The sequence below is a fragment of the Methylobacterium sp. AC832 genome (genome assembly GCF_979256025.1).
In genome coordinates this window covers 702,522-931,285 of record NZ_CEEDMV010000001.1, presented here as the reverse complement: position 1 = coordinate 931,285, position 228,764 = coordinate 702,522, and the positions used below count along the sequence as shown (strand labels likewise).

The following is a 228,764-nucleotide window of genomic DNA, read 5'->3' as shown; positions in this document are numbered from 1 at the left end:
GATGCCGACGTTGTCCTGCTCGAGGTTGAGGGCCATGCCGCGCACGCCCGACTCGAACTCGACCATCTCACCGGCCTGGACGCTGTCGAGCCCGTAGGCGCGGGCGATACCGTCACCGACGGAGAGCACTTGGCCCACCTCGGTTACCTCGGCTTCCCGGCCGAAATTCTTGATCTGCTCTTTCAGGATCGCGGAGATCTCGGCAGCGCGGATGTCCATCGTCTGGCCTCTTTAAATCGAAACGAAGTTGCTGTGGAGAAACGGGAGCGGGCCTGCGCCGAAGCGCCGACCTCAGGCTTCCCGCATCGCGAGTCGAATACCGTTGAGCTTGGTACGCAGGGATGCATCCACCATCCGGCTGCCGATCTTGACGATGAGACCGCCGATCAGGGCCGGGTCGACGCGCAGATCGAGGTCGATCTCCGAGCGAGCCACATCGCGCAGGGACGCCTTGATCTCTTCGAGAACGGCGTCCGACGGGCGTTCGGCCACGGTCACCTCGGCACGTACGATCCCCTTCGATTCCGCCACCAAACGGCGGAAGGCGCGGATCATGTCGGGCAGCGCGAAAAGACGGCGGTTGGAGGCCGCGAGCCGGATGAAGTTCGCGCCGAGGCCGGTGAGACCGGCCTTGTCGAGGATGGCGCCGATGGCGGCTTCCTGCTGCTCACCGGTGAAAACCGGGCTGCGAACGAGGCGAGCCAGATCGGGGCTCTCCTTGAGAAGGGAATCAAAGCTCTGCAGGGTCGCCGCGACCGCATCGATCTGGCGCTCGTCGCGGGCCAGCTCGAACAGTGCGGAGGCATAGCGACCTGCTACGCCTGCAACCGGGGAACCCGCCTCGGAACTGGTCTGCGCCACGCGCCACTCTCTCTTTTAATCCGGCCCGAGGTTCCGGCCCGTGACACCGTTCTCGGCGTCGGCTCTGAAACCGTCAGGAATGGGAACCGCCTCGAAATACAGGTCTGAAACCCGTCCTCCCGGCGCGGCGAGGGCCTAGCATGCGTGTTGGGGAGGCGCAAGACGAAGACGGGCCTGCATAAGCTTGTGCGGCGCGCGGTCGTGCACTCATGTCCAATCCGCGAGAACGATGGCGAAGGTGAGGCGTCAGGCCGCCGGCGAAAGTTCAGGCCGTCAGCAGGCGATCTGATCGCAGCGACGCATGGCCCCGATCATCCGAGCGAGGGACTTCGCACCCGGATGTCCGAGAAGGCCGGTATTGCCGAGCACGTAGGAGGGAGTCGCCACGAGACCGAGATCGGCCGCCATGCGCATCTGCGCCTTCAACGCGAGACGCACCTCGTCGCTATCGGCGATCGTCTCGAGCTCCGAGGCGGGGACGCCCAAGGTGGCGGCGACCTGAAGCGCACCGGTGCCGTCGATCCGGCCGGGTCTGGCGAGCAGCTTCTGATAGAGCGTCCAGGCGGCGGCCGACCCCATCTTGCGCTGGATCGCCAATGCGACCTTCGCCGCCTGAGCCGATTGAGGCGAGAGAATCGGATTGTTGATAAGCCCGATTCGCAAAGCAGTATCGCTCGCGGCGAGAGACGTCATGTCGATCGCCGCCTTTCGGCAATACGGGCAATTGTAGTCGAAGAACTCGTAGAGCGTGATCTCCGCCTCGCGGGCCCCCACATAGGTCACGCCCTTCAGAGCAGGGATTTCCCCGACGATTTCACCCGGGAGCCGGGTGTTCGCGATTGGCCGGCCATCGTCGTTATCGACCTTGAAGGTCTGGCCGTAGCCCTGGGCATGGCCGCCGCGTAGTGACGCGACAAGGAAAGCCAGGCTCGCGGAACCGGCCAGGAACTTTCGACGGTCGATGGACATGCGAACGGGGCCTCGAAGGTGCGGGATCACCGATCATTCGGCGTCGCGTGTCGCGCCTCTTAATCCCGGTTCGAGATGGTATCCAGACCGTTGCTCCCCCGGGGGGAGTGCTCGCTCCGGAGGTCGCACGCATCCCGTCGATGAAATATTGTTCTAACTCCTCACAGAGAGTACCTCGACCGATTCCCCCTCCGATTCCAAGCAACATTCGTGTATTCTGAGGCAATGTGCATATCCGATAAACTTTCTGGCAGATTAAAATGAAATATACAGGGGATAGATTGAGCCGTACCGCAATAAACTAGGAGCATATTGGAGCTTTGTGCGCCAGTATTAAGCAACAATATTTATTCGCAACCTTTATAGCGCAGCCGTGACGGAAATTTTCTAGTTTTCATAATCCGTCGCAGGGATTGTTAACTCAATTGATAGGGAATCTCCTATATCGAATGACACAGGGCTGAGCGCGGCGGCCCGCCACAACCCTTACGCGTCAAATAGGGTGATGAACTTTTTTTCGAATACCGAATTCCGCTCACGGATCGCCGCATTGGATCGTTCGCAAGCGGTCATCGAGTTCGATACCGATGGCACCGTACTGACTGCAAACCGGAATTTTCTCGCCGCGATCGGCTACGAATTGTCCGAGATCCAGGGCAAGCATCACAGCCTTTTCGTCGAGCCGGCGTTCCGGGAGAGCCAGGATTACAAAGCCTTCTGGAGCGCGTTGGCCGCCGGCACCTTCCAGTCCGGCGAGTTCAAGCGCATCGGCAAGGGCGGGCGCGAGATCTGGTTGCAGGCCACCTACAATCCCATCCTCGGTCGCAATGGAAAGACCGAGAAGATCGTCAAGTTCTCATCCGACATCACCGAGCGCGTGATGCGCTCGATCAACCATGAGGGCCAGATCAAAGCCCTCGACCGCTCGCAGGCGGTCATCGAGTTCGCCCTCGACGGCACCATCCTCACGGCCAACCGGAACTTCCTCGACGTGATGGGCTACGACCTGTCCGAGATTCAGGGCCAGCCCCACAGCATGTTCGTCGGTCCCGATCTGCGGACAAGCGCGGCGTACAGGCGCTTCTGGGATGAACTCGGCCGAGGTGAGTATCAGGCCGACGAGTATCGGCGGATCGCAAAGGGTGGCCGCGAGGTCTTCATCCAGGGGACCTACAACCCGATCTTCGACCGGGACGGACGCCCGCTGAAGGTCGTCAAATTCTGCATCGACGTCACGCGGCAGGTGCTGGAGCGCCAGCGCCGCGCCGCTCTGCAGATCTCCATTGCCACCGACCTCAACGCCATCGCCGGTGCCGCTTCGGGCGCGTCGCTACAGGCCGGTCAAGCCGCTCAGGCCTCGACTCAGGTCTCTTCCGACATCCAGACCGTGGCGTCCGGCGCCGAAGAGCTCGCGGCCTCGGTGTCCGAGATCAGCATGCAGGTGACCCACGCCTCCGAGATCTCCAGTCAGGCGGTCAAGCAGGCCGAGAAAACCAGCACTATCATCGCCGGTCTCTCGGGCGCGGCGACCCGGATCGGCGAAGTCGTCGCCTTGATCCAGGGCATCGCCGCGCAAACCAATTTGCTCGCTCTCAATGCGACGATCGAGGCGGCACGGGCGGGAGAAGCGGGTCGGGGCTTCGCCGTGGTCGCGACCGAGGTGAAGGCTTTGGCCGCCCAGACTTCCAAGGCGACCGAGCAGATCAGCGCTCAGATCATGTCGACCCAGCAAGCGACTCAGGATGCGGTGGGTGCCATCACCTCGATCCAGGACACGATCATGACCCTGAACGAAGTCGCGAGCGCGATCTCGGCGGCGGTCGAAGAGCAGAGCGCGGTGACCCGCGAGATGTCGGCGAGCATGCAGACCGCCTCCAACGGCGTGGGCCAGATCACTAGCAGCCTCAGTGAGATTGCCCGCTCCACCGAAGAGGTCGATTCGGCCACTCAGAAGGTGAGGGTCGCCTCCCAGGAAGCCGCCTAGGGTCCCCTCTGCCGGTCCCTCGACGCTTCGCTCCAACGACGTCCGCGCCCTCCTTTGGCCGGGGGCGAAGCGCCTAACGCATCGCTCCCGGCCGGTCGCCTATCGCCCAGGCAAGCGCCTGTTCCAGCCGATCGTTACCCCAGAACAGCTCGCCATCGCCGGTCAGGAAGGTCGGGGCGCCGAAGATACCGCGCGAGCGTGCCTCTTCGCCGTTGACGCGCAGACGCCCCTTGTTGCCCTCTAGGGCCGCAGCCTTGAGGATCACGGTGCCATCGAGACCGAGCCCGTTGAGGACCCCCACGATGGCCGGCGGTTCGGCGATGGAGCGCCCCAGAGAGAACTGGGTCTCGTAGACGGCTTTCGAGAACGGAACGAGCCAGTCGTGATCCATGCCGTAGGTGGCTGCACGGGTCGCGCTCAAGCTGTTCTGCGGGAACGGGTCGGGCCGCTTCAACGGAGGCAGGCCTTGCCTCGCCGCCTCGCGCTCCACATCCCGCCACATATGCCGTCCCTTGGCCGGAAAGAGATTGAAGGGCGAGGAATTCCAGCCCTGGCTGGCGAAAATCGGGCCAAGGAGGAAGGGCCGCCAGCGCACTTCGACGCCGGCGGCTTCCGCCATCTCGTCGATCCGCATGGCCGCCAGGTAGGAATACGTGGAAGAGAACTCGTACCAGAATTCGAGGGTCGGCCGTCGCGGCATTCGTCGAATCTCCGGCGTGGGGTGACAAGCGGGGTTGAATTACGCAGTTTCGGCCGTCGGGGCCAGGGCAGCAACGGGCTCCGCTGACGCGGTGGTGGAAAGCGGGAGCGAACACCTCTGCAACGTCTCCTGCGGCATGCCGGTTGCACGACGCGGCTGTCGGCTGATAAGTCGCCCCGACTCCACGAGAACCGAAGCGAGCCCGATGTCAGACGTGAATCCGAAGCCCGTCAACAAGGTCGTGCTCGCCTATTCCGGTGGCCTCGACACCTCGATCATCCTGAAATGGCTGCAGACCACCTATGGCTGTGAGGTCATCACCTTCACGGCCGATCTGGGACAGGGCGAGGAGCTTGAGCCGGCGCGCAAGAAGGCTGAGCTGCTCGGCATCAAGCCGGAAAACATCTTCATTGAGGATCTGCGCGAGGAATTCGTGCGCGACTACGTCTTCCCGATGTTCCGCGCCAACGCGGTCTACGAGGGCGTCTATCTCCTCGGCACCTCCATCGCCCGCCCGCTCATCGCCAAGAAGCAGATCGAGATCGCCGAACGTCTCGGCGCCGATGCGGTCTGTCACGGCGCCACCGGCAAGGGCAACGATCAGGTCCGGTTCGAGCTCGGGTATTATGCCTTGAAGCCCGATGTGACCGTCATCGCCCCCTGGCGCGAATGGGATCTCAAGAGCCGCGAACAGCTGATCGCTTTCGCCGAGCAGCACCAGATTCCGATCTCCAAGGACAAGCGCGGCGAGAGCCCGTTCTCCGTGGACGCGAACCTTCTTCACGCCTCCTCCGAGGGTAAGGTTCTGGAGGACCCGGCCGATGAGGTGCCGGATTACGTCTATTCCCGTACGCTTTCGCCGGAAGAGGCCCCCGACACTCCGACCATCGTCACGATCGGCTTCGAGAAGGGCGACGCGGTCTCCATCGACGGCGAGCGCCTCACCCCTGCCACTCTCCTGGCCAAGCTCAATCAGCTCGGCCATGACAACGGCATCGGCCGCCTCGATCTCGTGGAGAACCGCTTCGTCGGCATGAAGAGCCGGGGCATGTACGAGACGCCGGGCGGCACGATCCTGCTGCCGGCCCACAGGGCCATCGAGTCGATCACGCTGGATCGCGGCGCGGCGCACCTCAAGGACCAGATCATGCCGCAATATTCGGAGCTGATCTATAATGGCTTCTGGTTCTCGCCGGAGCGCGAGATGCTCCAGGCCCTCATCGACAAGAGCCAGGAGATGGTCACCGGCGAGGTTCGGCTGAAGCTCTACAAGGGCGGCATCCACGTCATCGGCCGCACCAGCCCGAACTCGCTCTACGACCAGGACCTCGTCACCTTCGAGGAGGGCGCCGTGGCCTACGACCACCGCGACGCGGCGGGCTTCATCAAGCTCAACGCCCTGCGCCTGCGCACCTTGGCTCAGCGCAAGAAGAAGCTCGGGGCATAGGCCTTGGGATCCACCCCTCCCCCGTCGCGGGGAGGGGTTTACGCAGCGCTTAGACGGCGGACCAGCGGTTGCCCGCCTTACCGAAGGGGCCGGGGCCGAGATCGCCGTAGCGCAGGAAGATCTGCAGGGCCGGCTGCATCTCGTGATGCACCGCCGGTATTTCGGTCCCCGCTCCATAAGGCTCGGCCGTGTCGAAGGCAGGCACGTCGCGGCCGTCGTCCCAGACGATGTTCAGCTTCCTCACCAGCGCCAGATGCTCGTCCGTCACATCGAAGGTGACGTGCTCGGGCGTCTCTCCCGTCCCTTCGTCACGAAACACGTCGCCGACATCCTCCGACGAAAGCTTGGCCAGGGTGTTGTGATACGCGTAGCGGCCCGGCTTCAACACGGCATTGTGGATGAAGACCGCGAGCGCGTCGCCGAGCGCCCGGTGTTCCTCGTCCGCCCCATCATCGTCGCCGGTGACGTTGAAGATGTCGCCGTCACGGTCGGTGCTGCCATAGGGTGCGTCGGGATGCACGATGGGCGCGCCTTGCCCAGCCGGGTTCCAGGCCACCACCATCCGGCGGATCAGGGCGATCCGCTCGAGGGTGAGGTCGAAGGTTGTGCTGTCGGCCATGTCGCGTCCGCTATCGGTGTTGTGTGCGTCGTGTCTCGCATCCGCCCCATCACGGGCCGGCCCCGGCCGCCTGCCGGAGAATGGACGGCTCTATGACACGTGTTGCGGCAAGCCTCCACGTGTCTGGATTCAGCGAAGGCAGCCCATCAATCCACCGACCCCATTCATCCGCCCCTGGATGCGTGTGGCGACCGCACGCACGCCGCGAGACGGCAGGGCCGCATTGCGTTGGATCGGGTTCGGCAGAACGGCGGCGAGCAGGCTCGCCTCGCTGCGGTTGAGGTTCCGCGCGCTCTTTCCGAACCAGCGCTGCGCCGCCGCCTCGGCGCCGTACACACCGTCCCCCCATTCGGCGATATTCAGATAGATCTCCATCATGCGCCGCTTGCCCCATAGGGTATCGGCGATAACGGCTAGAGGAATCTCCATTCCTTTACGGATGACCGAACGCCCGGGCCAGAGGAACACGTTCTTCACCGTCTGCATGGAGATCGTCGAGGCGCCGCGGCTCGGCCCCTCGTCGTCATCCACCACGTCGCGCAGGGCGCCCCAATCGACGCCGTTATGCAGGCAGAAGCGCTGATCCTCCGAAGCGATGACGGCCTGGACCAGGAGCGGGGAGATCGCGTCCAGGGTGACCGCTTCGCGGCTGACGGGTTTGCCGGTCAACCATCGCGCCAGCATCAGGGTTGAGGGCGGCGTCAGCGCACTATAGACGAGCCCCAGAACAAGAATCAGGGCCAGCAACATGACGGGGAGCAGCATGAAGAGGCCGACCAGCCGCCTCACCCAATGCTTCCTTCGTCCTTGGCGGATGGAGCCGAGATCGCGCGCATGGCGTGATCGCGAATCGCTGTCATCTGCCGCACCGTCGCGCCGTTCCTGAATCCGTACCTCCCGCACAACGACGCGCCCATTCTTGACCAAGGCCCTTCTTACGATGACCTCACCAAAAGCATCCCACGCTTCGGTCAAGGCGGACGCATCTCAAGCGTTTTCCCACAAGCTTTCGAGCGTGGCCGACGCCGTCGAGGCGTTTCTGGCCGAACGCCTCGGTCCCGAGACGCAGACGGGCGAGATCACGCGTCCCACGCGGCTGATGGAGGCCATGCGCCATGCCGTGCTCGGCGGCGGCAAGCGTCTGCGCCCGTTCCTGGCGGTGGAGACGGCGCGGATGCTGGGCGGCTCCGAGGCCGGGGCGCTGGCCGCCGGTTCGGCCATTGAGCTCGTCCATTGCTACTCCCTCGTCCACGACGACATGCCGGCCATGGACGACGACGACATGCGCCGGGGCAAGCCTACGGTCCACAAGGCCTATGACGAGGCGACCGCCATCCTCGTCGGCGACGCGCTGCAGACGCTGGCCTTCGAGATTCTGGCAGATGCGACCTGGCAGCCGGATCCGTCGATCCGTGCCGACCTCGTTCTCGGCCTTGCAAAGGCGTCCGGCCTCGGCGGCATGGTCGGCGGCCAGATCCTCGATCTCGGGGCGGAAGGTCGCTTCGGCGCCGTATCCCTCGATGTCGAGGACACGCTGCAGCTTCAGGCGATGAAGACCGGCGCCATCCTGGCCTTCTCGGTGGATGCGGGTGCCCTTGTGGGCGGTGCGACGCCGGATCAGCGTGCCTCCCTATGGCGCTACGGCCTCGCCTTGGGCCAAGCTTTCCAGATCGCCGACGATATCCTCGACCGCGAAGCCTCTCCCGAAGCGATGGGCAAAGCCACCGGCAAGGATAAGGATGCCGGAAAAGCGACACTCGTCGATCGTCTCGGCATCGACGGCGCCCGGGCGGAATGCGACCGCCTCGTCGGCATGTGCGAAGAGGCCGTTTCTTCCTGGGGCGACAAAGCCCAGACACTGCGCGAAGCGGCACGCTTCACGGTCGCCCGCAAAGTGTGATGCGATCGCCCCACTGAACTCTGCCGCGATGTTGCATTGCGGCAGGTCCGTGATATCAGGCCTTCATGCATCTCAAGCGGTTCATCGATTTTCTCGGCCTGACGCCGCCGTAGGCTTAAGCCTACCGAATCGTGTTCCGTCCGTGACCGGAGAGCGCTTGAGCGCCCGGTCATCAAGATGCCTGTCCCTGCTGACGCTTCGCGCGCGGGGACGATGAAAGCCATTCCCCATGAACCGTCAGTCCTTCCGGAGCGAGTGGGCTCCCGACGTCACGCGTGAAATCCTGGCCGGCACGGTGGTCGCCCTGGCGCTGATCCCGGAGGCCATCGCCTTCTCGATCATCGCGGGCGTCGACCCGAAAGTCGGGCTCTACGCTTCGTTCTGTATCGCCGTCATTTCCGCTTTCGCCGGTGGCCGTCCTGCCATGATTTCGGCTGCCACCGGCGCCATGTCCCTCGTCATGGTCACGCTCGTGAAGGAGCATGGGCTCGGCTACCTGTTCGCGGCCACCATTCTCACCGGGTTGCTCCAGATCGTCGCCAGTGCCGTACGCCTCGGCAACCTCATGCGCTTCGTCTCGCGCTCGGTGGTCACAGGCTTCGTCAACGCCCTGGCGATCCTCATCTTCCTCGCGCAGATGCCGGAGTTGATCGGCCGCGGGCCGGTCGTCTACGCCATGACCGCCATCGGCCTCGCGATGATCTACGGCCTCCCCTACCTGACGAAGGCCGTCCCCTCACCGTTGATCACGATCCTCGTTCTCACCGGAATCTCGGTCTGGTTCGGGTTCGACATCAGGACCGTGGGGGACATGGGTGCCCTGCCGAGCGAATTACCGGTCTTCGCCCTCCCCCAGGTGCCGTTCACTCTGGAGACGCTGCAGATCATCCTGCCCTATGCCCTCACCCTGGCGATGGTCGGCCTGCTCGAGAGCATGATGACGGCGGCCATCCTCGATGAGATGACCGACACGACCTCCAACAAGAACCGCGAATGCGCCGGCCAGGGCCTCGCCAACGTCACCTCCGGCCTCTTCGGCGGCATGGCCGGCTGCGCCATGATCGGGCAATCGGTCATCAACGTCTCGTCCGGCGGGCGGGGCCGTCTCTCGACGCTGTGGGCGGGCGCGTTCCTGCTGTTCCTCATCGTGGTTCTCGGCCCCTCTGTGGCGCGAATCCCGATGGCGGCCCTCGTCGCGGTAATGATCATGGTCTCGATCAACACCTTCCAGTGGAACTCCGTGCGGACCCTGCTGACCCACCCGAAGAGTTCGAGCGCAGTGATGCTCGGAACGGTGGCCGTCGTCGTGACGACGCATGACCTCGCCAAGGGCGTGCTGTTCGGGGTCGTTCTCTCGGGGTTGTTCTTCGCCCACAAGGTGACGCGGTTCTTCGGTATGTCGTCGGTACGCGACGAGGCCAGCCGCATCCGCACCTACCGGGTGACGGGCCAGATCTTCTTCGCCACCGCGGAGGCGTTCCATTCCGCCTTCGATTTCCGCGAGGACGACCTGAACGGGGTCGTGATCGATCTCTCCGCCTCGCATTTCTGGGACATCACCAGCATCAGTGCTCTCGATAGGGTGGTGCTGAAATTCCGGAACCACGGCATACCTGTCGAGATCGTCGGAATGAACACGGCGACGACCACCCTCGTCGATCGGGTCGGCACCCATCAGAAGCCCGGTGCGGCCCTCGCGGGGCCGGGTCACTGATCGACGGGACGAGCGGGATCGAGCGGGAGACTTGCCAAGCGCCCGAGCCCGTCGCTACAGCCGCGCGACGCATCACCCCTTGCCCGCGAGTGCTCCCATGACCGCCTACAAGCTCCTCCTCCTCCCCGGTGACGGCATCGGCCCGGAGGTGATGGCCCAGGTGAAGACCGTGATCGGTGCACTCGCCGAGACCGGTCTCGCCACGTTCGAGACCGAGACCGACCTCGTCGGCGGCTCGTCCATCGACGCTCACGGCGTGCCCCTCACCAACGAGGCCCTCGCGCGGGCGGACGCGGCGGATGCGATCCTGCTCGGCGCGGTGGGCGGCCCAAAATGGTCCGGCGTCGCCTACGACATCCGCCCCGAGGCCGGGCTTCTGCGGCTCCGCAAGGATCTCGGCCTGTTCGCGAATCTGCGGCCGGCGATCTGCTACCCGGCGCTGGCGGATGCGTCCGCGCTGAAACGCGAGCTCGTCGAGGGTCTCGACATCATGATCGTGCGCGAACTCACCGGCGGCGTCTATTTCGGTGAGCCGAAGGAAATCACCACCCTCCCCGACGGCACCAAGCGCGCCGTGGATACCCAGGTCTACACCACGGGCGAGATCGAGCGGATCGCCCATGTGGCCTTCGATCTGGCGCGCAAGCGCTCGGGCCGCGTGGCCTCGGCCGAGAAGCACAACGTGATGAAATCCGGCGTCCTGTGGAAGGAGGTCGTCACCAAGGTCCATTCCGAGCATTACAGCGATGTCGAGCTCGAGCATGTGCTCGCCGACAATTGCGCCATGCAGCTGGTGCGCCGCCCGAAGCAGTTCGACGTCCTCGTGACCGACAACCTCTTCGGCGACGTGCTCTCGGATGTAGCGGCGATGCTCACCGGCTCCCTCGGCATGCTGCCCTCCGCTTCGCTCGGAGCAGTGGATTCGAAGGGAAGCCGCAAGGCACTGTACGAGCCGGTCCATGGCTCGGCGCCCGATATTGCGGGCCAGGATCTCGCCAACCCCATCGCCATGATCGGCTCGCTCGCCATGGCGTTGCGCTACTCGTTCGGCCTCGGCGAGGCGGCCGACCTACTCGACGGCGCGATCACCGATGCGCTCGCGGCGGGTGCCCGAACGAAGGATATCGCCGGAGAGGGCGTGACGCCGCTGGGGACCGCCGGGATGGGCGAGGCCGTCGTGGCGGCTCTCAAGTCGCGGGTGCGCTGAAGCGAGAACCGCGGTCTCGTCCGGACATGAAAAAGGGGCCGACCCAACCGGGTCGGCGCCTTTTTCGGTCCATCGTCCGAAGACTGCTCTTAGTAGGGGTTGCCGTTGCGAGAGACGTATGAGGTGGGGTCGATTGCATCGACACCGGAGAAGTCGATGTTGTGGATCGCGCTGGAACGGGCGCCCACGAACGGGCCGTTGGTGATCGGATCGGGCAAGATCGCGCCGCCGAAACGATCGTTGCGGCCGTAGGGCGGCGAATTCAGGTAGCTGGCCGTGATGAAGTGCGGGTTGGTCGCCGGGTTGCTGATCGAACCGTTATTCGCCTCGACGACATTGCCGGCATCGAGCCAGCTGCGCGGACGGATGCGGATCGGCAGCGGCTGGCTGACGCGGATACCGGGGGCGTAACGACCCTGCGCCTCGACAGCGGTGCTCGCGCCGACAGCGGTAAGGGTGAGTGCGCCCATCAGGGCAATCGTGGCAGTGCGCATGACGGACCTTCGTTGAACCTGTGTGAGATTAGGCCCGATTTCCTTAAGAAACTCGGCCATTCTTGGTGAGTAGACGTGCCAGCGGCGCTGTTGTTCCCGGCCTAAGGCCGCGCTTGGTCGCTTCGCCGCAGTTTCGCCTCATTATGTCGGATTCGGCGTTTCGAGATCGATCCGGTTTCTCCGGCGGCCTCTCGGTTGGGGACGGCCGCGACACGCGGCGCGCAGCCCTCTACCCGCCGTTCCTCGAACACGCGATACGCCGCTTCGAGGCCTGCGGAAGCTTGGCCATTCAGAACGAGCTTGTCCAGGGCGCAGACGATGGCCCGCGGCTCCGGCGGCTGGCTCAACGGAGCGCAGAGCCAGCCATCGATGCGCGGGGTCAGTGGAATCAGCCCGCTCTGCCCCGCATTGGAGAAACCGGTACAGATCCGCGTCACCGGACCGCTCAACGTGGCTTCCAAGGTCTCGAGCGGACCGAACTTGGTAGCGATCAACCCTCGTTCGCCGGATCGTACGACGGCGAGTCCCTGCCCGTCCGCGGCCCGTCGAGCGATGGTGACGAACAGGCTCACGGGAGGTGTGGAGCCCTCTGTGACGGTGAGGCTGAGATAGGGTGCATCCGCCGCGTCGAATTTACCCTGTGAGAGACGGTCCTCCCGCTGGCCCGTGGCCGGGTTGATCCGTGCTGGCTCGATCTTCGCCTGATCGAGGGCGTCAGGATCGTCGAGCCGATAACGCGGGGCCGTTTCGGCAATGGGCAGAGCCTGGCGAACATTCACGGCGGCGGTGGGGACGAACGGCTGGGCATTCGTGTCGGTCGAGACAATCGCCCCCGACTTCGTCTCATCGTGTTTCGGCTCACCACCGACGAACTGCCCGGCTGCGCCGACACAAGCGAGTGCCGCGACACAAGGCACGGCAAGCCGCAATGACGAGCGAGCCTTGCGCTTGGGGAGCCGATGGCTGGTTTCGTCCTGTACGGCGATGCGATGCATGAAACCCTGAAACCGGTGACTCTTCTGGAGGCTTTCGCCGCGTGCGAGCGACCATGCTCTCGAGGCTCCGTAGGCCGGGTTTCACACCGGGTGACCGGACGAGGGTTTTCGATTTTGCGGTGAATCAATCGTTGCCCGATACACCTTGCGTCTATCGGCAGGTCCTGTTTGTGCCGCGACGAAAGTCTCGCGTGCAGCGCAACTCTTGACAGTCGCGGAGACGAGGCGTCTTGCTCCGCCGCTTGAAGTCAAAGTGGTCCTATCGAAGGGTCGAACGGGACGGGGCGTGCCGGCAAGTCCGCGGGACGACGCGTTTTCGCAGCCGGCCGGTTAATCAGGTCGTGATCGGGAAACCCTGCGGATTCTCATGGGACCGGTACACGGAGACTTGCCAACGACCCTGCCAGCGGTGCCGAGGCGATGAGCCCGGCCCTGGCGGGGAACCAGGGCATCACGAAGCGGAGTTGGAGAGATGGGTTACAAGGTCGCCGTCGTCGGTGCCACGGGCAATGTTGGCCGTGAGATGCTCGACATCCTGTCGGAGCGGGCGTTCCCCGCCGATGAGGTCGTGGCTATCGCCTCGCGCCGCAGCGCCGGGCAGGAAGTCTCTTTCGGTGACAAGATCCTGAAGGTGAAGGCGCTCGACACCTACGATTTCTCCGACACCGATATTTGCCTGATGTCCGCTGGCGGCGAGACGTCGAAGGAATGGTCGCCGCGCATCGGCCAGACCGGCTGCGTCGTCATCGATAATTCGTCGGCCTTTCGCTACCATCCCGACGTGCCGCTGATCGTTCCGGAAGTGAATCCGGAAGCCATCACCGGCTTCTCGAAGATGAACATCATCGCCAACCCGAACTGCTCCACGGCGCAGCTCGTCGTCGCCTTGAAGCCCCTGCACGACGTGGCCAAGATCACCCGCGTGGTGGTGGCGACCTATCAGTCGGTCTCCGGCGCCGGCAAGGAAGCCATGGACGAGCTGTTCCAGCAGACCCGTTCGGTCTTCACCGCCGGTCAGATGACCATGGAGAAGTTCCCCAAGCGCATCGCCTTCAACGTCATCCCGCAGATCGACGTGTTCCTCGACGACGGCTCCACCAAGGAAGAGTGGAAGATGGTGGCCGAGACCAAGAAGATGCTCGATCCTAAGATCAAGCTGACGGCGACCTGCGTGCGCGTGCCGGTGTTCATCGGCCATGCCGAGGCGGTGAACGTCGAATTCGAGCACCCGATCTCTCCCGAAGAGGCCACCGCCCTCCTCCGTTCGGCACCAGGCATCCTGGTCGTCGATAAGCGTGAGCCCGGCGGCTACATGACCCCGCACGAGGCGGCCGGCGAGGACGCAACCTATGTCTCGCGCATCCGCGCGGATTCGACGGTCGATAACGGCCTCTCGTTCTGGTGCGTCGCCGATAACCTGCGCAAGGGCGCGGCCCTGAACACGGTGCAGATCGCCGAGATGCTGATCAACCGGAAGCTCCTGAAGGAGCGGGCAGCGGCCTGATCACTCCACTTCCAGTCCTCGGGCCGAAACCCATCGACCGGCCATTGTCATTGACGCCGTCCCGTTCACGGGGCGGCGTTTTTTTATGGCCAATCCCCCTAACGAAGCAGGAGGAAATGCATTTCAATTGAAAATGTTCCTATTTTAGGATAGCCAGGATTAGAACAAAACACGAACATTGGTGATCGCGATGTGGGGCACTTCCAAACGCGGGCATGAAGCCGAAACCCTCCGTCGCCAACTCGCCATACTGGCGACGGAGACAAAACTGATCCGACTCCAGCAGAGCCTGGACCGGAAGTACGATCCAGCCCAGCCCCGTGCGCCCGCCGGCCAAAGCGATGGTGGGCGGTGGGTCTCCGACGGAGGCGTCGGAGGCAGTCGCCTGACCGATCGTCCATCAACCGGTCAGACACTCCGATCCTCCATCGATAACGGAAGCACGTCAGGCAGGTCCACGCGAGAGGAAACCGTCACCAATAACGGGGCTCGGATTCTATCGCTGCGTATTCGCTCGGGACGCGGAGAGTGGGACGACCAGCACGCCGTCGTCACACCGGATGGCGAAAGCAGGATTTTCGAGAATTCGGGCGACGTTCAGACCATCCGCGACGGGGCATCGGGAGAGGTTCTCTCGCGTGGCGCGTTCGCGTTATCCGAATCGCAATCCCAGCCCACAATACAACAGGTCTTTCTGCCGGCTTTCGTCGTCGCTCCGGCCGTCAAGGTCACTCTTCAAGCGGCGGCGCTTCTCTTCACCTATCTGGAAGCTCGGAGGCCGGGATTCGGCAAGGCACCGGGCAGAACGGCACTGCGCTACGACTTCGACCCAGATCCGGACAAAAAACTTCCCCTCATTTGGGTTGGTCCGGTCGATCAGACGACACTCGACCAAGCTTGTCCACGCAACGCCGAAGTGCAAGCCGTAACGGACGAGGCGACGAAACGGCTGACAGCCTTGAATCCCCTTCTGACGAGACAGCAACTCGGCACCATGATCCATGTCGATATCGCACACACATTCATTGCCAGGGCTTATCCCGATGTGCGCGTCGAATTTTCGATAAGCAGTACCGGCGATGAAGCAGATTATGGAGAAAAGGGTTCAGCACGCCTCGATCTTTTCGAACTCTCACCAAATCAAACAGTCTGCGTCTATGATTATAAAACTGGATCGGCGGGGCTAAGCTCAAAAAGAGCGTTGTTTCTAGGCAGATCCGCCAAGAAATTTTGGCCGCAATCAAATGGTATAATTATCATTCAAGTGAGGCCGATAAAATGACGACCATTAAACAAATTAAAGGCCTTGCCAATAATTTGCTTGACAAAAATATTGATCTTGTCGCTGCTGGTAGAAACTCCTTCTGGCTTCTCCCCATCGAATCTATAGGACGATTGATCCACCTCGATCGGACGAGCAATCCGGCCTATTGCGTTGCAAGCTGGTACCTCGTCGAGTTCTTCATGCCCGGAGTTCGTTCATCGTCCTCACTCGGGCGATGCAGCGAAAGGATTGCCCGTTCTGAAGGCTTCGAGGGTGGCCAGGGCTGGTTCTGGTCCGACCCGACGATCTACGACGATTTCCTCACCCGCGTCGAAGCGGATGCCCTGGCGATCCTTCGCCCCCTGGACACGACGCGAAAGTGTCTCGACTTCGCCCGCACCCGTCCCGCCACGGTCGGACGTCTCGGTCTGGACTGGCATCTCGTCGCCTGCATTGCGCTCGGCGAACTCGATGAGGCTCGGACGATCTGGTCCAAGATAGGTAAGCATTACCGCAACGGGGCCGTGATGGAGGATGTGCACTGGCAGTTGATCAACGACCGGACCTGCCTCATCGGCGAGCCGCTCATGGCCGACGATCGGGACGCTCTCGCCACCTTGTTGCATCGCTGGGAAGCCGAGACCATCGTCGGAAGTCCCCTCGAACCATTTTGGAGACCGAGCCTGTTTCCCCTGGAGGAGGATGCATCGGCCGCCCCGTAAGTGGGCGAGAAGACTAGGGCGACAGGCAAGCCGGCATTAGACCGATGCCTCCAACGCCGCCACATCCCCACCACTGATCGCCGGCAGGCACCGGGTGATCCGCTCGGCATCCCAGTCCCACCACGCCACGGCCTGGAGCCGCGCGGCGATATCGGGCGGTACGCGCATCCGCACGAGCGTGGCCGGGTTGCCGGCGACGATGGCGTAGGGAGGTACGTCGCGGGTGACCACGGATTTGGCGGCGACCACGGCTCCGTCGCCGATGCGGATTCCCGGTAGGATCGTGCTGTCGTAACCGAGCCAGACATCGCTGCCGATCACCGTGTCGCCCCGGTTGGGAAAGGCCATCTCTTCGGGGAAGCGTCCGGCCCAGGCGCTGCCGAAGATAACGAACGGGTAGGTGGAGGGCGCGTCGAGGCGGTGGTTGCCCCCGTTCATGAGGAAGCGCGTGCCCGCCGCAAACGCGCAGAAGCGACCGATTCGCAAGCGGTCGCCCAGGAAGGCGAAGTGGTAAAGGATGTTGTCGAGGAAGGCCTCCGGGCCGGCAGGGTCGTCGTAATAGGTGTAGGCGCCGACCTCGACATTCGGCGGCAGTTCAAGATTGCGAATGAAGGTGATGCGGCTGTGTCCCGGGACGGGGTGGAGGCAGTCTGGATCGGGTCCGAATGACGAATCGGCAGTCATAGTCGGAGCTTCCTGAAAAGGGTTTGGGGAAGAAGCGGGATGGGCGCGCTCTACCGAGGAACGCCACGTGAAATAGCTTGAAACGAGGCGACGATCGGATTAGCTATAGAGCATCAGTTCTGGTTGCAGTCTTGAGGCTGCGGTTCGGGAGTGGGCCCCACCGGGTCCGCTCTTTTTTATTGCCGCAACGCCTCTCGCACCGGATCGCTTCACGCAAGGCCGGACATACAGCGCAGCATGGCGGACACTTCCGAAAAACGTCTGATCACTGAGACCGGCGTCGCCGCACGGGTCGTGCAGGTCATCGAGGCATCGATCGAGGGCCTCGGCTATCGCGTGGTCCGGGTGCGGGTGTCGAGCGCCAATGGCTGCACCGTGCAGATCATGGCCGAGCGGCCCGACGGCACCATGACGGTGGACGATTGCGAGACCGTGAGCCGGGCGATCTCTCCCCTCCTCGATCTCGATGACCCGGTGGGCAAGGCCTATTATCTGGAGATCTCCTCCCCCGGCATCGACCGGCCGCTGGTACGGGCCGTCGATTTCGAGCGTTGGGCCGGCTACGAAGCCAAGATCGAGCTGGCGATACCCCTCGACGGCCGGAAGCGGTTTCGCGGGATCATCCGAGCCCCCAACCCGGATGGCCTCACGGTGCCGATCGATCTGCCCGACGTGAAGGAGGGCCTGCCGAGCCGCATCGACCTTCCCCTCCGCGATCTCGGCGACGCCTACCTCGTCCTCACCGACGATCTCGTGCGTGAATCGCTCCGACGTGGCGGCGGGCCACCGCCGATGCTGGACGATGAGGACGAAGACGAGAGCGAGGAGGGTGACGAGGCTGAAGTCGCGCCTCCCGTCCCTCTCAAGAAAAAGGTCGAGCGGCCGCTGAAGCCCAAGGCGTCGGCCAAGCCCAAGCCGGAAAAGATCGAGACCGAGGCAAGTCGGGCCAACAAGGCCAAGCCAGTCCGCACCAAGGCGGTACGGGTCAAGGACGACGGCAAGCTTCATTAGAGCATTCGTTCGGAACTCCGGCGGGCGCCCAATGGTGCGCTGAGGGTTCCGAGAAGAACATACGACGAAAAGAAGGACGAAATCCGATGGCTGTCGTCAGCGCCAACAGACTCGAACTCCTGCAGATTGCCGAAGCGGTCGCCCGCGAGAAGGTGATCGACCGCTCCATCGTCATCGACGCCATGGAGGAGGCCATCGCCAAGGCCGCTCGCTCCCGTTACGGCGCGGAGACGGATGTCCATGCAGAGATCGACCCCAAGACCGGCGCGCTCCGCCTGTCCCGCCATCTCGTGGTGGTGGACGAGGTCGAGAACGACGCCCGCGAGGTCACACTGGATCAGGCTCGGCGCTACAATCCGGGCGCGCTCGTGGGGGACGTGATCTCCGACACGCTGCCGCCCTTCGATTTCGGCCGCGTCGCCGCTCAATCAGCCAAGCAGGTCATCGTTCAGAAGGTGCGTGACGCCGAGCGCGACCGTCAGTTCGACGAGTACAAGGACCGCATCGGCGAGATCGTCAACGGCCTGGTCAAGCGGGTCGAGTACGGCAACGTCATCGTCGATCTGGGACGCGGCGAGGGCATCGTGCGCCGTGACGAGATGATCCCGCGCGAGACCTTCCGCCCCGGCGACCGTATCCGCTCCTACCTGTTCGACGTGCGCCGCGAAGTGCGTGGACCGCAGATCTTTCTGTCGCGCTCCCACCCGCAATTCATGGCCAAGCTGTTCGGCCAGGAAGTGCCCGAAATCTATGACGGCATCGTCGAAGTGAAGGCGGTCGCCCGCGATCCGGGCTCGCGCGCCAAGATCGCCGTCATCTCGCGGGACGGCTCCATCGACCCCGTCGGTGCCTGTGTCGGCATGCGCGGCTCCCGCGTCCAGGCGGTTGTGGGCGAATTGCAGGGCGAGAAGGTCGACATCATCCCGTGGTCGGAAGACCAGGCGACCTTCATCGTCAATGCGCTCCAGCCCGCTGAAGTGGTCAAGGTGGTCCTCGACGAGGAGGCCGACCGCATCGAGGTGGTGGTGCCCGACGACCAGCTCTCGCTGGCGATCGGCCGTCGCGGCCAGAATGTGCGCCTCGCCTCACAGCTCACCGGGTGGGACATCGACATCCTCACCGAGGCCGAGGAATCCGAGCGGCGCCAGAAGGAATTCGCCGAGCGTACCGCGGTCTTCATGGCGGCCCTCGACGTCGACGAGACGGTAGGTCAGCTCCTCGCGGCGGAGGGTTTCCGGAACGTCGAGGAAATCGCCTATGTCGAGCCGGGCGAGCTCGCCAACATTCAGGGCCTCGACGAGGAAAGCGGCACGGAGATCCAGGCTCGCGCCCAGGATCACCTCGCCCGCGTCGAATCCGAATTCGATGCCAAGCGCCAGGAACTCGGCGTCGCTGACGACTTACGCGAGATCGATGGCGTGACCACGCCCATGCTCGTGGCCTTCGGCGAGAACGACGTGAAGTCGATAGAGGATCTCGCCGGCTGCGCCACGGATGACCTTGTCGGCTACACCGAAGGTCGCGGCCCCGAGGCCACCAAACATGCGGGCTATCTCGACGGGTTCGAAATCTCCCGTGCCGAGGCTGAGGCCATGATCATGGCGGCTCGCGTCAAGGCTGGTTGGATCGAAGCACCCGTTGAGGCTGACGAGGGCGAACAGACCGACGGGGAACCCGAGGCAGTCTGATCCCAGGCGACTTCACCGCCTTCTCCCTCAACGATCGTCGGAGACGAAATCGAGGGAGAAGGTGACGACAACGTCCAAGCGCAGAACGACCGGGTCAATGCTCGGGCCTCGAATCGCTACCCTGCCATAACGTGACTTGGCAGGTCCGGCACGGCCGAACAGCCCAAGACGTAGAAGGGTCCAACCGCCATATGACGGGCGAATACGCAGATGCAGCGCAAGATGCCGCTGAGCCGGAGCCGAGCACTTTGCTCGATTCCGGCTTCGGGCGCGGTCGGCGCAATGCAATGCGCACATGCCTTGTCACCCGAATGTCGCAGAATCTGGAAGGCATGATCCGCTTCGTTCTGTCTCCCGACGGGGAAGTGGTGACGGATCTGAAGGCGAAACTGCCAGGACGCGGCGCATGGCTCACTGCCAGTCGCGTCACGGTCGAGGCCGCGCTGAAGAAGCGGCTGTTCCAACGCGCCTTCAAGACCAAGGATGCGGCCGCACCGGCGGACCTCGGTGACAGGATCGCAGCGATCCTGCGGGAAGACCTGCGCCAATCCTTGTCGCTCGCCAACAAGGCAGGCTGCCTGGTCGCCGGTTTCGCCAAGGTCGAGTCCGCCATTGCGGACAAGGCAGGTGTCGCAGCAGTGATTCAAGCCTCCGACGGTAGCGCGGACGGTAGAAGGAAGATCGCCGCGGCATTGCACCGGAGGCATGGCGATGCCATATCCCGTGTCCCGGTCATCGATGATTTGTCCAATGCAGAATTGGACATGGCCTTGGGTCGGGATCATGTGATACATGCGGCGCTTGTCGCAGGAGTCGGGAGCACCGGCTGCCTTGCGCGTTGGCGTCGGCTACGCTCTTTCGAGGGCAGGCCTACGACAGCCGAGGAGGCCGGTTACGCCCGAGCAGGGCAAACCGCTTCGACTCTGCAGGACGACGACGAGACGGATTTACCCGGCGCACAGCAGTTTGCCGGTTCACGGGACGATGGAAACCCTCAGGGTTTGGACTGAATGAGCGATACGAATAATCCGGGCGACAAGACGCAGGCACGACCCCCCTCGAAGCCGCTGTCCTTGAAGCGCCCGATCGAGCAGGGAACGGTGCGTCAGAGCTTCTCCCATGGCCGCTCCAAGCAGGTCGTGGTCGAGACTGTGAAGCGCCGTGTCATCGGGGCGGCACCGGCCGCTCCTGTTCGCGAAACGCAACCGGTCGCTCCGGCGTCCCGTGTGGCGCCGCCCGCTCCCGCGGTCCCGCGTCCCGCCCAGCGGGCGGCGTCCGGCGTCGTGCTTCGGACATTGAGCGAGCAGGAGCGCGATGCACGCGCCGCTGCCCTCGCCGATGCCCAGCGACGTGAGCAGGAAGCCCGCCGCAAGGTCGAGGAAGAGGCTGCAGTGCAGCGTGCTCGCGAGGCTGAGGTAGCCCGCCAGCGCGAGGCCGAGGAGCGTCGCCGCCAGGAAGAGGAGCGTCAGCGCGCCGAGGAGCAGGCTCGCCTGCGTGCCGAGGAAGAGGCTGCTCGCGAGGCGGCTCGCGCTGCCGAAGCCGCAGCCAAGGAAGCCGCCGCGGCGGCTCCTGCCGCAGCTGCTCCGTCTGCGCCCGCACGGCCCGTTTCCAAGACCGTGCCGATGGCTCCTGTCTCGGCTCCGATCTCGCCGGCCCCGAAGCCCGCTCCGGCAGCACCCGCTCCCGCACCGCAGGCTGCGGCGCCCGCGCGTCCGGCAGCTCCCGCTGCCCGTCCCCCTCTGACGGCTCGCCCGACGCCTGCAGAGCCGCGCAAGACCATCACGGCCGACGTGCGCAAGCCGCGCGATTTGAACTTCATGGCCCGCCCGGCTCCCGCACCCGAGCCTGAGGCGGCTCCCACCGCTGCCACGGCCGCACGTCCGGCCGGTGCGACGCCTGCCGCCCGCGCGCCGGGTCGGCCTCAGGCTGCCGAGGAGGAGAGCGAGCAGAAGCGCGTCATCCGCCGCCCTGGCATGCCGCTTAAGATCATCACGCCGCCCAAGACACCCAAGCAGCCGGGCGGCGACCGTAATCGTGGGCGCCTGACCATCGCCACCGCCACGTCAGGCGAGGACGAGCGTACACGCTCCGTTGCTTCGTTCCGTCGCCGCCAGCAGCGCATGAGCGGCAACCGGCAGGTGGAGCAGAAAGAGAAGCTCTCCCGCGAGGTGACGATCCCCGAGACGATCACCATCCAGGAACTCGCCAACCGCATGTCGGAGCGGGCCGTGGACGTGATTCGCTTGCTCATGAAGCAGGGTGAGATCCACAAGATCACCGACGTGATCGATTCGGATTCTGCCCAGCTCATCGCCGAGGAACTCGGCCACACCGTACGCCGCGTCGCCGAGTCCGACGTCGAAGAGGGCTTGTTCAACGACGAGCCGGATCTCGAAGAGGATCTCGATCCGCGTCCGCCCGTCGTGACCATCATGGGCCATGTCGATCACGGCAAGACCTCGCTGCTCGACGCCATCCGCAAGACGGCCGTCGTCTCCGGCGAAGCCGGTGGCATCACGCAGCATATCGGTGCCTATCAGGTCGCATCGCCATCCGGTGACATGGTCACCTTCATCGACACCCCCGGCCACGCGGCGTTCACCTCCATGCGCGCCCGTGGCGCCAAGGTGACGGATATCGTCGTGCTCGTGGTGGCGGCCGATGACGGTGTCATGCCCCAGACGGTGGAGGCGATCAGCCACGCGAAGGCGGCCGGCGTGCCGCTCATCGTGGCGATCAACAAGATCGACAAGCCCGATGCGAACCCGCAGCGGGTGCGTACCGAGCTTCTGCAGCATGACATCCAGGTCGAGTCCATGGGCGGCGAGACCCTGGAATTCGAAGTCTCCGCCAAGACCGGCGACGGTCTGCCGGATCTCCTCGAAGGTCTGCAGCTGCAGGCCGAAATCTTGAACCTGCGTGCCAACGAGGCACGCGACGGCGAGGGTACGGTCATCGAGGCCAAGCTCGATCGCGGTCGCGGTCCCGTCGCCACGGTGCTCGTGCAGCGCGGCACCCTCTTCACCGGCGACATCGTCGTTGCTGGTGCCGAGTGGGGGCGTGTCCGCGCCCTCATCGACGACAAGGGCGAGAGCATCCCTTATGCCGGCCCGTCGGTGCCGGTGGAGGTACTCGGCTTCAACGGAACTCCGGATGCGGGCGACCGCGTGGCGGTGGTACCGAACGAAGCCCGTGCCCGCGAAGTCACCGAGTATCGCGCCCGTCAGAAGCGTGAGCGGATTGCTGCACGAACTGGCGGTGCGAACCGCTCGCTCGTGGACATGATGCGCGACCTGAAGGAAGGCCTCGGCCGCAAGGAACTGGCTCTCGTCATCAAGGGCGACGTGCAGGGTTCAGTGGAAGCCATCATCGGCGCGTTGGAGAAGCTCGGCAACGACGAGGTGTCAGCGCGCATTCTGCTCGCGGGCGTCGGCGGCATCACCGAGTCGGACGTGACCTTGGCGGAGGCTTCGAAGGCCGTCGTCATCGGCTTCAACGTGCGTGCCCATAAGGAAGCGCGCGAGTCAGCCGAGAACAAGGGCGTCGAGATCCGCTACTACAACATCATCTACGACCTCGTGGATGACATCAAAGCGACCCTCTCGGGCATGCTGCCGCCGACCTTGCGCGAAGAGCGCCTCGGTGAGGCGCAGATCCTGCAGATCTTCGACGTGTCGAAGGTCGGTAAGATTGCCGGTTGTCGCGTCACCGACGGTGTCGTGCAGCGTGGCGCCCATGTCCGCCTGATCCGCGACAGCGTCGTGATCCACGAGGGCAAGCTGTCTCAGCTGAAGCGCCTCAAGGACGACGCGAAGGAAGTCGGTTCAGGTTACGAGTGCGGTATGTCCTTCGAGAACTTCCAGGACATGCGTGCTGGTGACACGATCGAGTGCTACCGGGTCGAGGAGATCCGCCGCACGCTCTAAAAGCGACGCGGCTTGACGAACCCGGCGGCTGCAGCGCGCGCTGCAGCCGCCGTTTTGTTTTGCAGACGGCCGGTACGTCTGAGCGCCCCCGCAAAACGGGGCGCCCAGTCCAGGCGATCCCGGATCCGAGACCCAAGCGACAATGGCTCAGAAACCCAATCCTAGTGGTCCTTCGCAGCGCCAGCAGCGCGTGGCCGAACTTATCCGCCACGCCATCGCAGAAGTGCTTCAGCGCGGCGACATCCAGGATCCTGTCCTGGGCTCGCATGTCATCACCGTGCCGGAAGTGCGTATGTCGCCCGATCTCAAGATCGCCACGGCCTACATCATGCCGCTCGGCGGCCTCGACGAGAAACCGGTCATCGCGGCTCTTGAACGCAACAAGAAAGCACTGCGTCAGGAAGTTGCCCGCCGGGTGAATTTGAAATTTGCGCCCGATCTACGCTTCCTGCGAGACGAGACCTTCGACGAAGCGGATCGGATCGACGCCCTTCTCAGGTCCGAGAAGGTGCGGCGCGATCTCGAATCGCAGCCGCGCGATGCGGACGAGCCAGACGCAGGCGTGTAGGTTCGGCCATCTCGACGAGGTTCATTGGACCCGGAAAGCGGACGCCTCGCGTTACACCCCATCAAGAACTGACCCTGGCGTCGATAGGTATTACGGAGCTGCCAAAGCTGCCGCTTCCATCGCGCCGCCGACGAGGACATCATGATCAACGATCCAACGATCGAGAATCCCGACGTCGCCACTCCGTCGCCCCACCGTTCCGGCGAGGAAAGACCCTCACAGGGTCGCCGCCAGCAGCGCGGCCAAGCCTCCGACAGGCCCAAGCGTCGCGATGTGAACGGTTGGGTCATCCTGGACAAAGGCGTCGGAATGACCTCGACCCATGCGGTCGCAGTGGTGAAGCGTGCCTTCAATGCGAAGAAGGCGGGCCATGCCGGCACGCTCGATCCATTGGCCTCCGGCATCCTGCCTATCGCCCTCGGCGAGGCGACTAAGACCGTTCCCTTCGTCATGGATGGCCGCAAGGCCTACATCTTCACCGTGACCTGGGGCATCGAGACGGATACCGACGATGCGGAAGGCCGTCCGGTTGCGACGAGCGACACACGGCCTGACCGCGCGCTCGTAGAGGCCGCGCTGCCCGCCTTCGTCGGAGCCATCGAGCAGGTCCCACCGCGCTACTCGGCGATCAAGATCGCCGGTGAACGTGCCTACGATCTCGCGCGCGACGGCGAAGTGGTGGAGCTCGTGGCGCGTCCGGTCCAGATCGACCATCTCTCCGTGGTGGAACATACGCCCGATCGCACGGTCATCGCGGCAGAGTGCGGCAAGGGCACCTATGTGCGCGCCATCGCCCGCGATCTCGGCCGGGTGCTCGGCTGCTACGGGCATGTCTCCGCCTTGCGCCGCACGCGCGTCGGGCCCTTCGCGGAGGCTGAGTCCTGCCTCGTCGCCACCCTCGAAGAGGGTGGACCGGATGGAAACGCCGCACATCTCCGTCCGGTGGAGACTGCGCTTGATGCGGTCGTTTCGGTGGCCGTCTCACGGGACATGGCGTTACGGCTCATGCGGGGCCAACCCGTCCTGCTGCGGGGACAAGATGCCCCCACGGAAGGCAAGGCCTTTGCGACCTGCGGCGGCATCCTCGTGGCCGTAGGCGATGTCGAGCGCGGTGAACTCGTCCCGCACCGCGTTTTCCATCTTGGTGGTACCGCGCGTCAGTCGTGAAATAGGCAGAAGCACTGCTACTGATAGTAGCATCTTATCGAGTGCCGATTGTATCGACAGGCTCAAGTTCTTCGGTTTAACTTACGAGTTGTTTACGCTCACATCTTCTTATCTCCCGCCGACAGCCGTTGGCGGGAGAGATTTACTTTTCCATTAGAAAGTTCGTTCTACGCGTGGCTCTATGACGAGCCGAAGCGAACATTCTGCAACGATCCTGCTGACGCGCTTCCGCCGGGATACCGACGGTGCGATCGCCATTTTCTTCGGCCTGCTCGCTGTTCCCCTGCTGATGCTGTCGGGATTGGTGATCGATTACGGCGTGAATTCGATGGCCCAACAGGGTCTTCAGGATGCCGCCGATTCAACAGTTATCTCGCTGCTCAAGCTCCCAGTGGCCACGACAACTGCCGAGCTTCAGACCAGGGCCGAGAACCAGATCAGGGCTGCCGCGCCCAGGTTGGTGGACGCCGACACGAAGATCACTGTTGCACGGGTGGAGAATACGATCACCGTTTCGGTCATCGCCAAGAGCCCGACCAGCATGACCAGGATCGCGGGCTATAATTCCTTCCCTGTCTCAGTCACGGCAGCAGGTATACGCGGATCGGGCAATCTCGAGATCGCCCTCGTTCTCGACAATACCGGATCGATGAGCGGTTCGAAGATCACCAACTTGAAGGCAGCCGCTAACGACCTTGTCACGAGTCTGTTCAGAGAGGCCGATCCCGCTAAGCCCAACGCCCTGAAAATCGGAATCGTCCCGTTCTCGATGACCGTGAATGTCGGTCCATCGAATGCAACCCAGTCATGGCTCGATAAGGATGCGAAGGCCTCCTATCACTCGGATATCTTTGTCTCCTCGGCGAACCGCCTGACCCTTTTCCGCCAAATGGGGGTCGCTTGGGGCGGGTGCGTCGAGAGCAGGCCAGCGCCCTACGACGTTCAAGATACACCGCCGTCGATCGCCAATCCCAATACCCTGTTCGTGCCCTTCTTCGCACCCGACGAATCCGATAAGGACCGGAACGCCGTCAACGATTACATGAGCGACTACACCACGACATCGACAGTGGCCGACCATCGGACGCGGCAGGGCCAGATCACAAAATATTCCAGGAATCCCATCTTACAAAAGGGCCGGATCAGCGACACCGTCCCCTATCGCTACGGGCCTAATTCCGGATGCGAGCTCCAGCCCATCACGCGTCTCACCACGTCACAATCTACGCTTACCAACGCAATCAACGCGATGACCATCGTCGGCGATACGAACATCGCTATGGGTCTGGTCTGGGGATGGCATCTGCTGTCGCCGAACGGCCCCTTCGCGGAGGGTGTGCCGTATGACGAAAAGAACACTCGGAAGTTCGTGATCCTGATGACGGACGGACAGAACGCCTCCTCTGTCAGCTCGTCCGCGAATGCATCGATCTATTCTGGCCTCGGCTTCAGCTGGCAGAATCGTATGTGGACCAATGCCAACACGACCGCGACCCGGACGGCGGCCATGAATGCACGGCTCTCAACCCTTTGCACGAACATAAAGAATGCGGGCATCACCATCTTTACGGTCCGCGTCGAGGTCACTGAAGGGGCCAGCGACATCCTCCGCAACTGTGCGAGCGGCACCGACAAGTTCTACGATGTCCAGAATTCCGCGACGCTGACCGACGCCTTCAGGGCTATTGGGTCGCAGATGAGCGAGATGCGGATTTCGCGATGAGGATCCGCTGGCCGTCCCGCCTGCTTTCGCGCTCATTCCGTGATTTTCCAGGCAATCGTCGCGGCGTAACGGCGGTCGAGTTCGGGATCGTCGGTGTTCCGTTCTTCATGCTGCTCGGTGCGTTGATCGAAGGCGCCATGTTGATGGTCGCCCAGATCTCGTTCGACAACGCCCTCGATCGGGCGGCGCGGGCCGTCTTCACCGGCACGTTTCAGCAAGGATCCAACAGTAGTAGTCCAGCGATCCGGCTCATTCAGGAAATGTGTAGAGGTGCCACGCTGTTCGACTGCAGCACGGACAAGATCAAGATCGAGGTCACTGCTACGGAGAGCAGCAACACTCTCGTGACCTGCTCGCCCTACGATAATGTGAGCCAGTCGATAGCGACGGGCTTCGGAAAGAAGTTCGAGTGTCCCAACGGAGACGACATCGTGACGATCTGCGCGATCGCGGCGATACCTCGCTATTTTCCAACGTCGAAGCTGATGCTGCCGCCTCTCCCCAACAACGAGCAAATGATCCGTTCGATGGTGGTCTTTCGCGCGGAGCCATACGCGCAGGGAAAATGTCAGGCGAATTGATGCGGGCGATCATTCAGTGTCGACGGATGATCACCGACCAGTCGGGCGTTTCCGCCATGGAATTCGCCCTCATCGCCCCCGTGATGATTCTGCTTTTCATGGGTTCGATCGAGTTGCCGCGTGCTTACACGACAGGACAGCATGCCAATCGCGCCGCGCGTTCCATGGCGGATCTGATCTCCCGAACGACATTGACCACGACGGAGATAGAGGGCGTCTATAAACTTGGCCGCAACATCATGGCGCCCTACGACGCCAGCGGAGCAAAGATCGTCCTCACGGCGGCAGGCGTCTACCAGCAGAACGACGGATCCCTCATAGCCAAGGTCTGCTCGAGCACGGCGGTCAACGCCCCGAAATATGCAGCTTCCACGATCCTTGGTGCGCCACCCCCATCGGAAGCTATGAAGCGGGCTCGCTATGTCATCGCAAAGATGACGATCTCCTATAAGCCTGTCTTTCCTGTCTTTCCGGCGTTGACATCCTTCTCGTTCGAGAAAGAAGTGACTTGGCCAATTCGCGCCACCAACGGGAAGGAGATCATACTCCCCGGTGGCGTGCCCTGCCCCGCAACGTGACAGATCAATCGCAGTCCGTGGCGGCTGCGACGGCTTGCTGTCTCCGAGACGATCAGGACGACGATCAGCGAGCCGGCAGCGCCGTCTCTATTACCCGAGCCCAGAGCGAGGCGCCGTACGGAATGGCGGCATCATTGAAATCATAATGCGGATGGTGGAGGCCTGCGCTGTCACCATTGCCCATGAAGATATAGGCGCCGGGCCGGTGAGCCAGCATGTAGGAGAAATCCTCCGCCGCCATCATCGGCGCGACATCACGCTCCACTCGTTCCTCGCCTACGATGCCCGCCGCCACGTCGGCGATGAAATCCGCTTCGGCCGGGTGGTTCTCGGTCACCGGATATCCGCCGCTGTAATCGACGCGGGCGGTGGCACCGTAGGCGGCGGCGGTGTTCGTCACGATGGCGCCGATGCGCTCCTGCATGGTGGCGCGCACCGTCTTCGAAAGCGCGCGCATGGTGCCCCGCATGGTCACCTGCTGGGGCAGTACGTTGAACGCATCGCCAGCTTCGAGGGCACAGACCGACACCACGCCACTTTCCAGCGGGTTGATGCTACGCGCGACCACCGATTGCAGTGCGATCACGACATGGCTCGCCACGAGAACGCTGTCGATGGCGAGATGCGGTTGCGCGGCATGGCCGCCGCGCCCTTCGATCGTGATGGTGAAGCGGTCGGTGGACGCCATGATCGGGCCGGGACGGATCGCGAAACGCCCGAGTTCCAGGCCCGGAATATTATGCAGGCCATAGACGGTCTCGACGCCGAAACGCTCCATCATTCCGTCTCGGACCATAGCTTCGCCGCCGCCGCCGCCCTCTTCCGCGGGCTGGAAGATCATCACTGCGGTCCCGTCGAAATCACGGGTCTCGGCGAGGTACTTGGCGGCGCCGAGAAGCATCGCGGTATGGCCATCGTGGCCACAGGCATGCATACGCCCCGGCGCGGTGGAACGATAGGTCAGATCCCGCACCTCCTGGATCGGCAGCGCGTCCATGTCCGCGCGCAGGCCGATGGCGCGGTTCGAACCGTGCGACCGGCCCCGGATGAGGCCGACGACCCCGGTGCGGCCGATGCCGGTGGCAATCTCGTCGCAGCCGAAATCCCGCAGCTTGTCGGCGACGAAGCCGGCAGTGCGATGGACGTCGTATTGCAGCTCCGGATGGGCGTGGAGGTCGTGCCGCCATGCGGTGATCTCATCCGCCAGAGCTGCGATCCGGTCGACGATGGGCATGGTGTCACGTCTCTTCGCGCGTCTTGGCTCGTCTCGGGCAGAGCCTCCCGACCATAGCGCATCCCAGCAAAGGCGAGGCCATTTAGATCGATTTAAAAGGCTACGGCCGACGGATCATGTGCAGAACGTGGCGCCAGGGGCTAGCGGGAGAGCGGCTTCGTCCGGCGAGGGCGTCGTGACTGTTGCGAATGCTCTGCGGCGAGGTCATCGAGAATGGGGCAATCCGGCCGGGAATCACCGCTGCAATGATCCGCAAGCGACGTCAGGGTGCGAGCCATCGCCTCCAACTCGCCGATGCGGCGACGCAGATCCGTCAGATGCTGCACGGCCAGGGCCTTCACCTGGGCGCTGGCACGTCCGCGATCCTGCCAAAGGGCGAGGAGGCCGGCGATATCCTCAACGGAAAAGCCGAGATCACGGGATCGGCGCACAAAGCGCAAGGTGTGCAAGTCGTTCTCGGCATAGAGCCGGTAACCGGAGGCCGTCCTGTCTGCCGGTGGCAGGAGGCCGGTCTCCTCATAATACCGGATCATCTTGGCCGAGACGCCCGTGGCCTTCGCCGCCTCGCCGATGGTGACGGAACCGCTCATCCCCGATCTCCGGCATGCCGGAGGCGAAGGGCGTTGGCGAGGACGAATACGCTCGACAGTGCCATGGCGCCCGCGGCCAGAACCGGCGACAGCAGGGGTCCGCCGAAAACGTAAAGCAGGCCCGCCGCAACCGGGATCAGGGCCACATTGTAGGCGAAAGCCCAGAACAGGTTCTGCGCGAGGTTGCGCATCACTGCACGCGAGAGCGCAATGGCGGAGACGATGCCGGATAGAGCACCCGCCATCAGCACCACGTCGGCGCTCTCCACGGCAATGTCGGTACCGGTCCCGATGGCAATGCCGATCTCGGCTTCGGCGAGGGCTGGCGCATCGTTGATACCATCCCCCACGAAAGCCACAGGTCCGAACCGGGCCCGCAAGGCTTGCACGGCCTCGACCTTACCGCCGGGGAGCACTTCGGCGGCGACCTCGGTGATCCCAAGCCTTGCCGCGACGCCGCTGGCAGCTCCCCGCGCATCACCCGTCACCATGGCGACGACCAGACCTTGTGCCTTGAGCGCCGAGACGGCCTCGGCTGCACCTGCCTTGATAGGGTCGGATACGGCGACGAGGGCGGCGATCCGTCCCTCGACAGCGACGTAGAGGGGGCTTTTCCCCGTACCCTCCAGCCGGGATGCAGCTTCCGCCAGATCGGCCACGGAGATGCCCAGCTTGTCCATATGGCGTCGCGCACCGACGATGACTTTCCGCCCGTCGACGCTCCCCTCGACACCGTGGCCGGGTAAAGCCTCGAATCGATCTGGGGGAATAAGAGTCAGGCCCCGCTTCAGAGCCGCATCGACGATGCTGCGCGCGACCGGATGCTCCGAGCGGGATTCGACGGATGCTACAAGTCCCAGCACTATATCCGCCTCGAAGCCCGGAGCCACCACGAAGTCGGTGAGTGCGGGCTTACCCTCGGTGAGCGTCCCGGTCTTGTCGAAGGCGACGACCTTGGCGTCGCGGAGAGCCTGCAAGGCGGCACCGTTGCGGAACAGCACGCCCAGTTCTGCCGCACGCCCCGTGCCGACCATGATCGAGGTCGGCGTCGCCAACCCCATGGCGCAGGGGCAGGCAATGATCAGAACGGCGATGGCGTTCACGAGGGCGAAGCCGAGGGCGGGGCTCGGTCCGAATGCCAGCCACGCCAGGAACGTCACCAACGCAGCGCCGAGAACCGCCGGGGCGAACCAACCCGTCACCCGGTCGACGAGCGCCTGGATCGGAAGCTTGCTGCCCTGCGCCGCCTGGACCATCGCCACGATCTGCGCCAGCACGGTCCGCGCGCCGATCGTATCGACGCGCAGATCGAGGCTGCCATTGGTGTTCAGCGTACCGCCAACCATGCGGCCACCCTCGCCCTTCGCCACGGGCACCGGCTCGCCGGTGATCATGCTCTCATCGACGAAGCTCCTACCCGCTACAACGACTCCATCGGCAGCCACACGTTCCCCCGGGCGGACTCGAACGATATCCCCGAGCCGCAAGTCAGCCAGGGGAATCTCGTCCTCACGACCGTCCCGCACGATTCGGGCCGTGGAAGGCGCCAGGGCGACCAGGCGTGCGATCGCCGCCCCCGTGCGCCCCTTTGCGCGGGCCTCAAGGACGCGGCCGAGGAGAATCAGGGTGACGATGAGAACGGAGGCCTCGAAGTACAGATGCGCCGTTCCCGGCGGCAGAATCTGGGGAGCGAGGACCGAAACCAGGGAGTAGACATAGGCCGCTCCCGACCCGAGAGCGACGAGGGCGTTCATATCGGGATGGCCGTTCAATAGAGCGGGAATCCCTCGACGGAAAAAGCGCCGCCCCGGCCACGCCAGGACGAGCGTCGCCAGAACGGCCTGCACCATTCCGGCTGCATCTCCGAAATGGGCATGGATCGCGTCGCCGAAGCCAGGGAGCAGATGTCCTCCCATGTCGAGGATGACGATGGGCGCCGACAGCATGGCTGAGAGGATGAGATCCCGCCGAAGGCCGGTGGTCTCGCGCTCATGCCGGTTCGCCTGCGCATCCCCTCCCCCGTTCTCGACGCCCGACGCGTCGTAACCGGCAGCGTTAACCGCTTCGACGAGATCCGCGATCGTAACGACGCCGTCAGCATGGCGCACAGTCGCCCGCCCGGTGGCGAGGTTCACGTTGGCCATCGTCACACCGGCGACGGCGTGAAGCGCGCGCTCCACGCGACCGACGCATGAGGCGCAGGACAAGCCACGGACAGACAACTCCGTCACCGCCTCCGGCACCTCGTAACCGGCCTTTCCGATGGCAGCCACGGCATGGGCAGGGTCGCCGTGGAGGATGAGGCTGGCCCGTCCGGTGGTGAGATTGACAGAGACGTCCGATACGCCGGGAAGTGCGGCGAGCACCCGCTCGACGCGGCCGACGCAGGACGCGCAGCTCATGCCGGTAACGGGAAGAGTGAGACGACGTCCCATGCCGGGACGCTGCTTCGGGGGAGCGATCACGTTATCCATGCACGACTATGTGGGGCTTCCCATCGTGGGAAGGTCAAGGCTGCGACGCATGGCTCATCACGTCGCGTGTGCATGGCGTCCGGGGCGTTTCCTTGTCATAGGGAGGCGATGATACAGCCTCTCGACACCTGCATGCGAACCCTGAGCGCGCTGATCACCTCCGACATCCCGGCGGGTGAGGCAGAGGCGAATGCCTGTATCGAGACCTATCTCGCGACGTTTCCCGGCCCGGCGAAGCAGGTGGCCGCTCTCAGCATGCTCGACCGTGCCGTCGACCAGCGCTTGAGCCCCTCCCCTTTCCTGCCTGTGCTGAAGGCCATCATCGAGGCGCAATATAGGCGCCTCGGCACCAGCCGGAACTGACCGACCCGGATCATCCGGTCGTCGACGCTCCTCCGGTCGATGGCTGTTCCGGGAGCAGGGCACGGACGGTCGTGCCCCGGTCGAGTTCGCTCTCGATGACGAGCCTGCCGCTGTGGCGATTGACGATATGCTTGACGATGGCGAGGCCGAGGCCCGTCCCGCCCTTCTGGCGGCTCGATGCGACATCGACCCGGTAGAACCGTTCGGTCAGGCGGGGAATATGCTCGGGCGCGATGCCGGGTCCGTCGTCTTTCACGCTCAGTGCGATCAGTGGTTTTCCGAATGCCGAGCGCAAGGTCCGTTCGAGGCCGACCACCACGTTGCCGCCGCCGTACTTGACCGCATTCTCTACAAGATTCTCGACCACGCGAGTGAGTTCGTCGCGTTCTCCTAGAACCGGATAGGCAGCGTCCGGTGCGTCGAGGATGATGGTCACGCCGCGCTCGCGCGCCAGCGGCCCCTGCATATCCACCATCTGCCGCGCGATCTGACCGAGATCGACGATCTGTGTCGGCGGAACGTGCTCGCGCAGCTCGATACGAGAGAGCGAAAGCAGGTCATCGACGAGGCGCGCCATGCGCTGTGCCTGGGTCTTCATGATGCCCAGGAATTTCTCCCTTGCGGGTGCATCGCCTTTAGCCGGCCCCTGCAGGGTCTCGATGAAACCCAGAAGTGAGGCGAGCGGCGTGCGAAGCTCGTGGCTGGCATTGGCGACGAAATCGACCCGCATCGCCTCGAGGCGACGCGCCGCTGTGAGATCGCGAAGGAACAGGACCACGTTGGGCTGTCCGCCCCCCGGCCCGTCCGGCATGGGCAGCGCGCCGATCTGAACCTCGAAGGCCCGTTCCGTCGGCACACGCGTCGTGTAGAGCGTCTTCAGCGGGGCGCCCGTGCGGAGCACCTCTTCGATCCCGTCCAGTACGTCTGGGGCTCTCAAGGCAAAGGAAAGCGGGTGCTTGACCTTCAATGCCGGCAGAAGCGTACGTGCAGCCGGATTGACTTCGATAACCACGCTACGCCGATCCACGAGGATCACCGGATCGGGGATGTTCGCCAGCAGGGCTTCGGCGATGGAATGCCGCTGGCGAGCGGTTCTCTCCGGGAGAGCGACTGTTCGGGGCCGGCTCAGACTGCCGGCAAGGCCACCGGCGGCGATGGCAGCCGCCCCAAAGGCGATGGTAATGACATCGAGATCACCTTTGAGGGACGTGGCCGAGGTCGTGATCGCGACGGCGATCCCTGCGCCGATCCAGGCCGATCTTCGCGCGCCCCGGGCCATCGCTTAGCGTTCCAGGATTGGAGACATTGCTCAGGACTCGTCGGACGCTGAAGGAGACGATTCGCGCATACGCCGGACGATCTCGTAGAATCCGAGCATCGCCAGGGCGACGACGAAGGGAACGAGGTAGTAGCAAACCCGGAACAGCAGCAGCGAGCCGAGGACCTGATCCCGTGGCAGGCTCGACAGGGCGAGGAGGATCGTGGCCTCGAACACGCCGAGCCCGCCCGGCGCGTTCGAGGCGATACCGAGCATGGCCGCTAGCACGTAGACGCCGACGAAAGTCGTGAAACCGATGGTCGAACCCGCCGGAAGCAGGACGTAGAGCGTGGCCGCTGCCGCGCAGACATCGCCGATGCCCACCACCATCTGGCTCATGGACACCGTCGCGCCGGGAAGCTCCAGGGACCAGCCTTTCACCCTCACGTGGCGGCGCTTGAGCGAGACCCAGCCGAGATAGCCGAACACCATGAGCAGGGCCGCGAAGCCAACGCCCTGGTTGAGGCGTATGCTGGTAAAGGTCAGCGCCGCTAATTGCCCGGCCTCGGCGACGAGACTGAGCCCAAGGACGACGCCCATGCCAAGCCAGAACGTAAAGCCGGCGATAACGGTGAGCGCTGCGATCTTCGACGCACTCAACCCCTTCTTCGAGTAGATCCAATAGCGGATCGTCCCCGCTGTCAGGAGGGGGAACCCCAGGGTGAAGCTCACGGCGTAGCTGGTAAACGAGGCGAGCGCGGTCGTCCTGTAGGGGACTTTGATCTTGAGTTGGCGGAGTGCGAGAGCGTCGTAGCAGGTGAGGAAGAGATAGCTCACCCCGACGAACAGGAAGGCCAGGCCGAGCTGTTCCCCGGTCGCCGCCGTCAAAGCCGCGTGCAATTCGGCCCAGGTGACCTGCTGAGAGAGCTTCCACAGCACGCCGAGCGACACGGCGAAGATGACGATGCTGGCAGCGGTGCCCAGCCAGGCGTATCGGTTCTTGTAGGAGCGCTTGGGCACGGGCGGCGCGCAATCTTCGGCCTCGGACGTCGCCAAGGCGCTGGCCGCCTCGGATTCGGCGCGCCGCTGATGCTCTCCCGCAAAATTCATGTCGTCGGCGTCCGCCTCCGCCGGCCTTCCCGACCAACCTCGACGGCGGCGTGGAACGGGACCGAGCTTTTGCCGGACCGCGGCCCGTGACCCGGCATTTAGGGTCTTTGTGTCCGGAAGGCCAGTCATCTGCCCTCTTGAGTTGGTGACGAAGAGATCCCCCGCAGGATCGCAGCTGCCTCGCTAAGCCCGAGAGCGACCCGTTGGGCGACCTCTGGCGACGTGCAGACGTAGGTTGGGCTCGGATGCGGGACGGCGATGAGCGGTATTACCGGCCGCAGGCGCCGGAGCGTTTCACGCGACAGACCAGCGACACGGCCGGCGAGGACAACGACCTCGAGCGCCGGAAGCAACTCGATGAGGGGAGCGAGATAGGTGGTGGCCGTCGCAATCTCGGCTTTCCGCGGAGCACGGTTGACGGCTCCCGGCGCGTGGATGACCCAGGGTACTGCGTTCCAGATGAGGCTCTCGCGCCGAGCGATGCCAGCCTCCGCCATGAAGCGGAACAGGTTGGCAGCGGTCCCGGTGGGGTTGTCACGGGAGACGAAGCCGGTACGGCCGATGCCGGGGCCCGGTGTTTCGAGGAGAAGGAGGAGCCGTGCTTCCGTACCGCCATCGAGCGGATCGGGATCCGGCACCTCCGCCGATCGTTCGATGGCGATCGACCGCGCCAGGCGTCGCAGGGGGATGAAGCGATCAGCCTCCAGCAGTGAGCGGCGGATAGCGAGCTGCTCCGGATCGGCCAAGCTCCTGGGCCGGGTCGGTTCAGGAAACGGTAGCATGATCCTCGAACAACACGGCGGCTTGCAAGGGGAGCACGCCCGCGAGTCGGAACCGCTCTGACCGTGCCTCATCTGCGAGCCGACGCAGCAGACCCTCGACGCCGCCGAACTGGTATCCGAGTTGGGTGGCGTAGGCAGCGCAGGCGAGCGCCTTCTTCTCTTCCGCGCTCGCACAATAGTGAACCGCGTGCTCGGGCAATTTGGCGAAGCGGGACCCAAACGGCTCCTGCGGCTGCGTATGACGCACCGTGTAGGGGAAATCCCGCCACCACAGGATGGGCGCATCCCCCGCCACGTGACCAATGGCCCGGACTAGCTGGACGTGATCGACATGGCCGCCCACGGATTGAGGGGCGAATATGAGATCGGGCGACACGTCTTTGATAAGGGCGGAGACCGCATCGGCGAGCGCACCGACGATGTCATCGTCATCCCTTGGAGCGGCAAAAAGGTCGGCGGGCGCGCCGTAACCGCGATGGGGGGCCTCGTGGAACGGGACATGCAAAGGAGGAGCGATGCCGAGCGCCTCTGCTGCTCGTCGATCCTCGACCCGCCGAAGCGACATGTAGTCGACCTCCGGACCTAGACCCTTGTCGGTCTGGCAAGCGAGCGCGAAGCCTTTGGGATCGGGGACGGAGGCCGTGAAGATCGTCGCCATCACGATCGTCCAGCCAGCATCTGCCAGCGTTGCCAGAGTGCCGCCACAGGAGAAGGCGGCGTCATCGAGATGAGGCGAGAGTGCGAGGGCGACGGGCATGGTCAGAGCAGATGCGGTTCTGCGCGGAAGCGGCAGTTCGGATCGTGCGGCAGAACCTCATCGAACGTCGTATGCGGCCGCTGTCCAACTACCTCGGCATAGATGTCCATGATCTGGCGACCGACGGCGGTCCAGGAATAGACGCGGCGGCATTCATCGAGCCCGTCCGCTGCAAGCCGCTGGCGCAAGTTCTTGTCCTCGATGACGCGCTGAAGCGCATCCGCCAGGGAAGCCACGTCGCCGGGCTGTACCAAGAGGCCGTTTTCGCCGTCGCGCAGGCAGTCGGACACGCCCACCGCATGGGTGGAAACCACGGCGAGCCCCGCCGCCATGGCCTCGAGGATCGTGTTGGAGAAACCCTCCGCATAGGTCGGCGAGACGAAAACATCCGCCTGGCGGTAGAGGTCGGGTACCGTGTCGTAATCGGCGTAGCCGGTGAAGCGGATCTCGGCCTCGGAAAAGTTCAATTCAGCGGCGCGTGCCTTCGAGGAATCCACGTCCGGCCCGATTCCGGAGATCGTCGTCTCGAACGGGACCCCGCGCGCGCGCAACAGACCCAGGGCGTCGATGAAGTCGAGCACGCCTTTCCGGCGATCGACGCGACCATGATAGAACAGTCGCACCGGCCCCGCATGCCCGGGGACACCGGGCGTGAAGCGCGCTGTGTCCACGGCGCCCGGCACGATGGTGAAGCGGTCCGGGTCGGAACCCAGCCGGTCGCAGACCTCCTCGACGAAGGAGCGGCCACCGATGAGGAGGGCGTTGGCATGGGCCAGCACTTCGCACATGGCGATGCGATGGGTCTCGCAACAGGAGCCGACCCAGTGGCCATCGCCCCCCTGGATCGAGACGACGTTGGGAATTCCGATCCGCTTCGACGCGAGTAGCGTCGCCCAGCCGGTCGGGTAGCCGTATTGCGCGTGAAGCACATCGAACGGGCGTTCGCGATGCTCTTTCACGATGGTCTCGACCATCGTGTCGATGTCGCGCTCGAAATCGCCGTTCGTCTGCTCGCCCACCTGTTCGAGGCCGATGACGCGTACGCCCGGCACGGATGGCGGTGGCCCACCGCCATAGACGCGAGTGCCGAACGCGTCGCCCCGGTACTGGCTGACCATCGTCACGTCATGGCCGGCGGCCACGAGTTCGCGCAGAAGGTTCTGCGCGTAGACGCTCATGCCTGAGATCGCCGGAAAATAACGGCGGCTGACGAAGCAGATCCTCAAGCGCTTACCTCGGCTTTGTGGTTGCGGCAGGTCCGCAGGTAATCGAGCGATATCGGCACCATCACATCGGCGCGGTGGCTCTCGCGGGAGAGTTCGACGCAGACGAGGCGCTGGAAGCCGATGCCGTCGAGGGCGTCGAGGACGCTCGGGACGTCCATGTCGCCTTCGCCGAAGGGCAGATGGATATGCTCGCCGCGCGCCATGTCCTCGATGGCGACGGTACCGATGCGGTCGGCGAATTCCGCAACGGCCAGAGCCGGGTCGCGCTCGCCCGTGACGAGGCAATGGCCGGTATCGAGAGCAAGCCTGAGGCCTTCGATGTTCAGGTCGGCAAAGTCGTCGAGGGTCTCGATCAGCATGCCCGGCTCGGGCTCCAGGCAGGCGACGATACCCTGCTCCGCAGCATAGGTGACGATCTCGGCGATGCCCTCGCCGAGCCAGAGCCGGGCCTCATCACGATCGATGCCGGGTTTGGGCACGCCGGCCCAGAACGAAACCGCTTCGGAATGCAGGATGACGGCGATGTCCACCGCGCGCTTCAGGAAACCGATGCGCCTCGCGCGTCCGGAAGCGTCGCCGCTTACCAAGGTCGGCTCGTGCTTGGCCTTGGGGTCGAGGAGGAAGCGGGCACCCGTCTCGATGACGCTCCCGAGGCCGAGCCTTTGTAGGCGGCTCGACAGGCGCTGGGCCTCTTGGATCCAATTCTCCGAGAACGGATCGAGATGATGGATGTCGAGGGTGAGCGCCACGCCCTGATAGCCGGCATCGGCGATGAGATCGATGGCGTCGTCCAGGCGATGGTTGGCCGTACCGTTGGTGTTGTAGGCGAAGCGCAGACTCATGCGGCGCGTCCCTGCTGCTCGAGACGGAACGGCGCGTGGTGCGATTCCGGCTCGCGATAGAGCGGGTAATGACGCCCGACGATTTCGTCTGCCAACGCGACGTCGAAGAGCGGCTGGCCGCCGAGACGCTCAATCGCTTCGGGCGTAAGCCGCACGGGCAGCCTCGTTTCGCTGGGCTCGCCGAATGAAATCAGCGGGTGATCCCGCTCGATGAGCTTGGCGGTGTTGCGCTCGCCGATGCGGTGATAGCTCATCGTCTCGACCTCCAGCCCCGGCACGATCGCCTTGACCACGCCGACGCCACCACCCGGCGGCGAGCAATCGACATAGAGAACGTCGAAACCCGACGCTTCGAGACGTTCGCGGGCGATGCGGCCGCGAGCATGGCCATCCCGTGCCGGGGCGGTCGGCAGATCGGTGAAGGCCTTCGTGCTTCGCTCGGAATAAACACTGTCCTTCAGGACGTCGCGCAGGCCCTCAGGCGGCAGGACGATCCATTCCAGCATTGCCCTCAGGGCACGGCTCTCTTCCAGATCGAGGCTCGGCAGTGCCTTCTGGATGAAAGCCTGGACGTAGCCCGGCGGCGTCACCCGCTCAGCGAAGCTCAGGGGACCATGCCCGAAGGCCTTACGAACGCGGGCCGCCTGGAATTCAAGGAGTGCCTTGCGGAGGGCCCGCTCGCGGTCCGGGTCGCAGGCTTCGCCACAGGCGGAGAGGGCGACGGGGACCGGCGCGTCGGCGGGATTCCTGTCGTAGCCGACGACATAGATGTTCGTGAGACCGAACTGGTCGGTGGCGAATTTCGGCAGCGCGCGGATACCGAGATCGTCGAGACGGTCGAGCATCGCCCTGTTCTCGGGACCGATCCCGTCGAGATCGAGCATGACGCCCTGGTCGAGGGCGCGGAACAGCAGCCCGTTGCCGTCACGCTGAAGCAGTTCGAGCAGGCCGTGGCCCAGGGCGAAATCGACGTCCGGCCCGGCGCCGAGGCCGTTCGTGATCAGGTTGGTGAAAGGCTTGTAGCCTTCCGACAGCTCGAAATAATCGGTGGCCGCGATGTCGAGGGGCATCAGCACGGTTTCGCCGGTGCGCGGCCGGACGCTCGGCGTCCATTCCAGAACCGTGTCCCGGCCGACCGGGGAACCGGCGGGCAGGCACAGGGTGAGCGGGTCGGCCACCGCCGCGGCGCCGAAGACCTTGGCGAGGTCGTTGTAGGAGCCCCGTTCCTTCTTACGCGGCATCACCGCGAGCGACGGCATCAGATTCTCGGCGATCTCCGCGACCGCGCCGATGAGCGCCTCGTCATCGGTGGCGCCGTAGCCGATGCCGCTCGGCATGGCGCCGATAAAGAACGGATCGTCGAGGAACAATGAGACGAACCAGACCGGAATACCCGTCCGGTCGAGAGGGGCCAGAGGGAAGCCGACGATGCGCCCCTTCGGAAGAATATCGAGATAGGCACGCACCGGCTCGGGCAAAGACGCAGGCAGACCCTCGATGATGCGTGGCCCGCCGTAGGTGTAGGGACGGGGGGCCTTGATGCGCGGATCACGCGCCCTGGCGTCCTGGTCGTGTTCGCTCACGTCGATCGTCCCTCAGGTTCAGGTAATCCAACCGCCGACCTCACCCCGCAGTGCCCCAGCTAAGCTGCGATTTCGAAAGGGCTCCCAGGGCCGAGGGTGATCCTGGGAAAAGTCCTTCGAAGCAGCTTGGCAGCACCTTCAGGATGAGACCGCGTTAGGAAGAAGGGTTGCGTCCCGATCTAGTCCTCGTTGACCCGGGCACTCCGACAGCCGGCATAAGCCCGCGTCAGCAGCCGCATCGTGTGGAGGTCGCGCTCAGCGCTGTATGCGTCGCGCTCGGCGGGTCGGCGCAGGGCAGAGCCGAAGGCACGGACCTGTTCGAGAAAGGGCGAGGCCTCGGCATCGAAGGCGACCGGCTCGGTCTGCCCACTCGCACCATCGGTGATGAAAAGTGTGCCTCCGGCCACCTGTCCCATCGTATCGACGGCCGTGAGCGCGCCACCGGTGCCAATGACTTCGAGACGGCGACGCGGCAGGGCATCCGGGCAATTATAGGCGACGTGCAGGTTGGCGAGGATGCCGGAGCCGGTGCGGCCGATGAGGAGCGCGCCGTCGTCGACAGCGTAGTCCTGCGCCCTTGCCTGCGTCAGAGCGGCGATATCCTCGATCGACTCATCGAGTAGGAAATCGACGAGATCGATGCCGTGAGGAGCCAGATCCATGAGCGCGCCGCCGCCCGCTTTAAGCGGGTCGATACGCCAATTGTCCTGGCCGGCGAACGAGGTCCAAGCCCGATCGAGCCAGCAGGCATAGACGATGCGGATGGTGGTCACGGCGCCGATGCGCCCGTCGCGGATCGCGGTGCGCATGGCCCGGTGGGCCGGATGATGGCGCTGGTCGAAGGCCGTGCCGTAGAAGATGCCACCATTTCGCACAGCCGCGACCATGGCCTCGGCATCGGAGAGCGAGGCCGCCATCGGTTTCTCGCACAGCACGGCCTTGCCCGATGCCGCCAAGGCCTCGACCGCCTCACGGTGGAGGTGATTGGGGGTCGCCACATAGACGGCCTCGACCTCCGGCTCGGCCAGTAATCCGGCCAAATCAGGATGGGCACGCGCGCCTTCTCGCTCGGCAGCGGCGCACGAAGCCTCTCCGGGATCGGACACGGCCACGAGCCGATGACCCGCCGCGCGGATGCCCGGAGCCATGTAATCGCGTGCCACCCAGCCGTAGCCGACGATGCCCCATCCGATGGAATCACCCATCACCAGCGCTCCGGCAAGTCGACGAATTCGCGGCGGCGGACGCGATCCTCGTGCGGCGATTGCTCGCCCCCGACCCAGTCGAGGGTCTCCGGTCCTTCCGAGCGAAGTGGATAGGTGACCCTGGGGGCATATTCGGCCTCGTAGCGATCCGAGGGCCATGCGACCACGTAGCCGCCGGAAGGATCGGGCTCATAGAGGGGGTTCAACCGGAGCGACGTCCCTTCATGCGGCCATGTCAGTCCGTCGAGGATGGCGCGGGGTGCAGGCCGCATCCCTGCACCGGCGACCACCGAGAACGCTTCCACATGGCGAAGGTCGGACGGCCGCTGTGGCGAGGGCGCGCGCTTCTCCACGAGGGCACGGGTGAGTTCGTCGTCATCATAGACGAGGGCATCGGGAAACAGGTCCTCGATCTCCTCGGCCGAGACCGCGCGACCGGCCGAGAAGCCGGGCCGCTCGGCATTGTGAATGTGGCTGAGAACGAGCCAACCATCGTCGCCGGCGTTGTGGCGGAGGCATTCGAGAATGCCGGGCTTGTCATCGAGGAAGTAGAAAGCGTCGTTGCACACCACGAGATCTACGGGGGCGCCGGGGATCGGCCAGTGCGGTGACGCACCATCGAAACAGACGAGCTGCGCCCTCTCGCCGACGACCCAGTGCCGGGCGACCCAGAGCTTGGCGAAAACGACATCGGCCCCGGCTACCTTGACGCCGCGCATCTGCATCTCGCGGAGGTAATGGCCGATGCCGCAGGCAAATTCGAAGGCGCAGACGGGGTCGTTCCAATGCGCTTCGAGTAACGTCAAGCCAGCGAGGAAGGTCGGATCGGTCCAGCGATGCAGAAAATAGTCGCCGACTCTGCCCCAGCCGAGCAACCGCACTGCGTCCCGCAGGCTCGCCCTGTCACGATCTCGCACAAGAGCATGAAGATCGAGGGGATCTGCTGGCGGGCCGGTCCACCAATCGTCCTGATCGGCGAGCAGACCCTCCAGTGCCAGTTCGTGTTTATCCCGATCGAGCAGGTCCAGCGTCGCGCCCAGAAGCTCCAAGCGGCCAATTCGCAGATAGGGGATCCCGTCGATGACCGGCCAGCGCTCACCGGTGACGACGTCGCGGAGGGAATGCGGCGTATCGGCTTTGAGCGCGTTCCCCGTCTCCGGGGAAAGGAGTTCGAACGGGATCATCTGTGATGTCCCGTCATGCGGCGACGAACCATCACGGGATCCGCATGTCCCTGAGGACCCGGTCGTGGAAGCCCTTCACCGGACCGGCATGGACCAGTTCCATCTCCACCAGCACGGTGTCCATGGTCAGCGATGCGGCCCTAAGGTGCTGTGAAATCTGCAGAACCCGGTCGATGCAATCGGCGGCGTGAAAGGCCCTGCCCTCGGCTGTCGCATCGTCGGGCAGGATGGCACGCGCCCGCTCGATGGTCTCGCGCAAGGGGGCGTCCAACTCGTCGAGGGCCCATTGTGTGGTCCGCGCCATGATCGGAGCGAGGTGGTCGCCGAGCAGCATTTCGCCGGTGAAGCCGGCGTCGGGCATTGCCGCGTTGTGGAAGTGGTGGCTCATGGCCGCCAGGAAAACCAGCGTGGGATCAGCCCGGTAAAAGGGGCTGAGGACGACGCCGTAGACCGCAACCATCAGGCAATGTTCGGCATGGTTCTCGGGCGGCTCGAGCAGGATGCGAGGCTTGCCGGGACAGGTCACGCCGGCGCGCGGCTGGTGGCTCAGTGCCGCCACGAAGGCGGGCAAAGGACCGCCAGGCAACCCCTCGTTCGAGCGCAACGCGACGGCCATACGCCGCTTCAGTTCGGGGTCGACCGTTGCGGTGACGGCGTCGAGTCCGGACGTCAGAACGTCGCCGATTTCCGCCTCGGCCAGACCGGCGGAGGCGAGAAAAGCGGCATCGAGGTCGCAGAGGCGGGAGGCCGCGAGCGCCTTGGCGGTGATGTCGATGGCGACCGTCTCAGGATCGGCGCCGCCCGTCAGCGCCGACCACCCTTGGGCGAACAGCCGCTCGGCAATGGAGCCGATACGGCCGGCGGAATGCACGCGCTTGAGGTCGTTGAGTTCGACGAACACCTCGCGCAGCGCGAAGGGGGCGGCCATGCCGCCCCCCGTATCGGACGTGATCATTGCTGGCCGCCGAGCCACTCGAGCAGCATGTGCTGCTGCTTGCCGAAATCGTGCTCGGGTCCGTGGCCGTTGGCGACCATGGGCGCCTTGAAGAACGAGGAGAGTTGCTCCTGCGGGCCGCTCTCGCCGCGCTTCTTGGCGAGGTCGAGCACGCGAGCGATCTCGATCACCAGGGGGGCTGCCAGGATGGAATCCTTGCAGAGGAAGTTGACCTTGATCTGCATCCGCTGACCGAGGAAGCCGGTGACGTCGATATTGTCCCAGGCTTCCTTGTCGTCACCGCGCGGACGGTAATAGTGGATGTGGACCAGATGGTCCTCGACCGGATAGCCGAGGATCGAATCCAGCACCGTACCCTTGGTGTTGAGCTTCGACTGGAGCGAATCCTTGTCGTTCAGGGCGAGACCGTCGCGGTTGCCGAGGATGTTGGTGGAGAACCAACCATCCACGTGGAGGGCGCGAGCCTTGAGGGCCGGGGCCAGGACGGTCTTCATCATGGTCTGGCCGGTCTTGCCGTCCTTGCCCGCCAACGGCACGCCGTTCTCGCGGGCGAGTTCGAGCAGAGCCGGGATGTCGGCGGCCACGCTCGGGGTGAAGTTGGCATAGGGGACGCCGCTCTGGATCGCCGCATAGGCGTAGAGCATTGCCGGGCTGATCGCCTCGTCACTGGAATCGAGACCCTTCTCGAAAGCTTCGCGGGAGTTCAGGGCCGGCGCATCCAGGTTGGGCCAGCGTTCCGTGGAGGCGAGGTTGATCACGACGACTTCGTCGAGATTGCTCTCCAGCCGAAAACGACGAAGGTCGTTCGCGATGACGGAGACCGCCTCGCGGTGATCGGCGGCGACGATGCGGTTGGCACCCTCGATGTTCTTGCAGAACTTGGCGCTGCCGACAGCCGGCCAGGGCTTGATGCCCTTCAGCACCTGGGCACCGTTCTCGATATCCTGCTTGGTGAGCACACCGTGCCCGGTGGCGGCGGAGGCGAGATCGTCGTCGTTGAGATCCCAGCCGCCGAAGACGAGATCCTTGTAATCGGCCAATCCCGCGACCGAGAGACCCGCGAGGGGCAACCCGTCGAGGCGGTTCGATCCGGATTTGATCATCTCGATGCCGGCGATGGCGGTGGTGGCGACAGCGCCACCCATACCGACGAAGGCAACGCCGACGCGGCGACCGGTCTGCATGCTCATTGGAAAAAGGCTTCCTTCAATGGGTCCATCGGGGCGTGTCTCGTCGATATTTCGAGATCGCCCTCTGGGACCATCGTAACTGGGCTACGGAGCCTTCGTTCCAACCCCGGCCAGAATGCCTTTTTGACGCGGCCACGCTGAACCGCGCCCGAACGATTACTTAAAATATCGTTAAATCATAGCCTTAACCGTTCCTTAAGCGTGCCACGCTTGAATCACGGAGCTGTCCCATTGTGGTCACAGCTCCCAGCGAGATGTCCGCTCGCTGAACTGATCGAAGCCGCGTCCTAGAACGCCGCGGCACGAACAAGGAACAATGATGGGGCTTTTCCCGGAGCCGGCGCACCGCGCCGACGACGCGTGCCGTCTCGTGCCTAACGAGACCCTGGATCGTGACGAGACGGTGGCTTGGCTCAAGCCCGGCTCCCTTCACGGCAGGAAGAAGGCAAGCACCACCGTATCGGCCAAACTCACCGTCGCGAAGATCGCGATCGGCCTGCTGCTCGGCTCGGGACTGCCGCAGAGCGCACTGGCGCCGGCAGCGACCGCCCATGACCGCATCGACATCCGCGCCTACGTAGCCAACGATTTCGCGGCGGCCACGATCGACAAACCCACGGATTGGGATGGGGTTCCCCTCCTCGACCAGGAACCTGCGACGGCCAGCCTGATCGAGAACGACCTGGCCTCTCTTCCCCAGAGCCGCGAAAGCGACGGCCGGGACGTGCTTCGGTTCGGCGACATGAATGTGCCGCGCGACATCGTCGAGACGATCCTGAAAGCGTCGTCCGAGACCGGGGTCGATCCGGTCTACATGATGGCGCTGGCCGACAAGGAATCGAGCTTCTCGACCACCGTAAAGGCCTCGACCTCTTCGGCCGAGGGCCTGTTCCAGTTCCTCTCCGCCACCTGGCTCGAACTGGTGCGGACCTATGGCGCCCGCTACGGCTATGAGACCGAGGCCAACGCCATCACCGGCCGCGGCAGCGCGATCACGATTCAGGACGAAGCCACCCGCACCCGCGTGCTGCGCCTTCGGCAGGACCCCTATGTGGCGGCCCTGATGGCCGGCGAGCTGATCAAGCGCGACCGCGCCCGTATCGAGCAGCGCATCGGCCGCGAACTGAAGACCTCCGAACTCTATCTCGCCCATTTCCTCGGGACGTCGAGCGCCGGCAAGTTCCTGACGCTGAGCGACGACAACCCGGACCTCGTGGCCAAGCAGGCTTTCCGCGCCGCCGCCCGCGCCAACCGCAGCCTCTTCACCGCGAAGGCCGGCAAGCACCGCCGCAGCCTCACCGTCGCGGAAGTTCGCGAGCGCCTCGGCGACATGATCGACCGCCGGCTCGACCAGTATGAAGGCGTCACCGCCCTGGTCGGCACCCAGGACGCCACACCGGAGACGAACAGCGATCCGAGCCAGGCCTCGGCCCTCCTCGATGCGAGCCTGCGCGTTTCGGCCCCGACCGGGCGGATGCAGGTCACCGAGGCCTTGCCGAGAGAATAGAGCTTCGGCCGAGATTCGTCGCTCGGGCGGCACGGGACCAAAGGACGTGACGATGCTGCCTCCGGCATGGCGTCCAAGGTTCTTTCCGGTCTAGAACCGCCAAGCCAGCGCCGACGGTAAGCCGACGGGACCTGTGCTCTTGGATGACCACCGGCGGCCGATGACAGATCAAGAACCGGAACGGCCGAAGACCGGCGAAACGCCGGATGCCCGAACCGCCGCCCGCGAAGCCGGACAAGCGGCGCGCGTCCTGTTCAGGCATCTCGGCTTCCTTCTCGTAACGGCCTTACGCGGCCTCGCGCGGGGCTTGCTTTCAGCGCGGCGCACTGCGAGCCGAACGCTCGGCACCCTCAGCTCGAGGCTCACCGCACCCGCCGCCTCCGCGCGGACGAGCGGCGCGGGCGCTCTCCCTGCGGCAGGGATCGCACCGGCGGCGCACACGCCACAATCCGGCTGGCGCGGCCGTCTGCGGCAACGGCCCTACCTCGCCGCCGGCCTCGCGGCCCTCGCCCTTCCGCTGGTCTTCGTCGCTTGCCTCGTCCTCTACAGTTTCGCGACCCTGCCGCCGCTCGGTGGGGTAGTGCCGGAAGGCGGCCAGCGCGCCCTCACGGTGGAGGCGGATGACGGACGGGTCTTCGCGACGCGCGGCGCCTTTCAGGGCCAGAAGCTGACCGCGGCCGACATGCCGGCCCATCTCGCCCAGGCCGTGGTCGCCATCGAGGACCGGCGCTTCTACTCGCATTGGGGAGTCGATCCGCGCGGGCTGGTGCGGGCGCTCTGGCGCAACACCGTGAGCGGCGGGGTGCGCGAGGGCGCGTCCACCATCACGCAGCAATATGTCCGGCTCACCTCCCTCACCCAGGAGAAGACGCTGCGCCGGAAGATCCAGGAAGCGTTCCTGGCCCTGCGCGTCGAGAGCACGATGTCGAAGGAGGACATCCTCCTCGGCTATCTCAACACCGCCTATTTCGGGGCCGGCGCCTATGGAATCGACGCCGCGTCGCGGCGCTATTTCGGCAAGGGCGCGAAGGCGTTGACGCTTCCCGAGGCGGCGATGCTGGCGGGCCTCGTCCGCGCACCGTCGCAACTGGCGCCGACGCGCAATTTCGGCGGCGCCAAGGAGCGCGCCGACATCGTGCTGCAGACCATGGTCGAGACCGGCGCGATCACCGCCGCCGAGGCCGACAAGGCGCGTGCCGAGACGATCACCCTGCGCACCCCGCCCGAGACGCCGCCGGGCACCAACTACTTCCTCGACATGGTGTCGGCGGACGCCAAGCGTCTGTCGGACACGCCCGGCGACGTCACGCTGCGCACCACCCTGAACCTCGATCTGCAGAGCCTGGCGGAGGGCGTCGTCGCCCGCCGGCTCGATGCGGAAGGGGCGAAGAAGAAGGCGAGCCAGGGCGCCATGGTCGTCCTGAACAAGGAGGGCGCGATCCTCGCCATGGTCGGCGGGCGCGACTACGAGGACAGCCAGTTCAACCGGGCGATCCAGGCCAAGCGTCAGGCCGGCTCGCTGTTCAAGCTGTTCGTCTACCTCACCGCCTATGAGAAGGGCTTGTCGCCAGAGACGGTGCTGGTGGACCGGCCGATCCAGATCGGCGATTGGGAGCCGCAGAATGCGAGCGGCCGTTTCCGTGGGGCGGTCCCCCTCCGCACGGCCTTCGCGCAATCGATCAACACCATCGCCGCACAACTGGCCGACGAGATCGGCATGGCCTCGGTGATCGAGACCGCGCGCAAGCTCGGCGTTACCTCCGATCTTCCCAACGTCCCGAGCCTCGCCCTCGGCTCGGCCGAAGTCTCCCTGCTGGAGATGACACGGGCCTATGCCGGCGTGCTGGCGAGCGCCCAGCCCCTCGACACCTACGGCGTCCATGCCATTCGCGGCCCCGGTCCCGACCCGCTCTACCTGCGCCCCGATTCCAAACCGACGACGCCCCTACCGGGCGAGAGCCGCGCGATGATGCTGGATTCGCTCCAGGCGGTGGTGGATAGCGGAACCGGACGGGCCGCGCGGATCACCAACCTCGCGGTGGGCGGCAAGACCGGGACGACGCAGGATTACCGCGATGCCTGGTTCGTCGGGGTGACGCCGGACCTCGTCGTCGGCGTCTGGGTCGGCAACGACGACAACACCTCGATGAACAAGGTCGGCGGCGGCGACCTGCCGGCGGCGATCTTCAAGGATTTCACCCAGCGTGCCACCGTCCAGATGGCGTCGCGGCGCAAGCGCCCCTCCACCGCCCGCGCCGAGCCGGCCCCCGCCGCCAAGGAAACCACCGCCGCCGGAGCGTTGCGCGGCGTGCCGGAGGTGATCGATACCGGAACCCTGTCGTTCCGTGGCCGGACGGTGCGCCTCCTCGGCGTCGATGGCGAACGCGGTGCCCTGGCACGCCAGCTCGCCCGCTATCTGCGCCGGCGCGAAGTCGTCTGCGAGCCGGCGGCCAACGGCGCGGTCGACGAGGCGCAGCCTGCGGGCCTGCGCTGCCAGATCGACGGCGACGACCTCGCATCGTTGATCCTCACGGCCGGCGGCGCGCGCGCCTCGGAGGATGCCCCATCGGACCTTCTGGCCGCCGAAGAGCAGGCTCGCTCCGAGCGCGCCGGCCTGTGGCGGCGCGAGCGCTGATACCTACGATCCGCCGACTTTTCCCGTCTGGGACCGGTCAGCGAAACGGCGGCTCGTCGAAGCTCCTCAGCTTGCGCGAATGCAGGCCGTTGCGGTCGGCACGGAGGATATCGAGGGCGGACAGGCCGATGAGCAGGTGCTCGGCCACTGCCCGCTCGTAGAAGGCGTTGGCCGCGCCCGGCAGCTTGATCTCGCCGTGGAGCGGCTTGTCGGACACACAGAGGAGCGTGCCGTAGGGAACCCGCAGGCGGTAGCCCTGCGCCGCGATGGTGCCGCTCTCCATATCGACGCCGATGGCGCGGGACAGGTTGATCCGCCGCCGCTCCTGGCTGAAGCGGAGCTCCCAGTTGCGGTCGTCGTAGGTCACCACCGTGCCCGTGCGCAGGCGCCGCTTCAGGTCGTCGCTGGTCTCGCCGGTGACGCTGGCGGCCGCGGCCTGGAGCGCGAGCTGGACTTCGGCCAGGGCCGGCACCGGCACGTCCGGCGGCACGAGCTCGTCGAGGATGCGGTCCCGGCGCAGGTAGCCATGGGCGAGGACGTAATCGCCGATGGTCTGCGACTGCCGCAACCCGCCGCAATGGCCCACCATGAGCCAGCAATGCGGACGCAGGACCGCCAGATGGTCGGTGATCGTCTTGGCGTTGGAGGGGCCGACGCCAATATTCACCAGCGTCGTGCCCTGCATCGACCCGTCGGGGCCGCGCGCCACGAGGTGGTAGGCCGGCATCTGGAACTTGTGCCAGGGCGAGGCGGCGATGAGGGCCGCCGGATCGATGCTCGCCGCCTCCGCCCGCGAGACGGTGATTCCGCCCGGCAGGATCATGCGCTCATAGCCATCCTTTCCGCTGGCGAGCTGCTCCAAACCGTGCCGGATGAAGCCGTCGACATAGCGATGGTAGTTCGTCAGCAGAATCCAGGGCTGGACGTCGCGCCAGTCGCAGCCGGTGTAATGGACGAGACGGCGCAGGGAATAATCGACCCGGATCGCGTCGAATAGCGCCAGGGGCTTCGGCTCCTCCGCCGGAGCGACCCAGAGGCCGTCCGCGATCTCGTCACCCACCACCGAGAGCAGCGGGACGGGGAAGTAGGTCGCCAGGTCGCGCGGGGTGATCCCGCTGCCCGAGAGGTTGGCGCCGGGCTCCAGCACATAGGGATAGGGAATTTCCTGGGCGCTCAGGCCGACTTCGAGGGTGGCACCGTAATCCCGCACCAGGGGCGTCAGCTGCTCCAGCAGATACGGCCGGAAATGCGCCGGCTGCGTCACCGTGGTGGCGTAGGTGCCGGGAGACTGGAACTTCGCCGTCGCGCGGGAAAAACGCGGGATCGGCCCGGACGGGTGATAGGTGATCCGTAGTTCGGGATAGCGGAACTGAAGCCGCTCGGCATGGTCCGGCGCGGCGCCCCCGTCGAGATAGCGGGTTAGGGCGGTCTGGAGCGACTGGATCGCACCCGCGTACAAGGCGGCGAGGCGATCGACGGCGGTCTCGGCATCGCCCACGGATTCCATCGGGCGCCATTCGCTGGTGGTCACGCTCTCTCCTCGAAAGGCTTCGGCCCGTAGGTGGTTGGGTAGATTGATTTGCCGACGGAAACCTATACCCCGCCGGCCGTGGATGGAACGATGCGGCCCGCATGGCGGCGCGTTGTCGACCGGCTTGCGCACGGGGGCGAGTTGTCCGACATGCTCGCTGCGAACGGCTCGCGCGGTCCCGCCGGGTAACGCCTCTCCAAAATTGATGCGCAAGATGAGCGACCCAATCGACCGGCGGCCCGGCGAAGAGACCGTCACGCTGCCCGCCTCCCACGATGCCGGGCTCTACTTCATCGGCCGTGTCCGGACCCCATGGGCGACCCGCGCCGAATGCCCGAAGAACGGGCTTCAGACCGACGCCATCTGCACCCTGGAGGTGGATGCCGCCTTCGCTCCCGGTTTGCAGAACGTGGAGGGGGCGAGCCACCTCATCGTGCTCTACTGGATGGACCGGGCGGCCCGGGACATCGTGCGCCAGATGCCGCGCCATGCGGAGGGCAGCCGGGGCACGTTCTCCCTGCGCTCGCCGGCGCGTCCCAACCTCATCGCGCTGTCTGTGGTGGAACTCCTCGGCATCGAGGGGACGACCCTGAGAGTCAGAGGGCTCGACTGCCTCGACGGCACGCCGCTCCTCGATATCAAGCCCTATTACGCCAGCACCGATTCGCGGCCGGAGGCGACCATCGACCGAGCCGGCACGGCAAAAATCGTGGACGGGTCGGGAGCGCCCCGGTGAGGGCTCTGCGCCTGGGCCTTGCCGGGTTGGCGATCCTCGGCGTCGGCTTCGCCATCGGATGGATCGAGAAGCCCCTGCGCCTGAACACCCGGCTCTACGCCACGGACCGGTTGCCTTCGATCCAGGCCCATCTCGACGATGCACCGGACGGCTACATCCTCCTCGCCGGCGATTCGCAGGCCGAGTTGCAGAACCCGGCGCAGCGGGTCTGCGGCGCGGAGATCGTCAATGCCGGTGTGAGCGGCGCCTCGGCCTCCGTCTATGCCGATCTCGTGGCCAACCTGTCCGTGAAGACCCGCCCCCGCGCGGTGGTGGCCTTCATCGGAACCAACGATCTTCTGCGGAAGAAGGAGCCGCTATCCGACAGAACGGCCCAGATCTTCGACGAATCTGTGGAACGGATCGTGAAACGGCTGCAGGCCGAAAGCGACCGCGTCGTGGTTGCCGCCATTCCGCCCATCTCGCGTTCGGTGGAGAAGCGACTCGAACCGGCGGCGGTAGCGGCCTATTCGGCCCGGATCAGGGTCCTGTGCGAACGCCTGTCCTGCGGTTATGCGGATCCTTTCGCGGAGCTCCGCGACGGCGATACCGGGTTCGCGCTGCCCGGCACCCTGCGTGACGATCTGCACATCGCGGATTACCGCCGCGTGATGCGGGCCCTGGAGCCCGCTCTCTGCGCGAAGAGGCCCTGATCAGGCCCCGGCGTGATGGGGCGCCGCCGGTGCCGTCGATGCACCGCCTTCCGGCCTGTCTCCCTTGGGTGCCTTGATGCGGTACCAGCCGACATAGAGGGCGGGTAGGAAGAACAGGGTCAGGAAGGTGGCGGCGATGATGCCGCCGATCATGGCGTAGGCCATCGGACCCCAGAACACTTCGCGGGCGATGGGGATGAGGGCGAGGCTCGCCGCCCCGGCCGTGAGCAGGATCGGCCGCATCCGGTGGCAGGTCGCCTCCACCACCGCATCCCACGGGGCGTAGCCCTCGCGGTCGTACTCGTCGATCTGCATCACCAGGATCACCGAGTTGCGGATGATGATGCCGATGAGGGCGAGCACGCCGAGGATGGCGACGAAGCCCAATGGCTTGCCGAAGGGCAGCAGGATCGCCACCACGCCGATCAGGCCGAGCGGCGCCACGCTCGCCACCAGGAACAGCTTCTGGAAGCTCTGAAGCTGGATCATCAGGAACATCGCCATGGCGAGCAGCATCACCGGCGCCACCGCCGCGATGGGTCCGCTGCCCTTGGCGCTCTCCTCCACCGCACCGCCGACCGCGAGGGTGTAGCCATCCGGCAGGGTCTTCTCGAAGGCCTTGATGGCCGGATCTAGGGCGTTGACGATGGTCGGGGCCTGGGTGTCGTTCACGATGGCCGCCCGGACCGTGATGGTGGGCAGGCGGTCGCGGCGCCAGACGATGGGCTGTTCGAGTTCGTAGCTCACCGTGGCGAAGGCGAGCAGCGGCACGACGCTGCCGTTCGATAGCGGCACCTGCAGGCTCTGGAGCGTCTCGACGGAGTTGCGCTCCACCGCCTGGGCGCGGCCGATGACGTCCACGAGGTAGATCGAATCGCGGACCTGAGTGATCGCGCGGCCGCCGACGATGCCGTTGAGCAGGCCGGCGATATCCTCCGAAGTGACCCCGAGCTGGCGCGCCTTGTCCTGAATGATCTCGACCTTGAGCACTTTGCCGGGCTCGTTCCAGTCGAGGTTGGGCAGGCCGACATTCGGGTTCGAGGCGACGATGTTGCTGAGCTGGAGCGCGAGGCCCCGCACCTTCTGCAGATCGGGTCCGCTCAGCCGGTACTGGATCGGGCGTCCCACCGGCGGGCCGAGATCGAGGGAGTGGACGAACACGTCGGTACCGACGAATTCCTTGGCCGCCAGCGCCTCGAATTTCTGGATCATCTTGTCCCGCGCCTCGAGCGACGAGGTCACCACGATGATCTGGCCGAAGAACGCGTTGCCGAGCTGCTGGTCGAGGGGAAGATAGAAGCGCACCGCGCCCTGCCCGACATAGGAGCTCCAGCGCAGGATGTCGGGATCGCCCTTCATCGTCGCCTCGAATCGGTCCATCTGGGCCTTGGTCTCGGTGATGCTGGCATTCTGCGGCAACGTCATGTCCACGAGGATCTCGGGACGGTCGGAGGCCGGGAAGAATTGCTGCTGCACGAACTGGATGCCGTAGAGCGACAGGCCGAGCAGGCCGACGCAGAAGGCCACGGTGATCCAGCGGAAGCGCATGGCCGGAAGCAGCATCGCCCGGAAGGTCCGGAGCAGGAAGCTCGGTTTGTCGTGATGCTTCTTGATGGTCTTCGGCAGCAGCTTCACGCCGATGAGCGGCGCGAACAGCACCGCCACGACCCAGGAAATCAGGAGCGAGGCCGCGATGACCACGAACAAGCTATAGGTGTACTCGCCCGCCGCCGAGCCGTTGAAGCCGATGGGCAGGAAGCCCGCCACCGTGACGAGGGTGCCGGTGAGCATCGGGAAGGCGGTGGAGGTGTAGGCGAAGGTCGCCGCCTTCTTCAGGGTATCGCCGACCTCGAGCCGCGCGACCATCATCTCAACCGTGATCATGGCGTCGTCGACGAGGAGGCCCAGCGAGATGATGAGGGCGCCGAGCGAAATGCGCTGAAGCGTGACGCCCATGACCTGCATCACCACGAAGACCACGGCGAGGACGAGGGGGATGGAGAACGAGACCACGAGCCCTGCGCGCCATCCGAGGCTGATGAAGCTGACGCCGAGGACGATGACGACGGCCTCGATCAGCGCCTTGGTGAAGCCGCCCACAGCCTCTTCGACGATCTTCGGCTGGTCGGAGACGAGGTGGATGCCGACGCCGTAAGGTAGCTCGCCTTCGAGCTTCTTCATCCGCGCCTTCAGGTCGTGGCCGAAGGTCAGCAGGTTGCCGGAGGGCTGCATGGCGATGGCGAGGCCGATCGCAGGCTGGCCGTTGAACCGGAACAAGGCAGTCGGCGGATCAGTGAAGCCGCGCGAGATCTCCGCCACGTCGGACAGGCGGAAGAACCGGTCGTTCACCCGCAGGTTGATGGTCTTGAGACTGTCCTCGGAGACGAACTGACCGCCGACGCGCACGGAGACGCGCTCGGGCCCGGCCTGGATCACGCCGGAGGGGGCAATGGCGTTCTGCGCCTGCAGCGTCGCGATGACGGCGGCCTGGTCGACGCCGAGGCCGGCGAGCTTACGGGTGGAGAAGTCGAGGTAGATCGCCTCGTCCTGCGCGCCGAGCAGCTGCATCTTGCCGGCATTGTTGACCTTCTTCAGGTCGGCGCGCACCCGCTCCACGTAGTCGCGAAGCTGGCGCATGGAGACGCCGTCGGCGGTGAACGCATAGACATTGCCGAAGACGTCGCCGAACTCGTCGTTGAAGAACGGCCCCTGAATCCCTTGCGGGAAGGTGCTGCCGATATCGCCGATGCGCTTGCGGACCTGGTAGAAAATGCCCGGAATGGTCTTGGGCGGCGTCGTCTCACGCAGCTGCACGAAGACCGTGGTCTGGCCCGGCGTGGTGTAGCTGCGGCTGAAATCGACGGCGTCGATCTGCTGCAATTCCTTCTCGATCCGTTCGGTGACCTGATCGAGCGTGTCGCTGATCGTGGCGCCGGGCCAGCGCGCCTGCACGATCATCGTTTTGATGGCGAAGGGCGGGTCTTCCTCGCGGCCGAGCTTCTCGTAGGCGAGGAAGCCCGCCAGCATCGAGATGAGCATCAGGAACCAGACGAAGGAGCGATGCTCGAGCGCCCATTCGGACAGGTTGAAGTTCTTCACGGGGCGGCTCTCGCGTGACGCTGGTCGGATCGGCGCGGCTATTGAGATGTGTCGGCGAGGCGGACGCGCTGGCCTTCACCGAGACTGCGGGCACCGGCGAGCACGACGCGCTCCCCCGGCTTCAGCCCCTCGGTGATGGAGACACGCTCGCCGTTCCTGTCCGCGACGGTGACGTCGCGGCGGGACACGGCATCCCCGGCCTCGTTGACGATCCAGACCGCGCTTCGCCCGTCGGCCTCGAAGACGGCGGTCGCCGGCAACTGGAAACGCGGCGCCATGTGGCGTGACAGTCCGACCGTGATGGTGGAGCCGAGGCGGAACGCGTCCGGTGGCTTGAGCAGGGTCATCCTGATGCGGCGGGTGCGGGTCTTCTGGTCGGCGAAGGGCGAGACCTCGCGGACTTTGCCCGTGGCCGTCACGTCGGGCGCGCTCTGGAGCGCCACGGTGAAGACCGCATCCTTCGGCATGGCTCCGACCAGATCCTCGGGGATGTCGACCACGGCCTCGCGTTCTTCGGGACGCGCCAGGGTCGCCACCGCCTGTCCCGCCGAAAGCACCTGTCCCACCTCCGCGCTACGGACGGTGACGACGCCGTCGAAATCCGCATGCAGCTCGGTATAGCCCATCTGGTCGCGGGCTTTCTGCAGGTTCGCCTGGGCCTGGGCGAGACGGGCCTGGGCCGTGTCCCGGCTCGCCACGGCGCTGTCGAGCCGGGCTTGGCTGACATTGCCGTTGGCGATCAACCGCCGCTGCCGCGCCTCGGTGGCGATGGCGTTCTCCGCCTGTGCCGTGGCATCGGCGAGTTCCGCCTCCGCCCGCGTCAGCGCGAAACGCATGACGACGGGATCGAGGGCGGCGATGCGCTGGCCCTTCTTCACCACATCCCCCACGGTCACGTCGCGGGCGATGACCCGGCCCGCGATCTGGAATCCGATCTCGGACTGGTAGCGGGGGGCCACGAAGCCCGCGAACGGCCCGAATACGATGGTGTCGATGGGCTTGGCCACGGTGTAGAGGACGGGCCGCACCGGAGGCGGGCCGGCATTTTCCTCCTCACCATGGCAGGCACCGAGAGTGGACACGACCGCTGCGATCAGCGTCAGGCGTAAGCCGGAATGGATCATCGGCCGATCTCCTCGGCAACGGACACGGTCTGGCCCGGGCGGAGGAATTGAATACCGGCGATGACCACCTCCTCGCCCGGCTCGACACCGCCGGACAGGGCGATGGTGTTGGGCGAGTAGCGGTCGATGGTCACGTTGCGCGGCGCGACCTTGCCGCTGGCCGGATCCCGGACCCACACGGCCGGTGCGTTCTCCCAGCGGTAGAGCGAGGACCAGGGCAGGACGATGGCCGTCTGCGGCCGGAACTTTCCGGTGCCGACGACGATGGCCCCGAGCGTCATGGCGGAAGGCGTGTCCTTCAGCCCGACCTTGACTCGCACGGTGCCGGAGGCGGCATCGACACTCGGGGAAATCTCCCGCACCGTGCCGACGGTCCGCACCTTCGGGTCCGCCTGGAGGGTGACGTCGATCTGCTTGCTCTCGGGCGGGGTCGCGAGAACCGCCTCGAACACGTTGAACACCGCGTCGCGCGGCCCGTCCTCCGCCATGGTGAGAACGGTCTGGCCCGCCTGGACCACTTGCCCCACCTCGAAGCTGCGGCTCAGGACGATGCCGTCCACGCCCGATTTCAGATCGGTGTAGGAGAACTGTTCCTGGGCCGTGCCCAGTGCCGCCTTGGCGGACTCGACCGAGGCCTGGGTCGTGCGGAGTTGCTGCTCGGCATCGTCATAGCTCGGCCGCGTGGTGTATCCGCTGGAGAGCAGCATCTCCTGGCGCTTGAAATTGACCTTTGCCTGGGTCAGCAGGGCCTCGGCGGAAGTCAGCGCGGCCTGCGCGTTGTTGAGGTTGGCGCGCTGCTCCTGCGGATCGAGCTTGGCCAGGACCTGATCGGCGGTGACGTGATCGCCGACCTCCACCAGTCGCGTGGCGATCTTGCCGTTGTTGCGGAACGCCACGTTGACCTGCGACTGGGCCTGGATGTCGCCCGTGAAGACGAGATCGGCCGAGATGGTGCTGCGCTCGGCCTTCGCCGTCCGGACGATGGCGAGGCTCTGCTTGGCCGCGCCGGCAGCGGAGACGTCCTCTGCCTCCTTGGCAGAAGCCGGAAGCGAGGCCGAGACCGCAAGGCCGAGGAGGGTGACCGCCCCCGCGCCACGGATTCGTCGAATGGACTTGGTCAGACCAGACACCACGACCCCATTCCGGATAAGCTCTATCGAACCGCTTCTCTATCGGGTATCTTACCGACCGTCCAGACGGTTTCTAAAAGGCAATGACATGGCAAAGCCGCGCACACGGCGCGAGGACCGGGCGAGCATCATCCTCGATGCGGCCGAGAGCCTGATCCGTCGTGCGGGTACGCGCACCTTGACGATCGACGCGGTCGCGGCGGAGGCGGGCTTGAGCAAGGGCGGGGTCCTCCACCATTTCTCCTCGAAGGAAGCGCTCATCACGGCCATGGCCGAGCGCAAGCTGAAGGAGGTCAAGGAGGGCATTGCCCGGCTCGAAGCGGAGCAGGTTCCGGGTCCCTCGGCCCTCCCCCTCGCGCTGATCGCCCATGCGAGGCAGGTCTACGCTGAGGAAGAGGGCTTCCCGCGGGCCTTCCTGCTGGCCTCCGCAGAGAATCCAGAGGCATTCGCCGGCTTCAACGCGTTCCTCCGCGAACGGCTCGCCGGCCTTGAGAAGATCGAGACCTGTCCGGGGATCGGCGCAGCTTTGGTGTTCTCGACACTGGGGTTGTTGATCACCCGGACGCTGGGCTTCCATTCCATGGAGGGCGCGCAGCTCGAACGGCTCTTCGACGGCCTCGAAAAGGTGGCGCGCTGCGTGACCGAGGGCGAGATCCCGCCGGATGCGTGCGGGACGCCCTGAGCGGCTTCACGCGAGGGCGGCCATGGCCTGGAACACGAGGGCGTGGCGGGCGGCCAAGGCGTCGATATCGGTGGCATAGCCGCCGCCGATCACCGCCACGAGGGGAATGCGACGTCTGCGCGCCTCTCCGATGACGTAGCGATCCCGTGCGGCGAGGCCCGCATCGGTGAGGGCCAATCGCCCGAGCCGGTCGTCCATGTGCGGATCGACCCCGGCATTGTAGAACACGATGTCCGGCGAGAGGCCGTCGAGCAGGCCCGGCAGATGCGCCGCCAGAACGGCCGCGTAGGCCGCGTCGTCGACGCCATCTACGAGGCCCAGATCGAGATCGCCGGGGATCTTGCGCGTCGGGTAGTTCTTTTCCGCATGGACCGAGAACGTGAACAGGTCCGGTGAGCCGGCGAGGCAATCCGCGGTGCCGTCGCCCTGATGCACGTCGCAATCGACCACCAGCGCCCGGCGGATCGCGCCCTCGTCCTGAAGCGCCAGGGCGGCGACGGCGACGTCGTTGAACACGCAGAAACCCGCGCCGGTCTCCCGCCGCGCATGGTGGCTTCCGCCGGCGGCGCTGCCTGCGAGGCCATGCTCCAGCGCGAGCCGCGCCGCCGCGAGGGTGCCGCCGGCCGAGGCACACGAGCGAGCCACGACGCTCTCATCCACCGGAAGGCCGATCTCGCGCTCGATCTCCCGCGAGACCGAACAGGACAGGACGGCATCGACGTAATCCGATCGATGCGCGCGCTTCAGCATGTCCGCGTCGGCCGGCTCCGGTCTGACGAAACCGGCGGGGGCGAGGCCGAGCGCCGCGAGCGTTTCGGCGAGACGGCCATATTTCCGCATCGGAAAGCGATGCCCGTCCGGCAGGACGGCCTGATAGGCAGGGTGGACGACGATGGGCGGGGTCATGCCGGATCGAACCGGCCGGGCCGAACGGCAGTTCCGCGAACGGCCACGGGTCTCGTCTCGCTCACGCCCTGGCCTTCCCTCTGAGGGGCGGCAGATCGGGGCCGCGCCGCTGTCATACGACTGAAATAGCCCGTCTGTTACGGCCTTGGGCAGGGGCTGGTTCCGTCAGGTGGCGGAGGCCCGGAGGGAGCGCGGCATGTTCGGCAGTATCGAGACCGGCGCGATCGTCGCGCTCTCGCTCTGTGCCGCACTGACCTCGGTCAATCTCCTCAGCATCGCCATCGCCACATGGCGCATCGGCCGGAATTGCGGGACCTCGAGCTTTCCCAGCGCCGCGCCCATTTCCCTCGTTCGCCCGGTCTGCGGCCTCGAAGCGTTCAGCGAGGAGATGCTCGAGCGCGGCTTCCATCTCGACCACCCGAATTACGAGCTGATCTTCTGCGTCGCCGATGGCCGTGATCCCATCGTGCCGCTGCTGCACCGCCTGATGGCGGCCCATCCCACGGTGCCGGCACGGCTCATCGTCGGCGACGAGCGGATCAGCGACAATCCCAAGCTCAACAATTGCGTGCGGGGCTGGGAGGCAGCCCGCCACGAATGGGTCGTGTTGGCCGATTCCAACGTCCTAATGCCGCCGGACTACCTGCAGCGGCTGCAGGCCTCGTGGCGACCCGATACGGGCCTCGTCTGCTCCACGCCCATCGGCGCACGGCCGCACGGTTTCTTCGCCGAACTGGAATGCGCCTTCCTCAATACGCTCCAGGCGCGCTGGCAATATACCGGAGAGAGCCTCGGCCTCGGCTTCGCGCAGGGCAAGAGCATGCTCTGGCACAAGCCGTTCCTCGACGGGCATGGCGGGATCCGGGCGCTCGCCGCCGAGATCGCCGAGGATGCCGCGGCGACGAAGCTCGTCCGCGCGGCCGGCAAGCGGGTCCACCTCGTGGCCTCGCCCTTCGACCAGCCCCTGGGCACCCGCGCGTTTCGCGAAGTCTGGTCGCGGCAGGTCCGCTGGGCGCGTCTGCGTCGGGTAACCTTCCCGCACTTCTTCGCGCCCGAGATCGGCTCCGGCACGATGCTGCCCTTCGCGGTCGCGGCCCTGTGCGTTCCCAGCGTTCCAGTTCTGACCGGCGTCATCGTCATGGCGATGCTCTGGTACGGGGCCGAATACGCGCTCGCGGCCCGCGCCGGGTGGCACCGCTCGCCCCGGCTCTTCCTCGCCTTCCTGCTTCGCGACGCCATCCTCCCCATCATGTGGGTGAGCGCCTGGATGCAGAGCGCCATCGTCTGGCGCGGCAACGCCATGGACATCCGCCCCAAGGAGACGCCGCGCCTGCGCACCCGCGCCACCGCGGCCTGACTGCCGATACGCCAAGCTACGAACCCGGCTTTAAGGCACAGACTTATTCGATACGGCCTCCGGGGTTTTGTCCCCTCACCGTCATTCCGGGTCTGCGGAGCGAAGCCCGGAATCCAGAGCCTCAACCTGTGCTCGACATGGCAGCCTCGGTGGTTCTGGATTCCGGGCTCGCCGTCGGCGACCCGGAATGACGGAGGTGTGCCGACGAATGTCACACCATCGCGCTTTCACCGGAGTTCTGAGCCCTGACCGGATACGGGCGTCGCACGCCCTCTTTCTCGTACGGCAAAACTCTTGCTTGGCCATTCCCCGACGGCAGCCTTCGCCGATGACGGGAACCCACCATGCAAAGCGAATCCACCGGCCTGCATAAGGGCCTGAACGCGTTCCATCTCTGGGGCATCGCCGTCGGCCTCGTGATCTCGGGCGAGTATTTCGGCTGGAGCTATGGCTGGGCCAGCGCCGGCACGCTCGGCTTCCTGGTGACGACGACCTTCATCGCCGCGATGTACGTCGCCTTCATCTTCAGCTTCACCGAACTCACCACGGCCATTCCGCAGGCCGGAGGCCCCTTCGCCTATAGCCGACGCGCCTTCGGCCCCATCGGGGGCTGCATCGCCGGCTATGCGACGTTGATCGAATTCGTCTTCGCGCCACCTGCCATTGCACTCGCCATCGGCGCCTATCTCAACATCCAGTTTCCGGGCCTCGACCCGAAACACGCGGCGCTCGCCGCCTACCTAATCTTCATGACCCTCAACATCGTCGGCGTTCAGATCGCCGCCACGTTCGAGCTGTTCGTGACCATCCTGGCGGTGGGTGAGTTGCTGGTGTTCATGGGCGTCGTCGCCCCCGCCTTCAGCTTCACCAATTTCGCCGCCCATGGCTGGGCCGGGGAATCCACATTCAGCCTCGCCGCGATCGGCGGCATGTTCGCGGCCATTCCCTTCGCCATCTGGTTCTTCCTCGCCATCGAGGGCGTCGCCATGGCGGCGGAAGAGGCCAAGGATCCCAAGCGCACGATCCCCATCGCCTACATCACCGGCGTACTGACGCTCACGGTCCTCGCCTTCGGCGTCATGATCTTCGCTGGCGGCTCGGGCGACTGGCGCACCCTGAGCAACCTCAACGACCCGCTGCCCCAGGCCATGAAGACGGTGGTGGGCGAGTCGAGCGGCTGGCTTCACATGCTGGTCTGGCTCGGCCTGTTCGGCCTCGTGGCGTCGTTCCACGGCATCATCATGGGCTATTCGCGCCAGATCTTCGCCCTCGGCCGCGCCGGCTACCTACCCGGTTTCCTCGCCAAGGTGCATCCCCGCTTCCAGACTCCTCACGTGGCGACGGTGGCCGGCGGCCTCGTCGGCATCGCCGCCATCTACAGCGACAACCTCATCGAGATCGCGGGCCAGTCCCTCACCGCGAGCATCGTCACCATGGCGGTGTTCGGCGCGCTGGTGATGTACGGCATGAGCATGGCGGCCCTGTTCAAGCTGCGCCGCAGCGAGCCCGACCTCGCACGTCCCTACCGGGCACCGTTCTTCCCCATCGCCCCCGCCTTCGCCCTGGCCATGGCCGGCATCTGCTTCATCGCTCTGGTCGTCTTCAATCCAGTGATCTTCGCGATCTTCCTGGCCGTGATGGTCGTGGCCGTTTCCGCCTCGCATTTCCTGGCAAAGCCGGTCGCAACCGTTCCCGCCCCGACGCTCGATCCGGCTATCTGAGGGGCTGGGGCTCGCATCACGCGCGGGGCTTGGCCATAAGGCAGCGATGAAAATTGGTATCATCGAGGCGGGCGCACCGCCCGCTCGCCTGGCCGAATCCTACCCGTCCTACGGCCGCATGGTGAAGAGGCTCCTCGGCGACCCCGCTGATGTCACGATCTTTCCGGTGGCGGAGGGACGGTTTCCCACCGCCCCCGAGGCGTTCGACGCGTTCGTGGTGACGGGATCGGCGGCGGGCGTCTATGACGACCTGCCGTGGATCGCGCCGCTGAAGAGCTTCCTGCGCGACGTCGACGGGCGCGCCAAGCTCGTCGGGCTCTGCTTCGGTCACCAGATCCTCGCGGCGGCGTTCGGCGGTACGGTGGAGAAATCGGCCAAGGGCTGGGGCATCGGCCTCCACACCTATGACCTGTTCGAACGCGCGGACTGGATGGACGACGCGCGCCGCGTCTCGGTGCCGGCGATCCATCAGGATCAGGTGATCGTCCCCCCTTCGGGCGCGCGCGTTCTCGGCGGCAACGTCTTCACGCCCTACGGCATCCTGTCCTACCCGCAACGTCGGGCGATCTCGTTCCAGGTCCATCCGGAATTCGAGGGCGAGTACGCCACGGCCCTCATTGCAGGACACCGACCCGCTGTGCCCCATGACGAGGCGTTCCAGGCAGCAGCCGTTGCGTCACTGCGCGGCGAGAGCGATGCTCCCCGCGTGGGCGACTGGATCCGCCGCTTCCTGCAATCGAGATAAGCACCGTCCGGGGCTGGCTCACGGGCCGCGTTGCCGGGACGATTGGTGCGGGCGGTCGGAATCGAACCGACACTCTGTCACCAGAACCGGATTTTGAGTCCGGCGCGTCTACCAGTTCCACCACGCCCGCAACATCCGCCTCATGGCACAGGATCGCGCCGACGGCCAGAGGGGTTTTGCAGCGAGACCGCGCCGCGGTGGTTCCCGCTCGCAAGTCCGGCCGGGTTGTGCTCAAAGGGCCTCGCGCCCTCCCCTATCGGATAGAAGCTCTTCATGATCCGCCGCCTTTACGAGTGGATACTCGCGCTCGCGGGCAAGCCATCGGCCCCCTACGCGCTCGGTGCGGTGGCGTTCTCGGAGAGTTCGTTCTTTCCGGTCCCACCCGACGTGATGCTGGTGCCGATGGCGGTGAGCCGGCCCGACAAGGTCTGGCTCTACGCGACGATCACCACCCTGGCCTCCGTGGCCGGCGGTCTGCTCGGCTACGCCATCGGCGCGCTGCTCTACGATTCCATCGGGGTCTGGCTGTTCTCGCTCTATGGGTTGAACGAGAAGGCGGCGAGCTTTCAGGCCTCCTACGCTCAGTACGGTCACTGGGTGATCCTGCTGAAGGGCCTGACACCGATCCCGTTCAAGCTGGTGACGATCACGTCGGGCTTCGCCCATTACGACCTGTTCTGGTTCGTCCTGCTCTCGCTCATCACACGAGGCGCGCGCTTCTTTCTCCTCGCTGGGCTTCTGAAGCGCTACGGCGTATCCATTCGCGCCGTCCTCGACCGGCATCTGAACGTCGTCGCGGCCATCACGGTGGCCGTCATCATCCTCGGCTTCGTCCTGTTCAAGGTGCTGCTGTGATCGATTACTCCACCCTTCTCCGTCTTCGCCGGGCCGCGCTGGCGGTCCTGATCGGGTCCGTCCTGGCGATTGCCGGCGCGTTCTATTTCCAGTGGGTTCTCGGCTACGTGCCGTGCAAGCTCTGCCTGACGGAGCGCCTGCCTTATTACGCGGCCATTCCGCTGGCCCTGCTGGCCCTGTTCACCCCGGAGCGCGTGACGCGGCTGATCCTCGGGATCGCCGCCCTCGGCCTGCTCTATGGTGCGGGCCTCAGCGTCTATCATGCCGGTGCCGAATGGGCGCTCTGGGCCGGGCCGTCCGATTGCGGCGGCGGCAGCGGTGCCAACCCCAGCGATGTCGGGGATTTTCTCGATACCCTGAAGGCAACGCGGGTCGCCGATTGCTCCACCGCCGCCTGGCGCTTCCTCGGCATCTCGCTGGCCGGCTGGAATGCGGCCATCGCCTTCATCCTGGCCTCCATCGCCGGAACGGCCGCCCTCAAACGCTGAACGGGCGGCGGCGAATCTTCAGTTGAGGTCGCCGGGCAAGGCGGGGAGCGGGGCCACGTCGATCCCCTCCTCCACGAGGGCACGGGCCTCGGAAGGGCTGGCGACGCCGTAGATCGGGCGGGACTCGGCCTCGCCGTAATGCATGCGCCGCGCCTCTTCGGGGAATTGCGGACCGACATTGTCGGCCGTCCGGATCACGTGCTCGCGCATGGCACGCATCAGGGCGCGCAACTGCCGCTCCGGCTCAGCCATCACCGGCACGTCCGCAGAAGGCACGGCAACGGGCGCGCTCGTAGCAGGTTCGGCAGTCGAGCGGCTCCGATCCGGCGCCAATGCGACGGTCTTCGCCAGCGCCGGCGCCATCATGGCCTTGGCGACCCGGGTCGAGCCGCAAGCGAGACATTCCACGAGACCGTCCGCCGCCTGTGCGTCGTAGGAATCGCTCGAGCGAAACCAGCCCTCGAAATCGTGTCCGTTCTCGCAGACGAGCGTGTAGCGGATCATGGGCGGGATTGGACCGGACGCATGGTCACCCAGCCCGCCCGACGCGCTCGACCGTGAAGGGGCGTGCGTGTTTGAGGGCGGGGATCCGCCCCCTCGCCTCGGTGACGCGGGCGAGGTCGATCTCGGCCAGGATCACGCCGGGCTCGGCACCGCCGGCATCCGCCAGCACCTTGCCCCAGGGATCGACGATGATCGAGTGGCCGTAGGTCTCGCGGCCGTCCTCGTGGCGACCGCCTTGAGCGGCCGAGATCATGAACGATCCGGTCTCGATGGCGCGGGCGCGGTGGAGGACATGCCAATGCGCCTCGCCCGTCTGCTTGGTGAAACAGGCCGGAGCGCTGAGAATCGTCGCCCCGGCTTCCGCCAGAGCCCGGTACAGGGCCGGGAAACGCAGGTCGTAGCAGATCGCGATCCCGAGGGGCGCCCAGGGCGTTTCGGCGACGACCGCGCAGGCACCGCCGGTATAGGTATTGGATTCGCGCCAGCGCTCGCCGTTGGGAAGGTCCACGTCATAGAGGTGGAGCTTGTCGTAGGAGGTGGTGATTGCCCCCTTTGAATCGATGAGGAAGGCGCGGTTCGCGATCTTGTCGCCGTTCCGCACGGCCAGCGAGCCGATATGGACGACGATGCCGCGCTCGCGGGCCACATCGCGCAGGGCGGCGAGGGTCACGTCCTCGTCCTGCTCGCGCACATTGGCGAACAGGCTGGCTTTATCCCGCTCCACCAGCGAGGTCATTTCCGGTGTCTGTACGTAGTCTGCCCCCTGGGACGCAGCCTCTCGCACCAGGGCGACGGCGGCATCCCGATTGGCAAGCGGATCGCGCCCGGACCGCATCTGGACGCAGGCCGCGACGAAGCGAGGCTCGGTCTTGTCCTGTTCCGTCGGCGAACCGTCGCTCATGATTGCGGCGCCTGGGTCGACAGAAGCGGATCGAGCTTGCCCGACCGGTCGAGGGCGTAGAGGTCGTCGCAACCACCCACATGCGTCTCGCCGATGAAGATCTGCGGCACGCTGGTTCGGCCGCCCGCACGCTGGGTCATGGCCGCACGGGAGCCGACAGTCTTCTCGACGTCGACCTCCGTGAAGGTCACGCCCTTCTCGCGCAGCAAGGTCTTGGCGGCGGTGCAGTAAGGGCACCAGGCTGTCGTGTAGATGGTCACCGGAGGCATGGTTTGCAGACGTCCCGCTTCGCTCCCCTGAGCATATAGGGGAATGGCGGACGTCTTCCTACCGCGAAGGCGTCATTGCGCCGACGCGCGAATCGGTTTCAGGCCGCCAGCAGCTTCTCGACCTCGTTGACGAGGTCACGCAGGTGGAAGGGCTTCGACAGCACCTTCGCGTCCTTCGGAGCCTTCGAATCCGGGTTCAGGGCAACCGCCGCGAAGCCCGTGATGAACATGACCTTGATGTCCGGATCGAGTTCGGTGGCGCGGCGCGCCAGCTCGATCCCGTCCATTTCCGGCATCACGATATCGGTCAGGAGCAGTTCGAAGGGCTCCTCGCGCAGACGATTATAGGCCGAGAGGCCGTTATCGAACGACAGCACGTCATAGCCGGCATTCTGCAACGCCTTGGCCAGGAACCGGCGCATGTCGTTGTCGTCTTCGGCCAGGAGGATCTTCATCGGTCGGTGTCCCGCACCCTTGAGTCGCTGTGTTCTTTCCATAAAGCGCAGACTTGGTAAACAAGGTGTTGAGATTGGCACCCGGACCGGGTGCAGGACGGCACACCGATCACTTCGCGACGGGGGGTGTCGCAGTGGACACGCACCGTCACACGCCGCAAAGTGCGGCCATGCGTTTCCCTTCCAGCACCTGGGCGCACACGCCGCGATGACCGAGCCTAGCCCTCGCTGGAATGCAGCGAATCCGGGAGATTTCGTACCGCCCTTCGCCATCGACGAGCCGGGCGAGCACACGCTTCCGTTCGTGTTCAACACGCCTCATTCCGGGGCGGTCTATCCGAAAGCCTTCCTCGCGGGCTCACGCCTCGACCCGTTGGCGCTCCGCCGCTCGGAAGACGCCTATGTCGACCGCCTGTTCGCGCCCGTGGTCGATCTCGGCGCGCCGCTCATGCGCGCGAACTTCCCACGGGCCTATCTCGACGTGAATCGCGAGCCCTACGAGCTCGACCCGCGCATGTTCGACGGCCGCCTTCCGCCCTTCGCCAACACGCGGTCCATGCGTGTCGCCGGCGGCCTCGGTACGGTGCCGAGGGTGGTGGCCGATGGTCAGGAGATCTACCGCACGCGGCTCCCCGTGGAGGAAGCGGTCGCGCGGATCGAGGAGCTCTACAAGCCGTATCACCGTACCCTGCGCGGCCTCATTCAGCGCACCGCACGTGCCTTCGGCCACGCCATCCTGATCGATTGCCATTCGATGCCGTCCTCGAGCCTCCCCCGCGACGAGGATGCGAAGGCCGATTTCGTGCTGGGCGACAGGTTCGGGACGAGCTGCACGCCGATCCTGATCGCGGCGTTCGAGCATCATCTGCGCGCGCGCGGTTTCCGCACCCTGCGCAACAAGCCCTATGCGGGCGGGTTCATCACCGAACATTACGGGGAGCCGAATATCGGCCGCCACGCGCTTCAGATCGAGATCAACCGCGGGCTCTACATGAACGAGAGCAACCTCGCGGTGACGCAGGGGTTCGCGGATCTGGTCTGGACGCTACGCGAGGTGGTGAAGGCGGTGGCCGAGGAAATGGACAGCCTGACACTCCGCAGGATTGCCGCCGAATAGACCGGATGGGTTCTGCCGCGCGTATCGCGCGAGCAGACGTCCCAAATCACAAACCGCCAAATCACAAACCGCCAAATCACAAACCGCCAAATCACAAACCGATTTCCCAAGAAAAAAGGCCGCTCCGAAGAGCGGCCCGAAGTCTAGGGAGGAAACGCCCAAGAAGGGCTACGGGACCGCGACGCCATCGCGATCTCGCAATGCACAAAGTACAGTGCGCCGCACAAAGCGCAAGAGTGTTTCGCCGTCGAAAGTCTGCACTCGGTGCATGCCATGCCCGCGTCGCACGCACCGTACGGCGCAGCTTGCAGGTCTTGGCTCGACAGTCTCGGTTTGCGCGTACTCCTCCCGAGCCTTCCCTCAATGTTCCTTGAGCAGCCGGGCGATCTCGGCCTTGAGCGGCTCGGCGAGTTCCTTGCGCTGCAGCGCGTAGGCGATGTTCGCCGTGAGGAAGCCGAGCTTGGAACCGGTATCGTAGGTCCGGCCTTCGTAATGCATGCCGAAGAAGGATTGCTTCTCGGCCAGCTTGATCATCGCGTCGGTCAGCTGGATCTCGCCGCCGGCACCCTTCTCGCCCTTCTCTAGGATCGAGAAGATCTCCGGCTGCAGGATGTAGCGCCCGGAGATGATGAAGTTCGATGGCGCGGTGCCCTGTTTGGGCTTCTCGACCATGCCGTTGATCTCGAAGGTCTGCCCATAGGTCTCACCGACGCCGACGATACCGTATTGATGCGTCTCCTCCGGCTTGACCTCCTCCACGGCGATGACGTTGCCGCCATGGCGCTCATAGGCGGAGAGCATCTGCTGCATGCAGCCCTTGCTTAGCATGTCGGGGAGCAGCACGGCGAAGGGCTCGTCGCCGACGATCTCGCGGGCACACCAGACCGCATGGCCGAGGCCGAGGGGAGCCTGCTGGCGGGTGAAGCTCGTTTGCCCGGCAGCCGGGAGATCCCGCTTCAACTCCTCGTAGATCGCCTCCTTGCCGCGCTCCTGCAGCATGCGGTCGAGTTCGAAGGCGATGTCGAAATGATCTTCGATCACGGCCTTGCCGCGGCCGGTGACGAAGATGAAATGCTTGATCCCGGCCTCGCGCGCCTCGTCCACCACATGCTGGACGACCGGCCGGTCGACCACGGTGAGCATTTCCTTCGGGACGGCCTTGGTGGCGGGCAGGAAGCGGGTACCCAACCCTGCGACAGGCAGGACGGCTTTACGAATCGGTTTCATCAAGCGGGACCCGGTCTCTTAAAATGCGGTGGGAACAACCCGGAGGCGGGGGACGATAGCACGTTGTCGTGATGGAGCGAGCAAGAACAAAACCATTTCCACGCCCGACTCAGCCTAAAGCGCCGCATGATCACACGGAGGGTTTGAGGTATATCTTCCGCGACGTGCGCGGGAATGGAAGTGGGGCCATGGCGATTCTGGTGACGGGCGGCGCGGGATATATCGGCAGCCACATGGTGCTGGCGTTGCTGGATGCCGGCCACAAGGACATCGTCGTCATCGATGATTTGTCCACCGGCTTCGACTGGGTGCTTCCCCCCGACGTGACGTTGGTGGTGGGCGACGTGGCCGATCAGGCCCTGGTGAAACGGGTCATCGCCGAACACGGAATCGATGTGCTGGCGCATTTCGCCGCCAAGATCGTGGTGCCGGATTCGGTGGCCGACCCTCTCGGCTACTATCTGGCCAACACGGTCAAGACCCGGGCGCTCATCGAGGCTGCGGTGCATGGCGGGGTGAAGCACGTCATCTTCTCCTCCACCGCCGCAATCTACGGCGAGCCCGAAATCGTCCCGGTGCCGGAGGACCTCGTGGCCGCGCCGATCAACCCCTACGGCCGCTCGAAACTCATGAGCGAGTGGATGATCGACGACGCAGCCAAGGCCCACGGCTTCAGCTACGTCATCCTGCGTTACTTCAATGTCGCGGGTGCCGATCCTCGCGGACGCAGCGGCCAATCTTCAAGCGAAGCCACCCATCTCATCAAAGTCGCCACTCAGGCGGCGCTGGGCCGGCGCAGTCATCTGAGCGTGTTCGGTACGGATTACCCCACCCGCGACGGCTCGTGCCTCCGCGATTACATCCAGGTTTCCGATCTCGCCGATGCCCATTGCGTCGCCATCGATCATCTACGTTCGGGTGGCGCGAGCAAAACGCTCAATTGCGGCTACGGGCGCGGTTACTCGGTCCTCGAGGTGATCGAGGTGGTCAAGCGCATTTCGGGCCGTGATTTCGAAGTGAGGCTGTCGCCGCGCAGGCCCGGCGACCCGGCGCAGATCGTGGCGAAGGCCGACCGGATCCGCGCTGAATTGGGCTGGCAGCCACGTTACGACGACCTCGACGGGATCGTGGCCCAGGCCCTCGCCTGGGAAGAGACCCTGGCCCGGCGCAACCGCCTATGAAGACAGCCCTCCGCGCCGCCATTGCCCTCTGCGCATTTCTTGCAGCGGAGGCCTGGGCAAAGGATTCCGCCCGGCAGACACCGCCTGCCAAACCGGAGGCGGCAGCAAACGCCTCGTTCCGCAGCTTCGTCGATGCTCTGCGGCCCGATGCCGAGGCGCGTGGGGTCAGTGCTGCGACCTTCGACGCGGCGTTTCGCGGCGTGTCTTCGCCCGATCCCGGCATCCTCGCCAAGACCACCGCTCAAGGGGAGTTCGGACGCCCCGTCTGGGACTATCTCGTCGGTGCGGTCTCGACCGGGCGGATCGCACGGGGCCGCTCACAAGCGGCCCGTCTGTCCACCACGCTGGCGGCGATCGAGGCCCGGACGGGCGTCCCGCGCTGGATCGTCCTCGCCTTCTGGGGGGTCGAGTCGGATTTCGGAGCGAGCGGCGGGACCGTCCCGACCATCCGCGCCCTGGCGACCCTGGCGCAGGCGCGCTTTCGCGGCACGCTGTTCCGGAACGAGCTCCTCGACGCATTAACGATTCTGCAGCGCGGCGACATCGCCCCCGAGGCGATGAAGGGATCCTGGGCCGGCGCCATGGGCCAGACCCAGTTCCTCCCATCGACCTTCCTGAAGCATGCGGTGGATTTCGACGGGGACGGTCACCGAGACATCTGGCGATCGGAGCCGGATGCCCTGGCCTCCATCGCCGGCTATCTCCAGTCTCTCGGCTGGAACCGCGACCTGTCCTGGGGCTATGCCGTGACGCTTCCAGGCGGATTCGACCTGACGACGTATCGGGCGGACCTGTCGGACTTCGCCAGACGGGGCGTCCGCAGGATCGATGGCGAGGCGCTGCCGGGATCGGGTGCGGCCAGCCTGTTCCTGCCCGGCGGCTCGGGCGGCCCGGTCTTCCTGATCACCGACAATTTCGAGGTGATCCGGAGCTACAACACCTCGGATTCCTATGCACTCGCCGTTGGCCATCTCGCCGACCGTCTTGCCGGCGGGCCGCCACTGGCGGCACCTTGGCCGACCGGCGTGCCACGCCTCGACAAAGCGGGCCTGCAGGCACTGCAGAAAGCCCTGGCCGCCCGAAACCTCTATGCCGGCGATGCGGATGGCCGCGCCGGACCGAAGCTGCGGGAGGCGGTCCGCCAATATCAGATCAAGGAAGGTCTGGTGGCCGACGGCTACGCCACGCCCAGCCTTCTGGAGCACGTTACGGCGCGCCCCTAAGGCTCCGCCTCGTGAGGCGGATTTAGACGCGGGGCCGATCGTCCGATAGGATGGCGCGGTCTCGTCCTTCGACGATCAGCAGGCAGGTCGCAGCGTGGCACCAAGGACAGTCAAGAACGTAGCGTACGGGGTGGCCGTTGCGGGGCAGGTGAGGGACGCTCTTCTCCGTGTTTGCCTCCTCACCTTGTTCGCGACGCCCCTGCTCTTCGCCTCTGGCCCGTTCGCCGCGGCGCAATGGGGCGATTCCTACGATACCCCTCGCGGCGATTCTTACTACGCGCCGCGCCGCCGGCCGCGCGAGGAGGGAGATTACGGTGGCCGCCAAGCCAACCGGCGCTACGCCCCTCCCCCGCAGGAGGCGCCGCGTCAGTTCTACTGGCCCTGGGAAGATCGTCCGCAGCAGGTACAACCGACCCCCGCGCCCGTGCCATCGGCCCGACCCACCCGGCCACGGCCACCGACGATCGGGGAGAGCCAGCGCTCCTATACGAGGCGGCCGCGTCCGGCCCCCGTGGTCGCCCAGCCGAAACCGGTCCAGCCGAAGGCGGAGCCGTCGATCCGCATCGCGGTCTTCGGCGATTCCCTGGCGAACTCTCTCGGCCGTGGCCTCGATGACGTGTTCGAGGACAATGCCGACGTGGCGATCCTCGACCGTTCGAAGGCCGATAGCGGTCTCGTCCGGAAAGACGTGGTCGACTGGCCTAAGGCGGCGGAGGATTTTCTGAAAACCAGCCCGAAAGTCGCCTACGCGGTCGTGATGCTCGGCGCCAACGACCGCCAGCCGATCAGGGAGGGGAACGAGACCGTGGAACCGGGAACGGAACGCTGGCGCGAGATCTACCGCGACCGCGTCGATGCCCTGGCCAAGGTCTTCGCCGCCCAAAAGATCCCCTTCATCTGGGTCGGCGCGCCGCCGATGCGCAGCGAGCCGCTGACGAAGGACATCGCCACCATCAACGACCTCATCCGCGACCGCGTGGCGAAGGCGGGCGGGACTTATGTCGACATCTGGCCGGGCTTCGTCGACGATCGCAATCGCTTCACCATGACGGGGCCCGACCTGGAGGGGCAGGAGGCCAAGCTGCGGACGTCGGACGGCGTGCATTTCACCAAGGCGGGCTCCCGCAAGGTCGCGCATTTCGCCGATGTCGAACTCAAGCGTCTCATGGGCACGAACCCCACGGAGGCGCCGACGGTGGCGCCCGTAGCGACGGTTCCGGGTCCCCTCCTGGATGGTGAGGCCCCGAAGCTTGATGACACCGCGGCGATCGATCGCCAGATCACCTCGATGCTGCCGAGCCTGCCGGAGCCCCCGGGCATCCCCGCCTTGCCGGTGAAACCGGCGGCTGGCCCGGTCATTCCCCTCGGCCGTGCAGAGGTGACGCCGGGCGGGACTCTAATGAGCGGGCGGCCGCGCGACGGCGACGCATCGGGGAACGTGGAGCGGGTGCTTCAGCGTGGCTCGGCGCCGATGCCACAGCCGGGCCGGGCCGACGATTTCAAATGGCCGCCGGGCTGATCCCGGCACGTCTGCGCCGGGTAGCGCGAAGAGATCCGGTGCCGGGGCTCGGCATGGAGCCGGCCCCGGACCTTGATTTCAGCGCGGCAGGACGCTCGATCCCATCAGGGCTTCGTCGATCGAGCGCGCCGCCTGGCGGCCTTCGCGGATTGCCCAGACCACGAGGGACTGCCCACGGCGCATGTCACCGGCGGCATAGATCTTCTCGTTGGACGTCCGGTAATCGAGTTCGTTGGCGGTGACGTTGCCGCGCTTGTCCATGACGACGCCGGATTCCTCGAGTAGGCCCTTGCGAACCGAACCGGCGAAACCGATGGCGAGGAACACCAGATCGGCCGGCAGGGTGAACTCACCGCCGGGGATGGGCTGGCGCTTCTCATCCACGCGGGTGCAGACCACGCCAGTGAGCTTGCCCTTCTTGTTGCCTTCCAGGCGCAGGGTGGCGGCCTGGAACTCGCGCTCGGCCCCTTCGGCTTGGCTCGACGAGGTCCGCATCTTGGTCGGCCAGTAGGGCCAGACCGAGAGCTTGTCCTCGCGCTCGGGCGGACGCGGCCGGATGTCGAGCTGCGTCACCGAGAGGGCGCCCTGGCGGAAGGAGGTGCCGACGCAATCCGACGCCGTATCGCCGCCACCGATCACGACGACGTTCTTGGCGGTGGCGAGGATCGGCAATTCGCCGTTGCCCGGCATCGGCTCGGCACCCACCCTGCGGTTCGACTGGACGAGGAACGGCATCGCGTAATGCACGCCGGCGAGTTCCTGGCCGGGGAGCTGCGGGTTGCGCGGATCTTCGGCGCCGCCGGCGAAGAGCACCGCGTCGAACTCGGCGGTGAGTTCGTCGAGCGGCTTCGTCACGCCGACATTGACGCCGTAATGGAAGGTCACGCCCTCCGCTTCCATCTGCTTCACGCGCCGGTCGATATGGCGCTTCTCCATCTTGAAGTCGGGGATGCCGTAGCGCAGCAGACCACCGGCCTTCGGCTCACGCTCGAAGACATGGACGTCGTGGCCGACGCGCGCGAGCTGCTGCGCTGCGGCCATGCCCGCCGGCCCCGAGCCGATGACGGCGACCTTCTTGCCGGTGCGGGACGCAGGAATTTCCGGCTTCACCCAACCGTTGTTCCAGGCGCGGTCGGCAATGGCCTGCTCGATCGTCTTGATCGCGACGGGCTGGTTCTCGAGGTTGAGGGTGCAGGCCTCCTCGCACGGCGCCGGACAGACGCGGCCGGTGAATTCGGGGAAATTGTTGGTCGAATGGAGGTTGCGCGCGGCCTCCTCCCAATCCGACTGGAAGACGAGCTCGTTCCAGTCCGGGATCTGGTTGTGCACGGGGCAGCCGGTCGGCCCATGGCAGAACGGGATTCCGCAATCCATGCAGCGCGCGGCCTGCTTCTTCAGGTCGTGCTCGTCGAGGGGCAGCGTGAACTCGCGGAAGTGCCGCACGCGGTCCGCTGCGAGCTGGTACTTCTGCTCCTGCCGGTCGAACTCGAGGAAACCCGTGATCTTGCCCATCGTGATCGTCTTTCGCGAGTCTGTCTGATCCGTCGAGCGGCGGTTGACCGGCCCGGTCCGCCTCAGCTCGTCATCCCTGTTGTGCCGCCCGGTGCCGCCGACTAACCCGTCTTCAGCCTGTGGTCGGCGCGCTCGAAAACATTCGTGCAACGGGTGAGCCACGCCCTTATCGACGGTCTCGCCGCGAGGTCGAATCCGCCCTCATCGGCCCATTGCGTATAGGCGAAGAGCGACACGTCCGCGACGCTGAGCTCTTCTCCAACCAGCCACTCGACACCGCCGAGATGGCGCTCCATCACGTCCAAAGCCGCTTCGCCGCGGGCCACACGGGCCGGATCGCGCGCCTCCTTCGGCTTGCCGAGGGAACGCATCTCGAACCGGCAGACCGCGATGGCGGGCTCGTGGCTGTACTGTTCCCAGAACAGCCACTCGTCCATTTTCGCCGCGAGGAACGCGTCACACGGGATCAACGTGCTCCCGCGGGAAAGATAGCGGATGATCGCGTTCGATTGGGCCAGACACCGGCCGTCCTCGAATTCGACCCCCGGCACCTGCCCCGCCGGAAAGCGGGACAGGTAGTCGGGTGTTCGGCTTTCGCCCTTCAGAATGTCGATCGGCACCCAGCGATAGGAAAGGTGGAGGTAATCGGCGACGATCTTGACCTTGAGACAATTGCCCGAGACGAGATCACCGTAGATCCGCATACCGGCCTCACTCAGCCGCAACCGGCATCCGCGCCATCTCCATTTCGCGCAGGGCGCGGCGGTATTCCACCGGCATCACCTTCACGAACTTGGTGCGGTAACCCGCCCAATCATCGAGGATCGCCTTGGCACGCGGGGACCCCGTGTACTTCAGGTGATTGGTGATGAGCTGGCTCAGCCGCTCCTCGTCGTGCCCGGACATGTCGGCCAGGATATCGACGCGGCCCTTAGTCTCGAGGTCGCCGTCCTGGTGGAAGCGACGCATGACGTCGTCCTCCTCCTCGATGGGCTCCAGATCGACCATCGAGAGATTGCAGCGCGCGGCGAAGGAGCCGTCCGCATCCAGCACGTAGGCGATGCCGCCCGACATGCCGGCCGCGAAGTTACGCCCGGTCTCGCCGATGGACACGACGACGCCGCCCGTCATGTACTCGCAGCCATGGTCGCCCATGCCTTCGACCACCGTGATGGCGCCGGAATTCCGCACGGCGAAGCGTTCGCCGGCCGAACCGCGAATGTAGCATTCGCCCGCGATGGCCCCGTACAGGACGGTGTTGCCGGCCATGATCGTCCGCCCGGCGGGTGACCGCAACGCGTCGCTCGGCCGGATGATCAGCTTACCACCCGAGAGCCCCTTGCCGATGTAATCGTTGGCATGACCCGTCAGAACCACGGTGATGCCGGCGGCGAGCCAAGCTCCGAAGCTCTGGCCGGCGGTGCCGGACAGGTTCACCGTGATGGTGTCGTCGGGCAATCCCTCATGGCCGTAGCGCTTGGCGACGACGCCCGAAAGCATCGCCCCAGCCGTGCGGTCCGAGTTCCGGATCACCTCGTTGAGCACCACCGGCTCGGCGGTCTCGATGGCCGCCTTGGCGCCCTCGATCAGGCGGCGGTCGAGCACCGTGTCGATCGGGTGCTTCTGCTTCTCCGTATGGCGGATCGCCACGTCGGGGCCGACATCGGGACGGTGGAAGAGCTTCGAGAAATCGAGGCCCCGCGCCTTCCAGTGGTTGATGACCTCCAGCGTGTCGAGGAAGTCGGCGCGACCGATGAGGTCTTCGAGCTTGGTGTAGCCCATCTCCGCCATCAGCTCGCGCAACTCCTCCGCCACGAAGAAGAAGTAGTTCACCACGTGCTCCGGCGTGCCCTTGAAGCGCTTGCGCAGGACGGGGTCCTGCGTCGCCACACCCACCGGACAGGTGTTCAGGTGGCACTTGCGCATCATGATGCAGCCGGCCGCGATGAGCGGCGCGGTGGAGAAGCCGAACTGGTCGGCGCCGAGCAGAGCCGCGACGAGCACGTCCCGGCCCGTGCGGATGCCGCCATCGGCCTGAAGCACGACACGACCGCGCAGATGGCTGAGCACCAGGGTCTGCTGGGTCTCGGCGAGACCCGTCTCCCATGGCCCGCCCGCGTGCTTGATGGAGGTCAGCGGCGCCGCGCCCGTGCCGCCGTCGAAGCCCGAGATGGTGATGTGGTCGGCGCGCGCCTTCGCGACGCCGGTGGCGACCGTGCCGACACCGACCTCGGAGACGAGCTTCACCGACACATCGGCGGCCGGATTGACGTTCTTCAGGTCGAAGATCAGCTGGGCGAGATCCTCGATCGAGTAGATGTCGTGATGCGGCGGCGGCGAGATCAGGCCGACGCCAGGAGTGGCGTAGCGGACCTTGGCGATCTTGGCGTCGACCTTGTGGCCGGGCAGTTGGCCGCCCTCACCGGGCTTGGCGCCCTGCGAGACCTTGATCTGCATCATGTCGGCATTGACGAGATATTCCGTCGTCACGCCGAAGCGACCGGATGCGACCTGCTTGATCGCCGAGCGACGCGAACGACCGTCGGCCATCGGCTTGAACCGCTCCACCTCCTCGCCGCCCTCACCGGAATTCGAACGGCCGCCGAACGAGTTCACCGCGATGGCGAGGGTCTCGTGGGCTTCCTTGGAGATGGAACCGTAGGACATCGCGCCCGTAGCGAAGCGCTTGACGATGTCCACGGCCGGCTCGACCTCGGAGATGTCGACGGGCGCCCGGCCGAGCTCGGCCGCCTGCTTGATGCGGAACAGGCCGCGGATGGTCTTGAGGTGGTTCTCCTGCTCGTTCACGAGCCGGGCATATTCACGGTAGCGCTCGGGCAGGCCGAGACGCACCGCATGCTGAAGGGTGGCCACCGAATCCGGCGTCCAGGTATGGCTCTCTCCGCGCAGGCGGTAGGCATATTCGCCGCCGACATCGAGGGCGTGACGGAACACCGGAGCGTCGCCGAACGCGTCGGCGTGACGACGGGCAGTCTCCTCGGCGACCTCGGCCATGCCGATGCCTTCGATCGTGGTCTTGGTGCCGAAGAAGTCACGGGCCACGAAGGACGAGTTCAGGCCGATCGCGTCGAAGATCTGCGCGCCGCAATAGGATTGATAGGTCGAGATGCCCATCTTGGACATGACCTTGAGCAGGCCCTTATCGATCGACTTGATGTAGCGATAGACGATCTCGTCGTCGGTGAGATCCGGCGGGAACTCGTCCTTCATCGCGATCACCGTCTCGAAGGCGAGATAGGGGTTGATCGCCTCGGCGCCGTAGCCCGCGAGACAGGCGAAGTGATGCACCTCGCGCGGCTCGCCGGACTCGACCACGAGACCGACGGAGGTCCGAAGTCCCTTGCGGATCAGGTAATTGTGCACCGCCGCCGTGGCCAGCAGAGCCGGGATCGCGATACGGTCCGGTCCGACGCCGCGGTCGGTCAGGATGATGATGTTGTAGCCGCCGCGCACCGCCGCCTCGGCCCGGTCGCACAGCCGGTCGACCGCGCCTTCCATGGCGACGGCGCCGGACTCGGCCGGGAAGGTCATGTCGAGGGTCTTGGTGTCGAAACGGTCCTCGAAATGGGAGATCGAGCGGATCTTCTCGAGGTCCCCGTTGGTCAGGATCGGCTGACGGACCTCGAGGCGCTTCTTGCGGGAAGCCCCCTCCATGTCGAGCAGGTTCGGGCGCGGCCCGATGAACGAGACGAGGCTCATCACGGCCTCCTCGCGGATCGGGTCGATCGCCGGATTGGTGACCTGCGCGAAGTTCTGCTTGAAATAGGTGTAGAGCGGCTTGGGCTTATCGGAGAGGGCCGAGAGCGGCGTGTCGGTTCCCATGGAGCCGACCGCCTCCTGGCCGGTGACGGCCATGGGGGCCATCAGCAGCTTGAGGTCTTCCTGGCTATAGCCGAACGCCTGTTGCCGATCGAGCAGCGACACGTCGGAGCGCGAGGCGCGCGGGATGACGGGCTTCAGGTCTTCCAACACGATCTGGGTGTTCTTCACCCATTGTGCGTAGGGATTGGCCGCGGCGAGCTCGCTCTTGATCTCCTCGTCGGAGATGATGCGACCCTTCTTCAGGTCGATGAGCAGCATGCGGCCCGGCTGCAGGCGCCAGGATTCGACGATGCTCTCGTCCGGGATCGGCAGAACGCCCATCTCGGAGGCCAACACGACGAGGCCGTCTTCCGTGACGATGTAGCGGGCGGGGCGCAGGCCGTTACGGTCGAGGGTCGCGCCGATCTGGCGGCCATCGGTGAAACAGACGGCGGCGGGGCCGTCCCACGGCTCCATCAGGGCGGCGTGATACTCGTAGAACGCCTTGCGCTCCTCGCTCATGAGCGGGTTGCCGGCCCAGGCCTCCGGGATCAGCATCATCATGGCATGGGCGAGCGAGTAGCCGCCCTGCACGAGGAATTCGAGGGCGTTGTCGAAACAGGCGGTGTCGGACTGGCCCTCGTAGGAGATCGGCCAGAGCTTCGAGATGTCGTTGCCGAACAGATCCGAATCGACGCTGGCCTGACGCGCCGCCATCCAGTTCACGTTGCCGCGCAGGGTGTTGATCTCGCCGTTATGGGCGACCATCCGGTAGGGGTGCGACAGCTGCCAAGTCGGGAAGGTGTTGGTGGCGAAACGCTGGTGCACGAGGGCGAGGCCCGAGACGTAGCGCTCGTCCTGCAGATCCTTGAAGTAATGGCCGAGCTGCGTGACCAGAACCATGCCCTTGTAGACGATGGTCCGAGTCGAGACGGAGACCGGGTAATAGGCCTTCACGCGCGGATCGTTGAGGCCGTAGACCTTGTTCGAGATGACCTTGCGCGCGATGAACAGACGGCGCTCGAAAGCGTCTTCGTCCGTGATCGCGGCCGGGCGGCCGATGAAGACCTGCTTGTGGTGCGGCTCCGTCTCCTTGACGCGCACGCCGAGGTCGCTCGCATCCACCGGCACGTCGCGCCAGCCGAGGAAGGGGAGCCCTTCGTCCTGGAGGGACTTCTCGACGATCTCCTCGACGATGCGGCGGCCTTCCTCGTCCTTCGGCATGAAGAACTGGCCGACACCGTAATGGCCAGGCTCGGGCAAAGCGATGCCGAGGCCCTCGCACTCTTCCTTCAGGAGGAAATGCGGGATGTGGGTGAGGATGCCGCAGCCGTCGCCCATCTTCGGATCGGCGCCGACGGCGCCGCGATGGTCGATATTCTCGAGGATGAGCAGGCCCTGAGCCACGATGGCATGGGTCCGCCGGTCATGCATGTCCGCGACGAAGCCGACACCGCAGGCATCGCCCTCACGGGCCGGATCGTAAAGACCCTGCTTATGCGGCAGGGCGGAATCGCGAACGACGAGCGGCGCGACGCCGTCCCGCGTGGCGGGGATCGGGTTCTGGACGATCCCGGCAACCTCAGATGCGGCCATGCTCATAACCCCTCAGCCTCATTCGTCCGTGCCCGCATGCGAGCATGTTTCATGCCCGAATGCCATCCGGCACTCAGGCCCCTACCTCGACGCGGTCGGATTCGTGCAGGATCTTCGGTAAGGAAGCGCCCGCACTCCGCGGGCTCAACGCCGGCTTGAGTTCAAGCCGTGCGGGCCCGGATCGCCGTAATGGCGACCGGCTTGGAATCTCGTTTTTTCGTGAGATTCGACACCCGCTCGAGACCTTCCGCGTTCCTCGACGGCAATTGTCCTCGGAGACGAATCGCCGCCGGAACACCCTGCCAAAAAATGGGACAGCCGTACTGTCCTAATTACGGAAGGTGACAGATTTTAAACGCTCCAGCAAGAGGCTCGCGCGCGTGTTGGACAGGTTTGATGTGCGCTGCGACCATGCATACGTTTTGAGGTCAACAACACGGGCCGATGCTGACAGCGGGATCGGTGACAGGGCCGGGAAACCGACGGATACCGATCGCCCGCGACTTGCCGCGCTTCACCCGCATTCCCGCCCCAATCGGGCGCTCTACAGGGCTCGCCAAGCACAAGCGGCATGCGGGGTGATGGACCGCACGGAGACCTCCATAGACCTGCGTCAACAGTAGGCTACGGAACGAACGACCAAGCAAGACGAGGCACCATGGAATCGAGCCGCAGGGCGCCTGTGCGCTCCCATAAGTTCAGCCGGTCTCAGATTGGCCTGACCATGCTGGCGGGGTTCATCACCCTGTCGGCCCTCGGGACTGTCACCGCTCAAGCGCAATACGGTTACGAGCCCGACCTTATCCTTCCCCCTCGCGCCGTCGTCTGGCGCCTGAACGACCGCGGCTTCACCGAGGTGACGCGGCCGCGATTCGACGGCCGTGCCTATATCGTCGAAGCGACGGGCCCCTATGGCGACAGGGTGCGGCTCTTCGTGGATGCACGGGACGGCGCGGTCCTTGACCGCCAGCGTCTCGGTGCACCGTTGCCGCCTGCACCGATTCCCGTCGCCCGTCCGGCGGCGCCCGGCTATGGCTGGACCGAGGCGGACGAGCAGCCCCGTCAACCGATGCGCGAGGCGGCAAGGCCTGTTCCCCCCGGCAGGATCCCGAACGGAGATGGTGTGAGCCGGCAGCCGCGTTTCGACGTGGCGGCGCGCCCAGACGCCCCTGCCCGCGCGGAACCCGCCGATCGCAACCCGTTGGGTCTCAACCCCGATGCCCGCACCGGCGACGCGAGACGCCCGGCAGAACCGGCGCCAGCCCGCAAAATCACCAGGTTGGCCCCGCCGGCGAAGCCGGCAGCGCCCCGGCTCGCTCCGGAAGCCCCCTCCCCGGCCGCGACGGACGCAACGTCCGATGCCCGGACCACCACGCCTCCGGTTGCCGCCATCGAGCAGCCGAAGGTCGAACCCTCGACACCCGCCGCGAATCAGCCCCGCCGAGACGCCGCGCAGGCTCCCTCGCCCAAGGCTCAGGCGTGGAGCGATCCGCCTGCGGACAGGAAAGCCGTTCGGGTCATCGGTGGCGCGACGGTCGTACCGGGATCGACCGACAAGGATCAGCAAGGCGACCGTCCGGCCGAGTAGCAGACGTCATCATCGCCTACCGAGACGAACAAAGGCGTCGAGCGACGAAGGCTCGGCGCCTTTTTCTTGAACACGCTCGCGGCCAATCAGCCAGCATCGCTCGCGCCGGCGCCCTGTAGATGGGGGTCGTTCGTGGCCGCCCGGACGGGGCTGTCGCTCTGACTCGGCGAAGTCGTGATCGCCTTCAACGCCAGCGGGTCGAGGTTGCTTCCCTCGGTCGGGCCATAGGCTTCGAGGGCACGGCGCATCTTCGGCGTCCAGAACGCCACGATGTGCTTGTGGATACCCGCCACGGCTTCGTCATCCGGATAGGATCTGAAGAAGCCGGCGATCTGGTTCGCCATGCGGACGAGCTTGTCGTTGGTGGTCAGGGCGCTCATGGGACTGGCTCTGTCGACGGGTGAAGGATCGGCCGCGCGCGACTTAGCGTTCGGCGGCAAGACGAAGACGTTCACGGCCGGAAAAGACCGTGAGGGTGTCCGACCGGGCGATGGCGCAGAGCGTGATGTCGTGCAGTCGCGCCCGGTCGATGGCGAGGGAGGTCGGGGCGGAGATCGCCACCAGAACGGCAGCGCCGAAGGTCGCAGTCTTCTCCACCATCTCGAACGAGCAGCGGCTGGTGATGACGACGAAGCCATCGTTGGGATCGGTCCCGGCCCGCATCAGCGCACCGATCAGCTTGTCGAGGCCGTTATGGCGCCCGACATCCTCGCGGACGGCGAGAAGATTGCCGTTCCGATCCGCCCAGGCCGCGGCATGGACGGCGCGGGTCGTGTGGTTGAGAACCTGCGCATCGCCCATTCCGAGCAGGGCGCGCTGGATCGATTCGATCCCGACTACCTGCATCGCGTGAGAACGCGCCTCCGCCTTCGGCAGGGCCGCGAGATCGTCGATGCCGCAGACGCCGCATCCGGTGCGACCGCTGATGGCGCGTTTCCGCGCAAGATGCTCGCGCAGCCGCCCCGGAGCGAGATCCACGACGAGGCGCAATCCCCCGTCTCCGTCCTCGACCCGAACCGACCTGATCTCGTCTGCGGACTCGACGATCCCCTCAGTGAGGCTGAACCCGTAGGCGAAATCCTCGAGGTCGGACGGGGTCGTCATCATGACCGCGTAGGGCACGCTGCCATAGACGAGGTTGACGGGCATCTCGACGGCGAGATCGCGATGCCCTTCGCGGGCCATGGGATCGTCGTAGGCCACGACCAGGGTCGGCACACGCCGGCTCGTCGGAGCCGGCGCGTCGATGTCGTTCAGATCGTTCCGTTCACTCGGCAGCATTCAATTGCGTCGCGATTCTCGTGAGCGAGAAGTCCTCCTCGAAGAACTTCGCCTGCCAATCCGACGGACGGTTCGTCCGCCGCACCTGTACCGCCGTCACCTTATACTCGGGGCAGTTGGTGGCCCAGTCCGAGTAGTCGGTGGTGATGACATTGGCACCGGTCTTGGCATGGTGGAACGTGGTGTAGACCACGCCCGGCTGCATTCGCTCGGAGACGATCGCCTTCAGGGCGATGTCGCCGGAGCGGCTCTCGAGAGCCACGAGATCGCCGTCGAGAATGCCGCGAACCTCGGCATCGAACGGGTGGATCTCCAGCACGTCCTCCTCGTGCCAGCGCGAGTTCTCCGTGCGGCGCGTCTGTGCGCCGACATTGTACTGCGACAGGATGCGGCCGGTGGTGAGGATGAGCGGGAAGCGCGGTCCGGTGCGCTCCTCGGTCGCCACGTACTCGGTGATCATGAACTTGCCGAGGCCGCGCACGAACCGGTCCACGTGCATCATCGGCGTACCGTTGGGAGCGGCGTCGTTGCACGGCCACTGGATCGAGCCGAGTTCGTCGATCTTGGCGAAGCTCACGCCCTTGAAGCTCGGGGTGAGCGAGGCGATCTCGTCCATGATCTCGCTCGGATGCGAGTAGTTCATCGGATAGCCGAGGGCGTTCGAGAGCAGCATCGTACCCTCCCAATCACCGACGCCCGAGAGCGGCGGCATCACCTTGCGGACGCGGGAGATGCGACGCTCGGCATTGGTGAAGGTACCGTCCTTCTCGAGGAACGACGCGCCCGGCAGGAAGACATGGGCGTATTTCGCCGTCTCGTTCAGGAAGATGTCCTGGACGACGATGCATTCCATCGCCATCAGGCCCGCGGTCACGTGGTGCGTGTCGGGGTCGGACTGGGCGATGTCCTCGCCCTGGATGTACATGCCCTTGAAGGCGCCATCGACGGCCTCGTCGAGCATGTTGGTGATGCGCAGGCCCGGATCCTTGTCGAGCTGGACGCCCCACAGCGATTCGAAGGTCTCGCGGGTGGCGTCGTCCGACACGTGGCGGTAACCCGGTAGCTCGTGCGGGAACGAGCCCATGTCGCACGAGCCCTGGACGTTGTTCTGTCCGCGCAGCGGGTTCACGCCGGCACCAAGCATGCCGATATTGCCGGTGGCCATGGCGATGTTGGCCATGCCCATGACCATGGTCGAGCCCTGGCTGTGCTCGGTGACGCCCAGACCGTAATAGATGCCCGCGGCCCCGCCGGTGGCGTAGAGGCGGGCGGCGCCCCGGATGTCCTCGGGGTTCACGCCGATCTTGTCGGCCTGAGCCTCGGGCGAATGACGCTCCTCGGCGATGAACCGGGCCCAGGATTCGAAATCGTTGAGGTCGCAGCGCTCGCGGACATAGGCCTCGTCGATCAGCCCTTCCGTGACGATGACATGCGCCATCGCGTTGATGAAGGCGACGTTGGAGCCGGGCTTCAGCGGCAGGTGGTAATCGGCCTCGATATGGGGCGACTTCACCAAGTCGATCTTGCGCGGATCGGCGACGATGAGCTTGGCCCCCTCACGCAGGCGCTTCTTCATCCGCGAGCCGAAGACCGGGTGACCGTCGGTCGGGTTCGCACCGATGACGAGGATCACGTCGGAATGCGCCACCGAGGCGAAATCCTGCGTGCCGGCAGAGGTGCCGAGCGTCGACATCAGGCCGTAGCCGGTGGGCGAATGGCAGACGCGGGCGCAGGTATCGACGTTGTTGTTGCCGAAGGCGGCACGCACGAGCTTCTGGACGAGGTAGGCTTCCTCGTTGGTGCAGCGCGACGAGGTGATGCCGCCCACGGAATCCTTGCCGTACTGAGCCTGGATCCGCTTGAACTCGGAAGCAGCGCGATCGATCGCGACCTCCCACGACACTTCCTGCCAGGGGTCCGTGATCTTGTCGCGGATCATCGGCTTGGTGATGCGGTCCTTGTGGGTGGCGTAGCCGTAGGCGAAGCGGCCCTTGACGCAGGAATGGCCGTCATTGGCCTTGCCGCCCTTGTAGGGGACCATGCGGACGATGCGGGTGCCCTGCATCTCGGCCTTGAACGAGCAGCCGACGCCGCAATAGGCGCAGGTGGTGATCTCGGAATGGTCCGGCTGGCCATGCTCGATGATCGACTTTTCCTGAAGCGTCGCCGTCGGGCAGGCCTGAACGCAGGCGCCGCAGGACACGCATTCGGAGTTGAAGAAATCGGTGGGGCCGGCAGCCACCCGGCTGTCGAAGCCACGGCCCGAAATCGTGAGCGCGAAGGTGCCCTGCGTCTCTTCGCAAGCGCGGACGCAGCGATTGCAGACGATGCATTTCGACGGATCGTAGGTGAAATACGGGTTGGAGGTATCCTTGGCCAGGTACTGGTCCGAAGACGGCTTGACGTGGTTGGCGCCGTCATAGCCGTAGCGCACGTCGCGCAGGCCGACCGCGCCTGCCATGTCCTGCAACTCGCAATCGCCGTTGGCGGCACAGGTCAGGCAGTCGAGGGGGTGATCGGAGATGTAGAGCTCCATCACGCCCTTGCGGAGCTTGGCGAGCTTGTCCGTCTGGGTCGAGACCACCATGCCGTTCTCGGCCGGGGTCGTGCAGGAGGCGGGCGTGCCGCGCCGCCCCTCGATCTCCACGAGACAGAGCCGGCAGGAGCCGAAGGCTTCCAGCGAATCGGTTGCGCAGAGCTTGGGGATCTGCGTGCCGGCATGCATCGCCGCCGCCATCACCGAGGTGCCGGAGGGAACAGTGACGCTCATGCCGTCGATGGTGAGGGTGACGGTCTGCTCGTTCACCCGGATCGGGGTGCCGTAATCGATCTCTTTGATGAGGGCCATGGGTCGCGCCTCCTTATTCAGCGGCCACGGACATCGGTCCGCGCTGCTGGAAATCCTCGGGGAAATGGGTGATCGCGCTCATGACGGGCATCGGTGTGAGGCCCCCCATGGCGCAGAGCGACCCGTCGGTCATGACGTCGCAAAGATCGGCCACGACGGCGAGATTCTCAGTGGGGCGGATGCCGGCGATGACCTTGTCCATCGTCTCGACGCCGCGCGTCGCGCCGATGCGGCAGGGGGTGCACTTGCCGCATGATTCCACCGCGCAGAACTCGAAAGCGAAGCGGGCCTGTTTGGCCATGTCGACGGTGTCGTCGAACACCACGATGCCGCCATGGCCGACGAGGCCCTTCTTGGCCGCCATCGCCTCGTAATCGAGCGGCGTGTCGAGGAGATGGTCGGGGAAGTAGGCCCCGAGCGGGCCGCCGACCTGCACGGCGCGGACAGGACGGCCGCTCTGCGTACCGCCGCCGAAATCCTCGATGATCTCGCGCAGGGTGATGCCGAACGCGAACTCGATCAGGCCGCCATGCTTGATGTTGCCGGCGAGCTGGATCGCCAGCGTGCCGAGCGAACGGCCCATGCCGTAATCGGCATATGCCTTGGCACCGTGCTCCAGGATGTAGGGCACGGCCGTGAAGGTCATCACGTTGTTGACGAGGGTCGGCTGGCCGAGGAAGCCCTTCAGTGCCGGGATCGGCGGCTTGGCGCGGACGATGCCGCGACGACCCTCCAGGCTCTCCAGCAGCGAGGTCTCCTCGCCGCAGATATAGGCGCCGGCGCCCAAGCGCACTTCGAGGTGGAAGGCCTTTCCCGAGCTCGCCACGTTGTCGCCGAGATAGCCGGCGGCCTTGGCATTGACGATCGCTTCCTTCAGCGTCGCGAAAGCCTGCGGATATTCGGAACGCAGATAGATGTAGCCGCGCGTGGCCCCCGTCGCGATGCCCGCGATGGTCATGCCCTCGATGAGGTTGAAGGGATCGCCCTCCATCATCATACGGTCTGCGAAGGTGCCCGAATCGCCCTCGTCCGCATTGCAGACGACGTATTTCTGCTCGGACTGGGCGAGCATCACCGTGTTCCACTTGATGCCGGCGGGGAAGCCGGCACCACCGCGTCCGCGCAGGCCGGAATCGCGCACCTGCGCCACGATACCGGCGGCATCGAGCTTCAGCGCGGCATCCAGGCCGTTATAGCCGCCATGCGCCCGGTAATCCTCCACCGAGACGGGATCGATCACGCCGCAGCGATGGAAGGTCAGGCGCTGCTGCCGGGCGAGATACGGCATCTCCTCGGGCTTGCCGAGGCGAAGGGCATGTTCGCCGCCATTCACCAGGCCGGCATCGAGAAGGCTGTCGACATCGCCGGGAGTGACGGGACCGTAGGCGATGCGGCCCTCCGGCGTCGCGACCTCGACCATGGGCTCCAGCCACAGCATCCCACGCGAGCCCGTGCGGACGATGGTGACGTCGAGACCGCGGCGCTCGGCGCCGGCGAAAATCGCGCGGGCGACACGGTTGGCGCCGAGACCGAGCGCGACGGCGTCGCGCGGGACATAGATGGTGATGCTCACGACTTCATCTCCGTGAGGGCCGATTCCAGGGAATCTGCGGTGAGGCGCGCCAGCGGCTCATCGTCGACCAGGGCGCCCGGGCCGTTGGCGCAAAGCCCGAGGCAGTAGACCGGCTCCACCGTGATCTGGCCGTCCGGCGTCGTGCCGTGCCAATCGATGCCAAGGCGGGCGAGGATATCCGCGTGAAGAGCGTCCGATCCCATGGCCTGGCAGGCCTCGGCGCGGCACAGCTTCACCTGATGCTTGCCCGAGGGCGCACGGCGGAAGTCGTGGTAGAACGTGATGCAGCCATGCACCTCGGCCCGCGACAGGTTCAGCGCGTCCGCGATGAGCGGAACGGCGCCCTCGTCGACGTAGCCAAAGGTTTCCTGCAAGGCGTGGAGGATGGGGAGCGTGGCGCCTTCGAGATGCGTGTGGTCGGCGATGATGCCGGCCGCACGCTGCGCGCTCCATGGCTCATGCTGCAGCATTGTTCCTACCCGGATGAACTTGTTGTCATTCCAAGGTGGTATATCTCCACCCATGAATCAATCGTCCGGTTCGGTCGTTCGACAATGCTTTTTTGTTATAATTCCATTGTGCGGCGCAAAAACTCAGAGTGACGAGATGTTTTCGGCGATCGTCGGTGCGATCGCCTGCCCCTCGACGATGAGTGCGGCACAGAGCGGTGTCATCGGATCGCGCTCCGGCACGACGAGCCCGATCATGTGGCTGACATCGGGTTCGACGATGGGCACGGAGCGCACCCGCTCACTGAGGCGGAAACTGTCGGCAAGAACGGCGGGCATCACGCTGGCCCATTTGGCCGTGCGGACATGGGTCAACAAGACGATCATCGAGTTCGACTGCAGCAACGGTTCCGCATTCCATCCGGCATTCTGGAGGTGCCGGTCAACGATGCGGCGGTTCTGCATATCCGGCGTCAGAAGACAGAGAGGAAGACGGCCGACCTCGTCCCAGGTCACTGAATCCCGCATTCCGTAGATGCCGTCCACCGCGGTGAGCAGGCGGTAGCGCTCGCGATAGAGCGGCACGGCAATGACTTTGCCGAGCGGCTCGTTCTCCAGATAGGTGATCCCGGCATCGATCTCGTGGTCGGCGATCAGCCGGCCGATCTCGCCGGAGGTGGTGGATTGCACCGAGAATCGCACGTCGGGATGGCGGGCGCGGAATGGGGTGGTCAACGAGGCGACGATCGGCGTGGCAGTGGGAATCGCGGCAAGGCGAAGAGTGCCCGACAATCCCCGTCGCAGGCTCGCGACTTCCTCCCGCATGGCGCGCGCATCACCGACGATCCGGCGTGCCCAGTCGAGAACACGCTCACCTTCCGGGGTGAAACCCTGGAATCGGGACCCGCGCTCCACCAGCAGGACGCCGAGCCGCTCTTCGAGCTGCTTCACTCCGGCCGAGAGCGTCTGCTGGGAAACGTTGCAGAATTGCGCGGCCCGGCCGAAATGCCGCTCGCGAGCCAGGGCAAGGAGGAATTCGAGGCGTTCGATCACCGCCACGACCTTATGGTGTTCATCCCCGAATTCGCTTCCCGGAATATGCGCCCGCATGTCTCCTGCGGAGCCGGTCACTCTCCATAGCGGGAACCGCGCTATACTGGCGAGGGATTCACGGTCGAAGACGGCGGCAATACAAATTTAAGTTTGCCGTCGAGCAAAATTGCTTTGATTCCCCCAGTCATTCGGGCTCCACGGGTGCTGCACTACGGGGAAAGGCACAACCATGCGACGCTGTTGCGGTTGCGCCATCGACCTCCATGTGGTCTGACACCCGCAATGGCGACCCGGATTTCACATCCGAGGTCCGCCTTTCCCGTTAAGCGAGGACTTGCGCGCGACGTCAAAAGTCGCAAGACGCTTCGGGACGACGTAGAACGATACCAAAGGGGAGCCACGAGAGGCACATGCGGACCACGCAGGCGCAACACCGGTCATCATGGGGACTTGCTGCGGGCGCTCTTGCTGCGCTCGGCACCACCCTCGTTTCTTCAGCTGCCCTGGCGGCCGGCATCGGCCAGCCCGAGCCGTGGCAGATGGACCGTCAGGTCGCCGTCACCGAGAACGCGCGGGACATCCACACGTTCGAGCAGGGGATGCATTGGCTCTCCTTCGGCATCTCGGCTTTCGTGCTGGGATTGATCGTCTACTGCATCTTCAAGTTCAACGCGAAGGCCAACCCGGTCCCCTCGAAGACCACGCACAACACCATGATCGAAGTGGCCTGGACGATCGTCCCGGTGCTGATCCTGGTGGCGGTCGCCATCCCCTCGTTCCGCCTGCTCCGCACCCAGCTCTCGGATCCGAAGGCCGACGTCATCGTCAAGGTGATCGGCCATGCCTGGTACTGGTCCTACGAGTACCCCGCGGTCGAGAATGGCGGCGGCTTCACCTTCGACGCCAATATCGACGAAGAGAAGCAGCCCAAGCTGCTCGGCACCGACAACGACATGGTCGTCCCGGTGAACAAGATCGTGAAGATCCAGGTGACCGCCGCCGACGTGCTGCATTCCTGGGCGATGCCGTCCTTCGGCTTCAAGATCGACGCGATCCCCGGCCGCCTGAACCAGTTCTGGTTCAAGGCCGAGCGCGAGGGCACCTATCACGGCCAGTGCTCAGAGCTCTGCGGCGCCCGCCATGCCTACATGCCCATCACGGTGCAGGTGGTGAGCGACGAAGCCTATGCGGCCTGGCTCGCAGAGGGGAAGACCAAGTTCGCCCGCCTCGACGACGGTTCGAAGTTCGCAGAAGCCAAGTAGCGGCTTTTTCCGGCGCCGCCCGACGGCTCCGGCTGGACCGGCCCTTGATCGGGCCGGTTCGTTCGCAAATCGAGAGATTTAGAGAAACCTGAACAGGGTCTGCATCGATGGCAACCGCCACAGCACAATCAGGGCATCACGACGCCCACGCCTCCCATACGCCGTCCTTCTTCGCCCGTTGGTTCCTGTCGACCAACCATAAGGACATCGGCACTCTCTACCTCCTGTTCGCGTTCTGCGCGGGCATCATCGGCGCGTTCCTCTCCTTCGGCATCCGCATGGAGATGGAAGAGCCCGGCCTGCAGTACTTCTCGAATCCCGGCACCTACAACGTGTTCGTGACCGGCCACGGTCTCATCATGGTCTTCTTCATGGTGATGCCGGCGCTGATCGGCGGCTTCGGCAACTGGTTCGTGCCCCTCATGATCGGCGCGCCGGACATGGCGTTCCCGCGCATGAACAACATCTCGTTCTGGCTCACCGTCTCCGGCTTCGCGAGCCTTCTCTGCTCGCTCTTCGTCGAAGGCGCGCCGGGAACGTCGGGCGCCGGCACCGGCTGGACCGTCTATCCGCCGCTCTCGACCTCGGGCCATCCCGGCCCCTCCGTCGATTTCGCGATCTTCGCCCTTCACCTTTCCGGTGCTGGCTCGATCCTCGGCGCCATCAACTTCATCACCACCATCCTGAACATGCGCGCGCCGGGCATGACCCTGCACAAGATGCCGCTGTTCGCCTGGGCTGAGCTCGTCACCGCGTTCCTGCTGCTCCTGTCGCTCCCGGTCCTCGCCGGCGCGATCACGATGCTGCTCACCGACCGCAACTTCGGCACGACCTTCTTCGATCCGGCCGGCGGTGGTGATCCGGTGCTCTACCAGCACCTGTTCTGGTTCTTCGGTCACCCCGAAGTGTACATCATGATCCTGCCGGCCTTCGGCATCGTCTCGCACATCATCTCGACCTTCTCGCGCAAGCCCGTCTTCGGCTACCTCGCCATGGCCTACGCCATGGTCGCCATCGGCGTCGTCGGCTTCGTCGTGTGGGCGCACCACATGTACACGGTCGGCCTGTCGCTCCAGACGCAATCCTACTTCGTCTTCGCCACCATGGTCATCGCGGTGCCCACCGGCGTGAAGATCTTCTCCTGGATCGCGACGATGTGGGGTGGCTCGATCCGCTTCACCGCCGCCATGCACTGGGCGGTCGGCTTCATCTTCCTGTTCACGGTCGGCGGCGTCACCGGCGTCGTGCTGGCGAACTCGGCGGTCGATAAGTACCTGCACGACACCTATTACGTCGTGGCGCACTTCCACTACGTCCTGTCGCTCGGCGCCGTGTTCATCATCTTCGCCGGTGTCTACTACTGGTTCCCGAAGATGACCGGCTACGTCATCCCGGAATGGGCCGGCAAGCTGCACTTCTGGCTCGCCTTCATCGGTGCGAACATCCTGTTCTTCCCGATGCACTTCCTGGGTCTGGCCGGCATGCCGCGTCGCTACGCCGATTACCCGGAGGCCTTCGCCGGCTGGCACAAGGTCTCGACCTGGGGCGGTCATATCTTCGCCCTCGGCATGGTGGTGTTCTTCATCGGCGTCGTTCTCGCCTTCCGCTCGAAGGTCCGCGCGGCAGACAATCCCTGGGGCGAAGGCGCCACCACCCTCGAGTGGACGCTCTCCTCCCCGCCGCCCTTCCACCAGTTCGAGACCCTCCCGACCATCGTCGACGAGCACGGTCACTAAGACGCGAACCGAAACGATACGGATTGCGAGGACCGCGCCAGCGGTCCTCGCTCTTTCCCGGATGCCTCTCCCAGCGAGGGGCGTCCCGCAAAGGGCGGCGCCTCAGACGGCGTGATCCGAACACCGGCCAGACCGACAACAGCATCAGGTACCCATGACGAGCCTGTCGAACAGCGTATCCGCTGCCGCCGAGCCGCAAGATTTCGCCCCCGCCCCGATGATGGTGGGCGGCGAGGTCTCGGACTTCTTCGCGCTCTTGAAGCCCCGCGTGATGGTGCTGGTGATCTTCACGGCGCTGGTCGGCATGGTGGTGTCCCATGTCCAGATCCAGCCGGTCGTCGGAGTGATCTCGCTCCTGATGATCGCGGTGGGCGCCGGTGCCTCCGGCTGTCTCAACATGTGGTGGGACGCCGATATCGACGCGGTGATGACCCGCACGGCGACGCGCCCGATCCCCGGCGGCCGTATCCAGCCCGGTGAAGCCCTGGCCTTCGGCCTCGTCCTGTCCGTGGGTTCGGTCCTGGTGCTCGGCCTCGCCTCGAATTGGCTGGCCGCCTCGCTGCTCGCTTTCACGATCGTGTTCTACGCGGTCGTCTACTCCATGTGGCTGAAGCGGGCGACGCCACAGAACATCGTCATCGGCGGCGCCGCCGGCGCCCTCCCCCCGATGATCGGCCAGGCTGCCGTATCGGGATCGGTGGGCATCGAATCGACGGTCCTGTTCCTCATCATCTTCATCTGGACGCCGCCGCATTTCTGGGCGCTCGCGCTCATCAAGGCCGGCGAATACGCCAAGGCCGGCATCCCGATGATGCCGAACGTCGCCGGGCCTCAATCCACTCGACGCCAGATCATCTATTACTCGATCCTGCTGTTCCCGGTGGGCCTCGCCCCGGTCTTCCTCGGCTTCGGCGGATGGCTCTACGGCGTCACCGCCTTCCTCGGCGGCCTCGGGATGCTGGCCTTCAGCGTCCACGTCTACCGCAACCGTGAGGGCGAGGCGGAACGCAAGGCCGCGCTCGGCATGTTCGGCTTCTCGATCCTCTATCTCTTCCTGCTGTTCTCGGCGGTCTTGGCCGAGCAGGGCCTGGGACTGTTCCGTGCGGTGCTCGCGTGACCTCGGTGCCGGGTAAATCCACTCCGCCGCGGCAGCTGACGCCCGAAGAGCGCCAGCGCCAGCGCAGGCGCTCCATCGCCATCGCCACGGTGCTGTTCGTCCTCGTGGCCATCTTCTACGCGTTGACCATCGCCAAGCTCGGACCGCAGATCCTCAATCGCCCGCTGTGACCGCATCGACCGGGTCGTTCAGCGAAGAAAGTCGGACGTCATCATGACCGACGTAAAAAGCCCGCGAAGCGGCAATCCGAACCGCAAGGCCTCGGTCACGGCCCTCGCCTGCGCGGGTCTGGCGGTGGGCATGATCGGCTTGGCCTTCGCCTCGGCGCCGCTCTACGACATGTTCTGCAAGGCCACTGGCTTTGACGGCACGCCTCGCGTCGGGCTCGCATCGACGCAGGTCGCCACGGATGACAGCATGGTCGTCCATCTCGACACAAACGTCGCGTCGACCTTGCCCTGGCGCTTCGTCGCCGAGACGCCGAAGATCGAAGTTCGCCTCGGCGAGACGAAGACCGTGTTCTTCCGGGTCAAGAATACGGGGACGACCCCCTCGACGGGGATCGCGACCTACAACGTCCAGCCGGGACTGATGGGGAGCTTCTTCGTGAAGATCCAATGCTTCTGCTTCAACGAGCAGACTCTTCAGCCCGGAGAGACGATGGATTTCCCGGTGGTGTTCTACATCGATCCGGCCGTGAGATCCGACTCGAACACGGCCCACCTGCAGGAGCTCACGCTCTCCTACACGTATTTCGCGTCGAAGAATGGCCAACCCTCGGCCGCGCTCGCGACGACGGACGGCAAGAATGCGAAAACCAATTTCTGAGGCCATCAAATATTTTGGCGGGACGCGTTTTCGACGCGCCAGATTTTTGAGGTCTCAAGCGTGACAACACTGCGCCGTCCCGATTAAGGGTTCCGGTGTAGCCGAACGTTCAGAAGGTCAGAGCCGTTCGCGGCATTGGGCCCGGGGTGAGGAGAAGAGTTAAGATGGCCGAGGCGCACGCCAAGAATCACGACTTCCATATCTTGAGCCCGAGCCCTTGGCCGCTGTTGGGTGCCTTCTCCGGCTTCCTCATGGCGTTCGGCGCCGTGTTCTGGATGAAGAGCCTTCAGATCGGCACGCTCAGCCCCGGCCCCTACATCTTCGGCGCCGGCACGATCGGCGTGCTCTATGTGATGTTCGCCTGGTGGCGTGACGTCGTCCACGAGGCGAATGCCGGCGACCACACCCGCGTCGTGCAGCTTCACCACCGCTACGGCATGATCATGTTCATCGCCTCCGAGGTGATGTTCTTCGCCGCCTGGTTCTGGGCCTATTTCGAGGCCGCCCTCTACACGGCCGACCCGATCCAGACCACGCGCCTGGACTTCACGGGCGGAACCTGGCCGCCGAAGGGTATCGAGGCGTTCGATCCCTGGCACCTGCCGCTGCTCAACACCCTGATCCTGCTGACCTCGGGCACCACCATCACCTGGGCTCACCACGCCCTGCTCAACAACGACCGCAAGGGTCTGAAATACGGCCTGTGGCTCACGATCATCCTCGGCGTGCTGTTCACGGCCTGCCAGGCTTACGAGTACAGCCACGCGCATTTCGGCTTCTCGGGCAGCATCTACTCCGCCACCTTCTTCATGGCGACGGGCTTCCACGGCGCGCACGTCATCATCGGGACGATCTTCCTCGCGATCTGCCTTTACCGGGTCTATCTCGGCCAATTCACGGTCCAGCAGCATCTCGGTTTCGAGTTCGCCGCTTGGTACTGGCACTTCGTCGATGTGGTCTGGCTGTTCCTGTTCGCCTCGATCTACGTCTGGGGCGCCGGCACGGCGGCTCACTGAGGCGTCGGCCCGATCAGGGCCGAACGGTACGGCGAAGCGACACAGGTATGAGAAACAGGGCGGCGCGAGCCGCCCTTTTTCGTGCGATGGATCGTTCGGTTTCCCATATGCGGCGGAGGACTGACATGTCCGTCGCCGAGGAGCATGCATCGTGAATCAGCAGCGGCCGCTACCGCCTCCCATCCCGACCGGATTGCGTTGCCGCTGCCCCCGCTGCGGCGAGGGTGCGATGTTCGACGGATTCCTGACCTTCAAACCGTCCTGCGAGGTCTGCGGTCTCGACTACTCGACCTTCAATGCCGGCGACGGGCCGGCCTTCTTCGTCATGTCCATCGTCGGCATCGTCGTCGTCGGGCTGGCGCTTTGGCTCGAAATCACCTTCGAACCGCCGATCTGGGTCCATGCCTCCGTGGCCATCACCCTCTCGGTCGGTCTCAGCCTGCTGCTGGTTCGACCGTTGAAGGGGATGCTGGCCGCCTTGCAGTTCGCCAATAAAGCCGAGGAGGGGCGCTTTCGCTGATGTCGACGGAAGTTCGTCCCGGTGCCCTGCGGTCGCTGCTCGCCCCGGGCATCGTCTCGCTGATCTGCCTCGCCATTCTGCTGAGCCTAGGTATCTGGCAGTTGCAGCGGAAGGGCGAGAAGGAAGCCCTGATCGGCCGCATCGTGGCCCGTTCGCGTGTCGAGCCTCCCGCGCCTCTCCCGGCGCGCGGGGATTGGGACGTGGCGCGGGACGAGTTCAAGCGCGTACGGGTGACAGGGACGCTGCTGAACGACCAGGAGACGTTGGTCCACGGTCTCGCGGCCGGTGCCGTACCAGGTAATGCCCTGCAGGGCTTCTACGTGCTGACGCCCCTGAAGCGGGATGACGATGGAAGTCTCGTCATCATCAACCGTGGCTTCGTCCCCACCGAATTGAAAAGCCCGTCGCGGCGCCCATCAGGGCAGATCGCCGGATCGACGACGATCACCGGTATGCTGCGCGGTCCGGAGACCCGCACCATGTTCGTGCCGCCGCCGGAGCCCGCCAAGGGCGAGTGGTTCCATCGCGACATCGACGGCATCGCTGCGGCTCGGGGGCTGACCGTGATGCCCTACCTCATCGAGGCGGATGCCACGCCCAATCCCGGCGGCTGGCCGAAGGGGGGGCAACTCCGGGTCGATCTTCCCAACAACCACATGCAATACGCCTTCACGTGGTTCGGCATCGCGGCCTGCCTCGTCGGCGTCTTCGGCGTCTTCGCCTGGAAACGTCTCTCCGACATGGGAGACGATACGGCAGCGAACCCGGCCCGCTAGCGCTGGCGCTTCGTCGCCGATGATCGCCGGCTCTTGTCGGCGGCAGGCGCCGCGCTATCCTGCACAGGGTCGCCCCGATTACGGAGTGTGATCCATGCGCGCTGTCTCCTCCCTGCTGATCGGTTTCCTGTCTCTGGCCGCGATCCATTCGGCCTCGCCGGCCCATGCCGCCGACGAAGCGGCGAAGCTGAAAGCTCGGGCGGCCGTGGAGCGGCAGATCGAAGCGTTCCGCAAAGACGACGCGGCGACGGCCTATGCCCAGGCCGCCCCGTCGATCCAAGGGGTGTTCACCTCGCCCGAGACATTCATCGAGATGGTGCGGAAGGGATACGCCGCCGTCTACCGCGCCCGCAGCTTCAGCATCGACCGTGTGGAAGAGAGCGGCGAGGATGGGATCGCCCTCGGCGTCAAGCTGCAGGACGAAAACGGTATCGACTGGATGGCGCTCTACAGTCTCGAGAAGCAGAGCGACGGCGATTGGCGGATCAGCGGATGCCGCCTCGTCAAGGCGCCGGGCAGCGCCGCGTAAGAGGATGAACCGGTCGACATACCTCGGCGCCGAACGAAGGCGTGGGTCGAGCGGTTTCTCGATGAGGTTCGGACGCGCCGATCGATCCCGTCCCTCGGCGTCTCCGTCGCGGGCCGGCAGACTCTCTTCGCGCAGGCGGCAATTTCCCGCTTTCGACAGACCGACCCACATCGTGTAGACCGGCGCCCTTCCCGGAGGCCCCTTTGCTACACGTTTCGACCCGCGGCGCCGCGGCGCCCCTCAGCTTTTCCGATGCTCTCCTCGCCGGTCTCGCCCGCGACGGCGGTTTGTACCTGCCCGAGAGCTGGCCGCAGATTTCCCGTGACGCGATCGCCGGACTGGCGGGACAGCGTTATGCCGATGCGGCCAAGCTCGTCCTGCGGCCGCTGATCGACGGTGAGATCGCGGATGCCGATCTCGACCGGATGATCGAGGAATCCTACGCCACGTTCCGCCACCCGGCGGTGTGCCCGCTGGTGCAGCTCGACGACAACCTGTTTCTGCTTGAGCTCTTCCACGGTCCGACGTTGGCGTTCAAGGACGTGGCGATGCAGCTTCTCGGCCGGTTGATGGACCATGTCCTGCGGTCCCGCGGCTCGCGCGCCACCATCGTCGGCGCCACCTCTGGCGATACCGGCAGCGCCGCCGTCGAGGCTTTCCGCGGGCTCGATCAGGTCGATATCTTCATCCTGTTTCCCTATGGCCGCGTCTCCGAGGTGCAGCGCCGCCAGATGACCTCGGTGGGGGCGGACAATGTCCACGCCATCGCCATCGACGGTAATTTCGACGATTGCCAGAACATCGTCAAAGCCCTGTTCCAGCACGCGGATTTCGCCGATGAGCTGCGGCTCTCCGGCGTCAACTCGATCAATTGGGCGCGAGTCGCCGCACAGGCGGTCTATTACTTCACCAGCGCCGTGGTCCTGGGCGCCCCGCACCGCCCCGTCTCCTTCGCGGTGCCGACGGGCAATTTCGGCGACATCCTCGCCGGATGGGTCGCCAAGCGCATGGGCCTGCCCATCGAACGCCTGATGATCGGCACCAACGCCAACGACATCCTGGCCCGCACCCTGGAACACGGTGCCTACGAGGTTCGCGGTGTTCAGCCGACCACCTCGCCCTCCATGGACATCCAGATCTCGTCGAATTTCGAGCGGCTTCTGTTCGAGGCCCTGGGCCGCGATGCGTCGAGCCTTTCACGGCTGATGGCGGGATTGAAGCAATCGGGCGGTTTCCATCTCGACGAGACGGTACTCAAAGCCGTCCGTGACGAGTTCGACGCGGCCTCGGTCCCCGAAGAGGCCGTGATCGCCGAGATCGCACGGGTGCACCGGGAGATCGGCATGGTCATCGACCCGCACACCGCCATCGGCGTTCATGCCGGCCGCCGCCTTCTCGAGAAGGATGCGAAGACGCCGGTCGTCGCCCTGGCCACCGCTCATCCGGCCAAGTTTCCGGATGCGGTCTCCCAGGCGACGAGCGGCCTTCGCCCCGTGCTGCCACCGCATCTCGCCGACCTGCTGGATCGGAAGGAGCGCTTCGACCGCGTCGCCAACGACCAGGCGGCGGTGGAAGCCTTCATCCGCGCACATTCACGCATCACGGCCGGGAACTGAGACAGCATGAACCAGCATTTCGCGACCCATGGCGCCTCTCCCGGCCTGAAAGTATCCCGCCTCTCCAACGGCATCACCGTCACCACGGAGACGATGCCGGGTGTCGCGACCGCGACACTGGGAGTCTGGGTGGGCGCCGGATCGCGCCACGAGCGGGCCGATGAGGGCGGCCTCAGCCATCTCATCGAGCATATGGCGTTCAAGGGAACCGAGACCCGCTCCGCCCGCCGGATCGCCGAGGACATCGAGAATGTCGGCGGCGACATCAATGCCGCCACCAGCGCTGAAGGAACCAGCTACACCGCGCGCGTGCTCGGCGAGGATGCCGGCGTCGCCCTCGACGTGATCGGCGACATCCTCACGCGATCGGTCTTCGACGCGGGCGAACTCGCCCGCGAGAAGGGGGTGATCCTCCAGGAATACGCCGCCATCGAGGATACGCCGGACGACGTGGTCTACGAGGCCTTCACCGCGGCGGCTTTCCCGGATCAGCCGATCGGCCGTCCGATCATCGGCACGCCGCAGACCATCGCGAGCTTCGACCGTGACGCCATCGAAGCCTATCTCGCCCGCGAATACACCCCGGACCGCATCGTCGTGGCCGCAGCGGGCGCCATCTCCCACGAGGCCATCGTCGAGGCGGCCGAGCACCATTTCGGCGGGATGCCGGCGACGGTCGCCCCGGAAATGGTCCCCGGCACCTATGTGGGTGGGGAGAAGCGGATCCAGAAAAAGCTGGAACAGGCCAATCTCGTGCTGGGGCTCCCCGGACTCTCCTTCCGCGACGAAGGCTATTACGCCCTTCACATGTTCGCGCAGGTGCTCGGCGGCGGTCTCACCTCGCGGCTGTGGCACGAGGTGCGCGAGACCCGCGGCCTCGCCTACGAGATCCAGGCGTTCCACTGGTCCTTCGTCGATTGCGGCCTGTTCGGCATTGGCGCCGGCACGTCCGGCTCGGATCTCGCCGAACTCGTCGACGTGACCCTGGCCGCCACGGCGAAGGCGGCGCGTGACGCGGATTCGGTCGAGGTCGCCCGCGCCAAGGCCCAGGTGAAGGTGGCTTTGCTGTCGGCCCTGGAGACCCCCGGCGGTCGGATCGAACGCAATGCCCGTCAGATGCTGGCCTGGGGCAGGGTGATCCCGCCGCCGGAGGTCATCGCCAAGATCGACGCCGTCACCGTGGACGATGTGAGAGCCGCGGGTTTGCGTCTGCTCTCGGGCGCTCCGACGCTGGCGGCGATCGGGCCGATCAAAAAGCTTCCGTCCCTGGAGAAGATGAGGGGCGTGCTTCAGGCAAGCTGAGCAGCGTTCCCGGTTCGACGCGGATGCGCCGGACCGGGAACAGAAAAACGGAAAGTTCCTGGTCGGAATGGGTCCTGCCCCGTCAATGCCGCCGCGCGCAGCATTTTGGCGGTGAAGCTCCACCATCGTGAAGCGTTACCGGCTTGTTTTGGCCGCAAAGGAGCGCGATCCCATCCTCCTCGGCGCTACGCCAAGAAGCAGTGGGTGCCGCAATGCGAGGCAGACCGCTCGCCTTGTCCGTGGACCCCCCCGCCGGTACGACTGGGCTACAAGCTGAGCCGTATTCCTCATCAGTGCCCGCCCGGCCGGAACACTCGCCCGTTGCGCAGATCCCTCTACGTCCTCAACGTTTTCGTCTCCCTGCTGATCGGCATCCTGGTAACGGGAGCGCCGGCTTCGGCCGTGGAAGCCGTGCGGGTGACCCTCGACGCTCCGGCCATCGACCTGACGCCGATGATCGAGCGCTACCGCTCCGATGGCGACCTGATCCAGATCTCCACCGCCCCCGGCAAGGACGGCATCGTCCGCCGCATCGTGGTGAAGGCTCGCGATAGCGGCGCACGACCGGACTGGATGGTGTTCGCGCTCACCAACGACACCGACGAGCAGATCGACCGGGTTCTCGTGGCCCCGCATTTCCGTCTCGTCGGGTCGGGGGTGATCTGGCCGGATCTGGGAGGCTCGCGCATCGCCGCGATCACGGCGAGCCAGGGCATCCGGCCCGAACGCGACGAGAACCCGGAAGCCGACCAGTTCGTCATCACCCTCGATCCCGGCGCGACCGTGACCTTCGTGGCCGAGCTGCATGGGCCGAACGTGCCGCAGGTCTATCTCTGGGACCAGGAAGCCTACCGCAAGAAGTCCACCGGCCTGACGCTCTACAAGGGCATCATCATCGGTATTGCCGGCCTTCTCGCCCTGTTCCTCACGATCATCTTCGTGGTGAAGGGTGCGATCATCTTTCCGGCAGCCGCGGCTCTGGCCTGGGCCGTTCTCGCCTATGCCTGTATCGACTTTGGCTTTCTGCAGCGGGTCTTTCCCGTCACCGAGGTGGCCGAGCGGGTCTATCGCGCATCCGCCGAGGCCGTGCTCGGCGCGACGCTCCTCGTTTTCCTGTTCGCCTATCTCAACCTCAGCCGCTGGCATGTACGCTACGGCCACGTGGCGTTCTTCTGGCTCGCCTTTCTCGCCGGCCTCGTCGGCCTTGCGGTCTTCGATCCGCCGGTAGCGGCCGGCGTTGCCCGCATCTCCATCGCCGCCGTCGCCGGCGTCGGCCTGCTGCTGATCGTCTATCTGGCCATTCATAACGGCTACGACCGCGCGATCCTTCTCGTACCGACCTGGTTCCTCCTCCTCGTCTGGGTCGTGGCTGCGGGCTTCGCCATCACCGGACAGATCGGCAGCGACCTCGTCCAGCCGGCCCTGATCGGCGGTCTCGTCCTGATCGTCATGCTCATCGGCTTCACGGTGATGCAGCACGCCTTTAGCGGGGGCGGGATGACCCATTCCCTGGTCTCCGACACGGAGCGCCGCGCTTTGGCGCTGACGGGCGCCGGCGATGTGGTGTTCGATTGGGATGTACCGGGTGACCGGGTCTTCGCCGGCCAGGAGATCGAGAGCCAGCTCGGCCTGAAGCGCGGCACCCTGGAAGGCCCGGCCTCGAACTGGCTCGGCCTCGTCCATCCCTTCGACGTCGACCGCTATTCGACGGCGCTGGACACGGTGATCGAAGAGCGGCGCGGCCGCATCGTTCACGATTTCCGCCTCCGCTCCACGGAAGGCCTCTATGTCTGGTACCGGCTGAAGGCCCGGCCGGTGATCGGGCCGGACGGCGAAGTCATCCGCATCGTCGGCACCATCTCGGACGTTACCGAAGTGAAGACGGCCGAGGAGCGCCTGCTCTACGACGCGATTCATGACAGCCTCACCGGCCTGCCCAACCGCGAATTGTTCAACGACCGCCTCGACGCCGCCCTCGCCTTCGCGAGTCAGGATGCGCGCCTGAAGCCGACGACGATCCTCCTCGACGTCGACCGGTTCAAGGCGATCAACGATGCCATCGGCCTCTCGGCCGGCGATTCGATCCTGCTCACCCTGTCGCGCCGTCTCGGCCGGCTGCTGCGCCCTCAGGATACCTTGGCCCGCATCGCCGGGGATGAATTCGGACTGATCCTGCTGTCGGAGCGGGAGCCCGACCGCATCATCGCCTTCACGGACATGATCCGCCGGGCGATCGCCACGCCCATCACCTATGCCGACCGCGAGATCTTCCTCACGGTCTCGGTGGGGATCGTCCTGCATGAGGTCGGCACCGCCCTCAAACGCGAAGACGTGTTCAAGAACGCCGAGATCGCCATGATCCAGGCCAAGCGCAACGGCGGCGACCGCACCGAAGTGTTCCGTGCCTCCATGCGCAACGAGCGCAGCGACCGGCTGATGCTCGAAGCCGACCTGCAGCGGGCGATCGAGCGCAACGAAATGAAGGTGCTGTTCCAGCCCGTCGTCCGCCTCGAGGACCGCACGGTGGCGGGTTTCGAGACGGTCCTGCGCTGGGATCACGCCAAGCTCGGCCGCATCCCCTCCTCTACCTTCATGCCGATCGCGGAGGAGAGCGGCTTCATCGTCACGCTGGGCATCTTCGCGTTGGAACGCACCGCCCTCGAACTCGCGGCATGGCAGCGATCGCTCGATGTCGATCCCCCGATCTTCGCCTGCGTGAACGTGTCCTCGCGGCAGATCCTCCGACACGACCTGCTTCATGACGTGAAGACGATCATGGCCCGGTCGGGCGTCCTTCCCGGTTCGCTCAAGCTCGAATTCGGCGAGGGTCTGGTGATGGAGAACCCGGAATATGCGGCCCAGATGCTGAGCCGCATCCACGAACTCGGCGCGGGCCTGTCGCTGGACGATTTCGGCACCGGTTACTCGGCCCTGTCCTATCTCCAGCGGTTCCCGTTCGACACGATCAAGATCGATCCGACATTCGTGCGCCAGATGGCGGGCGGGCAGTCGGTCATGCTGCGCTCCATCGTGAAGATGGCCCAGGAACTCGGCCTCGCCATCATCGCTGATGGGGCGGAGAACGAATCCGACGCGCAGACCCTGGCCGAGTTCGGTTGCGAATACGCCCAGGGGACGGCATTCGGCGATCCGATGTCGATGCTTCAGGCCCGCCAATTGGTCGGCGCGGCGCCGGAAGCGGCCTGATCGTCAAACCGTCACGGTTGAATTAAACGTCCCTTAACCATGATCGCGCATCGTCACGATCGAGATGGATCGAACGGCGCGGCATGACCTGCCGTTCGTCAGGAGGCGGGCGTGATGGCCGAAGCGGCATTGCGATTAGGCAACGAATTCGGTCACGGCGAGGATTTCGGCTCGGATATCGTCAGGCGTCTGATGGCCCGGCCGATCCGCACCGGCGCCACCCCGAAGCGCGCGGACGCCTCCCCGGTGGCTTTGCCGGCCGAGCCGGTAGTGGAGGCGGTCGAAGAGATCGCTCTCGACACCGATCTGGCGCGGCTGCGTTCAGAGATCCTGGTGATGAAGGCGGTGCTGCGGGCCGAGCGGGAAGAGAACGCCGGCATCCGCGCCAGCGTCGAACGCCTTGCCGGACCGGAGCCGCTGTCGCCGGAAGCCCGTGCCGTGCGCGACCGCTGGGCCGCCCTCGTGGACAAGCTTCTCGACGGACCTCGTTGAGGTTTCCGCCATCGGCCGGCGCACGTCACTCGACGCCGGCCTCCTTTCGACTTCTCTCATCCTCCGAGGCTCGACCATGAGCGCGCGCTGCTCGCTTGTCGTCAACGGCAAGGCCGTGCGGGTCTCGACCGGCGATACGCCGCTCGAAGCCGCCCTTGCCGACGGCGTCATCGCCCCCACGACCGGTCTGCACGGTTCCCATCTTCTCGGGCAGGGTTCCAACCCTTCGCCGCGCCGGGCGCAGGCCCGTCTGCACCGGGCCGAACCCGTCAAGCTCTCTTCACTCCGCCCCTCCAAGGCGGGCGAAAGCCTCGTCTTCGCCGAAGTGAAGCCGGCCGCGCAGGCGCGTCGGGTCGGTACGGTCACGCAGATCGCGCCGCTCGGCGCCCATGTGATCGAGGTCGTCGTCACGATCACGCGCCGACTCGATCTCGAGCCCGGTCACCAGGTGACCGCCACGTTCGAAGGGTTCGAACCGATCGACGTGAGCCCGACCCTGCGCCTCGACGGTACGACGGAGCTCAACGAGCTCGTCTTCCACCTCCGCCTCGGACATGCGTGCAACGCGATCACTCACGCCCTCGGCGAGGAGATCCTTCTCGGACATCCGGTCAAGATCAAGGGGCCGGTCGGACGCGGCTATTATCGCCCCGGCGGCGGCCGACTACTGCTGGTGGGCCGGGAGACGGGCTTCGCCCCGATCTGGTCGATCGCCCGGGCGGCGCGCTACATCGAGCCCAACCGCGAGATCGTGGTGGTGATCGGTGCCAGCGATCCCCTCGACCTGTACATGCGTCCGTCGCTCGATTGGCTCAAGGCCACGGGTGTGTCGCGGATCACCCTCGTCGCCGACAGGATGAGGCAGCGGCCTCCGGACGTGCGTCCCGGTCCCCTCACTGCGCATCTCAGTGGCCTGAAGACCACCGATGTCGTGCATGTGGCGGGGGATGCCTCCACCGTGGGCGCCGTCGAGGTTCTGGCGGCGGGTGCCGGCGCGCGGTGCTACCCGATCCTGATCCCGCCGGGTCTTTAGGCGCGGCGCCTCGTACTGAGCGACGCTGATCCTGGCCGATCGCGATCAGACCGTTCGGTGGATGAGCAGACAACCTTGAGCCCACTCGCCGCCGCCAGATATCAAGAATCGTCCTCGACGGCTTCCGCCGACCCGCGAAACCCGGTGGCCAGCACGTAGAGCTCGCTCGAATCGGCACGGCTCGCCGAAGGCTTCACGTGGCGCACCAGGGTGAAGTCGCGCTTCAGGTCGGCGAGCAGGGTACCCTCGGTTCCGCCCTGGAAGACCTTGGCGAGATAGGTGCCTCCGGGCGCCAGCACCTCGCGGGCGAATTCCGCGGCGGTCTCGGCCAGGCCGATGATGCGCAGATGGTCCGTCTGCTTGTGGCCGGTGGTGTTGGCCGCCATGTCGGACATGACGATATCGGCCTGACCGCCGAGGAGATCGATCAGCCTCTTCGGAGCGTCGGGATCGAGAAAGTCCAGGGTGATGAACTCGACGCCGACCATCGGCTCGATTTCGAGCAGATCGATGCCGACGATACGGCCGCTCGGCCCAACGATCTTGGCGGCGACCTGAGACCAGCCTCCGGGCGCCGCGCCCAGATCGATGATCTTCTGGTTCGGCTTCAGGATCTTGAAACGCTCGTCGATCTCGAGGAGCTTGAAGGCGGCGCGCGAGCGGTAGCCCTCGCGCTTGGCCCGCGCCACGTAGGGATCGTTGAGTTGCCGTTCGAGCCACCGCTTCTGAGACGCGGTGCGGCCGCGCCCCGTCTTCACCCGCTGCTTGAGATCGCCTCGCAACCCGCCGCCCGCGCCACGCCTGTCGGTCAACGGTAGCCTCCGCGGCGCCAGACGCCGTCTTCGCGCATCATGTTCATCAAGAGACCTTCGCGCAGCCCCCGGTCGGCGATGCGAAGCCGTTCGGAGGGGAATGCCCGGCGGATCGCTTCCAGAATGGCGCAACCCGCGAGGACGAGATCGGCGCGATCGCGGCCGATACAGGGATTGTCTGCCCGCTGGTCCAGGCGGGTGTCGAGCAAATCGTCGATGGCATCGCTCACGTCGCCATCGCTCATCCACAGCCCATCGACGCGGCGGCGCTCATAGCGCGCGAGACGCAGATGCATGGCGGCAAGGGTCGTCACCGTTCCCGAGGTGCCGAGAAGATGGAAATGCCGGGCATTCGCGGCGGGTGCGGCGCGGATGGCGAAGCGCGACAGCATGTCGGCTACCTCCTCCACCATGCCCTCGAACATCAGGCGTGTGACGTCGGCGGCACCGTGCCGCTCGGCCAGCGTCACGACGCCGACGGGAAGCGAATCCCAAGCACGGATCCGCAAGGTGGGGTCCGCCGACGGGTTCGTGGCCGCGCCATCGAGCCAGGCGATCTCCGTGGACCCGCCGCCGATATCGAAGATGACGACCGATTCGGAGTAAGGATCGGCCAGGGCGGCACAACCGGTCACCGCGAGATAGGCCTCGGTCTGCCGGTCGACGATCTCGAGGTCGAGGCCCACCTCGTCCCGTACGCGTGCCACGAAATCGGCCCCGTTCACGGCGAGCCGGCACGCCTCCGTGGCGATGATCTTGGCACGGGCGACGCCACGCGATTCCATCTTGGCGCGGCAGACCCGCAAAGCCTCCAGAGTTCGCTCCACGGCGGCATCGCTGAGACGATCGGACGTCCCGAGCCCCTCACCGAGGCGGACGATCCGGGAAAACGCATCGATCACGCGAAAGCCATGGGAGGCAGGCTCGGCGATCAGCAGGCGGCAATTGTTGGTCCCCAGGTCGAGGGCGGCATAGGTGTTACGCCGTCCGGGGCGAAATCCCGCCGCCGGTGAACGACCCGTATCCAGCATGGCGGGGGCGGCATTCGGTGAAGTCGTGCCGGCCATGGGGCGGGCCGGCGTCATGGCGGCACTCTCTTCCCTCATCGGCCTTGCCGGAATCCTCGATCGTGGCCCCACCGGATAGGCCGGCCATCATTCGATAGGAAGCCTACAGGCCTTGGGCGTCAGTGCAAAGCCTCGATCTATGATCGGCTTAGAGACCTTTGCCGGCAGCCGACATTCTGGGGACAGGCCTCAGGAGGCTCTTCACCTGGGAGAACGGTCTCGGCCGATTGATGACTTCGTCCAGACGCGACCACAAGGTCTTCGGTGAGAAAGGCTTGGCGATGATCTCGTTGACCCCGAGGGAGATGGCGCGGTCCACGACGTTGCGGCGGGGCTGAGCCAGCATCAGGATGATCGGCACGGTGGGCGACGGCGAGGTAGTGGGGGTGCGCGCGAGCCGGATGAACTCCTCGCCCGACAGAATCGCCAGATCCCAATCGATGATCGTAATGTCCGGCTTGCTCTCCGCCAACACGCCGAGCGCCTCCGCACCATCGGGGGCTTCGAGGACGCGTTTGATCCCCACGCGCATCAGCATGTCGCGAACGATTCGGCGGATATAGAGGCTCTCGTCGACGACGAGGGCCGAAAGATCCGGAAATGATGGGGTAGCGATCATCGGACAGGGGTTCCGGGCCACCTGTTTTCGCAGGTGCCTCGGCGCATCTTAACGGCCATCGATTTGCATTTTCCTAACGCGACCGAGAAAAATTCGAGACGCGAAGTCGTTCAGCCGCATGACATTTGGGGATTCTGTACGCACTGCCCTGCCGGCGCGCCGGGGCACCTCTCCCCGACTTGCTTGCGTAATCTGCCGCAGGAAATCAGAGGAACCTTACCGAGAGGGGCGACAAGCATCTTGCGATGAAGCCCAGATTCAGTCAGGACTATGGCGTTATTCTTGGTCACCGCTGCCGAGAGTGATGATAGTGTGGTGAAGCGCCCGTCTGGGACGGCGCGCACCCGGTATTCGATGACAGATGGTCGGCGGACGGTTTTTGCGAGCTTTCGATGGGACGTGGTCGTGATTTCAGGGGGCCGCAGAAGCGCGGCTTCGATGAGGGTGGTGCCGAGCCTCGCTGGCCGGATCAGGCACCCCCGAGCGGTGGCTTCGGCGGTGGGTACGGCGGTGGCGGCGGCGGTTTCGATCGCGGTCCGGCCCGTGCGGCAGCCGCTCCTTCTGGGCCGGAGCGCGACGCGACGGTCAAGTGGTTCAACAAGGAGAAGGGCTTCGGCTTCGTCGAACTGGCTGACGGTTCGGGCGATGCGTTCCTTCACATCCGCGCTGTCGAGGCCGCCGGCCATGCCGACCTCCTCCCCGGCACGCGCCTGACCGTCCACACCGCGCAGGGCCAGAAGGGTCCGCAGGTGACGGACGTGACCAGCGTCGACACGTCGACGGCCGAAGCTGAGCCCCCGCGTCGTGCGCCTGCACACCGCGCCGGTGGTTTCGGCGGCGGTGACCGCTTCAGCGGCGGTGGCGGCGGCTACGGCGGCGGCAACGATCGCTTCGGCGGCGGTGGCGGAGCCGGCGGCGGCGGTGGTCGTTTCGCCAGCGGACCCTCGGTCGAAATGAGCGGCACCGTGAAGTGGTACGATCCGGCCAAGGGCTTCGGCTTCGTCTCCGTGAATGACGGTGGCAAGGACGTGTTCGTGCACCGTTCGGCTCTGTCGCGCGCTGGGCTCGAGTCCCTCGCCGAAGGCCAGCAGGTCACCCTCAGCGTGATCGACGGTCAGAAGGGCCGCGAGGCCCAGAGCATCAACGCCGATTACTGATCGACGTCGATGCCTCTCGAGAAGGTCGCGTTCGCGGGGCCTTCGAGATCATCGAAGAGACATGACGGCGGCCTTCGGGTCGCCGTTTTTCGTCGTCAGCATCGTCGGAACGACCGGATGACAGGATCCGGCCCGTCGATCCGGTGAGACATTTCAGGTGCTGAGAGCAGCGATGCGTGCCGTCTTCTTGACGATGAGCTTGTGCCTGCAACTGGCTTTCAGCGGCTTGGCGAAGGCCGAGGATTTCACTGGCTTCTATGCCGGCGTGAATGCAGGCTACGCTTTCGGACGCGAACGAAACGCTACAAGCCCGGACCTGCCCTCGCTGTCATCGTCGCCCAAGGCGGACGAGAGGGCCCTACCGCCCAGCGCCGTCCAAGCCTCCGAGGCGATGAGAAGCGGGCGACCCAAAGCGGCTATGCCGACGACGATCCGCTGACGGGCGGGCGCGCCATCGACAACACGATCCTGGCTGCCTTGCGACTCGGTTCGTCATCGCCCGCCAGCCGCATCGCCCCGTCGATGCGCTGAAGCGACCGCACCTGCGCGTCACGAGCCTCGCCGCCCTTGAGAAGCGGGAGCATGGCCTCGCCCAAGCGGCCGGGGGTGCATTCGGCCTGGATGAATTCGGGCATGGCATTCTCACCGAGGATCAGATTCGGCAACACGATGGTCGGCACCTGGATGAGCCGCCGTGCCACCACCTCCTCCAGGCGCGAGACTTTATAGGCCACCACCATCGGCACGCCGGCGAGAGCGAGTTCGAGGGTGACCGTGCCCGAAGCCGCCAGAGCGGCACGAGATCGCCGGAAGGCTGCGTATTTCGCCGCCTCCCCGTGCACGATGGTCACCGGCCGCGACCAGGACAGGGCCAGGCGCTCGATCATCGCACGATGGCGCGTGACCGCCGGGAGCACGGCATCGATCGGCCCGTAGCGCTGGACGAGCAGATCCAGGGTGGCACCGAAGACCGGCATCAGCCGCTCGATTTCGGAGCGGCGCGAACCGGGCAGGATCACGAGAGCCGGGGGCGTCCCCTCCCGAGCCGCCGCCTCATCGGCTTTCGGGCGCAATTCGGCGAGTCGCTCGATGAGGGGATGCCCGACATAGGTGCAGTCCGGGCCGCCGAGCCTGCGATGCGCGTCCGGCTCGAAGGGCAGGAGCGCCAGGACGTGGTCGATGAAAGGCCGCATCTTCGCTGCGCGCCAGGGTCTCCACGCCCAGACGCTGGGAGAGACGTAATCGACGATGGGAAGGCTCGGCAGGCGCTTTCGCACCCGTGAGGCCACGGCGTGGGTGAAACCGGGACTGTCGATGATGACGAGAATGTCGGGACGCGATTCGACGATGTCGCGCACGGTCTGCCGAATGCGGCGCAGGAGGGTGCGCAGGCGCGCAGCCACGGGCAGGTAGCCCATTACCGCCACGTCATCGAGGGGAAACAGGGAGACGAAGCCCTGCGCCGCCATGGCCTCGCCACCGACCCCACCGAACGCCACAGGCCCATCGGAGAGGTCCGACAGCGCCCGCATCAGCTTGGCGCCGAGCTGATCGCCGGAATCCTCGCCGGCGACGAGCCAGATTCGTTTGGACGGCGTGGTCGTCATGCCGCGATTCATGCCTCGATCCGCAAACCGATGAGGAACAGGCCCGCGCGGTCGGCCTCGGCCACCGTGGCGTCCCTGTCGATGATGAGGGTGTAACCGGCCTGAATGGCGATGCCGGCACAACCCGCCGCGGCGGCGGCCTTGACCGTCCGCGGCCCGATGGCCGGCAGATCGACGCGCAGATCCTGGCCCGTCTTGGCGAGTTTGACCAGCACGGTGCCCGGCTGGGCTGAGCCCAATCCGAAGGGCTTGCGGCCGAGGGCACGCGCACGGGCGAGCATCCGGTCCGTTCCCTCGGGTCCCTCCACCGCGAGCGCCCGTTGCGCCGCCACGACGATGGCCTGGCCGACATCATGGGCGGCCAGCGCCGCGAGAATATTGCAGCCGGTCGCGATGGATGCCTGAGCCGCGAGGTCGGGAGCGAGCCGGCCGAGTTGCCCCTCCGGGCTCAGGAGGTCCGGCGCCACGTCATGGATGCCGACGACGCGGTGGCCGTTATCCTCGAGGAGGACGAGGGCGCCCCGTAGCAACCGATCGTCCCCTCCCCCCGAGATGGCTCTGAGCGCCTCGCGGTTCCGCAACGCTGCCGCGGCGTTGAGGATCGCCGCCGGATTGGGGCGTGAGACTCCGCCCACCGGTATGACGCAGGCCGGCCCCCAGGCCTCCAGGATGGCGAGCGCTCCGGCAATGTCGAGGAGATCGACCGTGGCGTCGGCTCGCGCGCGCATCGGACGTTCGGCAAAGCCGCGAATGGCCAGCACCCGAAACGAGCGCCCCGCCCTGTCGAGAGAGTCGGCGACCAGTTCGGGGAGCCGGCCGGCCCCCGCCACCAGAACCAGACGCTCTTCCAGATGCGGATCGAGGAGGGACACTGGCTGGAGAGAGGCGGTCAAGCCGAGCCCGAATTCTCACGCGGGGTGCAGATCGAGCGCTTACCGCCCTCACGGATGAAAGCGATGATCTCGGCCACCGCACGATGCGCTTCGAACTCCGCCGCCACGTCCTCGACGCGCTCCATCAAGGTGCCCTCCTGGGCGAAGAGCAGGCGATAGGCCCGGCGCAGGGCATGGATGTCTTCCCGCGCGAAACCACGGCGCTGCAGCCCGATGATGTTGAGGCCAGACAGATACGCGCGATTGCCGAGCGCCATGCCGTAGGGGATGCAATCGTTCTCCAATCCGGAGAGACCGCCGACGAAAGCATGGGCGCCGACCCGCGCGAACTGAATCACCGCGGCGCCGCCACCGAGGATCGCGTGGTCGCCGACAGTGCAATGGCCCGCGAGCATGACGTTATTGGAGAAGACGACGCCATCGCCCACACGGCAATCGTGGCCCACATGGGAATTGGCGAGGAAGGTACACTTGTCGCCCACGGTCGTCTCGAGCCCGCCTCCGGCGGTCCCGGGATTCATGGTGACGCCTTCACGGATCAGGCAATCGGCGCCGATGGTCAGCGTCGATACCTCGCCGCGAAACTTCAGATCCTGCGGCGGGTGTCCGATGGAGGCGAAGGGATAGAGCTTGGTGCGGGCACCGATGCCGGTTCGCCCGGCCACGACGACATGGCTGATGAGTTCGCAGCCTTCGCCCAGAACCACATCCGGTCCGACATGACAGAAGGGGCCGATGCGGACGCCTTCGCCGATCATGGCTCCATCCTCGACAACGGAACTCGGATGGATTTCAGCCACGTCGCTCACTCCGTCACCAGCATGGCACCGATCTCGGCTTCCGCCACGAGGGTGTCGCCCACGCGGGCCTCGCCCCGGAACCACCACATGGTCCGGCGCTGGTTCATCTTCGTCATATGATACCGCACCGTGTCACCCGGTACGACGGGCTTGCGGAACTTGCACTTGTCGATGGTCATGAAGAAGACCTGCTTGGCCCGCATGTCATCTGTCTTGATGTGCTGGCAGCAGATGGCGCCGGCGGTCTGGGCCATGCCCTCGATCAGCAGAACACCCGGAAAGACCGGCAGACCGGGAAAATGCCCGGTAAATTGCGGCTCGTTGAACGACACGTTCTTGATGCCGATGCAGGAACGGTCCCCGTCGATCTCGAAGATCCGGTCGATCATCAGGAACGGATAGCGATGGGGCAGAAGTTCCAGGATCTTCTGGATGTCGGCCGAGCCCAGATCTTTCGGCATGTCACTCATCGATCGAACAATCCCATGGCGCGCCGGCGCCCCTGACGCCTCGCCTCATCCCCTGAAAAATGGAATGTTGTCTTCGGCATAAACGCCACCCGATGCAAGTCTTGCGGTTGCGAAGTCTTGCGGAGGGATGACGTCGGCGATCCGAGACCGGTCGGCAATCCCATGCGACCGGTCTTGGATCTCTCTCAATCCTTCTGCGGCTCGCTCGTGTCGCGCCCGGACTTCTCCGCGAGCCGGGCCAGGGCCGTGAGCTCACGGAACCAAGTGCGCACGGGCTTTGCAGGCGTACCGCCCCAGCGGCTTCCGGGCGGGACGTCGCGATTGACGTTCGAGGAACCGGCTATCTGCGAGCCCATGCCGATCCGGAGGTGCCCGACCACGCCGACCTGACCGCCGAGGACCACGTAATCTTCCAGCGTGGTCGAGCCGGAAATGCCGACTCCGGAGACGATGACGCAGTGGCGACCGATGACCACGTTATGGGCGATCTGGACGAGGTTATCGATCTTGGTCCCCTCCCCGATCGTGGTGTCGCGGCCGGCACCGCGATCGATCGTGGTGTTGGCACCGATCTCGACATCGTCCTGCACGATGACACGGCCGGTCTGGGGAACCTTGAGGTGCCCGCCCGGCCCCATGGCGAAGCCGAACCCGTCCTGGCCAAGGCGCGCACCAGGATGGAGGATCACGCGGTTGCCGACCAGCGCATAGGCCAAGGTCGCCCCCGCACCGATGGAACAGTCGCGGCCGATGCGGACATTCGGACCGATGACGGCGTTCGGTCCGATGATCGTCCCTGAACCGATTTCGGCACCGGGACCGATCACGGCGCCAGGATCGACGATCACGCCGTCTTCGAGATGCGCCTTGGGATGGACATGGGCGCCCGGTGATACGCCCTCGGTGGCGAATTGCGAAAGCGGCCGCATGGTCTCCGGATGGAAGCGCGCCAACAGGCCTGCATAGACCCGGTAGGGATCGCGCGTGACGAGCGCCACCGTGGATGCGGGAACCTTGGCCGCGAAGCGCGGCGAGACGAGGCACGCCAGCGCCTTCGTCTGGGCCAGGACATCGCCGTAACGGGCATTGTCCATATAGGCGAGGTCGCTCGGGCCGGCAGTCTCGAGAGGAGACGCGCCGCTGACCATCAGCTGGGAATCCGCTCCCTCGGGGAGCGAAATGCCTGCAGCCCCGGCGATGTCACCGAGGCTGAGGGTCGTGCTGGATGCGAAGAAGATGGGATCAGACATGATGCGACAACGCACGGGCTTCGAGAATGAAGCCCGTGCGTCTTGGCTCAGAAGCGCGAACCGCCGGAGAAGCGGAAGGCCTGGAGCTGATCCTTGCCCACGCGGCCGAGGAAGCTGCCATCGGCGTTGTAGATCTTCTGGCCCTCGTCCTTGGTCAGGGCGTAAGCGTAATCGAAGCGGATCGGGCCGAGCGGCGAGTTCCACAGGATGGACGCACCGATCGAGGAGCGGATCGTCATCTTGTCGCGGACGTTCAGGCATTCCGGCTCGACGGTGATCGCTCCGGCACCCAGCGCCGTGTAGGCACAGGCCCCGCCGGGGGCGATGCCGTTGATGATCGCGTCGCCGTTCACGTTGAACTGCGTGCGGCTGTTGTAGCCGAACAGCGTACCGGCGTCGGCGAAGACGGCGCCCTTCAGACCGAGATCACGCGGAATACCGTAGATCGGGAACTGAACTTCGAGCGTACCGCCGAAGTAGGTCGTACCGCCGACAGCGTTCGAACGGGAGTCGGCGCTGCCGACGTCGCGCGGACCGATACCGTTGGGCGCAAAGCCGCGAACGAGCGACGGGCCGAGGAAGTACTGATCGGTGATGCGCAGCTTCTCGTCGGTGAGCGGCGAGATATGGCCGCCCTGGAAGCGGGCGAAGCCGACCACGTCCTCGTAGAATTCCTTGTAGTAGCGAACGTCGCCAGCCACGCGGAAGAACTTCGAGTCACCGCCGAGACCGGCGATTTCGGGTTTCAGCTCGGCATAGAGGCCGTTCCGCGGCTGGGCGAGGTTGTCCAGCGTCGAATAGGCAAGCGTCACACCGGCAAGCGAGGTGAGCGTGTTTCCAGTCGAACCCTTCAGAGCAATCGAGGCTTCGCCATTGAAGGCGCAGTTGTTCGGGTAGGAAGCCAGACCACCCGTGTTGAGGCCGGAGACGGGATCGATCGTGCCCGCCGGGTTCACCGTCGTGAAACCGGGGATCGGGTTCGAACAGTCGTTATACGGTCGCTTGGTGCTGTTCGGGATCGTCAACTCGGTGTTGTAGAGCGAGTAGCGCAGCGTGACGCCGAACTCTTCTGTGATCGGCAGGCCGACGCGGATCTGACCGCCGTAGACGGTGGTCTCGTAGCGCGAGTAGCGGGTCAGATCGCTGTACTTGTAGAAGGCGTCGAAGCCGGCGGCGAGACGGTAGCCGAGGAAGTATGGCTCGGTGAACGAGAAATCGACGCCGCGCGAGTACTGGCCGCCGGTGCCGGCGACACGGACGTACTGACCACGACCGAGGAAGTTCGACTCGGAGACCGAGACTTCGCCGATGATGCCGTCCTGGGTGGAGTAGCCGCCTGCCACCGAGAACGAACCCGTGGGCTGATCCTCGACATCGATGTTGATGATCACGCGGTCGGCGGAAGAGCCCGGCTCGTTGGAGAAGCGGACCTTCTTGAAGAAGCCGAGGCCATTGAGGCGACGCTCGGCACGATCGGTCAGGACGCGGTTATAGGCGTCGCCCTCGGTGATATCGAGCTCGCGGCGGATGACATAGTCGCGGGTACGGGTGTTGCCGCGGATGTTGATGCGCTCGACATAGACGCGCGGGCCGTCTTCGACGACGAAGCCGAGCGCCACGGTGTGGGTGGCGCGGTCGCGCTGACCGGTCGGGCGAACCTGAGCGAAGGGGAAGCCCTGACGGGCGACCTGATTGGTCACGCCGGAGAGGGTCTTCTCCACGTCCTCGGCATTGTAGACGTCGCCCACGGCGGCGCGGACCTCGCCGTCGAGGATCTGGGTGTCGACACCCGGCAGACGCGAATCGATGGCCACAGCGCCGACGGTGTATTGCTGACCCTCGTCCACCGTCACGGTGATGACCCAGCCGGCATCGCCTTCGCCTTCGACGTAGCGCGCATCGGCATTCACCACCCGGAAGTCGGCATAGCCGTTCTTCAGGTAGTAGCGGCGCACGAGGTCGAGATCGTTGGTGATCCGGTCGGGATCATAGACGTCGGACGTCTTGATGAACGAGAGGAAGTTCATCTCCGACGAGCTCATCAGCTCGCGCAGCTTGCTCTCGGAATAAGCGCTGTTCCCGACGAAGTTGATCGCCTTGATGCCGGTCTTGTCGCCTTCCTCGATCACGTAGATCAGGTCGATACGGCCATTCGGCAGATCGACGGTGCGGAAGCTGACCTTGGCGGTGCCACGGCCGGCGCGGCGGTAGATTTCGCGGATGCGCTGAAGATCGGCCTGGACGATGCCCTCGCTGAAACCGCCGCGGGCCTTCGCCTCGACCTCGGCTTCGAGCGTCCCCTTCTCGACCTTCTTGTTCCCCTCGAACACGACCCGGTTGATCAGGTTGTTCTCGCGAACCGTCACCACCGTCCCGGCGCCGCTGCGCGAGACCTTGACGTCGGAGAACATGCCGCTCGCCAGCAGGTTGCGGCGGGCCTCTTCGGGAGATCCGGAAGCCGTACCGGTCACGTAGGACCGGATCGTGTCGGCATCGACGCGCTTGTTACCCTGGACGACGATCTGCTGCGCCTGAGCCGTGCCGCCCAGAACCAGCCCTGCGGCCGCGGCAGCGACTAGGACGATGGTCCGTTCGGCCGACTTACGCCGGCGCTTCCCCGTCATCGACATCATGTAATCGCCCGTCTCTATTTATTAACAGTCCGGGTTTGCACCCGCAGACAGGCGGTCGTTATCCGACCGTCCCGTCACCTGGTCCCAAGCTCAGCTTCTACCGAGTTTCCCGAGCGAAGCAAACGCTCGGACCTGGGCTGTAGGGGGGATTTTGGGGAGACGTGGCCTTCCGGTCACTTAACGGTTCCCGTTCATCGCTCGATAAGGTGAATCAATCGTCAATTTGCAGCAAAAAGCCCGCTCCGGTGACCGGGCGGGCTTTTCGAATGTCGAGTGCAATCAATATGTTGTGGAGAAATCCACAACCTTGCGAGAGGCCTGCTCCGCGCCGCCGCCGAGACGGCGGCGTCCGGTCAGGAGCCCCGGCCGGACCAGGACGCACCGAGGTTCAGGATATCGTTCCAGGCGGCGAACAGCATGAGGAACAGGACCAGCGCCAGCCCGATCCGGAACCCGATCTCCTGGGTCTTCTCGCTCAGCGGGCGGCCGCGAACGGCCTCGAACGCGTAGAACAACAGGTGCCCGCCATCGAGGAGGGGAACCGGAAAAAGGTTAAGCAGGCCGATCGAGACGGAGAGAAGCGCCACGAGACCGATGAGCCCCCCGACGCCGCCGACCTTGGCGACCTCGCCCGAGACGCGCGCGATCCCGATCGGACCGGAGAGCTGATCGGCGGATTCCCGGCCCGTCACCAGCTTGCCGAGGTAGTTCATCGTGCGGTCGACGACGAAATAGGTCTCCGACACGCCGAGCCCGAGGGATTGGAACAGGCCGTAATGCCGAACCTGGGCATCGGCACCGTTCGGCCCCTTGATGCCGAGGCGGCCGAGGCGGTGCTTACCGAACGGGGTCCGCTCCTCCACCGCGTCGGGCACGGCGGTCAGGGTCTTGGTCTCGCCGCCGCGATCCACGGTGACGGCGAGGCTGGCGCCGGCGCTTCCGGAAACGGTGCGCTGCATGTCGAGAAAGTTGGTGACACTCGCCCCGTCGATGGATGTGACCACGTCGCCGGGCTGGAATCCGGCACGCTCCGCGGCGCTGCCCGGCATCACGCCATCGATGCGCGGCGGAAGCTCGTAGCGGCCGACGAAGTAGATCGCCCCGGCGAAAAGCGCGATGGCGAGGAGGAAGTTGGCGATGGGGCCGGCAGCCACGATCGCCGCCCGCTTACCCAGGCTCTGCGTGGGAAAGCTCGTCGCACGCTCCTGGGGCGTCATCCGCGCCAGGGCGGCGGGATCGGCCACGCTGGCGCCATTGGCGTCGCCATGGAACTTGACGTAGCCGCCGAGCGGGATCGCCGACACCTTCCAGCGTGTGCCGTGCCGATCGTTGAAGCCGAAGAGCTCGGGACCGAAGCCGATGGAGAAGGCGTGAACGCCGACGCCGCACCAGCGACCGACGAGGAAATGGCCCATCTCGTGGACGAAGACCACGATGCTGAGCACGATGACGAAGGGGATCACCGACCCGAAGAAGCCGGAGGCGGTTCCCCCCATCGAAGCTAGAAAGTCCATTCGTCGATCCTCAGGGCCTCGCGAGGGGCCAACACACGTCCATAGCAGATCGGATCGCGGACGAGCGAACGCAAACCGGGCGGGGCCGGTGAGATCGTCGCATGCGGCTCTCCCGTCCCCGCTTTCCTCGGTGGACGGTTAAGGGCCGGGCGATGACGACCGCATCAATGCCCGCCTCCCGCTGGCGCGGCGGCACGCGGCCGGCGGATCAACGGGGTCGCGCAGGCCATGGCGAGGAACAGGAAGGTCAGCACCAGGAAGACGTCAGTGAAGCCCATCACCAGCCCCTGCATCCGCACCGTGTTCATCATCGCCTTCAGGGCCATGGCGTTGCCGTCGAGGCCCAGCGCATCGAACTGGCGGCGTGTCATATCGAGCCGCTCCAGCACGGTGTTGTTCGTCCAGGTGAAGCGCTCGTGCAGCCGGGCGAGATGCAGGTCCCAGCGGTCGTTGAGGACGGTGTTGATGAGAGCGAGGCCGACCGCCCCGCCGAGGTTGCGGGTGAGGTTGTAGAGGCCGGACGCGTTCTTCATCCGCGCAGGCGGAAGCGTGCCGAGCGCGATGTTGTTGATCGGGATCATGCACAGCATCAGCGAGCAGCCGCGAAGGACCTGGGGCAACAGCAATTCCCAGAAATCCCAGTCCTTGGTCAGCCCGGTGACGATCCAGGTGCCGGCGGCGAAGCCGGTGAAGCCGATCCCCATCAGGATGCGCGGATCGACCTTGCCCGAGAACCGGCCGGCGATGGGCGCGGTGGCGAACATGCACAGACCGGAGACGAACATCGTCTCACCGATCTGCAAGGCGGAGTAGCCGCGCACGCGTCCGAGATAGACGGGGTAGAGATAGGTCAGGCCATAGAGCCCGATGCCGAGGACGAAGCTGAAGATGCAGCCCGCCGCGAAGTTGCGGTCGGAGAAGGCGCGCAGGTCCACGATGGGCTCGGCCGCCGTGAGCGCGCGCCAGAAGAAGGCGACACCGCCCACGACGCAGGTGATGGCGCAGGCGAAGACCGCCTCGTCCTGGAGCCAGTCATGATTCGGCCCCTCCTCCAGCACGTATTCGAGGCAGCCGAGGAAGGCGGCCATGAAGGCGAGACCGAACCAGTCGAAGCGCTTGAACAGGTCGAGGTTGGGCTCGTCGAAATCCACGAGCAGATAGGTCGAGACGGTGACGACGATGCCCGGCACCACGTTGATGAGAAACAGCCAGTGCCAGTCGAACGCATCCGTCAGGTAGCCGCCCACCGTCGGACCGATCGTAGGGGCGAGCGTCGCAACGAGACCGATCATCGGCGAGACGATGGGACGCTTGGAGGGCGGGAAGATCGTGAAGGCCGAGGCGAAGACGGTGGGGATCATGCCGCCGCCGATGAAGCCTTGCAGCGCGCGCCACAGGATCATTTCGTTGATCGAGGTGGAGGTCGCGCACATCAGGCTCATCAGGGTGAACCCACCCGCCGAGACCACGAACATCCAGCGGGTGGAGATCACCCGCGAGAGGAAGCCCGACAGGGGAATCGCGATGACCTCGGCGATGAGGTAGCTGGTCTGGACCCAGGGGATCTCGTCGCCCGAGGCCGAGAGCCCGGCCTGGATCTCGGCCAGCGACGCCGAGACGATCTGGATATCCAGGATGGCCATGAACATCCCGAACACCATGCAGACGAAGGCCACCATGCGGCGGCGATCGAGGGGCGGCTCGGCGGCGGGTGCGGGCGCGATGGTGGCGGTATCGGCCATGATCGACCCCTAATGCCGCCACGCCGTGCGGACGCGTTCGTCCTCGCCACGGGTATCGACGCGCACGGTGACGGAGAGGCCGGGACGCAGGAGCCCTTCCCGCGCCACGTCCGCCGGCACATGGATGCGCACCGGCAGGCGTTGCACGATCTTGGTGAAGTTGCCGGTGGCGTTGTCGGGCGGCAGCAGGCTGAAGACGGAACCCGAGGCCGGCGACAAAGATTCGACCTCGCCGACGATGTCACGGCCCGGATAGGCATCCACTGCGATGTGGACCTGCTGGCCGGCATGCATCCGCTCGACCTGCGTCTCCTTGAAGTTCGCATCGACCCGCACGCTCTCCAGGGGAACCAGGGCGGCGATGCGCGAGCCCGGCGCAACATAGGCGCCCGCCTCCACTGCCTTGTTGCCGACGACACCGTCGAAGGGCGCATGGATCACCGTGAAGGCGAGGTCGCGGTCGGCCCTGTCCTCGGCGGTCTTCAACTCAGCCGCGAGCCCTTCCGCCTCCCGGCCCTGAGCTCGCAGGACCTCGACATTGGCCTTCATCATGGCGAGGTTCGCCTCGGCTCCTTTCACCGTGGCCTCGGTGCGGTTGCGATCGGCCAGGGCCTGCTCGATCCGCGATTTGGCGACGAAATCGACCTTCTCCAGCTGCTGCTGCCGGGCATAATCGGCAGCGGCGCGGATGGAATCGGCCTTGGCCGCATCGATCTGCGCCGCGCTCTGGAGGAGCTGCGCCTGTGCGGCCTCCACCTGCCGGCCGATGCGGGCGATGGTAGCCTGCTGAGTCAGGAGCTTGTCATGCGCGGCTTGGGCGGCGAGGCGATAATCGCCGTCGTCGAGGCGGGCGATCACGTCGCCCTGCTTCACCGCCTGCCCGTTCATCACCGGCACGGCGGCGAGATAGCCGGGAACCTTAGCCGCCAGGATCGAGATGTCGGCCTGGACGTAGGCATCGTCGGTGGAGACGAAGAAGCGCCCGACCGTCCACCATTCGTAGCCCTTGTAGCCGCCGCCCGCGAGCGCGAGCGTGAGCACGGTCAGCATCATGGCCTTGCGGAGCAACCGCGGCTTCGGCGGCGTTGCCACCGTGGCGGCGACCGGCACCGGGGAATGCGCAACGACCGAAGTCGCCAGTGGCGCTGCGTCGTTCGGCAGGTCGCCGCTGCCAGAGGCGGCAGAATGACTGCCTTCGTCACGGAGAGACATGGTCTGATCCCGGGATCAACGAATTGACCGAACCGTTCGGTCATTCGGCATCAGGTTGACCGACGCCGCGAGTTCCCCTTAGGTATGATGACTGAACGGTTCGGTCAATTGGGGTGAGCGGTGAGTGCAGTCCAGGCAGAGCGCCCGACGGTCGAGAAGGCGAGCACCCGCTCCGCGCCGGAGACGGATAAACGTCGGCAGATCCTCGACGGCGCACGCTCGGTCTTCATGGCCTCTGGTTTCGACGGTGCCAGCATGGGCGAGATCGCGAAGGCGGCCGGCGTCTCGAAAGGCACGCTCTACGTCTATTTCGACAGCAAGGAGGCTCTGTTCGAGGCCCTGACGCTGGAGGAAAAGCGCTGCCTCGCCGAGGCTCTGTTCCAGTTCGATGCCGACGATCCGGATGTACGCGGCGCGCTCACCCGCCTGGGGCAGAGCTACCTCGTCCACATGATACGCCCGGACCACGTGGCGATCATCCGCATGGTGATCGGCGCGACAGAGAAGTTTCCACGCTTCGGCCAGGCCTTCTACGAAGCGGGACCGGCGCAGGGCGTCGCGAGGCTCACCGCCTATCTCGACCGTCATGTCGTGGCGGGCCGCCTGCGCCACGCCGATACGGAACTCGCGGCCAAGCACTTCCTGCATCTGTGCCAGGCGGGCTTGCTCACGCGCCTGCTCTTCGCCGCGGGCGGTCCGGTGACCGAAGCCGAAATCGGGACCCGCGTGACCGAAGCCATCCGTGTGTTCTTCGCGGCCTATGGACCCGAGGATTGACGACCCGCCGCATGACGAGAGGTCACGCTTGATTCAGGCGATCCGGGCAAGGTCGGCCCGCGACGCGACCGGAACGGCAGGTCACCCCTTATGCGAATCCTGGTTCTCGGAGGCTACGGCCTCATCGGCTCGGCCGTGGTCTCCCGCTGCCTCGCCGCCGGGCATGCGGTAACGGGTCTCGGGCGAGACGTCCGGGCGGCGCGCCTGCACCGTCCCGAAGCAGATTGGATCGAGCACGACATCGCCCGGCTCGTCGCGCCGGAGGATTGGAGCGACACGCTGCGGGGCATCGATGCCGTGGTGAATTGCGCGGGCGCCCTGCAGGACGGCCCGCGCGACGATGTCCGCGCTCTTCAGGCGACCGCCATGTGCGCCCTGTTTGCCCGTTGCCGTCAGCTGGGTATCGTGCGCGTCGTCCAGGTCTCGGCGGCGGGAGCCGCTCTGAACGCCGCCACCGAATTCATGCGCAGCAAGGCGGAAGCCGATTCGAGCCTGGCCTCCCTCGATCTCGATTGGGTGATCCTGAGACCGGGACTGGTCCTGTCGCCGATCTCGTACGGGGCGACCGGCCTCATCCGTGCGTTGGCATCGCTCCCGGTCGCCTTCACCGGTATGTCCGATCTGCAGCCGATCCAGACCGTCCATGTGGACGATGTGGCGGAGGCGGTCCTGCTCGCGGTCGAGGGCCGGATCGGTCCGCGCGCGAGCTACGACCTCGTCGAGGAGCGGGGCCACTCCCTCGCGGAGATCGTCGCGGCCTTTCGCGCCCGGCTTGGACGCCCCACCGCCGCATTCGCGCTGCCGATGCCCTCCCCGCTCCTTCGCCTCGGGTTCCGCATCGGGGACCTCGTCGGCCGTCTCGGCTGGCGGACGCCCATCCGCACCACGGCGTTGATCCAGATCGAGGCCGGCGTGAGCGGGGACCCGACCGTCTGGATGCAGGTCACCAAGGCTCCGCTTTCCTCGCTGTCGGACAGCCTTCGCCGGATGCCATTCGGGGTGCAGGAACGTTGGTTCAGCCGGCTCTGGCTGCTGAAGCCGGCCATCCTCGCCACGCTTTCGCTGTTCTGGCTGCTCTCAGGCCTGATTGCCCTGACGCATCTCGACGCCGCCATGGCGGCGATGACCGCCCACGGCATCGATGCGGCGACCGCGCGTGTCACGGTGCTCGCCGGAATCCTCGTCGACCTGGCGCTGGGGGGAGCGATCCTTGTCAGGCGCACCATGCCGCTCGCCGCCCTCGGCATGGTGGCGATGACTGGAGTCTACCTCTTCTTCGGCTCGGCCATCGCCGCCGGCCTCTGGCTCGATCCCCTGGGCGCCTATCTCAAGACCCTGCCGGGAGCGATGCTGGCCCTCGTGGCCTATGCGCTGGCCGACGAGCGCTGACCCCGATGGAGTACGTCGATCTCCTGCGCTGGCTGCACGTCATCGGCGCGACGATCCTGCTCGGCACCGGAACCGGCATCGCCTTCTTCATGACGATGGCGCACCGCACGGGGCGGCCCGACCTGATCGCCCATGTGGCGGGGACGGTGGTCGTCGCCGACCTGCTCTTCACGGCGACGGCGGCGTTCATCCAACCGGTGACGGGCTGGCTCCTGGCGCGCGCGGTGGGCTGGCCCCTCTCGGAGGGATGGATCGCCCTATCGCTGATTCTCTACGTCGTCATCGGCTTGTTCTGGCTGCCGGTCGTCAGGATCCAGATGACCCTGCGCGATCTCGCCGGGGCCGCGGCGGCATTTGGAATGCCCCTGCCGCCGCGCTATCACAGGCTGTACCGGATCTGGTTCGCCTGCGGTTTTCCCGCCTTCGCCGCCATGCTCGCCATCGTCTGGCTGATGACGGCGAAACCGCGATTCGCCCTGTTTTGAGCGGACCTCAGGCGGCCGATGGGAGCGCCTTGGCGCTCCAGGCGCGGACATGGGCGTCGATGGCCAGAGCCTCGTCCACGTCGGCCGGCGCGCTGCGATACTCGAGGGCGAAATGCTCGCAGGCCCGCTCCACCAGTTCGGCGATGCCGTAGAAGCCGATCTCGCCGCGGATGAAGGCGGCCACCGCGATCTCGTTGGCGGCGTTCATCACTGTCGGGGCGGCGCCGCCCTCCGCGAGCGCGGCGCGTGCGATGCGCAGGCAGGGGAAACGCGCCTCGTCCGCCGCCTCGAAGGTGAGGCTGCCGACGGCGGCGAGATCGAGGGAGCGTCCCCGCTCGATGGTCAGGCGGTCGCCGAGGCCGAGACAATGGGCGATGGGAACGCGCATGTCCGGCATGGCGAGGCCCGCCGTCACGGCGCCGTCGCGCCAGGTGATGAGGCCGTGCACGATCGATTGCGGATGCACGATCACGTCGAGGCGCTCGGCCTCGATCGCGAACAGGTGATGCGCCTCGATGAGTTCGAGGCCCTTGTTCATCAGCGAGGCCGAATCGATGTTGATCTTCATGCCCATCGACCAGGTCGGATGAGCCGCCGCCTCGGTGGGCGAAGCCGCGGCGATGCGTTCCTTCGTCCAAGTGCGGAACGGGCCGCCGGAAGCCGTGATGGTCATCTTGGTCACGTCCGAGACGCGACCGTTCCCGAGCGCCTGGGCCAGGGCATTGTGCTCGGAATCGACCGGCAGCAGCGTCGCCTTGAACCGCGCGGCATCGCGCATGAAGGCGTCGCCGGCGCAGACGAGGCTCTCCTTGTTGGCGAGGGCGACGGTACGTCCGAGGCGCAGGGCCGCATGGGTCGGGCGCAGGCCCGCCGCACCGCTCACCGCAGCCACGACGATGTCGGCATCACGAGCCACGGCTTCGAGGACGGCGCTGTCGCCTGCCCCGTTGGCGATGCCGGTGCCGGACAGCGCCTCGCGCAGGGCGGGTCCCTGGCTCTCGTCGGCGAGCGCGGCGAAATCCGCGCCGATCTCACGGGCGAGCTTTGCCAAAGCGGCGGCATCGCGGCCACCGACGAGGGCGCCGATCCGGAAGCGCTCGGGATGCTGCGCCAGCAGGTCGGTGGTGGAACGACCGATGGACCCGGTGGCGCCGAGGATGGTGACGGTATGGGTCAACGGATCGATTCCTTCAGACCACCGCCAAGCGGTGGGCAACGAGATAAAGGCCGGCGAGCACGGCCACGGCGAAGAAGCCGTCGAGCCGATCCATGACACCGCCATGGCCCGGGATCGAACGGCCCGAATCCTTCACGCCGTAATGCCGCTTGAGCCCCGATTCGGCGAGGTCGCCGGCCTGGCTCAGGATGGACGCGAGGGCGCTGGTAATGGCGACCGCGACGAGGGGTGCGTTCGCCAGACTGCTCCACCCCTGCGAGCGCGCGGCCATCACCAGCAGGGTGCCGGCGGCGATGCCCGCCGCGAGACCGCCGAGTGAGCCGGACCACGTCTTCTTGGGGCTCACCGACGGCATCAGCTTCGGCCCGCCGAAGGTCCGACCGGTGATGTAGGCGACGATGTCGGTGGACCAGACCACGGCGAACATCCAGGCCGGCCCGAAGATGCCGATGGCCGGGTCGTCACGCAAAGCCGGGGGAACCAGGGCCAGCACCGCGGCACTGAGGAAGCCGATCAAGACGCGGCCCCGTCCGCCCGAATCCCGGACGATCACGACGAGGGCAACGAGGGTCAGAACCGCGACCGCGAGCCAGACCAGTGCCGGAGCATCCAGGCGCAGGCAGAGGGCGAGGGCGAACAGCCCCAGGCCCGTAATCGCAACGGTAGGCCTGAGCGGCGCGATCCGGCTGATTGTGATCCATTCGCCCGCGAAGACGATACCGGCGATGAGCCAGATGGCGGCGAAGGCCCAGCCGCCGAGGAACAGCGTGGTCAGCACGATGGTCGCCAGTACGATGGCGGACGCCGTGCGAAGCTGGAATTCGCGGCCGCCGAGGGGGCCGCGCCTCGGCGCGGATGCCGCGTCGCCGGGCGAGGCCATCACCCGGCCTTGCCGCTGAGGCCACCGAAGCGGCGATCACGGCGATGATACTCATCGATGGCCGCATGGAAGCAGGCGTGATCGAAATCCGGCCAGAATTCCGGCACGATCACGTATTCGGCGTAGGCCGTCTGCCATGTGAGGAAGTTCGACAAACGCTGCTCGCCCGAGGTCCGGATGACGAGGTCGGGATCGGGGATGCCGGTGGTGTCGAGGGCTTGGGCGATGGCCTCGAGGCCGATCTCGGCCGGGCTCATCCGCCCGTCGGCCACTGCCTGGGCCAGGGTCCGGACCGCCCGCAGGATCTCCTGGCGCCCGCCGTAATTGAAGGCGATCACCAAGGTGAGGCCGGTATTGCCGCGGGTCCGCGACTCGGCCTCGTCGAGCAGCGCGGCGATATCGGTGCTCAGGCCCTCGCGGGCGCCGATGATCTTGACGCGCACGTTGTTGCCGTGGAGCTCGGCGAGGTCGCGGCGCACGAACAGCTTCAGCAGGCCCATGAGATCGGCGATTTCGGCCGGCGGCCGGCGCCAGTTCTCGGAGGAGAAGCTGTAGATCGTCAGATAGGAGACGCCGAGTTCGATCGCGGAGCGGACCGCGCGGCGCACCGCCTCGACGCCGCGGCGATGCCCCTCCACCCGCGGAAGACCACGGCGCGCAGCCCAGCGGCCGTTGCCATCCATGATGATGGCGACATGAGCGGGCGCCGCCGGACGGGTGACGGAAGACGGGCCTGACCCCGAAGTCTCGGTATCGCGCGAGGCGAGGCCGACCGCGACGCTGGCGGTGTCCCTATCCCCGGCCGCAGATACCTCGATCTGACGCGCGCCCTCTGAGCGACCCAACGCGCTTCTCCCCGTCCCTGATTCCGTCGATTCCATACCTGTCCACAACTTAGACCTGCATGATTTCCTTTTCCTTGGAGGCGAGAACGCCGTCGATGTCAGCGATGTGCTGGTCGGTCACCTTCTGCACTTCGGTGGCCTGACGCTTCTCGTCGTCCTCGCTGATGGCGCTTTCCTTCTCGAGCTTCTTGAGATGATCGAGCGCATCGCGGCGGACGTGGCGGACCGCGACGCGGGCCTCCTCGGTATATTTGTGAGCGACCTTGACCATTTCCTTGCGGCGCTGCTCGTTCATCTCCGGAACGCGCAGGCGGATGGTCTGACCCTCGGTCTGAGGGTTCAGGCCGAGATCGGATTCACGAATCGCCTTCTCCACGGCGGCGACCATGCTGCGGTCCCAGACCGAGATCGACAGAAGGCGCGGCTCGGGCACGCTCACCGTGGCGACCTGGGCCATCGGCATGGACGACCCATAGGCATCGACATTGATCGGGTCGAGAATGCTCGGGGTCGCGCGTCCGGTGCGCAGGGAACCGAGATCCTTCGACAGCGCGCTGACGGCGCCCTGCATCCGGCGCTTGATATCGTTCAGGTCGAACTCTGGGGTCGCCATACTGTGTGTCCCGACGAGAATGAGAGAAAAGGCCTTGGGCCGCCGGGGCCCGTGCGTGCGGCCTCAATGAACCAAAATCCGACAGGTCGCAAATGGCGTTCGCGCGCGCGGCGGATCAAATCGACCATGCGAGGCGGCTTCGCGATCTGCCTATCGCGCGACCGGCTTCCTCTCCGCTAGTCCCGGCGGGCCGGAGCGCTGGACGAAATGGTTTGCATCGAGCTCCGTGAACGCCTGGAGCAGCGCGATGATGGCTCCCGCCGACATCTCCGTAGGGTCGAACTTCGCAGTGGGACCGTATTGGAGATAGAGGGCGTTGAGGGCCTCCGAGCGGCCTGCATAACCGACCATCCATCCCCGCAACGCACGCTGCTGTAATGGAACGGCAGAGACGAGAACCATGCCGCTGTGACGGCTGTCCGCCGCCAGCGCCCAGAGCTGCTCCGAGATCGTCGACGTCTCGCCCTCCATGGCCTGGAGGAAGAAATCCTCGTTGAACACGAGGGCGCCCGTCATGCCCGACGCATGATCGTAGCGGTTGCAGGAGGCCAGGATGTCCCTGACCATGTCACGCATCGAACCACCCGTCAGCTTGACGAGATTCCGGCTGTAGAAAACGAACTGCGACAAGGGCATCGACTATGCTCGGCAGCCGCATCGGGCAGGCGGCAGGCGTTCCCTTTCACAGGAAGAGCGAAAATCCTCAAGAAACCCTGATGCCGAAATCGAGCGAGCAACTGGGGGGCCGCTGCGCATCAACTCGCAACGACGAACCCGATACTTGAGATACTATGTCGTCAGGGCACGACGTGCGTCGAAGGAGCGTTCCCCGTGAGGATCGCGGTGACCGAACTCGGGGCATGAACAGAGCCGACGACGATGGAGATGCGGCTCTCGCGGGCCAGCGCGAAGGCGGCGGTATCCATGATCTTGAGGTCGCGCGCGATGGCATCGTCATGGGTCAGGCGGTCGTAGCGCACCGCCGAGGGATCTTTCTTCGGATCGGCCGAATAGACGCCATCGACCTGGGTCGCCTTGAGCACGGCGCCGCAGCGCAGCTCGGCCGCGCGGAGAACGGCGGCGGTGTCGGTGGTGAAATACGGGTTGCCGGTGCCCCCGGCGAGGACGACCACCTGGCCCTTGTCGAGATGGTGCAGAGCCGGTTGGCGCGCATAGGTCTCGCAGATCGTCGGCATCGACACCGCGGACATCGTCCGGGCGGGCACGCCGGCGGCATTGAGGGCCGTCTCAAGGGCGAGGGAGTTCATCACCGTGGCGATCATGCCCAGCGAGTCGCCGGTGGCGCGATCGATCCACCCCGCCGACGAGATGCGCGCGCCCCGGATCATGTTACCGCCCCCGACCACGAGAGCGACCTGAAAGCCGGCCTCCAGGGTCTTGGCGATATCGTCCGCCAGGGCCGCCAGGAGCGGGGGATGCAGCCAGTACCCGTCCGGGGCGGCCAGGGCCTCGCCCGACAGCTTCACGAGGACGCGGCGAAACGGTTTGGTCTCCGGCATGGCGCCAGTCCCCTCAAGCACCGGCGCAAGGCCGAACGATTCAATCGGAAGCGCCCGCTGTCTATCGCAAGGCGGTCGCGAAGGTCGAGGGGCAGGACCGTCTTAGTATGTCATCTCGGGGATCGGTCGCCGGGCCTGTGGAGAGACGAGGCGGAATCGATGGTCGGAAAACGCGGAACGGGCGGCGGCATCGCTGCCACCGCCCGTTCCAGGAAACAGTTGTCGATCCAGAAGGATGGCGGCGTCAGCCGCGCGCGGCAGCCGCGACTTCGGTGGCGAAATCGGGAGCCTCTTCCTTCTCGATGCCCTCGCCGAGCGCGTAGCGCACGAAAGCGGTGAGCTTCACCGGCGCGCCGGCCTTACCCTCGGCTTCCTTCAGCACCTGCGTGATCGTCTTGGAGCCATCATGCACGAAGGGCTGCTCCAGGAGAGTGACCTCCTTGTAGTAGCTCTTCAGGCCGCTCTCGACGATCTTGGCGAGGACGTGGTCCGGCTTGCCGGCATTCTTCTCGCGCAGGATGTTGCTCTCGCGCTCGAGCACGGCCTGATCGACGCCAGCGGCATCCAGCGCCACCGGGTTCGTCGCGGCGACATGCATGGCGATCTGACGGCCGAGGGTGGAGAGAACCTCCACGTCGCCTTCGGATTCGAGCGCGACCAGCACGCCGATCTTGCCGAGGCCGTCGGCGACCTGAGCGTGGACGTAGGATGCGATCACGCCCTTGGTCACGTCGAGCTTGGCCACGCGGCGCAGGGTCATGTTCTCGCCGATCGTGGCGATGAGGCTGGAGAGCGACTCCTTGACCGTGGTCGAACCACCGGGGAAGTGAGCGGCCTCGAGGCCTTCGAGCGAACCATCGGTGTCGAGGGCGAGCTTGGCGGCTTCGCGGGCGAAGGCCTGGAAGCTGTCGTTACGCGCAACGAAGTCGGTCTCGGAATTCACTTCGACGATGGCGGCGTGATGGCCCGACGATTCGACGGCCACGAGGCCCTCGGCGGCGACGCGGCCGGCCTTCTTGGCGGCCTTGGCCAAGCCCTTCTTGCGCAGCCAGTCGACGGCGGCTTCGATGTCGCCATCCGTCTCGTTCAGCGCGCCCTTGCAGTCCATCATGCCCGCGCCGGTCTTTTCGCGGAGCTCTTTCACCAATGCGGCGGTGATGTTGGCCATGGCGAGTCCTCTCTTCGGGTCTGTCTCAAATGATAAAGGAGCCCGGCGCTAGGAGCGCCGGGCTTCGTGGATTGGTTCGACGTCATCGGCGGCATCCCGTCACCGGGATGCCTGGGCGATCAGGCGGCGGCAGCAGCCTCGGCGAAGCCACGGGCCTGGTCGACCCAGCCATCGCGGCTGATGCGGCCGTTGAGCTTCAGATCGGCATCGACCTTGGCGACCTCGGCATCGGTCATCGCTGCGATCTGCCAGTAATGGTAGACGCCGGCATCGTTGAGCTTCTGGACGATCTGCGGTCCGGCGCCATGGAGCTTGGACAGGTCGTCTGGAGCGCCGCGGGGAGCCGAGAGCAGTTCGAAATGCTCGGTGGATTCCACCAGAGCGGCCACGTCGGCCGGATCGAGAGCGCCGGACTCGACCGAGAGAGCAGCCTCTTCCTCGGGAAGCTCTTCGGCAGTCGGAGCCTCGGAGGCACCGAGGTCGATGCCGCTGGAGCCCTGGCCGCGGGAGATACCGTCGATGGCGGCGCGGGCGATGAGGTCGCAATAGAGCGAGATCGCGCGGCCGGCATCGTCGTTGGCGGGAACGACGTAAGTGATGCCGTCAGGGTTGCAGTTGGTGTCGACGATGGCCGCCACCGGGATCCCGAGGCGCTGGGCCTCCTTGATCGCGAGCTGCTCCTTGTTGGTGTCGATCACGAACAGCAGGTCGGGCACGCCGCCCATGTCCTTGATGCCGCCGAGAGCCTTCTCGAGCTTGTCCTTCTCACGGGACAGCATCAGGCGCTCTTTCTTGGTGAGGCCCTGGCCACCACCTTCGAGGGTCTCGTCGACCTTGCGCAGACGGGCGATCGAGCCCGAAATGGTCTTCCAGTTGGTCAGCATGCCGCCGAGCCAGCGGGAATTGACGTAGTACTGGGCCGAACGCTTGGCGGCTTCCGCGATCGTGTCGGCGGCCTGACGCTTGGTGCCGACGAACAGCACACGGCCGCCCTTGGCGACGGTGTCGCTCACGGCCTGCAGGGCCTGGTGGAGGGCCGGCACGGTCTGGGCGAGATCGATGATGTGGATGTTGTTGCGGGTACCGAAGATGTAGGTCTGCATCTTCGGGTTCCAGCGGTGGGACTGGTGTCCGAAATGGGCGCCCGCTTCGAGGAGCTGACGCATCGTGAAATCAACGGCCATGATCGTTTTCTCTTCCGGTTGATGCCGCCGCGGAGGAAGCGACCGACCCTCGAAAGGGACGATCACCGGAAACGCCTCATTCAGGCATGAGGCCGGCTCCGCGTGTGGAATGGGCGGGGCCTTAGCAGAGGATATCCGCCGAGGCAAGGCTATGCGAAGGACATCGCAGGTATCGAATCAGGCAGCCGGCGCCTCGCCGAACAAGGCCGCGACATCCGCCTCGCTGAGGATGCGGTACGCTCCGGCTTCCAGGTCGGCCGGCAGTGTCAAGCCGCCGATCCGGTCTCGATGCAGGGCGGTGACATGGTTGCCGAGCGCCGCGAACATGCGGCGGACCTGATGATAGCGGCCCTCGTGAAGGGTCACGACCACATGGGTCTCGTCCTCCACCTCCATCTCCACCGGCAGGAGGGGCTTGTCCTCTCCTTCGAGCAGCATCGATCCGCTTCCCAGCACCATGACCTCGTCGCCCTTGAGCGGACGGTCGAGGGCGACGCGGTAGTGCTTGGCGACCTTCGATTTCGGCGAGATCACCTTGTGCAGGAACGGCCCGTCATCGGTGAGCAACAGGAGACCCGAAGTCTCCTTGTCGAGGCGGCCGATGGTGGAGAGGGCCGGGTCACGCCGGCGCCAGCGCTCGGGAAGGAGCCCATAGACGAGGGGACCGGCCTCCTTGTGGGAGCAGGTCACGCCGAGCGGCTTGTTCATCATCAGGACGAGGCCCGGCGGCGGATCCAGGGGATCGCCATCCACGACCATGCGCTGTGACAGATCAGGCGTCGCGGTGATGCGCTGACTGGCATCGCGCAGCGGCGCACCGTCGAGCACGACGAGGCCGGCCTTGGCGAGAAGGCCGATCTCCCTGCGCGAGCCATATCCGAGATTCGCCAGCAGGCGATCGAGCCTGAGGCTCGGGCTCTTGCTCAACGACCGGTGCTCACTTCCAAGTTCCGTGGTTTCACTTGCGCGCTTCGTAGATCTTGTAGCCGCCGGCCGAGGCCTTGAGCGTGACGTTCCTGAAGGCGGCGTTCAGCGGCGCCTCGTAGGGCAGATGCGCGTTGGCGGTAAGCCAGAGCGTGCCGCCGGGCCTCAAGGTCTCGGCGGCGCGGCGGATGAAGACCTCGCCGAGGAAACGGTCCTCGATCCCGCCATCGTGGAAGGGAGGGTTCATGACGACGAAGTCTAGGCGCTCCAGCACCACGTCGGCCGAACGGATATCGGCCCAGCGGATATCCGCGCGCGGGTCACCGACATTGTGGCGGGCCATCTCCACGGCGCGCCGGTCGATGTCGATGAGGGTCAGCGCGGTCACGCCCTGGGAGGCCAGGACGGCGCGGGCAAGGACGCCGATCCCGCAGCCGAAATCCGCCCCCCGGCCCGAAAGCGACGGCAGGTTGGCCAGGAGCAAAGCGGTGCCCGGGTCGAGCCGGTCCCAGGAGAAGACGCCGGGCTGCGTGCACAGAGCGAGATTATCGATGTGGCGCGGCGCGCCTTCCTGGATCACCTCGTCGAGGTCGATGATCGCGGTGGGTCGGGCGACCTCGCAAATCCGATGATGCCGCTTGGCCGTCTCCGCCGGCTCACAGCCGAACTCCTTGAGCTCGCGGCCGAGACGGGCCCCACCCTTATCCTTCGGCGCAAGCGCGCGCAGGCGCCCACCCGGACGCAAGGCGCGCAAAGATAGGGACAAGGCATAGCGACGCTCGATCGTCCCCGCCGGGGCCAGCATGGTCACGCTCTCGAGGCTACCCTCGGCGATGTCCTCGAGGCGGACAGAACCGGGGATCAGCGGCGAGAGTTGGGCCGCCCCTGCGGACACGTCGGCCAATTCGGGAGGAGGAGACCCATAGACAGCATCCGGGACGGTGGGAGCAGGCATCATTCATGGATCCGGCGCGACAGCGCGCGCGCCTCGAGAGTTGGGCGTTAAGAGGAAGGATATTGGGCGCCACGACTCGGAATCGAGTCCGGCTTCGCGATTGGTAGCCGGCGATGGCCCCGAAGAAAAGGTTATCTTCGCCAGATCCAATAAATTTACAAAATCGAGCGAATCGGTTGGCAACACCGTGTCAAGTCATTGCCAAGCTCTTCTATGCACAAACATCCCAAACAGGCCTCGTTCTTTAACCTGCGTTTCAAAAACGGCGACGCTGTGCGGAACGTTACTGCAAGTTATGCGGCAATGCAGCACGAAACGGCTCTGGATACCTCGAACCGTATCGTGACGCACCAGCCCATCACCTATCCGCGCGGGAATTCGAGACCCATCTCCCGATAGCGTGCCGGATCATCGGCCCAGTTCTCGCGCACCTTCACATGCAGGAACAGGTGGACGGGTTGATCGGCCGCCTCGGCGATCTCGCGTCGGGCCGCCTGCCCGATCGCCTTGATGGTCTGGCCGCCCTTGCCGAGCACGATGGAGCGCTGGCTCTCGCGCTCCACGAAGATCGTCTGCTCGATCCGCACCGAACCATCGGTCTTCACCACCCATTGGTCGGTCTCGACGGTGGAGCGGTAGGGCAGCTCCTCGTGGAGCCGGTCATAGAGCTTCTCGCGCGTGATCTCGGCGGCGAGCATCCGGAGCGGAGCGTCCGACACCTGATCCTCTGGGTAGAGCCAGGGGCCGGGCTGCATCATCCCGGCCAGGGTCTTCCTCAGCGTATCGATGCCGTCGCCGTTGAGCGCGGAGATCATGAACGTATGCGCGAAGGCGATGCGCTCGTTGAGCGAGGCGGCCAGGGCCAGCAGCCGGTCGCGCGGGATCAGGTCGATCTTGTTGAGGATCAGGGCCTTGGGTTGGCGCACCTCGGGCAGACGGGCGAGGATCGCCTCGACCTCCTCGGTGACGCCCTTGCGGGCATCGACCAGCAGGCAGACCGCGTCGGCATCGGCGGCACCGCTCCAGGCGGAATGGACCATCGCCCGGTCGAGGCGGCGCTTGGGCGCGAAGATGCCGGGCGTGTCCACCAGGATGATCTGGGCACTGCCCTCCATGACGATGCCGCGCACGAGTGCCCGGGTCGTCTGGACCTTGCGCGAGACGATGGAGACCTTGGTGCCCACGAGGCTGTTGAGCAGGGTCGACTTGCCGGCATTGGGTACGCCGATCAGGGCGACGAAGCCCGCGCTCGAATCGGCCGGGATGACCGGCAGCGGCTTGATCTCGGGCATCGGGGCCTGCCGGGGCAGGTCGTCTTCGTCGTCGAAATCGTTGTGGTCGTCAGGCATCGGAGTCGCTTTCTTCACCGACGTCCGCCGACGTCTCCATTCCGTTCCGTGGGGTGACGCCGGCCTGAGGGCCCGTGCCGTGAACCTCGCGCTCGAGCACGAGGCGGGCGGCCTCCTGCTCGGCGAGGCGTTTCGAGGGGCCGGTGCCGTATCCGGGCTCGAGGCCCTCGACACGCGCGGCGATCCTGAAGACGGGGGCGTGGTCCGGGCCGGACCGCTCCACGACGTCGTAGACCGGGATCGGCAGGGCGCGCCCCATCGCCCATTCCTGCAAGGCAGATTTCGCGTCGCGTCCGCGCGGTGCCGCCGTGTCGGTGCCGGGCGCGAAAGCCGTGGCCACGATGGCCTTCGCCGTCTCGTATCCGGCGTCGAGGAAAACCGCGCCGAGGATCGATTCGCAGGCATCGGCCAGGATCGTCTGGTTGCGGCGGCCGCCGCTCTGGATCTCCCCCGGGCCGAGGGCGAGATGGGGCCCGACATCCCAGGCCGTGGCGACCGAGGCACAGGTCTCCCGGCGCACGAGCCCGGCGAGACGCCGCGACAGGTCGCCTTCATCGGCCTGCGGGAAGGCTTCGTAGAGGAGATCGGCGATGGCGAGGCCGAGCACCCGGTCTCCGAGAAATTCGAGGCGCTGGTAGCTTCCCACCCGTCCGCCACCGCCGGCCTTGCTGACATGGGTCAGGGCCAGCGACAGAAGGCTACGGTCGGCGAAGACGTGGCCGATCCGCTCTTCGAGCACGTTCAGGCCGGGCTTGGGTCGCGGTGCGCGACGCGCCCGGCTGGAAGGACGCGTCTCCTCACTCACGGTCGATCGTCCTAATGGATGCTGCTGAAGATGCGGCCCCACCGCACCTTCGCCGGCCATTGCCAAATCTGCCAGGCCGGGGTGCCCTCGTCGATGGAGAAGAAGATCATCTCGGCGCGGCCGACGAAATTCTCGAACGGGACGAAGCCGACATTGGCGAGGTCGCGCGAATCCGTGGAATTGTCGCGGTTGTCGCCCATCATGAAGTAACGGCCCGGCGGCACGAGATAGGGCTCGGTGTTGTCCCAGTAGCCGTTATCGCCCTCGCGCTCGATCACCTGATGCACCACGCCGTTCGGCAGGGTCTCGGTATATTGCTCGACCTTCGTTTCCTCGCCGTACGGACCGGTGGTCTCGTAGGGGGCGATGCGCTCACGCTTCACCGCCACATCGTTGATGTAGAGAATGCCGGCCTTCATCTGGATTTTATCGCCGGGCAGGCCGATGACGCGCTTGATGTAGTCGGTGGCATTGTCCTTCGGCAGTTTGAATACGGCGATGTCGCCGCGCTTGGGCTCGGCCGCCCAGATCCGGCCATCGGCCTTGAACGGCAGGTACTCGCTCAAGGGCAGCGAGTATTTGGAATATCCGTAGGAGTACTTGGACACGAACAGGTAGTCGCCCACGAGAAGCGTCGGAACCAGCGATCCCGAAGGAATGTTGAATGGCTGGAAGAGCAGCGTGCGCACAACGAGGGCGATCAGCAGCGCCTGGACGCCGACCTTGACCGTTTCCTTGATGCTCGCCCAGGCGCCCGTATCGGCCGCCCTCAGGTCTCGCTTCGTCTGGTGATCCACGCGCGCTCGTTCCATCTGTCTGCAATCTCCGGCTCGACGCGCGAACCCGATCGACTGTCGGTGATGACCGGCGGTCTAGACCATGCCGTCGGGAGCCGCAACGCGAGCAGTGGCCGGCTCAGCATCCGCCATCGGGGACGGCAGCGAGGAGGGCAAGGCCTCGATGATCACGAATGCTTGCGCCATGGGCGGATCGTCGGTGAGCGTCACGTGGATCTTGGCCGTGTGCCCGGCGGGAATCAGTGCCCTCAAACGCTCCGCAGCGCCCCCGGTGAGGCGCAGGGTCGGTGCCCCTCCCGGCAGGCTCACCACCTCCATGTCGCGCCAGAAAACACCGTGGCTCATGCCGGTGCCGAGCGCCTTGGCACAGGCCTCCTTGGCGGCGAAGCGCCTCGCATAGGACGGTGCGCGGGCGGCGCGACGGTCCGACTTGGCACGCTCGCCATCGGTATAGACCCGATGGGTGAAGCGCTCGCCGTAGCGCTCGAGGGACCGTTCGATCCGGCGGATGTCGCAGAGGTCCGAGCCGATGCCGACGATCATGCCGCGATCCCCGTCCGGGCCCGACCCATGGCGGCGCGCATGTCGCGGATCGCCTGACCCAGCCCGTGAAAGATCGCCTCGCCGATGAGCGAGTGGCCGATATTGAGCTCGGCGAGTTGCGGCAGGGCCGCCACCGGACCGACGCTGTCGAGAGCGAGACCATGACCCGCATGGACTTCGAGGCCGATTCCGGAGCCATAGGCGGCGGCCCGCGCGATGCGGGCAAGCTCATGCGCGACCCGTGCGCCGTCGCCCTCGGCGACCGCTTCGCAATAGCTTCCCGTATGAAGCTCGACCACCGGCGCCTCCAGGCGGAGCGCCGCGTCCATCACCGCCTCGTCGGGCTCGACGAACAGCGAAACGCGGATCCCGGCACTCGACAGGGCGGCGATCCGGGGCGCGAGATGGGCCGCCTGTCCGACGATGTCGAGGCCGCCCTCGGTGGTGCGCTCTTCGCGCTTCTCTGGAACGAGGCAGGAGGCGTGCGGCCGCAGGTGGGTGGCGATCCCCACCATCTCGTCGGTGGCCGCCATCTCGAAATTGAGCGGCACCGAGAGCCGCGCCATCAGCGCCTCGATATCGGCGTCGCGGATATGCCGGCGGTCCTCGCGCAGATGCGCGGTGATGCCGTCCGCCCCGGCTTCGACGGCCAGTAGGGCGGCAGCGACGGGATCGGGATGGATGCCGCCGCGAGCGTTACGCACGGTGGCGACGTGGTCGATGTTCACGCCGAGGCGAAGGGGAACAGGTGCTTTGGCGGACATCAGGTAACTCCGGACGGCAGGCGCTTCCCGCGACGAAGGACGACCGGCAGGCGATGCGCACGGCCGTTTCGTCCCTAGATAGGGGTCAGGCGGCATTTTCGGGATAGGCGGCGCAATGGGAATTCTCGACGGGCTCTTCGGCCATGGCAGCGACCTCTCCCCGCAGGAGGTGCACGAGGCGCTCGGCGGCGTTCTCACCCAGGGCGAGACGGTGCAGGTGGCGTTCCGGGTGATCCGCGACCTCATCGTCTTCACCGACCGGCGGCTGATCCTGGTGGACAAGCAGGGGATGACCGGGCGCAAAGTCAACTACATGACCGTGCCCTACCGGGCGATCACCTGTTTCTCGGTGGAAACGGCGGGCAGTTTCGACTTCGATTCGGAACTGGCGATCTGGGTCTCGGGACGGCCCGAGCCGATCCGGAAGACGCTCAAGCGCGGCGCCGACATCCTCGGCATCCAGCAGGCCATCGCCGCCTCCCTCAGGTGATTCCTCCCTCGGGTGACCTCTCCCTCAGGCGATTCTTCTCCGGAACCGGAAAACCCGTGTGGGTGTTTGCCCTTAGACGGCAAACAAAACCGCACAGAAGAAACCCCGGAGGAACCCATGAGAGCCCTGAAACCCGCACTCCTCGCACTTCTCCTGACCGCCGGATCCACCGGCATTGCCCTTGCCGACAAGCCCGGCGCGGACTGGATGCCGGCCGAGCAGGTCAAGCAGAAGCTGATGGCGGCCGGCTATACCGACATCACCGAGTTCGAGGCGGATGACGGCCATTGGGAGGGCGAGGGCATGAAGAACGGCGTGAAGATGGAATTCCACGCCGATCCGAAAACCGGCGCGATCATCTCCGAGAAGCCCGACAAATAGGTCTTACGACAGGTGAATAGGGACGGCGGCAGGATTGTCGCCGTCCTTGTCTCTGCTTAGGAGCGACCGACTGGCTCTGAGCGGATGGACAGCGCGTGATCGGCAATTTCGAGATCCTGGGCCGTCTCCTCCTCGCGGCGCTGCTCGGCAGCGCCGTGGGTTTCGAGCGTGAGCGCCACGTCTGGGCGGCGGGTATGCGGACGCATATGCTCGTCTGCGTCGGCTCCTGCCTGATCGTCATCGTCTCGGCCTTCGGCTTTTCCGACATCCTCGGCACCCCGAACGTCAACCTCGATCCCTCCCGCATGGCGGCGCAGGTCGTATCCGGCATCGGCTTCCTCGGCGCCGGCACGATCATGCTGCGCGGGGAGATGGTGAAGGGTCTCACCACGGCGGCCGGGCTCTGGGCCGTGGCCGCCATCGGCCTCGCTGCAGGAACCGGCCTCTATGTGGCGGCGACCGCTACGACCGTCATCGTGCTGCTGATCCTCGCTGGGATGAAGCCCCTGGAGAAGCGCTACCGCGAGCGGGCGCAGACGCGGACCCTCACCATCACGGCCAAGCGCGGGGTGATCACCATCGAGTCCCTGCGAACGATGTCCAGCCCCTTCGCCTCCCGCCTCGTACAATTCGTGGCGCAGCCGACGGAGGAGGACGGGATCGATACGATCGAGGTGTCCTACGTGCATATCCCGGATAAGAGCTTCGACGAGATCGTGACCGCGCTCCGGGCACGCGAGGGCGTGACGAGCGTCTCGTGAGACGTCAGTCCCGCGATTCGGGCAGGGCGAAGACCATGAGCTGGCCGCCCAGTGCGGTGTAGCGCGACAGGCCGGCATAGCCGCCCACTGCGCCGGCGCCGTCCGCCGGATCGGTGAGGCCGGCGGCGAGCCCGATACCGGCCCAGCCGCCGACGCCCGAGAGCACGGCGACGTATTGCCTGCCGCGATGGAGGTAGGTCGTCACGTTGCCGATGATGCCCGACGGCGTCTTGAACCGGTAGAGTTCGCGGCCCGTTCGCGCATCGACGGCCTTCAGGTATCCTTCCAGCGTTCCGTAGAACACCACGTCGCCGGCCGTGGCGAGGGCGCCTGACCAGACCGAGAACGGCTCGGTGTTCGACCAGACGATCTTTCCCCCGGTGCCGTCCCAGGCGATGAAACGCCCGGTCTCCGGGCCGCTCTCATGCGGCTGGAGAGTGACAGTGGCGCCGACATAGGGAATGCCGGGGGTGTAGCTCACCTGGAACGGCTCGTAGCTCATGCAGATGTGGTTTGTGGGCACGTAGAACAGGTGCGTGTCGGGCGAATAGGCGGCGGGCTGCTCGTTCTTGGCGCCGATGGCACCGGGGCAGATCCCCACGGTGGTCTCGTCCTCACCCTTGGCCTCCGGTGAGTAGCGCGGATCGACCAGGGGACGACCGTAGGTCTTGGAGCCCTTGTCCATGTCGACCTTGGAAGCCCAGTTCACCACCGGATCGAATTTTTCCGCCACCAGCAATTCGCCGGTGCTCCGATCCAACGTGTAGCCGAAGCCGTTACGATCGAAGTGGGTGAGGAGCGGACGTGTCCGACCGTCGATCTTCTGATCCGTGAGGATCATCTCGTTGATGCCGTCGTAATCCCACTCGTCGTGCGGGGTCATCTGGTAGACCCACTTGGCCGCACCCGTGTCGGGGTTACGCGCCCAGATGGTCATCGACCACTTGTTGTCGCCCGGACGCTGCTTGGGGTTCCAGGTCGAGGGGTTGCCCGAGCCGTAATACATCAGGTCGAGCTTGGGATCGTAGGAGAACCAGCCCCAGGTGCAGCCGCCGCCCGTCTTCCACTGATCGCCTTCCCAGGTCTTCAGCGAGGAATCCTTGCCGACCGGCTTGCCGAGAGACGTCGTCTTCTCCGGGTCCATGATCATGTCGGCATCGGGGCCCTGCGAGTAGCCGCGCCACACCTTCTTGCCCGACTTCGAGTCGTAGGCGGTGACGTGGCAGTTCACGCCGAACTCGCCGCCGGAAATGCCGACGATGATCTTGTCCTTGACCGGCAGAACCGTCGCGGTGTTGGTCTCACCCTTCTTGGGGTCGCCGTTGACGACGGACCAGTTCACCTTGCCGGACTTGGCGTCGAGCGAGACGACGGTGGTGTCGGCCTGGTGCAGGATGATCGCGCCGTCGGCATAGGCCAGGCCACGGTTGACCGTGTCACAGCACATCACCGGGATGACGCTCGGGTCCTGCTTGGGCTCGTACTTCCAGACGATCACGCCGTCCTTGTCGAGGTCGAGGGCGTAGACGATGTTCGGGAAGGGGGTGTGCACGTACATCATGTTGCCGATGACGAGCGGCGAGCCTTCGTGGCCGCGCAGGACACCGGTCGAGAACGTCCAGGCCACCTGCAGCTGCTTCACGTTGCTGGCATTGATCTGGTCGAGCTTCGAATAGCGCGTATTGGCGTAATCGACCGTCTGCAGCACGGGCTCGTCGGCGATGGCCGGGCCGGACGCAATGAGACAGAGCAGGAGGGCCGCGGCTCGTTTCATAGCTGACATCGGCGATCCTCGAAGATGGCATGCGCGTTCCGGCGGCTCCTCTATCACCGGATGCGGATCGATTCGCGGGCTTCCTTGCCGCTGGGATCGGGGCGATCCTGTGTACCGTCATCCTTGCCATCCCGCCCGAACTCGTCTATGCGCCGCAGCTCGCGTTCGCTCCGGCTGGGGGCTGAACGGACGGTGCCGGCTTGTCCGGCATGCGGAGTTCGCTCCATCGTCCCGTGTCTCCGCCTTCGATCAACCGCTCGGGCCTTCAAACGGCTCGAAGGGCTTGGCGCCGGGTGAAACGCGTTGAACCGGCCCGACGATCGACATCCGCACATCCGTGCCGTCGGGCCCCTTTTGCTATGAAGGGCCCGTTATGCCTCTCTACGAACACGTCTTCCTGGCGCGCCAGGACGTGACGGCCCAGCAGGTCGAGACCATGGTCGAGACCTACAAGGGCGTCATCGAAGCCAATGGCGGCAAGGTCGAGAAGATCGAGATGTGGGGCGTGAAGTCCCTCGCCTACCGCATCAAGAAGAACCGCAAGGCGCATTTCACGCTCCTCAACGTCGACGCCCCCCCGGCGGCTCTCGCCGAGATGGAGCGCCAGATGCAGATCTCCGAGGACGTCCTGCGCTTCATGACCGTCCGCGTCGAAGAGCTAGAGTCCGAGCCGTCGGCGATGATGCAGAAGCGTGACCGCGACGACCGCAAGGATCGTGAGCGCGGCCGTCGTCGTGACGACGAAGGCTTCGGTGGTGGTGGATTCGGTGGCGACCGGGATCGTGGCGACCGCGGTGATCGCGGCGACCGTCCCGAGCGCAGCTTCGGCGGGGAGAACTAAGCCATGGGTTTCGGTGCTGGACCTGGTGCGGCTCCTGCCGCTGGTGGTGGTGGTGGTGCGGGCGGCGGACGTCGTCCCTTCTTCCGTCGTCGCAAGACCTGCCCGTTCTCGGGCGCGAACGCTCCCAAGATCGACTACAAGGACGTCAAGCTCCTGTCGCGCTACGTCTCCGAGCGCGGCAAGATCGTGCCGTCGCGCATCACGGCGGTGTCGGCCAAGAAGCAGCGTGAACTCGCCCAGGCGATCAAGCGCGCCCGCTTCCTCGGCTTCCTCCCCTACGTGATCAAGTAAGACCATCGTCCTGGCTCGGTTCGATCCGGGCCAGGACGCCCGCCGCCCGCGCGGCGGCGCAGAATCTTCACTTCCGCTGCCACAAGTCGGCGGAAACATTCTTCGTATCGGCCGCATGCGCGCTGCCGGACGTCGTTGGGGCGAAATGAAACGCCTCTAACCCTGCCCTTTTCCGGGACAGCGGGACAGCGGGATCGATGACACAGTTTCTCGGTATCGGCATCGGCGCGGGCCTCGTCTCCGCACTCCTCTTCGGCGTCCTGCTGAAGGGCACTTTGCTGTCGATCGTTCTCTATCTGCTCGCCCCGCTCCCGATCCTGATCGTGGGCCTCGGCTGGAGCCACAAGGCAGCCCTCGTCGCTGCGATCACGGGCGCCATCGCACTCTCCTTCCTGCAGCCCTTCCTCGGCCTCGGCTTCCTCGCCTATCTGGCGCTGCCGGCCTGGTGGCTGGCCTATCTCGCCCTGCTCGGCCGCCCGAATGCCGACGGCACCATGGAATGGTACCCGACCGGGCGGCTTCTCGCCTGGACCGCCGGCACGGCCGGGCTCGCCTTCGTCGCCATCGCGGTCATCGCGTCGCCGAACTTCGAGACCTTCCAGACCCAGTTGCGCGGGATGACGCGCACGCTGGTGACGATGCAGGGCAAGACCAGTGCGACGCCCCCCGCCGCTGCACCTGCAGGAACCCCTTCGACGACGGGGAATCCCTCGGCCTCCGAGAGTCCCACGCCCACAGAGTCACCCGCGACCCAGGCGGAATCGGATACGAAGACGGCGCCCTCCGCCGAACCCGGTACCGAGCAGCAGAACGCTGTGGCAGATGCCCTGGCGACGATCGCCCCCGGACTGGCGACGCAGGGTCTTGCCGTGCTGCTCACCTTCTATCTCTGGGCCGCGGGCCGGATCGTGCGCATTTCCGGCCGCCTGCCTCGGCCCTGGCCCGACATCCCCTCAACCGCGATGCCGCGCTCCGTCCTCGGCATCCTGGGAGCGGCCTTCGTGCTGGCCCTGGTGCCCGGCTATCCAGGCGTCCTCGGCGTTTGCCTCATCGGTGCGCTGACCGCCGCCTTCGCCATGCAGGGCCTCGCCGCCTTCCACGACCGCAGCCGTGGCCGGCCCGGACGCATGGCCCTCCTGTTCGGGCTCTATCTGATCCTGTTCTTCACGCAGGGCGTCGCCCTTTTCGCCCTGACGCTGTTCGGCCTCGCCGACACCGCCTTCAACCGGCGCCGTCCCAAGGAGGACGCCGGACGAACCTGAGGCCCGTCTCCCGCGTCACGCGGCCGGATCTCTCTCGACACACCCAACCCCAGCAAGGACCAAGATCATGGAAGTCATCCTCCTCGAGCGCGTCGCCAAACTCGGCCAGATGGGCGAGACCGTGAACGTGAAGCCGGGCTACGCCCGCAACTTCCTTCTCGCCCGCGGCAAGGCCCTGCGCGCCACCGCCGGCAACAAGAAGCACTTCGAGACCCAGCGCGCGCAGCTCGAAGCCCGCAACCTGGAGCGCAAGACCGAGGCCCAGTCCGTCGCCGAGACCCTCGAGGGCAAGAGCTTCGTGCTGATCCGTCAGTCGGGCGAGACCGGCGTGCTCTACGGTTCGGTCTCCACCCGCGATCTCGCCGAAGTCGTCACCGCTGAGGGCTTCACCGTCGGCCGCGATCAGTTCGCCCTCAACCAGCCGATCAAGACGCTGGGCCTGCACAACGTGCCGGTGGTGCTGCACCCCGAGGTCGAGGTGACCGTCACCGTCAACGTCGCCCGTTCGCCGGAAGAGGCCGAGCGTCAGGCCCGCGGCGAATCGACCACCGAGCGTGAGGCGTTCAACCTCGACGACCTCGGCCTCGAAGTCGGCGCCGCTCTCGCCGAGGCCGGCGACGACCGCGAGTAAGCTGCATCCACGACCGGTGGAGAACGGGGATCGTCGCCCGAAGGGGTTGACTGGTTCCCGATTTGTTCCAGCATGGCGCCTGTCATCCCGAAAGGGGTGGCAGGCGTTTTTCGTGTCGCAATCCGGGCGCACTCCATCCCACCCGGCCACCTCATCCTGAGGTGCCGGAGCGCAGCGGAGGCCTCGAAGGAGGCCTCCAGTTCGCGCGGTGGGTTCTGGAGCCCTCCTTCGAGGCCCGCTGAAGCGGGCACCTCAGGATGAGGTGAGAGGGTGGCGCGAAAGGCGCGTCGCGCGAATCGGCTAAGGTTCGGCTAACCATGCCTGGGCCATGGTCGTGCGGTAGCGGAATGATGCGGCGACGGAATCGCCGCGCGGTGTCGAAGAAGTCGGAGCCTCGAGTCAGCCCATGGCCCTGCCCAACGCCCTGACGGCAAACCTACAGAGCGTCACGCAGGAGTTCCGCGTCGCGCCTCACAACATCGATGCGGAACAGGCGCTGCTCGGCGCCATTCTCGTCAACAACGACGCCTATTACCGGATCTCGGACTTCCTCCTGCCCGAGCATTTCATGGAGGATGTCCACCGCAAGATCTTCGAGGTCGCCGCCTCGCTGATCAAGGTCGGCAAGCTCGCGACCCCGATCACGCTCAAGACCTATCTCGGTGACGCCGATCTCGGCGGCCAGACGGTGATGCAGTATCTCGCCCGCCTCGCGGCCGAGGCGACCACCGTCATCAATGCGGGTGATTACGGCCGCACCATCTACGATCTCGCCATTCGCCGCCGGCTGATCACCATCGGCGAGGATCTGGTCAACGGTGCCTACGAAGCACCGGTGGAATCCTCGCCCCGCGACCAGATCGAGGGCACCGAGCGCCGGCTCTACGAGCTCGCCGAATCGGGCAAGTACGATGGCGGCTTCCAGAAATTCTCCGATGCGCTGACTGCCGCCGTGGACATGGCCGCCAAGGCCTACCAGCGCGACGGCAAGCTCTCGGGCATCGCTACCGGCCTGTCGGATCTCGACGCCAAGATGGGCGGTCTGCAATCCTCCGACTTGATCATCCTCGCCGGCCGTCCGGCCATGGGCAAGACTTCGCTGGTGACCAACATCGCCTTCAACGTCGCCAAGGCCTATCGGGGCGAGAAGCAGCCCGACGGGCGGATCGAGACCAAGAACGGCGGCATCGTCGGGTTCTTCTCCCTCGAAATGTCGGCCGAGCAGCTGGCCACCCGTATCATCGCCGAGCAATCCGGCGTGCCGTCCTACAAGATCCGCCGCGGCGACATCCGGCCGGAGGACTTCTACAAGATCACTGATGCCGCCCGGGACATGCAGACGATCCCGTTCTACATCGACCAAACCGGCGGCATCTCCATCGCGCAGCTCGCCGCCCGCGCCCGCCGCCTGAAGCGCCAGAAGGGTCTCGACCTTCTCATCATCGACTATCTGCAGCTGCTCTCCGGTTCGGGCAAGCGCAGCGACAACCGCGTGCAGGAGATGACCGAGATCACCACCGGCATGAAGGCGCTGGCCAAGGAACTCGCGGTGCCGATCATCGGCCTGTCGCAGCTGTCGCGTCAGGTGGAGAACCGCGACGACAAGCGCCCGCAGCTCTCCGACCTTCGCGAATCGGGCTCGATCGAGCAGGACGCCGACGTGGTGATGTTTGTGTTCCGCGAGGAATATTACGTCAACAACAAGAAGCCGCGCGAAGGCACCGAGGAATTCTTCGCCTGGGAGGCGGAGATGAACCGCGTCCACGGCAAGGCCGAAGTCATCCTCGGCAAGCAGCGCCACGGCCCCACCGGCACGGTGGAGCTGCAGTTCGACGCCAACATCACGCGCTTCTCGGATCTGGCCAGCGAAGACCGGATGCCGGAGCGCATGTAATCGGTTCCATACTGCCGAGTGAGGGTGACCCTCTTCCTTCTTGTGGGGAGGAGTTGGAGGCGGGGATCGGTCCCCTAGCCTCAGCCAATCGAGGGGCCCCCAATCACCCCCGCTCCTAACCTCTCGCCACAAGGCTGAGATGGACGCGGCCCGCTTGAAAGAGCGGATGTAAATCCTTTAGCGCCGCCCTGAGGAGCGAAGGGCGCTACAGAGACCGTCGACTCTATGGTCCAGCCTGCGAGAGACGGTAGACTCCGGTTCCTCACATGAGATTTGCAGGCAGCGGAGACTGCCCCATCACCGCGCTCGAACGAGATCCTGCAATGGCGATCGCTCATCCGGAGGCCGCCATCCACGGCGCCCGCCTCACCATCGACCTCGCGGCCATCGCCGAGAACTGGCGCCGGCTCGGCGCGCAGGCCCCGCATATCCCCTGCGCCGCCGTGGTGAAGGCCGACGCCTATGGCTGCGGCTTGGCCGTGGTCGCACCGGTCCTGTGGCAGGCCGGCTGCCGGACGTTCTTCGTCGCCCATGCGAGCGAGGCAGTCACCGCGCGGTCGCTCCTGCCGGAAGCGACGATCTATGTCCTCAACGGCTTGGCTCCTGGCAGCGGCCCCACCCTCGCCGCGCACGCCCTGCGCCCAGTCCTCGGATCGCGCGAGGAACTCGACGAATGGGCGGCTCTGGGGGCGGAGATGGGCCGGCCGCTCGCCGCGGCCCTTCACATCGATACGGGTATGAACCGCCTCGGCCTGACAGTCCCCGAAGCCCTGGCGCTCGCCGGAGACCCGATCATCCCAGCGGCGGGGATCGACCTGCTGATGAGCCATCTCGTCAGTGCCGAACGGCCGGACGAGGCGATCAACCGACGCCAATGCGAGGAGTTCGACACGGTACGCCGCGCCTTTCCGGGCATTCCGGGTTCGCTCGCCAATTCTTCCGGTTGCTATCTCGGCGCAGGCATCGCGAACGACATGCTCCGGCCGGGCTACGCCCTGTTCGGCGGCAACCCGATGCCGGGACGCCCGAACCCGATGCAGCCGGTCGTCCGCCTCGAAGCGCGGATCGCCCAGATCCGCGACGTGGAGACGGGGGACAGCGCCGGCTACAATTCCCGCTGGACCGCTCCCGGTCCGCGACGGCTCGCCACCCTCTCCATCGGCTATGCCGACGGGTATCCGCGCTCGGCGAGCGGTCGCGGCCATGCCCTCGTCGGCGGGGTGCCCTGCCCCATCGTCGGCCTGATCTCCATGGACCTCATCATCCTCGACGTCACCGATGCGCCTGAGGCCCGTCGCGGCGAACCGGCGGTTCTCATCGGTGATTCCCTCGATGTGGACAATGTAGGCCACGCCGCCGGCACCATCGGCTACGAAATCCTGACCGGCCTTGGTTCACGATATGTTCGTCGTTATGTAGAGTCTACCGACTGATCCGGCGATTCCAAATCCACCGCCTCATCCTGAGGTGCCGAAGCGAAGCGTAGGCCTCGAAGGAGAACTCCAGATGGCGCCGCCGGCCCTGGAGGTCTCCTTCGAGGCCCGCTGGCGCGGTCACCTCAGGATGAGGGCGCGGGTTGGATGGCCGCAGACTGTCGTCCGTGCTTCCTCAAAGGCGATCATGGCCAAGATCCACCAGACCTTCGTCTGCCAATCCTGCGGCGCCGTCTACAATCGCTGGCGCGGGCGCTGCGAAGCCTGCAACGGCTGGAACACGATCGTCGAGGAAACGGGCGCGAGCGGCCCGCAGGCCGGGCCGGTCAAGACGCGGCCGAGCCGGGCGCGGGGGCGGGTGTTTCCTCTGGAAGGGCTCACCGGCGAGGCCCGCGAGGCCCCGCGCATTCCCTCCGGCATCGGCGAGCTCGACCGGGTCACCGGCGGCGGCTTCGTGCGCGGCTCGGTGATCCTGCTCGGCGGCGATCCCGGCATCGGCAAGTCGACCCTGCTGATGCAGGCCACCGCCGCCATGGCGCGCACCGGCGAACGGGTCGTCTATATCTCCGGCGAGGAGGCGGTGGCGCAGGTGCGGCTACGGGCCGAGCGCCTCGGCCTGTCGAGCGCGTCGGTGGATCTCGCCGCCGAGACCAATGTCGAGGATATCGTCGAGACCCTGAGCCAGGGGCGCCCACCGGCACTCGCCATTATCGATTCGATCCAGACCATGTGGACGGAGACGGTGGAATCCGCCCCCGGCACGGTGACCCAGGTCCGATCCTCGGCCCAATCGCTGATCCGCTTCGCCAAGACCACCGGCACGGCGGTGATCCTCGTCGGCCACGTGACGAAGGACGGACAGATCGCCGGTCCCCGCGTGGTGGAGCACATGGTCGATGCCGTCGCCTCGTTCGAGGGCGACCAAGGCCATCACTTCCGCATCCTGCGGGCGGTGAAGAACCGCTTCGGCCCCACCGACGAAATCGGCGTGTTCGAGATGACCGATCGGGGCCTCGCGGAGGTGCCGAACCCCTCGGCGCTCTTCCTCGCGGGGCGCGACCATGCGGCACCGGGCACGGCGGTCTTCGCCGGCATGGAGGGCACGCGGCCCCTGCTGGTGGAGATCCAGGCCCTAGTAGCGCCCTCTTCCCTCGGCACGCCGCGCCGCGCCGTGGTGGGCTGGGATCCCAACCGCCTGTCCATGGTGCTCGCGGTGCTCGAGGCTCATGGCGGTATCCGGCTCGGCACCCACGACGTCTATCTCAATGTCGCAGGGGGCCTGCGGATCACGGAGCCGGCGGCCGACCTCGCAGTAGCAGCCGCCCTGGTCTCGTCGCTGTCGGGCGCGGCCCTGCCGGGCGAGACCGTCTATTTCGGCGAGATCGGTCTCTCCGGAGCGATCCGTCCGGTGGCGCAGGCACCATCGCGGTTGAAGGAAGCGTTGAAGCTCGGCTTCGCCAAGGCCGTCACGCCACAGGGGCGTAACGAGGTCGGCGACAATTCCCTACCCACGGAAGCCCTGCGCCACATTGCGGATCTCGTGGCCGGCATCGCCAGCGGCGCGCCCAAACGCGGCCGGCCCGAGCGTAACCCGGCGCGATACGAATACGAAGACGACGAGTGAGGCTGGCGAAGGGAGGGCGTAGCGGAGGGTGACGGCCGAGTTTCCGCACGATATACAGGCGCGGCGGCGAGGGGGAGCCGCACGAGCAGGCAATAGTCAGCCCCTCTGCCCCGTGCGACCATACCAATCAATGCCGTTTTCCGTTCTCGATCTGGCCGTTCTCGGCATCGTCGTCATCTCGGCCCTTCTGGCCGCCGTCCGCGGCGCGACGCGCGAGGTTCTCGCCATCGTCGCCTGGGTCGCCGCCGCCGCAGTGGCGTGGAAGCTCTATCCCCTGCTGCTGCCCACGGTGAGCCAGCACGTCTCCAACGCCACCGTGGCGCTGGTGGCCTCCATCGCCACCATCTTCCTCCTCACTCTCGTCATCGTGTCGATCATCACGGTGAAGGTCTCCGACATGATCCTCGATTCGCGCATCGGCGCGATCGACCGGTCCCTCGGTTTCGTCTTCGGCGCGGGGCGCGGATTCCTCATCTGCGTGATCGGCTGGGTGTTCCTGGCCTGGCTGGTCCAGGGCAAGATGCCCGATTGGGCGGCGCAGGCCCGCAGCCGCCCGATGCTCGAGAAATCGGGCGACGCCCTCGTGGCTCAGTTGCCGGAGAACCCGGAAGGGTTCCTGAAGCAGTTCAAGAAGTCCAAGGGCGACGGCACGGCGGACCCGGTCGAGCCGGCCGGTGAGGGCGACACGGCGCCCGCGCAACGCCGGACGGAGTCGCCCGCACGACGCTGACCTTCTCACGCAGCGCGTCTGATCTGCGTGGCAAGCCGCTTGGTTGCGGAACCAAGGCCGACTAAATGACGGCTTCTTGCAGGAAGCAGCCGTCGTCATAAAACGGTCGCAGGATGCAAGCCGGTCCGTGGACGGTGCCGAAACCGGCAGCGGCGGGCCACCTTAGGATCGCAGAACCAGATGTCAGCACGCAGCGCGAGCGCCCGCCATTCGGTCGACGTGGTGGATGGGCTGGACCGGGACGGGGACACGCTGCGCGAGGAGTGCGGCGTCTTCGGCATTTTCGGCCATCCGGACGCCTCCGCCATCGTGGCGCTCGGCCTCCACGCCCTCCAGCACCGGGGCCAGGAGGCGGCAGGCATCGTCTCCTTCGACGGGCACATCTTCCATTCCGAACGCCGGCCCGGCCTCGTCGGCGATTCGTTCTCCGACCGCTCCACCATCGAGCACCTCGAAGGCTCGGCCGCCATCGGCCACGTGCGCTACTCGACGACCGGAGGCACGATCCTCCGCAACGTCCAGCCGCTCTTCGCCGAACTCGCCAGCGGTGGCCTCGCGGTGGCCCATAACGGCAACCTCACCAATGCCCTTTCCATCCGCCGCGACCTCGTCCGCGACGGCGCCATCACGCAGTCGACCTCCGACACGGAAGTGATCCTGCACCTCGCCGCCCGCAGCCGCGCGCCCCTCATCGTCGAGCGCTTCACCGAGGCCCTGCGGCAGGTCCAGGGCGCCTACGCCATCGTCGCGCTCACCAACAAGAAGCTCATCGGCGCCCGCGACCCCCTCGGCATCCGCCCGCTGGTCATCGGCGAACTCGACGGACGCTACATCCTCGCCTCGGAAACCTGTGCGCTTGATATCATCGGCGCGAAGTTCATCCGCGACGTTGAGAACGGCGAGATCGTCGTCATCTCCGAGGAGGGCATCGAATCGATCCGGTTCGCGCCGGCGCAGCCCATGCGCCCCTGTATCTTCGAGTATATCTACTTCGCCCGGCCGGATTCCGTTGTGAACGGCAAGAGCGTCTATTCCGTCCGCAAGAATATCGGCCACGAACTGGCCCGCGAATCCGCCACCGCCGCCGATGTGGTGATCCCGGTGCCGGACTCCGGCGTGCCGGCAGCCCTCGGCTTCGCGCAGGAGACCGGCCTGCCCTTCGAGATGGGCATCATCCGCAACCATTATGTCGGGCGCACCTTCATCCAGCCGACCCAGTCGGTGCGTGAACTCGGCGTGCGGATGAAGCATTCGGCCAACCGCGCCGTGGTGGAAGGCAAGCGCATCGTCCTCGTGGACGACAGCCTCGTGCGCGGCACCACCTCGGTGAAGATCGTGCGGATGATGCGCGAGGCCGGTGCCAAGGAGGTGCATTTCCGCATTGCCTCGCCGCCGATTACCTATCCGGATTTCTACGGGATCGACACGCCCGAGCGCGAGAAGCTGCTCGCCGCCACCCACGACCTCGAAGGCATGCGCCGCTATATCGGCGCGGACTCCCTGGCCTTTCTGTCGATCGAGGGCCTGTACAAGGCTATGGGCGAGGAGAGCCGCAACGAATCCTGCCCGCAATATACCGACCATTGCTTCACGGGCGACTACCCGACCGGCCTGACCGACCTCGCCATTGCCGGGCCGAAGCGTCTCGCGATGCTCGCCGAAGCGGATTGATTCGACCGATGACGACGAAGCCCCTCGACGGCCGCATCGCCCTCGTCACCGGCTGCTCGCGCGGCATCGGCCGGGCGGCGGCCCTGGCCTTGGCCGAGGCCGGCGCGCACATCGTGGCCGTCGCCAGGACCCAAGGGGCGCTGGAAGAACTGGACGACGCGATCCGGCAGGCGGGATCGAGCGCGACGCTCGTGCCCCTCGACCTGACCGATTTCGACGCGATCGACCGGCTCGGCCTAAGCATCTACGAGCGCTGGCAGAAACTCGACGTGGTCGTGGGCAATGCCGGTATCCTCGGCAATCTGACGCCCCTCGGCCACGTGACGCCCAAGACCTGGACGCAGGTGATGGACATCAACGTCACCGCCAACTGGCGCTTGCTCCGCTCCGTCGACCCGCTGTTGCGGAGGTCGGATGCGGGCCGCGCCATCTTCGTCACCTCCGGCGCCGCGCAGAAATGCAAGGCCTATTGGGGGCCGTACTCGGTCTCGAAGGCCGCTCTCGACGCCCTCGTGCGCACCTATGCGGCGGAGACCGAGACCACGCCGATCAAGGCCATGCTGCTCAATCCCGGCCCCCTCCGCACCTCCATGCGCAAGGCGGCGATGCCGGGCGAGGACGAGACGACACTGAAGACTCCGGACGACCTCGCCCCTCATTTCGTGCGGCTCGCGAGCCCGGATTGGGATCAATCGGGCAAGATCTACGATTTCCCCAGCGACCGGGTGCTGACGCCGCAGATGGCGGCTTAGCTTTTCTGTCACCCATAACCTGCCCGCGACCTCATCCTGAGGTGCTGGAGCGAAGCGAAGGCCTCGAAGGAGGGCTCCAGGACTCGCAGTGCGGTCTGGAGCCCTCCTTCGAGGCCACTTCGCGGCACCTCAGGATGAGGTCGGTGGCGGGAGTGACCCGCCTTCATCGAGGTTTCCATCATGATCGACGTTCGCTGCATTTGCGCCATCGGCCTGCGCGGCCAGTTGGGCCTCAACGGGCACCTGCCCTGGGAGGGCAACACCGATCCGCTCTTCGTCGAGGACGTGACGCGCTTCTTCGCGCTGACCATGGGGCACGTGCTGATCGCCGGGCCGAAGACCGTGGCCTCCGTGCCGGACTTCGCCTTCAAGGACCGCACCATCGACGTCATCCGCAGCCACGAGGACCCGGAAGAGGTGCTCAAGCGCTATCCGGGCCGGCGCATCTTCGTCGGCGGCGGCATCACGGTCTGGAACGTTTACGCCAAGTACATCCAGAACTGGGACATCACCCGCCTGCCCTATGACGGCGAGGCCGACCGCTGGTTCGATCCGGCCTGGCTGGTGGGTGGCGCATTGCGAAGCTGAGGAGCAACGACCTTTCGCCCTACGAGTTGATGGAGGTCGCTCGCAGGATGATGGCATGACCGCGCATAGCTACCGTTTCGGCATCGAGGAGGAATACTTCCTGGCCGATGCCGAGACGCGAGGGACGCCGCGGCGGTCGGTGAAGCCGTTCCATACCGAAGCGAGCGAGCGCCTGCCCGAGATCGGGCGCGAGATGTTGCAGTGTCAGGTGGAGGTCTGCACCCCGCCCTCCACGGAGTTCGGCGAGGCAAGAGAGATCCTGGCCGGGCAGCGCGACGCCCTCGGCCGGCTGGCCAGAAAACACGAGCTTATGGTCTTCGCCGCCGGCACCCATCCGGTGGCGGATTGGGCGCGGCAATTGCCGACGAAGGGGGAGCGCTATCGCGGCATCCTCAAGGATGTGGGGCTCGCCGGCCGCCGCAGTCTGATCTGCGGGATGCATGTCCATGTGGAAGTGCCCGATCCCGCGGCCCGGATCGACCTGATGAACCGGCTTCTGCCGTTCCAGCCCCTGCTCTTCGCGCTCTCGGCCTCGTCCCCGTTCTGGCAGGGCAAGCCGACGGGGCTCACCGCCTACCGCCTGAGTGCCTTCGGCGAATTGCCCCGAACGGGGTTGCCACAGCTCTTCTCCGGTCCGGAGGCATATGAGCGCTATCTGCGGATCATGACCAAGGCCGGTTCGATCCAGGATGCCAGCTTCCTGTGGTGGTCGCTTCGTCCGTCGATCAAGTTTCCCACGCTGGAGCTTCGCGTGGCGGATTCCTGCACTCGGCTCGAGGATGCTCTCACGGTGGCGGCACTCTTTCGCTGCCTCGTGCGCTGCGTCGTGCGCCAGCCGGACCTCAACGCCGATCTCGACGGCGTCTCTCGCGCCCTGGCCGAGGAAAATCTCTGGCGCACCCAGCGCAGCGGCACCGAGGCCGAGATCATCGACGAAACCAGTGAGGATGCCCTCCCCTTCGCCGACGCCCTCGACAAGGTTCTGGCCCTCATCGATGCGGATGCCGATGCGCTCGGCTGCGGCGAGGAGGTCGAGCGCGCCCGCACCATCGTGGCGAAGGGCACCAGCGCCGACCGTCAGATCGCCGTGTTCGAAGCCGCGCGCGAGAAGGGCCGCACCAACCGCCAGGGACTGGACGACGTGGTGGATTGGCTGAGCGAAACGACCTGCGGGTCGTGAGGCTCAGCCCTTGTTGTCCTTGTCGAACGGGTTCTTCGAGGTGCGCAGAGACAGCCGGATCGGCACGCCGGGCAGGTCGAAGGCCTCGCGCAGGTTGTTGACGAGATAGCGCGTGTAGGATTTCGGCAGGCCGTCGAGCTGGTTGCCGAACAGGGCGAAGTGCGGCGGTCGGCTCTTCACTTGGGTGGCGTAGCGAATCTTGATGCGGCGGCCGGCCACCGCCGGCGGCGGGTTGCGCTGGGTCGCCGCGCTGAGCCAATCGTTGATCTTGGAGGTGGAGACGCGGCGGTTCCAGACCTCGAAGGTCTCGGTCACGGCCTTCATCAGCGCGTCGATGCCGTCACCGGCCAACCCCGACAACGGAACCACGGAGACACCGCGCACCTGCGGTAGCAGGCGGGTGCAATCCTCCCGTAGCTTCTTCAGCAGGCCGGGCTGGTCCGCCACGAGATCCCACTTGTTGAGGCCGATGACCACGGCCCTGCCCTCGCTCTCGATGAGATCAATGATGGTCAGGTCCTGCTTCTCGAACGGGATCGTGGCATCGAGGAGCACCACCACCACCTCGGCGAAGCGCACGGCGCGAAGGCCGTCCGACACGGCGAGCTTTTCGAGCTTGTCGTCGATGCGGGCCTTGCGGCGCATGCCGGCGGTGTCGTGGAGCTTGATGCGGCGCCCGCGCCATTCCCAGTCGAGGGAAATCGAATCCCGCGTGATGCCGGCCTCGGGGCCGACGAGCAGGCGCTCCTCGCCGAGCATCCGGTTGATGAGCGTGGACTTGCCGGCATTGGGGCGGCCGACGATGGCGACCTTCAGCGAGCGATTCGACGGGTCGTCGTCGTATCCCTCCTCCTCGTCGTCGAGCTTGGGCAGAGCCTCGGTAAGTGCGTCATGCAGCTCGCCGATACCCTCGCCATGTTCGGCCGAGAACGGGATTGGGTCGCCGAGGCCGAGCGAGAACGCCTCGTAAGCGCCGGACAGGCCGGTGCCGCCCTCGGCCTTGTTGGCGACGAGCACCACCGGGCAGCCGGCGCGGCGCACCAGTTCGGCGAAGGGCTGGTCGGCGGGGAGGATGCCGGCGCGGGCATCGATGACGAACAGCACGACGTCGGCTTCGAGGATCGCGGCTTCGGTCTGCGCGCGCATGCGGCCGAGCAACGAATCGGCATCGGCCTGTTCGAGCCCCGCCGTGTCGATGATGCGAAACACCAATCCGCCGAAGTTGACGTCGCCCTCGCGCCGGTCGCGGGTCACGCCGGGGCGATCGTCCACGAGGGCGAGCTTCTTGCCCACCAGACGGTTGAAGAGGGTCGACTTGCCGACATTCGGCCGTCCGACGATAGCGACGGTCGGCATGTCCATGGTGGTCTCGATTCAGTCGTCGTACGGAGAAAATTCGTCGTGCAGGCGTCGTGCCGAAATTCGGCTCAGCGCGTCACGGGCGGGGGTGCGGCCGGCTCGGAAGCGGGAGCCGCGGTCACCGTGACCGGACCGCCGGCCACGAGGGCAGCATAGACCTCGATACGCTGGCGCAGGTTCGCCGGCGTCTGCGGATCGGCGACGATCTGGTCGAACCAGCGCCCGGCGGCATCGTATTCGCCGCGCTTCAGCGCCACGAGTCCGAGCATTTCGCGAGCGGTGTGGCGGAACGCGCCGGTCGGGGCGGCGAGCCCCTGGAGACTGGCGAGCGCGGTATCGGGATTCTGCTGGTCGAGGCGGATCAGGGCGGCGCGCAGGCGAGCGAGGTCGCGCAGGCCATCGCTGAGCTGGGTGTCGGCGGCCAGCGCATCGTACTCGGTCGCGCCGGCGGCGGCGTCGCGCTTGGCGGTCTCGGTGGCGGAGCGAAACCGGGCCAGCATCCGGTAGCCGCCCGGTGCATCGGCTTCCAGCGCCTCGAAGGCCTTGTCGGCCTCCGTACCCTTGCCATTCTTGGCGAGACGATTGGCGGCCTCGAACTTCTCCGACGCCGCTTCCGCACGGACGCGCTGATCGTGCTGCCAGTAGCGATAACCGCCGACGCCGGCCACGACGAGAATCGCAACAGCGATGATCAGACCACTGTAGCGCTTCCAGATCCGGGCGACCTGATCACGGCGATAGTCTTCGTTGACCTCGCGGATGAACTCGTTGTTCTCGGCCATATCGTCTCACGCCGACCGCGATACGATCGACGGCCTTGAGGAAAATCCAAGCCCGGCGCGTAGCACAGCGCAGCCGGCTTGGCGACTGGATAGCTTGGAGAGCGGCGAGCTGTGAGTGCGGCCGGTCTCAGGCCTGCCCCGGCCAGGCCGCCACGCCGATGAGCAACGGGTGGAGATATTTGGCGAAGGCGAACCAGACGACGAAGCCGACAACGACTGCGATCGCATCGTTGCGCCAGCCGGCCGGGGCTGCGACGGCGCCATGCTGGGCGGCCACCGCGCCAGCCGACAGGGCGCGGCGCTTGGCGTTGATCCGGGCGATCACCGCCCAGGCGAGGAAGCTACCGAACAGCAGGATCGAGCCGAGGTCGCCATTGGCGAGGAGATGGGCCGTCGCCCAGATCTTCACCGCCAGCAGCATCGGGTGCTTGGCCCGCGCCCGGATGTGGCCGGGCAGGTAGGCGGAGGCCAGAGCGATGAAGGCGAGGAGCGTCAGCAGCAGCGCGAGATGGCGCGTCCAGACCGGCGGGTTCCAGACCTGGATGTAGCCATCCGCGCGGTATTGTCCGAAACCATAGGCGATGAGCACGATGCCGACGATCGACAGCACGGTATAGCCGAGCTTGAACCGGCTCTCGCCGACCTCGTCGATGACGCCCGCGCGCTTGGCCCTCAGCATGGAGAAGGCGTGCGTGCCGAGGAACAGCACGAGGCCGAGGATGAGGATGAGCATGAAGGGCCTTCGAATCGAGCCTGTGGATCGCGGGAGCCGCGCCAGGCCGGGTGAAGCAGACTGTAACGGTTCAAAACCCAAACCGGCGCGGATGTCCAGGCTCATCCGATGACGCGGCTTCTCGCGCTCCTCCTGCTCGTCCTGCTTCCTCAAGAGGTCGCGGCGCGGTCCGAACCGCCGCTTTCCGCCCTCACCCTGGTCGGAGCGCCGACGACGATATTCAAGGCCGGTCGCGATGCCTGCGACGGGGCGGACGTGCCGGACGCCTCCGCCCGAGCCTTCCGCGACTCAGCGGGCGGCGTCGCCCTGTTCGGCATGCATTACCGCAACAGGGCCCTGCGCGGACCGAGCCTCGACCAGTTGAAGCTCGACTGCGCCGTGGTGCTCGAATCCGGCGAGAAGGCCGATCCGGCGGCCTATGACGACCGCTCCTGGATCACGGCCACATGGACGGAGGACGGCAAGGCCGTCTCGGCCCTCCTCCACCACGAGTACCAAGCCAACGAGCACGAGGGCCGCTGCCGCTCGAAGGTCTATATCGAGTGCTGGTACAACACGATCGTCGCCGCCTCCTCCGGTGATGGCGGGCGCAGCTTCACCCGCGCCAGGCCCCCCATGGTGGTGGCGGGAGCGCCGTTCCGCCAGGAGGTCGGCCAGAGCCGGCAACGGGGCTTCTTCAATCCGTCGAACATCGTGGCGGACGGGCGCTGGCGCTACGTGCTGATCGCCACCACGGGCTGGTCTTCCGGCGGCAGCGAGCAATCCGCCGGGGCCTGCCTGTTCCGCACCGACACGCCCTCCGATCCGACGCGCTGGCGCGCCTGGACCGGGCTCGGCTTCACTGCCGCCTTCCCCGATCCCTACGCCAAGCCGACCCTGCTCACCGAACCATGCAAGCCGTTGGAGCCGTTCGGCCTGCCCGTGGGCGCGGTGGTGCGCCATCGCGGTACGGGGGCCTGGATCGCCGTCTTCATGGCCGCGGCCGGCGCCAAGGTTCCGCAATCCGGCTTCTACTGGACGACGTCACGCGACCTCCTTACCTGGGATCAGCCGCGCCTGCTCCTCGCTGGCTCCACGCTCTACGACGATCCCTGCACGGCCAAGGGCGACCTCATCGCTTATCCGTCGATTCTCGATCCACAGGCGACCGGCCGCAACTTCGACGATGTGGGCGACACCGCCCTGCTCACCTACGTGACGCTGCGCCGGGAGGGCTGCCAGGTGACCTCGGACCGGGACCTCGTCCGTAGACCATTGGCGCTCAAGGTCTGGCCGTAAGGCGGAAGCGGATCGTCATCACGGCCGGCCCGTATCCGGCATGGGGCGGACTTCGCCACCGAGATCGTGCCAGTGGAGAGGAACCTGCCGGCCCGGCGGCATCGCACGTCTCCGTGTCAGAACTTCACCAGTTCCACGCGCCGGTTCTTTGCCCTGCCCTCCTCGCTGCCATTGGAGGCGACCGGGCTGGCGGCCCCGAAGCCCTTGGCTCTCAGCCGATCCTTCGCAACGCCCGACGAGATGAGCCTGGCCATCACCGCCCTGGCGCGGCCATCGGAGAGCGACTGATTGTGCCCGGCGGACCCGGTCTCGTCGGTGTAGCCGTTGATCGCCAGCTTGAGACCGGGATTCGTCTTCAGCAGGCTCGTCACCGCTTCGATCTGAGCCGCGGAATCCGGCAGGATCGCGGTCTTGTCGGTGGCGAAGTTGACATGGATCACCGCCCGCCCGGTCTTGTCGATGTCCTGCTTCAGCTGCTCGGCGGGCAGCAGGGAGGCGGTCTGGGCGAACGGCTTCGTCTCGAGGATGGTCCAACTCGCGTTGTTGCTGCCGGGCACGAAATGTACCCAGATCTGCCGGTCCGGACGGCGGATCACCCATGTCTGCGTCCGTTCGGAGTAGACGTTACCGAGGCCTTCATACATGCCCATCTTGACCTCCTCCGGCAGGGTATCGGTCACTGAGGTGGGCATCTGGCTGTCGGTGAGCTTTCGTCCGCCCGCCTGGGTCAGCACGGCCTCGATGTTCTTCTTCAACTCATAGGACGAGTAGGTCTTACCGTCCTTGGCACCGATGAGGGACAGGAAAACCTTGCCGTCGACGTCGTGGAGCGCGGTGCCCGTCCAGAACGGAAAATGCCCGAATTCGCGGGACTCTGGCGGGTTCACCGGCTGGTAGCCCGCGGGCAGCGCGAAATAAGGAAAGCCGCCGAGGGGCACGGTCGAGACGGGAATGTCGTCGAGCGCCACGGCGCCCGGTATGGGCCCGCCCCCGGGAGACGATGGACCCGCGACCGGCTCGGCCCTGCTCTCGCTCGCGGCATAGGTGAACGCCAACAGAATCCAGACCAGCTTCAATGCTCTCATCATCCACTCCGGCATGATGACGGCGCCGACAGACCGGGCCATCTTAGACGGACTCACGGGAAAGCGGGCCTTCACGGGGCGGCAAGAGATGCCACCCCGGCGCACGGTGTCGAGTCGGACGGATGTCCGATGGACCCCGACCGCCCCCTCTGCCGACCGCGCAACCTTGCTGCCCTCGGCCGCACTGGCTATATTACTGGATACATCTGGAGCCGATCATGGGAAGTTCGCAGAATCGCGCAATCCGGAATTATCGCTCTCGCCTTGGCGAGCGTGGCCTCGCGCGTTTCGAAGTGCTCGGCCGAGATACCGATCGCGACCTCATCCGGTCGCTCGCCAGACGCCTGTCCGAAGACACGCCCGAAGCCTCGGAGCTTCGTGCGACCGTCAGCCAGTCGATCGCTGGCGCTCCGCCCAAACCGGGCGGCATCCTCGCTGCGTTGCGGCGTTCGCCGCTGGTGACTGCGGAACTCGATCTTTCCCGCCCCCGTGAAGAGGGACGCAAGGTCGACTTGTGACGCGCTATCTCTTGGACACCAACATCATCAGCAACGTCGTCAAGCCGCAGCCGTCGGACTCACTTCTGGCGTGGATGTCGACTCAGCGCGATGAGGACCTGTTCATTGCGTCATTGACCGTCGCTGAAATCCGCCGCGGGATTTTGGAGAAGCCACGGGGGGAAAAGCGCGAGGCGCTCGAGAGATGGTTCTCCGGACCGGAAGGACCCCAAGCGCTGTTTATGGGCCGTGTCCTCTCGTTCGACGACAGAGCAGGCCTGATCTGGGCACAGCTGATGGCGGCGGGGAAAACGGCCGGCAACCCGCGCAGCGGGCTCGACATGATCATCGCCGCAATCGCCGGTGCGAATGACTGCGTGGTCGTCACCGACAACGAAAAGGATTTCGCCGGAGTCGAAATCCTCAATCCTATGCGCGGATCGATCTGATGCAGCGCCGGGGTCCCGAACGGCTCGGAACGGCGAATTCTATCCCACTCTATCAGCGTGTCGTGGGGTGATTCGGCGCAACGTCAGCGACGCCCGAAATCACTCCCACTCGATCGTGCCGGGCGGCTTCGAGGTGATGTCGTAGGTCACCCGGTTGATGCCCTTGACCTCGTTGATGATGCGGGTGGCGACGCGGCCGAGGAAGGCCATGTCGAAGGGGTAGAAATCCGCCGTCATGCCGTCGACCGAGGTGACCGCGCGGAGCGCACAGACATGGTCGTAGGTGCGGCCGTCGCCCATCACGCCCACGGTCTTCACCGGCAGGATCACCGCGAAGGCCTGCCAGATCGTGTCGTAGAGGCCGGCCTTGCGGATCTCGTCGAGATAGATCGCATCGGCTTTCCGCAAAGCCTCCAGCTTCTCGGCCGTAATGGTGCCGGGGCAGCGGATGGCGAGGCCGGGGCCGGGGAAGGGATGGCGGCCGACGAAGGCCTCGGGCAGGCCGAGCTCCTTGCCGAGCACCCGGACCTCGTCCTTGAACAGTTCGCGCAGGGGCTCCACGAGTTGCATGTTCATGCGCTCGGGCAGGCCGCCGACATTGTGGTGGCTCTTGATCGTCACCGAGGGACCGCCGGTGAAGGACACGCTCTCGATCACGTCGGGGTAGAGCGTCCCCTGGGCGAGGAACGCCGCGCCGCCGATCTTCTTCGCCTCCTCGTCGAACACGTCGATGAACAGGCGGCCGATGGTCTTGCGCTTGATCTCCGGGTCGCTGACGCCTTCGAGCTCGCCGAGGAACAGCTCCTGCGCCTGAACATGGACCAGGGGGATGTTGTAATGGTCGCGGAACAGCCGCACGACCTCATCGGCCTCGCCCATGCGGAGCAGGCCGTGATCGACGAAGACGCAGGTGAGCTGGTCGCCGATCGCCTCGTGGATCAGCACCGCCGCCACTGAGGAATCGACGCCGCCCGACAGGCCGCAGATCACCCGCTCCTTGCCGACCTGCTCGCGGATCTTGGCGATGGCCTCCTCGCGGTAGGCGCCCATGGTCCAGTCACCGGTGCAGCCGGCGATGTCGCGCACGAAGTTGCGGATCAGCAGGGCGCCGTGCGGGGTATGGGCCACCTCCGGGTGGAACTGGACCGCGTAGTAGTTGCGCGACTCGTCGGCCACCGCCGCGAAGGGCGCGTTCTTCGACAGGGCGACGGTGGTGAAACCGTCGGGGAGCTTGGTCACCCGGTCGCCGTGGCTCATCCAGACCGGATAATGCTCGCCCACATGCCAGACGCCCTTGAACAGGGGACAGTCCGAAATGATCTCGATCTCGGCGCGGCCGAACTCGGCATGGTGCCCGCCCTCGACCTCGCCGCCGAGCTGGGCCGCCATGGTCTGCTGGCCGTAGCAAATGCCGAAGACCGGCACGCCCGAATCGAACACCACCTGGGGCGTGCGGGGCGAGGCCTCGGTCGTCACCGATTCGGGGCCGCCGGAGAGGATCACGCCCTTCGGCTTCGATTCGGCGAAGGCCTCAGCCGCCTTGGTGAAGGGGACGATCTCGCAATAGACACCCTCCTCACGCACGCGCCGTGCGATGAGCTGGGTCACCTGGCTGCCGAAATCGACGATGAGGATCTTGTCGTGGTCGGTATTCATGGATCGGAGTTAGACGAGGCCCCGCCATGGTGCAACGCGCAGCGTCCGCAGGGCACACGTCGCCCACATGCATCGGGCGTGGCCCTGCCTAGCGAAGGACGGAAGGCGGGATAATTAACAAAGGATTCACACAATCTGCGCGATTCATCCCGCCCTTCCAACAGACAGGAGCTTACGCAATGAGAGCAACCCTCTTCGGATTGGCAGCCATCACCCTCGCTGGCATCGGCTCGGCATCGGCTCTGCCGCTCGCCGGCATGACCCTTTCCGCCCCCGCCACCGCGATCGAGCAGGCGCGGGTCGTCTCGCGCACTGTCGTCAGGGGCCCCCGCTGCCGGACGGTCGTGACGAAGCGTCGGGGTCCGTATGGCCGGGTGACGATGGTGCGTACGCGCCGCTGCTTCTGAGCACCGACCTTCGCGCCATCGACTCGGTGGCGCGAAGGCGCCGCTGGAATGGCTCGCTCTCAGAGCCATTCCAGCGGCTTTCACGCCCGGAGGAAGCCACGATGGCGACGGTGTCGTCGGCCGCCCGGCAAGGAGGGCCGGCGGTCGAGGCGCATCAGCCGCGGCGTTCCAGAGTGGCGACGTAGAAGCCGTCCGTGCCCGTGAGGGCCGGGCTCATCTGCAGGCCGTGCTCGGTGAACCGCACCACCCCGGCGAGGCCCGGCCCATGGTCGGCGGCGACCTTCTCGGCCGGCAGGACCGTCAGCCCGCCATTGGCCCGTGCGAGGATACCGTCGATGGCGGCGTCGTTCTCCTCCCGCAGCAGGGAGCAGGTGATGTAGGTGATCCGCCCGCCCGGCCGCACCAGGCGCGACGCCCGGTCGAGCACCTCGGCTTGGTCCGTGACACGCGCACTGAGGGAGCCGGGGCGCAGCCGCCACTTGGCGTCGGGGTTGCGCCTCCATGTCCCCGAACCGGTGCAGGGCGCGTCGACCACCACCCGGTCCACGGTGCCGTCGAGGTCGCCGAGCACATCGGCCCGCGCGCGTCCGCCGCGCGGAGTGCGGATCTCGGCCTCGGCACCCGACCGGCGCAGCCGGTCATGGATCGGCGCGAGCCGGCGTGGGTCGTCGTCGGTGGCGATGAGCCGCCCGCCATTGCCCATCATCGCCGCGAGGGCGAGGGTCTTGCCGCCGCCGCCCGCGCAGAGATCGACCACGGTCTCGCCGGCGCGCGCGCCGGTCAGGGCGCCGGCGATCTGGGAGCCCTCGTCCTGGATCTCGTACCAGCCGTCGAGGAATTCCGGCTCCACATGCAGGGCGGGACCTCGACCATCCTCGCCGATGGGAATGCGCAGGCCATTCGGGGCATGCGGCGTCACCGCCGGCGTCAGATGCGCGAGCCCGGCCAGGGCCGTCTCGCGATCGCGCTTGAGGGTGTTGATCCGGATATCGAGGGGCGCGCGGCGGGCCAGCGCGCGCAGCTCATCGAGGAGGACATCGCCGAACAGGTGGCTGAGTGAAGGCAGGATCCAGTCCGGAACGTCTCCGGCCACATGGGCCGGAGCATCGGCGAGCGTGCCCTCGGCGATGGCGGTGCGTTCGACATCGGTCAGGGGATCGGGCGCGAAGCGCTCGCCGGAGAACAGCTCGCCGATGGTGGGCGCCGCGAGTCCGTGCTGCAGCCGCAGCATGCCGATGAGGATGGCGCGCGGGGCCTCGTCCCCCATGATCCAGGCGGATGAAGCCCGGCGGCGCAGGGCATCGTAGACGAGGCTCGCGATGGCCGCGCGGTCGCCGGAACCGGCGAAGCGATGGGCGAGGCCCCAATCCTTGAGGGCATCCGCGGCCGGACGGCGTCGCCCGGCAATGTCGGCGAGCACTTCTATGGCGGCGGAGAGACGGGCGGGAGGGGTCAGGACGAAATCCTCAAGGTTAGGGAAGGGTGACCGCGGTCGATCGTCGCCGCGATACGGTCACGCTTTGAGCCGGGGTTGGACACATTACAGCCAAGCTTCCGGCGAGATCAGCCCTCAGACAGGCAGGGTGGCGGATCTGTCTCGTGGCCTTGCTGCGCCAGAGCCCACTGCGTCAACGTACGGAGCTTCGCAATCGTCATGTCGCCCATCATTCCCCTGACCCTCGCGGGCATCGTCCTCACGAGCGTCGCCGCCTGCTCCACCGCCCCCGCCGTCGATCTGACGCCTCCGCCCCAGCGCCCCTACGATGCTAAAACTCAGCTGGAATACGGCAACCCGCCCCCGCCGCCGCCGGCCCCGCGCTACTGAGCGACCGACTTTCGGGGCCGCCGCTCAGGACGCCTCACGGGCGCGACGGTTCTCGTAGGCCTTGAGATGCGTGTAGACCCGGTCGAGCATCGGGTGCGCGCCCTCTCGCCCGCGGGAGATGAGATCGCCGATGATGTGATCGGCCTCGATCCGCGCCTGGTTTTCGATGTCACGCAGCATCGAGGCGGTGAAGGCCGACCCCTGCGCGGTCAGCGTCGCCTGCGTGTTCCGCATCACCTTGTCCCGTGGCGCATATCCGGCATCCTCGGCGATCCCACGGCATTCCTCCATCAGCGCCTCGATGAAGGCGAGACCGCCCGGCGCGGCGACGATGTCGCCGACCGTCGACCGCATCAGGCAGGTCGCCCCGGCGAGGGTCGCCAGGAACGTCCACTTCTCCCACATTTCGACAACCATCGCCTCGCTCAGACGGGCCTGGAACGCGACGCCCTGCATCAAGGCTTCGATCCGCTCCACCCGCTCGGAACGGCCGCCGGCCCGCTCGCCATAGGTGAGGCTATGGAGCGGGCTCATCATGCGGATCTCGCCATCCGCCGTCACCGTCGCCGCGATGGCGCAGGAGCCGCCGAGAACCCGCTCCGGCCCGAAAGCGGCGTCGAGGATGTCGAGATGGCGCAAGCCGTTGAGGACGGGCAGCACAAGCGTCGTGGGACCGACGGCCGGTGCCACGTCGGCGATGGCGGCGTCGAGGTCGTAGGCCTTGCAGCTGAGGAGGACGAGATCGAAGCCACCGCCCTTCCCCGCCGCGAGATCGGCGGCCGTGAGCGTCGCCGGTTCGGCGATGTGGACGTCGCCCACCGGGCTTTTCACTCGGAGCCCCGACGCGGCCAGAGCCTCGGCCCGGGCCGGCCGCACGAGGAAAGTGACGTCCTTGCCCGCCTCGACGAGACGCGCCCCGAAATATCCACCGGTGGCACCGGCGCCGACGACGAGCACGCGCATGGAACGATCCTCAACCTCGATAAGTCTCCCTCCTTACCGGACGAGGGTGGCGACTTTCCAGGCGTGAACGGAAATTCCGAACCTTAGACCCCGATCGGAGCGAGGAAGACGCGCACCGCGAAGACGATCCACATCACCAGAAGCACCAACGCCCCGAGCGTATAGGCCTGGAAACGGTAGGGGACGTGGTTCGAGGTGACGTAGACGCCCGCATGAATGACGCGGGACGCGACGAAGATCCAGGCCAGGACTACGAAGAGAAGATCGGCCTTCTTCGTGTAGAGGGCCAGCGGCACCAGGGCGAAGAACAGCACCGGCAGCTCGAACTGGTTCGAGAACGCATTGGCTGCCTGCTGCGCGCGGGGCGGCCAGTTGCGCTGCCCCATCGAGACCTCGCCGGCCTTCACCGAGCCGGCCCTGACCTCCGCCAGGCGCACGCGGCCGAGCCAAAACATAAGCACGAAGATCAGCAGAACCTGCGCGAAGACGGGGGCGAGGATGGCCTGGACGGTCATGATGAAGCCTGTTGGTCCGCATCACCGGCCGAGGCGGCAAGCGGACCGTCGCAGGGGAGGACGATGACGGGCGGTTCGAACGGATTGGACGATCGCTGGATGAGGCGCGTGACACTCGGCCATGCATCTGCCCCGATCAGCACGCCATCGAGGCCGAATGCCAGTCCGATCCGCGCCGCCACCGGCCAAAGCCGGGCGACGGGACGGATCGGGCTGCGTTTCGCGCTCAAGCGCGGCTGGGGTAGTTCGGGCTTTCGCGGGTGATCGTCACGTCGTGGACGTGGCTCTCGCGCAGGCCCGCATTGGTGATGCGGACGAACTGCGCCTTGTCCTGGAACTCCGGGATGGTCGGCGCGCCGACATAGCCCATGGCCGCACGCAGGCCACCGGCGAGCTGGTGCAGCACCGCCGCCACCGGTCCCTTGTAGGGCACCTGCCCTTCGATTCCCTCGGGGACGAGCTTGTGGGTGTCGCTGACCTCGGCCTGGAAGTAGCGGTCGGCCGAGCCGCGCGCCATGGCGCCCACCGAGCCCATGCCCCGGTAGCTCTTGTAGGAGCGGCCCTGGTGCAGGAACACCTCCCCCGGCGCCTCGTCGGTTCCGGCGAGCAGCGAGCCCAGCATCGCCACGGAAGCACCGGCCGCGATCGCCTTGGCGAGATCGCCCGAGAACTTGATGCCGCCATCGGCGATGACCGGCACATCGGCGCGGTCGGCCGCCTCAACCGCTTCCATCAGGGCGGTGAGCTGGGGCACGCCGACGCCGGCCACGATGCGGGTGGTGCAGATCGAACCCGGGCCGATACCGACCTTGATCGCATCCGCACCGGCATCGATGAGCGCCTGGGCGCCGTCGCGGGTGGCGACGTTGCCGGCCACGATCTGCACGGTGTTGGAGAGCTGCTTCACCCGGCGCACGGCGTCGAGCACCTTGATGGAGTGGCCGTGGGCGGTGTCGACCACGATCACGTCACAGCCGGCATCGATGAGACGCTCGGCCCGCTCGAAACCGTTATCGCCGGTGGTGGTGGCGGCGGCGACCCGGAGGCGGCCCTGCTCGTCCTTCACCGCGCCCGGATAGGCCACCTGCTTCTCGATGTCCTTCACCGTGATCAGGCCGATGCAGCGGTAATGGTCGTCGACCACGAGAAGCTTCTCGATGCGGAACTGGTGAAGCAGGCGCTTGGCCTCCTCCTGGTTCACGCCCTCGCGCACGGTGATGAGCCGGTCGCGGGTCATCAGCTCGGCGACGGTCTCGGAGGGGTTCGTCGCGAAGCGCACGTCGCGGTTGGTGAGGATGCCGACGAGCTTGCCGCGCGAGCCGTTGGGGCCGCGCTCCACCACCGGAATGCCGGAAATGCGGTTCTGCTTCATCAGCGAGAACGCGTCCGCCAGGGTCTCGTCGGGATGGATGGTGATCGGGTTGAGCACCATGCCCGATTCGTACTTCTTGACGAGGCGGACCTGCTCGGCCTGCTCGGCCGGCTCGAGATTGCGGTGGATCACGCCCATGCCGCCGTTCTGGGCCATGGCGATGGCCATGGGCGCCTCGGTGACGGTGTCCATGGCCGAGGCCAGGATCGGCATGTTGAGGTGGATCGAGCGGGTCAGCCGCGACGCGATGCTGACCTCGGTGGGCATCACCGAGGATGCGGCGGGGCGGAGAAGCACGTCGTCGAAGGTCAGGCCCTCGATGATGGAATCCGCGGTGATACGAGCCATGTGCCAACTCCCGAAACGGTGAGAGGCGCCGGACTGGAAACAGCTGTCGGCGCCGACTGCGTTGGCACGGCGCAGTATCATGGGGCCGGACCCTGCGCAAAGGCAGGATCGCGGCATCGCAATGGAAAACTCAGTTGATCGGGTCGCGGGGGCCCTTGTCGGTCCATTCCGGCGGCAGGCCGATATAGTCGCCGACCATACCGTCGATGCCGGGCGCGCGGCCGAACTGCTCGCAATCCGGATCGAGCGGAGCCTCGCCGAGGGTGGTGATGCGGATACGATTCCAGCTCGGGATAGACAGCGGCTCCTTGAACGGGTCGCGTCCGGTCACGAGGAGCGTGCCGAAATCCTGGCCGAATTCACCCGCCAGATCGTAGGCGTCCCCGGCCGCCGAGAAGCGGGCCTGATTGGTGAAGGCGTTGGCGCCACCACCCCAGATCATCGCCGCCCGCTGCTGATGATGGCTATCGAGGGCTTCGGCCTCGATGGTGATGCTGCCGAGGCCGATGGGAATACGCGGGATCGGCACGCGGCCGACAGCAGTGGCGAAGCCGACGCCGAGCTGGGACGCGACGGTGATTCCCGCCGAGGTGGCGATGGTCGCGCCGGCGGCCGGGACGTTGGTGAGTTCCACACGGGTGACGGCGGACCGGATCGTGAGGTCGGCCTTCTTGGTGGAGACCACGTCGTAGCGCAGCGACAACTCGTAGCAGAGCGCACGGTCGGCCGCGTTGGCGATCAGGCGGCGCTCGACGCTGTTGAGACCGGGCCCGGAGATCGATTCCGGAAATGCCGCCGGGATGATGCGGACCGTCCGCGTCGCCGCGAGGGTCGGCTGATCTGCATAGAGTTTCGCCCCGGTCGCCACTTCGGTGCTTCCATTGAGGCGGTCGTAGCGGGTGAGCGACCCGCTTTCATTGAGAATGACGGTGCCGCAACCGGCGACCATAAGCAGCAGGCCCAGAGCCCCACCGATGAGGGGCGAGCGTCGACAGGTTTCGAACCGCGAGGGCATTCAATATCTTTCGCGCAAAATGGCGGCGGTGGCTCGCTCGACCGACGTGATACGAGACAGCCGAATTGTTGCTGAGCTTAAGGCCGTATCGACGCCCCCGAAAGGCGGCCGTACCGGCCTGACGACTTGAAGCCCGCACCTGTGGCTCGTGGGTCACGGTCGTCCACCACGTGCGACACCGCACGCGTCATCCACAGAGACCATCATTTGTGTGCATGTTCGTTCGAGAGTCGAGTTGCGCGCCCCGTCGTCAGCGTGACGGAACCGGGCGGCTTTAGCCGCGCTACCTACGCGATCCCCATGCGCCCATCCCAAATCGTCCCCCTCGTCGTCGCAACGGCCCTGTTCATGGAGAACACCGATTCCACGGTGATCGCCACGGCCCTGCCGGCCATCGCCCGCAGCCTCGGCGAGGATCCGATCGCCCTGAAGCTCGCGCTCACGGCGTATCTCGTCAGCCTCGCGATCTTCATCCCAATCAGCGGCTGGATGGCCGACCGCTATGGCGCGCGCACGATCTTTCGCGCCGCCCTCGTGGTGTTCATGGCGGGGTCGCTGGCCTGCGCCGCGTCCGATTCGCTCGGCGCCTTCGTCGCCGCGCGCGCGTTCCAGGGCATTGGCGGGGCGATGATGGTGCCGGTCGGCCGTCTCGTCATCCTTCGGGCGGTGCCGAAGAGCGAACTCGTCAGCGCCCTCGCCTACCTGACGATCCCAGCCCTGATCGGCCCGATCATGGGGCCGCCTCTGGGTGGGCTGATCACCACCTATCTCGACTGGCGCTGGATCTTCTTAATCAACATCCCGATCGGCTTGGCCGGAATCGTCCTGTCCACGATCTATTTCGAGAACATCCGCGAGCCGTCCCGGCCACCCCTCGACGTCCTCGGCTTCCTGCTCTCGGGAGCCGGCCTCGCCACGCTGATGCTCGGCCTCGCCTCCCTCGGGCGCCATCTCCTGCCGGATTACGTGTCCTGGGGCTGCCTCGGCGGCGGCGCGATCCTGCTCGCGCTCTACCTCGCCCATTCCCGCCGGGTCGAGCATCCCGTGATCCGCCTCGATCTGCTGAGATACCCGACCTTCCGCGCGGCGGTGACCGGTGGCAGCCTGTTCCGCATCGGCACTGGGGCGATCCCGTTCCTGCTGCCGCTGATGCTGCAGATCGGCTTCGGCCTCGATCCGCTGCAATCGGGCCTTCTCACCTTCGCCGCGGCGGCCGGCGCGCTCCTCATTAAGATCATCGGGCCGCGCATCCTGCGCGCCTACGGCTTCCGCCGGGTGATGCTGTTCAACGCCGTCGTCGCCTCTTGCTTCCTCGCGGTGAACGGCCTGTTCACGGCGCAGACGCCGCATTGGCTCATCATCGGCATCCTGCTGGTCGGCGGCTGCGTCAGGTCGCTGCAATTCACCTGCGTCAACGCCATCGCGTATGCCGATCTCGACAAGCGGGAGATGAGTTCGGCGACGAGCCTGGCGAGCGTCGCGCAGCAATTGTCGCTCAGCCTCGGCGTCTCCATCGGCGCCCTGGCCCTGGAGACGGCCGCCGCGCAGCATGGCCGCACGGCCATCGAGGCTGGCGATTTCTGGCCCGCCTTCCTCACCGTCGCGCTGATCTCGTCCGCTTCCCTCTTCGCCTTCCTGCGGCTGAAGCCGGATGCGGGCGCGGAGGTGTCGGGTCAGCGCCTCGCGTCGAAGGGCGTTTAGGCCGCCGCGCGGCTCGACGGCCGGGCGGGGCTGCGCTTCGGCCCCTTCGCGGATTTCGCATTGGCGTTGGCGGATTGCGGCCGGGCAGGTGCGCGCACGGGCGCCTCGCGGCTGGATTGGCGCCAACCCTGCCAGCTCCAAGCCCCCGGACCGGTGAGGGCGTAGATGAGGAAGCCGCCGGCCAGGCCGAGATCGGCGAGGAACAGGGTGCGCTCGGTCAACGCCGCCGCGCCGGAATAGGCCCAGAACCCGTGCAGCAGCACCGCCATCGCGACGGCGAACCCCGCCAGGGCGAAACCGGTGATACGCGGCAGGACGCCGAGGATGAGCGCCAGCGGTCCGAAGACCTGGACCACCACGGCCGCCGTGGCGACGGCATTGGGAGACGGCATCCCGGCCCCGGCCAGCGCCAGCGCAAAGCCCGAGACGTTGAGCGCACGCGCGATGCCGGTGGGCAGCAGCGCCGCCGCCAGCAACAGGCGCGACGCAAGGAGGATTCCGTCCTGGCTCCGACCGAACACGCGCGAACTCCGTCCCTGACCCATCGAGATCGGGAGAATGCGTGAGACCGGCTGAAGACGGCGTTAAGGGGTGTCAACCGGGCTCATTCACCTGGGGAAACAGGCGAATCGGACATGGCTATGGAGAGAGGAACAAGATCGGCCCGTAATCCTGGGCGCCATGCAGGATGTGGACGATGTCGATCGTCGCGGCACCGACACGATAGAAGATGAGATAGTTTCCGTACGTCCGGACCCGGATGCCCCTGCGCTCGTATCGCCGCACAAGAGGGAAACCGAGAGGCGCATCGGCCAGACGTTCGCAACAGGCGATCAACGCCTGGACGAAAGCGGCGGCGCGAGCCGGATTGTCGTTGGAAATGTAATCGCCGATCCGTTCCAGATCCGCTTCGGCGGTTTCGGCGAAGACGACGATCTTGCCTCGGCGACGGTCGACCGGTTGCCGTACCGTGTCGCCAGACGCGCGGCGACTTCGCTTGCCGGGTTGAGCCGGCCTTCATCGGCATCGGCAAGTCCGCGCTCGATGGCAGCGTCGAGCGCCGCCAGTCGATTCTCCCGCTCCTCCAAGAGGCGCACGCCCTCGCGCAACACGTCGCTACGGGATTGGAAGCGCCCGTTCTCCACGAGTGTTGAAACGTAGCTCTCGATCCTGGGGCCGAGGTCGGCACTTGTCGGCATCGCCGCCGCTCCCTGTCTACCGGAGGTCATGGTCTAGGACCGGTCATCGCCCGATCATCGCTATCAGGTATCCCCTATGCGGCGAAGGACATCTCGCCGACGCGCCGCTCCCCCCGACGAAACCGGTTGAAGACGGCGTTAAAGCTTGGAGCCGGCGCTCACTCGCCCGGGGAGCGACGCTCCGCCTTCGCCAGCGAGCGCTCATGCAGCAGAACTGCGAGCCAGCCGACGCCGACGGCGAGTAACGGCGTGAAGACGAAGGCGATCGCGTAGGAGGTGCTCATTGATCGAGCCCTTTCAGGACACGGCGTGCAGCCAGATGTAGGCCTCCGGCGCCGAGAATCCAAACGAGGACGCCGCCGATCATCTCGAACGGCCCAGACAGGGCTCGAAAATTTCCTACATTGTACAGGAAGCCCGCGACCGGCGTGGCGATCCCGACCGTGAAGCACGCCGTCGAGGCCCGGTCCAACGCGTTGGCGAGCAGCTTCGTCTGCTCGATCATAGATGGCTTCATCGGATCGCCCGCTTTTCCATCAACGATAAGCGTGGCAGACTCGAAGTTTAACTTATGGTCGCCGTCGAACCGGTGCGTTCCTCACCCCGACACCCCACCCCGGAACAACCGCCCGCGCTCGGTCCAGGCGACGACGAGAAGCGCCGAGCCACCGAGTCCGGCATAGCCGATGCCGAGGGGAAGCACGGTGCCGTCGAAGGCCTGGCCGATGACGAAGCCGCAGAAAGCGCCGAGGATCGTCGTGTAGAAACCGAGGAAGGACGAGGCCGTCCCGGCGATCTCGCCGAGGGGCTGCAGGGCCAGCGCGTTGAAGTTCGGCATGGCGAAGCTGATCATGAACTGGTTGCAGGCGAGCACCGTCAGGAACAGCCACAAAGGCGGATGCCCGGCATAGGCGAGACCGATTGCGACCTGGGCCAGCGCCACCGCCACGAACAGGGTGAGCCCCACATGCGAGAGCGGTCGCATCCCGAGCCGTCGCACCAGGCGGGCATTGACCAGCGTCGCCGCCCCCATGGCCCCGGCCACGAGGGCGAAGGCGAGCGGGAACAGCGCGCCGAGCTGGTAGAGCCCGGTATCGAAGACCTGCTGGGCCGAGCCGACATAGCCCATGATACAGCCGGTCAGCAGCCCGAGGGCGGTGGCATAGCCGACCGCCACTCGGGTGCGGAAAGTCAGCGCGACCGCCTGACCGATGGAGCGCAGCGAGAGCGGACGCCGGTATTCCGGGTGCAGCGTCTCCGGCATGCGCCAGGAGAACCAGAGGGTGAGGATGCCGGCCAGGGCCAGCATGGACACGAAGACATAGTGCCAGGAGCCGAGCAGCAGCATCGCCCCGCCGATGGCGGGCGCGATCATCGGCACGATGAGGAACACCATCATGATCAGCGACATGACGCTGGCCATTTCGCGCCCCGAATAACGGTCGCGGACGATGGCGGTGGAGAGGACGCGCCCACCCGCCGCCCCGATCCCCTGGATGACGCGGGCGGCCAGCAGCCATTCGAAGGACGGCGCGACCATGGCGAGGCCCGTGCCCGCCCCGTAGACCGCCAGACTCCCGAGCAGCACCCGCCGGCGCCCCAGCGCGTCCGAGACCGGCCCGTAGACGATCTGGGCCACGCCGAACCCGATCATGTAGACATAGACGAGAAGCTGCAGCGCATTCGGATCGGCGACCGAGAACCGCGCCTGGATCGCCGGAAAGGCCGGCAGCAGGTTGTCGATGGAGATGGCGGTTACCGCCATCATCAGGGCGACGATGCCGACGAATTCGCCGAAGCCCGGACCGTTCCAGACCGGTCCGACGGGCGGGAGAGCCCGTGCCGATCCCGGCTGATCGCCCGGCGGAACCGGCCTCGAGGGTACAGTCACTCGTCTTGAGCCTCTTTGCGATCGCCGGCTCCCAGGCTGGCGATGTCATGGTGGAAAGTGCGCGGCCGGACCTTCGGTTGCGCGCCCGTTCGCTGGGATGCGCGTTCGAGACGAGGCTCCGTACCGGCGGCGACGATGGTCACCCGATCGCATCCCGGTTGCCCGGCATCGTCGCCCGCCATGCCGAGTGGCGTTACTGGCTGCCGCCCGCCACCTGACCGAGCTTGTCGATGTTCTGGGTGACGAGGGCGATGTTGCCGTCGGACGGCTTCTTCGGCTCACCGGCGGCGATCGCCTCGTTGATGTCCTTCAGCGCGGCGGCCTTGTCCTTCGGCTTCATCTTCTTGTCGGCCTCGACGGCGGTAAGCTGCTTCTTCAGCAGCGGCACGACGCCGACATAGGTCTTCGTCTCGGGGTCGATGCCTTCCAGCACCGCCTCGACGCTGTCGGCCGCGTCCTGCAGGTCGTCGACGCTGGCAAAGCCGTTCTTCTTCGCGATCGCCACGGCCTGGGCCTGAACTTTCGGATCAGGCTTGTCCGCGTTGCCGCCAGGGAGTTTCGCCAGTTCGGGCTGCGCGGCCACGAGGCCGTCGATCAGCGCCTGGGTCAGGGCGACCTCCTTCTGCTCCTCGGCCTCGGGGGCCGGAGCGGGAGCGGCGGGGGCTGGGGTGGCTTTGGCGGGTGCCGGCGCCTTCTGCGGCGCCTGGGCGAAGCTGACCTGCGAGACCAGGGCGGAGGTACCGAAGGCGAGGGACGCTGCCAGCAGGGCGCGAGTGGTGCGGCTCATGGATGTCTCTTCCTGTTGCGTGGTTGGGGAAGGGCCGTCATCGGCGGAGCGGGTCCGACCGTGACGGATGGCTTCGTCCGTCGGCACGAAGGCGGGCCATGTTGCCGAGCTTCGGGGCGAAACAGTGATCTCGGCGCCGAGGCCGATCACGGTTTCGCGGGAATGACGGCGATGTCGACCGGGGGGTGGCGCTCCCGCGCAACCACGCCACATTCCCGCGCAACCTTGGCAGGATTGCAGCCGACGGATCACCGCGCCCTATGCTCTCACGCTTTCTCGTCGGCGCTTGCGCCCTGTTGCTGCTGCTCGGCGCGGCGACCGCGCAGGAGCGTGCTCCCGGCGCGGCCATCGGCGGCGAAACGGAGGCGTTCTCACGCAAGGCCGCCGCTTTGATGGAATCCCATGCGGATGGCGGCGTCTTCTCGGGTGCCGTGATCGTGGCGCGGGACGGCATCCCTCTGTTCCGCCACGCCTACGGCATGGCCGACCGCGAATGGGCGATTCCCAACACGCCGGACACGGCGTTCCGCATCGGCTCCATCACGAAGCAGTTCACCGCGGCGGCGATCCTGAAACTCGCCGAGGCCGGTTCCCTCTCCCTCGACGATCCCGCCATCCGCTACCTGCCGGAACTGCCGCCGGCCTGGGCTGCGATGACGATCCGGATGCTGCTCAACCACAGTTCCGGCCTGCCCAACGTCACCGCCCTGCCGGGCTACGCGACGCAACTCGGGCGGATCGAGCGCTCGCCGATGGAGACCGTGGCCCTCCTCTACCGCGAGGACCTGCTGTTCCCGCCGGGGAGCGGCCACGAATACAGCAATACCGGCTACATCCTCCTCGCCGGCTTGATCGAGCGGATCACCGGCCAGAGTTTTGCGCGCTATCTCGACGACGCAATCCTGGCGCCGGCCGGATTGGCCTCGACCCGGGACGCCGATCCCGGCGCCATCCTCCCCCGGCGTGCCGCCGGCTACCGCCGCGTCTCGGGCGAATGGCGCCACGCCCTGCCGCTGGCCGCCAGCGCCCCGTCGGGTGCCGGCATGCTGGCCTCGACCCTCGACGACCTCGTCGCCTGGGACAGGGCGCTGTTCTCCGGCCCCATCCTGTCGGAGGCGTCGCGCCGGGCCATGGTGACGGATTACGGCCACGGCTACGGCCTCGGTTTGTATATCGGCACCGCCTACGGGCAGCGCCTGTGGTCGCATGGCGGGTTCATCAGCGGGTTCAGCGCGATCAAGGATTCCTATCCCGATCTCGGCCTCACCATCGTGGTGCTCGGCAATTCCGAGATCGTGCCGGCCCAGGCCCTCTCGCGACAACTCGCGGCCCTCTATCTGGGCGAGCCGGCGCGCACTGAGATCAACGTGAGCCAGACCGTTCTCGACCGCTATGTCGGCTTCTACCGGACCGGACCGCGCTCGGTCCTGGGCGTCACCCGCGACGGCGACCGTCTCACGGCACAGGCGGTCGGTCAGGGATCGGCCGAGTCCCGCATCACCCTCGTCGCCGAGAGCGACAGGGCCTTCGCGGCGGATAACGGCGCGATCCGCGTGGCTTTCGACATCGAACCTGACGGACGCGCCACGGGCGTGATGATCCACCGTGAGGGCACCGAACGGGCCGGTCCCAGGATCGATCGGGCCATCGCCCGGCGGATCACCGCACGCCGCTTCACCCGGCTGCCGTCGGGACGGTAAATGTCTTCCCTGACCCCAAACTCGGGTTGATACCGTCCGGTTTGTGGGGAGTTTCACGCCGGTTCCGACACCCTGACCGTCATTCCGGGTCGCCGAAGGCGAGCCCGGAATCCAGAACCGCTACGGATGCCAGCATCGTCGCTGGGTCGGTCGCACGATCGAGCCGTCCTCAAGACTCGTCGCGGATCTGGATCCCGGGCTCCGCTGCGCGGCCCCGGGATGACGGGACGTCCCGCTCATTGTCATGCCGACCCCTATCGACCCGAGGTCATGCCGACCCCTATCGACCCGAGTTCGAAGGTCTCCGCGCCTTCCCACGGCATCGCCAGACCGCCGCAGAGGGGCTAGACTGCTTCAGCGCGTAGCTCCCCGCCACAGAAGCGGGACCACGCGCCGACCCGTTCGATGCCGTCGCTCCGAGCCGGTTAGGCCAAAAGTCTATCTTGATTTGGCAATCCGCCCGGCTTCTGCTGGCGCACACAAGAACAACACGGAGGAAACGCACATGAACAAGCCCGAATTCCTGTCGTCAGGTACCAAGGCACCGTTCTCGGCCCGTTACGAGAACTTCATCGGAGGCCAGTGGGTCGCCCCCGTCGCCGGCCGGTATTTCGAGAACACCTCACCGGTCACCGGCCGCGTCATCTGCGAAGTCGCCCGTTCGGACGCGCAGGACGTGGAGAAGGCCCTCGATGCGGCCCATGCCGCCAAGGAGGCCTGGGGCCGCACCGCGCCGGGCGAGCGCGCCCTCATCCTCAACCGCATCGCCGACCGGATGGAGGAGAATCTCGACCTGATCGCCCTCGCCGAGACCTGGGACAACGGCAAGCCGATCCGCGAGACGACCAACGCCGACATCCCGCTGGCCATCGACCATTTCCGCTACTTCGCCGGCTGCGTCCGTGCCCAGGAAGGCTCGATCTCCGAGATCGACCACGACACCGTCGCTTACCATTTCCACGAGCCGCTCGGCGTCGTCGGCCAGATCATCCCGTGGAATTTCCCCATCCTGATGGCGGTGTGGAAGCTGGCGCCCGCGCTCGCCGCCGGCAATTGCGTGGTGCTCAAGCCCGCCGAGCAGACCCCGGCCTCGATCCTCGTGGTCGCCGAGCTCATCGCCGACCTGCTGCCGCCGGGCACCCTCAACATCGTCAACGGCTTCGGCCTGGAATGCGGCAAGCCGCTCGCCTCCTCGCCCCGCATCGCCAAGATCGCCTTCACCGGCGAGACGACGACGGGCCGCCTGATCATGCAATACGCCTCGCAGAACCTCATCCCGGTGACGCTGGAACTCGGCGGCAAGTCGCCGAACATCTTCTTCGCCGATGTGGCCAACGAGGATGACGACTTCTTCGACAAGGCCCTCGAAGGCTTCACCATGTTCGCCCTCAACCAGGGCGAGGTCTGCACCTGCCCAAGCCGCGCGCTGGTGCACGAATCGATCTACGACCGCTTCATGGAACGGGCGATCAAGCGCGTCGAGGCCATCGTCCAGGGCTCGCCCCTCGACCCGACCACGATGATCGGCGCCCAGGCTTCGGGCGAGCAGCTCGAGAAGATCCTGAGCTACATCGACATCGGCAAGCAGGAAGGCGCCAAGGTCCTCACCGGCGGCGAGCGCAACACCCTCGAAGGCGATCTGGCGGAAGGCTTCTACGTGAAGCCCACCGTGTTCCAGGGCCACAACAAGATGCGCATCTTCCAGGAGGAAATCTTCGGCCCCGTCCTCTCGGTGACGACCTTCAAGGACGATGCCGACGCGCTCTCCATCGCCAACGATACGCTCTACGGCCTCGGCGCCGGCGTCTGGACCCGCGACGGAACCCGCGCCTACCGCTTCGGCCGCGCCATCCAGGCCGGCCGCGTCTGGACCAATTGCTACCACGCCTATCCGGCCCATGCGGCCTTCGGCGGCTACAAGCAGTCCGGCATCGGCCGTGAGAACCACAAGATGATGCTCGACCATTACCAGCAGACCAAGAACATGCTGGTCAGCTACTCGGCCAAGAAGCTCGGCTTCTTCTAGGCCTCAGGGTACGAGACCACCTTGCCCCGGCCCGAAACGGCCGGGGCTTTTTCTTGGCCCCGACCTCTGCGTGGCCGCTATTCGCGCCAGCCGTAATCCCGCGCCTGCGTCGCAGCGCGGTGGAACACCAGCCGGCGGTCGTATTCCAGCGGGTCCTTCGGCTGGACCAGAGCGCCGGGCGGCACGTTGAGCCAGTCCACCAGCCGGGTCAGCATGAAGCGCAGGGCCGCGCCCCGGCACAGAATCGGCAGCGCCGCGACCTCGTCGTCCTGCAGACGACGCACGGATTGGTAGCCGGCGATCATCGCCTCGCCCTTCTCGGGGAAGAACGTGCCGTCCGCCTCGAAGCACCAGGCATTGAGGCAGATGGCGAGGTCGTAGGCGAAGGCGTCGGTACAGGCGAAATAGAAGTCGATCAGGCCCGACAGGTCGTCGCCGATGAAGAACACGTTGTCGGTGAAGAGGTCGGCATGGATCACGCCGGAGGGCAGGCCGCGCGGCCAGCCGACCTGGAGCACCGCGAGGTCGCCGCGCACGCGCTCCGTCAGCCCCTCGGAGACGGTGTCGGCGGCGGGGCCGGCAGCCTCGAACAGCGGCTGCCATGCCTCGACGGAGAGGTTGTTGGCGCGGGTCATGCCGAAATCGCTGCCGGCGCGATGCAGCCCCGCAAGGGCGACGCCCAGCGCCCGGCAATGGTCGGGGGTCGGCCGCTTGACCGATACGCCCTCCAGGAAGCTCACGATCACCGCCGGACGACCGCAGAGCGTGCCCAGCGCCACGCCGTCGCGCCGCGCGATCGGCTGCGGGCAGGCGAGGCCGCGCGCGGCGAGGTGCTGCATCAGGTTGAGGAAGAACGGCAGGTCGCCGGCATTCACCCTCTTCTCGTAGAGGGTGAGAATGTAGGAGCCGGCGGTGGTGTGCAGGAAAAAGTTGGTGTTCTCGACGCCCTCGGCGATGCCCTTGTAGGACAGGAGCGTGCCGATCTCGTATTCGGAGAGGAAGGCGGTCAGCGCCTCGTCGGAGACCTCGGTATAGACGGCCACGGGCTTCGCTGAGGTTCGAGGGCGGAAACGCGAAGGGGCGCCCGCAGGCGCCCCCGGATAGAGAGCCGATGCGGCCGTGTTACTCGGCGGCTTCGCTGCGCAATTCGCGCGGCAGCGGGAAGGACATGTCCTCCACCACCGTGGAAACCGTATCGACGGTGACGTCGTAGCGGGCGGCGAAGGCGTCGATAATCTCTTCCACCAGCACCTCGGGCGCCGAGGCGCCGGCGGTGAGGCCGAGCTTGCGGATGCCCTCGAAGGCCGGCCAGTCGATCTCCTCGGCGCGGAGCACGAGGCGGGTGATCGGGCAGCCGACGCGCTCGGCGACTTCGCGGAGACGCTGCGAGTTCGAGGAGTTCGAGGAGCCGACGACGATCACCGCATCCACCAGCGGAGCCACCTGCTTCACCGCTTCCTGGCGGTTGGTGGTGGCGTAGCAGATGTCGTCCTTGTGCGGCCCGGTAATGGTCGGGAACTTCTGCTTCAGGGCGGCGACGATGTGGCGGGTATCGTCCACCGACAGGGTCGTTTGCGTGACCCAGGCGAGGTTGTCGCGATTCTCCGGCTCCAGGGCGGCGATCTGCTCCAGATCCTCCACCAGGGTGATCGAGCCCTTGGGCAGCTGGCCCATGGTGCCGACGACTTCCGGATGGCCGGAATGGCCGACCAGCAGGACGTGGCGGCCGCGCTTGTGGTGGATCTCGGCCTCGCGGTGGACCTTGGTCACCAGCGGGCAAGTGGCGTCGATGGTGACGAGCCCGCGATTGTCGGCATTGGCCGGCACCGTCTTGGCGACGCCGTGGGCCGAGAAGATCACCGGGGCGTTGCCGTCCGGCACCTCGTCGAGCTCACGGACGAACACCGCGCCCTTCCGCTTCAGGCTCTCGACCACGTATTTGTTGTGGACGATCTCGTGACGCACATAGACCGGAGGTCCGTAGATCGCCAGCGCCCGCTCCACTACGTCGATGGCGCGAACCACGCCCGCGCAGAATCCCCGCGGTGCGCAGAGCAGGATCTCCAGGGGCGGCTTGGCCGAACCGTCGGGAAAGGTCTTCGAAAGAGGATCGCTCATGATAGCCGGGATGTGGCGAGGCGAGGCCGCCCCTGTCAACCTCCTATAGCGTAAAATGCGCGGCGGTGTCAGGGCGGAGGGGGCACACCCGGGCAGGATCGGATGCGCCCCTCCCTTGCGTCACTTACCTGCGCCCCAGCATCCGGTCGCTGATGATCCGCCGCTGGATCTCGCTGGTTCCCTCGAAGATCGTGGTGAGCCGCGCGTCGCGCCAGTAGCGTTCCACCCGGCGTTCGGTGGTGTAGCCGTTGCCGCCGTGGAGCTGCATCGCCTGGTTGGTGACGCGCACCGCCATCTCGGTGGCCAGCAGCTTCACCTTGGCGGATTCGCTCTCGGCCGCCTCGCCCTCGTCGAGAAGGTGGGCCACCTGTTGCCAGTAGGCGCGGGCCTGATCGACCTCCGCCGACATGTCGGCCAGCGCGAAGCGCAGGGCCTGGAACTCGCCGATCGGATGGCCGAACTGCTCGCGCTCCTGCAGGTAGAGCTGGCAATCCTCCACCGCCGCGCGGGCGACGCCGACGGCGCGGGCGGCGGTGTGGACGCGGGCGATGTTGAGGCCACGCTGCACCGAGGCGAAGCCGCCGGAATCCGCATCCGCGCCGCCATCGCCGTAGAGGCCGGTGAGGCGGTCACCCTCGGGCACGCGCACGCCGTCGAGTTCGAGCTCGAAGGTGAGGAAGCCGTGATAGCCGATCTTGTCGATGACATGGCCCGTCATGCCCTCGGGGAAGGTGCCGGGCTTCTTGACCACGAGGAACGGCTCCAGCCCGGCCGAGCGCGGCTCGCCCGGCTCCGGCTCGCGGGTGCGGGCCAGGACTTCGATGAAATCGGCTGCGAGCGCGAAACCGGCCCAGCGCTTGGTCCCGGTGAGCACCCAGTCGTCCCCGTCGCGCACCGCGCGGGTCTGGACGCCGGCGAGATCGGAACCGGCGGTGGGCTCGGACAGGGCGATGCCGCCGATCCACTCGCCGCGCGCTGACTTTCGCAGGAGCGCGCGGCGGCGCTCCTCGTCGAGGGTCTGGGTGCCGAGCCCCTGCCCCCGCGCCAGAATGCTGCCGACGGAGAGCCAGGCGCGGGCGAGCTCCTCCGAGACGAGGCAATATTCGAACACGCCAAGGCCGAGTCCGCCATGCTCGGCCGGAATGGTGATGCCGAACCAGCCCTTGGCCGCCATCCGGTCGATGAGCGAGCGCGGCATCTCGGCTTTCTGCCGGTCGAGTTCGTCGGCGAGCGGCAGCACCACGTCCCGGGCGAAGTCGCGCGCCTCCTGCTGAAGCCTGGCGCGCGCCTCCGTGCGCCAGGGGGAGAACAGCTCCGGCGGACGCGGCTGCTTCAGCTCCGACTTCGACATGGTTCCTCCCGAGATTTGTGTTGGGCGTCGCCCTTATCCAGCAAAGCTTCGCTTCGGCTCAGGGGTTCCACCTGGCGCGGCGCACCAGAAAGTCGTCAGGCCGCCGCCATGCTCTCTTCCAGCACGCGAAACAGGCGCGGATCGGCGCAATGGGCCACGTTGAAGCGAAGGAAGTCACGCCCGCTTGCGCCGATGCTGAAGGCCGCACCGGGGGCGAGGACCACGTCCCGCGCCAGGGCGTTGCGCGCGATATCGGCCGAATCGAGCCCGTCCGGCAGGCGCGCCCAGAGGAAGAGGCCACCCCGCGGCTCGGTCCAGAGGGTGAGGCCGCAGCGCTCCAGCCGCCGTGCGGTCTCGCCCATGGCGCGGGCGAGTTTTTCACGGATTTCCGCGAGGTGGCGGCGATAGGCCCCATCGGCGATGAGGCGATGCATCAGCGCCGCGGAGAGATGACCGTTGCCGAGGCTGAGGGCGAGCTTCAGGTCGATCAGCCCCTCCACCCAGTCGGGGCGCAGGGCGATGTAGCCGCAGCGGATCGAGGCCGAGAGGGTCTTCGAGAAGCTGCCCACCGCGATCACCCGGTCGAGCCCGTCGAACCCCGCCAGACGCGGGGCCGGGTCGGCTTCGAGATCTCCGAAGATGTCGTCCTCGACGATGAGCATGTCATGCGCCTCGGCGAGCTTGAGGACGCGGTGGGCCACGGCCGGGGCCAGGGTGGCGCCGGTGGGGTTATGGAGCGCGGAATTGGTCAGGTAGAACCGGGGCCGGTGCTCGACGATCAGCCGCTCGAGCTCGGCGACGTCCGGCCCGGCGGGGGTGAAGGGCACGCCCACGACCTTCGCGCGGTTCGCCCGCAGCAGCGCATGGTAGTTGAAGTAGCAGGGGTCATCGACCAGCACGGCGTCGCCCGGGTCGAGGAGGAACCGGCACAGCAGGTCCACGGCCTGGGTCGCCGAATCCGTCAGGACGATCTGGTCGGCCCCCGCCTCGATCCCCTTCTCGGAGAGACGCCGGGCGATCTGGCTCCGCAACGGCGGAAAGCCGAGGGGCTTGTCATAGCAGATCACGTTCGAATCGGCGTCGCGGGCGATGTGGCGCAGGGCGCGCCGGATCGCCTTCTCGGGCATCCATGACGAGGGCAGCCAGCCGGAACCGGGTTTCAGCAGGTCCGGCCCGGATTGCATCGATTGCCGGGTGATCCAGAGCGGATCCACGGCGCGGTCGAGCTGCGGCCCGATCTCCTTCAGGCAGAGAGGGCGGGTCTTGCCCGCCACATAGAAGCCCGAGCCCCGGCGCGCGACGATGGCGCCCTCCGCGCCGAGGCGCTCATAGGCCTCCACAACGGTGGATTTCGACACGCCCATGGATTCGGCGAAAGCCCGCACCGAGGGCAGCCGCGCGCCGGGCATGAGCTGGCGTCCGGCGATCCGCTCCATGATCGCGGACGACACCGTATCCACCAGGGTGACCGTGGTCCGCGCCGATCCCGCCATCTGTACTGATCCTTCGCCCGGACAATTCAGCCAAAGCGTACTGGACTGTCCCTGTCTCCGCCAGCGGGACGGGGCCATCCCTGCCCTCCGACGAAACGCCGTCAGGCCCGCGCGGCAGGCCGGCGAAGGAAAGGCCCATCGATGACGACGATCCTGCAGCAGCGGAACACCACGCGGACGGGCGACCTCGCTCGGCGCGTCTCGCTCGCCGCCGCCCGGCTGTTCGCCGGACTGGCCGCCGAGTTGTCGCGCCAAGCGATCAACCGGCGTGTCCTGCGCAAGCTCAGTGTCATGACCGATCGGGAATTGAAGGATATCGGCCTGATCCGGCAGGACGTGATGGATGCAGGCGCTGTTGAGGCCGACGCCTCCCAGTTCCTGCTGGTCCGCCAGGACGAGAGACGGGAAGCACGCCGCACCCGAGGCGTTAAGATCTGATCAAGATGGCGGAACGTGCATTATTGAGCATGACTTCGAATTCGGCATGCTGCCAAACTGGTCATTCGGTTGGTGATTGAGGTTTATCCGTGGTCCGGTTCTACCAGACCTGCAGGCACCGCAAGTCTATTTGGGCTAAGTGCTCGATCGCACGTCTTTCGGGGCGGAGGGGGCGCACATCACCCCCATCACCTTCGCCGCAAAGATTGGGCGTCGAGAATTTGGAACTCAGGATCATGAACAGCACCCTCAACTGGACCCCGGGCGACGCGGCAGCCGAACAGGTCGGCCGGGCCACCCGCTTCATCGGCAACCTCTTCTCCAAGGCCGCGTCCCTGGTCTCGCGCAACGACGCCGACAAGCGCGGCCTCGTGGAGCTCGGCTCCCTTTCCGAGCGCGAATTGAACGATATCGGCCTCACCCGCTGGGACGTCCTGGACGCCTACGACGCGCCCTCGCCTTCGGACGCCACCAAGGTGATCCTGGCCCATCGCGCCGTCCGCCAGGTCACGCGCCGCTTCGCCTGACACGTCATGCGCCGCTTCGCCTGAACCGCGTGCCGCTGCGCACCGGTAGTGGATGCGACACGGCCCATCCACCACATGCAGGCGTGGCGGGGGCGATGCCCCTGGTCTAAGAGGAGAGCACGGCGACGCGCTCGCGGCACCGGCCGCGGGCGACCCCACTCCTCATAGACCGGATCGACATGGCGAGCGCCTCCACCCATGTGAGCTTCCTGCCGCCGGTGCTGACCTTCCTGTCGGCGGCGGTGATCGGCGTGCCGATCTTCCGTCTCATCGGGCAGAGCGCGGTACTCGGATATCTCGTCGCCGGGGTCATCATCGGCCCCTTCGGCTTCTCGCTCATCGCCGAGCCGGAGACCGCCGCGAGCGTCGCGGAACTCGGCGTCGTCCTCCTTCTCTTCATCGTCGGGCTCGAACTCGAGATTTCCCGGCTGATTTCGATGCGGCGCGACATTTTCGGGCTCGGTGCGGCACAGCTGCTCCTCTGCACGATCTTGCTTGCCGGCGCCTGCGCCCTGTTCGGCCTCACCCTGGCCGCGAGCCTCGTCATCGGCGTCGCCCTCGCCCTGTCGGCCACCGCCGTCGCCCTGCAGCTCTTGGAAGAGCGCGGCGATCTCGGCACGCCCTATGGCGGACGCGCCTTCGCGGTGCTGCTGTTCCAGGACATCTCCGTCGTGGCCATCCTCGCCCTGATGCCGCTCCTCGCCTCCAGCGGCGGCACCGGCAACGACGAGTGGCTGGGACACGCGCTCGCCTCCACCGGAACCGTCGGGGCGGCGATCCTGGCCGTGGTGCTGGTGGGCCGCTACGGCCTCAATCCGTTCTTCAGCATGCTGGCGGCCAGCGGCGCGCGCGAGGTCATGACGGCGGCGGCCCTCCTCGTGGTCCTCGGCACCGCGATGCTGATGGAGCATGTCGGCCTGTCCATGGCGATGGGCGCCTTCCTCGCCGGCGTGCTTCTCGCGGAATCGAACTTCCGCCACCAGCTGGAGGCCGATATCGAGCCGTTCCGCGGCATGCTCCTCGGCCTGTTCTTCATGAGCGTGGGCATGTCCATCGACGGCGGCCTGCTGAAGAGCGCGTGGCCCGCCCTCCTCGGCGCGACGGCGGCCGCCATCCTGCTCAAGGTCGCCATCGTGGCCGGCCTGTTCCGCCTGTTCGGATCGCCCTGGCTCGATGCCGTGCGCGGCGCGGCGATCCTCGCGCCGGCGGGCGAGTTCGCCTTCGTGTTGCTTCCCGCCGGGTCCGAACTGGGGCTGATCGACCAATCCTCCACCCGGTTCGCCGTGGCGCTCGCCGCCCTGACCATGCTGGTCGGCCCCGTCGCCGCCAAGGCCCTCGACGGCTACCTGTCGCGCCACCGGCCGGACGCGGTGGAGCACGCACCAGACCAGATCGAGAGCACGGAGGCCCGCGTCCTCGTGGTCGGGTTCGGCCGTTTCGGACAGATCCTGACCCAGGTGCTCCTGGCCGAGGGAATCAGCGTCACCGTCATCGACAAGGACGTGGAGCAGATCCGTTCCGCCTCGCGCTTCGGGTTCCGCATCTATTACGGCGACGGCACGCGCCTCGACGTGCTGCGCGCGGCCGGAATCGGCCGGGTCGAGCTGCTCTGCATCTGTGTCGACGATCCCCAGGCGGCGCTGAAGATCGTCGATATCGTGCATGAGGAATTCACCGGAGTGCGCACCTATGTCCGCGCCTTCGACCGGATGCATTCCGTGGAGCTGATGAACCGCGACGTGGATTATCAGCTTCGCGAGACCGTGGAATCGGCCATCGCCTTCGGCCGCGCGACCCTGGAAGGGCTCGGCATCTCGGCCGAGGCCGCCGCCGCCACGGCGCAGGACGTGCGCAAGCGTGACGTGGCGCGCCTCGTCCTGCAGCAGGCCGGCGCCCTTCCGGAGGAAACGCGCTATATCGGCGGCAGCCCCGAGATCAAACCCGAACCCTTGACCCGTCCGCAGCGCCCGTCGCGCGCCCTCAGCGCCGAAACCAGAGATATTATCGGCCTGGAACAGCGCGAAGCCGCGACCCGCACGTTGCAAGTCCAGGATTCCCCATTGCAGGACACGCCAGCGGATGCCTGAAACGAGCGCGGCGGCGGTGGAACCCGCCGCCCGACGGGAGACGGGCCGTTTCGTCACGGGATCGATCCTGCGGCACGTCGTGGTGATGAGCGGGACGGGCTCGATCGGGCTGATGGCGATCTTCGTCGTCGACCTGCTCTCGCTGATCTATGTCTCGAAACTCGGCGACCCGACGCTCACGGCGGCGGTGGGCTTCGCCACCATCGTCCAGTTCTTCGCCATCGCCATCAATATCGGCCTGATGATCGCCGCCGGGGCCCTGGTCTCAAGGGCCATCGGCGCGGGCGACGAAGCGGGCGCGCGGCGGCTGGCCACATCCGCCTCGATCCACGGCATCATCGTCTCGGGCATCCTCGTCCTCGCCATGCTGCCGGTTCTGCCGACCATCCTGTCCTGGATCGGCGCCGACGCCGAGACGCTGCCCGTCGCCGAGCGCTTCCTCTGGATCGCCCTGCCCTCGAACCTGCTCATGGGACCGGGCATGATGTTCTCGGGCCTGCTTCGCTCCGTCGGGGCGGCGCGCCAGGCGATGTACGTGACGCTGGGCGGCGCCATCGTCACCGCCGGTCTCGATCCCCTCCTCATCTTCACGGCGGGGCTGGGGATCGACGGGGCCGCCATCACCACCTGCGTGGCGCGGGCGACCTTCGTCCTCGTCGGTCTCTGGGGCGTGCGCCAGCACCGGATGCTCGCCACGCCGAGCGTCGCGGATGTGATCTCGGACGCGCCCATCGTCTTCAGGATCGCCCTGCCCGCCGTGCTCACCAATCTCGCCCCCTCGGTGGCGAGCGCCTTCATCGCCCATGCGCTGGCCAAGTTCGGCGCCGTGGCGGTGGCCGGCAACGTGGTGATCGACCGGCTGACGCCGGTCGCCTTCGGCGGCCTCTTCGCCATGTCCGGCTCGATCGGGCCAATCCTCGGCCAGAACTGGGGAGCGGGGCGGTTCGACCGGATGCGCGGCGTGCTGAGGAACGGCGCACTGGTGACGGCGGTCTATGTCGTGGTGGTCTGGGCCGCGCTGATCGCCTTTCGCGGCCCCTTGACGGGCCTGTTCGAACTGACCGGCACCGCCGCCGACCTGTTCGTCTTCTTCTGCCTCGTGAGCGGAGGCGTGTGGTTCTTCACCGGGCTACTGTTCCTCGCCAACGCCTCGTTCAACAATCTCGGCTTTCCTTTCCTGTCGACCTTCCTCAATTGGGGCCGCGCCACCATCGGAACCGTGCCCCCGGCGCTTCTCGGCGGCTATCTCTATGGCCCCGAGGGCATCATCGCCGGGGTGGGGTTCGGCTCCGTCGCCTTCGGGGCGATCGGCATCGCCCTCGCCTTCCGGACGGTGACGCAGCTCGAGCAACGGGCCGGTTTCGCGCGCGAATTGGCCTCGGAGGCCGATGCGGATGCCTCCGGGGGCGATATTCCGGCCCCGGAGAGGCCGAACGCACTGGTTTAGAGCCGGGACGGGCATGATCTCGGGCTGGTAAGTACGACTGGGATGCGACAGAGTTCGCGTCTCGACAGCAGGCCGAAGCAATTCGGCCTGGCCGCGATGGGATCAAGAGGCTGCCGCCATGTTCAACCTGTTCGATCTCTTGCAGGCGCAGGGCGGCATGGACCCCAATGGTTTCATGGGCGCCAACGGTTTCGGCCAGCAATTCGGATTGTCGCCGGATCAGACCCGTCGGGCCATGGAAGCGCTGATGCCGGCCCTAACGCTCGGCCTCCAGCGCAACGCCGCCGCCGATCCCACCGGCTTCACCCAGATGTTCAGCTTCATGGACCCGGCCGCGCTCGCCGCCCCGCAGGCCAAGCCGCAGATGGATGCCATGATGCGCCAGCTCTTCGGCTCGCAGCATCTGAGCCAGGCCGTCCTGCAACAGGCAGCTGCGGTGAGCGGCGTGGCGACGCCCGCCCTCCGGCAGATGCTGCCGCTCATGGCCGGCATGGTCGTGGCGGGGATCGTCCACGTGATGATGAATCCGGGGCAGCCCGCTCCCCAGCCCGCGCCTCCCCCGCCCTCGCCCTTCGGCATCCCGACCCATCCCTATTGGACCGAGATGATGAACGGCTTCATGAAAGCGAGCGGTGCGATGCTGTCTTCGCCGATGCAGGCCGCCCCCCCTACTCGCACCGCCCCGGCACAGAAGAGCCTGCCGCCCGCACGCCTGTTCCCGGCGGCCCGACCGGCGCAGGATTCTTCCCCCACGCCCGAATCCCGTCAGGCCTCGGCCGGCGCGCAGCAAGGTGCCGCACTGAACCCGTTCGATCTGTTGCAGCAGATGTTTCAGTCCGGGCTGGAGGTTCAGCAGGAAAACGCGAGGACGATGCAGAGCCTGTTCGACAGCCTGTGGCGTGACGGCATGGCGTCCGTGGGCTCGTCGAAAGCCAACAACCCGACGCCGAACCGGCCCGGCCAGACGCGCCGCTGAAGCCGGCGCCGCACGAGACGCGCGGGGCACGAACGCTCAAATACTCCGGGTGAAAGCCTGCGCGACAGACTCGTAAAGCTCGCGGACCCGGTTGGTGTAATTCAGCAGCGCCGTGACGATCCCCAGGACGATCACGCTGGCAATCAGCGCGTATTCGATCGCGGACGTCCCACTTGTATCTCGAGCGAACCGCGAAGCGCTTTGTGAAAGACGGGACGGAGGGCCATCCGAGGACGCGATCGGCTTGGCGACCGTAGATGTCACATCGTTTTTTTCAGAAATCGTCATCGAGCGAGGCGATCCCTGAAGAAGCAGCGCCCGCCTTCCTACGACGAAAATCATTGCCGACGGTTTAAACAAATACCAGCGAAACGCCGTCGGACTTCCAATGGGTACGTGCCCCTCCGCCAACGCGACCAGGGGCTCGACATCCGGTTCGATGTGCCGCGATCCGGCAGCGACGGCCCAGCGCTTTCACCGCTCACATCGTCATTCAGCGTCACCGGGTTGCCCGGCCCCGAAGGGCCGAGCCAAAGGCGCGCTAGACATCACTATGCAGGACGAGACGGATCGGGTCTCGCCCTATCGAAAACGCGTGCCGCAAGCCCGCGACCGGGGCTGCCGTCCATCAAGCTTTTCCGGATTCCTTGCGCAGCGCGTCGATCCGTTTGGAGGCCTCGGCCTTGTCCAGATCCGGCTCGAACGAGTCGGGTGATTTCGCCTCCTCCGACAAGGTCTTGAGATAGGAAGCCTGCGCGCCGGTCATCGGCTCGTCGCCCGTGGTCCATTCGCTCGGATCCTTGATCCGGTTCGATGCATCGCCACCCGCCGTCTTCGGGTTCTCGTTCTCGTCCGTCGCCTGCTTCTTCGTCATCGCTCGACCTCGTTCATGAATTGTTCTCTCCATAACGAGGCGGTCGCCGATGAGTTCCGAACCCTGACCATCCCCGGGATGCGGGGTGTAAGCCTCACTCCGCCACGATCCTTCGTTCCGGCAACCGGCGGCCATATCGTTGGTGCCCCGCTAGAGCTGCGCCCGACCACGTTGGGTCGGGAGACATCTCCAGGCCTTTGTTTTGCCGCGCTCTTTTTCGCCGAACCGGGATCCACTTCGGCGGAGAGCGCTCTAGCCCGGCAGAAGTCCCGCCTGACGGTAAGTGTCGATCGCCGCATCGTAGACGGAGAGATCCGACCGGCTTCTCGCCAGAAGTTGCGCGCCGGCGATGGCCGCGAAGATGGCCCAGGCTCTCGACGTGGCGGTCTCGGCGGTAACCGGGGATGCGGCGGTCAGCTGTCTGCGGATCCAGGCCACGTTCACCTCGGCGAAAGCTCGTACCTCCGTCTTCACGTCGTCCGGCAGGTCGTCGTGCTCGGCGGCCATCATGCTGCCGAGGCAAATTCGGTTGTCGTTCTGGAGCGCCGTGCGGAACGTGTCGGGGTAGCGCCGCAGACAGGCGACCGGATCCGGACATGCGTCCGATAGGGCCTCCAGGGCAGCGAACGCATCTTCCCGGTAGCGCCGTGCCACCGCCGCCCCTAGGGCAGCCTTGCCGGGGAAATAATAGTGGATGCTCGCCGCCTTGATTCCCACCTCCTCCGCGAGATCGCGGAAGTTCAGGCCGCCATAGCCGCGTGCCTGCGCGGTCAGCCTTGCGGCGTTCAGGATCAGTTCCCGGGTGCTCTCGCTCATCCTCCGCTTCTACACCTGCATTCTATCGATTGGCAGGTAGACGTTGACGTGTCTTCATCGACCTGCATGGTGTATCTACCAACTGGCAGATAGAGAGTGTGCCGATGAAAATCTACGACCGTGAGGCGGGTCCCCATCCCGCACGAATCCGCATCGTCCTCGCCGAGAAGGGGCTGGAGGAGAGGATCGAGTTCGTCAGTATCGACCTCATCGCCGCCGAGCAGAAGCAGCCTGGTTTCCTGGCGATGAACCCGATCGGGAAGGTCCCGGTCCTCGAACTCGATGACGGGACGATCATCACCGAATCCACGGCGATCACGGAATATCTTGACAACCTGGACGGCCATCCGACCCTCACGGGTACGACACCGCGTGACAAAGGCGTCATCCACATGATGCAGCGGCGCGCCGAGATGATGCTGATCGATGCCGTCGACGATTATTTCCATTACGGCACCCCCGGCCTCGGCGGCGCGCTGCGGCCGTGGCGGATGCCGGATTGGAGCGGGGCCAAAGAATGGGGACAGCGGCGCGGCGCCTATGCCGTCGCCAACATGCCCTATTTCAACGATCTGCTGGCGAAGCAGCCCTTTCTCGCCGGAGACGGCTTCTCGATGCCGGACATCACCTTGTTCGCCGGGCTGATGTTCGCCGAGATCGTCGGCCTGCCGATCGCCCCGGAACTCACCGCCCTTCACGCCTGGCGCGGCAAGGTTGCCGATCGTCCGGCCGTGAAGAACCGCAGCGGACAGGTCCCGAGGCCGGAAGACCTGGCGCGATACGGCGACGCGGCTTAGGGCCTGTTCGGGCTGTTTTTCCAGGGCTTCGCCTCATCCTGCTGAGGTGCCGCATAGCGGCCTCGAAGGAGCCTTCCAGGGATCGCGTGACCACTGGAGGCCTCCTTCGAGGCCCGCTGACGCGGGCACCTCAGGGTGAGGAAATCTGCTTGGATGTTCGATTTCGCTTAGGATCGTCCGCTGAAAAATCCGAGCAGACAGGTGTCTGGGAGCTGCAGGCTTCCACACCGGGATCGTCCATCGCGCCCACTTGCGTGATGGACGGCGAGCCTCGTCACGAAGGACCAGCTCGATGGGAATCCCCGGTGAGCGAGGGCAAGGCGTCGTTCACGCCTCGTCCCCGCAAGCGCCTGCGACGTGGCCCCGCGAAGTGCGGTCCGAACTACGCCGCGACCGCCTTCGGCTGAACCTCGGCGGTGTAATCGTCCATGAGCGTCTTGGTCATGGACGCCGGGGTGAAGCGGTAGGGGCCGATTTCGGAGACCGGTGTCACTTCGGCAGCGGAGCCGGTGATGAAGCACTCGGAGAAGCCCTCCATCTCCTCGGGCTTGATCCTCCGTTCGATCACCTCGAAGCCACGCCGGTGGGCGAGGTCGATGACGGTCTGGCGGGTGATGCCGTTGAGGAAGCGGTCGGCGAGCGGGGTGTGGACCACGCCGTCCTTGATGAAGAAGATGTTCGCACCGGTGCATTCGGCGACGTAATCCTCCCAATCGAGCATCAGGGCGTCGGCATAGCCCTTGTTCTCGGCCCGGTGCTTCGAGATCGTGCAGATCATGTAGAGGCCGGCCGCCTTCGAGGCGGAGGGGATGGTCCGCGGATCGGGCCGGCGATAATCGGCCATGTCGAGGCGGATGCCCTTCATCTTGGTCTCGGGATCGAAATAGCTCGGCCATTCCCAGGCGGCGACGGCGAGATGGATGGTGTTGTTCTGGGCCGAGACGCCCATCATCTCCGAACCGCGCCAAGCGACGGGACGCAGGTAAGCGTCGGTGAGGCCGCTGGTCTTGAGCACGAGTTCCTTGGCCGCCTCGATCTCGGCGACGCCGTAGGGAATCGTGAAATCGAGATACTGCGCCGAGCGGAGCAGGCGCTCGGCATGCTCGTGGCTCTTGAAGATCCGTCCGCCATAGGCGCGCTCGCCCTCGAACACCGCCGAGCCGTAATGCAGGCCGTGGCTGAGCACGTGGATCTTGGCCTCGCGCCACGGCACCAGCACGCCATCGAACCAGATGGTGCCCTCGCGTTCGTCGAACGGGATCACGGACATGACGAATTCCTTGAAACCGCGGGCTCGCATCCGGGCGCCTGCGGGGTCGATCGATCGGGTTGGCGCGATGGCCAGGCAATGCCCCGCGCAGTATCCGCGAGGACGGAGGTCCGCAAGACGGCCGTTACGGCGAGCCGGTCCCGGGAGGCTTGACGGGTATCAACGCCCCTGAGATATGTCAACAACACTGACGTATATTGAGGATGTCGCCGGACGTGACGCGCCAATCGACCCTGGCAACGAGCCCGCCCCCCATACCCCCGTCCGGGGAGAATGACGGGCTGGCGGATTCAGGTCTCGCGCCCGAAGGCGTGCCCGTATCCGACAACGGCATCACCAACGATCTCGTCGAATTGCTGTTCTTCGCCTACCGCGACTTCGTCGGCGACCCGGACCGGATGCTGGCCGAATACGGGTTCGGGCGGGCGCATCACCGGGTGCTCCATTTCGTCTACCACTATCCCGGCCTGACCATCGCCGAACTCCTCGACATCCTGCGGATCACGAAGCAGAGTCTGAACCGGGTTCTCAAGGATTTGATCGAACAGGGTCACATCGTGCAGAAGACCGGCCGGAGCGACCGCCGGCAGCGTCTGCTCTATTGTTCGGAGACGGGCGCCACCCTCACGGCCGAGCTGACGCGGGTGCAGGTACGGCGGGTCGCCCGCGCCATCGCGGACCCGGTGGGGGATGGTCCGAAGGACGCCCGGGACAAGAGCGGATTTGCAGCGGCACAGGGGTTTCTCATGGCGATGATCGAACCCGAAGAGCGCGCGGCGGTGACGAGCCTGATGGCGCGGCGCGCCCGGAGCCGTCGCTGACATGGCATCGCCGGAACTGAAGGTCCGCGCCGAGCTTCCCGACCACGCGCCCCATATCCTCGTGGTCGACGACGACCGGCGGGTACGTGAATTGCTGTCGCGCTATCTCTACGAGCAGGGCTTCCGCGTCACCTCCGCCGGAAATGTCGAGGAGGCCCGGCAGCGGGCACAGAGCTTCGTCTTCGACGCCCTCGTCCTCGATGTGATGATGCCGGGCGAGAACGGTTTCGATTACGCCCGGCAGGTGCGCGAGACCTCGCGGGTGCCGATCCTGATGCTCACGGCCCGTTCCAACCCCAACGACCGGGTGATGGGGCTCGAGATCGGGGCGGACGATTACCTGCCCAAGCCCTTCGAGCCGCGCGAGTTGATCCTGCGCCTCAACAACATCATCAAGCGCCGCCCGGACGGCGCGCCGCCATCGGACCGCACCATCGCCACGGTGACGTTCGGGCCGTTCTCCTACCGGATCGACCGGGGCGAACTGCGCCGCGACGAGGAGACCATCCGCATCACCGAGCGCGAACGCGAGATCCTGACGATCCTGGCGGAGGCCAAGGGCGGCAATGTCGACCGCGACGTGCTGGCCGGGAATGGCGGGCTGGCCGCGGAGCGCACCATCGACGTGCAGATCAACCGCCTGCGCCGCAAGACCGAGGTCGATCCGGGCAATCCCCTCTTCCTCCAGACGGTCCGCGGCATCGGCTACCGCCTCGCGATCGATTAGACAGGACCCGCCATGGCCCTCGCCGGCCTGAACCTGTCGCGGATCAGAACCAGCACCGCCGCCGCCTGGCGCGCGAGACCGCATCCGCGCCGGATGTGGAAGAGGCTCGCGCGCGCCATCGGCAACGCCCTGCCGAAGGGGCTCTACGCCCGCTCGCTCATCATCATCATCGCGCCGGTGGTGCTGCTGCAATCGGTCATCGCCTACACCTTCATGGAGCGGCACTGGCAGCTCGTGACCCGCCGCCTCTCGGCGGCCGTGACGGCCGACGTGGCGGCGATGATCGACGTCTATGAGAGCTACCCCCAGGACAAGGACGCCGATACCCTCACCCGCATCGCCGGCACGCGGCTGAACCTCGACCTCGACATCCTGAAAGGGGCGAAGCTCCCCCTGCCGGGGCCGCGCCCGTTCTTCTCCATCCTCGACGAGACGCTCTCGGAGGAACTCGCCAAGCAGATCGGCCGGCCGTTCTGGATCGACACGGTGGGCCGGTCCAGCCTCATCGAGATCCGCGTCGAGATCCCGGACGGGGTGCTGCGGGTGACCGCGCGGCGGAGCATGGCCTACGCCTCGAACTCGCACATTTTCCTGCTCTGGATGAGCGGTTCGTCCCTGGTCCTGCTCGGCGTGGCGATCCTGTTCCTGCGCAACCAGATCAAGCCGATCCTCCGGCTGGCCGACGTGGCGGAAAGTTTCGGCAAGGGCCGCGAGATCGAGTTCCGGCCGCGCGGCGCCCGCGAGGTGCGACAGGCCGGCCACGCCTTCATCGAGATGAAGCGGCGCATCGAGCGGGCGATGGAACAGCGCACGACCATGCTCAACGGTGTCAGCCACGACCTTCGCACCATCATCACGCGGTTCAAGCTGTCGCTCGCCCTGGTGGAGCAGACCTCGGAGGTGGAAGACCTCCAGCGCGACGTCGACGAGATGAGCCGGATGCTGGAGGCCTACCTCGCCTTCGCGCGCGGCGATTCCGGCGAGGCCGCCGTGTCCACCGACATGCGGGCGATGCTGGACGACCTGCGCACTGACGTGGAACGTCTCGGCGCCCATGTGGCCGAGGTGGAGTTCGACGGCCGCGCCATGGTGACGCTGCGGCCGGACGCGTTCCGCCGCTGCCTGTTCAATCTCGCCGCCAACGCCGCCCGCTACGGCGAGACGGTGGCGATCCGGGGCCGCACGGAGGCACGCTCCTTCGTCGTCTCCATCGACGATGACGGCCCCGGCATCCCTCCCGAGAGCCGCGAAGAGGTGTTCAAGCCCTTCGTCCGCCTCGACGATGCGCGCCAGGATGCCGGCGGGTCGGGCCTCGGCCTCGCCATCGCCCGCGACATCGCCCGCGCCCATGGCGGCGACGTCGCCCTTCACGACAGTCCGCTGGGGGGATTGCGTGCCACCGTCCGCATCCCGGCGTGATGGTGGAGCGCCTGTGAATTTTGTTGCGTTCGGGGTGTCCCCTCGGGCGCAGTCCGATGCTATGACCGGTGCCGCTTTCAAGAGAAGGGCCGAACCCCGGTCCCGATACACGCGAGTACGCCATGAACCCGCTGGGTCCCGTCCTGATCGTCCTGCTCCTCCCGATCTCCGCCATCGGCCTCCTGCTCTACACCGATACCGGGATCGAGCCGGCGCTGTTCTCCGCCACGGTGAAGACCTTCGTCGCCCTGTTCGCCATCGCCGGGATTCTGTCCTACGGCGCGAGCCGGCTCGCCGCCCGCTCGGAAGGCTGACAACCGCGCCTCCGGATCGGCCCCATGGCGGGGCCGGTTCCCCGGTGACGCAACGGTGACGATGGGATCGAGGACGACATGAAGGCCGCCCTCGCTCGAATTCCCCTGCCCGCCCGGCCATGGACGGCACTCGCCCTCTGCCTCGCGGCGGGCGTCGCTGCGCTCTCCCCACTGGCCCTGGCCGCCGAGGAAAAGTCGGCCCCTCCGCCCGCGTCGATGCCGGAGCCGCCGGTTCGGCCCGCCGAGCTGAAGCCCGAGCCCGCGCCGACACCCGCGACGGTCCCGCCCCTGCCGGACGCTCCGACACCGCCCGAACGCCCGGCCGAACTCACGCCCCCTGCCCCGGCCGCCTCGGAGACGGGCCCGGCCGCGGAGATGCCGGCGCCGCCACCGCGCCCGGCCGAACTCTCGACGCCGCCGGCCTCCACGCCCGCCCTCACGCTGACGGTCGCCCCCCTCGACGACACCGCCTGTCGCAAACGCCTCGAACGGCTGGGGGCGGTCTTCGAGGCGCTGCCGCCGATCTCGAACGGCCAATGTGGCGCGGAGAAGCCGTTGAAGCTCAGCCGTCTGTCCGGCGAGGTGACGCTCACCCCGCCCGCGACCCTGGTCTGCAACACCGCCGAAGCCCTGGCGCGCTGGACCACGGAGGCCCAGGAAGCCTCGGAGCGCATCCTGAAGGCTCCGCTTCGGAACCTCTCCATCGGCACGTCCTACGAGTGTCGCGGCCAGAACCACGATCCCGACGCCAAGCTCAGCGAGCACAGCTTCGCCAACGGCGTGGACATCATGGGCTACGGCTTCGAAGGACGGGCACCGATCCAGGTCGGAGCCGGTCTCGACGGTGCGCCGGAGGCGACGTTCCAGGCCGCGACCCGGGCCAAGGCCTGCGCCTTCTTCCGCACCGTGCTCGGGCCGGGGTCGGATGCCTCCCACGGCAACCACCTCCATCTCGACGAACGCGAGAGGAATGCGGGACATCGCCTCTGCCAATAAGACTTGGTCTCTGCCAGTAGGAGCGGTGGAACGCCGAGGGGTCGGACCGGCTTGAAGGAACGAAGCTGTCGATCCCTAGGCGAAAGTTGATCTCCCGATGCCCCATCTGCCCCTGCCGAGCGCCGTCGCGCTCATGGCTCTTGTCTGCCTCGCGGCTCCGAACGCGGCAGTGGCGAAGCCGGCGGGAAACACATCCTCGGAGTCCAGCAAGGCGAGCTCCGACAAGGAGGCTCCCGGCGAGGCCCTGACCGCCGAGGCGATCAACGGCGCGACCTTCTCGGCGCCAGAGACGCCCGAGGGTGGCGGCAAGAAGGAGAGCAAGAAAGCGCGGGCGAAGGGCAAGGACAAGCGTCCTCAGCCGCTGCTGGTGAAAGTCCAGGTGCTGCTCGACCGGGCGCATTTCTCCCCCGGCGCCATCGACGGGCGGGACGGCGAGAACATGCGCAACGCCCTGTCGGCCTTCGCCGTGGCCCAGGGGCTGCCTGCGAGCCAGACCCTGAACCAGGAGCTCTTCGACAAGCTGGCCGTCTCCAGCGCCGACCCGGTGGTCGCCACCTACACGATCACCGACACCGACGCCTCGGGCCCCTTCGCGGAAAAGATCCCCGCCAAGATGGAGGAGCAGGCCGATCTCGAGGCGATGAACTACACCAATCCGCGCGAGATGCTGGCCGAGCGATTCCACATGTCGCGCGACCTCCTCAGCGCCCTGAACCCCGACGCCGCCTTCGACAAGGCGGGCACCGGCATCGTCGTGGCGGCGGTCCCTCCGCTCGAGACCGGCAAGCCGGCGAAGGACGAGGCGAAGTCCAAGAGCAAGTCCAGCGGCAAATCTGAAGACAAGGCCCGCGACGCATCGGACGGCAAATCCGCGGACAAGCCGGCTGCGGACAAAGGCACGGACACGTCGAAGAAGGACGATGCGCCCAAGAGCGACGATACCTCCAAGAAAGATGACGCCCCAAAGAAGGATGACGCCCCGAAGAAGGACATCGTGCGGGTCGAGGTCGACAAGGTCACCAGGCATGTCCGAGGCTTCGGCGAGGACGGCATCCTACGGGCCTATTACCCCGCCTCCATCGGCAGCGCCGAGAAGCCGGCCCCCTCCGGCGAGGCCAAGGTGAAGGGCGTCGCCTTCGCGCCGGTCTACACCTACAACCCGAAATACGCGTTCAAGGGCGTGAAGACGAACAAGACCTTCTCGATCCGCCCCGGCCCGAACAACCCGGTCGGCATCGTCTGGATCGACCTGTCGATCCCGTCCTACGGCATCCACGGCACGCCAGAGCCGGAGAAGGTCGGCAAGACCGAATCCCACGGCTGCATCCGCCTGACCAACTGGGACGCCCGCGACCTCGCCACCCGCATCGAGCGCGGCGCGAAGGTGGTGTTCAAGGACGAGTGAGGCGACTTGGGCGTAGAGTTGGGACGTGCGCAGTTCGAACGGAGGAGGGGCAGGCTCCGGCCCGAGCAGCTCGTGAGTAAGTTGGCTCTCAGGCCACCGAGCGGGATAGAGAGCACGACCGGAGGAACGGAGGTTCACTGTATAGCCCTGATTTCAATCGTATTCATCGAGAAATAGTTTAAATTTATTAAGGCTCTTGACGGCAGCGTGGTCGACATAAAACCACAGGGTATTCGTCAATGTACCGCGCCCTTCTCTGCCTAAGCGCGCAGCACGACGCCTGGGTCTTGCCCCTTGCTGCTATCGTATGCTGGGTTTCAAGCCATACCGCGCTGCGGCTTGCCCGCCAGTCAACTAAGAGCCGGGGCCTGGAACCTTTGGCGTGGCTGTTGGCGGCGGGTTTCTCAGCTGGAGCCGGGGTCTGGAGTACGCATTTCATCGGTATGCTCGGTTATGATCCGGGACTCGTCGTCAGCTACAATACGCGCTTGACGCTGCTATCCTTGATGGCAGCCATACTGGCGTCGGTGGTCGCACTGGCGTTCGGACGTTGGGCCACCAATTCAGCCATGGCGGCGGGCGCCGGGATCGTTCTCGGGTTGGGCGTGGCGGCCATGCATTTTATCGGCATGGCGAGCATCCAGCTTCCTGGAGCTTTTGCCTGGGATCGAACGCTCGTCTTCGCCTCGGTGCTGATCGGTTGTAGCTTTTCAGCCGCCGCATTCGTCGCTTTCAGGCATCGGGGGCTGAAATATCCGATCGGTGTCGCTGCGACGCTTCTGACCGTCGCGATCGCGGGATTGCACTTCACCGCCATGGGCGCTGTGCAGATCACCCCTGACGGAGCGGAACCTGCTTCGGTGTCTGGGCTGCCGCGTCTCGCCCTCGCCTCCGGCATCGCCGCGGTCATGCTTGCGATCCTGGGCTTTGCCGCGCTCGCCCTGTTCGCCGACCGCATGCGCCGCGCCAATCGCGCCTTGCGGACCAGCGAGACCGCATTACGGATCAGCGAAGAGCGTCTTGCGCTCGCCCTCGATAGCGGCAGCGACGGCCTTTGGGACTGGGATGTCGCGACAGGAAAGGTCTGGTTCTCAGACCGCTCGCAGACAATGCTCGGCTACGAGCCGGGCGGGATCGAGGGTCATGTGCGGTCCTTGATACGACTTACGCACCCTGACGACATCGAGCAGTCTCGAAGGCAGCTGGCCGACCACATAGAGGGGAAGACGAAGATCTACGAATGCGAGCAACGCGTCCGCAACAAAAGCGGTGCCTACACGTGGGTCCTGTCGCGCGGCAAGATCGTCGCGCGTGATGCCACAGGGGCTCCACTCCGCATCGTCGGCACACAGATCGACATCGCGGCGCGCAAACAGGCGGAGCAGCAGATCGAGTATCTGGCGTTGTACGATGCGCTCACCGGATTGCCCAACCGCACCCTATTTTGGGATCGCCTCGACCGTGAAATGGTGAGCGCGGAACGACGCGGACACTTCTTCGCGGTGCTCGCCTGCGATCTCGATCGTTTCAAATCCGTGAACGACAGCATGGGACACCCGGCGGGCGACACCCTTCTGCGCAAGGTCGCTGAACGGCTTACCGCGGCGATCCGTGAGGGAGACACCGTCGCTCGGCTCGGCGGCGACGAGTTTGCGATCGTTCTCAGAGGACTCGACCATCCGCAGAATTCCAGCACTACAGCGCAGCAGGTCATCGACGCCGTGAAGCTGCCTTTCGATATCGAGGGCCGCGCAGTCAGTGTCGGGATCAGTATTGGCATCGCGCTGGGGCCGCAGGATGGCTGCAATCCGGACCAGTTGTTCAAGAATGCCGATATCGCGCTCTACCGCGCCAAGGCCGCAGGTCGGAGCACTTACCGCTACTACGAGCCCGAGATGGATGCGGCGATAGCCGAACGCAATGCGCTCGAACTAGACCTTCGCGAAGCCGTTCGGCTGGGTGAGTTCGAGTTGTACTACCAGCCGATCATCCGCCTCGAGAACGATATATTGAGCGGCTTCGAGGCGCTCATGCGTTGGAGAAGTCCTTCGCGGGGCCTCGTCTCGCCCGGAGACTTCATTCCACTGGCCGAAGAAATCGGCTTGGTCGTCCGGCTCGGCGCCTGGGCCCTGAAGGAAGCATGCTGCGAAGCGGCGAGATGGCCCGGCGACCTCAAGGTCGCCGTAAACGCCTCAACCGTGCAATTCGCCGAACTTGGTTTGGAGCATGCTGTTGTGACGGCGCTGGCGACGTCAGGTCTGCCGCCGCATCGTCTCGAGCTCGAAATTACCGAGAGCGTGCTGATGAGCGACACGGAAAGCGCAATCCGTTGCCTGCATCGGCTGCGTGAGCTTGGAGTACACATAGCCCTCGATGATTTCGGCACCGGCTTTTCGTCCTTGAGTTATCTGCGGCGATTCCCATTCGACAAGATCAAGATCGACCGTTCCTTCATCCACGAAATCGGCAATGCCGATACGGCCGCGATCGTGCGCGCCATCGTCGGCCTCGCTGAACGGCTGGGCGCGAGCATCACCGCCGAGGGTGTCGAGGACGAAATGCAGCTTGCCCACGCACGTGGAGAGGGTTTCACAGAGGCACAAGGCTACTTGCTGAGCAAACCACTTTCAGCGCGCGATGCTCTTCAATACGCCCGTGCTTCGAAAGATCTTGTGGCCTGATACCGCGTTTTCTTGTTCCACGCCGGCTACGAAGAACTGATGTTTTCGGGCACGCGACGTCCAGCATCAACGGCAACGTCTGCTTCGGGACGCAAGGCCAGGCCCCTACCGCGACGGTCCGGCAACGTTACCGGCTTCCAACGTCCGGCGATCTGAGCCGTTGGCGGGCCGATAGGGCCGTGAAAGCCAAGATCGATTGGGTGGCAATGGCATGTCTACGATTTGTGCCGCCGCTCGATATCCTCGTTCAGCATCGGACCGACGAGGTGATCTCCGAGGCGAGCACCACTGGGGAGAGCTGTCGGGGAGCCCCGCTCCCCCTCAGGCTTCTCCTTGCCGACAACTTCGAGCGGTCCATGCAAGACGGCAATCCGCCCCGGACCGTCGCGCAAGAAGGCATTGAGGCGGCCCGTGAGCGCATCGGGTCCAACCTTTGGCCCGGTGACCAATCCGGTCGGCGTGCCATCCTCGGCTGCCCTTCACTCCGGCGGCTTTATCGCGTTTCGCCCTCGGCAGCTTCGCGTCCCAGTTGATGCAGGGGAACTCTCACATCCTGTCGGCTAGATCGTTTGTCTGCACCAATGCGGATCATCGAGCTTTCTCCGCGCTATGTGCATCAGATCGTCCCGAACGGACTGGGTCGCGCTGAACGGGATATCGAAGTTCAGGCTATGATAAATCAGGCCGAGGACGGTGCTGTAGTCGGGATCGTCAGCGCTGCGGTCGATGAAGTTCAAGACCCATCGGTAGACGGATTCATGGTCCGACGGAGAGGAATCGTCCCCGACGACCAGCCGACCTCCGGTGATCCACTCGCTCCGCAATGCCGCGATGTCCTGCGCCGTCGGGTTTGTCATACCGCCTCGTGACGTTCGAACAGGCCCGGCAGCGACCGCGCCGAGTGTCTGAACTCATCATCCCCAGCCGACCACCTCATCCCGAGGTGCCGAAATGCAGCGGAGGCCTCGAAGGAGCCTTCCAGTTCGCGTAGCGGGTTCTGGAGCCCTCCTTCGAGGCCGCTACGCGGCACCTTAGGATGAGGTTAATGCTTGGGACAAACAACTCAAACAGGCTCTGACCCGTCGCCGATTTCATATCGCCGAACCGGTGAGCGTCTTCGAAACCCGCTCAGTGCCGCGCCCGGTCCGCCGAAACCAAACTCCCCAGCCCGAGCAGCACCGCGTCGCAGAGGAAGGCCAGGGCGGCGGTGGCGAGCGCCCCCTGCAGCATGGGCAGGACGTTCTGGTTCTGCAGCCCGGCGACGATGGGCGTGCCGAGGGTGGAGGCTCCCGCCAGGGCTCCCACCGCCGTGGTGGCGATGGCGAGGACGAGGGCCGTGCGCAGGGCATCGACGAGGCCCGGCAGCGCCAGGGGCAGTTCCACCCGGAGCAGGACCTGGATCGGCGTGAAGCCCAAGGCCTCCGCCGCCTCGCGGGCCTCGGGCGAGACCGATTCCAGCGCGCCCACCGTGCCGCGCAGGACCGGCATGATGCCGTAGGCCACGAGGGCCAATAGGGTCGGCGGCCCGCCGAAGCCGAGGATGGGCAGGGCCAGCGCCACCATCACCACCGGCGGCACCGCCTGCGCGGCGGCGGCGATGCCGTCGATGCCGCCGCGCAGGGGCGCGGCGACCGCGCGCGTCACCAGGATGCCGAGACCGAGGCCGAGGGCGGCCACCAGGGCGAGCCCGAGCGCGGCGAGGCCGAGATGATGCGTCGCGAGGGCCAGCAACCGTTCCGCGCTCAGGCCCCGTCGCGGCTCCTCGCCGAGGCCGGCCACGATCCAGGCGGCCAGGGAGGGATGGCTCATCGCCGCGAAGATGGCTCCGACTAGGAGGATACCGAAGGCCGGGCGTAGGCGGTGGGTCATGCGCGCCACCTCGCACGGCAGCTTGCCTCCATCGCGCTCAAGGCCGCTTCTGCCGCCAGCGACAGGGCGACGATGGGGATGGCGCCGAGGAGGATCAGGTCGGGCGCGAACTGGGCCATGCCGTCGAAGACGATCCGCCCGAGGCCGCCCGCGCCGATGAGGGCGCCCAGTGTCGCGAGGCCGAGGCTCTGGACCGTCGCGACCCGCAAGGCTCCCACGAGCACCGGCGCGCCGAGCGGCAGCCTGACCTGCTGCAGGATCTGCCCCCTCGTCAGGCCGATGGCCTCGGCGGCATCGATGGCGGCGGGGTCGGCGGAGCGCAGGGCCGTGCCGATCCCGCGCCAGAGCGGAAGTAGTAGGTAGGCGGCGATGCCGATGAGGGCGGGCCATGGCCCCAGCGCCGAGAGACCGAGATCGCGCAAGGCCGGCACGGCGCGGACCAACCCGGAGACCAGGGCGACGAGGCCGCCGAATAAGGCGACGGCGGGAATCACCTGTATGCCGCTCACGACGAGCCCGACGATTCCCTCCCCCGAGCGCCAGAGCGACAGAATCACCGCCGCCGGAAGCGCCAGGACGATCGCCCCGCCCGACAGGAGCAGATGCTCGGCGACGGCCTGGTGGAGCGCCTCCCGCCGCCCGGCATATTCCATGACCAGCGAGAGCCGGTCCAACCCGCCGCCGTGCCACGCCGCGATCAGGATTCCCGCGACAGCGAGGGCGGCGAGCAGACCGAGACCGCGGATCCGGGCGCGTCCGATGCTGGCTCCGGCGAAGGCCAGGAGGCAGGCCGAGGCCATCCAGAAGCCGGAGCCGAGGCTGGCTCTCGCGGCGGGCGGCATGGAGGCGAGGCGACGAGTGGCCTCCGCCCCGAGGCCGAGCAGGAGGAAAGCCCAGGCCGCCGCGAAGAGGCCGACGGCGAGCAGACCACCCATGCGTCGGGGCAGCGTCGCGAGAAGGACGAGACCGGCCAGCGACAGCAGCAAGACCAGGCCGATCGATCCATCCCCAAACCCGGACGCAACCACGGGAGCGCCGGGCAGGAGCCGATTCGGCGCGATATCGAGCAGCGCCATCCGATGGAGGAATGCGATGAGAAGGCCGGCCCCGAAAAGCCCGGCCGATGACGCATGAAAAGCCGCCCGATGGCGGTTCGAACGCCAGTCCGATTCCGCTCTCATCCGATCAGCCCGCGCTCCGTGAGGTCGTCACGTGCGACCTTTTCCGCGATCTCGCCGTCGATGGTGATCCGCGCGTTCAGCCGGCGAAGGGTCGGTGCGTCGAGACCGGCGAAAATGCGGGCCAGGGCCGGACGGATCGCCGGAAATCGCTCCAAAGCGGCGGCGCGGATGACCGGCGCGACCTCATAGACGATCTGGGCCGCAGCGGGATCGCTCATCACCACGAGGTCCAGGGCAGAGAGGGCCCCATCGGTGCCATAGACCATCCCGGCATTGACCCCGCTGATCCGCTGTGCCGCCGCCCGCGCCGTCACCGCCGTATCGCCACCGGGCAGGCTGATGATGCGGTCGAGGGGCAGGCTGAAACGGTAGGCCGCCTCGAAGGACGGCAAAGCCGCCGGGCTCTCCACGAACTCGGTTGACGCGGCCAGCAGGATCAGGCCGTCATTCGCCACCTTGGCGAAATCCGCCATCGTGACCAGATGCCGCTCCCGCGCGAAATCGCCGTTGAGGGCGATGAGCCAGGTGTTGTTGGCGGGCGCCCTGGCGAGCCAGATCAGCCCCTTTTCGGCATCGCTCCGCCGGATGGTCTCGTAGGCGTCCTGAGGGATCTTCCAGGCAGGATCGGCCTCGGTGCCGGTGAAGAACGCTCCGTTTCCGGTATATTCCGGGTAGATATCCACGTCGCCGGACAGCAGGGCGCCGCGGACGATCAGGGTCGGGCCGAGGCCGAGCTTGCGCACCACCGGGACGTTGAGATGCTCGAGCGCCAGGGCGATCATCGCCCCCGTGAGCGCTCCCTCCGTATCGCTTTTCGAGGCCACGACGAGGGGCCGCTCAGCTCGGACAGGAGATGCAGCCGCGAAGGACGCCGCGCCCAGCATTACCAGGGCGCCGCGACGATGAGTGGTCATGAGGCCGCGCCCTCGCTTGCTCCGCATGCCACAGGTATCGGCGATGTGCGTGAAAATGTATCGTCCGATAACATTAACCCGATCCTGAACCGCCGAGGCCACTTTCTGCGCCTTGACACGCCAAGCGGAACGGGCGACGGCTCGACCGTTGCCGCAGGAGCCATACGTCATTCCCGCCACCCCGACAGATGGCAAGCCTGCGAGGCTACGGATGACGGCACCGTTCCGGGCAGGAACGAATCGAAGGGAAGAATCCCCAGCGTGAGTGCTGAACAGAACGACACTCTCCTCGACGGCGCCAGGGTTCTGGTGGTGGAGGACGAAGCGGCCATCTCGATGCTGCTCGAAGACATGCTGCTCGACTTCGGGTGTACCGTAGTCGGTCCCGCTGCGCGTCTTGCGACGGCTTTGGAAATGGCTCGGAACGAGACCTTCGAAGTCGCGATCCTCGACGTCAACGTCGCCGGCGAGCCGATCTATCCGGTGGCCGAAGCGATCACCGAGCGCGACCTGCCCATCGTCTTCTCGACGGGCTACGGCGGCGCGGGGATTCGTGAGCCGTTCCGTGATCGTCTCGTGGTCCAGAAGCCATTCAGCCAGGCCGATCTGAAGCGCACCCTGATCGCTGCCCTCGCAGCAGCGAAGAAATAAGCCTCGGTCGACCTCGCTCGGGCGCTGTTCTTGGCTGATGGCCTCGTGTCAGCAGCGACCGCTCTTCCAGAGAGTACAGCGGCGCCTGCAGCCCTGCCCCATCAAGCTCGTGGGCGGGTCCGGACACGACACAACTCCGTCCTCGGATGGAGGGTTACCTCTCGGCTCAGAGTCCCTCGATCGTGAAGGCGTCAGGGAGATGGCGCGGCCAAGTCCTTGGCGCAACGAACACCGCATCCGCCCTGAACGTCATCCCCCCGTAGCGGGGATTGCGCGTGATCCAGGCACGCACGGCGCGGGAAAACCGGGCGCGTTTCTTTGCATCGATAGCGACCAGCGCAGTCTCGAGATTCGCCCTTGCCTTCACCTCTACGAAAGCAACGGTATCGCCCCGGCGTAGGACCAGGTCGATCTCGCCGCCATTCGCGCTGAAGCGGCGGGCCAGAGGGCGATAGCCCTTCATGATCATGGCGAAGAGGGCCAAGGTCTCGCCGGACTGGCCGCGCAGGTAGGTGGCGCGCCGCCGTCCTTTCGCATCGAGGAGCTTAGACGTCCGCATCGGTACGTCTGGCGAGGACGAGAGCCCGGGCATAGACGACCCGGCGGGGCTGGCCGGTGGCATCGGCCACGAGAGCAGCGGCATCCTTGATCGAGTGACGCGAAAGCGCGGCCTCGATTGCCGCATCGAGACCGGCCTCGACCTCCTCCTCCGGCGGTTCTTCCGGATTGGTCCCGATCACCACCACCACCTCGCCCTTGGGAGCCCCCTCCTCGGTGAACGTCTCGGCTAGGGTCGCGAGGGTGCCGCGCCGGATCGTCTCGTAGAGCTTGGTGAGTTCGCGGGCGACCGCCGCGGGCCGGCTCCCTCCGAGGATCGCGGCGGCATCCACTAGCATTTCGGGCAGGCGGTGGGGTGATTCGAACAGCACCAGCGTTCCGGGGATCTGCCCGAGCGCCGCTAGGCGATTGCGCCGGGCACCGGATTTCTGCGGCAGGAAGCCTTCGAAAAAAAAACGGTCGGTGGGCAGGCCCGCCGCGACGATGGCGGTCATCACCGCCGATGGACCGGGGATAGGCGTCACCGCAATACCCGCCTCGATCGCAGCCTGGACAAGCTTGAAACCCGGATCCGACACCAGCGGCGTCCCGGCATCCGAGACCAGGGCCAAGGCATCGCCGTTCTGCATCCGTGCGATCATCCGCTCGCGGACAGCCGCGTTGGAATGCTCGTGATAGGCGACCAGCGGCGTCGTGATGCCGTAATGCATCAACAGCGTGCGGGTGACGCGGGTGTCTTCGGCGAGCACCGTATCCGCCGCCGCCAGAGTCGCGAGCGCGCGGAACGACACATCCTTGAGGTTGCCGATCGGGGTCGCCACCACGTGCAGGCCAGGGTCGAGCGGTTCCGCCTCTGCCGCGAGGCCGAAGGCGGTGAAGGTCGAGATGGGCTTGGCCGGATCGTGGACCGCCCTGGAGCGGCGCGTCCGATTGTCGATTCTCTGAGTCATGAGGCAGACATTGCCACGGGGACACGGGCCGGAGGAATGCCTGCACCGGGGGTGTCGCGACATTTACTTTTGTCGTCCAGGCTTTAACCGTGCGCGCATCGGGCGTGAGATGCGGATCGGCGACGAGGAGTACCGTGCAATGGAGAAAAGCCTTGCAAGGGGCCACCGTCCGGCAATGCCCGTTTGGGCGATGGCGGTGGCGATTCTTCTGCTCGCCGGGGGGCTCAGCGGCTGCATCGGCGGCCCCGATGGCGGCCCACGCGCCACGAAAGCCGCTCCTGACCCGGATATCGCCGCCGCTGGCGATCCGCAGGCGCCGTCACCGGGCGCGATGAAGATCGGCACGGGCTCGGTCAAGATCGCCCTCATCCTGCCCCTGTCCGGTCCCGGTGCAACCGTCGGAACGGCCCTCCGCAATGCGGCGGAACTCGCCGTCGAGGATTTCCAAAAGCCCGACCTGCAGATTCTGGTGAAGGACGATCGCGGATCGCCCGATGGCGCACGCGAGGCGGCCCATGCCTCCCTGTCCGAGGGCGCCGAACTGGTGCTCGGCCCCCTGTTCGCGGCCAATGTCCAGGCGGCTGCCGGCGTCACGCGCGCAGCGGGCAAGCCGATCATCGCCTTTTCCACCGATGCGAGCGTCGCGGCACGCAGTGTCTATCTCCTCAGTTTCCTGCCGCAGACCGAGGTGGACCGGGTAGTCGACGAGGCGGTGGCAGCCGGGCGACGCTCCTTCGCCGCGCTGATTCCCGAGAGCAGCTACGGCAATGCCGTCGAGGCACAATTCCGTGAGGCGGTGGCCAGAAAGGGTGCTCGGCTGGTGGGAATCGAGCGATATGCGCCTGGCGCGCCAGCTCCAGCTATTTCGCGCCTCGCGGGCCTCATCAATGGTTCTGGCGCTCAAGCTGACGCTCTGTTCCTGCCGGAAAGCCCGGAGGGCTTGGCCATCGTCGCACCGGCGCTCGCCAAGGCGGGATTTTCTCCCAGCCGAGTGAAGCCCATCGGCACGGCGGTGTGGAACGACCCGCGCATTTTCGCCCTGCCTGCCCTGCAGGGCGGCTGGTTCGCAGCGGCCGATTCGAAGGGATTCAGCGATTTCTCACAGCGCTATCAGGCGCGGTTCGGCACTGCACCTCCGCGTGTGGCGACGCTGGCCTACGACGCTGTCTCGCTCATGGCAGCGCTGTCGCGGCAATATGGATCTCAGCGCTTCGCCGACGCGACGCTGACGACGCAGGCCGGCTTCTCGGGGATCGACGGCACCTTCCGCTTCCGGCCGGAGGGGGTAAGCGATAGGGCTCTAGCCATCTACGAAATCCGCAGCGGCGCACCGGCTATCGTGAGCCCGGCCCCGCGCACGCTCGGCCCCTCTGGCACCTGATCCGGCTTGTGCGTCAAGTATGGTCGAGAAAGGCTGCGCAGAAGGTAGCACTGGCCGGCCATGCACCCTGGTCAATGTGATAGATCATGAGCAAGCGGACGGGGGCCAGCATCAGGCAGCGAGTTCCGCCACCACGGCGTTGAGAACCGGCGCACCGCGCGGGGTCGCGGCGATGCGGCCTCCGTCCAGGCGGGTGACGAGCCCGTCGCCGATCAGAGCCTCGACACGCGCCGCATCGATGGGACGGCCTTTCAGCATCGCGTAACGGTCGGGGTCGACGCCCTCCTTGAGGCGCAGACCCATCATAAGGAACTCATCGCCCTGGTCGGCACATGAGAGTGCTTCGGTCTCGATGATGCCATGACCGTTGCGCTCGACCTGAGCAAGCCACGCCTCCGGCGCCCGCTCAGTGACGGTGCCCATCCGCCCTTCTTCCGTCACAAGCCGGCCATGCGCGCCTGGACCGATGCCGGCATACTCGCCGTAGCGCCAGTACAGGAGGTTATGACGCGATTGCGCGCCGGGGCGAGCGTGATTGGAAATCTCGTAGGATGGGAGGCCCGCGGCGTCGCATACCTCTTGCGTCACATCATAGAGTGCCCTCGCCATGTCGTTGTCCGGTGGGACAAGCTTGCCGGCCGCATGCAGGCCGAAGAACGGCGTGCCGGGCTCGATGGTGAGTTGGTAGAGGGACAGGTGCTCAGCCGCCCGCGCGATGGCCTCCTTCAACTCGGCCCGCCACGCCGATGCGCTCTGGTTCGGCCGCGCATAGATGAGATCGAAGGAGTAGCGTTCGAAGTGGGCAGCCGCCGTCTGCACCGCCGACATTGCCTCCGCGGCCGTATGGAGGCGCCCCAGCGCTTTCAGGGAGATGTCGTCCATGGCTTGGACACCGAGCGAGACACGGTTCACCCCCGCGGCCCGATAGCCGCGAAAGCGACCGGCCTCGACGCTCGTGGGATTGGCCTCCAGCGTGACCTCGATATCGGGGGCCGCCCCCCAGGCATCGTCAATTGCCTCGAGAAGCCCCGCCACGGTTGACGGCTGCATGAGGGACGGCGTGCCGCCGCCGAGGAAGATGCTGGAAACCGTGCGGCCCGGAACGCGCGCCGCGACATGGGCGATCTCGGTCCGGAATGCCGCCAGGAAACGTCCTTCATCCACCGGGGCATGGCGGACATGGCTATTGAAGTCGCAATAGGGGCATTTCGAAGCGCAGAAAGGCCAATGGATATAGATTCCGAACCCGGCGTCGCGGGTCGGGTGGTCCGGTCCTGAAGAGTCGGTCATTCAACGGATGTGCGCGCGGATAACAGTTTTGGCAATGGTCCCGGAGACATCCCGCGCTCAGCCTACGCCCCCTTCTTGGATTCATCCGCCACAAGAAGGTCTCGGTGAGAGACCGTTGCGGCCGTCGATGAATCCACCTGCTCCCGTCGGCACGACTGAGATCAGGGTCATCCAATCTCAATCTAGACGAGACCGGTCAGACCGGACGCTGCAGGCAACTTTGGGCCAGCAGCACGAAGGCCCGTGCCCGGTGCGACAGCGCATTTCCGCTCTGCCAATCGACACCGTGCTTCTCCTCTGAGGAGATCTCACCGAAGGTTCGGTCGTAGCCGTCGGGCAGGAACATCGGGTCGTAGCCAAAGCCTTGTGAGCCGCGCGGCTCTACAAGATCGCCGAAGACGCGGCCTTCGAACGTTTCGGTGTGGCCATCGGGCCAAGCGATGACGAGGGCCGAGACAAAATGAGCCCGGCGGGTCGTGGCTCCGCGCTTGTCGAGCTCGGCCGCGATGCGAGCCATCGCACTGGAGAAGTCTTTGCTCGACCCCGCCCAGCGGGCGGAGAACAGTCCGGGTGCGCCATCGAGGGCGTTGACGCAAAGTCCGGAATCGTCAGCGAAGGCGGGCAGGCCCGAAGCCTGCGCCGCAGCGATAGCCTTGATCGCTGCGTTCTCCGCGAACATCGTCCCGGTCTCCTCGGGCTCCGGCAAGCCGAGTTCGCCGGCAGAGACGGCCTCGACACCGAAGGGCATCAGCAGCTCACGCATCTCCACGAGCTTGCCGGCATTATGAGTGGCGATGACAACTCGCCCGGTGAGAATGCGCGGCGCGCTCATGCGATCGCCTGCTTCTGAAGGGCGACGAGTTGCTCGACGCCGCCGCGGGCTAGGCGCAGCAACTCGATGAGTTCGGCTTCCGAAAAGGGCTTTCCCTCGGCGGTGCCCTGCACCTCCACGAGGCCGCCGGAGCCGGTCATGACGAAATTCGCATCGGTCTCGGCGGCCGAATCCTCGGCGTATTCGAGATCCAACACGGGGGTGCCTTTGTAGATGCCGCAGGAAATGGCGGCGACATGCTCACGTAGGGGATCGACGGAAATGATGGAGCGCCCGCGCATCCAGGTGAAACAATCATGCAGGGCGATCCAAGCGCCCGTGATCGCGGCAGTGCGAGTGCCGCCATCCGCTTGAATCACATCGCAATCCACGGTGATCTGGCGCTCGCCGATGGCGGGAAGATTGGTGACGGCGCGGAGCGAGCGGCCAATCAGCCGTTGGATCTCCTGCGTCCGTCCGGAGGGCTTGCCGGAATTTACCTCGCGGCGGGTGCGTTCATGGGTAGCGCGGGGGAGCATGGAGTACTCGGCGGTGACCCAGCCCTTTCCCGAGCCGCGCAGCCATGGCGGACCGCGCTCTTCGAGGGAGGCGGTGCAAAGAACTTTCGTTTGACCGAACGTCACGAGGCACGAACCCTCGGCATAACGGGCGACGGAGCGCTCCAGAGTCACGTTGCGCAATTCGTCGTTCGCGCGCTTCGAGGGCCGCATGGGCACTCTCCTTGGTCGGGTTCCGGGATGGTCGTCCGGGCTCTTAGGCCGCGGTCCGGCTACCGGCAAGCGCAGCGAGGTAAGGTAGGGGCGCGCCTCGCGGTGCGCCCCAAACTCGGGCCTCAGTAGCGGTAGAAGCGGCGGTGATGATGGCCGAAATGGCGGCGGTGATGGTGATGACCGAAGCGACGACCGTAATGATGGCCGAAATGGCGACCGCGATGATGGCCGAAATGGCGGCGATGATGCCGGCCGTGGTGGCGCCAGTGTCCGCCGCCGTATTGAACCTCGGTGGCGGCCGCGTTCGCCGCGCCGGCGACTTCGCTGGATACCGCCATCGGCGCGGCTTCAGCGCCACGGGGCGTTCCCAGGATCATCGCGCCCACCAGGGCGACCACGATGGCGAAGGTCTTCGCCATGGCGGACAGGGTTGGGTTCTTCATCAGGACGGGCTCCGTTTGAAAGATGTTTGTTTCGTCGACCGCTGGGTGCGGATGCGGTGCAACGCATGTTCGACGGAAAACGACGCACGACCTGGGGAGATTATATATTTTTTGTTTCGGGATTAAGCAAAGGCCGATCAGAATAAGGCTTTTATTCCTTTGAATTCGTCGAGCCTCCATCCTCGCTCGACAGAATGCGCCGGAATGAGTGAGCGGTGATCGTCTGTAGACGCCCGTTAGAATCATGACCCGAACTCGTTTTTCTCCCACTTGGGTGATTCAGGTTGGCAGGTAGCCGGCATGTTCCAGACCGTCGTCCCTGCCATGTCACTATCTCTCATCGGCCACGCTCTCCGCGGAACGCACAGCCATCAACCGTCCGTGCAAGTCATTGGCATGAGATATGCTAACGGCGAATCCGGCTACGAACGGCCGCGAACGATGTGAGGGGAAACCCGGCTGTCGGATCGCTTGAGGTACGAGAGGCTCGAAATGACGAAATATAAGCTCGAGTATCTATGGCTCGATGGATACACGCCGGTGCCGAACCTGCGTGGCAAGACCCAGATCAAGGAATTCGATGGCTTCCCGACCCTTGAGCAGCTTCCGCTGTGGGGCTTCGATGGCAGCTCGACGATGCAGGCCGAGGGCGGCAGCTCCGACTGTATGCTGAAGCCTGTGCGCCACTTCCCCGATAGCACTCGCAAGAATGGCGTCCTCGTTCTCTGTGAAGTGATGATGCCGGACGGCGTCACCCCGCACGTCTCGAACAAGCGCGCAACCATCCTCGATGATGACGGCGCCTGGTTCGGCTTCGAGCAAGAGTATTTCTTCTACAAGGACGGACGCCCCCTCGGCTTCCCCGCCACCGGCTACCCTGCCCCGCAGGGTCCCTATTATTGTGGCGTCGGCTATAAGGAAGTCGGCAGCATCGCTCGCAAGATCGTCGAGGAACATCTCGACCTGTGCCTCGATGCCGGTATCAACCACGAGGGCATCAACGCCGAGGTGGCCAAGGGCCAGTGGGAATTCCAGATCTTCGGCAAGGGTTCCAAGAAAGCCGCCGACGAGATGTGGGTCGCTCGCTACCTTCTCCAGCGCCTGTGCGAGACCTACGAGATCGATGTCGAGTACCATTGCAAGCCGCTCGGTGCGACGGATTGGAACGGCTCCGGCATGCACGCGAACTTCTCTACGGAGCACCTGCGCATGGTGGGCGGCAAGGCCTATTTCGAAGCGCTCATGGCAGCGTTCAAGGAAAACCTGGACGACCACATCGCGGTCTACGGGCCTGACAACCACATGCGGTTGACCGGCAAGCACGAGACCGCTGCGATCAACGAGTTCAGCTATGGCGTCGCCGATCGTGGTGCCTCGATCCGGGTGCCCCACAGCTTCGTCAACAATGAGTATAAGGGCTACTTGGAAGACCGCCGTCCCAACAGCCAGGGGGACCCCTACCAGATCGCCTCGCAGATCCTGAAGACGATCGCGACGGTTTCAACCGCCGACGAGGCGAAAGCGGCCGCCTAAATATTAGGCAGACAATTAAGGCTTTTGCGCCAATTATAATCGATGCCTGTCGCAGGGTCTGCGGCAGGCATTCTTTTTTGCTCATTTGGAAGGCAAGCGGGTCTCAATGAACAAGTCGCTTGGCTACCTCGGTGCAACACGCTTCTTTTCGCCTACATTACGATGGGGCGTAGGGGATTACCGTCCCTACTGAGTTCACGCGCCGAAGATCGACCAGCCAAGGCGCCGAGTGAGCATCTCGAGGGCGATCCGGCCGAGATGCGAATTACCGGATGCGTCGAGGCCCGGCGACCATACCGCGATCGACGCTTTTTCGGGGGCCACCGCGATAATTCCGCCGCCGACGCCACTTTTGCCGGGAAGGCCAACACGATAAGCGAATTCGCCGGACCCGTCGTAGTGACCGCAAGTCAGCATGACTGCGTTGATACGCTTGGCGCGCTCCGGAGAGACCACGGAATGCCCGGTGAGAGGGTTGCGGCCGGAATGAGCAAGGAAGCGGCTCGCCGTGGCTAGCTGCCGGCACGACATGCCGATGGCGCAATGATGGAAATAAACACCCAGGGTGAAATCGACCGGGTTATCGATATTGCCGAAGGATTTCATGTAGTTGGCAAGCGCGATATTACGGAAACCCGTGCGCAGCTCGGAGGCGGCCACCGCCTCGTCAATGGTAATGGTCGGGTCCTGGGCGAGGAACTGCATGAAGCGCAGGATTTCACCGAGCGCTTCCCGGGGCTGGTGGCCCGACAGTATCGTGTCGGTCACCGCGATGGCACCGGCATTGATGAACGGATTGCGGGGGATGCCGCGCTCACGCTCGAGCTGGACAATGGAGTTGAAAGGACTGCCGGACGGCTCGCGACCGACTCGGCGCCAGAGCCGATCTCCCGCCATGCCGAGGGCCAGAGTCAGCGTGAACACCTTCGAGATACTTTGGATCGAGAATGAAGTGTCGCTGTCACCTCCTGCCGCCACATGCCCGTCAGCATCGATGACGACAATTCCGAAGGCCTTCGGATCGACCCGGGCGAGTTCCGGGATGTAGGTGGCGACCTCACCTCGGTCTGGCCGGTCAGCCATCTCCTCGGCGATTTCTCTGACGACGGTATCAAGGTCGGGCACGGCGTCGCTCATCTGCGAGGAAACGGGTATCGATGCGAGCCAAGACGGAACCCGCATGCCTCCGCCACGGCGCCATCCGACAGATGGCGGAGTTTCGCGGCCGGCCGCACCGCGACGCAAAGGGCATTCCTTTTGGACGAAGCGGATTGCCGGAGAACAACGTCGATGCCGCGGGCCTAGAGGTTGTGCGCGAGGGCAGAGCCGGACACAATCGCCGCTCAGGAAGAACCCATTGAACGATCGCCCCCGCCCCTTCTCTTCTCAGCAGCTCCAGCCCCTCGCGGCTCTAAACGAGCGCACACGCGAGATCTTTCGACAGATCGTGGAGAGCTACCTCACGACGGGCGAACCTGTAGGATCCCGCAACCTCGCACGCATCCTGCCCATGGCGCTGTCGCCGGCCTCGATCCGCAATGTCATGGCGGATCTGGAGCATTCTGGCCTGATCTTCGCGCCTCACACATCCGCCGGCCGACTTCCGACGGAAATGGGCCTGCGCTTCTTTGTCGATGCCATGCTGGAGATCGGCGATGTCGGGCGCGAGGAGCAGGAGCGGATCGAGGCCCAAATGCGTGCCGCCGCATCTGGCCACACATTCGAAAGCGCCTTGGCCGAGGCCTCGACGCTGCTGTCCGGAATTTCCCGGGGAGCAGGCGTCGTGCTGACCACCAAGACAAACGTGCACCTGAAACACATCGAATTCGTCCGGCTCGATCCAGCCCGCGCCCTCGTCGTACTGGTGTCGGATGACGGTTCGGTGGAGAACCGCCTCCTGGATCTGCCCCCGGGCCTTCCGGCCAGCGCCCTGCAGGAAGCCTCCAACTACCTCAATGCCCGCCTTCATGGACGCACACTGGGAGGCTTGCGCGCCGAGATCGAGGCCGGCCGCGAGGCGATGAAGCGCGAACTGGACGTCATTACCGAGCGCCTGGTGGATGCGGGCCTAGCCACCACCGTCGGGCCGTCCGACGCACGTCAATTAATCGTGCGCGGCCAAGCCAACCTTCTCGACGACCTGCGCGCGGTGGAGGATCTCGAACGCATCCGCCTACTCTTCAACGACCTTGAAACGCAAAAGGATGTGATCGAACTGCTCTCCCGCGCCGAGGGTGGAGAAGGAGTGCGCATCTTCATCGGCTCGGAGAATAAACTGTTCTCGCTTTCCGGCTCGTCGATGATCGCCGCACCTTTCCGGGACGGTTCTCAGAAAATCGTCGGCGTCGTTGGCGTCATCGGCCCGACGAGACTTAACTACGCGCGGATCGTGCCGATGGTGGATTACACTGCTCGGGTAGTCTCGAAGATGCTCGACCGCAACGGGCGCTGAGCGTCATTGCGTTCATCTCACCGGACAAGACTTCGCTTCTCCAAGAAAGCTCTGCCACGACTTGAAGGAAACTGAACCAATGGTCGACGACGCCCCGGCTTCGGGGATTAATGTCGAGACACTGGCGACCTTTATTCGAAGCTCGGCACATGAGTAGCCAAAGGCCTGCTGAAAGGCCCTGACTTAGCTGCCCTCCTGCCGGAAAGCGAAACTCGCTGCGATCACTCGCATAGAAGTCTCAGTCTTTCACCTCGCTGTGATCTCGCCAAGCGCACGCGTCAGGCGCAGCCTGAGAATGACGTTCTCAACCTAGCCTGTTGCACTCATGCGGCGCTGCAGAGTTTAGTAAGAGGAAGAGGCCCAACCTCGCAGGTCGTTTGATACGCGGACCAAACATAAGCCCTTGCCTGAAACATCCAGGCTCCGGATCGCTGATGACAGCTTGTCCGGAGCCTGGACTCTGTTCTCACGTCACCACTTCGATCCGGCAAAGCATCACGCGCTACGGTTCACAATTTGACAGCGTATGCGCTTCGCCAGAGGAAGTTCCCCTCGAGGACACCACAGATGAAGATCAACCGCGGATGACGTCCACAATCTCATAGGTGTCCGGGTCGACGATGACGATGTCGTCGTCGACAAGTACGTATCGGTAATCTTCGTATTCGGGCACGATCTGCACGATGTCAGGCGGCAGGTCGTAGAGAGTGTAGCTTCGGGCGATTGCGGTCCCCACCGTCAGAGCGAAAGCACCAGCGGCAAGACGGGGGATCCCGCGACGAAGTACGCTCTGGCGAAATTCTGTACGCTGCGGAGCACCCAGTCGGCCATAAGCCCCGCGCACGGCGCCGCTATCGCCTCGGCCCGCACGATCTCTACGCCCGGCTCGATCACCCCGGTCGCTGTCGCTCCTCTCGCCACGATCCGCTTTGCCATCCTTCAGGCCGCGATCGGCCTTGCCGCTTCCGTCCATCCGCTCATCACGATCGGCCCTGCCGTCTCGCTCAGCCTTGCCGTCTCGGTCAGACTTGCCGTCTCGATCAGACTTGCCGTCTCGATCAGACTTGCCGTCTCGATCCGGCCGGGCTGCGGGATCGCTCCTGCTGCCAGCACTCGGGCGTTCGCCCTGCTCCATGCGGCCATTTCGTTCGCCGCCAGCATCACCGCCTCGCTCCATTCCAGCCGCGCCACCGCGCTCACCCGCAGGGCCGCCGCGATCCCCCGAGGCACCACCGCGTTCCATACCACCTGCGGCTCCACCACGCTCGGCTCCGCCGCCACCGGCGCCCCGCATGCCGGCGCCACCAGCCGATCCGGCACCACCTGCGCCACCGCCGGGCGCACCGGCGCCTGCCGCTGCGCCGCCACCCGCACCGCCACCTGCTCCAGGCCCACCTTGGGCGAAAGCACTCGCCGCACCGACGACGAGAACGGCAGCCGTCACCGTACTCCGCAAGAGCTTGCTCATGTCAGTCAGTCCATCTCTTGGTTGATTGCTGACGCCACGCGGCGCCGACGCGAAGCCGAAACGGAAAGACTGCCAAAACCGTTCCGCGATTTAAAACTACTTCCCACGTCGTCATCACACTGCACAGGCAACTTAAGCCCGAGCTTCACGGTAACGGACTTCCAAGTATTTCCACTTGGAGAAGACGATGACGTACCTTTGCCATGGCGGGAAGGGCGATGGGGATGAGGGAATGGATGACATTTGCAGCCTGCTGTAGGAAAGCCGCGTTGAGGCGCTTGTGAATTCTCCATCGCCGCTTAACGTCGCCGACCAAGAGGCCCAGGTAGGGCTCCGACAAGGATGGTAGGGAGTGCCCATGTCCGACGCTATCGCGATCGATCCTTCGAAGCCTGACGATCCGGAAGACCGCCGTCGGCGGATATTCGCCATCGTGGGCTCGTCGTCGGGTAATCTCGTCGAGTGGTTCGACTTTTATTGCTACGCCTTCTTTGCCCTCTACTTTGCGCCGGTCTTCTTTCCCGAAGGCGACGATACCAGTCAGCTCCTGAAATCCGCCGCCGTGTTCGCGGTCGGATTCTTCATGCGCCCCATCGGTGGTTGGTTGTTCGGCCGTATCGCCGATCGCCTTGGCCGCAAGACCTCGATGATGATCTCGGTGCTGATGATGTGCGGCGGATCGCTCATGATCGCCGTGCTACCGACCTATGCCAGCGTGGGGCACTGGGCTCCCGCCCTGCTCTTGCTCGCACGTATGATCCAGGGCCTTTCCGTGGGCGGCGAGTACGGCACCAGCGCCACCTACATGAGCGAGGTCGCCCTGAAGGGTCAGCGTGGATTCTTCGCCTCGTTCCAGTACGTTACCCTAATCGGCGGACAGCTTCTGGCCTCGCTGGTGCTGATCATTCTGCAGAGCTTCCTCACCGCCCAGCAGCTCACTGCCTGGGGCTGGCGCATCCCGTTCTTCATCGGTGCGATGGCGGCCGTGGTGGCGCTGTTCCTACGTTCGTCGCTCGCGGAGACGGCGACCAAAGAGGACATGGCCTCGAAGGAATCGGGGACCTTTTCGGCCCTTTTCAAGCATTGGCGGGCGTTCTGCGTGGTACTCGTTTACACCGCCGGCGGCTCCTTGAGCTTCTATACTTTCACCACCTATATGCCGAAATATCTCTTCAACACGGCGCATATCGACAAGATCACCGCATCGCAGATCTCCACTGCGGCGCTCCTCGTCTACATGGTGATCCAGCCCTTCTTCGGCTGGCTTTCGGATAGGATCGGCCGCAAGACCAACATGCTGCTCTATAGCGGGCTCGGCACGCTGATGGTGGTGCCGCTAATGACGGCGATCGGCTCCACTACGAACCCCTACCTCTCGTTCGGTCTGATCATGATCGGCCTCACGGTGATCAGCTTCTACACGGGCATCAGCGGCATTGTGAAAGCAGAGCTGTTCCCGACCCAGGTCCGGGCGCTGGGGGTCGGCCTCTCCTACGCGGTAGCGAACTCGATCTTCGGTGGCACGGCGGAGGCGGTAGCCCTGTATTTAAAGCAGATCGGCTCGGAAAGCAGCTTCTTCTGGTACGTCACGGCGATGCTCGCCATCGCCTTCATCGGCTCGCTGATCATGCCGAACCCCAAGCGCCACGGTTATCTCGACGGTGACGGCACGGTGGAAGAGGCGCTGATGCGCAAGTCACGCCGGGCGCTGCCCGCCTAAATTGCCGCTCTGTCGAAAGGTCAAACGCACGCGGTGTTCGCTCGCCGCGTGCGTCTACATAAGTGCCGCACAGCAACCGTGATCCGGTTCGGGTGATATCGTCGGTGACTATTTCCGATGCAGTGCGAGTCAGTCGGGCATGTGCGTGATTTGGCCCTTCGCATCCGCATGGCCGAGACTTGCAGCGAGGAACTGGATCAGTTTCACGCAGCGTCGCCCATGATCGCTCGTCGCTGCCGGTCGAGTTCCTCGCTGTAGCGCTTGAGGGTGTGGCTCTCGGTGAGCAGCCCGATCACCCGACGCGAGACCGGATCGTCCACCACCGCCAGAGCTTCGCTCTCCGCGCTGTCGAAGGCCGAGGCTGCCTGTTTGGCATTCATGCCGGCGGTGAGGAACACGTCTGTATAGCGCATGGCCTCGATGAGACTGGCCTCGCTATCAGCCGTCACCAGGGCATGAGCCTCGGGCACCAGCACGATTCCGGCGTAGCGCCCTTCCTTATCCACCATCACAACGCGGGACGGCGAGCCGAGGGGATGAGCCGCAAGGAAATCGCAGAGCTTCATATCGACCGGCACGGTTTCGACCTCGCGACGCATGAGCGCCCCAACGGTGAGTGACCTGATCCAGCCGATATCATGCGCGCTACGGATGCTTTCGCCGCGAAGGTGGAAGCGCCAGGTGGCAAAGGAATAGCCGAAGGTCTTCCGCACGGTCATCGACGAGGCGATCACCGCCACCAGTACGAGGCCGGTGATCGGAAAGCTGCCGGTGAGCTCGAGGGCGAGGAATGTCATCGTAAGCGGGCCGCCGATGACTGCCACCGCCAGGGCGCTCATGCCGATCACCGCATAAGCCAGCGGTGTGAGAGCGAAGAAGGTGAGTCCCTCCAGGCCGGATAGTCCATGAACGCCGGAAAGGGCCGGGATTGCCTCCGCCATCAGCGCGGCAAAGAGCTTGCCCGCCAGAGCGCCGAGAAACAGCGAAGCGAAGAACAAGCCGCCGCGAAAACCCGAGCCGATCGAGATCGCCGAGGCCGAGGCCTTCGCCACGAACAGCAGCGCCAGAGCACCGACCCCCATGGCAGGCATGTTGGTGTCGAGATGGAGATGGAGCGCTCCGTGCCCACCGGAAAGTATCTGCGGGGAGACAGCTAGGGCCAGGACGCCAACGCAGAGACCGCCGATGGCGGGGGCGAGGAAGGCCGGCATGCGGGTCGCCCGCACACCCTGCTCGACTAGGGTGACACCACGCATGATCAGAATTCCGAGCCCAGCGCACGCGAAACCAAGAGCGAGGCTCGGTAGCGTATCGATTCCGGAGACCGCCCTCGTCGTCAGGACATCGAAACCGTTGGCAGTCACCAGGGGACTCTGCGTTACGAGCGCCTTGGCGACGAGGCTACCGCACAGGGCCGAGACGACCACCGGTGTGAGAGTGGCGATGGAATAGGTGCCGATGATGAGTTCGAACGCATAGAATGCCCCCGTGAGCGGCGCCCCGAAGGCAGCGGCGATGGCGGCGGCTGAACCACAACCCACTAGGGTACGTAGATCCGAGCGACGCATTTCAAAGGAGAGGCCGAGACGCGAGGCGATGCCGGCGCAGATCTGGGTATAGCCCGCCTCAAGACCGACCGATGCACCGCTGCCGTTCGAGATCACATTTTGCGCCGCCACGGCAGCCGACCCCTTCAGCGAGAGCCGCCCGCCATGCAGGGCATTGGCCTCGATGGGATCGACGATCGGCTGCTGCGGGCTGCCTCGGCGACGAGCCAAGCCCAGGGCGATCAGGCCGAGGATGAGACCGCCGACGGCCGGGCCGACCAGAATGAGGATCGGGGCCACATCCGTCGAAGCGCTGAGACGGGCGCCGTGCGGTAATCGATAGAGGATCTCGCGCAGGCCCTGCGTCGCGAGACTCATGGCCGAGACTGCGATCCCGGCGATCGCGCCGACGCAGGCGGCCAGCGCCACGAGCCCGGCTTCGCTGCCGCGCACCAGGGCACGCAATCGGCTTGGCACGTGGACCAGCAGCTGGCCGGCGGGAGATCCACGGCGCGGCGCGGTTTCTGAGTTCATCGACCGACGGGGGGATTGGCACGAAAGGGGTACGAAGACCGCGGCACCTTAGGGGTGGGGTGCAAGGTCCGTCGACCGAATTTCCACGTCCGGCGGCATCGATGGGGCGAAGAGTTTTCCCCATTCTGCATTCCTTGCGTCTCTAACGCTTGAAATGCCCGCAGCCTCAGGATACATCGCAGCCCGAGTGCCGCTGTAGCTCAGTTGGTTAGAGCGCTTGATTGTGGATCAAGAGGTCCCCCGTTCGAGCCGGGGCAGTGGTACCATTCGACTATCCTGGCGTCTTTGGCGACGCCTTGCAGGCTAAGAATTGGCAGCTGTTTCTAAAAGCTCCCAGCTTGGCCTTGCCTGCCTAGAATGATGCGTATCGCCCGATTACGGCAGCGCCGTTCTTGCTAGATCAGTTCCTATACAATGTTGTCGTGAATGCCCGGTGGTTGCTGGTGTCTTCCGTCCGACCCTGTCGCATGCGGACGGTAAAGGCTCGTAATGGCTAAGCTGCCGCAAAGTGGCCATCGACGCCACGGGATGATCACGAGCCTAGCCGTTTTGTCGCCACAACTGTCCTCGTAAATGCCGATGTGCGCCACCACACGGAGACGAGTCGATCAGATGCGGGTTCAGAAGGTCGGATCATCACGAGTTACCCCTCCCTCGCGCCGCTTCGGCGCTGGCGGTGATGCGGCAACTTCATCCGATGCGCTGACGCTCAAGAATCGGGTCGGACACGACCATGGGAGCCGCCCCGCCCTCACCCGCTCCGTTCTGGCCATGATGCTGGTCGCGGGAGGCCTGAGCGCCGTCGTTCTCAACGGTACCGGCACCAGTGGCTTCGGCGCCGTGGTACAATCGGCTCAGGCGATGACCGAGCTGTCGATGCCGAAGCCCAGAATTCAGTCGGCGGTCCCGGGAGTTCTAGAAGCTCCACCCACCGTACTCACGTCATCCTCAGCCTTTGCCCCCGTCCACGACCTCGACACCGAAATCGGCTCCAATGCCGTCGATCGTGTCTCCTACGATTACCTGTTGACCGAAAGCGCTGTCGGCGACCCGAACGATATCCTCGAATTCGGACCGATGAAGATTCGCCGCCACTTGGTGCAGAAGATCGTCCGCGCTGCGCAGGCCGTACAGACCGACCCCGTCCTGCTGATGGCGGTAGCCGACAAAGAGTCGAGCTTCATCACCGAAGTGCAGGCCAAGACGTCCTCGGCGACCGGCCTATTCCAGTTCATCGAGCGCACCTGGCTCGGTGTTGTGCGCGACTTCGGAGCGAAATACGGCCTGACGCAGGAAGCGGCCCTCGTGGTCTCCGGCGATAACGGCAAGCCGAGCGTGGCAGATGCCGCCGAGCGGACCCGCATCCTCGAATTGCGGCGTGACCCCTATCTCGCCGCACTGATGGCAGGCGAGATGCTGAAACGCGACGCAGCGCGAATCTCCCTGCGTATCGGCCGCGAGCTGACCCTGGGCGAAGTGTATCTCGCCCACTTCCTCGGTCCCGACGATGCCGAGGAGTTCCTCGCTACCGTTGTCGACAAGCCGACATCCGCCGCCGCCCAGATGCTGCCGGGCCCGGCGCGCGCCAACCGTTCCATCTTCTTCGCGGCCCAACGCGGTCGCCGCAAGGCAGCGAGCCTGTCGGTGGCCCAGGTTCATGAGAAGTTCGAGACTATGATGAGCACTCGTGGTGCTCGCTACCGCGATGTCCGCTCTCTCTCGGGCGTCATGGCCTATGCCGACGCCTCGGTGGAGTAACCGCGCCTCACCGCGTTTTATGCGCCGATCTCGCTATCAGTCCTGAACACCAGCAATCGCATTTCCCGGACCGATTCGCCGTCGGCCCAACCCTTGTTGCGCCATGGGAGCAACTGACGCCTGAGTCCCTACGTTGAGCTTGGGGCCGCACGCGGCGGTACCATGCAGATGACGAAAACCGGAGGGATGACGTGCTTGATCCGAAAGGCCCGTCGAACAATCGTTCGCCCACTCCTTTCAAGGATGTTCCGAAAAAGCGCGCAGGCAACGATACGCTCGCGCCTGGCCTCGCCCTCGACCAAATCGGCGAAGCCCTCGCGTCTTTCTATGACGACCTGATCGCCGAGGGCATTCCGGAGAACTTGGCTGCCCTCGTTCGTCAGGTCCACCAGCCGGAAGCCACGCCTGAGCCCGATCCCGTTATCTCCGCGCCGATTCGTAAATCCGGCCGCCTCGCCCTCGTGGTCGAGGATGACGCATCGACACAAGGCTTGGCAGTCGCCCTGCTGGACGAGACTGAGCTCGATGCTATCGGCTGCGCTACGGCGGAAGAGGCTCTGGCCGTGATGCGGGACAGGGGCGGTGATGTCGCTCTGGTCTTTGCCGATATCCAGCTGTCGGGCGTCATGGACGGCCTGCAACTGGCGCGTGCCGTCGCGATGCTGTGGCCTACGGCGAGGATGGTGGTCACATCCGGCCGACGTGCTCCGCGACCGGACGCATTGCCGGAAAGGGTGGTCTTCATCCCCAAACCCTGGCGCCCCCAGGATGTGTTGGTGGAAGCCGAGCACGCAACCAGCAATCCTCCTCCGCCAGTGCCCTGAACTCTGCCCACCGCGGATGAATCGGCCAGGGCCGCTTTCACTTTGATGACGATCGCTATCGAACCAGCTCAAGGAGCATTGCCCCAGCGGTGATATTCAGGCCAATACTCCTGTGCCGTGAAGGCGACATCACGGGCCGCCATGACGTTGGGCGCACCTCTTGCATTGCATCGATCCAAGAGAGTGGTACCGACCGGTGCTGCGGAGCCTGTGAACGTGCCGATCCTATCCGTCCGTCACATTACGACCTACCGGTACCGCCAGCCCGTCGGCTTGGGCGAACACCGGATCATGTTTCGTCCGCGCGACAGCTATGACCAGCGCCTGATCGCCGCGACGCTGAAGATCACGCCCGAGCCGTCGTCTCTGCGGTGGTTGCACGACGTGTTCGGAAATTGCGTCGCCGTGGCGACATTCCAGGGTCGCGCCTCCACCCTGACCTTCGAATGCTCGATCACCCTCGATCACACACCCGAGCTCGCACCGGAATTTCCGATCGCGCCGCATGCGGCCTACTACCCTTTCGGCTACGGCGCCGACGATATGCCGGATCTCAGCCGCTCCATCGAGCGGGAACATCGCGATCCGAAGAACGAGGTCGATGCCTGGGCGCGTAGCTTCGTTCCGCCTGCGGGTCGCATCGGCACGCAGGATCTGCTGGCCGAGATGACGCGCCATGTCCGGCGCAACTTCGCCTATCTCGCGCGCTCGGAGAAAGGCGTTCAGGACCCCGTCACAACCCTGCGCCTCAAGCGCGGAAGCTGCCGCGATTTCGCGGTACTGATGATCGAGGCCGTGCGCGCGCTTGGCATGGCCGCCCGCTTCGTCTCCGGCTACCTCTACAATCCGCGCGGTGACCGCAACCGCCATGTGGGCGGTGGCTCGACCCATGCCTGGGTTCAGGTCTACCTGCCCGGCGCGGGCTGGATCGAGTTCGATCCCACCAACGGCATCGTCGGCAATCGCGACCTCATCCGCGTCGCCGTCGCCCGCGATCCGCGGCAGGCGGTGCCGTTGCACGGCTCCTTCTTCGGGTTTCCCGCGGACGATCTCGGCATGTCCGTGAGCGTCGAGGTCGATGAAGTCGAACTCAGTTCCCTTGAGCAGCGTACACCCGATGCGATGGTGGTGCGTTGATGACGTTCATTCCGCTGCCATCAGATGGCGGCTGGGTTCAAATCATATTTTTTCAGACATGGGGCCAATACGATGAAGATCAGGACTGGGTTCGACATCGCCTTCGAATCGGTTCAGCCGACGCCCATGATTCTTGAACTGAGCGTGCATCCATCACGCATGCCGGATGTGATGACCCCACACGTCATCAGCTTCAACCCGCCGATACCTTTCCAGGAATATCGGGACGTCTACGACAACATCTGCACGCGCATCGTCACTCCGGTTGGCCGTCTCGACATCTCGGCCGATTTTACCGTTTACGATTCCGGATTGCCGGACGAATACGCTCCGCATGCGCAACAGATCGACGTACAGAACCTGCCGAGCGATGTCCTCGTCTATCTCCTCGGTAGCCGCTATTGCGACACCGACAAGCTGTCTGAGACGGCCTGGTCCCTCTTCGGAGGGACGATGCCTGGCTGGTCGAGGGTCCAGGCGATCTGCGACTACGTTCACGACCGCATCCGGTTCGACTACATGCTCGCCGATGCCACGCGCACGGCCTGGGACGGTTTCATGCAGCGCCAGGGCGTCTGCCGCGACTTCGCCCATCTGGCGGTTGCTTTCTGCCGATGCATGAACATCCCGGCGCGCTACTGCACCGGTTATCTCGGCGATATCGGCATCCCGCCAGTGCCGGACCCGATGGATTTTTCGGCATGGTTCGAAGTGTATCTGGACGGGCGCTGGTACACATTCGACGCCCGTCACAATACACCGCGGATCGGCCGCATCGTCATGGCGCGCGGTCGCGATGCCACTGATGTCGCGATCACCACCAACTTTGGTTATTCGCACCTTGCCCGTTTCGACGTGCATACGGACGAGGTGTACTAAATTCATAAGCTCACGTTAACGAGACGCGAAATCCGCGACCGGGGGTGGAACCACGCGCCTACGCCTACGCTTGTATAGCAAAGGTTACCGCACAGGTAAGGCATCCGACCATGAAGACGTTGGCGACCGCTTTTGCAGGCATGATGGGTGCTTGCATCCTCGCTTCCACCCCCGCTCTCGCCGCCTCCTCCTACGATCCGTTCGGAACGGGGGGCGACGATTACTATCCCGAGACCGAGTACAGCCAGCCCTCCTACGACCCTTATGGCTATCAGGGCACCGTCGGTCAGGGCGCGCAAGCAGCTCCGCAGGCCCAGGTCTCACCAATCCCGCGCGAGATCGTAACCTTCCGCGGCGCATACAAGCCTGGCACGATCGTCGTCTCGACCGCCGAACGGCGTCTCTACTTCGTTCTGCCGAACGGTGAAGCTATCCGCTACGGCGTTGGCGTCGGTCGTCCCGGCTTCACTTGGTCAGGCACGAAGACCGTTACCGCCAAGCGCGAATGGCCGTCATGGACGCCCCCGGCCGCAATGATCGCCCGCCGCCCCGACCTGCCGCGCTACATGGCGGGTGGTGTGGAGAACCCTCTGGGCGCCCGCGCCATGTATATCGGCAATACGGAGTACCGGATCCACGGATCCAACGAGCCCGACACGATCGGTCAGGCAGTTTCGTCAGGTTGTATCCGGATGACCAATGACGACGTCACCGACCTTTACGAGCGCGTGAAAGTAGGCGCCAAGGTCGTCGTCCTCAACTGAATTCCACGTCTCTGCAGAACAACGCCGCGTCATCCCAGGATGGCGCGGCGTTGTTTCTTTCCGGTTCGACCCTTACGGGACGACACGTCCCACCGCAGTCTGCGGTGAACTGAAGGACGCGATCGGCATGTCGCAGAAACAGCGCGCCCCGAGGGGACGAGGTCCGGGCAGCGGGCAGGAAAAGGGCTGCAGGCCGCTGATTCCCGACTGGACAGCATCGCAGTTCAAGCCGACGGCCCGGCGGGGCGGGGGCCCGCGATCCTCGTAATAGTCGCGCCGGGGCGCGGGGCGGTAGTAGCCGTCGTCATACTGGGCGCTGGCGGCGCCAGCGGATAGCACACCGGCCAGAGCGAGGGCCAACAGGCCGAAACGCTGGGCGGCGCGCAAAAAAGCAGGTCGCATGAAGGTTCGCCCTCTTCGACGAGCCCGAAATCCGGGCGGGGCGCCAGGGTTAGGAGACCGGCCGTCGCGGTGCAAGCGCCGTGTCGCACCTCGTTCGCTGCCGTCGCCGACGGGACTACGGCACCGGCGAATGAGGACCTTTCAAAGAACTGTGAGGGAGGCGATCGGCAGCCACGCTTCCAGTTCGTCGCCGTCGACGTCGCCATCCACGAACCAGCGGCACAGGGCCTTGTCGTCCACGATCTCGACGACGGTCATTGTCGCCTCGTTGTCGTCAGACCCCACGTAATCACCCGGCTTGATGGTCATCGATCCCCGTTCCCCCCGATCTCCGCTGCGTGGACATCCTAAGCTTTGGTGACTTGAGACTGTCGAGCAGGACTGCCGCACCGTCCCGGACAAGGTCTCAGGAGCGATACGGCAGTTTCATATGCCGTGCCGGCTCGTCTGAGAACCTGCCTCCGCCCTCGCTGCTTATGCTCGGATCATCGTTGGGAGCGACTCATCGAGCCGCACATTCGAAATCCGGGACGGGCACGGCACGCATCAGGCGGGCCTGACCAGGAACCCGACGATCCGGCGGACCAGGGGCAGGAGAAGCGTCGGGAACGCCACCACCCAGGACAAAGCCCAGGCCGGCGGCCAATGCACGAGGAAAGCCGCATCGGCCCCCAAGGTCTTGTAGGTGGAGATCGCCGAGACGACGAGCGTCATCAGCAGCGAGAGCACCAGCGGCATGATGAGCCACTGACTGCTCGGCGGCAGGCATCCGCGGAGGCTGAACGATTGCAGGCGGTTCATGAAAACCCGACGTCTGTACCGCAATCCGGGGCAGCGCTGACACCGACCGGAAGACGGATCGGAAAATGCGTTGCTTGACGTCAGACGCTTACGGCACGCGCTTGGCGCGGCGAAACTTGACTAGGGCAGCTTGGCCGGGAGCGTCAATAGCCGAATATCGAGCCGGGTCATCGCGTCCATCTTCAGAAAAACAATAAGGCCCGCCTCACCGTGCGGGCGGGGCGGGCCTCTATCGTCGGACGGATCAGATCCGTCGCATTTCGAAAATATCAGGAATTGGCGTTGCGAATGGCTTGCTCGGCATCGGCGCCGGCCTTGCGAGCGGCCTCGGTGCCCTGCTCCATCGCCTTGCGGGTGTTCTCAGCCGTCTCCTGCATCGCTGCCTTGGCCTTCTCGGCGCCTTGCTGCATTGCACTCTGCGCCATGCCACCGAACTCCTTGGCCTGGGCCTGGATCGCGGCGAACTGGCTGCGGACGAACTCAGCCTGATGCTGCATGGCTTCCTGCAAGTCGCGCGAGCGAACGAGCTTCTGGGCGAGGTCGAAGGCGGCATTCACGTTCTGCTCGGCGAACTCGAAGCCGCGCGCGGAGACGTCATGTGCACTGGTACGGGCCGTGTCGGCCGAACCCTGGACCGTGTCGGCGGTGCGACGAGCGGCGCCAATGAATGAGTCGAAGGCCTTACGAGCCTGATCGACGCTCTTCTCAGCGAAATCGCGCATTTCAGCGGGCACTTCATAGTTCGGGGTGTTGCTCATGTCCGTCTCCTCTGAACTTGCTTGTTGATCGTTTGTTGTGCGCTGCACAATAACACAGCGCCCGCTCTATGCCACCCTCGATCACGGCATTAAGGATGACAAAAGGTAAACGCGCATCGGCGGCGCTTGGTGTCTACATCCGCGGCGCGTTGCGGTTAAAAAAGGGTGCGAATCACTCACGTGTCACGCGAAACGGGTACGAATGTTCGAAAGACGGGCTGAAGAACCGATATCCGGCCCTGAACCGGACCTCGGCGACCTTATTAGACACTGGAGCGGTGATTCGCGGTTTGGCGCTCGCCTGAGCGGCCCAGACGCGGTGTGGCTTGTGCTCGACGGTACGGCGGAGCGAATCCTGCTGGCTTCGACGGCGGATGGCCTTGCGCGGTCTCTGAGCGACGGCGAATCGGGCCGGATCGACGACGCGATTCGCATGGGCGAACAAATTCGTCCGCGCGCCCTGCCGCTGGATCGGCCATCGCTGATGAAGCTGCGATTCGACACGCGGCGTCTCGGACAGGCCACGACCTGCCTTGCTTTGCGGACCAAGGATGCGTCGGGTCGTAATTGTGTGATCGTGGCGGTTCTCGATCGCCTGCCGGGCCACCGAGCCTCGCCTCAGAAAGGCGCAGGCGAACAGGAGCGCGCACAGGCCGATCCGACGGCAGCACCTGAGCCGCGTCCTTCCGCCTTCGAAGACACGTCCGCACCATTGGACAGCCGCGCGGTGCGGACTGGGCGCGTAACCTGGAAAAGCGACGCCGAGGACAGGCTCACGGACATTTCCGGACCCGCCGCCGCCTCAGTCAAACCCGTACTAATCGGAAGGACCTGGGCTGCGCTGTCACACACGCGCACGCTGCTCGACGCGGAAGGGCTCCTGCAGGCGTTGGCCCAGCGCCGGACCTTTCGTGCAATTTCCGTCACGCTGCAGGCCGATGGCATGCCGGGCGCGATGGATCTCGACATATCCGGTACGCCGATCCAACGCGGGGCAGCCGAGTTCACCGGGTTCAACGGCTTCGCCATGGTGCGGTCTTCGACCGCTTCATCGGAGAGTGGGTCGGTGAGCCCAGAACATGCGGACATCATCACCGACCTTCATCCTACCGATCAGCCTGTATCGGAGGTGGAGCCCGATGATGGAGCATCTGCCGATACTGCCGAGGCTGTGACGCCAACGGCCATGGAGCTCAGCGCCATGGACTTGGCGAGAAAAACGGACTCGGCGAGAAACGAAGAAACATCAGCTCTGCCCGTGGCGGAACCCGCTTTTGCGACGATCGGTGATGATCCGGCCGCTGCTGCGGTAAGAGATTCCTCCCCCGCTCTCCTTAACGTGGAGCCGTCAGGGGAAGAAACGACCGAACGGTCTGCGACCGGAACAGAGCCCCCTACGACTGACGAAGACGCCTGGACACCGTTGCACGACCCGCATTTGTCCAGCAACGAGCATGCGGCGTTCCGCGAAATCGCGCGGGCCCTGGGCGCGCGCTTCGCCGGCGATAGCATGCCCGACGATGAGGTTTCGGAGGCCAGGACCGGCGACGAGCGCGCCACCGGCGGTTCTGTGACTCCGTTTCCCACGGCGATGACGCGGTTCGCGGAGCCTGCATCGGAAGACCCCAATGCCGCCGTCAGCGCGACGCTGGAGCGGGTGCCCGGCGGCGTGATGGTCTATCGCGGCGACAGCGTCCTGTTCGCCAACAGCCACCTGCTGGCGATGGCGGGCTTCGCCGATCTGGCCGAACTGGCGGCATCGGGCGGCATCGGCAAGCTGTTCGGCGGCCTCGTCCCGCACGAGCGGAAGATCAACGGCACACCCGCCATCCTCACCGCCGCCTCGGGGCACCGCCTGAGCGTCGACATGCAGGCCTCCGAGCTCGATTGGCGCGGCGCACCGGCTCACCTTCTCCTCATCCGCGACGCCGTTGCCGGTGAGCCTGGCCGTGAGCGCGTTGCCCTGCAGATCGCCGACGCCTTCGCGGGAGCCCGAGCCGCCGATGCGCAGGCCGTTCTCGACAGCCTCGATGACGGAGTCATCACCCTCGACCGGAATGGGCGGATCATCGGGCTCAACCGCAGCGCGGCAACGACCTTCGGCCTCGACCCGCGCGAAGTCGTCGGTGCCGCCATCCTCAGCCTGTTCGCAGCGGAAAGCGCGGTAGCAGTGCTCGCCAGCGTCCATGGCATAGCCGGTTCGGGGCAAACCGTCCTCGCGCAAGCGACCCCGGATGTGATCGGTCGCACCGCCGCCGGCATGTCTCCGCTGCTGATCAAGGTGACCCCCCTCGCCGGTCGGGACGACGGCCGCATGGTCATGACCGTGCGGGACGTTCGCGCCACCAGACGTATCGAAGCGGAAACGTCGAACGCACGGCAGGCTGCGGAATATGCCAGCGCACGCAAATCGGATTTCCTCGCCCGGATCAGCCACGAGATCCGCACGCCGATGAACGGCATCCTCGGCTTCGCCGATATGATGCTAGCCGAACCGTTCGGTCCGGTTGGCCACGAGCGCTACCGCGACTATCTGGGCGACATCCACGCTTCAGGAACGCACGTCCTCAGTCTCGTCAACGACCTGCTCGACCTTGCAAAGATCGAAGCCGGCCGCCTCGACCTGACCTTCGCCGAGGTCCCCCTCAACGACGTCGTCACCCATTGCGTCGCGATGCTGCAGCCGCAGGCGATGCGCGATCGAATCGTCGTACGGACGAGTTTCTCCGACGACCTGCCGATGCTGGTCGCGGACGAGCGCTCGGTACGGCAGGCTGCGCTCAATATCATCGCCAACGCCATCGCCTTCACCGAGGCTGGCGGACAGGTCATCGTCTCCACCACCATGGCGGATCGTGGCGAGATCGCCCTCAGGGTCCGCGACACTGGAATCGGGATGACCCCCGACGAGGTAGAGACCGCCCTCGAACCGTTCCGTCAGATCGCCGTGGCGGCCTCGGCCAGGGGACGTGCGGACGGACGAAGCACCGGAACCGGCCTCGGTCTGCCGCTCACGAAGGCGCTCGTCGAGGCCAATCATGGCCGCTTCCGCATCGAGAGCCGGAAGGATGAAGGCACCCTGGTGGAAATGCTGTTTCCACCGCAGGCGGCGGTCAGAACGGCGTGATCAGCGTGGCGAGCCCAGGCTCGTCTGGCGGAAACGCATCAGGCATGGTGGACCGGCACGACG

Annotated in this window: 212 protein-coding genes and 2 tRNA genes (1 of these 214 only partly in view); 100 read left to right on the top strand and 114 right to left on the bottom strand. The window is 65.8% G+C overall.

What is annotated here, in order from left to right; genetic code table 11:
• The 3 genes from atpA to AC0IXR_RS04330 all read right to left on the bottom strand — a co-directional run.
• Positions 1-219 carry the beginning of a F0F1 ATP synthase subunit alpha gene (atpA, locus tag AC0IXR_RS04340; protein ID WP_471759840.1) on the bottom strand. It extends 1,311 nt beyond the left edge of the window, so the window shows 219 of its 1,530 coding nt (coding positions 1-219); the start codon lies at positions 217-219; its stop codon lies beyond the left edge, outside the window.
• A 72-nt stretch (positions 220-291) separates the two neighbouring features.
• On the bottom strand, positions 292-861 hold the full coding sequence (locus AC0IXR_RS04335) for a F0F1 ATP synthase subunit delta (protein ID WP_056431239.1): 570 nt from the start codon (positions 859-861) through the stop codon (positions 292-294).
• A 273-nt stretch (positions 862-1,134) separates the two neighbouring features.
• Positions 1,135-1,830, bottom strand: a complete 696-nt coding sequence (locus AC0IXR_RS04330; protein ID WP_207411588.1) for a DsbA family protein — start codon at positions 1,828-1,830, stop codon at positions 1,135-1,137.
• 505 nt (positions 1,831-2,335) lie between these two features.
• Between AC0IXR_RS04330 and AC0IXR_RS04325 the strand changes: the two genes are divergently transcribed.
• Complete coding sequence (locus AC0IXR_RS04325) at positions 2,336-3,814, top strand: methyl-accepting chemotaxis protein (protein WP_471759839.1); 1,479 nt, start codon at positions 2,336-2,338, stop codon at positions 3,812-3,814.
• Between the two features lie 73 nt (positions 3,815-3,887).
• On the opposite strand, the gene AC0IXR_RS04320 is transcribed toward AC0IXR_RS04325, so the two are convergent.
• On the bottom strand, positions 3,888-4,514 hold the full coding sequence (locus AC0IXR_RS04320) for a 2-hydroxychromene-2-carboxylate isomerase (RefSeq protein ID WP_056431249.1): 627 nt from the start codon (positions 4,512-4,514) through the stop codon (positions 3,888-3,890).
• A gap of 205 nt (positions 4,515-4,719) precedes the next feature.
• On the opposite strand from AC0IXR_RS04320, the gene AC0IXR_RS04315 reads away from it, so the two are divergent.
• Positions 4,720-5,961 carry an argininosuccinate synthase gene (locus AC0IXR_RS04315; RefSeq protein ID WP_207411586.1) on the top strand — a complete coding sequence of 414 codons (1,242 nt, stop codon included), beginning with the start codon at positions 4,720-4,722 and terminating at the stop codon, positions 5,959-5,961.
• Between the two features lie 49 nt (positions 5,962-6,010).
• On the opposite strand, the gene AC0IXR_RS04310 is transcribed toward AC0IXR_RS04315, so the two are convergent.
• Together AC0IXR_RS04310 and mtgA are read right to left on the bottom strand one after the other, a co-directional pair.
• Positions 6,011-6,580: a hypothetical protein gene (locus tag AC0IXR_RS04310; RefSeq protein ID WP_056431255.1), complete on the bottom strand. Its 570-nt coding sequence runs from the start codon at positions 6,578-6,580 to the stop codon at positions 6,011-6,013.
• Positions 6,581-6,709: 129 nt separating this feature from the next.
• Positions 6,710-7,507: a monofunctional biosynthetic peptidoglycan transglycosylase gene (gene mtgA, locus AC0IXR_RS04305; protein ID WP_419951834.1), complete on the bottom strand. Its 798-nt coding sequence runs from the start codon at positions 7,505-7,507 to the stop codon at positions 6,710-6,712.
• A 13-nt stretch (positions 7,508-7,520) separates the two neighbouring features.
• Between mtgA and AC0IXR_RS04300 the strand changes: the two genes are divergently transcribed.
• The 3 genes from AC0IXR_RS04300 to leuB all read left to right on the top strand — a co-directional run bounded on the left by AC0IXR_RS04300 (position 7,521) and on the right by leuB (position 11,401).
• Positions 7,521-8,480: a polyprenyl synthetase family protein gene (locus AC0IXR_RS04300; RefSeq protein WP_419951835.1), complete on the top strand. Its 960-nt coding sequence runs from the start codon at positions 7,521-7,523 to the stop codon at positions 8,478-8,480.
• A gap of 229 nt (positions 8,481-8,709) precedes the next feature.
• On the top strand, positions 8,710-10,194 hold the full coding sequence (locus tag AC0IXR_RS04295) for a SulP family inorganic anion transporter (protein ID WP_471759838.1): 1,485 nt from the start codon (positions 8,710-8,712) through the stop codon (positions 10,192-10,194).
• Between the two features lie 97 nt (positions 10,195-10,291).
• Positions 10,292-11,401, top strand: a complete 1,110-nt coding sequence (gene leuB / locus AC0IXR_RS04290; protein WP_471759837.1) for a 3-isopropylmalate dehydrogenase — start codon at positions 10,292-10,294, stop codon at positions 11,399-11,401.
• Positions 11,402-11,490: 89 nt separating this feature from the next.
• On the opposite strand, the gene AC0IXR_RS04285 is transcribed toward leuB, so the two are convergent.
• On the bottom strand, positions 11,491-11,895 hold the full coding sequence (locus AC0IXR_RS04285) for a hypothetical protein (RefSeq protein ID WP_056431263.1): 405 nt from the start codon (positions 11,893-11,895) through the stop codon (positions 11,491-11,493).
• Between the two features lie 101 nt (positions 11,896-11,996).
• Entirely contained in the window at positions 11,997-12,890 is an 894-nt protein-coding gene (locus AC0IXR_RS04280; RefSeq protein WP_056431266.1) for a hypothetical protein, read from the bottom strand.
• A gap of 472 nt (positions 12,891-13,362) precedes the next feature.
• On the opposite strand from AC0IXR_RS04280, the gene AC0IXR_RS04275 reads away from it, so the two are divergent.
• The 3 genes from AC0IXR_RS04275 (at position 13,363) to AC0IXR_RS04265 (ending at position 16,380) form a co-directional block, all read left to right on the top strand.
• Positions 13,363-14,394, top strand: a complete 1,032-nt coding sequence (locus AC0IXR_RS04275; RefSeq protein ID WP_018044930.1) for an aspartate-semialdehyde dehydrogenase — start codon at positions 13,363-13,365, stop codon at positions 14,392-14,394.
• 181 nt (positions 14,395-14,575) lie between these two features.
• A complete protein-coding gene (locus AC0IXR_RS04270; protein ID WP_471759836.1) occupies positions 14,576-15,676 on the top strand; it encodes a PD-(D/E)XK nuclease family protein in 1,101 nt (366 codons plus the stop codon).
• Complete coding sequence (locus AC0IXR_RS04265; RefSeq protein ID WP_471759835.1) at positions 15,673-16,380, top strand: hypothetical protein; 708 nt, start codon at positions 15,673-15,675, stop codon at positions 16,378-16,380. The genes AC0IXR_RS04270 and AC0IXR_RS04265 overlap by 4 nt, the downstream gene beginning before the upstream one ends.
• A 36-nt stretch (positions 16,381-16,416) precedes the next feature.
• On the opposite strand, the gene AC0IXR_RS04260 is transcribed toward AC0IXR_RS04265, so the two are convergent.
• Positions 16,417-17,064: a CatB-related O-acetyltransferase gene (locus tag AC0IXR_RS04260; RefSeq protein ID WP_471759834.1), complete on the bottom strand. Its 648-nt coding sequence runs from the start codon at positions 17,062-17,064 to the stop codon at positions 16,417-16,419.
• 237 nt (positions 17,065-17,301) lie between these two features.
• Here AC0IXR_RS04260 and rimP point away from each other — a divergent pair, with 237 nt between their 5' ends.
• From rimP to AC0IXR_RS04215, 9 genes are all read left to right on the top strand, one after another.
• Complete coding sequence (gene rimP / locus AC0IXR_RS04255) at positions 17,302-18,075, top strand: ribosome maturation factor RimP (protein WP_311275050.1); 774 nt, start codon at positions 17,302-17,304, stop codon at positions 18,073-18,075.
• Between the two features lie 86 nt (positions 18,076-18,161).
• Entirely contained in the window at positions 18,162-19,763 is a 1,602-nt protein-coding gene (nusA, locus tag AC0IXR_RS04250; RefSeq protein WP_056431281.1) for a transcription termination factor NusA, read from the top strand.
• Positions 19,764-19,954: 191 nt separating this feature from the next.
• On the top strand, positions 19,955-20,773 hold the full coding sequence (locus tag AC0IXR_RS04245) for an RNA-binding protein (RefSeq protein WP_471759833.1): 819 nt from the start codon (positions 19,955-19,957) through the stop codon (positions 20,771-20,773).
• Positions 20,774-23,689 carry a translation initiation factor IF-2 gene (infB, locus tag AC0IXR_RS04240; RefSeq protein WP_471759832.1) on the top strand — a complete coding sequence of 972 codons (2,916 nt, stop codon included), beginning with the start codon at positions 20,774-20,776 and terminating at the stop codon, positions 23,687-23,689. It abuts the gene before it with no gap.
• Between the two features lie 142 nt (positions 23,690-23,831).
• The gene (gene rbfA / locus AC0IXR_RS04235) at positions 23,832-24,257 is read left to right on the top strand and encodes a 30S ribosome-binding factor RbfA (RefSeq protein WP_419951985.1); all 426 of its coding nucleotides are present in this window, start codon (positions 23,832-23,834) and stop codon (positions 24,255-24,257) included.
• Positions 24,258-24,398: 141 nt separating this feature from the next.
• Positions 24,399-25,424, top strand: a complete 1,026-nt coding sequence (gene truB, locus AC0IXR_RS04230) for a tRNA pseudouridine(55) synthase TruB (RefSeq protein WP_419951844.1) — start codon at positions 24,399-24,401, stop codon at positions 25,422-25,424.
• A gap of 181 nt (positions 25,425-25,605) precedes the next feature.
• Positions 25,606-27,147, top strand: a complete 1,542-nt coding sequence (locus AC0IXR_RS04225) for a TadE/TadG family type IV pilus assembly protein (RefSeq protein ID WP_419951845.1) — start codon at positions 25,606-25,608, stop codon at positions 27,145-27,147.
• On the top strand, positions 27,144-27,728 hold the full coding sequence (locus tag AC0IXR_RS04220) for a TadE/TadG family type IV pilus assembly protein (protein ID WP_311275047.1): 585 nt from the start codon (positions 27,144-27,146) through the stop codon (positions 27,726-27,728). The genes AC0IXR_RS04225 and AC0IXR_RS04220 overlap by 4 nt, the downstream gene beginning before the upstream one ends.
• A complete protein-coding gene (locus AC0IXR_RS04215) occupies positions 27,728-28,306 on the top strand; it encodes a TadE/TadG family type IV pilus assembly protein (protein ID WP_056431305.1) in 579 nt (192 codons plus the stop codon). The genes AC0IXR_RS04220 and AC0IXR_RS04215 overlap by 1 nt, the downstream gene beginning before the upstream one ends.
• Positions 28,307-28,370: 64 nt before the next feature.
• Here AC0IXR_RS04215 and AC0IXR_RS04210 read toward each other — a convergent pair whose 3' ends face one another.
• From AC0IXR_RS04210 to AC0IXR_RS04200, 3 genes are all read right to left on the bottom strand, one after another.
• Positions 28,371-29,540: a M20 aminoacylase family protein gene (locus AC0IXR_RS04210; protein ID WP_311275045.1), complete on the bottom strand. Its 1,170-nt coding sequence runs from the start codon at positions 29,538-29,540 to the stop codon at positions 28,371-28,373.
• A gap of 140 nt (positions 29,541-29,680) precedes the next feature.
• Positions 29,681-30,130 carry a Cu(I)-responsive transcriptional regulator gene (gene cueR / locus AC0IXR_RS04205; RefSeq protein WP_056431311.1) on the bottom strand — a complete coding sequence of 150 codons (450 nt, stop codon included), beginning with the start codon at positions 30,128-30,130 and terminating at the stop codon, positions 29,681-29,683.
• Complete coding sequence (locus AC0IXR_RS04200) at positions 30,127-32,604, bottom strand: heavy metal translocating P-type ATPase (protein ID WP_471759831.1); 2,478 nt, start codon at positions 32,602-32,604, stop codon at positions 30,127-30,129. Before AC0IXR_RS04200 ends, cueR begins: the two co-directional genes overlap by 4 nt.
• A 132-nt stretch (positions 32,605-32,736) precedes the next feature.
• On the opposite strand from AC0IXR_RS04200, the gene AC0IXR_RS04195 reads away from it, so the two are divergent.
• Positions 32,737-32,967: a hypothetical protein gene (locus tag AC0IXR_RS04195; protein WP_246747866.1), complete on the top strand. Its 231-nt coding sequence runs from the start codon at positions 32,737-32,739 to the stop codon at positions 32,965-32,967.
• Positions 32,968-32,977: 10 nt separating this feature from the next.
• Here the strand turns inward: AC0IXR_RS04195 and AC0IXR_RS04190 are convergent, their stop codons facing one another.
• The 11 genes from AC0IXR_RS04190 to AC0IXR_RS04140 all read right to left on the bottom strand — a co-directional run bounded on the left by AC0IXR_RS04190 (position 32,978) and on the right by AC0IXR_RS04140 (position 45,059).
• Complete coding sequence (locus tag AC0IXR_RS04190) at positions 32,978-34,246, bottom strand: ATP-binding protein (protein WP_471759830.1); 1,269 nt, start codon at positions 34,244-34,246, stop codon at positions 32,978-32,980.
• Positions 34,247-34,276: 30 nt separating this feature from the next.
• On the bottom strand, positions 34,277-35,335 hold the full coding sequence (locus AC0IXR_RS04185; protein WP_056431322.1) for a lysylphosphatidylglycerol synthase domain-containing protein: 1,059 nt from the start codon (positions 35,333-35,335) through the stop codon (positions 34,277-34,279).
• A gap of 125 nt (positions 35,336-35,460) precedes the next feature.
• On the bottom strand, positions 35,461-36,117 hold the full coding sequence (locus AC0IXR_RS04180) for a uracil-DNA glycosylase (RefSeq protein ID WP_471759829.1): 657 nt from the start codon (positions 36,115-36,117) through the stop codon (positions 35,461-35,463).
• Complete coding sequence (locus AC0IXR_RS04175) at positions 36,101-36,874, bottom strand: PIG-L deacetylase family protein (protein WP_471759828.1); 774 nt, start codon at positions 36,872-36,874, stop codon at positions 36,101-36,103. Before AC0IXR_RS04175 ends, AC0IXR_RS04180 begins: the two co-directional genes overlap by 17 nt.
• A 2-nt stretch (positions 36,875-36,876) precedes the next feature.
• On the bottom strand, positions 36,877-38,100 hold the full coding sequence (locus AC0IXR_RS04170; protein WP_471759827.1) for a glycosyltransferase family 4 protein: 1,224 nt from the start codon (positions 38,098-38,100) through the stop codon (positions 36,877-36,879).
• Positions 38,097-38,942, bottom strand: a complete 846-nt coding sequence (locus AC0IXR_RS04165) for a sugar phosphate isomerase/epimerase family protein (protein WP_471759826.1) — start codon at positions 38,940-38,942, stop codon at positions 38,097-38,099. The genes AC0IXR_RS04170 and AC0IXR_RS04165 overlap by 4 nt, the downstream gene beginning before the upstream one ends.
• Positions 38,939-40,525, bottom strand: a complete 1,587-nt coding sequence (locus tag AC0IXR_RS04160; RefSeq protein WP_471759825.1) for a YcaO-like family protein — start codon at positions 40,523-40,525, stop codon at positions 38,939-38,941. Before AC0IXR_RS04160 ends, AC0IXR_RS04165 begins: the two co-directional genes overlap by 4 nt.
• A 179-nt stretch (positions 40,526-40,704) precedes the next feature.
• Entirely contained in the window at positions 40,705-41,730 is a 1,026-nt protein-coding gene (locus AC0IXR_RS04155) for a Gfo/Idh/MocA family protein (protein WP_471759823.1), read from the bottom strand.
• Positions 41,730-42,914, bottom strand: coding sequence for a class I SAM-dependent methyltransferase (locus tag AC0IXR_RS04150; RefSeq protein WP_471759822.1), 1,185 nt, complete (start codon positions 42,912-42,914; stop codon positions 41,730-41,732). The genes AC0IXR_RS04155 and AC0IXR_RS04150 overlap by 1 nt, the downstream gene beginning before the upstream one ends.
• Before the next feature lie 31 nt (positions 42,915-42,945).
• Positions 42,946-43,842: a hypothetical protein gene (locus AC0IXR_RS04145; RefSeq protein WP_471760235.1), complete on the bottom strand. Its 897-nt coding sequence runs from the start codon at positions 43,840-43,842 to the stop codon at positions 42,946-42,948.
• A 23-nt stretch (positions 43,843-43,865) separates the two neighbouring features.
• On the bottom strand, positions 43,866-45,059 hold the full coding sequence (locus AC0IXR_RS04140; protein ID WP_056431348.1) for an inositol-3-phosphate synthase: 1,194 nt from the start codon (positions 45,057-45,059) through the stop codon (positions 43,866-43,868).
• Between the two features lie 316 nt (positions 45,060-45,375).
• Here AC0IXR_RS04140 and AC0IXR_RS04135 point away from each other — a divergent pair, with 316 nt between their 5' ends.
• Together AC0IXR_RS04135 and AC0IXR_RS04130 are read left to right on the top strand one after the other, a co-directional pair.
• Positions 45,376-46,566 (top strand): transglycosylase SLT domain-containing protein, encoded by a 1,191-nt coding sequence (locus tag AC0IXR_RS04135; RefSeq protein ID WP_461229432.1) that lies wholly within the window; start codon positions 45,376-45,378, stop codon positions 46,564-46,566.
• Between the two features lie 160 nt (positions 46,567-46,726).
• Positions 46,727-49,201, top strand: coding sequence for a PBP1A family penicillin-binding protein (locus AC0IXR_RS04130; protein WP_471759821.1), 2,475 nt, complete (start codon positions 46,727-46,729; stop codon positions 49,199-49,201).
• 37 nt (positions 49,202-49,238) lie between these two features.
• Here AC0IXR_RS04130 and AC0IXR_RS04125 read toward each other — a convergent pair whose 3' ends face one another.
• Positions 49,239-50,708, bottom strand: a complete 1,470-nt coding sequence (locus AC0IXR_RS04125) for an AMP nucleosidase (protein ID WP_419951987.1) — start codon at positions 50,706-50,708, stop codon at positions 49,239-49,241.
• Between the two features lie 238 nt (positions 50,709-50,946).
• Here AC0IXR_RS04125 and tsaA point away from each other — a divergent pair, with 238 nt between their 5' ends.
• Positions 50,947-51,468 (top strand): tRNA (N6-threonylcarbamoyladenosine(37)-N6)-methyltransferase TrmO, encoded by a 522-nt coding sequence (gene tsaA, locus AC0IXR_RS04120; RefSeq protein ID WP_471759820.1) that lies wholly within the window; start codon positions 50,947-50,949, stop codon positions 51,466-51,468.
• A complete protein-coding gene (locus AC0IXR_RS04115; protein ID WP_471759819.1) occupies positions 51,465-52,160 on the top strand; it encodes an SGNH/GDSL hydrolase family protein in 696 nt (231 codons plus the stop codon). Before tsaA ends, AC0IXR_RS04115 begins: the two co-directional genes overlap by 4 nt.
• Here the strand turns inward: AC0IXR_RS04115 and AC0IXR_RS04110 are convergent, their stop codons facing one another.
• The 3 genes from AC0IXR_RS04110 to AC0IXR_RS04100 are packed head-to-tail and all read right to left on the bottom strand — an operon-like array spanning position 52,161 to position 57,513.
• Positions 52,161-55,259 (bottom strand): efflux RND transporter permease subunit, encoded by a 3,099-nt coding sequence (locus AC0IXR_RS04110; protein ID WP_471759818.1) that lies wholly within the window; start codon positions 55,257-55,259, stop codon positions 52,161-52,163.
• A gap of 38 nt (positions 55,260-55,297) precedes the next feature.
• A complete protein-coding gene (locus AC0IXR_RS04105; protein WP_471759817.1) occupies positions 55,298-56,383 on the bottom strand; it encodes an efflux RND transporter periplasmic adaptor subunit in 1,086 nt (361 codons plus the stop codon).
• Entirely contained in the window at positions 56,380-57,513 is a 1,134-nt protein-coding gene (locus tag AC0IXR_RS04100; RefSeq protein WP_419951988.1) for an efflux RND transporter periplasmic adaptor subunit, read from the bottom strand. The genes AC0IXR_RS04105 and AC0IXR_RS04100 overlap by 4 nt, the downstream gene beginning before the upstream one ends.
• A gap of 88 nt (positions 57,514-57,601) precedes the next feature.
• On the opposite strand from AC0IXR_RS04100, the gene AC0IXR_RS04095 reads away from it, so the two are divergent.
• Positions 57,602-58,195, top strand: coding sequence for a TetR/AcrR family transcriptional regulator (locus tag AC0IXR_RS04095; RefSeq protein WP_056431361.1), 594 nt, complete (start codon positions 57,602-57,604; stop codon positions 58,193-58,195).
• A gap of 6 nt (positions 58,196-58,201) precedes the next feature.
• On the opposite strand, the gene AC0IXR_RS04090 is transcribed toward AC0IXR_RS04095, so the two are convergent.
• Entirely contained in the window at positions 58,202-59,101 is a 900-nt protein-coding gene (locus AC0IXR_RS04090; protein ID WP_471759816.1) for a histone deacetylase family protein, read from the bottom strand.
• A gap of 196 nt (positions 59,102-59,297) precedes the next feature.
• Here AC0IXR_RS04090 and AC0IXR_RS04085 point away from each other — a divergent pair, with 196 nt between their 5' ends.
• The 3 genes from AC0IXR_RS04085 to AC0IXR_RS04075 all read left to right on the top strand — a co-directional run bounded on the left by AC0IXR_RS04085 (position 59,298) and on the right by AC0IXR_RS04075 (position 62,924).
• Positions 59,298-60,458: a ceramide glucosyltransferase gene (locus AC0IXR_RS04085; RefSeq protein WP_471759815.1), complete on the top strand. Its 1,161-nt coding sequence runs from the start codon at positions 59,298-59,300 to the stop codon at positions 60,456-60,458.
• Positions 60,459-60,802: 344 nt separating this feature from the next.
• Entirely contained in the window at positions 60,803-62,179 is a 1,377-nt protein-coding gene (eat, locus tag AC0IXR_RS04080) for an ethanolamine permease (RefSeq protein WP_471759814.1), read from the top strand.
• A gap of 46 nt (positions 62,180-62,225) precedes the next feature.
• Complete coding sequence (locus AC0IXR_RS04075; RefSeq protein ID WP_471759813.1) at positions 62,226-62,924, top strand: glutamine amidotransferase-related protein; 699 nt, start codon at positions 62,226-62,228, stop codon at positions 62,922-62,924.
• Positions 62,925-62,967: 43 nt separating this feature from the next.
• On the opposite strand, the gene AC0IXR_RS04070 is transcribed toward AC0IXR_RS04075, so the two are convergent.
• Positions 62,968-63,054, bottom strand: a tRNA-Leu gene (locus AC0IXR_RS04070).
• Between the two features lie 143 nt (positions 63,055-63,197).
• Here AC0IXR_RS04070 and AC0IXR_RS04065 point away from each other — a divergent pair.
• Both AC0IXR_RS04065 and AC0IXR_RS04060 read left to right on the top strand, forming a co-directional pair.
• Positions 63,198-63,779: a YqaA family protein gene (locus AC0IXR_RS04065; RefSeq protein WP_471759812.1), complete on the top strand. Its 582-nt coding sequence runs from the start codon at positions 63,198-63,200 to the stop codon at positions 63,777-63,779.
• Positions 63,776-64,267, top strand: coding sequence for a disulfide bond formation protein B (locus AC0IXR_RS04060; RefSeq protein ID WP_207411543.1), 492 nt, complete (start codon positions 63,776-63,778; stop codon positions 64,265-64,267). The genes AC0IXR_RS04065 and AC0IXR_RS04060 overlap by 4 nt, the downstream gene beginning before the upstream one ends.
• 18 nt (positions 64,268-64,285) lie before the next feature.
• On the opposite strand, the gene AC0IXR_RS04055 is transcribed toward AC0IXR_RS04060, so the two are convergent.
• From AC0IXR_RS04055 to cpdR, 4 genes are all read right to left on the bottom strand, one after another.
• Positions 64,286-64,771, bottom strand: a complete 486-nt coding sequence (locus AC0IXR_RS04055) for a DUF1178 family protein (RefSeq protein ID WP_207411542.1) — start codon at positions 64,769-64,771, stop codon at positions 64,286-64,288.
• Positions 64,772-64,796: 25 nt separating this feature from the next.
• Positions 64,797-65,672, bottom strand: coding sequence for a carbon-nitrogen hydrolase family protein (locus AC0IXR_RS04050; RefSeq protein WP_471759811.1), 876 nt, complete (start codon positions 65,670-65,672; stop codon positions 64,797-64,799).
• The gene (gene grxC, locus AC0IXR_RS04045) at positions 65,669-65,941 is read right to left on the bottom strand and encodes a glutaredoxin 3 (RefSeq protein ID WP_461229423.1); all 273 of its coding nucleotides are present in this window, start codon (positions 65,939-65,941) and stop codon (positions 65,669-65,671) included. The genes AC0IXR_RS04050 and grxC overlap by 4 nt, the downstream gene beginning before the upstream one ends.
• 98 nt (positions 65,942-66,039) lie before the next feature.
• The gene (gene cpdR / locus AC0IXR_RS04040) at positions 66,040-66,396 is read right to left on the bottom strand and encodes a cell cycle two-component system response regulator CpdR (RefSeq protein WP_003603128.1); all 357 of its coding nucleotides are present in this window, start codon (positions 66,394-66,396) and stop codon (positions 66,040-66,042) included.
• A 208-nt stretch (positions 66,397-66,604) separates the two neighbouring features.
• Between cpdR and AC0IXR_RS04035 the strand changes: the two genes are divergently transcribed.
• Complete coding sequence (locus tag AC0IXR_RS04035; RefSeq protein ID WP_207411539.1) at positions 66,605-67,513, top strand: N-formylglutamate amidohydrolase; 909 nt, start codon at positions 66,605-66,607, stop codon at positions 67,511-67,513.
• 360 nt (positions 67,514-67,873) lie between these two features.
• Here the strand turns inward: AC0IXR_RS04035 and galU are convergent, their stop codons facing one another.
• Entirely contained in the window at positions 67,874-68,740 is an 867-nt protein-coding gene (galU, locus tag AC0IXR_RS04030) for a UTP--glucose-1-phosphate uridylyltransferase GalU (protein ID WP_471759810.1), read from the bottom strand.
• A 188-nt stretch (positions 68,741-68,928) separates the two neighbouring features.
• Between galU and galE the strand changes: the two genes are divergently transcribed.
• The 3 genes from galE (at position 68,929) to AC0IXR_RS04015 (ending at position 72,663) form a co-directional block, all read left to right on the top strand.
• The gene (gene galE, locus AC0IXR_RS04025; protein ID WP_056431395.1) at positions 68,929-69,921 is read left to right on the top strand and encodes a UDP-glucose 4-epimerase GalE; all 993 of its coding nucleotides are present in this window, start codon (positions 68,929-68,931) and stop codon (positions 69,919-69,921) included.
• Entirely contained in the window at positions 69,918-71,144 is a 1,227-nt protein-coding gene (locus AC0IXR_RS04020) for a lytic murein transglycosylase (RefSeq protein WP_471759809.1), read from the top strand. Before galE ends, AC0IXR_RS04020 begins: the two co-directional genes overlap by 4 nt.
• A 148-nt stretch (positions 71,145-71,292) precedes the next feature.
• Entirely contained in the window at positions 71,293-72,663 is a 1,371-nt protein-coding gene (locus AC0IXR_RS04015; protein ID WP_461229420.1) for an SGNH/GDSL hydrolase family protein, read from the top strand.
• Between the two features lie 78 nt (positions 72,664-72,741).
• Here AC0IXR_RS04015 and AC0IXR_RS04010 read toward each other — a convergent pair whose 3' ends face one another.
• From AC0IXR_RS04010 to gltB, 3 genes are all read right to left on the bottom strand, one after another.
• A complete protein-coding gene (locus tag AC0IXR_RS04010) occupies positions 72,742-74,175 on the bottom strand; it encodes a glutamate synthase subunit beta (protein ID WP_056431403.1) in 1,434 nt (477 codons plus the stop codon).
• 101 nt (positions 74,176-74,276) lie between these two features.
• Positions 74,277-74,879 carry a glutathione S-transferase family protein gene (locus AC0IXR_RS04005; protein WP_471759808.1) on the bottom strand — a complete coding sequence of 201 codons (603 nt, stop codon included), beginning with the start codon at positions 74,877-74,879 and terminating at the stop codon, positions 74,277-74,279.
• A gap of 7 nt (positions 74,880-74,886) precedes the next feature.
• Complete coding sequence (gene gltB / locus AC0IXR_RS04000; RefSeq protein ID WP_471759807.1) at positions 74,887-79,599, bottom strand: glutamate synthase large subunit; 4,713 nt, start codon at positions 79,597-79,599, stop codon at positions 74,887-74,889.
• A 652-nt stretch (positions 79,600-80,251) separates the two neighbouring features.
• On the opposite strand from gltB, the gene AC0IXR_RS03995 reads away from it, so the two are divergent.
• A complete protein-coding gene (locus AC0IXR_RS03995) occupies positions 80,252-81,181 on the top strand; it encodes a hypothetical protein (RefSeq protein ID WP_471759806.1) in 930 nt (309 codons plus the stop codon).
• Positions 81,182-81,267: 86 nt separating this feature from the next.
• Here the strand turns inward: AC0IXR_RS03995 and AC0IXR_RS03990 are convergent, their stop codons facing one another.
• The 6 genes from AC0IXR_RS03990 to AC0IXR_RS03965 form a co-directional block, all read right to left on the bottom strand.
• Complete coding sequence (locus tag AC0IXR_RS03990) at positions 81,268-81,561, bottom strand: formate dehydrogenase subunit delta (RefSeq protein WP_207411533.1); 294 nt, start codon at positions 81,559-81,561, stop codon at positions 81,268-81,270.
• A gap of 43 nt (positions 81,562-81,604) precedes the next feature.
• Positions 81,605-82,462: a formate dehydrogenase accessory sulfurtransferase FdhD gene (fdhD, locus tag AC0IXR_RS03985; protein WP_471759805.1), complete on the bottom strand. Its 858-nt coding sequence runs from the start codon at positions 82,460-82,462 to the stop codon at positions 81,605-81,607.
• Positions 82,449-85,310, bottom strand: coding sequence for a formate dehydrogenase subunit alpha (fdhF, locus tag AC0IXR_RS03980; protein ID WP_471759804.1), 2,862 nt, complete (start codon positions 85,308-85,310; stop codon positions 82,449-82,451). The genes fdhD and fdhF overlap by 14 nt, the downstream gene beginning before the upstream one ends.
• A gap of 13 nt (positions 85,311-85,323) precedes the next feature.
• Positions 85,324-86,883 (bottom strand): formate dehydrogenase beta subunit, encoded by a 1,560-nt coding sequence (locus tag AC0IXR_RS03975; protein ID WP_471759803.1) that lies wholly within the window; start codon positions 86,881-86,883, stop codon positions 85,324-85,326.
• Complete coding sequence (locus AC0IXR_RS03970) at positions 86,880-87,353, bottom strand: formate dehydrogenase subunit gamma (RefSeq protein ID WP_018044994.1); 474 nt, start codon at positions 87,351-87,353, stop codon at positions 86,880-86,882. Before AC0IXR_RS03970 ends, AC0IXR_RS03975 begins: the two co-directional genes overlap by 4 nt.
• A gap of 123 nt (positions 87,354-87,476) precedes the next feature.
• Positions 87,477-88,385: a LysR family transcriptional regulator gene (locus AC0IXR_RS03965; protein ID WP_056431607.1), complete on the bottom strand. Its 909-nt coding sequence runs from the start codon at positions 88,383-88,385 to the stop codon at positions 87,477-87,479.
• 410 nt (positions 88,386-88,795) lie between these two features.
• Between AC0IXR_RS03965 and coxB the strand changes: the two genes are divergently transcribed.
• The 14 genes from coxB (at position 88,796) to AC0IXR_RS03895 (ending at position 103,819) form a co-directional block, all read left to right on the top strand.
• Complete coding sequence (coxB, locus tag AC0IXR_RS03960; protein WP_056431428.1) at positions 88,796-89,647, top strand: cytochrome c oxidase subunit II; 852 nt, start codon at positions 88,796-88,798, stop codon at positions 89,645-89,647.
• Between the two features lie 107 nt (positions 89,648-89,754).
• Positions 89,755-91,383: a cytochrome c oxidase subunit I gene (gene ctaD, locus AC0IXR_RS03955; RefSeq protein WP_056452074.1), complete on the top strand. Its 1,629-nt coding sequence runs from the start codon at positions 89,755-89,757 to the stop codon at positions 91,381-91,383.
• Positions 91,384-91,537: 154 nt separating this feature from the next.
• On the top strand, positions 91,538-92,500 hold the full coding sequence (locus tag AC0IXR_RS03950) for a heme o synthase (protein WP_311275014.1): 963 nt from the start codon (positions 91,538-91,540) through the stop codon (positions 92,498-92,500).
• Positions 92,497-92,670 (top strand): hypothetical protein, encoded by a 174-nt coding sequence (locus tag AC0IXR_RS03945; protein WP_056431437.1) that lies wholly within the window; start codon positions 92,497-92,499, stop codon positions 92,668-92,670. Before AC0IXR_RS03950 ends, AC0IXR_RS03945 begins: the two co-directional genes overlap by 4 nt.
• Positions 92,671-92,713: 43 nt before the next feature.
• Positions 92,714-93,328 carry a cytochrome c oxidase assembly protein gene (locus AC0IXR_RS03940; protein ID WP_471759802.1) on the top strand — a complete coding sequence of 205 codons (615 nt, stop codon included), beginning with the start codon at positions 92,714-92,716 and terminating at the stop codon, positions 93,326-93,328.
• A 164-nt stretch (positions 93,329-93,492) separates the two neighbouring features.
• Positions 93,493-94,344, top strand: coding sequence for a cytochrome c oxidase subunit 3 (locus tag AC0IXR_RS03935; protein ID WP_056431442.1), 852 nt, complete (start codon positions 93,493-93,495; stop codon positions 94,342-94,344).
• A 151-nt stretch (positions 94,345-94,495) separates the two neighbouring features.
• Positions 94,496-94,864 (top strand): DUF983 domain-containing protein, encoded by a 369-nt coding sequence (locus AC0IXR_RS03930; RefSeq protein ID WP_207411527.1) that lies wholly within the window; start codon positions 94,496-94,498, stop codon positions 94,862-94,864.
• Positions 94,864-95,640 carry an SURF1 family protein gene (locus AC0IXR_RS03925; RefSeq protein WP_419951870.1) on the top strand — a complete coding sequence of 259 codons (777 nt, stop codon included), beginning with the start codon at positions 94,864-94,866 and terminating at the stop codon, positions 95,638-95,640. The genes AC0IXR_RS03930 and AC0IXR_RS03925 overlap by 1 nt, the downstream gene beginning before the upstream one ends.
• Before the next feature lie 94 nt (positions 95,641-95,734).
• Positions 95,735-96,169 (top strand): DUF4864 domain-containing protein, encoded by a 435-nt coding sequence (locus tag AC0IXR_RS03920; RefSeq protein ID WP_471759801.1) that lies wholly within the window; start codon positions 95,735-95,737, stop codon positions 96,167-96,169.
• 203 nt (positions 96,170-96,372) lie between these two features.
• On the top strand, positions 96,373-97,785 hold the full coding sequence (gene thrC / locus AC0IXR_RS03915; protein ID WP_471759800.1) for a threonine synthase: 1,413 nt from the start codon (positions 96,373-96,375) through the stop codon (positions 97,783-97,785).
• Positions 97,786-97,791: 6 nt separating this feature from the next.
• Positions 97,792-99,087: a M16 family metallopeptidase gene (locus AC0IXR_RS03910; protein WP_056431456.1), complete on the top strand. Its 1,296-nt coding sequence runs from the start codon at positions 97,792-97,794 to the stop codon at positions 99,085-99,087.
• Positions 99,088-99,408: 321 nt separating this feature from the next.
• Positions 99,409-102,294: an EAL domain-containing protein gene (locus AC0IXR_RS03905; RefSeq protein WP_428406016.1), complete on the top strand. Its 2,886-nt coding sequence runs from the start codon at positions 99,409-99,411 to the stop codon at positions 102,292-102,294.
• A gap of 114 nt (positions 102,295-102,408) precedes the next feature.
• The gene (locus AC0IXR_RS03900; protein ID WP_056431462.1) at positions 102,409-102,786 is read left to right on the top strand and encodes a hypothetical protein; all 378 of its coding nucleotides are present in this window, start codon (positions 102,409-102,411) and stop codon (positions 102,784-102,786) included.
• Positions 102,787-102,862: 76 nt separating this feature from the next.
• Positions 102,863-103,819, top strand: coding sequence for a ferredoxin reductase domain-containing protein (locus AC0IXR_RS03895; RefSeq protein ID WP_419951875.1), 957 nt, complete (start codon positions 102,863-102,865; stop codon positions 103,817-103,819).
• A 101-nt stretch (positions 103,820-103,920) separates the two neighbouring features.
• On the opposite strand, the gene AC0IXR_RS03890 is transcribed toward AC0IXR_RS03895, so the two are convergent.
• The 3 genes from AC0IXR_RS03890 to AC0IXR_RS03880 form a co-directional block, all read right to left on the bottom strand.
• Positions 103,921-104,631: an RlmE family RNA methyltransferase gene (locus AC0IXR_RS03890; RefSeq protein WP_419951876.1), complete on the bottom strand. Its 711-nt coding sequence runs from the start codon at positions 104,629-104,631 to the stop codon at positions 103,921-103,923.
• The gene (locus tag AC0IXR_RS03885; RefSeq protein ID WP_471759798.1) at positions 104,628-105,737 is read right to left on the bottom strand and encodes a Ppx/GppA phosphatase family protein; all 1,110 of its coding nucleotides are present in this window, start codon (positions 105,735-105,737) and stop codon (positions 104,628-104,630) included. Before AC0IXR_RS03885 ends, AC0IXR_RS03890 begins: the two co-directional genes overlap by 4 nt.
• 109 nt (positions 105,738-105,846) lie before the next feature.
• Complete coding sequence (locus AC0IXR_RS03880) at positions 105,847-106,317, bottom strand: response regulator (protein WP_056431476.1); 471 nt, start codon at positions 106,315-106,317, stop codon at positions 105,847-105,849.
• Between the two features lie 392 nt (positions 106,318-106,709).
• On the opposite strand from AC0IXR_RS03880, the gene AC0IXR_RS03875 reads away from it, so the two are divergent.
• Positions 106,710-107,474, top strand: coding sequence for a cold-shock protein (locus tag AC0IXR_RS03875; protein ID WP_471759797.1), 765 nt, complete (start codon positions 106,710-106,712; stop codon positions 107,472-107,474).
• A 416-nt stretch (positions 107,475-107,890) separates the two neighbouring features.
• Here AC0IXR_RS03875 and lpxB read toward each other — a convergent pair whose 3' ends face one another.
• The 9 genes from lpxB to AC0IXR_RS03830 all read right to left on the bottom strand — a co-directional run bounded on the left by lpxB (position 107,891) and on the right by AC0IXR_RS03830 (position 119,595).
• The gene (gene lpxB / locus AC0IXR_RS03870; protein ID WP_471759796.1) at positions 107,891-109,081 is read right to left on the bottom strand and encodes a lipid-A-disaccharide synthase; all 1,191 of its coding nucleotides are present in this window, start codon (positions 109,079-109,081) and stop codon (positions 107,891-107,893) included.
• A gap of 8 nt (positions 109,082-109,089) precedes the next feature.
• Positions 109,090-109,974: an LpxI family protein gene (locus AC0IXR_RS03865; protein ID WP_461235443.1), complete on the bottom strand. Its 885-nt coding sequence runs from the start codon at positions 109,972-109,974 to the stop codon at positions 109,090-109,092.
• Entirely contained in the window at positions 109,971-110,783 is an 813-nt protein-coding gene (lpxA, locus tag AC0IXR_RS03860) for an acyl-ACP--UDP-N-acetylglucosamine O-acyltransferase (RefSeq protein ID WP_471759795.1), read from the bottom strand. The genes AC0IXR_RS03865 and lpxA overlap by 4 nt, the downstream gene beginning before the upstream one ends.
• On the bottom strand, positions 110,780-111,235 hold the full coding sequence (gene fabZ / locus AC0IXR_RS03855) for a 3-hydroxyacyl-ACP dehydratase FabZ (RefSeq protein ID WP_471759794.1): 456 nt from the start codon (positions 111,233-111,235) through the stop codon (positions 110,780-110,782). Before fabZ ends, lpxA begins: the two co-directional genes overlap by 4 nt.
• Before the next feature lie 194 nt (positions 111,236-111,429).
• On the bottom strand, positions 111,430-112,494 hold the full coding sequence (gene lpxD, locus AC0IXR_RS03850) for a UDP-3-O-(3-hydroxymyristoyl)glucosamine N-acyltransferase (protein WP_471759793.1): 1,065 nt from the start codon (positions 112,492-112,494) through the stop codon (positions 111,430-111,432).
• 47 nt (positions 112,495-112,541) lie between these two features.
• Entirely contained in the window at positions 112,542-115,127 is a 2,586-nt protein-coding gene (bamA, locus tag AC0IXR_RS03845) for an outer membrane protein assembly factor BamA (protein ID WP_056431490.1), read from the bottom strand.
• A 353-nt stretch (positions 115,128-115,480) separates the two neighbouring features.
• Positions 115,481-116,641, bottom strand: a complete 1,161-nt coding sequence (gene rseP, locus AC0IXR_RS03840) for an RIP metalloprotease RseP (RefSeq protein ID WP_056431493.1) — start codon at positions 116,639-116,641, stop codon at positions 115,481-115,483.
• Positions 116,642-116,805: 164 nt separating this feature from the next.
• Positions 116,806-118,383 (bottom strand): DHA2 family efflux MFS transporter permease subunit, encoded by a 1,578-nt coding sequence (locus AC0IXR_RS03835; RefSeq protein ID WP_056431496.1) that lies wholly within the window; start codon positions 118,381-118,383, stop codon positions 116,806-116,808.
• Between the two features lie 9 nt (positions 118,384-118,392).
• A complete protein-coding gene (locus AC0IXR_RS03830) occupies positions 118,393-119,595 on the bottom strand; it encodes an HlyD family secretion protein (RefSeq protein WP_311275001.1) in 1,203 nt (400 codons plus the stop codon).
• Between the two features lie 120 nt (positions 119,596-119,715).
• Between AC0IXR_RS03830 and AC0IXR_RS03825 the strand changes: the two genes are divergently transcribed.
• The 3 genes from AC0IXR_RS03825 (at position 119,716) to AC0IXR_RS03815 (ending at position 122,246) form a co-directional block, all read left to right on the top strand.
• Positions 119,716-120,372 (top strand): TetR/AcrR family transcriptional regulator, encoded by a 657-nt coding sequence (locus AC0IXR_RS03825; RefSeq protein WP_311275000.1) that lies wholly within the window; start codon positions 119,716-119,718, stop codon positions 120,370-120,372.
• 90 nt (positions 120,373-120,462) lie between these two features.
• Entirely contained in the window at positions 120,463-121,761 is a 1,299-nt protein-coding gene (locus AC0IXR_RS03820; protein ID WP_471759792.1) for an SDR family oxidoreductase, read from the top strand.
• A gap of 5 nt (positions 121,762-121,766) precedes the next feature.
• Positions 121,767-122,246 (top strand): DUF2269 family protein, encoded by a 480-nt coding sequence (locus AC0IXR_RS03815; protein ID WP_471759791.1) that lies wholly within the window; start codon positions 121,767-121,769, stop codon positions 122,244-122,246.
• A 7-nt stretch (positions 122,247-122,253) separates the two neighbouring features.
• Here the strand turns inward: AC0IXR_RS03815 and dxr are convergent, their stop codons facing one another.
• From dxr to AC0IXR_RS03740, 15 genes are all read right to left on the bottom strand, one after another.
• Positions 122,254-123,423, bottom strand: a complete 1,170-nt coding sequence (gene dxr, locus AC0IXR_RS03810) for a 1-deoxy-D-xylulose-5-phosphate reductoisomerase (protein ID WP_471759790.1) — start codon at positions 123,421-123,423, stop codon at positions 122,254-122,256.
• Positions 123,424-123,436: 13 nt separating this feature from the next.
• Entirely contained in the window at positions 123,437-124,303 is an 867-nt protein-coding gene (locus tag AC0IXR_RS03805; protein WP_471759789.1) for a phosphatidate cytidylyltransferase, read from the bottom strand.
• The gene (locus tag AC0IXR_RS03800) at positions 124,303-125,148 is read right to left on the bottom strand and encodes an isoprenyl transferase (protein WP_471759788.1); all 846 of its coding nucleotides are present in this window, start codon (positions 125,146-125,148) and stop codon (positions 124,303-124,305) included. Before AC0IXR_RS03800 ends, AC0IXR_RS03805 begins: the two co-directional genes overlap by 1 nt.
• A 49-nt stretch (positions 125,149-125,197) precedes the next feature.
• Entirely contained in the window at positions 125,198-125,761 is a 564-nt protein-coding gene (gene frr, locus AC0IXR_RS03795) for a ribosome recycling factor (protein ID WP_056431517.1), read from the bottom strand.
• Positions 125,762-125,911: 150 nt separating this feature from the next.
• Complete coding sequence (locus AC0IXR_RS03790; RefSeq protein WP_461229398.1) at positions 125,912-126,391, bottom strand: BLUF domain-containing protein; 480 nt, start codon at positions 126,389-126,391, stop codon at positions 125,912-125,914.
• Positions 126,392-126,558: 167 nt separating this feature from the next.
• Positions 126,559-127,281: a UMP kinase gene (gene pyrH, locus AC0IXR_RS03785; protein WP_056431523.1), complete on the bottom strand. Its 723-nt coding sequence runs from the start codon at positions 127,279-127,281 to the stop codon at positions 126,559-126,561.
• Positions 127,282-127,525: 244 nt separating this feature from the next.
• Positions 127,526-128,449 carry a translation elongation factor Ts gene (gene tsf, locus AC0IXR_RS03780; RefSeq protein WP_056431526.1) on the bottom strand — a complete coding sequence of 308 codons (924 nt, stop codon included), beginning with the start codon at positions 128,447-128,449 and terminating at the stop codon, positions 127,526-127,528.
• A gap of 119 nt (positions 128,450-128,568) precedes the next feature.
• Positions 128,569-129,633 carry a 30S ribosomal protein S2 gene (locus tag AC0IXR_RS03775; RefSeq protein WP_056431618.1) on the bottom strand — a complete coding sequence of 355 codons (1,065 nt, stop codon included), beginning with the start codon at positions 129,631-129,633 and terminating at the stop codon, positions 128,569-128,571.
• A gap of 177 nt (positions 129,634-129,810) precedes the next feature.
• On the bottom strand, positions 129,811-130,560 hold the full coding sequence (locus AC0IXR_RS03770) for a pseudouridine synthase (protein ID WP_471759786.1): 750 nt from the start codon (positions 130,558-130,560) through the stop codon (positions 129,811-129,813).
• Between the two features lie 31 nt (positions 130,561-130,591).
• Positions 130,592-131,515: a class I SAM-dependent methyltransferase gene (locus tag AC0IXR_RS03765; protein ID WP_471759785.1), complete on the bottom strand. Its 924-nt coding sequence runs from the start codon at positions 131,513-131,515 to the stop codon at positions 130,592-130,594.
• A gap of 359 nt (positions 131,516-131,874) precedes the next feature.
• Positions 131,875-132,804, bottom strand: a complete 930-nt coding sequence (era, locus tag AC0IXR_RS03760) for a GTPase Era (protein WP_156467881.1) — start codon at positions 132,802-132,804, stop codon at positions 131,875-131,877.
• Between the two features lie 49 nt (positions 132,805-132,853).
• A complete protein-coding gene (gene rnc, locus AC0IXR_RS03755) occupies positions 132,854-133,666 on the bottom strand; it encodes a ribonuclease III (RefSeq protein ID WP_056431536.1) in 813 nt (270 codons plus the stop codon).
• An 11-nt stretch (positions 133,667-133,677) separates the two neighbouring features.
• Positions 133,678-134,478: a signal peptidase I gene (gene lepB, locus AC0IXR_RS03750; RefSeq protein ID WP_056431539.1), complete on the bottom strand. Its 801-nt coding sequence runs from the start codon at positions 134,476-134,478 to the stop codon at positions 133,678-133,680.
• 60 nt (positions 134,479-134,538) lie between these two features.
• Positions 134,539-135,006: a holo-ACP synthase gene (acpS, locus tag AC0IXR_RS03745; RefSeq protein ID WP_056431542.1), complete on the bottom strand. Its 468-nt coding sequence runs from the start codon at positions 135,004-135,006 to the stop codon at positions 134,539-134,541.
• Positions 135,003-135,770: a pyridoxine 5'-phosphate synthase gene (locus AC0IXR_RS03740; RefSeq protein ID WP_471759784.1), complete on the bottom strand. Its 768-nt coding sequence runs from the start codon at positions 135,768-135,770 to the stop codon at positions 135,003-135,005. Before AC0IXR_RS03740 ends, acpS begins: the two co-directional genes overlap by 4 nt.
• A gap of 115 nt (positions 135,771-135,885) precedes the next feature.
• On the opposite strand from AC0IXR_RS03740, the gene AC0IXR_RS03735 reads away from it, so the two are divergent.
• From AC0IXR_RS03735 to AC0IXR_RS03725, 3 genes are all read left to right on the top strand, one after another.
• Positions 135,886-136,260, top strand: a complete 375-nt coding sequence (locus AC0IXR_RS03735; protein WP_471759783.1) for a PH domain-containing protein — start codon at positions 135,886-135,888, stop codon at positions 136,258-136,260.
• A 117-nt stretch (positions 136,261-136,377) separates the two neighbouring features.
• Positions 136,378-136,641 (top strand): PepSY domain-containing protein, encoded by a 264-nt coding sequence (locus AC0IXR_RS03730; protein WP_156467875.1) that lies wholly within the window; start codon positions 136,378-136,380, stop codon positions 136,639-136,641.
• A 95-nt stretch (positions 136,642-136,736) separates the two neighbouring features.
• Positions 136,737-137,402: an MgtC/SapB family protein gene (locus AC0IXR_RS03725; protein WP_461220874.1), complete on the top strand. Its 666-nt coding sequence runs from the start codon at positions 136,737-136,739 to the stop codon at positions 137,400-137,402.
• Between the two features lie 4 nt (positions 137,403-137,406).
• Here AC0IXR_RS03725 and xoxF5 read toward each other — a convergent pair whose 3' ends face one another.
• Entirely contained in the window at positions 137,407-139,176 is a 1,770-nt protein-coding gene (gene xoxF5 / locus AC0IXR_RS03720) for a lanthanide-dependent methanol dehydrogenase XoxF5 (protein ID WP_471759782.1), read from the bottom strand.
• A gap of 373 nt (positions 139,177-139,549) precedes the next feature.
• Between xoxF5 and rpsF the strand changes: the two genes are divergently transcribed.
• The 12 genes from rpsF to AC0IXR_RS03660 all read left to right on the top strand — a co-directional run bounded on the left by rpsF (position 139,550) and on the right by AC0IXR_RS03660 (position 152,073).
• A complete protein-coding gene (rpsF, locus tag AC0IXR_RS03715) occupies positions 139,550-140,017 on the top strand; it encodes a 30S ribosomal protein S6 (protein ID WP_018045048.1) in 468 nt (155 codons plus the stop codon).
• 3 nt (positions 140,018-140,020) lie between these two features.
• Positions 140,021-140,308 carry a 30S ribosomal protein S18 gene (rpsR, locus tag AC0IXR_RS03710; protein ID WP_056432380.1) on the top strand — a complete coding sequence of 96 codons (288 nt, stop codon included), beginning with the start codon at positions 140,021-140,023 and terminating at the stop codon, positions 140,306-140,308.
• A 197-nt stretch (positions 140,309-140,505) separates the two neighbouring features.
• Entirely contained in the window at positions 140,506-141,570 is a 1,065-nt protein-coding gene (locus AC0IXR_RS03705; RefSeq protein WP_471759781.1) for a hypothetical protein, read from the top strand.
• A 67-nt stretch (positions 141,571-141,637) separates the two neighbouring features.
• Positions 141,638-142,201, top strand: a complete 564-nt coding sequence (rplI, locus tag AC0IXR_RS03700) for a 50S ribosomal protein L9 (protein WP_056140488.1) — start codon at positions 141,638-141,640, stop codon at positions 142,199-142,201.
• A gap of 406 nt (positions 142,202-142,607) precedes the next feature.
• Positions 142,608-144,095 carry a replicative DNA helicase gene (locus tag AC0IXR_RS03695; RefSeq protein WP_056254796.1) on the top strand — a complete coding sequence of 496 codons (1,488 nt, stop codon included), beginning with the start codon at positions 142,608-142,610 and terminating at the stop codon, positions 144,093-144,095.
• 266 nt (positions 144,096-144,361) lie between these two features.
• Positions 144,362-145,528, top strand: coding sequence for an alanine racemase (gene alr, locus AC0IXR_RS03690; protein WP_471759780.1), 1,167 nt, complete (start codon positions 144,362-144,364; stop codon positions 145,526-145,528).
• A 187-nt stretch (positions 145,529-145,715) separates the two neighbouring features.
• Positions 145,716-147,152 (top strand): DNA repair protein RadA, encoded by a 1,437-nt coding sequence (gene radA, locus AC0IXR_RS03685; RefSeq protein WP_207413177.1) that lies wholly within the window; start codon positions 145,716-145,718, stop codon positions 147,150-147,152.
• A 130-nt stretch (positions 147,153-147,282) separates the two neighbouring features.
• Complete coding sequence (locus AC0IXR_RS03680; protein WP_056432373.1) at positions 147,283-147,882, top strand: CvpA family protein; 600 nt, start codon at positions 147,283-147,285, stop codon at positions 147,880-147,882.
• Positions 147,883-148,062: 180 nt separating this feature from the next.
• Positions 148,063-149,553 carry an amidophosphoribosyltransferase gene (purF, locus tag AC0IXR_RS03675; protein ID WP_018045057.1) on the top strand — a complete coding sequence of 497 codons (1,491 nt, stop codon included), beginning with the start codon at positions 148,063-148,065 and terminating at the stop codon, positions 149,551-149,553.
• 8 nt (positions 149,554-149,561) lie between these two features.
• Positions 149,562-150,305, top strand: coding sequence for an SDR family NAD(P)-dependent oxidoreductase (locus tag AC0IXR_RS03670; protein WP_461229389.1), 744 nt, complete (start codon positions 149,562-149,564; stop codon positions 150,303-150,305).
• A gap of 180 nt (positions 150,306-150,485) precedes the next feature.
• Entirely contained in the window at positions 150,486-150,893 is a 408-nt protein-coding gene (locus AC0IXR_RS03665; protein ID WP_056432367.1) for a dihydrofolate reductase, read from the top strand.
• Positions 150,894-150,948: 55 nt separating this feature from the next.
• Entirely contained in the window at positions 150,949-152,073 is a 1,125-nt protein-coding gene (locus AC0IXR_RS03660; protein WP_471759779.1) for a carboxylate-amine ligase, read from the top strand.
• 3 nt (positions 152,074-152,076) lie between these two features.
• Here AC0IXR_RS03660 and der read toward each other — a convergent pair whose 3' ends face one another.
• From der to AC0IXR_RS03645, 3 genes are all read right to left on the bottom strand, one after another.
• Entirely contained in the window at positions 152,077-153,435 is a 1,359-nt protein-coding gene (gene der / locus AC0IXR_RS03655; RefSeq protein WP_056432361.1) for a ribosome biogenesis GTPase Der, read from the bottom strand.
• Positions 153,436-153,500: 65 nt separating this feature from the next.
• The gene (locus AC0IXR_RS03650; protein WP_471759778.1) at positions 153,501-154,214 is read right to left on the bottom strand and encodes a tetratricopeptide repeat protein; all 714 of its coding nucleotides are present in this window, start codon (positions 154,212-154,214) and stop codon (positions 153,501-153,503) included.
• Positions 154,215-154,341: 127 nt separating this feature from the next.
• Entirely contained in the window at positions 154,342-154,947 is a 606-nt protein-coding gene (locus AC0IXR_RS03645) for an NnrU family protein (RefSeq protein WP_056432356.1), read from the bottom strand.
• Between the two features lie 108 nt (positions 154,948-155,055).
• On the opposite strand from AC0IXR_RS03645, the gene AC0IXR_RS03640 reads away from it, so the two are divergent.
• On the top strand, positions 155,056-156,225 hold the full coding sequence (locus AC0IXR_RS03640) for a hypothetical protein (protein WP_471759777.1): 1,170 nt from the start codon (positions 155,056-155,058) through the stop codon (positions 156,223-156,225).
• A 116-nt stretch (positions 156,226-156,341) separates the two neighbouring features.
• On the opposite strand, the gene AC0IXR_RS03635 is transcribed toward AC0IXR_RS03640, so the two are convergent.
• Positions 156,342-157,352 carry an OmpA family protein gene (locus AC0IXR_RS03635; RefSeq protein WP_471759776.1) on the bottom strand — a complete coding sequence of 337 codons (1,011 nt, stop codon included), beginning with the start codon at positions 157,350-157,352 and terminating at the stop codon, positions 156,342-156,344.
• 176 nt (positions 157,353-157,528) lie between these two features.
• Here AC0IXR_RS03635 and AC0IXR_RS03630 point away from each other — a divergent pair, with 176 nt between their 5' ends.
• Positions 157,529-157,828: a hypothetical protein gene (locus AC0IXR_RS03630; protein ID WP_207413190.1), complete on the top strand. Its 300-nt coding sequence runs from the start codon at positions 157,529-157,531 to the stop codon at positions 157,826-157,828.
• The gene (locus tag AC0IXR_RS03625) at positions 157,825-158,256 is read left to right on the top strand and encodes a PIN domain-containing protein (RefSeq protein WP_471759775.1); all 432 of its coding nucleotides are present in this window, start codon (positions 157,825-157,827) and stop codon (positions 158,254-158,256) included. The genes AC0IXR_RS03630 and AC0IXR_RS03625 overlap by 4 nt, the downstream gene beginning before the upstream one ends.
• Positions 158,257-158,355: 99 nt before the next feature.
• On the opposite strand, the gene guaA is transcribed toward AC0IXR_RS03625, so the two are convergent.
• On the bottom strand, positions 158,356-159,912 hold the full coding sequence (gene guaA / locus AC0IXR_RS03620) for a glutamine-hydrolyzing GMP synthase (protein WP_056432343.1): 1,557 nt from the start codon (positions 159,910-159,912) through the stop codon (positions 158,356-158,358).
• Positions 159,913-160,091: 179 nt separating this feature from the next.
• Here guaA and AC0IXR_RS03615 point away from each other — a divergent pair, with 179 nt between their 5' ends.
• On the top strand, positions 160,092-160,319 hold the full coding sequence (locus tag AC0IXR_RS03615; protein ID WP_056432338.1) for a hypothetical protein: 228 nt from the start codon (positions 160,092-160,094) through the stop codon (positions 160,317-160,319).
• Positions 160,320-160,473: 154 nt separating this feature from the next.
• Here AC0IXR_RS03615 and AC0IXR_RS03610 read toward each other — a convergent pair whose 3' ends face one another.
• Positions 160,474-161,775 (bottom strand): RsmB/NOP family class I SAM-dependent RNA methyltransferase, encoded by a 1,302-nt coding sequence (locus tag AC0IXR_RS03610; protein ID WP_471760234.1) that lies wholly within the window; start codon positions 161,773-161,775, stop codon positions 160,474-160,476.
• A 198-nt stretch (positions 161,776-161,973) separates the two neighbouring features.
• On the opposite strand from AC0IXR_RS03610, the gene AC0IXR_RS03605 reads away from it, so the two are divergent.
• Positions 161,974-162,144, top strand: a complete 171-nt coding sequence (locus AC0IXR_RS03605; RefSeq protein ID WP_207413194.1) for a hypothetical protein — start codon at positions 161,974-161,976, stop codon at positions 162,142-162,144.
• Positions 162,145-162,168: 24 nt separating this feature from the next.
• On the opposite strand, the gene panE is transcribed toward AC0IXR_RS03605, so the two are convergent.
• The 4 genes from panE to AC0IXR_RS03585 form a co-directional block, all read right to left on the bottom strand.
• Entirely contained in the window at positions 162,169-163,107 is a 939-nt protein-coding gene (gene panE / locus AC0IXR_RS03600; protein WP_471759774.1) for a 2-dehydropantoate 2-reductase, read from the bottom strand.
• A gap of 83 nt (positions 163,108-163,190) precedes the next feature.
• Complete coding sequence (locus AC0IXR_RS03595; RefSeq protein WP_471759773.1) at positions 163,191-163,622, bottom strand: MAPEG family protein; 432 nt, start codon at positions 163,620-163,622, stop codon at positions 163,191-163,193.
• A gap of 226 nt (positions 163,623-163,848) precedes the next feature.
• Positions 163,849-165,342, bottom strand: coding sequence for an IMP dehydrogenase (gene guaB / locus AC0IXR_RS03590; protein WP_056432325.1), 1,494 nt, complete (start codon positions 165,340-165,342; stop codon positions 163,849-163,851).
• Between the two features lie 130 nt (positions 165,343-165,472).
• Positions 165,473-166,357, bottom strand: coding sequence for a DUF3313 domain-containing protein (locus AC0IXR_RS03585; protein ID WP_471759772.1), 885 nt, complete (start codon positions 166,355-166,357; stop codon positions 165,473-165,475).
• A gap of 300 nt (positions 166,358-166,657) precedes the next feature.
• Here AC0IXR_RS03585 and AC0IXR_RS03580 point away from each other — a divergent pair, with 300 nt between their 5' ends.
• A complete protein-coding gene (locus tag AC0IXR_RS03580) occupies positions 166,658-168,058 on the top strand; it encodes a DHA2 family efflux MFS transporter permease subunit (RefSeq protein ID WP_471759771.1) in 1,401 nt (466 codons plus the stop codon).
• Here the strand turns inward: AC0IXR_RS03580 and AC0IXR_RS03575 are convergent.
• The 6 genes from AC0IXR_RS03575 to AC0IXR_RS03550 all read right to left on the bottom strand — a co-directional run bounded on the left by AC0IXR_RS03575 (position 168,055) and on the right by AC0IXR_RS03550 (position 171,022).
• Positions 168,055-168,579, bottom strand: coding sequence for a DoxX family protein (locus tag AC0IXR_RS03575; RefSeq protein WP_056432509.1), 525 nt, complete (start codon positions 168,577-168,579; stop codon positions 168,055-168,057). The genes AC0IXR_RS03580 and AC0IXR_RS03575 overlap by 4 nt on opposite strands.
• Positions 168,580-168,697: 118 nt before the next feature.
• The gene (locus AC0IXR_RS03570; RefSeq protein WP_471760233.1) at positions 168,698-168,994 is read right to left on the bottom strand and encodes a type II toxin-antitoxin system RelE/ParE family toxin; all 297 of its coding nucleotides are present in this window, start codon (positions 168,992-168,994) and stop codon (positions 168,698-168,700) included.
• Positions 168,892-169,257 (bottom strand): type II toxin-antitoxin system ParD family antitoxin, encoded by a 366-nt coding sequence (locus AC0IXR_RS03565; RefSeq protein ID WP_471759770.1) that lies wholly within the window; start codon positions 169,255-169,257, stop codon positions 168,892-168,894. The genes AC0IXR_RS03570 and AC0IXR_RS03565 overlap by 103 nt, the downstream gene beginning before the upstream one ends.
• 158 nt (positions 169,258-169,415) lie before the next feature.
• Complete coding sequence (locus AC0IXR_RS03560) at positions 169,416-169,541, bottom strand: hypothetical protein (RefSeq protein ID WP_280136575.1); 126 nt, start codon at positions 169,539-169,541, stop codon at positions 169,416-169,418.
• Entirely contained in the window at positions 169,538-169,774 is a 237-nt protein-coding gene (locus AC0IXR_RS03555; protein WP_207413236.1) for a hypothetical protein, read from the bottom strand. Before AC0IXR_RS03555 ends, AC0IXR_RS03560 begins: the two co-directional genes overlap by 4 nt.
• Before the next feature lie 81 nt (positions 169,775-169,855).
• Positions 169,856-171,022, bottom strand: a complete 1,167-nt coding sequence (locus AC0IXR_RS03550) for a multidrug effflux MFS transporter (protein ID WP_471760232.1) — start codon at positions 171,020-171,022, stop codon at positions 169,856-169,858.
• A gap of 131 nt (positions 171,023-171,153) precedes the next feature.
• Here AC0IXR_RS03550 and AC0IXR_RS03545 point away from each other — a divergent pair, with 131 nt between their 5' ends.
• Complete coding sequence (locus AC0IXR_RS03545) at positions 171,154-171,366, top strand: hypothetical protein (RefSeq protein WP_471759769.1); 213 nt, start codon at positions 171,154-171,156, stop codon at positions 171,364-171,366.
• Here AC0IXR_RS03545 and AC0IXR_RS03540 read toward each other — a convergent pair.
• Complete coding sequence (locus tag AC0IXR_RS03540) at positions 171,342-171,935, bottom strand: hypothetical protein (protein WP_471759768.1); 594 nt, start codon at positions 171,933-171,935, stop codon at positions 171,342-171,344. The two genes, AC0IXR_RS03545 and AC0IXR_RS03540, sit on opposite strands and share 25 nt — an antisense overlap.
• A gap of 260 nt (positions 171,936-172,195) precedes the next feature.
• On the opposite strand from AC0IXR_RS03540, the gene AC0IXR_RS03535 reads away from it, so the two are divergent.
• Positions 172,196-173,635: a serine hydrolase gene (locus tag AC0IXR_RS03535; protein ID WP_471759767.1), complete on the top strand. Its 1,440-nt coding sequence runs from the start codon at positions 172,196-172,198 to the stop codon at positions 173,633-173,635.
• Between the two features lie 505 nt (positions 173,636-174,140).
• The gene (gene adh / locus AC0IXR_RS03530) at positions 174,141-175,661 is read left to right on the top strand and encodes an aldehyde dehydrogenase (protein ID WP_471759766.1); all 1,521 of its coding nucleotides are present in this window, start codon (positions 174,141-174,143) and stop codon (positions 175,659-175,661) included.
• A 77-nt stretch (positions 175,662-175,738) separates the two neighbouring features.
• Here adh and thrB read toward each other — a convergent pair whose 3' ends face one another.
• From thrB to AC0IXR_RS03510, 4 genes are all read right to left on the bottom strand, one after another.
• Positions 175,739-176,704 carry a homoserine kinase gene (gene thrB, locus AC0IXR_RS03525; protein WP_471759765.1) on the bottom strand — a complete coding sequence of 322 codons (966 nt, stop codon included), beginning with the start codon at positions 176,702-176,704 and terminating at the stop codon, positions 175,739-175,741.
• A gap of 79 nt (positions 176,705-176,783) precedes the next feature.
• Positions 176,784-177,779, bottom strand: a complete 996-nt coding sequence (gene ispH / locus AC0IXR_RS03520; protein WP_056432293.1) for a 4-hydroxy-3-methylbut-2-enyl diphosphate reductase — start codon at positions 177,777-177,779, stop codon at positions 176,784-176,786.
• 124 nt (positions 177,780-177,903) lie between these two features.
• Positions 177,904-179,130 (bottom strand): acyl-CoA dehydrogenase family protein, encoded by a 1,227-nt coding sequence (locus AC0IXR_RS03515; RefSeq protein ID WP_471759764.1) that lies wholly within the window; start codon positions 179,128-179,130, stop codon positions 177,904-177,906.
• Between the two features lie 95 nt (positions 179,131-179,225).
• On the bottom strand, positions 179,226-180,623 hold the full coding sequence (locus AC0IXR_RS03510) for an aminotransferase-like domain-containing protein (RefSeq protein ID WP_471759763.1): 1,398 nt from the start codon (positions 180,621-180,623) through the stop codon (positions 179,226-179,228).
• A gap of 141 nt (positions 180,624-180,764) precedes the next feature.
• Here AC0IXR_RS03510 and AC0IXR_RS03505 point away from each other — a divergent pair, with 141 nt between their 5' ends.
• From AC0IXR_RS03505 to AC0IXR_RS03485, 5 genes are all read left to right on the top strand, one after another.
• Positions 180,765-181,061, top strand: a complete 297-nt coding sequence (locus tag AC0IXR_RS03505; protein WP_471759762.1) for a YjiS-like domain-containing protein — start codon at positions 180,765-180,767, stop codon at positions 181,059-181,061.
• A gap of 236 nt (positions 181,062-181,297) precedes the next feature.
• A complete protein-coding gene (locus AC0IXR_RS03500) occupies positions 181,298-181,588 on the top strand; it encodes a YjiS-like domain-containing protein (RefSeq protein ID WP_056432281.1) in 291 nt (96 codons plus the stop codon).
• A gap of 179 nt (positions 181,589-181,767) precedes the next feature.
• Positions 181,768-183,675, top strand: coding sequence for a monovalent cation:proton antiporter-2 (CPA2) family protein (locus AC0IXR_RS03495; protein ID WP_056432278.1), 1,908 nt, complete (start codon positions 181,768-181,770; stop codon positions 183,673-183,675).
• Positions 183,668-185,122: an MATE family efflux transporter gene (locus AC0IXR_RS03490; protein WP_471759761.1), complete on the top strand. Its 1,455-nt coding sequence runs from the start codon at positions 183,668-183,670 to the stop codon at positions 185,120-185,122. Before AC0IXR_RS03495 ends, AC0IXR_RS03490 begins: the two co-directional genes overlap by 8 nt.
• Positions 185,123-185,240: 118 nt before the next feature.
• Complete coding sequence (locus AC0IXR_RS03485; protein WP_471759760.1) at positions 185,241-186,098, top strand: DUF937 domain-containing protein; 858 nt, start codon at positions 185,241-185,243, stop codon at positions 186,096-186,098.
• A 36-nt stretch (positions 186,099-186,134) separates the two neighbouring features.
• Here the strand turns inward: AC0IXR_RS03485 and AC0IXR_RS03480 are convergent, their stop codons facing one another.
• The 3 genes from AC0IXR_RS03480 to AC0IXR_RS03470 form a co-directional block, all read right to left on the bottom strand.
• Positions 186,135-186,386, bottom strand: coding sequence for a Flp family type IVb pilin (locus AC0IXR_RS03480; RefSeq protein ID WP_471759759.1), 252 nt, complete (start codon positions 186,384-186,386; stop codon positions 186,135-186,137).
• Positions 186,387-186,726: 340 nt separating this feature from the next.
• Entirely contained in the window at positions 186,727-186,972 is a 246-nt protein-coding gene (locus AC0IXR_RS03475; protein WP_082469922.1) for a DUF3072 domain-containing protein, read from the bottom strand.
• A gap of 252 nt (positions 186,973-187,224) precedes the next feature.
• Positions 187,225-187,788 (bottom strand): TetR/AcrR family transcriptional regulator, encoded by a 564-nt coding sequence (locus tag AC0IXR_RS03470; protein ID WP_471759758.1) that lies wholly within the window; start codon positions 187,786-187,788, stop codon positions 187,225-187,227.
• Positions 187,789-187,892: 104 nt separating this feature from the next.
• Between AC0IXR_RS03470 and AC0IXR_RS03465 the strand changes: the two genes are divergently transcribed.
• Positions 187,893-188,585 (top strand): glutathione S-transferase family protein, encoded by a 693-nt coding sequence (locus AC0IXR_RS03465; protein ID WP_471759757.1) that lies wholly within the window; start codon positions 187,893-187,895, stop codon positions 188,583-188,585.
• A 382-nt stretch (positions 188,586-188,967) separates the two neighbouring features.
• On the opposite strand, the gene AC0IXR_RS03460 is transcribed toward AC0IXR_RS03465, so the two are convergent.
• Complete coding sequence (locus AC0IXR_RS03460) at positions 188,968-189,855, bottom strand: branched-chain amino acid aminotransferase (RefSeq protein WP_419951919.1); 888 nt, start codon at positions 189,853-189,855, stop codon at positions 188,968-188,970.
• 203 nt (positions 189,856-190,058) lie between these two features.
• On the opposite strand from AC0IXR_RS03460, the gene AC0IXR_RS03455 reads away from it, so the two are divergent.
• The 7 genes from AC0IXR_RS03455 to AC0IXR_RS03425 all read left to right on the top strand — a co-directional run bounded on the left by AC0IXR_RS03455 (position 190,059) and on the right by AC0IXR_RS03425 (position 198,218).
• A complete protein-coding gene (locus AC0IXR_RS03455) occupies positions 190,059-190,676 on the top strand; it encodes a MarR family winged helix-turn-helix transcriptional regulator (protein ID WP_471759756.1) in 618 nt (205 codons plus the stop codon).
• Position 190,677: 1 nt separating this feature from the next.
• Positions 190,678-191,403 carry a response regulator gene (locus AC0IXR_RS03450; protein ID WP_056432261.1) on the top strand — a complete coding sequence of 242 codons (726 nt, stop codon included), beginning with the start codon at positions 190,678-190,680 and terminating at the stop codon, positions 191,401-191,403.
• A 12-nt stretch (positions 191,404-191,415) separates the two neighbouring features.
• Positions 191,416-192,822 carry an ATP-binding protein gene (locus AC0IXR_RS03445; RefSeq protein ID WP_082469920.1) on the top strand — a complete coding sequence of 469 codons (1,407 nt, stop codon included), beginning with the start codon at positions 191,416-191,418 and terminating at the stop codon, positions 192,820-192,822.
• A gap of 122 nt (positions 192,823-192,944) precedes the next feature.
• On the top strand, positions 192,945-193,136 hold the full coding sequence (locus AC0IXR_RS03440) for a hypothetical protein (protein WP_056254034.1): 192 nt from the start codon (positions 192,945-192,947) through the stop codon (positions 193,134-193,136).
• 78 nt (positions 193,137-193,214) lie between these two features.
• Positions 193,215-194,132 (top strand): extensin-like domain-containing protein, encoded by a 918-nt coding sequence (locus tag AC0IXR_RS03435; protein WP_471759755.1) that lies wholly within the window; start codon positions 193,215-193,217, stop codon positions 194,130-194,132.
• Between the two features lie 97 nt (positions 194,133-194,229).
• Positions 194,230-195,537 carry a L,D-transpeptidase family protein gene (locus tag AC0IXR_RS03430; RefSeq protein WP_471759754.1) on the top strand — a complete coding sequence of 436 codons (1,308 nt, stop codon included), beginning with the start codon at positions 194,230-194,232 and terminating at the stop codon, positions 195,535-195,537.
• A gap of 239 nt (positions 195,538-195,776) precedes the next feature.
• Positions 195,777-198,218 (top strand): EAL domain-containing protein, encoded by a 2,442-nt coding sequence (locus tag AC0IXR_RS03425; RefSeq protein WP_471759753.1) that lies wholly within the window; start codon positions 195,777-195,779, stop codon positions 198,216-198,218.
• 560 nt (positions 198,219-198,778) lie between these two features.
• Here the strand turns inward: AC0IXR_RS03425 and AC0IXR_RS03420 are convergent.
• From AC0IXR_RS03420 to AC0IXR_RS03405, 4 genes are all read right to left on the bottom strand, one after another.
• Positions 198,779-199,075, bottom strand: a complete 297-nt coding sequence (locus AC0IXR_RS03420) for a hypothetical protein (RefSeq protein WP_056432245.1) — start codon at positions 199,073-199,075, stop codon at positions 198,779-198,781.
• Between the two features lie 271 nt (positions 199,076-199,346).
• Positions 199,347-200,087 carry an ABC transporter permease gene (locus AC0IXR_RS03415; RefSeq protein WP_471759752.1) on the bottom strand — a complete coding sequence of 247 codons (741 nt, stop codon included), beginning with the start codon at positions 200,085-200,087 and terminating at the stop codon, positions 199,347-199,349.
• On the bottom strand, positions 200,084-201,268 hold the full coding sequence (locus tag AC0IXR_RS03410; RefSeq protein ID WP_471759751.1) for an ABC transporter permease: 1,185 nt from the start codon (positions 201,266-201,268) through the stop codon (positions 200,084-200,086). Before AC0IXR_RS03410 ends, AC0IXR_RS03415 begins: the two co-directional genes overlap by 4 nt.
• Complete coding sequence (locus tag AC0IXR_RS03405) at positions 201,265-202,182, bottom strand: glycine betaine ABC transporter substrate-binding protein (RefSeq protein WP_471759750.1); 918 nt, start codon at positions 202,180-202,182, stop codon at positions 201,265-201,267. Before AC0IXR_RS03405 ends, AC0IXR_RS03410 begins: the two co-directional genes overlap by 4 nt.
• A gap of 261 nt (positions 202,183-202,443) precedes the next feature.
• On the opposite strand from AC0IXR_RS03405, the gene AC0IXR_RS03400 reads away from it, so the two are divergent.
• On the top strand, positions 202,444-202,833 hold the full coding sequence (locus tag AC0IXR_RS03400; protein ID WP_056432242.1) for a response regulator: 390 nt from the start codon (positions 202,444-202,446) through the stop codon (positions 202,831-202,833).
• 166 nt (positions 202,834-202,999) lie between these two features.
• Here the strand turns inward: AC0IXR_RS03400 and AC0IXR_RS03395 are convergent, their stop codons facing one another.
• Positions 203,000-203,392 (bottom strand): YraN family protein, encoded by a 393-nt coding sequence (locus AC0IXR_RS03395; RefSeq protein WP_419951927.1) that lies wholly within the window; start codon positions 203,390-203,392, stop codon positions 203,000-203,002.
• Positions 203,379-204,341, bottom strand: a complete 963-nt coding sequence (rsmI, locus tag AC0IXR_RS03390; RefSeq protein WP_471759749.1) for a 16S rRNA (cytidine(1402)-2'-O)-methyltransferase — start codon at positions 204,339-204,341, stop codon at positions 203,379-203,381. The genes AC0IXR_RS03395 and rsmI overlap by 14 nt, the downstream gene beginning before the upstream one ends.
• A 190-nt stretch (positions 204,342-204,531) precedes the next feature.
• On the opposite strand from rsmI, the gene AC0IXR_RS03385 reads away from it, so the two are divergent.
• Complete coding sequence (locus AC0IXR_RS03385; protein WP_471760231.1) at positions 204,532-205,722, top strand: penicillin-binding protein activator; 1,191 nt, start codon at positions 204,532-204,534, stop codon at positions 205,720-205,722.
• Positions 205,723-205,833: 111 nt separating this feature from the next.
• Here the strand turns inward: AC0IXR_RS03385 and hemW are convergent, their stop codons facing one another.
• The 4 genes from hemW to AC0IXR_RS03365 all read right to left on the bottom strand — a co-directional run bounded on the left by hemW (position 205,834) and on the right by AC0IXR_RS03365 (position 208,997).
• Positions 205,834-207,012 (bottom strand): radical SAM family heme chaperone HemW, encoded by a 1,179-nt coding sequence (gene hemW / locus AC0IXR_RS03380; protein ID WP_471759748.1) that lies wholly within the window; start codon positions 207,010-207,012, stop codon positions 205,834-205,836.
• Positions 207,013-207,208: 196 nt separating this feature from the next.
• On the bottom strand, positions 207,209-207,844 hold the full coding sequence (gene rdgB / locus AC0IXR_RS03375) for an RdgB/HAM1 family non-canonical purine NTP pyrophosphatase (RefSeq protein ID WP_056432223.1): 636 nt from the start codon (positions 207,842-207,844) through the stop codon (positions 207,209-207,211).
• Entirely contained in the window at positions 207,841-208,554 is a 714-nt protein-coding gene (gene rph / locus AC0IXR_RS03370) for a ribonuclease PH (protein WP_056432220.1), read from the bottom strand. Before rph ends, rdgB begins: the two co-directional genes overlap by 4 nt.
• Positions 208,555-208,676: 122 nt before the next feature.
• Entirely contained in the window at positions 208,677-208,997 is a 321-nt protein-coding gene (locus AC0IXR_RS03365) for a hypothetical protein (protein WP_056432217.1), read from the bottom strand.
• 492 nt (positions 208,998-209,489) lie between these two features.
• Between AC0IXR_RS03365 and AC0IXR_RS03360 the strand changes: the two genes are divergently transcribed.
• Positions 209,490-210,530 carry a glutamine synthetase beta-grasp domain-containing protein gene (locus AC0IXR_RS03360; RefSeq protein WP_471759746.1) on the top strand — a complete coding sequence of 347 codons (1,041 nt, stop codon included), beginning with the start codon at positions 209,490-209,492 and terminating at the stop codon, positions 210,528-210,530.
• Positions 210,531-210,725: 195 nt separating this feature from the next.
• Here the strand turns inward: AC0IXR_RS03360 and AC0IXR_RS03355 are convergent, their stop codons facing one another.
• Entirely contained in the window at positions 210,726-211,655 is a 930-nt protein-coding gene (locus AC0IXR_RS03355; RefSeq protein ID WP_082469997.1) for a glutaminase, read from the bottom strand.
• 232 nt (positions 211,656-211,887) lie between these two features.
• Here AC0IXR_RS03355 and hrcA point away from each other — a divergent pair, with 232 nt between their 5' ends.
• Complete coding sequence (hrcA, locus tag AC0IXR_RS03350) at positions 211,888-212,982, top strand: heat-inducible transcriptional repressor HrcA (RefSeq protein WP_056432208.1); 1,095 nt, start codon at positions 211,888-211,890, stop codon at positions 212,980-212,982.
• A gap of 574 nt (positions 212,983-213,556) precedes the next feature.
• Here the strand turns inward: hrcA and AC0IXR_RS03345 are convergent.
• Positions 213,557-213,955 (bottom strand): DUF1236 domain-containing protein, encoded by a 399-nt coding sequence (locus AC0IXR_RS03345; RefSeq protein ID WP_311274149.1) that lies wholly within the window; start codon positions 213,953-213,955, stop codon positions 213,557-213,559.
• Positions 213,922-214,392: a hypothetical protein gene (locus tag AC0IXR_RS03340; RefSeq protein ID WP_471759745.1), complete on the bottom strand. Its 471-nt coding sequence runs from the start codon at positions 214,390-214,392 to the stop codon at positions 213,922-213,924. Before AC0IXR_RS03340 ends, AC0IXR_RS03345 begins: the two co-directional genes overlap by 34 nt.
• Before the next feature lie 416 nt (positions 214,393-214,808).
• On the opposite strand from AC0IXR_RS03340, the gene AC0IXR_RS03335 reads away from it, so the two are divergent.
• Positions 214,809-216,170: an MFS family transporter gene (locus AC0IXR_RS03335; RefSeq protein WP_471759744.1), complete on the top strand. Its 1,362-nt coding sequence runs from the start codon at positions 214,809-214,811 to the stop codon at positions 216,168-216,170.
• 203 nt (positions 216,171-216,373) lie between these two features.
• Here AC0IXR_RS03335 and AC0IXR_RS03330 read toward each other — a convergent pair whose 3' ends face one another.
• On the bottom strand, positions 216,374-218,251 hold the full coding sequence (locus AC0IXR_RS03330) for a chloride channel protein (RefSeq protein WP_471759743.1): 1,878 nt from the start codon (positions 218,249-218,251) through the stop codon (positions 216,374-216,376).
• 189 nt (positions 218,252-218,440) lie between these two features.
• Here AC0IXR_RS03330 and AC0IXR_RS03325 point away from each other — a divergent pair.
• From AC0IXR_RS03325 to AC0IXR_RS03300, 6 genes are all read left to right on the top strand, one after another.
• Positions 218,441-218,517 (top strand) — tRNA-His (locus AC0IXR_RS03325).
• Positions 218,518-218,863: 346 nt separating this feature from the next.
• On the top strand, positions 218,864-220,009 hold the full coding sequence (locus tag AC0IXR_RS03320) for a transglycosylase SLT domain-containing protein (protein WP_056432198.1): 1,146 nt from the start codon (positions 218,864-218,866) through the stop codon (positions 220,007-220,009).
• A gap of 302 nt (positions 220,010-220,311) precedes the next feature.
• The gene (locus tag AC0IXR_RS03315; RefSeq protein ID WP_056432480.1) at positions 220,312-220,833 is read left to right on the top strand and encodes a response regulator; all 522 of its coding nucleotides are present in this window, start codon (positions 220,312-220,314) and stop codon (positions 220,831-220,833) included.
• Positions 220,834-221,049: 216 nt separating this feature from the next.
• Complete coding sequence (locus AC0IXR_RS03310) at positions 221,050-221,970, top strand: transglutaminase family protein (RefSeq protein ID WP_056432476.1); 921 nt, start codon at positions 221,050-221,052, stop codon at positions 221,968-221,970.
• Between the two features lie 72 nt (positions 221,971-222,042).
• Entirely contained in the window at positions 222,043-222,849 is an 807-nt protein-coding gene (locus AC0IXR_RS03305) for a transglutaminase-like domain-containing protein (protein WP_056432473.1), read from the top strand.
• Between the two features lie 110 nt (positions 222,850-222,959).
• Positions 222,960-223,613, top strand: coding sequence for a L,D-transpeptidase (locus AC0IXR_RS03300; RefSeq protein ID WP_056432195.1), 654 nt, complete (start codon positions 222,960-222,962; stop codon positions 223,611-223,613).
• Positions 223,614-223,685: 72 nt separating this feature from the next.
• On the opposite strand, the gene AC0IXR_RS03295 is transcribed toward AC0IXR_RS03300, so the two are convergent.
• From AC0IXR_RS03295 to AC0IXR_RS03280, 4 genes are all read right to left on the bottom strand, one after another.
• Complete coding sequence (locus AC0IXR_RS03295) at positions 223,686-224,015, bottom strand: hypothetical protein (RefSeq protein ID WP_156467902.1); 330 nt, start codon at positions 224,013-224,015, stop codon at positions 223,686-223,688.
• A gap of 141 nt (positions 224,016-224,156) precedes the next feature.
• Positions 224,157-224,324, bottom strand: a complete 168-nt coding sequence (locus AC0IXR_RS03290; RefSeq protein WP_187273350.1) for a hypothetical protein — start codon at positions 224,322-224,324, stop codon at positions 224,157-224,159.
• 237 nt (positions 224,325-224,561) lie between these two features.
• On the bottom strand, positions 224,562-224,816 hold the full coding sequence (locus AC0IXR_RS03285) for a DUF2798 domain-containing protein (RefSeq protein ID WP_471759742.1): 255 nt from the start codon (positions 224,814-224,816) through the stop codon (positions 224,562-224,564).
• A gap of 269 nt (positions 224,817-225,085) precedes the next feature.
• Entirely contained in the window at positions 225,086-225,574 is a 489-nt protein-coding gene (locus tag AC0IXR_RS03280; protein WP_471759741.1) for a phasin, read from the bottom strand.
• Between the two features lie 1,438 nt (positions 225,575-227,012).
• On the opposite strand from AC0IXR_RS03280, the gene AC0IXR_RS03275 reads away from it, so the two are divergent.
• Positions 227,013-228,701 carry a PAS domain-containing sensor histidine kinase gene (locus tag AC0IXR_RS03275; protein ID WP_471759739.1) on the top strand — a complete coding sequence of 563 codons (1,689 nt, stop codon included), beginning with the start codon at positions 227,013-227,015 and terminating at the stop codon, positions 228,699-228,701.
• The last annotated feature ends 63 nt before the right edge of the window (positions 228,702-228,764 follow it).

Bases quoted from the DNA above. Each gene is read 5' to 3' on its own strand.
- AC0IXR_RS04330 (WP_207411588.1), bottom strand. From the start codon at position 1,830: ATGTCCATCGACCGTCGAAAGTTCCTGGCCGGTTCCGCGAGCCTGGCT.
- AC0IXR_RS04325 (WP_471759839.1), top strand. From the start codon at position 2,336: ATGAACTTTTTTTCGAATACCGAATTCCGCTCACGGATCGCCGCATTG.
- AC0IXR_RS04320 (WP_056431249.1), bottom strand. From the start codon at position 4,514: ATGCCGCGACGGCCGACCCTCGAATTCTGGTACGAGTTCTCTTCCACG.
- AC0IXR_RS04315 (WP_207411586.1), top strand. From the start codon at position 4,720: ATGTCAGACGTGAATCCGAAGCCCGTCAACAAGGTCGTGCTCGCCTAT.
- AC0IXR_RS04310 (WP_056431255.1), bottom strand. From the start codon at position 6,580: ATGGCCGACAGCACAACCTTCGACCTCACCCTCGAGCGGATCGCCCTG.
- AC0IXR_RS04300 (WP_419951835.1), top strand. From the start codon at position 7,521: ATGACCTCACCAAAAGCATCCCACGCTTCGGTCAAGGCGGACGCATCT.
- AC0IXR_RS04295 (WP_471759838.1), top strand. From the start codon at position 8,710: ATGAACCGTCAGTCCTTCCGGAGCGAGTGGGCTCCCGACGTCACGCGT.
- leuB (WP_471759837.1), top strand. From the start codon at position 10,292: ATGACCGCCTACAAGCTCCTCCTCCTCCCCGGTGACGGCATCGGCCCG.
- AC0IXR_RS04285 (WP_056431263.1), bottom strand. From the start codon at position 11,895: ATGCGCACTGCCACGATTGCCCTGATGGGCGCACTCACCCTTACCGCT.
- AC0IXR_RS04280 (WP_056431266.1), bottom strand. From the start codon at position 12,890: ATGCATCGCATCGCCGTACAGGACGAAACCAGCCATCGGCTCCCCAAG.
- AC0IXR_RS04275 (WP_018044930.1), top strand. From the start codon at position 13,363: ATGGGTTACAAGGTCGCCGTCGTCGGTGCCACGGGCAATGTTGGCCGT.
- AC0IXR_RS04265 (WP_471759835.1), top strand. From the start codon at position 15,673: ATGACGACCATTAAACAAATTAAAGGCCTTGCCAATAATTTGCTTGAC.
- AC0IXR_RS04260 (WP_471759834.1), bottom strand. From the start codon at position 17,064: ATGACTGCCGATTCGTCATTCGGACCCGATCCAGACTGCCTCCACCCC.
- rimP (WP_311275050.1), top strand. From the start codon at position 17,302: ATGGCGGACACTTCCGAAAAACGTCTGATCACTGAGACCGGCGTCGCC.
- nusA (WP_056431281.1), top strand. From the start codon at position 18,162: ATGGCTGTCGTCAGCGCCAACAGACTCGAACTCCTGCAGATTGCCGAA.
- AC0IXR_RS04245 (WP_471759833.1), top strand. From the start codon at position 19,955: ATGACGGGCGAATACGCAGATGCAGCGCAAGATGCCGCTGAGCCGGAG.
- infB (WP_471759832.1), top strand. From the start codon at position 20,774: ATGAGCGATACGAATAATCCGGGCGACAAGACGCAGGCACGACCCCCC.
- rbfA (WP_419951985.1), top strand. From the start codon at position 23,832: ATGGCTCAGAAACCCAATCCTAGTGGTCCTTCGCAGCGCCAGCAGCGC.
- truB (WP_419951844.1), top strand. From the start codon at position 24,399: ATGATCAACGATCCAACGATCGAGAATCCCGACGTCGCCACTCCGTCG.
- AC0IXR_RS04225 (WP_419951845.1), top strand. From the start codon at position 25,606: ATGACGAGCCGAAGCGAACATTCTGCAACGATCCTGCTGACGCGCTTC.
- AC0IXR_RS04220 (WP_311275047.1), top strand. From the start codon at position 27,144: ATGAGGATCCGCTGGCCGTCCCGCCTGCTTTCGCGCTCATTCCGTGAT.
- AC0IXR_RS04215 (WP_056431305.1), top strand. From the start codon at position 27,728: ATGCGGGCGATCATTCAGTGTCGACGGATGATCACCGACCAGTCGGGC.
- AC0IXR_RS04210 (WP_311275045.1), bottom strand. From the start codon at position 29,540: ATGCCCATCGTCGACCGGATCGCAGCTCTGGCGGATGAGATCACCGCA.
- cueR (WP_056431311.1), bottom strand. From the start codon at position 30,130: ATGAGCGGTTCCGTCACCATCGGCGAGGCGGCGAAGGCCACGGGCGTC.
- AC0IXR_RS04200 (WP_471759831.1), bottom strand. From the start codon at position 32,604: ATGGATAACGTGATCGCTCCCCCGAAGCAGCGTCCCGGCATGGGACGT.
- AC0IXR_RS04195 (WP_246747866.1), top strand. From the start codon at position 32,737: ATGCGAACCCTGAGCGCGCTGATCACCTCCGACATCCCGGCGGGTGAG.
- AC0IXR_RS04190 (WP_471759830.1), bottom strand. From the start codon at position 34,246: ATGGCCCGGGGCGCGCGAAGATCGGCCTGGATCGGCGCAGGGATCGCC.
- AC0IXR_RS04185 (WP_056431322.1), bottom strand. From the start codon at position 35,335: ATGAATTTTGCGGGAGAGCATCAGCGGCGCGCCGAATCCGAGGCGGCC.
- AC0IXR_RS04180 (WP_471759829.1), bottom strand. From the start codon at position 36,117: ATGCTACCGTTTCCTGAACCGACCCGGCCCAGGAGCTTGGCCGATCCG.
- AC0IXR_RS04175 (WP_471759828.1), bottom strand. From the start codon at position 36,874: ATGCCCGTCGCCCTCGCACTCTCGCCTCATCTCGATGACGCCGCCTTC.
- AC0IXR_RS04165 (WP_471759826.1), bottom strand. From the start codon at position 38,942: ATGAGTCTGCGCTTCGCCTACAACACCAACGGTACGGCCAACCATCGC.
- AC0IXR_RS04155 (WP_471759823.1), bottom strand. From the start codon at position 41,730: ATGGGTGATTCCATCGGATGGGGCATCGTCGGCTACGGCTGGGTGGCA.
- AC0IXR_RS04150 (WP_471759822.1), bottom strand. From the start codon at position 42,914: ATGATCCCGTTCGAACTCCTTTCCCCGGAGACGGGGAACGCGCTCAAA.
- AC0IXR_RS04145 (WP_471760235.1), bottom strand. From the start codon at position 43,842: ATGGCCGCCCCCTTCGCGCTGCGCGAGGTGTTCGTCGAACTCAACGAC.
- AC0IXR_RS04140 (WP_056431348.1), bottom strand. From the start codon at position 45,059: ATGAGCATGCAGACCGGTCGCCGCGTCGGCGTTGCCTTCGTCGGTATG.
- AC0IXR_RS04135 (WP_461229432.1), top strand. From the start codon at position 45,376: ATGATGGGGCTTTTCCCGGAGCCGGCGCACCGCGCCGACGACGCGTGC.
- AC0IXR_RS04130 (WP_471759821.1), top strand. From the start codon at position 46,727: ATGACAGATCAAGAACCGGAACGGCCGAAGACCGGCGAAACGCCGGAT.
- AC0IXR_RS04125 (WP_419951987.1), bottom strand. From the start codon at position 50,708: ATGGAATCCGTGGGCGATGCCGAGACCGCCGTCGATCGCCTCGCCGCC.
- tsaA (WP_471759820.1), top strand. From the start codon at position 50,947: ATGAGCGACCCAATCGACCGGCGGCCCGGCGAAGAGACCGTCACGCTG.
- AC0IXR_RS04105 (WP_471759817.1), bottom strand. From the start codon at position 56,383: ATGATCCATTCCGGCTTACGCCTGACGCTGATCGCAGCGGTCGTGTCC.
- AC0IXR_RS04095 (WP_056431361.1), top strand. From the start codon at position 57,602: ATGGCAAAGCCGCGCACACGGCGCGAGGACCGGGCGAGCATCATCCTC.
- AC0IXR_RS04090 (WP_471759816.1), bottom strand. From the start codon at position 59,101: ATGACCCCGCCCATCGTCGTCCACCCTGCCTATCAGGCCGTCCTGCCG.
- AC0IXR_RS04085 (WP_471759815.1), top strand. From the start codon at position 59,298: ATGTTCGGCAGTATCGAGACCGGCGCGATCGTCGCGCTCTCGCTCTGT.
- eat (WP_471759814.1), top strand. From the start codon at position 60,803: ATGCAAAGCGAATCCACCGGCCTGCATAAGGGCCTGAACGCGTTCCAT.
- AC0IXR_RS04075 (WP_471759813.1), top strand. From the start codon at position 62,226: ATGAAAATTGGTATCATCGAGGCGGGCGCACCGCCCGCTCGCCTGGCC.
- AC0IXR_RS04065 (WP_471759812.1), top strand. From the start codon at position 63,198: ATGATCCGCCGCCTTTACGAGTGGATACTCGCGCTCGCGGGCAAGCCA.
- AC0IXR_RS04055 (WP_207411542.1), bottom strand. From the start codon at position 64,771: ATGATCCGCTACACGCTCGTCTGCGAGAACGGACACGATTTCGAGGGC.
- AC0IXR_RS04050 (WP_471759811.1), bottom strand. From the start codon at position 65,672: ATGAGCGACGGTTCGCCGACGGAACAGGACAAGACCGAGCCTCGCTTC.
- grxC (WP_461229423.1), bottom strand. From the start codon at position 65,941: ATGCCTCCGGTGACCATCTACACGACAGCCTGGTGCCCTTACTGCACC.
- cpdR (WP_003603128.1), bottom strand. From the start codon at position 66,396: ATGAAGATCCTCCTGGCCGAAGACGACAACGACATGCGCCGGTTCCTG.
- AC0IXR_RS04035 (WP_207411539.1), top strand. From the start codon at position 66,605: ATGACCGAGCCTAGCCCTCGCTGGAATGCAGCGAATCCGGGAGATTTC.
- galU (WP_471759810.1), bottom strand. From the start codon at position 68,740: ATGAAACCGATTCGTAAAGCCGTCCTGCCTGTCGCAGGGTTGGGTACC.
- galE (WP_056431395.1), top strand. From the start codon at position 68,929: ATGGCGATTCTGGTGACGGGCGGCGCGGGATATATCGGCAGCCACATG.
- AC0IXR_RS04020 (WP_471759809.1), top strand. From the start codon at position 69,918: ATGAAGACAGCCCTCCGCGCCGCCATTGCCCTCTGCGCATTTCTTGCA.
- AC0IXR_RS04010 (WP_056431403.1), bottom strand. From the start codon at position 74,175: ATGGGCAAGATCACGGGTTTCCTCGAGTTCGACCGGCAGGAGCAGAAG.
- AC0IXR_RS04005 (WP_471759808.1), bottom strand. From the start codon at position 74,879: ATGCGGATCTACGGTGATCTCGTCTCGGGCAATTGTCTCAAGGTCAAG.
- gltB (WP_471759807.1), bottom strand. From the start codon at position 79,599: ATGAGCATGGCCGCATCTGAGGTTGCCGGGATCGTCCAGAACCCGATC.
- AC0IXR_RS03995 (WP_471759806.1), top strand. From the start codon at position 80,252: ATGGAATCGAGCCGCAGGGCGCCTGTGCGCTCCCATAAGTTCAGCCGG.
- AC0IXR_RS03990 (WP_207411533.1), bottom strand. From the start codon at position 81,561: ATGAGCGCCCTGACCACCAACGACAAGCTCGTCCGCATGGCGAACCAG.
- fdhD (WP_471759805.1), bottom strand. From the start codon at position 82,462: ATGCTGCCGAGTGAACGGAACGATCTGAACGACATCGACGCGCCGGCT.
- fdhF (WP_471759804.1), bottom strand. From the start codon at position 85,310: ATGGCCCTCATCAAAGAGATCGATTACGGCACCCCGATCCGGGTGAAC.
- AC0IXR_RS03970 (WP_018044994.1), bottom strand. From the start codon at position 87,353: ATGCTGCAGCATGAGCCATGGAGCGCGCAGCGTGCGGCCGGCATCATC.
- coxB (WP_056431428.1), top strand. From the start codon at position 88,796: ATGCGGACCACGCAGGCGCAACACCGGTCATCATGGGGACTTGCTGCG.
- ctaD (WP_056452074.1), top strand. From the start codon at position 89,755: ATGGCAACCGCCACAGCACAATCAGGGCATCACGACGCCCACGCCTCC.
- AC0IXR_RS03950 (WP_311275014.1), top strand. From the start codon at position 91,538: ATGACGAGCCTGTCGAACAGCGTATCCGCTGCCGCCGAGCCGCAAGAT.
- AC0IXR_RS03940 (WP_471759802.1), top strand. From the start codon at position 92,714: ATGACCGACGTAAAAAGCCCGCGAAGCGGCAATCCGAACCGCAAGGCC.
- AC0IXR_RS03935 (WP_056431442.1), top strand. From the start codon at position 93,493: ATGGCCGAGGCGCACGCCAAGAATCACGACTTCCATATCTTGAGCCCG.
- AC0IXR_RS03925 (WP_419951870.1), top strand. From the start codon at position 94,864: ATGTCGACGGAAGTTCGTCCCGGTGCCCTGCGGTCGCTGCTCGCCCCG.
- AC0IXR_RS03920 (WP_471759801.1), top strand. From the start codon at position 95,735: ATGCGCGCTGTCTCCTCCCTGCTGATCGGTTTCCTGTCTCTGGCCGCG.
- AC0IXR_RS03910 (WP_056431456.1), top strand. From the start codon at position 97,792: ATGAACCAGCATTTCGCGACCCATGGCGCCTCTCCCGGCCTGAAAGTA.
- AC0IXR_RS03900 (WP_056431462.1), top strand. From the start codon at position 102,409: ATGGCCGAAGCGGCATTGCGATTAGGCAACGAATTCGGTCACGGCGAG.
- AC0IXR_RS03895 (WP_419951875.1), top strand. From the start codon at position 102,863: ATGAGCGCGCGCTGCTCGCTTGTCGTCAACGGCAAGGCCGTGCGGGTC.
- AC0IXR_RS03885 (WP_471759798.1), bottom strand. From the start codon at position 105,737: ATGAGGGAAGAGAGTGCCGCCATGACGCCGGCCCGCCCCATGGCCGGC.
- AC0IXR_RS03880 (WP_056431476.1), bottom strand. From the start codon at position 106,317: ATGATCGCTACCCCATCATTTCCGGATCTTTCGGCCCTCGTCGTCGAC.
- AC0IXR_RS03875 (WP_471759797.1), top strand. From the start codon at position 106,710: ATGGGACGTGGTCGTGATTTCAGGGGGCCGCAGAAGCGCGGCTTCGAT.
- lpxB (WP_471759796.1), bottom strand. From the start codon at position 109,081: ATGACGACCACGCCGTCCAAACGAATCTGGCTCGTCGCCGGCGAGGAT.
- fabZ (WP_471759794.1), bottom strand. From the start codon at position 111,235: ATGCCGAAAGATCTGGGCTCGGCCGACATCCAGAAGATCCTGGAACTT.
- lpxD (WP_471759793.1), bottom strand. From the start codon at position 112,494: ATGTCTGATCCCATCTTCTTCGCATCCAGCACGACCCTCAGCCTCGGT.
- bamA (WP_056431490.1), bottom strand. From the start codon at position 115,127: ATGATGTCGATGACGGGGAAGCGCCGGCGTAAGTCGGCCGAACGGACC.
- rseP (WP_056431493.1), bottom strand. From the start codon at position 116,641: ATGGACTTTCTAGCTTCGATGGGGGGAACCGCCTCCGGCTTCTTCGGG.
- AC0IXR_RS03835 (WP_056431496.1), bottom strand. From the start codon at position 118,383: ATGGCCGATACCGCCACCATCGCGCCCGCACCCGCCGCCGAGCCGCCC.
- AC0IXR_RS03830 (WP_311275001.1), bottom strand. From the start codon at position 119,595: ATGTCTCTCCGTGACGAAGGCAGTCATTCTGCCGCCTCTGGCAGCGGC.
- AC0IXR_RS03820 (WP_471759792.1), top strand. From the start codon at position 120,463: ATGCGAATCCTGGTTCTCGGAGGCTACGGCCTCATCGGCTCGGCCGTG.
- AC0IXR_RS03815 (WP_471759791.1), top strand. From the start codon at position 121,767: ATGGAGTACGTCGATCTCCTGCGCTGGCTGCACGTCATCGGCGCGACG.
- AC0IXR_RS03805 (WP_471759789.1), bottom strand. From the start codon at position 124,303: ATGGCCTCGCCCGGCGACGCGGCATCCGCGCCGAGGCGCGGCCCCCTC.
- frr (WP_056431517.1), bottom strand. From the start codon at position 125,761: ATGGCGACCCCAGAGTTCGACCTGAACGATATCAAGCGCCGGATGCAG.
- pyrH (WP_056431523.1), bottom strand. From the start codon at position 127,281: ATGCCGGAGACCAAACCGTTTCGCCGCGTCCTCGTGAAGCTGTCGGGC.
- tsf (WP_056431526.1), bottom strand. From the start codon at position 128,449: ATGGCCAACATCACCGCCGCATTGGTGAAAGAGCTCCGCGAAAAGACC.
- AC0IXR_RS03775 (WP_056431618.1), bottom strand. From the start codon at position 129,633: ATGGCCGTTGATTTCACGATGCGTCAGCTCCTCGAAGCGGGCGCCCAT.
- AC0IXR_RS03765 (WP_471759785.1), bottom strand. From the start codon at position 131,515: ATGATGCCTGCTCCCACCGTCCCGGATGCTGTCTATGGGTCTCCTCCT.
- era (WP_156467881.1), bottom strand. From the start codon at position 132,804: ATGCCCGAGATCAAGCCGCTGCCGGTCATCCCGGCCGATTCGAGCGCG.
- lepB (WP_056431539.1), bottom strand. From the start codon at position 134,478: ATGGAACGAGCGCGCGTGGATCACCAGACGAAGCGAGACCTGAGGGCG.
- acpS (WP_056431542.1), bottom strand. From the start codon at position 135,006: ATGATCGTCGGCATCGGCTCGGACCTCTGCGACATCCGCCGGATCGAA.
- AC0IXR_RS03740 (WP_471759784.1), bottom strand. From the start codon at position 135,770: ATGTCCGCCAAAGCACCTGTTCCCCTTCGCCTCGGCGTGAACATCGAC.
- AC0IXR_RS03735 (WP_471759783.1), top strand. From the start codon at position 135,886: ATGGGAATTCTCGACGGGCTCTTCGGCCATGGCAGCGACCTCTCCCCG.
- AC0IXR_RS03730 (WP_156467875.1), top strand. From the start codon at position 136,378: ATGAGAGCCCTGAAACCCGCACTCCTCGCACTTCTCCTGACCGCCGGA.
- xoxF5 (WP_471759782.1), bottom strand. From the start codon at position 139,176: ATGAAACGAGCCGCGGCCCTCCTGCTCTGTCTCATTGCGTCCGGCCCG.
- rpsF (WP_018045048.1), top strand. From the start codon at position 139,550: ATGCCTCTCTACGAACACGTCTTCCTGGCGCGCCAGGACGTGACGGCC.
- rpsR (WP_056432380.1), top strand. From the start codon at position 140,021: ATGGGTTTCGGTGCTGGACCTGGTGCGGCTCCTGCCGCTGGTGGTGGT.
- AC0IXR_RS03705 (WP_471759781.1), top strand. From the start codon at position 140,506: ATGACACAGTTTCTCGGTATCGGCATCGGCGCGGGCCTCGTCTCCGCA.
- rplI (WP_056140488.1), top strand. From the start codon at position 141,638: ATGGAAGTCATCCTCCTCGAGCGCGTCGCCAAACTCGGCCAGATGGGC.
- AC0IXR_RS03695 (WP_056254796.1), top strand. From the start codon at position 142,608: ATGGCCCTGCCCAACGCCCTGACGGCAAACCTACAGAGCGTCACGCAG.
- alr (WP_471759780.1), top strand. From the start codon at position 144,362: ATGAGATTTGCAGGCAGCGGAGACTGCCCCATCACCGCGCTCGAACGA.
- radA (WP_207413177.1), top strand. From the start codon at position 145,716: ATGGCCAAGATCCACCAGACCTTCGTCTGCCAATCCTGCGGCGCCGTC.
- AC0IXR_RS03680 (WP_056432373.1), top strand. From the start codon at position 147,283: ATGCCGTTTTCCGTTCTCGATCTGGCCGTTCTCGGCATCGTCGTCATC.
- purF (WP_018045057.1), top strand. From the start codon at position 148,063: ATGTCAGCACGCAGCGCGAGCGCCCGCCATTCGGTCGACGTGGTGGAT.
- AC0IXR_RS03670 (WP_461229389.1), top strand. From the start codon at position 149,562: ATGACGACGAAGCCCCTCGACGGCCGCATCGCCCTCGTCACCGGCTGC.
- AC0IXR_RS03665 (WP_056432367.1), top strand. From the start codon at position 150,486: ATGATCGACGTTCGCTGCATTTGCGCCATCGGCCTGCGCGGCCAGTTG.
- AC0IXR_RS03660 (WP_471759779.1), top strand. From the start codon at position 150,949: ATGACCGCGCATAGCTACCGTTTCGGCATCGAGGAGGAATACTTCCTG.
- der (WP_056432361.1), bottom strand. From the start codon at position 153,435: ATGGACATGCCGACCGTCGCTATCGTCGGACGGCCGAATGTCGGCAAG.
- AC0IXR_RS03650 (WP_471759778.1), bottom strand. From the start codon at position 154,214: ATGGCCGAGAACAACGAGTTCATCCGCGAGGTCAACGAAGACTATCGC.
- AC0IXR_RS03645 (WP_056432356.1), bottom strand. From the start codon at position 154,947: ATGCTCATCCTCATCCTCGGCCTCGTGCTGTTCCTCGGCACGCACGCC.
- AC0IXR_RS03640 (WP_471759777.1), top strand. From the start codon at position 155,056: ATGACGCGGCTTCTCGCGCTCCTCCTGCTCGTCCTGCTTCCTCAAGAG.
- AC0IXR_RS03635 (WP_471759776.1), bottom strand. From the start codon at position 157,352: ATGGCCCGGTCTGTCGGCGCCGTCATCATGCCGGAGTGGATGATGAGA.
- AC0IXR_RS03630 (WP_207413190.1), top strand. From the start codon at position 157,529: ATGGGAAGTTCGCAGAATCGCGCAATCCGGAATTATCGCTCTCGCCTT.
- guaA (WP_056432343.1), bottom strand. From the start codon at position 159,912: ATGAATACCGACCACGACAAGATCCTCATCGTCGATTTCGGCAGCCAG.
- AC0IXR_RS03615 (WP_056432338.1), top strand. From the start codon at position 160,092: ATGAGAGCAACCCTCTTCGGATTGGCAGCCATCACCCTCGCTGGCATC.
- AC0IXR_RS03605 (WP_207413194.1), top strand. From the start codon at position 161,974: ATGTCGCCCATCATTCCCCTGACCCTCGCGGGCATCGTCCTCACGAGC.
- panE (WP_471759774.1), bottom strand. From the start codon at position 163,107: ATGCGCGTGCTCGTCGTCGGCGCCGGTGCCACCGGTGGATATTTCGGG.
- AC0IXR_RS03595 (WP_471759773.1), bottom strand. From the start codon at position 163,622: ATGACCGTCCAGGCCATCCTCGCCCCCGTCTTCGCGCAGGTTCTGCTG.
- guaB (WP_056432325.1), bottom strand. From the start codon at position 165,342: ATGGCTCGTATCACCGCGGATTCCATCATCGAGGGCCTGACCTTCGAC.
- AC0IXR_RS03585 (WP_471759772.1), bottom strand. From the start codon at position 166,357: ATGCCCTCGCGGTTCGAAACCTGTCGACGCTCGCCCCTCATCGGTGGG.
- AC0IXR_RS03580 (WP_471759771.1), top strand. From the start codon at position 166,658: ATGCGCCCATCCCAAATCGTCCCCCTCGTCGTCGCAACGGCCCTGTTC.
- AC0IXR_RS03565 (WP_471759770.1), bottom strand. From the start codon at position 169,257: ATGCCGACAAGTGCCGACCTCGGCCCCAGGATCGAGAGCTACGTTTCA.
- AC0IXR_RS03560 (WP_280136575.1), bottom strand. From the start codon at position 169,541: ATGAGCACCTCCTACGCGATCGCCTTCGTCTTCACGCCGTTACTCGCC.
- AC0IXR_RS03555 (WP_207413236.1), bottom strand. From the start codon at position 169,774: ATGAAGCCATCTATGATCGAGCAGACGAAGCTGCTCGCCAACGCGTTG.
- AC0IXR_RS03550 (WP_471760232.1), bottom strand. From the start codon at position 171,022: ATGGCGGTAACCGCCATCTCCATCGACAACCTGCTGCCGGCCTTTCCG.
- AC0IXR_RS03540 (WP_471759768.1), bottom strand. From the start codon at position 171,935: ATGAGCCGCACCACTCGCGCCCTGCTGGCAGCGTCCCTCGCCTTCGGT.
- AC0IXR_RS03535 (WP_471759767.1), top strand. From the start codon at position 172,196: ATGCTCTCACGCTTTCTCGTCGGCGCTTGCGCCCTGTTGCTGCTGCTC.
- adh (WP_471759766.1), top strand. From the start codon at position 174,141: ATGAACAAGCCCGAATTCCTGTCGTCAGGTACCAAGGCACCGTTCTCG.
- ispH (WP_056432293.1), bottom strand. From the start codon at position 177,779: ATGAGCGATCCTCTTTCGAAGACCTTTCCCGACGGTTCGGCCAAGCCG.
- AC0IXR_RS03515 (WP_471759764.1), bottom strand. From the start codon at position 179,130: ATGTCGAAGTCGGAGCTGAAGCAGCCGCGTCCGCCGGAGCTGTTCTCC.
- AC0IXR_RS03510 (WP_471759763.1), bottom strand. From the start codon at position 180,623: ATGGCGGGATCGGCGCGGACCACGGTCACCCTGGTGGATACGGTGTCG.
- AC0IXR_RS03505 (WP_471759762.1), top strand. From the start codon at position 180,765: ATGACGACGATCCTGCAGCAGCGGAACACCACGCGGACGGGCGACCTC.
- AC0IXR_RS03500 (WP_056432281.1), top strand. From the start codon at position 181,298: ATGAACAGCACCCTCAACTGGACCCCGGGCGACGCGGCAGCCGAACAG.
- AC0IXR_RS03495 (WP_056432278.1), top strand. From the start codon at position 181,768: ATGGCGAGCGCCTCCACCCATGTGAGCTTCCTGCCGCCGGTGCTGACC.
- AC0IXR_RS03490 (WP_471759761.1), top strand. From the start codon at position 183,668: ATGCCTGAAACGAGCGCGGCGGCGGTGGAACCCGCCGCCCGACGGGAG.
- AC0IXR_RS03485 (WP_471759760.1), top strand. From the start codon at position 185,241: ATGTTCAACCTGTTCGATCTCTTGCAGGCGCAGGGCGGCATGGACCCC.
- AC0IXR_RS03480 (WP_471759759.1), bottom strand. From the start codon at position 186,386: ATGACGATTTCTGAAAAAAACGATGTGACATCTACGGTCGCCAAGCCG.
- AC0IXR_RS03475 (WP_082469922.1), bottom strand. From the start codon at position 186,972: ATGACGAAGAAGCAGGCGACGGACGAGAACGAGAACCCGAAGACGGCG.
- AC0IXR_RS03470 (WP_471759758.1), bottom strand. From the start codon at position 187,788: ATGAGCGAGAGCACCCGGGAACTGATCCTGAACGCCGCAAGGCTGACC.
- AC0IXR_RS03465 (WP_471759757.1), top strand. From the start codon at position 187,893: ATGAAAATCTACGACCGTGAGGCGGGTCCCCATCCCGCACGAATCCGC.
- AC0IXR_RS03460 (WP_419951919.1), bottom strand. From the start codon at position 189,855: ATGTCCGTGATCCCGTTCGACGAACGCGAGGGCACCATCTGGTTCGAT.
- AC0IXR_RS03455 (WP_471759756.1), top strand. From the start codon at position 190,059: ATGTCGCCGGACGTGACGCGCCAATCGACCCTGGCAACGAGCCCGCCC.
- AC0IXR_RS03450 (WP_056432261.1), top strand. From the start codon at position 190,678: ATGGCATCGCCGGAACTGAAGGTCCGCGCCGAGCTTCCCGACCACGCG.
- AC0IXR_RS03445 (WP_082469920.1), top strand. From the start codon at position 191,416: ATGGCCCTCGCCGGCCTGAACCTGTCGCGGATCAGAACCAGCACCGCC.
- AC0IXR_RS03440 (WP_056254034.1), top strand. From the start codon at position 192,945: ATGAACCCGCTGGGTCCCGTCCTGATCGTCCTGCTCCTCCCGATCTCC.
- AC0IXR_RS03435 (WP_471759755.1), top strand. From the start codon at position 193,215: ATGAAGGCCGCCCTCGCTCGAATTCCCCTGCCCGCCCGGCCATGGACG.
- AC0IXR_RS03430 (WP_471759754.1), top strand. From the start codon at position 194,230: ATGCCCCATCTGCCCCTGCCGAGCGCCGTCGCGCTCATGGCTCTTGTC.
- AC0IXR_RS03425 (WP_471759753.1), top strand. From the start codon at position 195,777: ATGTACCGCGCCCTTCTCTGCCTAAGCGCGCAGCACGACGCCTGGGTC.
- AC0IXR_RS03420 (WP_056432245.1), bottom strand. From the start codon at position 199,075: ATGACAAACCCGACGGCGCAGGACATCGCGGCATTGCGGAGCGAGTGG.
- AC0IXR_RS03415 (WP_471759752.1), bottom strand. From the start codon at position 200,087: ATGACCCACCGCCTACGCCCGGCCTTCGGTATCCTCCTAGTCGGAGCC.
- AC0IXR_RS03410 (WP_471759751.1), bottom strand. From the start codon at position 201,268: ATGAGAGCGGAATCGGACTGGCGTTCGAACCGCCATCGGGCGGCTTTT.
- AC0IXR_RS03405 (WP_471759750.1), bottom strand. From the start codon at position 202,182: ATGACCACTCATCGTCGCGGCGCCCTGGTAATGCTGGGCGCGGCGTCC.
- AC0IXR_RS03395 (WP_419951927.1), bottom strand. From the start codon at position 203,392: ATGCGGACGTCTAAGCTCCTCGATGCGAAAGGACGGCGGCGCGCCACC.
- rsmI (WP_471759749.1), bottom strand. From the start codon at position 204,341: ATGACTCAGAGAATCGACAATCGGACGCGCCGCTCCAGGGCGGTCCAC.
- AC0IXR_RS03385 (WP_471760231.1), top strand. From the start codon at position 204,532: ATGGCGGTGGCGATTCTTCTGCTCGCCGGGGGGCTCAGCGGCTGCATC.
- hemW (WP_471759748.1), bottom strand. From the start codon at position 207,012: ATGACCGACTCTTCAGGACCGGACCACCCGACCCGCGACGCCGGGTTC.
- rdgB (WP_056432223.1), bottom strand. From the start codon at position 207,844: ATGAGCGCGCCGCGCATTCTCACCGGGCGAGTTGTCATCGCCACTCAT.
- rph (WP_056432220.1), bottom strand. From the start codon at position 208,554: ATGCGGCCCTCGAAGCGCGCGAACGACGAATTGCGCAACGTGACTCTG.
- AC0IXR_RS03365 (WP_056432217.1), bottom strand. From the start codon at position 208,997: ATGAAGAACCCAACCCTGTCCGCCATGGCGAAGACCTTCGCCATCGTG.
- AC0IXR_RS03360 (WP_471759746.1), top strand. From the start codon at position 209,490: ATGACGAAATATAAGCTCGAGTATCTATGGCTCGATGGATACACGCCG.
- AC0IXR_RS03345 (WP_311274149.1), bottom strand. From the start codon at position 213,955: ATGGACGGAAGCGGCAAGGCCGATCGCGGCCTGAAGGATGGCAAAGCG.
- AC0IXR_RS03335 (WP_471759744.1), top strand. From the start codon at position 214,809: ATGTCCGACGCTATCGCGATCGATCCTTCGAAGCCTGACGATCCGGAA.
- AC0IXR_RS03330 (WP_471759743.1), bottom strand. From the start codon at position 218,251: ATGAACTCAGAAACCGCGCCGCGCCGTGGATCTCCCGCCGGCCAGCTG.
- AC0IXR_RS03320 (WP_056432198.1), top strand. From the start codon at position 218,864: ATGCGGGTTCAGAAGGTCGGATCATCACGAGTTACCCCTCCCTCGCGC.
- AC0IXR_RS03305 (WP_056432473.1), top strand. From the start codon at position 222,043: ATGAAGATCAGGACTGGGTTCGACATCGCCTTCGAATCGGTTCAGCCG.
- AC0IXR_RS03300 (WP_056432195.1), top strand. From the start codon at position 222,960: ATGAAGACGTTGGCGACCGCTTTTGCAGGCATGATGGGTGCTTGCATC.
- AC0IXR_RS03295 (WP_156467902.1), bottom strand. From the start codon at position 224,015: ATGCGACCTGCTTTTTTGCGCGCCGCCCAGCGTTTCGGCCTGTTGGCC.
- AC0IXR_RS03290 (WP_187273350.1), bottom strand. From the start codon at position 224,324: ATGACCATCAAGCCGGGTGATTACGTGGGGTCTGACGACAACGAGGCG.
- AC0IXR_RS03285 (WP_471759742.1), bottom strand. From the start codon at position 224,816: ATGAACCGCCTGCAATCGTTCAGCCTCCGCGGATGCCTGCCGCCGAGC.
- AC0IXR_RS03280 (WP_471759741.1), bottom strand. From the start codon at position 225,574: ATGAGCAACACCCCGAACTATGAAGTGCCCGCTGAAATGCGCGATTTC.